Raw genomic sequence first — 227485 nt, 5'->3', positions numbered from 1 at the left:
AGCAGCTGAAACAACGGCTTGCCCTCAATCTTGGCCACGGCATCCCAGACCGCCATGTCGATCGTGCCAATGGCGACCGACCGCTCGCCATGGCCGCCCGGCTTCTCGTTCGTGAACAAGGTGTCCCAGATCCTGTGCGGGTCCAGGTTCTTGCCCGTCGCGTCCAACAGTGAATCGGGATCCGCCTCCATGACGCGCGGAATGAAGCGTTCTCGCATCAGCTTGCCCTGGCCGTATCGGCCGTTGGAATTGAAGCCATAGCCGACGACCGGCTTGCCATCTCGGATCACATCGGTGATCACGGCGACAAGACTCAGCGTCATTTTGCTGAAATCGATATAGGCGTTGCGGATGGGCGAACTGATGGGGAGGGTCTGTTCGCGGATCTCGACGATTCTCATGGCGTGTCTCCGAATGCGCCGACTGCGGCGACGCTAGGGGCTTAGGAACCGCTAGCGTAGTGGTCCGAGTCAGCACTAAGATTCACTTCCATTCATTTGATTATTCACTTTCAGTGAAAAGCCACATTGCCCCAGACCTTGCGTTCTTTGTCCTGGTAGCCCGCCTGGGCAGTCTGTCGGCCGCGGCTCGCGAGCTGGACCTGACACCACCCGCCGCCACCAAACGACTGGCGCTGATGGAACGCCGCCTGGGCGTGCGGCTGGTGAACCGCACGACACGCAGCATCAGCCTGACCAATGAAGGCGAGACCTATCTGTCCCATGCCGTGAAGATCCTGGCGGACCTGCGCGACATGGAAGATGCCGTCTCCAGCAACGGGGTCATGCCCCGCGGGCTGCTGCGCGTGAACGCCACGCTGGGCTTCGGCCGCACGGTCATCGCACCCTTGGTATCCGACTTCGCCAAGCAATACCCCGCCGTCGACGTCCGCTTGGAAGTCACCGATCGGCCCGTGGATCTCGTCGAGAGTGGCTTCGACCTGGCGATCCGGTTTGGCGAATTGCCCGACAACCGCCTCAGTGCGCGGCGCATCATGACCAACCGCCGCTTGCTGTGCGCGTCCCCCCGCTACCTTGAATGCGCCGGCACGCCAGCCACCCTGGCCGATCTGGCACAACACCGCTGCATCATCCATACGCAGAACGACGAGGCCCACGGCGTCTGGCGATTCACTCGCGACAAGCAGACTGAAACCGTGAAGGTGCAAGGCGCCCTATCCAGCAATGACGGCGACATCGTGCTGGGCTGGGCATTGGACGGCCATGGGATTCTGATCCGCTCGGAATGGGATCTGGCCAAGTATCTGGAAAGCGGCCGGCTGCGCGTCGTGCTGCCGGAATGCCTGCTGCCGTCGGCGGATCTGTTTGTTTACTACCCCCAGCGCCGACATCAGACCGCCAGGGCACGCGCGTTCATTGATTTTCTAGCCGAGCGCTTTCAGAAGCCGTAATGCGTGGAGACATGGCGATCAAGCACCTCATCGCAAAACGAAAAAGCCCCCGCAATGGCGAGGGCTTCTTCTTGAAGCAGCAAACCGCTGCCTGAACGCGACTTTAGAACGGAATATCGTCGTCCATGTCGGCCAGGTTGGCGCCGCTGCTGGCCGGAGCCGCTGCGGGTGCCGGGCGCTGCTGGGGCGCCGGGCGTTGGGCCGGAGCGCGCTGCTGTTGCGGACGCGACGGTGCGTCGTCGTAACCACCGCCGCCGCCAAAGCTGGCGCCACCGCCACCGCCGTCTTCGCGGCCACCCAGCATTTGCATCTGGTCAGCCACGACTTCGGTGCTGTAGCGGTCGGCACCGGTGTCCTTGTCTTGCCACTTGCGCGTCTTCAGGCGGCCTTCGATGTAGACCGAACGACCCTTCTTCAGGTACTCGCCGGCGATTTCAGCCAGGCGGTTGTACATGACGACGCGGTGCCATTCCGTTTCTTCGCGCTTTTCGCCGCTGGCCTTGTCCTTCCAGGACGAGGTGGTGGCAATCGACATATTGCAGATTGCAGCCCCTTCCGGGCTGTAGCGGACTTCCGGGTCGCGCCCCAGATTGCCCACGAGAATGACTTTGTTAACCGATGCCATGCCGTTGTCCCTCTGTTGTTGACAGTCTGCGCCTGTGCGTTGCCGCGAGCGCGCCGGCAACAACATAAAAAGCGATGTTGAAGACCGGCTTCATGAAATACGCCGGTCATCGTGATGATGGCCGGCGATGCCGATGAAGTCCGTGTTGGTGCGTATTATCGACGAAAAGCGCCTGACGCGCCAAACGGGATTGGTGACAAAACCGTCCGGCAAGAAAATAGATTTCAAGGCTATTGACCGCCGTTCGCCGCACGATCAGCGACTTTCAGCGACAGACGGGGACATATCCCCTGCGCAATCAAGCCAGGGGCCGGAGCGCCCAGGTCACCGCCAGCCAGATTGCCGACAGGATGGCGGCGGCGACGAAGACCGCGCTGGCCCCTGAGTGCGACGCCAACCACCCGCCCAATGCGCCGCCGGCAAAAAGGCCTGCCGCCTGAGCCGTGTTGTAGAAGCCCAGGGCCAAACCCTTGTAGGCCTGCGGGGCCACGCGCGACACCAACGAAGGCTGCAAGGCTTCGAGCACATTGAAGGCCACGAAAAAGCCCGTCAGCGCTACGGCAAGCGTATAGAAACCGTGGCTGGCCGCGGGCAGCAAGGCACACACCACCACCAGCCCCGCCACGGCGGCGCGCAGGGCGCCGCGATGGGCGCGGCGCTTTTCGGCAACGAACACGACCGGCACCATCAGCACGAACGACACGAGGATGACAGGCAGGTAGACCTTCCAGAGCTCGCGTGCGTCCAGGCCGCCCACCTTGGCCAGCAAGGCCGGCACGACGACAAATAGTGACACCTGGATCAGATGCAGCACGAATACGCCGAAATTCAGGCGTAGCAGATCACGGTGCGTCAGGACTTCGCGCGGTTTGGCTGCTTGCATGGTCCGGGCCTGCGTGCGCGGCACCACCGGCACGACAAAACGGGCCACGCCCAGGCAGATGACGCCCAGGCAGGCAATGGTCCAGAACAGGCCCGACAGGCCCCACCACCCCACCAGCACGGGCGACAGGACCAGCGACACGGCAAAGGACAGGCCGATCGACCCGCCCACCATGGCCATGGCGCGCGTGCGTACCTCGTCGCGGGTGGCGTCGGCCAACCAGGCGGTGACGGCAGCGGATATGGCACCCGCCCCCTGGATGGCACGCCCGATGGTGATCCAGTAGACGTCCGTCGCCTGCGCACAGACGACGCTGCCCACAATAAACAGCAGCAGGCCGAACAGCACGACAGGGCGACGGCCCCAGCGGTCGGACGCCAACCCGAAGGGAATCTGCATGAAAGCCTGGGTCAGGCCATACATCCCCAGGGCCAGGCCGACGCGCACAGGGTCATTGCCCCCCGGCAGGCCGGCGGCCGCCACGGCAAATACCGGCAACAACAGGAACAACCCCAGCATCCGGGCGGCAAACAGGCCGGCTAGCGCGACGCTGGCGCGGCGCTCCGAGGGGGTCAATTTCAGTTTGGTATCTGCCGGCATGCGGAAATTTCAACAATGACAAGGGCGGTCGCGCGTGAATGTCACACGCTCACGGTCTGATCTAGCGGTGCGGCGCCGGGCTCGGTTCAGTCCAACTTGACGGACTACCCTGAACACGGGGGGACTCGGCGCGCTATAGTACCAAGTTGGCCTTTGCAACCGCTTAAAAGAGCCCGATGGACGCGATACGCATTCGGGGTGCCCGCACCCACAACCTAAAGAACGTCTCGCTGGACCTGCCGCGCCACAAACTGGTGGTCGTCACCGGCTTGTCCGGCTCGGGCAAGTCTTCGCTGGCATTCGACACGCTGTACGCGGAGGGCCAGCGACGTTACGTGGAAAGCCTGTCCGCGTATGCCCGCCAATTTCTCCAGCTGATGGACAAGCCGGACGTGGACTTGATCGAAGGCCTGTCTCCGGCCATTTCGATCGAACAGAAAGCCGCCGGGCACAACCCGCGTTCCACGGTCGGCACCATCACCGAGATCCACGACTACCTGCGCCTGCTGTATGCGCGGGTCGGCACCCCCTATTGCCCGGACCATGGCCTGCCGCTGCAAGCACAAAGCGTCAGCCAGATGGTCGATGCAGTGCTGGGCTGGACGCCGGAAACGCGCCTGGCCGTGCTGGCGCCGATCGCCCGTGGCAAGAAGGGCAGCTTCGAGGATGAATGCGCCAGCCTGCAAGCACAGGGCTATGTGCGGCTGCGCATCGACGGCCAATTGGTGGAAATCGACGGCATGACGCCGTTGAAGAAAACCGAGAAGCACGACATCGACGTCGTCATCGACCGGCTGCGCATCAAGCCTGAAAGCAAACAACGCCTGGCGGAGAGCTTTGAAACCGCCCTGCAACTGGCCGACGGCCGCGCGCTGGCGCTGGACATGGACAGCGAACGCGAGCAGGTCTTCTCCAGCCGCTATGCCTGCCCGGTGTGCAGCCACAGCCTGCCCGAACTGGAACCGCGCCTGTTCAGCTTCAACAATCCGATGGGCGCGTGCCCCAGTTGCGACGGCATCGGTCAGGTGGGCTTCTTCGACCCCAAACGGGTCGTCGCCTTCCCCGAACTCAGTCTGGCTGCCGGCGCGATCCGTGGCTGGGACCGCCGCAATGCGTTCACTCATTCGCTCTTGACCAGCCTGGCGGCCCATTACGAGTTCGACATCGAAGCGCCCTTTGAAGACCTGCCCGAAGCGCTGCGCGACAAGGTGTTGAACGGCTCGGGGGAAGAAGAGATCTCGTTCCTTTACTTGAACGAGAAGGGCCGCAGCACCGTCAAGCGCCATACGTTTGAAGGCGTCATCCCGAATCTGGAGCGCCGCTGGCGCGAGACGGATTCGGCCACGGTGCGCGAAGAATTGGGCAAGTACCGCAATATCAAGACCTGCCCTGACTGCGCCGGTTCGCGCCTGCGCCCCGAAGCGCGCAATGTGCTGATCGGCCATGATCCGCGCGGCGGCGAACGCCATGGTCAGGCCATCTACGAAGTCGAGGCCATGCCGCTGTCCAGCTGCCTGGCCTGGTTCCGCGACCTGAACCTGACAGGCGCCAAGCAAGAGATCGCGCAGCGCATCGTGCGCGAGATCGAAGCCCGGCTCAGCTTCCTGAACAACGTCGGGTTGAATTATTTGTCGCTGGACCGCAGCGCCGACACGATCTCGGGCGGCGAGGCGCAGCGCATCCGGCTGGCCAGCCAGATCGGCTCGGGCCTGACCGGCGTGATGTACGTGCTGGACGAGCCCTCCATCGGCCTGCACCAGCGCGACAACGACCGCCTGATCGGCACCTTGCAGCACCTGCGTGACCTCGGCAACAGCGTCATCGTCGTCGAACACGATGAAGACATGATCCGCATGGCCGATTGGGTCGTGGACATGGGCCCGGGCGCGGGCGAGCATGGCGGCGAAGTCGTGTCCCAGGGCGATCCCGACACCGTGCAGCGCGACCCGAATTCGCTGACGGGCCAGTACCTGAGCGGCGCACGCGAAATCGCGATTCCCCCACGCCGTCCGGTCAACGACGAACTGCCCTGGTTGACGTTGACCGGCGCCAGCGGCAACAACCTGAAGGACGTGGAACTGCGTATTCCGGCGGGCCGGCTGGTGTGCGTGACGGGCGTGTCGGGATCCGGCAAGTCGACGCTCATCAACGACACGCTGGCGGTCGCGGTGTCGCGCCAGCTGCACCATGCGCAAAGCGAGCCCGCCCCCTACGTATCGATGCAGGGGCTGGAGAACTTCGACAAGATCATCAGCGTGGACCAGAGCCCCATCGGTCGCACGCCGCGCAGCAACCCTGCCACCTACACGGGCCTGTTCACGCCCATCCGCGAACTGTTCGCCGGGGTGCCTGAAGCGCGCACGCGCGGCTACGACCCCGGCCGTTTCAGCTTCAACGTCAAGGGCGGCCGCTGCGAGGCCTGCCAAGGCGATGGCGTGGTCAAGGTCGAAATGCACTTCCTGCCTGACATGTACGTCCCCTGCGACGTCTGTCACGGCAAGCGCTACAACCGCGAAACCCTGGAAATCCGCTATCGCGGCCGCAACATCAGCGAAGTGCTGGACCTGACGGTGGAACAGGCGCTGGAGTATTTCGAGTCCGTGCCCGCGATTTCCCGCAAGCTGCACACCTTGATCGATGTTGGCCTGTCCTATATTCGCCTGGGCCAAAGCGCGACGACCCTGTCGGGTGGCGAAGCGCAGCGCGTGAAGCTGTCCCAGGAACTGTCGCGCCGCAGCACCGGCCGCACGCTCTACATCCTGGATGAGCCCACCACCGGCCTGCATTTCCGCGACATCGAACTGCTGTTGCAGGTTCTGAACCAATTAGTCGACAGCGGCAACACCGTGCTCATCATCGAACACAATCTGGACGTCATCAAGACAGCCGACTGGCTGATCGACATGGGCCCGGAAGGCGGCGATGGCGGTGGCTATGTGGTGGCGCAAGGCACGCCGGAAGATGTCGCGGCGGCCCAAGCCAGCCATACCGGGCAATATCTGGGCAAGCTGCTGCGTCGCAACGCCGCAAGGTGAACCAGCACGTTAACGCGGGCAACCTCTGTGTAAGGAATTTCGGCATGTACACCCTGATCATCGCCAACAAGAATTATTCCTCGTGGTCCCTGCGTCCGTGGCTCGCCTTGCGTGCCGCGGACATTCCCTTCACCGAGCAGAAACTCGGATTCTTCACAGAGGCGTTCACGCGCCAGGTGGGTGCGGTGTCGCCCGCCGGCCTGGTGCCTGTTCTGCTGGATGGCGATTTCGCGGTCTGGGATTCACTGGCCATCTGTGAGTATGTGGCCGAGCAGCATCCCGAAGCCCGGTTGTGGCCAAAAGACGCGAAGGCTCGCGCCCGCGCGCGTTCACTTGCCGCGCAGATGCATAGCGGCTTCGGCGCGCTACGCCAGGCCATGCCGATGAACGTGGAAGCGCACCTGCCCGGCATCAGCCTGCCTGAAGCGGCACAGCAAGACATTTCGCGGCTGCACGCCATCTGGCAGGACACGCGCGCCGAATTTGGCCAGGGCGGCCCATTCTTGTTTGGCGCTTTTTCGATCGCGGACGCCTTCTTCGCGCCAGTGGTATCGCGCTTCACCACCTACGGCATCACCGCAGCCGGCCCGGTGCGCGACTACATGGACGCGGTGCTGGCGCTGCCTGCCATGCAGGCGTGGATGCGCGAGGCGCGCGCCGAAGCCACCTTCGTTCCCGAAGACGAGCCCTACCGCAAGCACCGCTGAAAACGTCGCCAGCGCGCAAGCGCATGGCGTCAGCGGCTACGCCATCTCGAACAGGCGTTTGTGTTCGCGGATGGCGTAGCGGTCGGTCATGCCGGCGATGTAATCGGCGATCGCGCGGGCCTGGTCATTGGACCCGGGGCGCCGGTAATCCGGCGGCAGCAGGCGCGGATCTTCCAGGAAGGCCGCGAACAGCTCGCGCACGATGCGACGCGCCTTGGTCGTCATGCGCAACACGTGGTAGTGCCGGTACAGGTTATCGAACAGGAACTTCTTCAGTGCATCGGCTTCGCGGCGGATGTCGTCCGAAAAGCCCGCCAGCGGCGGCGCCCGGCGTACGTCGTCAACGCTTGCCGGCGCCGCATCGCGAATACGCGCCAGTGAGGTCTGCGTCAGGTCGACAATCAGCGTGTTGATCATGCGGCGAATGGTCTCCGCCACGGCGCGGCGCGCGGCCAGGCCGGGATAGCGGTCCAGCACCTGGCCATGATGACGTTCGAAGATCGAGACCTCTTGCAGTTGCTCCAGCGTGATCAATCCCGAGCGCAGACCGTCGTCGATATCGTGGTTGTTGTAGGCCACTTCGTCCGCCAGATTGGCCAACTGTGCCTCCAGCGACGGCTGTGTGCGGTTCAAGAAGCGTTCACCCACATCACCCAGCTGGCGCGCATGCGCGGCCGAGCAGTGCTTCAGGATGCCTTCCCGCGTTTCAAAGCAAAGGTTCAATCCATTGAAGTCCGCGTAGCGTTCCTCAAGCTCGTCGACCACGCGCAGGCTTTGCAAATTGTGCTCAAAGCCACCGGCCTCCGGCGCCAATTCACGCATGCAGGCGTTCAGTTCGTCTTGGCCGGCATGGCCGAACGGCGTGTGGCCGAGGTCATGCGCCAGTGAAATGGCTTCGGTCAGGTCTTCGGATAGCCCCAGGCTGCGAGCCAATGTGCGTGCGATCTGCGCCACTTCCAGGCTATGGGTCAAGCGCGTGCGGAACAGGTCGCCTTCATGATTAACGAAAACCTGGGTCTTGTATTCCAGGCGCCGAAAGGCGCTTGAATGCACGATGCGATCACGATCGCGCTGAAACTCCGTCCGATTTTCCGGCGACGGCTCGGCATAGGCCCGGCCGCGCGATTGAGACGGGTCGGATGCGTAGGAAGCCAGTTCTTTCATCTGCAACACCGTCTCCGGTCGCGTTTATTGAGTGGTGCGGGCCAGGACGGCGCGCACCGCGTCGTCTGGGGCGGCCTTCATGAAGGCTTCGCCAAGGCGGGGCATGAGCACGTAGCGGATCGAACCGCCCTCGGTCTTCTTGTCCACCTGCATCAGGTCCAGCCAGCGATCCGCGCCCAGGTCAGGCGCCACCACCGGGCAGCCGATGGCCGCCACCAGCGCGCGCACGCGCTCGACGTCGGCGCGGTCAAAACCCGCCACGTCGGCGGACAGTTCAGCCGCCTGCACCATGCCACAGCCCACGGCCTCGCCATGCAACCAGGCACCGTAGCCCAGCCCGGACTCGATGGCGTGGCCAAAGGTATGGCCCAGATTCAGGATTGCACGCAGGCCGGACTCGCGTTCGTCCTTGCCCACCACCTGCGCCTTCAATTCACAAGAGCGGCGGATGGCATAGGCGACGGCTTGCGGGTCCAGCGCGCGCAACTGCTGCACGTTGTCTTCGCACCAGGTCCAGAAGGCCGGATCCAGGATCAGGCCGTACTTGATGACCTCCGCCAGGCCGGCGGACACCTCGCGCGCTGGCAGGGTGTTCAACACATCCGTGTCGATTTCCACCGCCACCGGCTGGTAGAAGGCGCCGATCATGTTCTTGCCCAGCGGATGGTTGACGGCCGTCTTGCCGCCCACCGACGAATCCACCTGCGCCAGCAGGGTCGTGGGCACCTGTAGGAAACGCACGCCCCGCATATAGACGGCGGCGGCAAATCCCGTCATGTCGCCGATGACGCCACCGCCCAGCGCCACCAACACGCAGCGGCGGTCCAGGCGATGGGTCAGCAAGGCGTCAAAAATCAGGTTCAGCGACTGCCAGTCCTTGTAGGCCTCGCCGTCGGGCAGTTCAATCCGCAGCACACGCTTGCCAGTGCGGGCCAACGCGGCCTCGGCGCGCTCGCCGTACAGCGCAGCCACCGTGGGATTGGTGACGACCGCGATCGCGGTGGCGTCGGCGGGGATGCATTGGTCCAGGGCATCGATGCGGCCGGGGCCGATGTGGATCGGGTAGCTTCCGCCCGGGGTGTCGACGTCAACAACGTTCATATGTGCTTCTCAAAGGCTTGTAATTGCGGCAGCAGCGCCTTGACCAGCGTGTGGATGGGCATCGACCCGGTTTCCACCACCAGATCGGCGACTTCCTTGTAGAGAGGTTCCCGCAGGGTCATCAAGTCCCGCAGGGTGCCGCGAGGGTCGGCAGTGGCCAGCAAGGGACGATTGCGGTCGCGGCAGGTTCTGCGGAACAATTCGTCCACGCTAGCCCTCAAATAGACGACGATTCCGCGCTCATGCAGCCGCTGGCGGTTCTCGGCCGCCAGAATCGCGCCCCCGCCGGTGGCAAGAATAATGTTGCGCCGTTGGGTACACTCTTCCAAAGCGGCAGACTCTCGGCGACGAAAACCGGTTTCGCCCTCGATTTCAAAGATTACCGGCACCCGCACGCCGCAACGCGCCTCGAGCTCATGATCCAGATCCATAAACTCGCGCCCCAGCGCACGCGCCAGGCTTCGGCCTATGGTCGTCTTGCCCGCCCCCATCATCCCGACCAGGAAGACGGGCAGGTCGTGCGGCAACGACACGGTCTTGCCTATGCACTCCAGGGTGCAAGGCAGATTTTCAGACGCCTCGTCGGAGGGCGCTGGGTCCGGATCAGCCTCCGGACATGAGTGGGCGGAAAAGTTCATGACGGCATTATCACATCTGCCGCCAGTTGCCCGCACGCCACATTGAACTATCTTGTTACAGAAACCGATCCCCCCCGCTGAGCCGGGACCGGAGATACCCGTAAAATCGCCGCGATGAGCAAGCCCCAGAATTCCTCCAAGAAAGACAAGCCCTCCAAGAGCGGCTCCCCGATACTGCGATTCTTCGTGAAAGCCGGCATCTTCTGTGCCGGCCTGTTCCTGTGCGGCGTACTGCTGGCGGGGATGGCGTTGGCGCTGGCCTGGCCCAACCTGCCAGACCTGAACGCCATGACGGACTACCGCCCGCGGGTGCCGCTGCGCGTCTATACGGCGGATCGCGTCCTGATCGGCGAATTCGGCGAAGAACGCCGCAACGTGCTGCGCTTCAACGAAATCCCCGACGTCATGAAGTCCGCGGTGTTGGCGGCCGAAGATGACCGCTTCTATCAGCACGGCGGGATCGACTGGACCGGCGTGGTGCGGGCGGGCCTGACCAACCTGATCAACATGTCGAAGACGCAGGGCGCCAGCACGATCACCATGCAGGTGGCGCGCAACTTCTACCTGTCGTCGGAAAAGACCTATTCGCGCAAGTTCTACGAACTGCTGCTGACCTTCAAGATCGAATCCGAGCTCACCAAGGACCAGATCCTTGAGCTCTACATGAACCAGATCTACCTGGGCCACCGCGCCTACGGCTTTGCCGCAGCGTCGCGCACCTACTTCGGCAAGCCCCTGTCCGAAGTGACCCCGGCCGAAGCCGCCATGCTGGCCGGCATCCCGAAGGCCCCGTCGCGCTTCAACCCGATTTCAAACCGCCCCCGCGCCGAATTGCGTCAACGCTACGTGCTGGGCCGGATGCAGTCGCTGGGCTATCTGACCGAGCCCGAATACAAGCAGGCGATGGCGCAGCAGATCGTCATGAAGTCGGCGGAAGGCACGCCGGCCGGCGGCTACTCCATCCATGGCGAATACGTGGCCGAACTGGCCCGCCAACTGCTCTACAACGTGTACCAGGACAACGTCTATTCGCGCGGCATCAACATCTACACCACCGTGCAGTCCAAGGACCAGGAAGCGGCCTACCGCGCCGTGCGTGAAGGCGTGCTGGAATACACGCGCCGCGCGCCCTACCCCGGCCCCGAGGAACAACTGGACCTGCCGCCGGGCACCGAGAACAACCCGGCCGCGCTGGATGAATTCCTGGACGGCGTGTTCGACAAATTCAGCGATAGCGGCGACTTGCTCACTGCGCTGGTGCTGTCGGCCAGCCCGACCGAAGTGAAGCTGGCACGCAGTTCGCGTGAAATCATCACCGTCACCGACAAGAAGGTGTTGGGCGTGGTGGCCCGCGCGCTGAACGACAAGGCCAAGCCCGAGCAACGCATCAAGCGCGGCTCCGTCGTCTACATCCGCAAGTTCGGCGACAACTGGGAAATCATCAACCTGCCCTCGGTGCAGGCGGCCTTCGTGGCGCTGGCACCGCAAGACGGCGCCATCCGCGCCATGGTGGGCGGCTTCGACTTCTACCGCGGCAACTTCAACCGCGTGACCCAGGCATGGCGCCAGCCGGGCTCGAACATCAAGCCCTTCATCTACGCCGCCTCGCTGGAACGCGGCTTGACGCCGGCCACGCAGATTTCCGACCAGCCGTTCGAGCTGACCGCCGCGCAGACCGGTTCCAAGGCCTGGAACCCCAAGAACTACGGCAACCAGTACGAACCCATGCTGACGTTGCGCCAGGGCCTGTACAAGTCCAAGAACATGGTGTCCATCCGTATCCTGCAAGCCATCGGCCCGCAGTATGCACAGGACTACCTGACCCGCTTTGGCTTCGACAAGGCTCGCCAGCCGGCCGTCCTGCCGCTGGCGCTTGGCGCAGGTTCGGTCACCCCGCTGCAACTGGCCGGCGCGTTCTCGGTGTTCGCCAACGGCGGCTATCGCGTCACGCCCTATCTGATCGATCGCGTCACCGACAGCAACGGCAAGGTCATCATGCAATCCAAGCCTGTTGTGGCCGGCGACGCGGCAGCCCGCGCGATCGATCCCCGCACGGCCTGGATCATGGACGACATCCTGCGTGGCGTGGCCACCTTCGGCACGGCGGCACGCGCCCGAGCCCTGCTCAAGCGCAACGACATCGCCGGCAAGACGGGCACCACCAACGAATCCGTCGACGCCTGGTTCTCGGGCTATACGCCGAACCTGGTGGCGACCTCGTGGTTGGGCTTTGACCAGCCCAAGTCGCTGGGCTCGCGTGAAACCGGCGGCGGCGTCGCCATGCCGATCTGGGTCGACTATATGCAAGAGGTGCTGAAGGGCGTGCCGGAAGAAAAGCCGCGCGCCCGCCCCGACGGCATCATCGTGGAGAACGGCGAGTTCTACTTCTCGGAGTTCCCTCCCGGGCAGGCGGTGGCCCGGCTGGGATTGGCGGAAGCCGACACGCTGGGTGAATTCCTGCACGGCCTGGGCAGCAGCAACGAAGAAACCAAGATCCGGGTCGCGCCGGGCGTCGGCACGCAGAACGCCGCGCCCTGGTCACAGAAGATCCCGTTCTGATAAAAAAAGGCCGGCCTTGATAGGCCGGCCTTTTTATTTGGGCGTACAGGCTTACAGTTTCAACGTCACGGGGACGCCCGCCGCCGCGGAGCAGATCTGCGACAAAGCGTCGGGCAATTGCGGGCCGCCTCGGGTATCGTTCCAGTGCTGGCCGTCGTAACGGTAGTGGAAGCCACCGCTACGTGCGGCCACCCACAGTTCCTGCATGGCGGCCTGGCTATTCACCACGACGTGGGTATTGTCCTCGAACACCATTGTCAGCACATTGCCGCTGCGGCTGGTTTCAACGTCCACGTCGAGCGAAGCCGCCCAGTCATCGGCCTGGCTTTCGATGCTGTCCAGCACCTGGTCGATCAACGCAAGAAATTCGGTTTCGGTCATAATCGAGCCTGCAAGAATTACGGAGTTCTCAGTGTTCCAATTGGCATTCAGCCGCATGGCTTTTCGCATTGTAGCCACGCTCTTGGCCTCCGGCATGGTTGCTGCCTGCGGGTACAAGGGGCCTTTGTATATGCCGACGCCTGACGGCAAGCCGCCGTCGCGTACGCCAGCCCAGCCTACTTCGCCGATTCCGTCCGCGCCGACGATCCCATGACTTCCACCTATCCCGTGCAGCCAGAGCTGGCCGGCCACCCTTACTTCCAGTACCGCAATAACGTACTGTACGCCGAGGATGTGCCACTGGACCATCTGGCGCATGGGCTAGGGACACCGCTGTACGTCTATTCCCGCGCGGCGCTGAAAGCCGCCTGGGAAACCTACCGCAGCGCCGTGGGGCGGCGCCCGGTACTGGTCTGCTACGGCATGAAGGCGAATTCCAACCTGGCGGTACTGAAGGAATTCGCACGCCTGGGCGCGGGCTTCGACATCGTTTCCGGTGGCGAACTCAAGCGCGCCCTGGTGGCGGGCGCCGACCCGTCCAAGATCGTGTTTTCGGGCGTGGGCAAGCAAGCCTGGGAAATACGCGATGCGCTGGCGGCCAAGGTGAAATGCTTCAACGTGGAGTCCGTGGCCGAATTGCACCGCCTGTCGGAAGTGGCCGAACACCTGGGCGTGCGCGCCCCGGTGTCGCTACGGGTCAACCCCGACGTGGACGCGCAGACCCACCCCTACATCTCCACCGGCCTGAAAGAAAACAAGTTCGGCATCGCCATCGAATCGGCGCTGGACGCCTACCGTACGGCGCAATCCTTGCCGGGCCTGGACATCGTGGGCGTGGATTGCCATATCGGTTCACAGCTGACCGACATCAGTCCCTATTTCGATGCGCTGGAAAAACTCCTGGATCTGATCGACACGCTGGACCAGGAAGGCATCCCGATCTTGCATCTGGATCTGGGTGGCGGCCTGGGCATCCGCTACACGGACGAGACGCCACCTTCGCCCCAAGCCTTGCTGGATCGCGTGTTTGAACGCCTGAACGCGCGCGGCCAGGGCCATTTGCAATTGGTGCTGGAACCGGGCCGCTCGCTCGTCGGCAATGCCGGCGTGCTGCTGACAACCGTCCAGTACCTGAAGCACTCCACAGCCCGCAACTTCGCCATCGTCGACGCAGCCATGAACGACCTGCTGCGCCCGGCCCTGTACGACGCTTTCCACGGCGTGCAGCCCCTGCGTCCGCGCGTGGGCGACATGACCGAATACGACATCGTTGGCCCCGTCTGCGAAAGCGCCGACTGGCTGGCCAGGAAGCGCTTGCTTGCCATCCACCAAGGCGATGTGCTGGCGGTGGAATCAGCGGGCGCCTACAGCATGGCCATGGCCAGCAACTACAACACGCGCGGCCGCCCGGCCGAAGTCATGGTCAGCGGCGACAAGTACTACGTGGTGCGTCAGCGAGAAACCCTGGACGATCTGCTCAAGGGCGAGTCCATGCTGCCTTGACCAGGCACCCGGCGCCCGGCACGCAGCTGCCGGGCGCGATTTCCACGCCTTTCATTTGAACTCGTGCGTAATGGCGGCAGCCTTGTTCGGCGCCACGGTCAGCGTCATGCTGTGGTCTCCCGACGATGAATTTCGCACCGTGACCTGGTAGCGGCCAGGCGCCAGAGACAGCTCCCTCAAGGGCGGACTCACCCCGCGTGAACGGCCGTTGATCAACACCTCTCCCCAGGGACGCACGGCCACGCTCACCGCCACGGGTGCAGCCGGGGACGGCGCTTGCGGCACAGCTGCGGCCGGGGCTGACGCCTGCGGAGCAGGCGTATTGGGAGTGATTCCCGCCGAGGCGTCAGGGGCAGCCTCCGGCGCGCTGCCGCTAGCGGCGGATTCAACGGGGGCTGGCGTAGGCGCAACATCGGACGGAACAGGCTGCGCCGCTTGGGGAGCCTCCTGGTTCCGCGCGGAAGCGGAAGCGGAAGCGGGAGCCGGAGTGGGATCCGGAGCCGGAGCAGGAGACGGAGCCTGCGGCGTGCCGGCCATCTGGACGGGCGGTGCCATCGATCGGACCCAGGCATACCCTCCCCCTGCCAGCAGCAGCGCGAACACCAGCACCAACGGCAGAACACGCCTGCCACGGAGCGGAGACTCTGGCGGCGACCCGAGCGGAAGGTCTGCTGAATGGTCAGCCATTGACCACGCGGTTGCACCATCCCCAGCGGGGATCTCGGCCACCGGCGCGGTGGGGGCACTCGCGGCAAGCAGGTCGGACGGATCGGACGATGGCGCTACCAAGCTGCTGTCACGGGGCGGCAGGGATGCCCCCATCGCCGCAGCGAACGCCGCCCCCGTGCGGGGCCGCGGATGTGCCGGCATCGCCAAGCCGCGATCGATCGCGTCGCAGAATTGCTTCCCGTAATCGCCGGCGCCCCATTCGTGCAGAGGCAAGCAATCATCGCGCACACGTCGCGCCAGCGCGCTTGGCGGCGCGCTGCCCGTCGCCAGGAAGTAGGCCAGCGCCGCCAGCCCGTAAACGTCGGTCCACGGGCCGCAGAGGTAGGCGGGATCGTCTGTGTACTGCTCGAACGCGGCGTAACCGGCAAGCCGCGACGCGCCTTCGGCGTCAGGCGTCGGCGCTACCGGCGGCGTCGCCAGGAAGGCCACGCCCGACGGGTCATAGGCGAGAGCGGCCGGACAGATTCCGCCGTGGACCCGGCCGGCCTCATGCAAGGCGGCCAGGGAAGCGGCCAAGCCAGCGACGATCTGTTCGATCTCCTCCTGGCGCTTCAGACCTGGTGGCAAACGAATGAGATCATCCAGGCGCGGCTTGCCATTGGCGGCAAGGATGCCGGCCGCATCCAGGTCCGACGGCACTGCGGAAGGTGGGGACATGCGCGGTCCTCCGGTGTCGATAAGGCTCATGGCCGCCAGGTAGGCAGCGACGAGAACAATCGGGCGAACAAGGTGGCGTTCAACGCGCCGCCATGCACATAGGTTTGCAACGCGGCGCCGTCCGCCTGGTTGGTCCACCAATAGCTGGTATGCGAACTCGGGTTGAAGCAAAACGGCAGGTCGGGCCAGGCACCCAATGCACGGCGGGCCAACGGCGCCGAGTCCTGCTCCAGGCCCGCGCGCAAGATGTCCATGATGTCGTTGCCCTTCGACGGCGCGGACGGGCTTGGCGCGGCGGCGGGCATGCGCACCTGTTGCAGGCTGCGGTCAAATTGCTCGGGCGCGCAACCATGGCGTACGGCGACCAGCATGCTGGCGCCCACCTGCCGGTAGTAGTCGCTGGCGCCGTCCAGGATGCTGCTGTGATATTGCGCGGGCGGCACGGCCGCCACCACGCACAAGGGGTAGCCCCGCCCCACGCGATCGCGGCTGGGCGTGATGCAACCCAGTTGCGCCACGCCCGCCCCGGGCCCCGCCGGAATGGCGAAATTCCAGATGGGCGCGGATGCGAAACTGCGCTCCGCCGCTGCGTCTGGCGCCTGCTTGAGCGCGACCAGCCCGAATTGCAGCCAACGGTCCCACCAGGCGATCAGTTCACGCGGCAGGCGCCGGTGCACGAAATCGCCCGCGGCCGGGATCTTGCCGTACCAGCCCACCTGTCCCCACTCCACTCCTGACTCCATGTCCATATCCCGGTCACGACGCGCCTGGGCAGGCGAAACCCTGCATCTCGGCTAGATGAAAAGGGCTTTTGACGCTGCTGGCGGTAATCTCCAGCACCACCTTGCGGCCGCCCAGGTCGAAGGTGGCCAAGGTGATCTCCGGCGAGGCGCCGCGCTGCAACTGCGCGCGATCCAGCATGCGGTTCAGCGCCCATGGCCCCGAGGTCGTCATGCCCGCCGCGCCTACCTGCGGCGTCAACTCGATACGAACCTGATTGCTGCCTCGGGGGCCCGGCCATTGCACCGTGGTAGCCACCTGCGGACCATGCGCGTAGCGCACCGGCTGACCGTCCACGTCCATCACGAACTGCGTGATGCCCTCATCCATCTCCACGGGGCGGATGGCCACCCGATAGGACGGCATGGGATTGCCCGCCATGAAGTACACATCGCGGATGACACCGGCGCGCTGGAAGGCGTCCAGCGTGGCCGAATTGGAGCCCGACCGGCCGTCGACGCCGGGTTTGAAGCGCCAGCGCTGCCCGGACACGTCGATCTGCGTCGCCAGGTTCTTCTGAAAGAAGTCATCCATCAGCCCGTTGGGCGCAAACAGGCGGGCCATGTCGTTGGGCGCCACGTCGCGCGTCGAACGGCTGGAAAACGGGTAACGGCCCGCCACCGACTGGCCGCAGAACACGCCGATGGTGGCGGACACGGTCTCGCCCATGCGCGCCCTCGCCACATCGGACACCTCGCCCGAGGCGTTCACGGACAGCGAATCGAGCACGTCACGCAAGGGACCAGGCAGCCTTCCGGCCTCCGCGCGAAGCTTCGTCACCGAATCCGAGCTGGGCGCCGGACTGCCGCTACGCAACGCCGCGTCTGCCGCAGTCAGGTAGGTGTATAGCTCATTGATGAGACCCGTCGTCGCGGCAATGGGCGGCGCGGCGCCCGCAGCCCCGCCTTCACCCTGCGCCAAGCGGCGATACGGCTCGAAGTACTCGTCCACGATACGCTCCAGTTTTTCATCCGAAGCGTCGGCACGCGCGGCCGCGCCGGGCCCGGTGGGTCCGAACATCTGCTCCAGCGCCTCGCGCGTGCTGCTGACCCGGTCGCGCGCCTGATCCGCCAGCGAACGGTCATCCTTGCCCGAGTCGCGCAGCAAGGCAGTCTCGCGCGCAACGCCGCGAACCAACTGCACCAAGGGGGATTCCGGTGCCGACAAGGTTCGCGCCATCTGGATGTTCTGCAGCAAGGACTTGCTGGGCGCCAATTGCAGATCATTCAGGTAGCCGTCCCACTGCGCCACGTAATCATTCATGTAAAGGCGCTTGATGCCGGCCACCAGTTGACGCTGCGCGCCCTGGTCCAGCAGTCCGGGCGGAGGGATGTTCAGGATCCACGCATCGTCCGATCTCAGCACTTCCGCGACGCTGGCAACGCGCTTGTTGAACACATCCCAATAGCCCCGATAGCTGAAAAGCGCAGGGATGCCCTGGCTAAGCGGCTTGCCGCTCCTGCGCACGAACACGGCGCTGGCCTGCGCACCGCCCAGCGTCACCACCGTGTTCTCGGGTGCCGCATCGGTGTTGGCCAACGTGCGACGCAGCCGGCTGTAGGCGCGCTGGGCCAGCGTATAGCGGGCCAGCTTCTCGCGCGCCTGCGCCACCAGCGTATCGTCCTTTGGAAAGGGCGACGCCAGCACGCGACCCTGCGTCAGGTTGCGCAGATGCAGCGACAACTGCTCGTACTGGCGCCGCGTATAGCCTTCCGGCAAGGTAGCCTGCATGTCCGACAACAGCCATGCATGCATGAACTCCGCGTCGTAGCGGTCGGCCTCGTACAGCATCAGGTAGGCGCGCAACGCCTCGTAGGAATATTCCAGATCACTGGCGGAAGCATCCCGCAGCGCAGCCTCGACGCGCCGCGCGACTTGCGGCAACAGCACCTGGTCCAGGGTATTGTCGTAGACGCCTTGCGCTGCCGCCTGCAACTTCTGGCCTTGATAAAGGCCAAAGCGGTAGCCGATCGGCGGCCTGTCGATTTCAAAGCCCTCGTGACGCGGCAGGTACCAGAGGCTATCCAAGAAGGGCATCAAGCCCAGCAAGTCACCCGTGCGCGTGATCTTGATGTCGCGCGTCAATTTTTCCACCGCCGGGACGCGCCGCGCGACTTCATCCACATAGTCCGAGTTGTTGCCGTAGCTCAGCGCCCAACCCGATATCAGCGCAACGAAGACTGCCGTGACCAGTCCGTAGCCTGCCCAGTGCAGTTGCCGGTAGCGGCGTTCCCAGCGCAGATTGCGGCCTGCCAGGCCCGCTTCGCGGAAGATGACGTCCCGCAACAGGTTCTTCAGGAAGTAGCTGCGGCCCTCCCCCTCGCCCGGCATGCTCGGCGCGGGCCCGGAAGCGCCCTCAATACGCAGGTATCGCTTGAGATGCCCCGTCACCTGGTCGAAGGTCTCGCCGCCCTGCGTGCCACTGGTGAAGTACACGCCACGCGGAATGACCCGGGCCTCGAACTTCGACGTGGCGAACACATCGCTCAGGAAATGGCCCAGGATGGCTTGAAGCCCGGCGAATTGCTGCGGCAGCATGTAGGCGAGCGCACGCCGCGCCGGATCTCCCTCGGCTGCCACCACTTCCGGCAACGCATCGTCCAGGCGGCGCTGCAACAGCGCGTACTCGGCGTGAAAGGCCTCATACAAGTCGAAGCTGGGTTCCTGGCTTTGCGCGTACGGCAACGTAAAGCCCCAGACTTGCGCCAGTTCGTCGCGGCTGAACGAAGCAAAGTACTCCTCGAAGCCGGACAGCAGATCGGTCTTGGTCACCAGCACATAGACGGGAAACGCGATGCCCAGCTGCTCGCGCAATTCCTGTAGGCGGCGCCGCAACACCGCCGCGTGCTGCGCCCGCTCTGCATCGGACGCCGACAGCAGGTCTTCAATGCTAATGGTCAGCATTGCCCCGTTGATCGGCTGCCGGCCCCGGTACTTGGTCAACAGACCGAGAAATCCGCGCCACTCTTCCTCGTCGCCCGTGGGATCGCTTTCGTGCGTGGTGTAGCGTCCTGCCGTATCCAGCAGCACGGCGTCGTCGGTGAACCACCAGTCGCAGTTGCGGGTACCGCCCACGCCGCGCAAGGCCACCTTCCCATAGCGTTCGGCCAAGGGAAAATTCAAGCCTGAGTTCACCAGCGCCGTGGTCTTGCCTGCCCCCGGCGCTCCGATGATCACGTACCAAGGCAGCTGATACAGATACTGCTTCGAGAAGCGGTCCAGCGGGCGGCGCTTGCCGCGATTATCGAAACGAGTCTTGCGCAGCAGCTCGACCGCCTCGTCGAATCGCGCTTCCAGCTGACGTATCTCGTCGTTGTCGGTGGCCTGTTCTGCCACCTTTTCAGCGCGCGGCCGAGGCCGCAGTTGGCCCAGCAGCTGCGCGTTCAGCCGCCCTTCCCGCCATTTTCGCCACAAGAATCGCAGCAGCCATATCGCGAATATCGCCACGATCACGACGATGCGCACCACCTCGCTTTCCAGCGGCCGCACGGTGCCAATCGCAACGAGCGGCCCCGCGATCCAGATCAGCAACGCCAGGGCCACCAGCCCCAGGAAGTTCCACACCCGCCGGCTGAAAAACCATCCGAACACCTTGTAGATCATTGTTGGCCTCCCTGTGCGCCCATCTCATGCGGCGCAGGCGGTACCAGCAACGTGATCTCCACCCGCCGGTTCAACGCACGGCCCGCGGCGGTATCGTTGGGCGCCACCGGATCGGCGTCTCCTCGTCCTTCTGCCCGCACCCGAGCAGATTGCCCCAGGCGCTGCTCCAGCATCTCTTTGACGGCATCCGCGCGTGCCTGCGACAGGTGCCAATTGGACGGAAAGCGCGCGCTGCGCATCGGCGTATTGTCGGAGTAGCCGCGTACCAGGATGCTGCCCTGCGTCTCGCGCAGGGCGTCCGCCACACGCGACAGCACGGGCAAATACTGATCACGCACGGAACTGGCCCCTGACTCGAACACGCCGTCGCCTCGCAGCACCACCACGCTGCGGTCCACTTCGTCGCGCACGCTCACCAGTTGGTCGCGGATCTCGGGCGCCAGGAATAACGCCAACCGCGGCGCGGGTGCCGGTCGCTTCGTCACGGCCGGCGCGATCTGCACGGCGGGCGGCTTCAGCCGGCTGATGGACGCGAACACACCATCAGACTGGTTGCCCAACCGCCAGCCCAGCCCCCAGTACAGGGCCAGCGCAAGCACCGCCGCCAGCACGCCGAATACCCACAGGGGCACCGGCAAGCGGCGCAGGGGCGTTTGCGCAGGCTCATCGCGCCAATGCGGCGACAACGCCAGCGCGTACTCGCCACGCGCGCCGCGCAGGATGCGCAGCAGCCGCTGGCGCAGCGTCTCCAGCTGCGAACGGCCGTTGTCGATCACCCGATAGCGGCCTTCAAAGCCCAGCAGCAGGCAGTAGTAAAGCAATTCCAGCAGGTCCAGATGCTGCGCGGGGTTCTGCGACAGCTTGGCCAGCAGTTGGAAGAATTTCTCGCCACCCCACGTCTCGTTATGGAACGTGACAAGGAGACTGTGCGCGGACCACACCCCGCTCCCACCCCAAGGCGTGAGCGCCGCGGCTTCGTCCAACGCCGTGCACAGGCAATAGCGTGCACCCAGGATCGTTTCGTTGGATATTCCCGCCTGCTGCGCGCGCAGCTCGAACTGACGAACCTCGTCCAGCAAGTGCTCGCGCAGCATGGCCGCCGACGGATGCGTCGCCGTCGCGCGGATCTGCGGAATCAGATCCAGCAGCGGGTTGGCTGCTGCCACCAGCGGATTGGTCCCGCTGATCACGTAGTCGTGGGCCCGCAACCGGCCGGAGGCCGGGGCAGCGTTGTCGCCCAGGCCTCCGGGCGGGGCGGACATGGTGTGGTCCGATGCATGCATATCTGTCTCCGCGCTCAATCGCGCAACGCCCAGAATTCCATCGTCAACCCGGGAAAGTCGCCGGCCAAATGCAGCGCCAGCGCACCGGTGCGCTCAAGCTGCTTCCAGAATTCGCCGCTCTTATCCAGTTCGAAATACACGTGTCCGGCGCTGTAGGGAATCTGCCGCGGCGCCACCGGCATCGCGCGAACGGACACGCCGGGCAATTGCAGATGCACCAGGTCGCGGATGCGCTCGACCGGGCCGATCTTGACCTGCGCGGGAAACCGCGCACGCACCGTGTCCGTGCCCAAGTCCGCGTGCACCGCCAGCACGAAGCCCGCAGTCCGCAATAGCTCGGGGTCCGTGATCTGCGCCACCCGCACGCCCTGGCCCCTGTCATGCAGCGGGATCTGCAAGGCGCGCTGCTCCAGCACCGCCGACAGCGAACGGCGCAACTCATTCATCAGGGGAACGAAACTGCCCTGCAAATCATCGTGCACGTACTCGGGCAACACGTCCGGCCGCCGCGCAGCGGCCGTGAAGGTGGACAGATCGCAGGCCAGCATCAGCCAGTCGTGGAACAGGCGCTCCGGATGCAGCGCAGGGCTCTGCCGTGCGTGCCAGAGCGCGCCCACGTAACGGTTGACGGTTTCCAGCAGCATGAAGTCGGAGACTTCGGAAACACCGCCACGGCCGGGCTGCGACAGGCGCTCGGACAACGCCTCGCTGCGTGCGCCAAGAAGGCCGTACAACTCGTTGACGAATCCTCGCAGGACCGGGTGCTCGCCCGCCGCCAGCCATGGCGCCACATAGCCCTCGTCGAGCACCACGCGGTTGTCCGGACGGCGCTCTGCCACGCGCGCCACGCCCAGGCCCAGCCAATCGTCGGTCAGCTCGTCTTCCAGCATCAGGCGCAACCGCAGCCGGCCCAATTGCAGCAAGGCCGGCTCCAGCCCCATCGAACCCGTGTCCTCCACATCGGCCTCGTGCACCAGGAAGCGCGCCAAGGTGTCCTCTTCCCCTTCGTAGATCACATCCGTTGTACCTGGACGCACGCGAGGCACGGCCAGCAGAATGCGCGCATCGCGGGTCTGCGGTGGCACCTCGAACGCGGCGGGTGCCGCATTCGGTTCCAGGAAGTCGAAGGGCGTACCGTCTGGCATCACGCCCCGCGCTTGTGTCAGCACCAGTTTGCCGATAGCCAGCGCGTCGCGATCCAGCGACAGATGACTGAATCCCCAGAAAAAGCCCTGCGCCGCAACCGCGCGCTGCTGCGCGGCATGCAGCACATGGCGCTCAAGCTGCTGGAAATGCTGGGGTCGCAGGAACATTCCCTCCGACCAGATCACTTTGTCTTTGCTCACCATGGTCCGGTTCTCTTGTTCTGTTTTTAAAAAGGCCACCAGGAACGGCTGCGATCCACTTCTTCCAACCCGCCGCGCTTGACCGCGACCTTCACCGTCTCCTCGTTTGGTGAAAACTGCCAGACCTTGTAGACATTGGTGTTCTGAGGCTCGGGCAGGGACACCAGCAGGCGCCATTTGCTTTGTTCAAGATCCCGGTAGGCGGCCACCACGCCCACCACCCGCGCCTCTGGATTACCGGGATACCGCAGCACCTTCGCCTCGCCCGGGCGCAGAATCACTTGATCGACATTGAGCAGCTCCGCACCCAGCGCCGCATGCGCATCGTCCTGCAAGGTGAAGAAATCTCGCGATTCGAAGATGCTGGCCGACTTCAATTCATAGATGGTCACCTGCACCGGCGAGGGTCTGCCGCCAGCATTCACGTTCACCTTCGGATCCGCACGCAGTTCGATGGCGTAAGGTGCCGGCACACGCTTTGCCGTCGAGGAGCACCCTACGGACAATGCACCCGCCACCACGCCAGCGGCGATCAACGCAACCCGTCGCAAAGACCCTCTGGCGCGATATCCCGTCAAGCCTGTTCGGTGAAATAAAGCGTTCATAAGACCTCGGAAATAAAAATACACACGTCTGTTACGCCACGACGCAACCCTGCCGCGCCGGGCCGCTATCATCGGCGGGATGCCCGAGCCTCCTGCTCGGCAACCGACATGCCCGCGCTATGAAACAGCCCATCCGTATCAGCCTGGTGTCCATTCTTGCGGTGCTCGCGGCCTGTGCTTCCGCACCGTCGCAGCAGGCCACCGACGCCTTGCAGCAAGTCCGCGACGAATACGCCGCCAGCCGCTTCGGCGCCGTGGTGCGTACCGTGGCCACCTCCGATGCCTTGGCCACCGCGCCCACGCCCGTGCGAGTGGAAGCGTTGAAACTTCAAGCCTTCAGCTACTGCGTCATCGGCTATCGCCAGCTCTGCGAAGACAGCTTCACCCGCATACTTCAGTTGCAGCCCTCGTTTGAACTCGCGCCCAACGAAACCGGGCATCCGCAATGGGGTCCGGCATTCCAGACGGCCAAAGCCGCCGGCCCCCGTTGACGCGCCGAAGGCGCCAAGGAGACAGGCATGAAACTCACCGTGTTCCAACGTGCCGGTGATCCGGCCTTTGAACCCATCCACGCCGAGTTCACGGCGCCCGGCGGCACTGTTGGCCGCAGTCCTGAAAACCATCTCGCCCTGCCCGATCCCTTGCGCGCAATCTGCCGCGTGCAGGCGGCCATCCGCATCAATGACGCGGCCGCAGGCTTTCTGGTGAACCTGAGCGGCATGAGCGCCGTCAGCGTCAACGGAACCGTGGTGGCGCGGGACCAGGAAGTGCCGCGGAATCCGGGCGACGAGCTGGAAATCGGCGACTACCGGATGCGGGCGGATACTGCCGCACGCACCTTCGACGAGGCGCCCCCAGCCGCCGTGATCGACGAGGACATCTTCAGCGACCTGATCGGGCCCGGCACCTTGCCTGTCGGCAGCGCGCCCGACGTATCCACTCATCCCTTCGACCTGGAATCCGCGCAAGCGCGCAACCCTGACGACCCCCTGCAACAGCTGCCGAGCGGCGATGCTGCGGTTTCGCGTCCAGTCACCGATCCCCTGGCGCTGTTCGACACGCCTGCCGACGGCCCTCCCAGTGTCTTCACCGACGGCACGCCATCCACGCTGCCGGCTCACGACCCTCTCGCCGAACACCGGAGCCACCCCGTGGACGATGCCTTGCTGGGAACGCGCCAGGCGGCAAGCGGCCGCAGCGCGTCCGATCACTTGCGTGAGATCGGCGGCTTCATGCGCCCCGCGCCGGTGAACAAAACACCGGAAGACAAGGACCGCTAGCGGTTCACGCATAGTCATAGCGGAACTCCCCGCCAAGCGCGGATAGACGCACGCGGTGCAACCGGCGGTCCTGCATCGACGCGCCCAGCAGTTCCCGGCTGATCTGCGGCAGCACGGTGTTGGTGAGGATCGCGTCCACCATGCGCGCGCCTGATTCGACTTCCGTGCAGCGCGCCACCACCAGTGCCGTCGCCTCCTGCGCCACCTCCAACGCAACACCGTGGTGCGCCAGCAAACGGCGGCGCACCCGCTCGAACTGTAGATCCACGATGTGCGCGAGCATGGCGTCCGACAGCGGCAGGTACGGCACCGCGACAAGCCGACCCAGCAGCGCCGCCGGGAAGGCCTGTAGCAAGGGTTCCCGCAATGCGGCCGCCAGCCCTTCGGCATCGGGCATCAGTGCAGGGTCCCGGCACAGGGCGTCGATGCGTTCCGTGCCCACGTTGGAGGTCAGGATGATGACGGTATGGCGGAAATCGATGTAGCGGCCTTCACCGTCCTCCATCCACCCCTTGTCGAAGACCTGGAAGAAGATCTCGTGCACGTCCGCATGGGCCTTCTCCACTTCGTCCAACAGCACCACACTGTGGGGCCGCCGCCGCACCGCCTCGGTCAGCACACCGCCTTCGCCGTAGCCCACATAGCCAGGCGGCGCGCCCTTGAGCGTGGAGACGGTGTGCGCCTCCTGAAACTCGCTCATGTTGATGGTGATCAGGTTCTGCTCGCCGCCGTACAAGGCTTCAGCCAATGCCAGCGCGGTCTCCGTCTTGCCGACACCGCTGGGTCCGCATAAAAGAAACACACCCACCGGCTTGTCCGGGTCGGTCAAACGGGCACGCGATGTTTGGACGCGACGTGCCACCGCCTCCAGGCCGTCGCGCTGGCCGATCACCCGTTTCTCCAATGTGTCCGCCAGAGCAAGCACGGCTTGCGCCTCATTGCGCACCATGCGGCCCACGGGGATGCCGGTCCAGTCGGCCACCACGGAGGCCACCGCCGCGGCGTCGACCGACGTATGGATCATGGAGGTCTCGCGCTGGCTGCCCGCCAACGCTTCCCGCGCCAGCGCCAGTGCCTGTCGCGCGGCGGCCTGCTCGGACACGGGCGCCTCGTCCAGCGCCTCGCGCAAGGAGAAGACCTTCGCGGCCAGCGCGCGCTCGGTCTCCCAGACCGCCGCCAGCGTCTGCTCAGCGTCCGTCGCCTCCGCCTGTTCGGCGGCCAGGCGTTCGATGCGCTGCGTGTCGCCCGCACCCAGGTGGAGTTCGCGCTGGGCAATGCGCTGCGCGATTTCCAGCGACTGGATGCGCCGGCGCGCATCCTCCAGCGCCGGTGGCACCGCATGCTGGCTGATCGCGACGCGGGCGCAAGCCGTATCCAGCAGCGCGACCGCCTTGTCAGGCAGCTGGCGGGCGGGAATGTAGCGATGAGACAAGCTCACTGCGGCCGTGATCGCCTCGTCCAGCAACAGCACACCGTGATGCGCTTGCAAGGTCTCCGCCAAGCCGCGCAACATGCCAAATGCGCGCGCCTCGTCCGGCTCGTGAATCTGCACGACCTGGAAACGCCGGCTCAGCGCGGGATCCTTCTCGATATGCTTCTTGTATTCCGACCAAGTGGTCGCGCCGATGGTGCGCAGCTGGCCGCGAGCCAGCGCCGGCTTGAGCAGGTTCGCCGCGTCGCCCGTGCCCGCCGCCCCACCCGCGCCCACCAACGTGTGGATCTCGTCGATGAACAGCACGATGGGCCGTTCGCTCGCCTGCACCTCGTCGATGACGCTGCGCAGCCGCTGCTCAAATTCCCCTTTCACCCCCGCGCCGGCCTGCAACAGGCCGATATCCAGCAGATACAGCGACACCTCGCGCAGCGGCGGCGGCACATCGCCCGCCGCCAAACGCAGCGCCAGGCCTTCCACCACCGCAGTCTTGCCCACGCCAGCCTCGCCGGCCAGCAAGGGATTGTTCTGTCGGCGGCGCATCAGCACATCGACGATCTGGCGGATCTCCTCGTCGCGTCCGGACACGGGATCGATCGCGCCTTCGCGCGCCCTGGCGGTCAGGTCGACCGCGAACCGCTCCAACGCGGCTCGGTCCTTGCCGTCCGTCTGCGGCGCTTCAAGCGGCGCCCCCACGGCGGCGTCTTCCGGCGCCCCCCGCACCATCTCTCCCATCTGCTCAAGCAGCCTGTCCGGCACGATGCGTGAGAATTGCGACGACATGCCCAACAGCACATGACGCAGCGCGTAGGTCCTGGCCAGTCCCGCCAACAGGTGGCCGCTGCGGATGCGCGTCGAGCCATAGCGCAGAGACCCCAGCACCCAGGCCCGCTCCACTGCGTGATCAATGTGTTCCGATAGATCGGACACCGATCCGGCGCCGGCCGGCAGACGGTCCAGTTCGGCCGTCAGGTCTGCCTGCAATTGCGCCAGGTCCAGGTCAAAGCCGCGCGCGATGCGGTGCAGGTCACTGTCCTGGGCCTGCAAGATCTGATGTACCCAATGCACCAGTTCCACATAAGGATTGCCACGCAGTTTGCAGAACGCGGTGGCGCCTTCCAGCGCCTGGTAGAGAAGCGGATTGAGCTTTCCGAAGAGGTCGATACGTCCGATATCCGACATGGCGTCATGGCGCGATCAAACGCGCTGAGTCCCAGAAGGTTGAGCCGGCGGTCGGCCACGTGCCGGCGTTTGCCCCCGGCGTTCATAGTCCAGCAGCAAGTCGCCTGCCTCGCCTTGCGCCGGCCGGCGCCGCCCCAGCCACGCCGACAAGCCCAATGGCCGCGGGGCGCCCAAGGTCAAGCCGCTCGCGTCCTGTGCGCGCAGCACCGGCCGCACATCCCAGGCCAACTCCACGCCTACGTAGTGCCTGACCCAATGCATCAGTTGCCGGGCGCGGACGCCGCCCGGCAGGAAGCTTGTGTAATCCTCCAGCGTCAATGGGCCGATCTCGATGCGGAACTTGTGCTGCGCATCGCGCACCGCCACGCCCAGCACCGTGTCACGGCCCAGGCCTGCCGCGCTGCCCAAACCGAGCCGTTGCTCCGGTTCCAGGCGGATCCATTGCGGCACGAATTCGCGAATGCGCACCGGCAAGCCGAAGAACGATTGCAGGATGTGCTTGAGGCCTTCAGGGTTGCGGGTCTGGCGCACCAGATGCCCCGCCATGAAGTACTTGGCATGATCCAGCACGGCGTCGCGCCGCCGCATTGACGGCTCGCCCATGTGCAAGAGACTGGCCACGTAGCGCGTGAAGCACGCCTCCTTGCGATCCAGGCTGACCGTGCTCTGCGCGTCGGCCCAGGCTCGGTAGAACAGCAGGATGAGCCGATGATGAAACACGTCGGCGAACGCCGCCAGCGTGCGGTCCCCGTAGTGCGCCATGCGCTCGTGGGCATGCTCGGTCAGGTGCAGCGGCAAGGGGCCATTGGGACCAAACAAGCCGAAACCGTAAATCGTCACCTCCGCCGGCCGGCCGTCATGCCCCGCCTGGACGCGCGCCACCGTGGACGGCGCAAACGCCATCGACGGCTCCTGTCGCAGCCGTACAGGCTCGTAGCGTGCAACCGTATCGCGGCCCAGGGGCTTGCGTGCGCCCGAATGGGCGTCAATCCAGCGCAGGGCATGGAACAGATCGTGTGCGTAGGGCTCGCGCTCGAGCGCGCGCCACCACTGTGCCTGCGTCTCGGACAAGGCAGCGGGTGAGGAAGCCGGATCGACCAGGGGTTGCGCAACGTCCACCGCGTCACCCCATGTGGATCTGCTTGGCATCCACCTTGACCAGATCGGAGCCCGTGACCAGCGTATATGACGCATGCAGCCGCGCGCTCTGCTCGGCCTGGAAGTCGATGGACCCGGCGCGCACCTGGTCCACTTCCGACACGCTGCGCATCGACAGCCGCGCCATCAGCGTCAGGCGGTCCAGCACCGCTTCGTAGCTCTTTCCCACCAGCCGCGTCTCGCCGACGGTGGCGTGCAATGTCTCGGCAACCACGCGCACCCGCTTGCAGGCATGGCGTTCGTCATCGGCCTCGACCGAGTATTCGGGCGTGCGGACGCGCACGGCGCCCTGGCCCTGCAACGTCACCTCGCCAGCGCTTTGCAGCAGCACGTTGCCGCCGTGCGACCGCAGCACCAGTTCGCCCTGCGCCTCCAAGGTGGTGCTTGCAGGCTCCGCCTGCACGGTGACCGCGATCAGATACACCCGCGACGGGTCTGGCCCGCTGATCAGCACTTCGTCACCCGGTTGCGGCGCCAAGAGGCAGCTGGCCGCGCGTCGTGCGGACCAGGCGCGGCCATCGCAGGCCACCGCGTAGCTACCATCGGGTTCACGGCCCAGCACCTCGCCCAGCAGATGGACGGGGTCATAGGCAATACGGTTCAAGCTTGCGGCGGATTTCATCATGCGCTCCGGTTCGTGGCGGGGTGCTGGCCTAGACGACAGGCCGGCGCCCCATGCGGGGCTTGAAGCGGGCGACCTCGCCGCGCTGCAGGGTCGACAAGACCAGCTCCGACATCATGTTGATCGATACGTGGCGCGCGAAGAACTGTTCAAGCACGGCGCCGAACAAGTACGGGCTGATCCCCGAAAAGGCTGCCTCATCCACCTGCAACGCAATGCGCACGCCGCGCCCATGCACGATGGGGCCCGGGACTGGCAAGCGATGATGCACGGGCGTGGCGCTGACGTGCCGCAAGCCGGAAATGTGCTTGCGCACCACGGGATCCGCCAGGTTGCCGTAGACGTGAAGCATCTCGCGCAGCGTCTGCGCACCCTGCTCTGGATCCAGGTCCGTCAGGCTCAGATAGTTCAGGCCCAGGTGGCTGATCAGATGCCAGGTGGCGGCGTTCTCGGCCAGCGCCGGGCAAGGGCGCGTGGGCCCGTGCAGCACCTTCACCGCGCGAACGGGCGCCGACACGCGCAGCGTCATGTCCGTTTCGGTGCCCAACGGCAACAGCATTGCCATATCCCGGTTGGAACACAATGTCTCCAGCGTCAGGTGGCGCAGCTGTCCCGAGAAAGGCGCCTCCTGCCTGTCCACCAGCGACAGGAATACCTCGCTGCCCGTGTAGCCCGTCCGGGTGCCGTTGCGCTGCGCCGTGTCGGAAATCAACCGCGGCTCACGGCGCACGGAGTAGTAGGCGCCGTAGTCGTCCGGATCGCTACCCAGCGAGCCATAGAACGGGCGGAACTCCTGCTCCTGCCGCTGCGCGGACGCATGCCCGGTGACTCTTGTCACGCCGAAGACTTCATAGTCCAGCGGACGGCTACGATCGATCACCACGTGATATTCGGACGTCCGGGGCGTCACGGCCACGCGATCCGCCCGCTTCGGAAACAAGTTGATCACCGGCACGCAATGCAAGGCCAGGTTGCCGGCCGATATCGCCCCTTCCAGCTCCGGCGTCGCCACGGAGAACAGCAAGGTCAGATCGAACGCGCGGGTCTCGCGCTGCGCGGCGCTGCGCAACCCCGCTTTCAAACCATTGACGCTGAAGAACAGATAGCGCTGCGGGAACGCGAAATACTCCTGAAGCAGGCGGTAGCCTTGGAAGACGCGCGCGTCACCAGGCAATAAGGCCTGATCGTCGGCAAAGCCTTCATGGCGAACGGCGCTGGCCGGCAGCTTGTTGACCCACGCCACCGGCCGCGCCGTATCATGTCCGAGCACTGCCACGGTGTGCCCCATCACCACTTCCAGCAGGCGCTGCATCTGCAAGTCCTGGCCATTCAAGTGAAAGACCAGCTGATCAAGATCCAGATCTTCCATCCGTTGGCCGCCACCCACTTCTATCCGGATGCGCAGCGCGCTCAGCACACGGCCGGCGCGACCCGCCAGGCCCAGCCGGGCCAGCGGCAGATCCTGCGGCGCGGCAGTGAATTCAGCCTGCGTCACCTGCAAGGGCCACAGACGCACGGCATGGCCTGTCGTGAACTCGCACGATGTCTGCTCGCCACGCGGCACACGACCGCGCAGCAACGTGCCACGCGGCAACTCAAAACCTCCAGCCAACGTGCCTTCATTCATGCTGGGAGAGAACTGCACGATCGCCATCGCGGGCGTGGGCGCCAAGTAGTTGGGGTACACCACCTCCAGCAAGCGTTGGGAGAAGCGCGGGAACTCCGCATCCATCTTCATCTGGATGCGCGCAGTCAGGAAACTGAAACCTTCAAGCAGGCGCTCCACATACGGGTCGGCCACTTCCGTGGCGTTCATGCCCAACCGACCGGCCACCTTCGGATGGGCCTGAGCGAACTCCGCACCCAATTCGCGCAAATACACGAGCTCGCGGTTGTAGTAGTCCAGCAATTGGGCATCCATCAGAGACCGCCCAAATCACGCAAATCCATATGGCCGCTTTCCAGGTCGATGTCCGTGCGAAACAGGAACTCAAGCGGATGCGGCACGCACCACAACATGCCCCTGATCTCCAGGCTCAGTACGTTGTGATGCTCCAGCGTGCCGGTGTCGGTCACGCAGCGCACCTCGACCGAGGAACCCAGAATGCGCGGCTCAAACGCCGCGATCGCGTCGCGGATCGACTCTTCCACATCGATCCAGTCGATCTCCGACATGCGCTTTCCGGCCATGGCGCGCACGCCGAAATTCACTGTCGATAGCGCGACCTGGCGATGTGCCGACAGGTCCTGCGACGTTTGCAGATTGACCGAGTTGAGCAGCCAGCGCAGGTCTCGCAACACGGCCGCGCGCAACTGCTCATGCGTCAGCATGGCGCTATCGCGCGGTTCCTCGCGCTTGGTGGGATCGTTGTCCATCAACCGGTCCAGCAACGACGGCTGTAGACGGTCCCGCGCCGCCCGCCGGCTGCGTGCAAGCGGCTCCCACCCGGCGGTGTCGTCGGCGTGGCCCATCAAGCCAGCTCCAAGCTGCGAATATCCAGCAAGGCGAATTCGCCCGCGTCGGCCAACCACATTTTCTGCCCCACGCCCGCATACGTGTCGCCATCCATCGCGCGCCAATCAGTCATCCGTCCCAACTTGACCGGATCCGGCAGGTCGATCATGCGCTCGCCCGGCACGGGCGGATAGCGCGCAGGCACCAGGCCTTGCAGCACCCGGCCTCCCCTCAGCTCGACCTCTGCCCGCGCCCACACCACGTCGCATAGGCCCTCCGGCGCAAGCAAGCGGACCCGTTTAAGCGCCACGAACGGCAGCCAGACGTACCGTCCTCCGCTCAAGAACTCGAAGACGGGTCCCAACCGGCTATCCCCGTCGCAGATCCACTGGAACGGCAGCGGTGCATCCTGCATGGCCCCTTCCAGGAAGCCCGCGCCCGCGCCGGCGTCCTGCAAGGCCTGCGCACGCAGTTCAGCGGTCTGAGCCGCGGCCCGCCCATCCAGGTGCAGGGCCTTGATCAGGGCCTGCATCCACTCGTCGGGCGCGCTCAGCATGGCAGGCTCGCCCTTGCCCGCGAGCACGGCTTCGCGCTCGCGCTCCGCCTCGATGGCACTGACGTAGAGCGCCACCGTCGGGTGTGCCTTGGCACTGAGCTGGCCGCATATGCCCAGTTGTTCTGTGGCGCGCGCCCAGTCGCCCTGCGCCACCAGCAGCTGGAACAGTTGCGCGCGCAGGTCCGCGTCGGCCGGCCGGCGACGGATCTGCGTCTGCAACTCGTCCAACTGGCCGGACAGGCTGATCACGCCGAAAGGAACGGCAGCTATAGACATGGAGGGTCCGCCCTAGCCCACTTCCTTGTTTTGCTTGATATCCCAAGCCACCAGGCTTTCGGCGCCCTTGCCGCCCTTTTCGGTTTGCTCCCAGTACTGCTGCTTGACCTTGGCAGCCTGGAACGCGAAGTTCACCACCACGCCTTCGGCGCTGCGATCTCCGGATATCTGCACCGACGACACCAGCACATCTTCCAGCGTGATCTTCGAATACTCGACCTGCTCGCCGCCCGCCTTGCACATGGACAACTCAATCTTGCCCAGGTGCTTGCCGCTGGCGCAGTGCTTCATGACCGCGGGCGCTGCCTTGTCGATGCGCGCGACGACGTGCAGGTCGTTAAAGCTCGCCTTGCCCGCGCCCAGGCCGCCACCGCTGGCCAGATTGCCCGGCTGCGTGGCGCCCCACGAGAATGACACGATGTCGGTCCAATCCTTATGGTTGGCGTCCTTCGATTCGCCGTTGGCCCCATCGATTTTCATGAACATATCCACAGCCACATCTGTCTCCTGGAGTTATTGGGCGCGGCTGCGCCCTTCTTTGCCTGACACTCAGCCTTCGTTCTGCTTCAGCGAAGGCAGCTTGGACACCAGCCGCAGCGACACCGTCAACCCTTCCAGCTGATAGTGCGGCCGCAGGAAAAACTTGGCGGAGTAATAGCCCGGGTTGTCCTCGATCTCCTGCACTTGCACCTCGGCCGCGGCCAGTGGCTTGCGGGCCTTGGTTTCCTGAGAGGAGTTCACCGGATCGCCATCCACGTAATTCATGATCCAGTCGTTCAGCCAACGCTCCATGTCGTCGCGTTCGCGGAACGAGCCGATCTTGTCGCGCACGATGCACTTCAGGTAATGCGCGAAACGGCAGCACGCGAACAAGTACGGCAGGCGCGCGGCCAGCTTGGCATTGGCGGATGCGTCGGCTTCGTAGTATTCGTGCGGCTTCTGCAAGGACTGCGCGCCGATGAAGGCCGCGAAGTCGGAGTTCTTGCGATGCACCAGCGGCATGAAGCCGTTCTTGGCAAGCTCCGCTTCGCGCCGGTCGCTGATAGCGATTTCCGTTGGGCACTTCATGTCCACGCCGCCGTCATCGCTGGGAAAGCTGTGGCAAGGCAGGTTCTCTACCGCGCCGCCGGATTCCACGCCGCGGATGGACGTGCACCACCCGTACAGCTTGAATGAACGGTTCACATTGGCTGCCATCGCATACGCGGAATTGGCCCAGGTGTAGCGGTCGTGATTCGCTCCGTCGGTGTCTTCCTCGAAGTCGAACTCGTCGACCGGATTGGTGCGCGCGCCATAGGGCAGGCGCGCGAGGAATCGCGGCATCGCCAGCCCGATGTAGCGCGAATCTTCGGACTCGCGCAGGCTGCGCCACGCGGCATACTCGGTATTGGTGAAGATCTTGGTCAGGTCACGCGGGTTGGCCAGTTCCTGCCAGGAATCCATCTGCATCACGTTGGGCGAGGCGCCCGCGATGAAGGGGCAATGGGCAGCGGACGAAATCTTGGCGATCTCGCCCAGCAATTCCACATCCGGCGGACTGTGATCGAAGTGGTAGTCGCCCACCAGGCAACCGATCGGCTCGCCACCGAACTGGCCATATTCCTCCTCGTACACGCGCTTGAAGATGGGGCTCTGGTCCCAGCCCACGCCCTTATGGCGCTTGAGCGTGCGGCCCAGCTCCGATTTCGACATGCTCATCACCCGGATCTTCAAGAGCTCGTCGGTCTCGGTGTTGGTGACCAGGTAATGCAAGCCGCGCCAGGCGCCTTCAAGCTGCTGGAAGTCGGGATGATGCATCACGCCGTTGATCTGTTCAGACAGCTTGCGGTCGATCTCGGCGATGATCGCCTGGATGGTCCGATAGGCGTCCGCCGACAGTCCGACGCCGCTGTTCTCCAGCGCCTGATGCGCCAGCGTGCGCACGGCATGCTCCACCGCTTCGCGCGCCTGCTCGGTCTTGGGCTTGAATTCCTTCTTCAGAAGCGCGGACAGATCGTCCGCCTCCAGGGTCTCGACAGCACGCGCGTCAGCGCGTTTGGCCACTGCGGTCATGGCATTCTCCGAAAAGCGATTCAAGCGGAAACTAGACGGCCGGATCTGTACCGGGAGCGTCGGTTGCGGGCGTTGCTTCGGGCTTGGGTGCGGCTGCCAGCGCGTTCATCAGCGCGGGATTCTTGAGCACGTTGCCGATCAGTTCCTCGGCGCCTGTCTTGCCGTCCATATACGTCAGCAAGTTGGCCAACTGGGTCCGCGCGCTCAGCAACTCATTCAATGCGCCAACCTTCTTGGCGACCGTAGCCGGGGAAAAATCATCGATGCTCTCGAACGTGATGTCCACGTTCAGATTTCCTTCGCCGGTCAGCGTGTTGGCCACCTGGAACGCCGCGCGCGGCTGAATCGAACGCATGCGTTCGTCGAAATTGTCGATATCGATGTCCAGGAACTTACGCTCGCCCACATCCGGCTGGGGCGTTTCGGACTTGCCGGCCAAGTCGGCCAGCACGCCCATCACGAACGGCAGCTGAATCTTGCGCTCCGCGCCGTAGATCTCCACGTCGTACTCGATCTGAACACGCGGCGCGCGGTTTCTTGCAATGAACTTCTGGCCGCTTCCCTTCAGGCTGGTTGCCATGGTGTCGTCTCCTCTTGTTGGTTCTTGGGCTGGCCTGCCCTATGAGTCCGGCCGGCTCTCCGTGTCCCGCGGCAGCCACGCCTCGAATTGCTCCAGACCTTGGGGCGTCAGGTTTCTGATGATGTCGTGAAAGCTCAAGGGGATGAGTTGCTGGGTGCGGCGGATGAGATAGGGCGCGGGATGTCCAGGCTCGTTGAGCTCGAAGTACGCGCACACCTTGGCCAGCATGGCCACGGCGTCGTCGCGCGACAGGATCCGCGCGTCCTGCCAGCGCATACTGCGGTCCGGCGTGGCGGCACCGGCCGACAAGTCGACTACGGGCGCCATCGGCGACGCTTGATCGGGTGAGGTGGCCGCAGACGTCTCAAGCGCCGCATGCTGCGCGTCGCGCGCGGCATCCAGCACCACGTTCAACGTCCGCAGGATGGCGGCGTAATCGGGCGCCCACATGCCGCCCAGCTTGTCCGTCACCAGCTTCTGTATACGGCGTAGCGCGTCGACGGAGGCCGCCAGCGCCAGCATATCGCCATCGCGTTGCGTCCATGCCTCGCGCAGGCGCGCGACCACGCGAGGTCGTCCGCCGGGATAGCAATCGGCATCCTGGCGGCTGCCATCAAGCAAAGCCTCGGTATCGCGCAGCGAGAGCTGTCCGTGCACGCCATTCACCAGGCTGGCCGAACGCACACTGCGCGCGCAACCCTGCATGTCGCCAAAGGCGGCCAAGGCGTTCATGCGCGGCATCGGATCGTTTTCGCCGGCGCTGTCCAGGCGCGGATGCAGCGGTTCCCAATAGCGTTCCAGAGCGTCGACGGCCAGCGCCAGTCCATCTCCATAGCCACGCAAGCCGCGGATCTCTGTCCATGCGCAGGTCAGCAGGCCGATCACGCGAAGGTCCCGCGTGCGTTCCAGCAATGCGCGAGCCAGACGTTCGACCTCGGGCCAGTCAGGCGGCTGCGCGGCGATGATGGTCGAGCCGAACTGCTGTTCGTCCCGGCCAGCCGCGGCCCGCTGCAATTGCAGAAAGTCAGCGTCGTATTCGAGGTCTTCCCCGCAGGGCAGACGTGAATCGAGTGTATTGAGGATATCGGCGAAGTCCATAGTCATTGCTTAAATGCCTGGGATAACTGCCTGGATACAACCACTACGCTCCGCGCTGCTTCACGGAAGTGGTGAATTCTAGGCACGTCTTTCCAAATGAAATCGACAACTAACAACTTCAGATTTTTCTTACAGACAGCTAACAACCACCTAAACAATCGAACACTTGTCATCTAGCTATGTTGATGTTTTGACATACTCCTTACGCAAACCGGCCTTGCGAGCAAGCATTGTTACTGAACCGTAAAAAACACAAAAGCATGTGATAGGGCTTCTCGGCCGCTTTCCACGATGCCTACAATCGGCGCTCACGCTGGCGACAGACCAGTGCACATACAGATTCAGAGACAGACGTCCCCCGGCACCGGCGCACCCTTCACGGCGACGCCCGCCTTTTGCAAGAAGCCCCATTGCGTGGCCGACCATCCCTTTGCAGTCATTGAGGCGCGCGTCTTTTGCGCGCCCGCTCGAATCCAAAAACAGCAAGCGCAGCAGCAGGTAAATTCTCATAAGGAGACGGTGAGATGGACCGCAACGTGCCAAGCGAACGTGTCGTCAAGGCGCATACCCCATTGCCGCCAGAGCAATTGAAGTTCCGGGGCGTGCACGGGGCCGAGAGTCTTTCGCAGCTATTCGAACTGGAGGTCGAGCTGGTCTCGGAATCCTATTCGCTGGACATGAAATCACTGCTGGGCAAACCGCTGACGCTGGAGATCGAGACGTCCTCGGCCACACCGCGCTATCTCAGCGGGCATATCACGCGCTGCGTGCTGATCGGCCGCGAAAGCAACACCTCGCGCTACACCATCTACCGCGCGACGGTACGTCCTTGGCTCTGGTATCTGACGCAGACCTCGGACAACAAGATCTTTCAGAACAAGAATGTGCCCGACGTCATCCGCGAGGTGCTCAAGGACTACAGCTACCCGGTCGAGTTCAAGCTGACGGACACCTACCGCAGCTGGGAATACTGCGTGCAGTACCAAGAAACCGACTACGCCTTCATCTGCCGGCTCATGGAGCACGAAGGCATTTATTTTTGGTTCAAGCACGACAACGGCAAGCACACGCTGGTGCTCTCCGACGACATCACGCAGCATGAGCCCGTGCCCGACTACGAACAGATCCCCTACTACGGTCCTGACCGCATCACCGTCCCGCGTGAGGATTACATCGACAAATGGGAAGTCGCCGAACAGATCACGCCCGGTGCTTTTGCCACCACCGACTATCATCCCTTGACGCCTGCTGCCAGCCTGGAAGCGCGCCGCAACAATCCCGGCGCCTACGACCACGGCGACCTGGAAATGTACGAATGGCAGGGCGGCTACACCAACTCCGACGACGCGGAGCACTACACGCGCGTCCGGCTGGAAGACCTGCAATGCAGGCAGGAACAAAGCGCCGGATCCTCCAACGCGCGCGGGCTCTCCACCGGACATCTTTTCACGCTTCGCAATCATCCCCGCCAGTCCGAGAACCGCGAGTACCTCGTCGTCAGCACCTACTACCGGATCCGCGAAACGGGCTACGCCAGCGGCCAGTCCGATCCTGGTGATTTCAATTTGGAGTTCGTCGTGCTGCCCTCCAGCACGCAGTTCCGCGCGCCGCGCGTCACCCCGGCGCCGCGCACGCATGGCCCTCAGACCGCTACGGTCGTGGGCAAGCAGGGCGAGGAAATCTGGACGGACAAAATGGGCCGCATCAAAGTGCAGTTCCACTGGGACCGCTACGGCAAGAAGGACGAAAACAGTTCATGCTGGGTGCGGGTGTCCAGCCCGTGGGCCGGCGGCGGCTTCGGCGGCATCCAGCTGCCGCGCGTGCGTGACGAAGTCATCGTGGACTTCATCGGCGGCCAGCCCGACCGCCCCATCGTGATCGGCCGCGTCTTCAATGCGAACAATTTGCCTCCCTGGGACCTGCCGGACAACGCGACGCAAAGCGGCTTCCTCAGCCGATCCAAGAGTGGCACGCCAGCAACCGCGAACGCACTGATGTTTGACGACAAGAGCGGTGGCGAACGCATCTGGCTGCACGCGGAACGCGAGCTTTGCACCGAGGTCGAGGCCAACGAGATTCATTCGACGGACCAGAACCGTACCACCACCATCGGCGAGAACGACTCCACCAAGGTCGGCGGAAACCGCGACATAAAAGTGACCGGCACCGATAACCTGAAGGTCGGCAAGCGACGCGACGTCTTCGTCAAGGGACACGAGGAATACACCGTCAAGGCATCGCGCACCGTCAACGTGAAGGACGGGCTGATGGACGAGAAGTTCGACAACGGCTTGAAGACGACCGTTGCCGCCAAAGGCGAGGAACGCGAGATCACGGGCCTGTTCAAGGAAACGCTGAAGACGGGACAGGAGGTGTACGTAAACGAGGGCAATTCGCTGCACCACGTGAAGACGGGCACCCTCACCGAAAAGGCCAAGGGCAAAGTCGAACTGCTTTCGACCGACGCAGACATGGATGTGAAGGCCAAGACCGCGATGCTCGTGCAGTCCGAAACCTCCACGATGGACGTCAAGTCCAAAGGCAAGATGCACATCGAGTCGGAAGGTTCCACCGTGATGATCAAGGCCGACGGCGATATCACCCTGAAGACGCCGGCCGATGTGGTGATGGATGCCGCCAACGTCAAAGACCTGTCCAAGGAAACCTGGCTTCAGGCCACGCCATTCTCAATCGGCCTGACGGTGGCCAAGGCGGAATTCGGCATGCATCGCGTGGCCCTGTTCCGCACCACGGTCATGTTGAATCTCTCTTTCACCAACTACGCGGCCGTCAGCAGCATCGGCCAGCTGGTTTCCTACCGCACGACCGGCGCCAGCTACCAATACGACTTCCAGAAAGCAGAGGCCGGCGGCATTCGCGCATCGATGGCGGGCCTCTGGAGCATTATCTGAGGCCACCATGTCCGACTTCCTGAATGCCTGGCCGGATTGGGCGAAATGGGTAGGGCTAGGCCTGCTGCTGTCTCTTGCGCAGGCTGCGTTCATGGTATGGCGCGAACGCCAACGCCGCTCGGCCGCACGCAAGGACGCGCAACTGCAAGTCGCCCTGCGCGACAGCGGGCTGGCCAGCACCGCGCATGTCGCTGCGGCGCGCGACACGGGCCGCCGCATCGGCGAAACGCTGTACTTCATCGTCGATCTGGATCTGGAGGTCGCCGCCACCCACGCCACGCCCGCCTTGGCCCGCACGCTGAGCGTGCAGCTGTCGCCGATGCGTCTTGCCGACTTCAGTGCCGGCAAGACGATACGAGTGCGCGTGGATCCGTCAACGCATGACATCGCCGTTGACCAGGCCACCAGGTAGCCCATGAAGACCCTCAAGCCGTTCCGCCTGGGCCTGCTCAGCCGCCCCTACCGATGGCAGCGCCGCGACATGCTGGGCGTATCGGTGCTCGCACTGGTCGATATCGCGCAAGCACCCACGCTGCTGATGGATCAGGAATTGTGGAAACTGGCCGGCGCCGAAGCCGGTGGCGTGCTGGACCTGGCCACGCCCAAGCAGTACCCCGAAGTGCTGGTCTCGGGCCATGCCTATCCGCACGACGCCAAGACCCCTGGCGCCTGCGCCGTGCGCATGAAGGTCGGCGCGATAGACAAGTCGCTGCTCGTGTTTGGCGATCGCTACTGGCTGGACGGCAAGGCAACCGCCCCCCTGCCCTTCGACCGCATGCGCCTGGATTGGAGCCGGGCCTACGGTGGCCCCAGCGTCGCCGAGAACCCGCTGGGCATCGGTACGCAGGACGAGGAAATCAATGGCGTGCGCGTACGCCGGCTGCCCAACATCGAACACCCCTTGCAGCGTATCGGCGGCCCCGCGCAGCGCGTTGCGCCGGCCAGCTTGACCGCCCTGCCCATGGATTGGCCGCAACGGGCAACGCATATGGGCCGCGAGTACGGACAGCAATGGCTGGAGCATGACTTCCCCGGATTCGCACCTGATATGGACTGGCGCTTCTTCAACGCCGCGCCGCCCGACCAGTGGGGACCCGCGAACACGGAGCTTGCGGGCGGCACGGAATATGAACTGTGGAACATGCACCCCGACCATCCGGTGCAGCGTGGCCGCCTGCCCGACTGGCGAGCCCGCTGCTTCGCCAGCCGCCAAGCCGACGGCAGCGCACTTGAAGAGATCGCACTGCGCCTGACGACCGCCTGGTTCTTCCCAGACCGCGCGCAGATGGTGCTGATCTGGCATGGCGCCCTGCCCGTCCGCGAAGACGACGCGGCCGACATCCTGCACATCATGCCCGCGCTGGAACACGCCAGGCAGCCACGCGACACGTCGCACTACGAAACGGTAGTCCAGCAACGGCTCGATCCCGACCTGGGTGCCGTCCATGCCTTGCAGGACGCTCAACTCGTTCCGGAAGACATCTGCGTCGAATTGCCACAAGCCGGCATGGAAGCCGTGGCGTCGCGGCCGTCGAATCGGAACCTCTACGCCGGCGCGGCGCGGCGTCATGCCCGGGAACGCGAGTCTTTGCTCAGTCAAGGCTTGGATCCCGACCTGTACATGGCTCCCCTGGATCCGCTTCCCGAGCCCCCCAAGCTTTCCGATCTGCCGCAGACAATCCTGCGCATGCAACGAGAGCTTGAAGAGGCCAAGCAACTCGCGAGCGGCCCTGCCGCGCGCGCGCTGGCCGACCCCAATCTGCGGGAACTGGCCGAGGTATCCGGCGTGGATATGGACGCGCTGCGCAAGCTGGACGACGACGGCAAGCTTCCTTCCGGTTTCGATCCCCGCAAAGTGAAGCGACATCTGGCCGAATTCGATGCCAGCCCCCATGCGCAAGCCAAGCTCGGCGCCCCGCCACCGCTCGCGCAAACGCTGGGGCCCCAAGTGCATCAGGCCTATCAGCAATCCGCGCATCAGTTCGCCCCGCCTCCGCCGATGCCGCCGCTGCGGGCACAGCGCACCCGCCGCAAACTGGAAGCGCAACTGAAAGGCAGCCGGGACTGTAGAGATCTGAACCTCACCGGCGCGGACCTCTCGGGCATGGATCTGTCGAACGTCAATTTCCAACGCGCGATCCTGGCGGGCGCCACGCTCGCCGATGCGCGGCTGGACGGCAGCGACCTTAGCGACGCGGTGCTGGCCGGCGCCGATCTGACCCGCGCCAGCATGCGCGGCGTCAACCTGACGCGCGCCAATCTGGGCCGAGCGCACTGCGTGCAGACCGACTTCGCAAAGAGCCAGATCACGGAAACCACCTGGGACCATGCACACTGCGAGCGTTGCAGTTTTCTCGACAGCGCGTGGCAACTTGGACGGCTGCATCAGACGCGGCTAAAGGACTGCGACCTGAGCCGCGCCGTGTTCAGTCAATGGACCGCCATGAGCGCCACGCTGGAAGGTTGCCGCTTCAACGAAGCGCGGCTGGACCAATGCCTGTTCATGCAGGGCGCGCTTGCGAACGCCGACTTCGCCCACGCGAATCTGGTGCGCGTGGGCTTCATGGACGTGGCGTTCTCTGGCCGCTTCAGCCTGCAAGACGCCACGCTCGACGGCTGCTCCTTCGCTGGCCGTGTCGAACTGGCGGGTGCCTGCCTGCGTGGCATGCAGTTCAGGCAAGGTAGCGCGCGCGGCGCCACGCTCTCGGGGGCAGACATGCGCAACGCGCGGCTGACTGCCAGCGACTTCTCGGAATGCCGGTTGCAAGACGCCGACCTGACGGGCCTGACCGCCCCCGATACGCACTTCGTGCGCACGGATTTCACCGGTGCCTGCCTGCGTAACGCCAATCTGATCAACTGTCTGCTCGGCAAGGCCATCTTCCTGCGCGCCAACCTGGACGGCGCCAATCTCTTTCGCGCCGACGTCGCGCAAGCGCTGATGGACGACAGCACCGGGCTGGACCACGCCTATACGCAAGGCGCCAAGCGCTGGCCCGCCAGACAGCCGGAGAACCCAGCATGAACCTCGATCAACTGTTGGACCGCGTGCACCATGGCGAACCGATTGAGCACCTCAGTCTGGCCGGCGCGGATCTCTCCGGCCTGGACCTGTCTGGCGCGTTTTTCGACCACGTGGACTTCAGCGGCACGCGGATGACCGGTTGCCAGCTACAGGACAGCCAGTTCATCGACTGCGCCATGACGCGCTGGGAGGCCAGCGGCGCCAAGCTGGACATGGCACGGCTGTTCCGCTGCCGCGCCGCGGGCGCGACGCTCAGCCGCAGCCAGATCCACGGAGCCAGCTTCACGGAATGCGATCTGGATGGTGCCAATCTGGAACAGACCATGCTTGGCGAATCGACCTTCAACGGCACCTCGCTCGACGGGGCGTCATTGCAGGCCGCCCGCCTGGACCGCGCCGTGATCTCGCGCGGCACCTTGGCGCGCGCGAACCTGTCTCAAGTCCGGATGAGCTTCACCCTGTTTCATCAACTGGACCTGCGCAGCATCAATCTGGCGGGCGCCACTGCCGAGAGCACGATGTTCATCGAATGCAATCTCTCGGAACAGGACTTTGACGGCCAGGCCTACCCGCTGTGCCATTTCACCGATTGCCAGCTGGATGCGGCGGACTTCCGCAATACCGACCTGCGCCAGGCGGGCTTCAAGGGCGCGTCCCTGCGCGGCGCGCGCTTCACGGGCGCATCCGCCCCCCAGGGCCTCTTTCCCCAGGCGGATCTGAGCGGCGCCAACCTGCAAGGCGGCTGCTTTGACGGCGCCATCTGGGCCGAGGCGATCCTGGACGGCGCCTGCCTGCAAGGCGCCAGCCTGTGCCTGTCCATCTTCCAGCGCGCGCGCTGCGCCGGTACCGACTTTCGCGGCGCCAACCTGGCCGACGCCGATTTCTCGCTGGCCGACCTGAGCAGCGCCGACCTGCGCGACGCCGCTTTCATGCGCACGCGCATGCATCGCGCGCTGACCCGCGGCGCGCAATGGACACAGCGCCACGGCATCATCGAAAACGACGCGCCCCTGCTGGAAGCTGAGCTTTGGTCGGCGGGGCGCGCCGCTATCTGATCTCGGCACGGCTACGCCGCGCCGCCACGACATAGGAGAAGGAACATGCTCGCAGTCTGCCAGTTGCCCGGTCTGGCCCTGGGATTTCCCGACGTCTGCAAGACGCCCGTGCCGCCACTGCCGCATATCGACGCAGCAACGTCGTCGATGGGCATTCCCGTGGTCTGGAATGTGTGGCTGATGTGCGCACCGGTGCACAATCTGGCCACGCCGGTGCCGGTCACGCTGGGCGACACGGCTGGCGTGGGCGGAGGCGTGATCTCGCAGACCTTCATGGGCCAATCGCGCTATATAACGGGCGCGTACCGCATGTTGGTACGCGCCATGCCGATCGTCCGCATGACCAGCCTGACCTTGCAGAACAACGTCAATGCGCCGGGCATCCAGGTGTTCTCGCCGCAGCCGAAAATGTTCGTGCTGGCAGCGTGACCCCCTCGCCCGCGATTACAGCTGTCCGTAGGAATGCAGCCCGGACAGGAACATATTCACGCCCAGGAATGCAAAGCCCGTGATCAGCAGGCCCATCAGCGCCCAGTAGGCCGCCATGGTGCCGCGCAGGCCCTTGATCAGGCGCATGTGCAACCAGGCCGCATAGTTCAGCCAGACGATCAGCGCCCAGGTTTCCTTGGGGTCCCACTGCCAGTACGCGCCCCAGGCGTCAGCCGCCCACAACGCGCCCAGGATGGTTGCCACCGTGAAGAAGGCGAAGCCGATCGCGATGGCGCGATACATGATGTCGTCCAGCACCTCCAGCGAAGGCAGCGCGGCGGCGATGCGGCGGCGGCCCAGCAGGATCGCGCCCACGATCACGGCGCCCACGCCGAAATACAGCATCCAGGTAGCCGACAGGCCATCGCTGCGGAACACCATCGGCTCGGCGCACAGCAGCACGCCCAGGATGAACAGCGGCGCCAACTTGGCCCACGAAGTCGTCTGCCCGTGCTGCTTGACCAGATAGGCAAAACCCACCATCGCCGCCAACGAGAACGTGCCGTAGCCAATGAAGTTGGCCGGCACGTGCAGTTTCATCCACCAGCTCTTCAAGGCCGGCACCAGCGGCTGGATCTGTCCGGCATCGCGCGTGAACGAATACCACAGCAGGAACACCACGGCCGACGTCACCACCAGCAGCACGAAGCCACCGAGTGCGCGCGTGGCGTATTTGCGTTCGTAATACAGGTAGAACAACGCCGTGATCAACGAGAACAGCACGAACACTTCGTACAGGTTGCTGACCGGGATGTGGCCCAGGTCAGGGCCCATCAGGTGGCCTTCGCGCCAGCGGACCAGCAAGCCCGTCACGCCCGCGAAGACCGCACCCCAGGTCAGCGCCGTGCCCAGCCACGCAGCCGTGGGGCTGAAGACGCCGATCCAGTAGCAGACCATCGCCAAGGCGAACAGCGCGCTCATCCACAAGATGGCGGACTGGGACGAGAACAGGTACTTCAGGAAGAACACCTGTTCGGCGCGCGCCAGATCATTGCCATAGAGCATCAAGGCCAGTCCGGCCGAGATCGCACAGGCGATCATCAAATGGCGTAGCGGACGCCACAGCCAGCCCAGCCAGGCCAGCGCGGGCACCGTGCCGCAAAGGATGAGCTTTTCGTAATAGTCCATCGCGTTGCCGTGACGGGTCAGCGCGAAACCTGCGCCCACCGACAGCAACAAGAAGAAGACGAGGTCCGTCCAGTCAGGCTTGCCGCGCCGAAGGCGGCTATCGCCGGTTTCCGACAGGCCATCCTGCCAGAGCGCGTCCGGCTGCGCGTTCAGCGCTTCGGGCGACGAGGGGTGCGTAGTGGTCGTAGTCGACATAAATAAACCTTAAGACCTCTTCTGGCGCAGCAGCGCCTGCTTGAAGCGTTCAAACTCTTGATTGAAGTCGAGTGTACGCTTCTGGGACGTCATGGCCGCCAAGACACTGCTGCCGCCGTCATGCGGCTTGACCCAGATCCAGATACGGCGATCTCGAATATAGAACATCGAGAACACCCCCAGGACCAACAACAAGCTGCCCAGGTAGACGGTGTTCTTGCCGGGCGTGCGGCTGACCTGAAACACGCTGGCCTGCACATGGTTGAAATCCGCCAGCGACAGGAAGACCGGCGCCGGATACACCGTCAGATCCGACAACGCCGCCACGGCCAGACGCGACCAGACCACCGCACGTTCCCCTTCCGGCCCTTCGACCGCCACGGCGGGCAGGCCCGCGCGCTCGCGTTCGATGGCGCGCAGTTCGTTCATGCTGGCGCCGATCAGGCGGATCACCACGTCGGCCGCGCGCTCCAGGTCGGCGGCGGGCGTGTTGGCTTGCAGGAAGGCGGCCACGGCTTGCAGGCCACCCGACGAGAAGGTCTCCAACGCGCGCTCGGCGGCCGTCTGCAAGGGCTGGCGGTCGGCGCCCGACGGGCTGTTGCGCTCGGCGAAGCGGCGGGCCGCTTCCTGGCGCGCGGCCGGGTCGGCCAAGGTTGCGCGCAGGCGCATGAATTCGGCGATCGAGCTGTCATCGTCGGCCGGAATCCGCAGATAGCGGAACGGCTCCGACGCATTGCTGCGCACACCGGCCAGGAACACGCTGGCGCCGTCCAGTTCAACGGGCAGCATGTAATTCTGGAATTCGTGGGCCTGGCCCGCGTCGTCGATCAGCTTGTATTCGACACTGGGGCCTACGTTGCGCAGATTCTCGTTCTTCTTGCCTGCCGCGCTGCCAGACACCGACGCCACGTGCTCAGCGAAACTCTGATTGGCGCCCTTCGGGTCGCCCCGCGTCAGATCTTCCACATTGATCGGGCGCATCGCCGTGATCTCCACGCCCATGCTGCGCGGGCCACCCGATGTGTGAGCGGTTACTTCGCTGGTCTTGCCCACCGTACCGTCAACGGTGAATGTGGCGCCGCCGGCGCCCACCAGGGGATAGCCCTTCAGGACCACCGTGCTGCCGCCGTCGTCAAAACTGGACTGATAGACCGTCATGCCCTTGAATCGCAGCGGCTCGTTGACTTCGATGGTGGAATCGAACGTCTTGCCGGTATCGGGGTCGGTGACTTCGACTTCGCTGGCAAAACGGCTGGGCATGCCGGTGGAGTAGTAGTCGACGATGAATTTCTTCAACTTCAACGTGAAAGGCATCGGCTGCACCAGGGCGCCGTCGCCCACCATGACGACCGCGGTGCTGGCCTGGCCGCCTTCGGGCACCAGCACGCTGGCGCGGAAGCTCGGGTTGTCCACCGACAAGCGGCCGCTTTCCGGCACTTCCGAAATCAGCATGTTTTCAACGATGGGCTTCTTGCCGCCCAGCATGACTTGCAGGCGCACGGGCAATTCGCTGTCCAGCAAGCCGCCGATACAGATGATGACCATTGCCGCATGGGCAAACACATAGCCCAGCCGGTTGGCGCTGCCCTTTTTGGCGGCCAGCATCACGCCGTCGCCGTCCTTGCGTTCACGCACGGCATAGCCCAGGCGCTCCAGCAGCGACTTCAGCCCGGCCGCGGTCTGCGGCACATCCGTGGGTTCGGCGGTTTCCACGCGGTGCGGGAAGGCCCGCAGGCTGCTGGCCCGCACGTGTTCGCGGAACGAACGCGCATCGCGCAGCATCTTGGGCGCATTGCGGATCAGGCAGACCGAGGTCGACACGACCAGGAACGCCATGATCAGCAGAAACCACCAGCTGTTGTAGACGTGCCAGATCGAGAATTTGTCGAACACCTCGAACCAGAACGGGCCGAACTGGTCGATGTAGTTGCTGGACGAGCGGTTCTGCTGCAACACGGTCCCGACCAGGCTCGCTACGCAGATGAACATCAGCAGACTGACGGCGAAACGCATCGAACCCATCAGTTCGAAGAGGTCGCCAGGCAGGCTACGCAGAGAGGGGCGGGTATGGGTTCGAGTTGAATTCATGAAAAAAGGGGGGCCGCGCAATCGGCTACCCCCCTCATAGACAGCGCACAACGGAAACAGGTTCCGTTGTACTCAAGTTGCGTGAACGCGGAACCAGCCGCGCGTGTAGCGGGCTTGGGCCTACCTCAGGCCAGCCGCGTAGTCAGACACCGCCTTGATATCGGCGTCCGACATGCGATCCGCGATAGCGAACATGATGTCGTTCTTGCGGTCGCCACTGCGGAACAGCTTGAGCTGCTCTTCGATGTACATGGGGAACTGGCCCGACAGGCGGGGGTACTGGCTGGCCATGCCCGCGCCATTTGCAGAGTGACACGCCGCGCAGGCCGGGACATTGCGTTCGGGCAAGCCGCCGCGCCAGATCTTTTGACCCAGATCAACCAGCTTCTCCTGGCCAGCCGTGGCGGGCTCTTTCAGCGGTTGCTGCGCCAGATACAGCGCAATGTTCTGCATGTCGGCCGGCGTCAGGTTCTGCGCCATGGCCGTCATTGGGGTCGGATTGCCGCCGGCGCCGTTACGCACGGGCAGCTTGGCGCCTTGCTTGACCTGGAAGTCGGCCAATTGCTTGGCCAGATATTCGTGGGGTTGCGCGGCCAGGTTAGGGTTCACCGGGATGGTGCTATTGCCCGCCGCGCCATGACAGGACGCACAGGCGATGATGCCTCTAGAGGCATCGCCCTGGTCAAACAGTTGCCCGCCCTTGGCGGCATCTGGCTTGGCGGGGCCCGCAGCGCCGTCAGCGGCGAAACTGGGTGTAGATAAGGTGGAAACGCCGAGCAACAGCCCGCTCGCAACCAACATCCGGGACAGCACACGCTTCATGAAGACCTCGACGATCGCATCGATCAAGGCGCAAAAAGGCGCCCACGCCTGCCCCGCACACCCTGGAAAACCGTATCGAACCTCATTTGCCCATTCTGCCTGACAGGCTGCCGTGGCAACCTAAACAGTAAGCAAAAAAGACGGCTCCGCGCACGGGGACCACTGTTGCAAACGCCGGATTATACAATAGGGCTCGAAACCAACCGTATCCAAAGCCCATCCGTGTCCCTCCTACATCGCGCCTCCTTCCTTACCTCCGCAGCTCGCCTCGACCAGTTGCCGGCCGCCGGCGCTCCCGAGGTCTGCTTTGTCGGCCGCTCAAACGCCGGCAAATCCACGGCCATCAACGTGCTGTGCAACCAGCGTCGTCTTGCGTTTTCCAGCAAGACGCCGGGCCGCACGCGCTTGATCAATATGTTCGGCTTGCCTGACCCGCTGGATCCGGAAGGCCACATCGGCTTTCTCGTCGACTTGCCCGGCTACGGCTACGCATCAGTGGCTCGCAACGAGAAAGAAAAATGGGCCGACATCCTCGGCGGCTACCTGCGCGACCGCGAATCGCTGGCCGGCATCGTGCTGCTGATCGACATCCGCCGCGGCGTCACCGAACTGGATCGCCGCCTGGCCAACTTCATCGCCCCCACCGGACGTCCGGTGCTGGCGCTTCTGACCAAAGCCGACAAGCTGCCGTATGGCCAGCGCATGCGCACCGTGTTCTCCGTGCGCAAGGACCTGGCGGACATCGGCGCCTTGCACACCATTCCCTTCTCGGCGCCGGAACGTATCGGCCTGGAAGAGGCCGGCGCGCATATTGAAAATTGGATTTCTCCCAAGGCAGCACCATGAACCCGCAGATCATTACCCCTGAGTTTCCGGTTTCCCGCCCTCGCCGCCTGCGTCGCGACGACTTCACCCGCCGCCTGGTGCGCGAGAACGCACTGACGGTCAATGACCTGATTTACCCCGTCTTCGTCGCCGACGGCAGCGGCTTGCAACAGGCCGTGCCTTCGCTGCCCGGCGTGGTCCGTTATTCGCTGGACACCTTGCTGCCCGTGGCCGAGGAATGCGTAAAGCTCGGCATTCCCGTGCTGGCGCTGTTCCCCGTCATCGACCCCTCGCTGAAGACGCCCGACGGCATTGAAGCGACCAATCCAGATGGCCTGATTCCGCGCGTGGTCGCTGAACTGAAGAAGCGCTTCCCCGAGCTTGGCATCCTGTGCGATGTGGCGCTGGATCCATACACCAGCCACGGACAGGATGGCGTCATCGACGACGACGGCTACGTGATCAATGAACTGACCGTCGAGATCCTGGTCAAGCAGGCGTTGACGCAAGCCACAGCCGGCGTCGACATGGTTGCACCCAGCGACATGATGGACGGCCGCATCGGCGCCGTGCGCCGCGCGCTGGAGGCCAACGGCCATATCCACACGCAGATCATGGCGTACTCCGCCAAATACGCCAGTGCGTTCTACGGCCCGTTCCGCGACGCCGTGGGCTCGGCCACCAACCTGGGCAAGTCAAACAAGATGGCTTACCAGATGGATCCGGGCAACCTCGATGAAGCGCTGCGTGAAGTCGCTGCCGACTTGCACGAGGGCGCCGACATGGTCATGGTGAAGCCCGGCATGCCATACCTGGACGTACTGCGCCGCGTGAAGGATACGTTCCGCGTACCCACCTTCGCCTATCAGGTCAGCGGTGAATACGCGATGATCAAGGCCGCCGCCGCCAATGGCTGGCTGGACCACGACAAGGTCATGATGGAAGCCCTGCTGGCGTTCAAGCGCGCTGGCGCCGACGGCATCCTGACCTACTTCGCCATCGAAGCCGCGAAGCTGCTGAAAGCCCAGCGCTAATCGCGCCGCGCGGCAGGTGCCGCGCGCCGCAATCCCAGCCAGGTTCCGCCCAACACGCACGCCAGCCCCACGACATGGGTCAGCGTGACGTGCTCGTCCAGGAACAGGGATGCGAACAGCAGCCCGAAAATCGGCAGCCAGTTCACGAACAAGGCCGCGCGGCTGATGCCCAGGCGCGCGATGCCGGTGTTCCAGATGATGTTGCTGACGCCCGACGCAATCACGGCTGAGAACAACAGGACCAGCCACGGCCACCACGTCATCTGCCAGGTATCGGTCTGATAAGACGCCGGCGTGACCGCCGCATGCGCCACCAGCATCAAGCCGCCCGCCAGGTACATGTACCAGAGCATGCCCAGCGGATCCATCGTCCGGGACATGCGCTGGATCACCAGGCCGCCAAACACGAACACCAGCACGGCCACGAACACGACCGCGTCGCCCCAGCCCGTCAGGCCGATCTGCGCGCCGCTGCCGGCAACCACCATGCCCACGCCCAGCAGCCCCAGCATGGCGCCGGACAGGCGCACCAGGGTCAACCTTTCGCGATAGAAGAGAGCCGCCAACAAGGCTGACAGCAAGGGGCTCGTCGCCATGATCAGCGTGCCGTTGGCCGCCGACGAAAAGCGCAGCCCCGACACCAGCGCCACTTGATGCGCGTACACCACCAGAAAGCCCGCCAGCGCCACCCAGCCCAGCTCGACGCGGCCCAGCTTGGGGATGCGGCCGTTGCGAGCCTTGATGATGAGGGTGACGGTGATGAACGCAATGACGATCCGCACGGCGGCCAGCGCCTGGATGTCCATGTGCTGCGTCAGGTACTTGATGGAGACGATGTTCAGGCCCCAGGTGGCCATGACGAACATCAATTGAAGATAGATAAGACCTTGCCGATCCTGGCTTGCATCAACTGTTGGGGACGTCACGGGCGCCGGCCTGAAGGGGAGATGCGCCGCCCACGCGGCGCAGCAGCCATGGTATACGCCCAGGGGTCAGCGCACCAGCACCTTGTCCAGCGATTCCGTGAAGCGCTTGGCGTCCTGGAATCCCACCACGCGGGCCTCCGGCAATTCCTTGCCACCCGGTTCAAAGAACATGATGCCCGGCGGGCCGAACAAGCGGAAGCGCTTGAGCAGCGCGCGGTCGTCGGCGTTGTTTGCCGTGACGTCCGCCTGCACCAGCAGCATGCCAGACATGCGTTGCGCCACGCCGGGATCGGTGAAGGTGAAGCGTTCCATCTCGCGGCACGACACGCACCAGTCAGCGTAAAAATCCAGCATGACCGGTTGGCGGCTTTGCGCCAGCAGCGCGTCCAGTTCGGCGTTGTTGCGCACGCGGGTGAAGTGGACTTCGCCATTGGTAGCAGCCACACCCGACGGCGCATCGCCGCGCGATGCCAGATGCGACAGCGGTTGCAGCACATCGCGTCCGCCGCTGGCCGCGCCCACCAGCCATGCAGCGGCCGCCAGCGCCAGCAGCAGACCCAGCCCCTTGCCGAACATGCGCGCCGCGCCAGCACCCGCCGGCAGGGCGTCAAACGCCCGCAGCATCACGGCCGACACCACCGCCAGGAAGGCCCAGCCCGTCATCTGCACCCAGGTCGGCACCACGGGAATCAGCATCCACCAGGCCGTGGCCAGCAGCAACATGCCGAACAAACGCTTCACGCCATCCATCCAGGGGCCGGCCTTGGGCAGCAGCGCGCCGGAGGACGCGCCCACGATCAACAGCGGCACACCCATGCCCCAGGCCATGGCGAACAGTGCCGACCCGCCCAGGATCACATCACCCGTCTGCGAGATATACAGCAGCGCGCCCGCCAAAGGCGCCGCCACGCAAGGGCCGACGATCAGCGCGGACAAGGCGCCCATCACCAACGCACCGGTATAACGCCCGCCCGGAACGCGCGATGAACGCTCAGCCAATTTCGCCTGGATGCCCGACGGCATCTGGAAAGTGAATGCGTCGAACATCGCCAGCGCCAGCACCGCCAGCAGGATCGCGAACAAGCTCAGGATCCAGGGCGTCTGCAACCAGGCCGCCAAGCCCGCGCCGCTCAGGCCCGCGGCCACGCCCAGCGCGGTGTAGACCACCGACATGCCCAGCACGTAGGTTGCCGCCAGGGCCAGACCCCGCCCGCGCGTCGGCCGAGGCTGCGCCACCCCGCCCAGCACGATCGAAGACAAAATGGGAATCATCGGCAGCACGCAAGGCGTGAACGCCAGCAACAACCCCAACAGCAGGAACACGCCTGCCGTCTTGGCCCAACCCAGGCCGCCCAACGCATCGGCCAAACCGGTGTCGCCCGCATTGACCAGCGCGCTCAGCCCGCCCGAGGACGCCGCCGGCGCCGCCGATGCCCCGCCGGCCAACGCATAACCACCTGCCACCGGCGTCAGCTTCACGCTGCTGTCCATCGGCGGGTAGCACAGGCCCGCGTCCGCGCAACCCTGGCCGGTAAGGGTCAGGGTGAAAGGTTGTCCGCCATTGCCGACCGGCACGCGGATCACCACGTCCTTGTGAAAGACCTCCATGTCTTTCTCAAAGGTGGGGTCGTACTTGACCTCGCCCTTGGGATAGACCGCCTCGCCCAGCGTCGTCGCGCCGGCCGGGCTGATCGTGATGCCGAAGCGTTCCCGGTACATGTAATAGCCCGGAGCAACCTTGTAGCGCAGCTCCAGCGTGTCAGGCGCCGTCATCTGCGCGCTGAACACGAAGGCCTTCTCGGGTTCCAGGAATTCGGTTTCAGCGTGCGCCGCGGCTTGCCAGCCCAGCAGCAGCAATGCCATCGCCATAACCATCAGGCATTGGCTGAGCAGAGCCCGGGCCAAGTTTGTCACGCGGTTGGCGCGATCAGCGTGAATCATGCGCCGCGGCGCGCCGACGATACCGGCAAGGTGCAACATCAGTCTCTCTTGTTCTGCGTGACGGCCGTCTGCTCACGCACCCAATCCAGATAAGGCGCGGCGCCACCGATGACCGGCAGCACAATGATTTCGGGCACATCATAGGGATGCATCTGCGCCAGGGCCTGAACCACTGCCTGATGGCGCGCGTAGGTGGTCTTGATGTGGATGGGGACTTCTTCCGCCCCTTCGACTTCTCCGTTCCACAGATAGATGGACAGGCCCGGTGCGCCAAGGTTCACACACGCAGCCAGTCCGTCTTCGACCAGCACATGGGCGATGCGCTTCGCAAGCAGCAGGTCGGGCGCATTGCTGATGACCAGCACGACGTCGTCATCGCGCAACATGGAGCCTCCTTGGGATACCCGTGTGGGATGTAACTCGGGGTATTTTATCGGTATTGCGGCTACCGCCCCGGATCCGTCGGAACCGCGCACGCCGCCAAGCCATCCGTTTCCACCGAGACTCGCATGCCCGACAACTGCCTGTTCTGCCGCATCGCCCGGCACGAGATACCCGCGCACATCATCCACGAAGACGATCGCCTGATGGCCTTCCTGGACATCCAGCCGGTGCGCCCGGGCCACACGCTGATCATCCCCAAGCAGCACTATCCCTATTACGAGGACATGCCGGCCGACCTGGCCGGCCACATCCTGAACCTGGGGCAGAAGCTGGGGCGCCACATGAAGCGCCTGTACGGGGTCGAACGGGTGGGCTTTGCCTTCACCGGCATCCACGTGGCCCACGCCCACGCTCACGTCATCCCCATGCATCACACGCAGGACCTGACGTCCACGCAATACATCGAACAACAGGACCTGACGTTCAAGATGCCTCCCCAACCGCCTCAGGAGGCCCTGGCGGCCACCGCCGAGCAGTTGCGAGGGGAATTGCACGCCTCGTGAAGAAAACGCCGTGGCGGGGGCGCAAATAAAACAAGGGCGGGTCCGAAGACCCGCCCTTGTCGCTTATCGAGCTACCGAGGATTACTCGGCGCTGTCCGCAGCGGCTTCATCAACTTCCGGACGGTCAACCAGTTCCATGAAAGCCATGGGAGCGTTGTCGCCTTGACGGAAGCCCATCTTCAGCACGCGGGTGTAGCCGCCGTTACGGGCCGCGTAGCGCGGGCCGATTTCGGCGAACAGCTTCACCACCGCATCGCGATCGCGCAGACGGGCAAATGCCAGACGCTTGTTCGCCAGCGTGGGCTCTTTGCCCAGCGTGATCAGGGGTTCGATGACGCGGCGCAATTCTTTCGCCTTCGGCAGCGTGGTCTTGATGGCTTCGTGAGTGATCAACGAAACGGCCATGTTGCGGAACATGGCAAGACGGTGACTGCTGGTGCGGTTGAGCTTACGCAAGCCATTACCGTGACGCATGATAAGTTTCCTTTGAATCTAAAGATGGCGTTCGCCATCGGGTTGCCGGCTCTTCTATCAACCTGCAATCAGGCCGCGGTCCGGTAGAAAACGGTGCATTTTACGACGATTTCGCAAAACGCCCGGCGGGAAAGCCGGGCTCTGCGGGAAACGCCCCATTCATGGGGCGCCACCCTCTTAAGACTTACGGACGCTCCAGACCCAGGGGCGGCCAGTTCTCGAGCTTCATGCCCAGAGTCAGACCACGTGCAGCCAGAACTTCCTTGATCTCGTTGAGCGACTTGCGACCCAGGTTCGGGGTCTTGAGCAGCTCGTTTTCGGTACGCTGGATCAGGTCGCCGATGTAGTAGATGTTTTCGGCCTTCAGGCAGTTGGCCGAACGCACGGTCAGTTCCAGGTCATCGACCGGGCGCAACAGCACCGGATCGATCTGCGGCGTGCCGCGAACCGGAGCTTCGTACGAATCGCCCGCGCCTTCCAGAGCAGCGAAGACCGAGATCTGGTCCATCAGGATGCGAGCCGACTGGCGCACCGCTTCCTCGGGCGAAATAACGCCGTTGGTTTCGATGTCCAGAACCAGCTTGTCCAGGTCGGTGCGTTGTTCCACACGGGCGCTTTCAACCGCGTAGCTCACGCGGCGAACCGGGCTGAACGAAGCGTCCAGAACGATGCGGCCGATGGTGTGGGTGCGGTCTTCCGACAGCGCGCGCACGTTGCCCGGCACGTAGCCGCGGCCCTTCTCAACCTTGATCTGCATTTCCAGCTTGCCTGCGTCCGTCAGGTTGCAGATGGCATGGCCGGGGTTGATGATCTCGACGTCATGCGGCAGCTCGATGTCGCTGGCCAGCACGATGCCCGCGCCGGTCTTGCGCAGAACCAGGGTCACTTCGTCGCGATTGTGCAGCTTGAAGACCACGCCCTTCAGGTTCAGCAGGATGTCGACGACATCTTCGCGAACGCCCGGGATGGTCGAGTATTCGTGCACCACGCCCGTCATCTGGACTTCGGTCGGCGCGTAGCCGGTCATCGAAGACAGCAGAATGCGGCGCAGGGCGTTGCCCAGCGTATGACCGTAGCCACGCTCGAACGGCTCCATCACGATCTTGGCATGGTGCGTGCCGACCGGTTCGACTTCAATGGAGCGCGGCTTCAGGAAACCTTGAGTGGACATTTACTATGTTCCTTTTCAATACCCTCGGCTCGTTACACCGATAAGGCTGATGGACAGGGTGAAACTTGAAACTCGGACGGCGTGCAAACGCCGGCCAATACTTACCGCAAAGCCCGCCCCACCAAAAGGCGGAAAGCGGGCTGCTGCGAGACGTGCAAACGGGTCGCGAGACCAGTTTCGTGCCGGCACACCTGCGAAGGAGGCGCCGGCCGAGACTTGATTAACGCGAGTACAGTTCGACGACCATCGATTCGTTGATGTCGCGAGCGACGTCAGCGCGATCGGGGACCGACTTGAACGTACCGGTCAGCTTGTTCGCGTCGACTTCCACCCATTGGGGGATGCCGATGCTGGTGGCCAGGTCGAGCGATTCCTTGATACGGCCTTGCTTCTTGGCCTTTTCACGGATCGAAACGACGTCGCCAGCCTTGACCAGCATCGAAGCGATGTCAGCCGTGTGGCCGTTCAGTTCGATGGCGCGGTGGCTCACCAGCTGGCGAGCTTCGGCGCGCGTCGAGCCGAAGCCCATGCGGTAGACGACGTTGTCCAGACGCGATTCCAGCAGCTGGATCAGGGTTTCGCCGGTGTTGCCACGGCGACGCTCTGCTTCAGCGAAGTACTTGCGGAATTGCTTTTCCAGCACGCCGTACATGCGCTTGAGCTTTTGCTTTTCGCGCAGCTGCAGGCCGTAGTCGGAAGTGCGGGCACCCGAAGTGCGGCCGTGTTGGCCAGGCTTGGAATCCAGCTTGCACTTGGAATCCAGCGAGCGACGGGCGCTCTTCAGGAACAGGTCAGTACCCTCGCGGCGCGAGAGCTTGCATTTGGGTCCAATATAACGTGCCATGTGGATTCCCTTTAGATACGACGACGCTTCGGCGGACGGCAGCCGTTGTGCGGAACGGGCGTGATGTCGGCGATGGACGAAATCTTGATGCCCAGCGCGTTCAGAGCGCGGACCGAGGATTCGCGACCGGGGCCGGGGCCCTTGATACGCACTTCCAACGTCTTGATACCGTATTCCAGCGCGACACGGCCAGCCGTTTCAGCGGCGACCTGCGCGGCGAACGGGGTCGACTTACGCGAACCCTTGAAACCAGCACCGCCCGAAGTGGCCCACGACAAAGCGTTGCCCTGACGGTCGGTGATGGTGATGATGGTGTTGTTGAACGAAGCGTGAACGTGCGCGATGCCGTCCGAGACGTTCTTCTTAACCTTTTTGCGCACGCGCGAAGCGCCGCTGGTGGAAGCTTTCGCCATAATCCAGTTCCTCGATTATTTCTTCAGGGACGCAGCAGCACGACGCGGGCCCTTGCGGGTCCGGGCGTTGGTGCGAGTGCGCTGGCCGCGCACGGGCAAACCGCGCTTGTGACGCATACCGCGGTAGGTTCCCAGGTCGATCAAACGCTTGATCGAGAGCTGTACTTCACGACGCAGGTCGCCTTCAACCGTGAACAAACCAACATGTTCGCGGACGCGTTCCAATTCAGCGTCGTTCAGATCCTTGACCTTTTTGTCAAAGGGTACGTTTGCCGCTTCGCAGATTTTGCGAGCGCGCGTACGACCAATGCCAAAAATGGCGGTCAGTCCGATCTCGGCGTGCTGTTGCGGCGGGATGTTAATGCCAGCAATACGGGCCATGACTATTCCTTGAATAAATCTGTTGCGTAGTCGCTAACCCGAGTTAGCCTTGACGCTGCTTGTGACGCGGGTCGGTGCAGATAACACGCACCACGCCGTGACGTTTGATAACTTTGCAGTTGCGGCAGATCCGCTTAACCGATGCCATTACTTTCATGGTTGACTCCTAATTTTCCGTAATCCGGTTCCGCTCATTTGGAGCGGAAAACTATCCTGGCTCGCGTCAGATCATAGGGCGTGAGCTCCACTGTGACCTTGTCACCCGGCAGGATCCGGATGTAATGCATACGCATCTTGCCGGAAATATGGCCCAACACCACGTGGCCGTTTTCGAGCTTGACGCGAAATGTCGCGTTCGGGAGGTTCTCAAGAACCTCGCCTTGCATCTGAATGACGTCGTCCTTGGACATTCTTTTGCTTACCGCATCGGCAAACCCGCGCCCTTGAAGTTGGCCTTCTTGAGCAACGAGTCGTACTGGTGAGACATCATGTAGGCCTGAACCTGTGCCATGAAATCCATCGTCACCACCACAATAATCAACAGAGACGTACCACCGAAGTAGAAGGGGACATTCCAGCGCATCACCAAGAATTCCGGCAACAGGCACACCAACGTAATGTAGATGGCACCTGCGAGCGTCAAACGCATCAGGATCTTATCGATGTAGCGCGCGGTTTGCTCGCCCGGACGGATGCCCGGAACAAACGCACCACTCTTCTTCAGGTTGTCCGCCGTTTCGCGGCTGTTGAACACCAGAGCCGTGTAGAAAAAGCAGAAGAAAATAATCGCGACGGAGTACAGCGTGATGTAGAGCGGTTGACGAGGCGACAGAGCCGCAGCCAAATCGCTAAGCCAGCGCATGTTCTCACTGCTGGAGAACCAGCTCGTGATCGTGGCCGGGAACAGAATGATCGACGATGCGAAGATCGGCGGAATCACCCCAGCCATGTTCAGCTTCAGCGGCAAATGCGAGCTTTGACCACCGTAGACCTTGTTGCCGACCTGACGCTTGGCGTAGTTCACCGTGATCTTGCGCTGTCCGCGTTCCACGAACACCACAAAAGCGGTAACCAACACCACCAGAGCCACAATGAACAGTGCCGAAAGCACGGACATCGCGTTGGTGCGTACCAGGTCCAACAGTGCAGCCAGCGCGGCGGGCAAACCCGCAACGATACCTGCGAAGATCAGGATGGAAATCCCGTTGCCCAGACCGCGTTCCGTGATCTGCTCACCCAGCCACATGACGAACATGGTGCCAGTGACCAAAGTCACAACGGTCGTGAAGCGAAACAGCATACCCGGATCGATCACCAGTCCCTGTTGGGACTCCAACGCTACCGAAATGCCCACTGCTTGCACCAGCGCCAGCACGACTGTGCCGTAGCGGGTGTACTGGGTAATCTTCCGACGACCGGATTCGCCCTCTTTCTTGAGCGCTTCCAGCGACGGCACCACCACCGACATCAACTGCATGATGATGGATGCCGAAATGTACGGCATGATCCCCAGGGCAAAAATCGAGAAACGCGAGAGCGCCCCACCCGAGAACATGTTGAACAGGCCCAGGATCCCGCCCTGGTTCTGACGGAACAAGTCCGCCAGCGCATCCGGATTAATACCCGGTACGGGGATGTGTGTACCCAAACGGTATACCACCAGGGCGAGCACCAGGAACACAAGACGGCGCTTCAAATCACCGTACCGTGCTCCGGTTTTGCCCAATGCCTGCGCGTTAGCCACTCGTCACCTCATGATCAAGCAAGCGAGCCGCCCGCGGCTTCGATGGCGGTGCGAGCACCGGCCGTCGCGGTAATGCCCTTGAGCACGACCTTGCGCGAGAGTTCACCCGACTTGATGACCTTGGCGTAACGAACCGCCTGGCCAATCACGCCAGCCGCCTTGAGCACTTGCACGTCGACTTCGTCGATGGGCAGGGCTTGCAGGTCCGACAGACGAACTTCGGCGTACAGGTGTTGACCGAGCGGGGTGAAACCACGCTTGGGCAGACGACGCTGCAGCGGCATTTGACCGCCTTCGAAGCCAACCTTATGGAAACCGCCCGAGCGCGACTTCTGACCCTTGTGACCACGGCCGGCGGTTTTACCCAGACCCGAACCGATGCCACGGCCGACGCGGCGCTTGGCGTGCTTGCTGCCCTCAGCGGGCTTCAGCGAATTAAGTTGCATATCCGACATGGTGATTCCTTAGGCTTCCGAGACGGAAACGAGATAATCCACCTTACGGATCATCCCACGCACCTCGGGCGTATCGACCAGCACGCGGCTGCTGTTGATGCGACCCAAGCCCAAACCGCGAACCGTATCACGGTGCGATTGCTTGGTACCGATCACCGAGCGCACGAGGGTCACTTTGATCTGCTTCTGAGCCATGATTTACCCCAGGATTTCTTCAACCGACTTGCCGCGCTTGGCAGCAACATCGGCCGGGGTCAGGGAAGCGCGCAGACCGTTCAACGTGGCGCGAACCATGTTGTAGGGGTTGCTCGAGCCCAAGCTCTTGGCAACCACGTTACGCACACCCATCACCTCAAAAATAGCGCGCATCGGGCCGCCGGCGATAACGCCAGTACCTTCAGCAGCCGGCGAAATCAGCACGGTAGCGGCGCCATGCTTGCCAACCACGGTGTGGTGCAGCGTGCCGTTCTTCAGGGCAACCTTGAACATGCCGCGACGGGCCTGTTCCATTGCCTTCTGAACGGACACCGGCACTTCACGCGCCTTGCCCTTACCCATGCCGACACGACCATCGCCATCACCGACCACGGTCAGCGCGGCAAAGCTCATGGTGCGACCACCCTTGACCACTTTGCTCACGCGGTTGACCGCGATCATCTTTTCGCGGAGGCCGTCATCGTTCTCTTTTTCCGCGGCGTTCTTGCCTTGTACTTTAGCCATTTGACAGATCCTCGCTTAGAACTTCAGGCCGGCTTCACGCGCGGCATCGGCCAGCGCTTTCACGCGGCCATGGTAACGAAAGCCCGAGCGATCGAAAGCGACCAGTTCGATACCGGCAGCCTTGGCCTTTTCGGCCACACGCTTGCCGACCAGCGTCGCAGCGGCAGTGTTGCCACCCTGACCGGTTTGGCCGGCCAGTTGCGCACGCACTTCGGCTTCCACCGTCGAGGCGCTGACCAAAACGCGATCGCCTTCCGGCGAAATGATGTTGGCGTAGATGTGCTGGTTCGAGCGGAAGACCGAGAGGCGGTGAACGCGCAACTCGTTGATCTTCCGGCGGGTCGGAACCGCACGACGCAAACGGGAAACTTTTTTGTCCATGATTCGTCCTTGCGTGCGCCGTTATTTCTTCTTGGTTTCTTTGATGACGACGCGTTCGTCCGAGTAACGCACACCCTTGCCCTTGTAGGGTTCGGGTTCGCGGTACGCGCGGATTTCAGCGGCCATCTGACCGACGACTTGCTTGTTGGCGCCCTTGATGACGATTTCCGTCTGGGTGGGGCATTCGGCCTTGATACCGGCCGGCAACTGATGCAAAACGTCGTGCGAGAAACCGAGCTGCAGCTTAACGGCATCGCCTTGGATCGAGGCGCGGTAACCCACGCCAACCAGGGTCAGCTTGCGCTCGAAGCCCTTGCTCACGCCGACGACCATATTGGCCACCAGAGCGCGCACGGTACCCGACATGGCGTTGGCGTGACGAGTTTCGTTGGCGGCGGCAAACGTGAGCTTGCCTTCGTCCAGCGCAACCGTGACGTCGCCAGTCAGGGCTTGAGTCAGGGTGCCCAACGGGCCCTTGACAGTGATCTGATCCTGCTTGATGTCAGCTTCGACACCCTTGGGCAGTTCGACCGGATACTTAGCGATACGTGACATTAGAATTTCTCCTTAGGCCACGTAGCACAGCACTTCGCCGCCGACGCCGTTGGCGCGAGCCTTACGGTCGGTCATGACGCCGCGCGAGGTCGAAACGATAGCCACGCCCAGGCCGTTCATGACCTGAGGAATGCTAGTACGGCCCTTGTAGATACGCAGACCGGGGCGCGAAACGCGTTCAATGCGCTCGATAACCGGACGACCAGCGTAGTACTTCAGGATGATCTCGAGCTCAGGCTTGGCCTGGGTGCCCTTGATTTCAAAGCTGTCGATGTAGCCTTCGTCTTTCAGCACAGCGGCAATAGCCGCCTTCAGCTTCGAGGAGGGCATGCTCACCGTAACTTTGTCCACTTGCTGCGCATTGCGAATGCGGGTCAGCATATCGGCGATGGGATCGCTCATGCTCATAATGTATCTCCTACCAGCTGGCCTTGGTGATGCCGGGGATTTCGCCCTTCATCGCCATTTCACGCAGTTTGTGACGCGTCAGGCCGAACTTGCGGAACACACCGCGCGGACGACCGGTGACCACGCAACGGTTACGTTGGCGCGTCGGATTGGCATTGCGCGGCAGCTGTTGCAGCTTGAGCCGAGCTTGGTAACGTTCTTCGTCAGTCTTCGACTGGTCGTCGATGATCGCCTTCAACTCAGCGCGCTTGGGAGCGAACTTGTCAGCCAGCTTGGCGCGCTTGATGTCGCGATTGATGAGGGAAAGTTTAGCCACGTCATCAGCCCCTTAGTTACGGAACGGGAAGCTGAAGGCCGTCAACAGCGCCTTGGCTTCTTCGTCGGTCTTCGCGGAGGTGGTGATGCTGATGTTCAGCCCACGCAGCGCGTCGATCTTGTCGTACTCGATTTCGGGGAAAATGATTTGCTCTTTCACCCCGATGTTGTAGTTGCCGCGGCCGTCAAATGCACGACCCGAGATACCACGGAAGTCGCGCACGCGAGGCAGCGCGACCGCAACGAGGCGATCCAGGAATTCATACATACGTTGACCACGCAGCGTGACCATGCAACCAATCGGGTAGTTTTCGCGGATCTTGAAACCAGCGATAGCCTTCTTGGTCTTCGTCACGACAGGCTTTTGGCCTGCGATCTTGGTCAGATCGCCAACAGCGTGCTCGATAACTTTCTTATCGGCGACCGCTTCCGAGACACCCATGTTCAGGGTGATCTTGGTGATGCGCGGCACTTCCATCACGCTCTTGTAGCCAAACTTGGCCTGCAGGTCGGCAGCGACCTTGCTCTTGTAGAAATCTTGCAAACGAGACATGTCTATCGCCCCTTACGCCTTGGCGCCGACAACGGCACCATTGGAACGGAACACGCGGACCTTGCGACCTTCGACTTCTTGAACGCCCACGCGGTCGCCACGACCGGTTGCGGGGTTGAAGAGCGCCACATTCGAGATGTGGATCGGCATGGTCTTTTCGACAATCCCGCCCGGGTTGTTAGCCATCGGGTTGGCTTTCACGTGCTTTTTGACGATGTTGACGCCTTCGACCAGAACGTGGTCGACATCAACACGAGCCAGCACGGTGCCACGACGCTTTTTGTCGCGGCCGGTCAGGACGATGACTTCGTCGCCTTTACGAATGTTGTTCATCGTAGGGCTCCTTACAGCACTTCCGGGGCCAGCGACACGATCTTCATGAACTTCTCGGTACGCAGTTCGCGCGTAACGGGTCCGAAGATGCGGGTGCCGATGGGCTCCAGCTTGGCGTTGAGCAACACGGCGGCATTGCCACCGAACTTAATCAGCGAACCGTCTTTACGGCGCACGCCCTTGGCGGTACGAACCACCACGGCATTGTAAATTTCGCCTTTCTTGACGCGTCCGCGCGGAGCCGCATCTTTGACGCTCACCTTGATGATGTCGCCGATACCGGCATAACGGCGCTTGGAGCCACCGAGCACCTTAATGCACATGACATGACGCGCACCAGTGTTATCGGCCACGTCCAGCGTGGTCTGCATTTGGATCATGATTTTTCCTGTTCCAACTTAACTGGAAATACGGTTTTCCCAACAAGGGAACACTGCAATTCCTGCCAGTTTTGGTCCCGTCAGGTCTGCCGCCCTGCTTTATGTGTGGCAGATTCGGAGCTTTCGCTCTACCTCTGCTACTGGTTGGCAACGCAACGACCCTGGGTTGAAATCCTGCGGGTATTCCCCCAACACGCCGAGCTAGTCTCGAAACAACTTCGGTTGACTGGATCGACAATCTGGGAAAGCTGATCATTCTAGCGTGGTTAAATTTTGAGCGCAAGCACTTTGTTGGAATGACGCACAAAAGACCACACCCCCCTATGAAGGGGAACGGTTTGCGAGCTATCCGCCCCTTATTTCTGGCGGTAAAAGCCCTTCTCCCAGGCGTCATGGTTGGCCTTGCCGCGACGGATTTCGTCCGTGAACGGGGCCGCCTTGAGCACCAGGCGATTGATCCATTTTACCGGAATCCGACACGGGCGTTCAAAGTCCACGAACAGCACGACCCGCACGCCGTCCGTGTCGTTGTGCACCTGGTGGGGATACAGGTCGTCAAACACCACAGCCCGCCCCTCCCGCCAACTGTAGCGTTCGCCCCCGACTTCGATCCAACACTGGTCCATGGGTTCAGGAACCATCAGCCCCAGGTGCAAGCGGAGCACGCCGTTGTACGGCCCGGTATGCAGCGGAATCCGTTTACCGGGTTCCAGGATCGAGAACATCGCGCTGCGTATGCCGGGAATCCCGTCAAGCGCCCTGGCCGTCGCCGGGCAACTGGCCAGGTTTCGCTCGGAACGCAGGCCGTAGCCCATGAAGAGAAATGTCTTCCATTGGTCATCGGACGTGATCATGCCCACATCGGGGGATATCTCGTGGAAGGCCGGCAGCTGCTGGCGCTGCGCCAGCAGCGTCATCAGCTCGGCGCGGATGGCGGGCGCCTGGGCTTCCAGATCGGCAATCCAGGGGAATTGGTGATTCTCGAAGATGGGGCGGTCTCCGACCAGAGACGCCCGGGCAATGCGGTTGCGCAACCCATCGACAAAATGAAAGAGCATGCGGGAATAGAGGCTGGACTTTCCGGCGGGACGCGCATCGACGGGTTGCACGATGGGATCGGTGATGGGCAGTCGAAGATGCCCCATTGTGTCCATGCGGGCATCGGCTTGCAAGACCCATGGCACGCTCAAGCGCGCCCTCGATTGGCTCCAGGTTCCCAGGCGGGAGTGGCCCTCCCTGCCCCGTGCAAGCTGGTTTAGACTGCCGTGGGCGACCGTGATCGCACTCCACTCCTATTTCGCAAGGAACGACAGGCATGTATGAACAGTTGGCGCTGTATATCGACGGCGAATTCATCTCCGGCGAGGGTAGGCGCACCCAGGACGTCATCAACCCGGCCACGCTGGAAGTGCTTGGCCAATTGCCCCACGCCACCGAAGCGGATCTGGATCGCGCGCTAGCCGCCGCCCAGCGCGCATTCGAGTCGTGGAAGAAGTCCTCTCCCATGGACCGTTCCGCCATCCTGCGCAAGGTCGCCACGCTGTCGCGCGAGCGCGCCAAGGAGATCGGCCGCAACATGACGCTGGACCAGGGCAAACCGCTGGCCGAGGCCGTCGGCGAAGTCACGTCCTGCGCCGAACATGCCGATTGGCACGCCGAGGAATGTCGCCGCATCTATGGCCGCGTGGTGCCGCCGCGCAACCCCGATGTGCGCCAATTCGTCGTGCGCGAACCCATTGGCGTCTGCGCTGCGTTCACGCCCTGGAACTTCCCGTACAACCAAGCCATCCGCAAGATCGCCGCCGCGCTCGGCGCCGGCTGCACGGTGGTGTTGAAGGGTCCGGAAGATTCACCCAGCGCCGTCATGGCGATCGCCCGCATGTTCCACGATGCTGGCCTGCCCAAGGGCTGCCTGAACATTGTCTGGGGCGAACCGGCCAAGATCTCTGATTACCTGATCCGTTCGCCGATCGTGCGCAAGGTGTCGTTCACCGGCTCCGTGCCGGTGGGCAAGCAACTGGCTGCCCTGGCTGGCGCGCACATGAAGCGCGTCACGATGGAATTGGGCGGCCACTCGCCCGTGCTGGTCTTTGACGATGCCGACGTTAAGCGCGCTGCTGAAATGCTGGCCAAGTTCAAGGTACGCAACGCGGGCCAGGTCTGTGTATCGCCCACCCGCTTCTACGTGCAGGAAGGCGCCTACGAGCAATTCCTGGCGCGCTTCTCGGATGTGTTGAAGAACATCAAGGTTGGCGACGGCCTGGAAGCCGGCACCGACATGGGTCCGCTGGCGCATGAGCGCCGCGTGCCCGCCATGAGCGCCTTCATCGACGACGCCAAGAAGCATGGCGGCAAGGTCGTGGTCGGCGGCGGCCCGCTGGATCGCAAGGGTTTCTTCTTCGCCCCCACGGTCGTGACGGATCTGCCCGACGACTCCATGCTGATGACCGAAGAACCCTTTGGCCCCGTCGCGCCGGTCGTGCGCTTCAAGGACACCGATGAAGTCCTGCGCCGCGCCAACAGCCTGCCTTTCGGTTTGTCGTCCTACGTGTTCACGAACTCGCTGAAGACGGCCACCAAGGTCTCCAACGGCCTGGAAGCCGGCATGGTCAACATCAACCACTTCGGCAGCGCGCTGGCCGAGACGCCGTTCGGTGGCATCAAGGACAGCGGCATTGGCAGCGAAGGCGGCCTGGAAACGTTTGACGGTTATCTGGTCACGAAATTCATCACGCACATCTGACCGGCTCCGCCCAGTCGCTCCAAAGCCCCGCGAGGGGCTTTTTTTTCGCCTGAAGCGCGAGGTAGACGCCGCGCTGCGGTTCATGATGCTGTCATGGGCGTCCGGGAACATTGCGCCTCGCTGACAGGTAGCTGACCTTGACCATCGGAATGGCCGCCTGAAACCACACTTCAGGAAATGAACGCGCAATGACTCCCCTTTCACGCTTTGCCCGCACGGCAGGCGCCGCAACCATCATGGCCCTGCTTGCCGCTTGCGGCGGCGACGATGATGACAACAAGCCGGTTGACCAGACGCCCCCTCCCGTCACGGAAACGCCGGTCACGCCGCCCGCCCCCGTGCAAGTCGCGTTCATGCCCGACATCCATTTTCACGACGTCTACGCCGACTTCAAGGATGGCTCGTTTCCCGGCATCCCCAACCCGAAGCGTGGCGACAACGCCACCATCCGCACGATGTATGCGCAGCTGACGTCCACGCGGCTGTTCAACGAAAACTACTTCGCTTTTCTGGCCGCGCTGGACGATGCGGTGGCGCGTGGCGTGAAGTACATCGCGCTGCCGGGCGACTTCTCGGACGATGGCCAGCCCGTGCACATGCGCGGCCTGGTCAAGATCATGGACGACTACTCGAAGAAGCACGGCATCCAGTTCTTCGCCGCGCCGGGCAACCATGACCCCAACCGCCCGTTCAACCAGGCCGCCGGCAAGAGCGACTACCTGGGCGTGGACCCCACGACCAACGCGATCGGCTTCTCGCAGCCGATCTACAGCCGTGGCGGCAACGCGGCGTGCAGCACGGCCTACGGCGGCGACTGGGCACTTGTCGGCAGCACCTATTGCACCGAAGAGGTGTTGCACATGGGCTACGCCGGCATCACCGATGCGCTCAAGCAGCACGGCTTCATGCCGCAGCCGCAGAACGTCTATTACGAAACGCCCTACAGCACCTACAAGTACGAGGACTACGAGTACGAGACGGCGCTGTCGCAAGCCAACTGGACCAACCGCCAGTACGAGATCTGCGCCGAAGGCACGGGTGGTCCGAACAAACCGCAGAACTACACGCTATGCAAGATGGTGCCCGACACGTCCTACGTGGTCGAACCGGTCAAGGGCGTGTGGCTGGTTGGCCTGGATGCCAACGTCTACGTGCCCACCGGCATCGGCCAAAATGATTTCACCGGCTCGGGCGACCAGGGCTACAACAAAATGCTCACGCACAAGGCCCACGTCATCAAGTGGCTGGCCGACGTGGTGGCGCGCGGCAAGGCGCAAGGCAAACAGGTCATCGCCTTCAGTCACTTCCCGATGTCGGAATTCTTCAACGGCGCCTCCGATGACATCGAGGCGCTGCTGGGCGCCAACAAGATGCAGATGATCCGCCGCCCGGCCGAGAACACCACGCGCGCGCTGGCCGAAACCGGCCTGAAGGTGCATGTGGGCGGGCACATGCACTTCAACGACATGGCGGTGCGCAACTACGGCGGTGACACGGCGCTGTTCAACATCCAGGCGCCGTCCATGGCCGCCTATGTGCCGGCCTACAAGCTGATGACGCTGCAAAGCGCAGCCGAGATCGAAGTGCAGACCATCCGCCTGGACAAGGTGCCGCGCTTTGACGAACTGTTCGACCTGTACCGCGCCGAAAACGCCTACACCACGCCGCCGCGTTGGGACGTGTCGATTCTGGACGCCAAGGACTATGGCGACTTCACCTACCGTTACATGAGCGAACTCGTACGCTTGCGCCTGCTCAACGATGACTGGCGCTGCGAGATGCGTGAGCTGGTCAAGAGCCCGCTGACCGGCGCCGACCTGTTGACGCTGTCGCAGCTGCAAACCACCGTCACGCTCAAGGAACTTGCGAACACCGGCAACCAGAACAATCTGACTCCGGCCTTCTTCGCGTGCCTGGCCGACGGCGGAGGTAGCGGCGCCAGCAACGCCGCCTATGCCGGCAACCTGGCCGACGCCCAGGCCCGCGCGCAAGCGCTGGCGCAAGCCAACGGCATGCAGTTGTCGGACTTCGCGCAATGGAAAGCCCTGGACATGGCGGGCGACTTCGTTCGCATCGCCAACGCAGGCGACCTGGCATTCGCCGATATCCCGGCCCAGCGCGCCAACCAGTACAAGCTGTTGGCCCAGGCGCTCGACCTAAGCAATTCGGCCGTGCAGATGAACGGCAGCAGCGTCAGCAACGCGAACACGCTGGCCGACTTGTTCAAGGCGCGCTTCAAGCCGCTGATGGCGATCATGCTGAAACTGGCAGCCGGCGCTCCGTCGGAGCACATCCGCCTGAACCTGACCAGCAACAGCTTCGTCAATCTGTCGAACCAGCCCTCGCCGTTCTAGATCCGGCGGCGCGTGGCGACAGTAAAACGGCTCACCTTGGTGAGCCGTTTTTCTTAGCCGCGGGCGCGCAGGTCCCGCGGGGTCATGCCGAACCGGTTCTTGAACAAGCGGCTGAAATGCGAGGGGTGCGAAAAGCCCACTTGATACGCCAGTTCGGCAATGGTGCGATGACGGTGCCCGGGGCTGAGCAATAGCTCGTGGCACTTGTCCAGGCGCTGGTCAAAGATGAAGGCCTCGGCCGACAGACCACCCGCGCGCAGGATGCGGTGCAGGTACGCCACCGATATGCCGCAGCCCTGCGCCACCTGGAGCGGCGACAACGCCGGGTCCGTCAAATGCTGGCGGATGTACGCCAACACGCGCTGCCGGTGTGCCAGGGTGACGCTGCTGTCCGATTCGGAGGCATGCCCTTGCCCCGGCTGCACCAGGAACAGCACGATCAGGTCGATCAGGCGTTCGCCCAGCTCCGTCACTTCCGTATCGGACCAGCGGCCCATGCCCTTGAACAGGTGGTCCATGTAACTGGCCAGCATCGCGCCGCGCGGCGAGCCGTCGTCAACGCGCAGCTTGTAAAACGCGCCAATGCGGGAATCCCGCTGCGACAGCGCGCTGCGGGGAAAGGACACGCTCAGGCTGCGGTAGCCTGACGTTCCCAGCGCCGTCGCCTGATACGGCAAGCTCTGGTTCATCAGGTACACGCAGCCCGGCTCGACCTGAAACTCGCGGCCCTGCTGCCGCACCGCAAGCGGCCCAGCCAGCGGCAAGCCGAAGGTATAGAACTCCTGGTCCAGGCGGGACACGTTGCCCGCCGTGCGTTCCAGCTTCTGTCCCTGATAGTGCAGATCATTGAACTGCAAGCTGGCGCGGCGCGCGTAGCGCACATGCCCAGCAAAATGGTCCGGCATGCCGCGATGCACCTCGAACGGGCCAAAGGCGTTCGACAAGGCCGCGCGCCATAGCTCACGCCGGTCGGCGCCTGCGCTGGCCGAGATGGCAAATTCCGTATCGGACATGGCGCGGTCTCCTGTACGCGGCGGGTAGCGCAAATTGATCTTGCGTCTACAACTTCTTGACTCACCCTGCTGTGGGGGGCCCGGCGCATTGTGAATGCGTCTGGCGCAAGTCTATAGTCAGCCCGATAAGCACACAACCTGGACAACCCGGGAGGAGACACATGGCACACGCGCCCGCAACGGCTGCTCGCCATACGCCCACATCGCACTATCTGCGATGCGAGGGGCGCGAACTGCACGTCACGGAATGGGGCCGCGCCGACGCGCCCCCCGTCATCATGTGGCACGGTCTGGCCCGCACCGGCCGCGACTTCGACGAACTGGCCCAGGCCCTGGCCGACGACTATCGCATCATCTGTCCCGACACGATCGGCCGCGGCCTGTCGCAATGGAGCCCCGATCCCGTCGCCGAATACCGGTTGGACTTCTACGCGCGGCTGGCCCGCGCCCTGGCCGACAGCTTGTCGCTTGCGCGCCTGCGCTGGGTGGGCACCTCCATGGGCGGCGCAACGGGCATGCACGCCGCCGCCACGACGCTGCGCGATCGGATATCGCATCTGGTCGTCAATGACATCGGACCAGAGCTGCCCCAGCCCGCCATCGACCGCATTCTGGCCTACGCCGGAAATCCGCCCGCATTCGATACCGTCACTGAATTGGAAGCCTGGCTGCGCGTTGCCTACAAGCCATACGGTTGGCAAAGCGACGCACAATGGCGCCGCATGGCCGAAACATCCGTACGCAGGCTGCCCGATGGCCGTGTCACGGCGCATTACGATCCGGCCATCGTCGGCCAGTTCAGCCATCACCCCGGCGACTACGACCGCTGGACCGGCTACGACTCGCTGCGCATGCCGGTGCTGCTGTTGCGAGGCGCCGATTCCGATCTGCTGCTACCCGACGTCGCGCACGCGATGACCCAACGCGGCCCGTGCGCGAAGCGCATCGACTTTCCCGATTGCGGCCATGCGCCCGCTCTGAATGTGGCGCCACAGATCGACGCCGTCCGTCAATTCCTTGCCACGCCCGACCTTACCGCGACCGCGCGCGCCCACTGACCACAGGAGAGATACCCATGAATCGCATTCTGCTTGCTGCGCTAGCGGCCCTTTGCATGAATTCGGCGGTAGCGGCGAAAGACTTCGTCATTGCCCACGTCTACGACAAAACCGGGCCGCTGGAGGCCTACGCCAAACAAACGCAGGCCGGCCTGATGCTGGGCCTGGAATACGCCACCCAGGGCACCATGACCGTGGCAGGCCGCAAGATCCGCGTGATTGAAAAGGACAACCAGGGCAAGCCCGACGTGGCCCGCGCGCAGTTGGCGTCCGCTTATGCCGACGACAACGCCGATATCGCCGTCGGCCCCACCTCATCGGGCGTTGCGCTGGCCATGCTGCCGATCGCCGAAGAGTATGAAAAGATTCTGCTGGTGGAACCGGCGGTGGCGGACTCCATCACGGGCGAAAAATGGAACAAGTACATTTTCCGCACGGGCCGCAATTCGTCCCAGGACGCCATCGCCAACGCGGTTGCCTTCGATCAGGCCGGCACCTCCATCGCCATGTTGGCGCAGGACTACGCCTTCGGCCGCGACGGCGTGAAAGCGTTCAAGGGCGCCCTGAAGCAGGCCAAGATCGTGCATGAAGAGTACCTGCCCGCCAATGCCACCGACTTCACCGCGGGCGCGCAGCGCCTGTTCGATGCGTTGAAGGACAAGCCCGGCCGCAAGATCATCTTCATCCTGTGGGCAGGCGCAGGCAATCCGTTCAAGATCGCCGACCTGGATCCCAAGCGCTTCGGCATTGAAATCGCCACGGGCGGCAACACGCTGGCCGCGATGACGCCGTTGAAGTCGCTGGCCGGCATGGAAGGTGCCACCTATTACTACTACGGCATCCCGAAGAATCCGATCAACGATTGGCTGGTCGCCGAACATCAGAAGCGCTATGGCCAGCCGCCGGACTTCTTCACGGCGGGCGGCATGTCGTCTGGAATCGCCATCGTGACGGCGCTGAACAAGACTGCGGGCGATTCGGACACGGACAAGCTGATCAAGACCATGGAGGGCATGAGCTTCGACACCCCCAAGGGCAAGATGACATTCCGGCCCGAGGATCATCAGGCCATGCAATCCATGTATCACTTCCGCATCAAGAATGATCCCTCGGTGCCTTGGGCAGTGCAGGATCTGGTGAAGGAAATCACGCCTGACCAGATGGCCGTGCCGATCCAGAACAAACGCTGAAGGCGCACCGCCGACATGTTGGAAACCCAATCACTCACGATCCGCTTCGGCGGACACGTGGCCGTCAATGATGTCAGCTGCTGTTATGCGCCCGGCACGCTGACGGCCATCGTCGGCCCGAACGGCGCGGGCAAGACCACCTACTTCAATCTGATCTCCGGCCAGCTGCGCGCAAGCGCGGGGTCGGTGCGCTTGAACGGTCGTGATCTGACGTCGTTGTCCGCGCCCGCCCGCATGCATGCGGGTCTGGGCCGCGCGTTCCAGTTGACGCAATTGTTCCCGCGGCTGTCCGTGCATGAAAACGTGCGGCTTGCCTTGCAGTCGCGTCAGCAAGGCATGAGCTGGCGCCAGATCCGCTTCTGGCGCACATGGGATGACGATCGCGCCCTATTGGCCCGCGCCGATGCGCTGCTGGAACGTACCCGCTTGTCCGCACGACGCGACCACGCCGCCGCGGACCTGCCGCATGGCGACCAGCGCAAGCTGGAAATCGCGATGCTCATCGCGCTGGAACCGCAGGTGTTCATGTTCGATGAACCGACCGCCGGCATGAGCGTAGACGACGTGCCGGTGGTGCTGGAACTGATCCGCGAGATCAAGAACGATCCGACCAAGACGATTCTGCTGGTGGAGCACAAGATGGATGTGGTGCGCGAATTGGCCGACCGCATCGTCGTGCTGCACAACGGCCAACTGATGGCCGACGGCGACCCCGCCACCGTCATCGCCTCGCCCATCGTGCAGCAGGCCTATCTGGGCATGAGCCCGACGGAGACGCCAGCATGAGCGCCCCGATGCTGCTGGAACTGCAAGGGGTGCATACCCACATCGGTGCGTACCACATCCTGCACGGCGTCGACCTGGCGGTGCCGTCTGCGGGCGTCACCATGCTGCTGGGCCGCAACGGCGCCGGCAAGACCACCACGCTGCGCACGATCATGGGATTGTGGCGGGCCTCGCAAGGCCAGGTAACGTTTGACGGCACCCCCATCGGCGGACCCGGCACACGCAAATCGCCGCCCGACATGGCGCGCATGGGCATGGCCTATGTGCCCGAGAACATGGGCATCTTTGCGGACTTGTCGGTGAAGGAAAACATCTTGCTCGCTGCGCGGCAGGCGCGCAGCGCAGACCAGCTCGACACGGCACGGCTGGAATGGATCTTCGGTTTCTTCCCTGCACTCAAAAAATTCTGGCTGCATCCGGCCGGCAAGCTGTCGGGCGGACAGAAGCAGATGCTGGCGGTGGCGCGCGCCATCATCGAGCCGCGCCGGCTGCTGCTGATCGACGAGCCCAGCAAGGGTCTTGCGCCCGCCATCATCCAGAACATGATCGACGCCTTCCTTGAACTCAAGGAAGCGTCCACCACCATCCTGCTGGTCGAGCAGAACTTCAACTTCGCGCAGCAGGTCGGCGACCATGTCGCGATCATGGACAACGGCCGCGTCGTCCATGCGGGCAGCATGCGCGAACTGGCCCAAGACGAAGCATTACAGACACGCCTGCTTGGGCTGTCGTTGGGAAGCCATCAATGAGCACCCTGGATATCGATACCCCGCTGCCCCGCACACGCGCGGACCTGCGCCCCGTACTGCTGGTCGCCGCGCTGGCCGCCATCGCGTTGCCGCTGGTGGGCTCCTTTTCGACATGGGTCACGCTGACGCTCGCGGGCCTGGCGATGGGCATGATCATCTTCATCGTGGCCTCGGGCATGACGCTGGTGTTCGGTTTGATGGACGTCCTGAACTTCGGGCACGGCCTCTTCATCGCCATCGGCGCCTATATGGCCGCGACGGTGCTGGGCGGCATGGCCGACTGGACCCAGACGGGCAGCCTGTGGATGAACCTGGCCGCCGTGCTGCCGGCCATGATCGTGGGCATGCTGGTGGCAGGCGCCGTGGGCCTGGCGTTCGAGCGCGTGATCGTACGGCCGGTGTACGGCCAGCATCTGAAGCAGATCCTGATCACGATGGGCGGCATGATCATCGGAGAAGAGATCATCAAGATGATCTGGGGTCCGCAGACCCTGTCCCTGCCGCTGCCCGAGGCGTTGCGCGGCGCATTCCTGTTGGGCGATGCCGCCATCGAGAAATTCCGCATCGTGGCGCTGGTCGTCGGCATCCTGGTGCTGGGCGGCATGCTGTGGCTGCTGAACCGCACCAAGCTGGGCCTGTTGATCCGCGCCGGCGTGGAAGACCGCGAGATGGTCGAAAGCCTGGGCTACCGCATCCGGCACTTGTTCGTGGGCGTCTTCGTCGCCGGGTCGATGCTCGCCGGGCTGGGCGGCGTGCTGTGGGGCATGTATCAGCAGTCGGTGGTGCCGCAGTTGGGCGCACAGGTGAACGTGTTGATTTTCATCGTCATCATGATCGGCGGGCTGGGGTCAACGGTCGGTTGCCTGATCGGGGCGCTGTTGGTCGGGCTGATGGCCAACTACACCGGCTTCCTCGTGCCCAAAGCCGCCCTGTTCTCGAATATCGCACTGATGGTCGCTATCCTGTTGTGGCGCCCACAAGGCGTCTATCCGGTCACGAACCGCTAGGAGCGCCGACATGTCTTTCCGCTTGCTCTCCGGCGATCCTCCGCGCAGCACCTTCCTGGCGCTCGTGCTGATTACCGTCGTCGCCCTGCTTGCCGCAGCGCCATTTCTCTTTCCCGGTCCCAAATCGTTGGCCGTGGCCGCCAAGATCCTCGTGTTCGTGATCCTTGTCGCCAGCTACGACCTGCTGCTGGGCTACACCGGCATCGTGAGCTTCGCGCACACCATGTTCTTCGGCATCGGCGCCTACGGCGTGGCGATCGCCAGCATCCGGATGGAGCCAGGCTGGACCGCGGTGTTCGCGGGCGTCGGTGGCGCGTTGGTCGTGTCGCTGGCGTTCGCCCTGTTGATCGGGCTGGCCAGCCTGCGCGTACGCGCGATCTTCTACGCCATGATCACGCTGGCGGTCGCGGCTGCGTTCCAGACACTGGTGTCGCAGCTGTCTGACCTGACGGGCGGCGAAGACGGCCTGAACTTCAAAGTGCCCCAGATGCTGCGCCCGGCGTTCCGGCCGCTGTCGGAACCCCTGTTCGGCGTGACGGTCGACGGCCGCATCATCACTTACTACCTGATCGCCGCGGTCTGCACCGTGCTGTTCCTGATGTTGCTGCGTATCGTGAATTCGCCGTTTGGGCGGGTGCTGCAAGCCATTCGCGAAAACCCCTTCCGCGCCGAAGCCATCGGGTATCGCACGGTGCTGTACCGCAGCCTGTCGAACCTGCTCGCCGCCGCCTTCGCCACGCTGGCCGGCGCCATGTACGCGCTTTGGCTGCGCTACAACGGGCCGGACACCTCGCTGTCGTTCGAGATCATGCTGAACATCCTGCTGATGCTGGTGATCGGCGGCATGGGCACAATGTACGGCGCGGTGGTGGGCGCCAGTCTATTCGTGTTCGCGCAAAGCTATCTACAGGATGGCTTGCACGTCATCCACGACATGGTATCCGGCGTGGCGCCGCTGGCCCTGCTGTTTGAGCCGGACCGCTGGCTGCTATGGCTGGGGATCCTGTTCGTGGTGTCGGTGTACTACTTCCCGACGGGCATCGCAGGGCGGCTGCGGGAATTTGCACGGCGGGGCTGACGTCAAAAACAGCCTCTGCGCGCAGCCAAGCCGCGCGCAGAGGCCCCTCTCCTATTTCACCTTGCTGCGTACGCGATCCAGGTCGCGGCTAAGCTGATCAATCTGGCGCTGCATCGAGCTGAACTGCCGCTCGTTTGCACTGTTGTTGCTAGAGCTACTACTGCTGCTACGGCTGCTATCACTTTGCTTGCGCTCCAGTGCAGCGATCTTCTTGTCTTGATCATCCACCTTGCGTTGCAATGCGCGGTTCTGGTTCTTCAGTTCATCCAACGTGCGCGCTTGTTCCTTGACCTGATCCATCGCCTTCTGCAACTCGCGGACTTCCATCCCTGCACGTGCGCGGCTATCGCTGCCGACGACCAGCACGCTGTCGTAGATGGGGCGAGAGACCTCAACATCCTTGAAAATAATGCTCTGAGCGCCCACCGGTGCCGATACCCCCGCGCACGCCAACACCATGAAACCTGCAACGCCAAGCTTGCCCGCGGACTTGATCATCTATGCAACTCCTGTGGTCAGAATTGTCAGCGCAATGGATGCGCTGCCGCACTTATATCAAGAATCACAGAGCTTGTAACAGCAGCGGCGCCAAGAGTCGATACGCTGCGTTTCAAAGGGCGGCAAGGACTTGATCCGCCACCTCTACTTGGCGTTCTGACGCAGCGTGTCCGCCTCGCGCCGCAGACCGTCGACGCGACGCTGCATCTCATCGATCTTGCCGCGGTCCAGTTGCGAGCCGGCTGGGGTCGGCGCCAGGGGCTTCATCGTCGAGCCCGTGTTCAACGGCATCATGGCCGGCGGCGCCGCCGCGGCATCCACGGGCTTCTGGTTGAGCAGCCGTTCAAGCAGCATCAGTTGATTGCGCTGCGCCTGTAGCGCTTGCTCTTGCGAGGCTAGCGCCTGCTCATCCTCGTTGTCCGTGCCGAAGATGGCGGCGTGGTCCGGTGATCCGGCGGGAAGCTTGACGCGCGGCTCGGGCCCCGCATTCAAGACGTTCTTGCCCGCACGCGGGTCATCCACCGGCGAGGCCGCCGTGACGTCCGCGCCCGGATCGCGCTGCGCCACGGCGGCGGCAGCCGCGCATAGCGCGACGCCAAGCACGCCGGCCTTGACGGTGCTGCGCATGAAGTCAATTATCCGCATCGGCATAGATCTCAAAGGCGAAAAAAAACGGCAAGGGGGTGAGCCCTTGCCGTTTTATATCAGAACGGCGAACCGTTCCGACGTACTACTTAGATGATACGTGCGGCTTCAACCAGACGCACCACACGCCACGACTTCGAGCGCGAGATGGGACGGCCTTCAGCGATTTCAACCGTATCGCCTTCGTTGTATTGGTTCGATTCGTCGTGCGCCTTGTACTTCGCGGAGCGCATGATGATCTTGCCGAAGATGGGGTGCTTGACGCGGCGCTCAACGAGCACAACGACAGTCTTGTCCATCTTGTTGCTGACGACCTTGCCAACCAGCGTACGCTGGCGCTTGGCCACTTGGGTGTTTTGAGTTTCGCTCATCTTTATTTCCCTGCCTTCTCGGTCAGCAAGGTGCGCACGCGAGCGATGTCGCGACGCACATTGCGCAGCTGGCTGGTGTTGGCCAGTTGCTGCGTGGCCTTCTGCATACGCAGACCGAATTGTGCCTTCAGCAGGCTTTCGAGCTCTTTGCCGAGCTCGGCGGCGTCTTTCGAACGGAGTTCGCTAGCTTTCATGTTAGTACTCCTTAAGCACCGATATGACGCGCGACGAACGTGGTCGAAATCGGCAGCTTGGCAGCGGCCAGGCGGAAAGCTTCACGCGCGATCTCTTCGCTCACACCTTCCATTTCGTAGAGCACTTTGCCGGGCTGAATTTCAGCGACCCAGTACTCAGGATTACCCTTACCGTTACCCATGCGGACTTCGGCGGGCTTTTGCGAGATGGGCTTATCCGGGAAAATGCGAATCCAGATACGGCCGCCACGCTTGATGTGACGATTGATGGCACGACGAGCAGCTTCGATCTGACGAGCGGTCAAACGGCCACGGCCGGTGGCCTTCAGACCGAATTCGCCGAACGACACGTGGGTACCACGGGTCGCCAGACCGGTGTTGCGGCCCTTCTGCTCTTTGCGATACTTTCTGCGAGAGGGTTGCAGCATGGTTATTCTCCTTCAGGCGCCGGAGCAGCGTCCGCCTTGCGGGGACCACCACGACCGCGACCACCCGGACGACCGGTGCGAGCACCGTCCGGACGATCACCACGCGGAGCGCGGCGCGGACGACGTTCTTCTTCGCGCGGGGCAGCGGTTTCCGGCGGCAATTCGCCGTTAGCCAGCATGTCGCCCTTATAGACCCAGACCTTGATGCCGATCACGCCATACGTGGTGTGGGCTTCGGAGGTGCCGTAGTCGATATTGGCCTTGAGGGTATGCAGCGGCACACGGCCTTCGCGATACCACTCGGTGCGAGCAATTTCGATACCGTTCAGACGACCGGCGCTCATGATCTTGATGCCTTGGGCACCCAGACGCATCGCGTTTTGCATCGCGCGCTTCATTGCGCGACGGAACATGATGCGCTTTTCGAGCTGTTGCGAGATCGAATCGGCAATCAGTTGAGCATCGGTTTCCGGCTTGCGGATCTCTTCGATGTTGACGTGCACAGGCACGCCCATCAAACGCTGCAGATCAGCCTTCAGGTTTTCGATGTCTTCGCCGCGCTTGCCGATCACCACGCCCGGACGAGCCGAGTAGACGGTGATGCGGGCATTCTTGGCCGGACGCTCGATGATCACGCGACCAACGGAGGCGCTCTTGAGCTTCTTTTTCAGGTACTCGCGAACGCGAATGTCTTCGGCCAACATCGTGCCGAAGGCCTTGTCGTCGGCGAACCAACGCGAGGACCAATTACGGGTGACCGCGAGACGGAACCCAGTGGGGTGAATTTTCTGACCCATCGTGACTCCTTAAGCTCCGACCTTAACCGTGATATGGCAGGTCTGCTTCTCGATACGGTTGCCGCGGCCCTTGGCGCGAGCGGAGAAGCGCTTCATCGACTGAGCCTTGTCCACAAAAATCGTGGTGACTTTCAGTTCGTCGATATCGGCGCCGTCGTTGTGCTCGGCGTTGGCGATGGCGGACTCGACAGCCTTCTTCAGGATGACGGCAGCCTTCTTCGGCGAGAAGGTGAGGATTTCCAACGCACGGCCGACCTTCTGACCACGGATCAAGTCCGCAACCAAACGGGTCTTCTGTGCGGAGATGTGAACCCCACGGATAATGGCAGTAGTTTCCATCGCTTACCTCTTCGCCTTCTTGTCCGCAGCGTGACCCTTGAACGTACGGGTCAGCGCGAACTCGCCCAGCTTGTGACCGACCATGTTCTCGTTGATGTACACGGGGACATGCTGCTTGCCGTTGTGCACAGCGATCGTCAGACCGATGAACTCGGGCAGGATCGTGGAACGACGCGACCAGGTCTTGATCGGCTTCTTGTCTTTGCCCGCGACGGCCGTGTCCACCTTTTTGATCAGGTGAGCATCGACAAACGGGCCTTTCTTGATCGAACGTGACATAGTGTTCGCCTCTTACTTGCGCTTGCGCCGTTGGACGATCATATTGTTCGTCCGCTTGTTGCGACGGGTCTTGAAACCCTTCGCCGGAGTACCCCACGGGCTGACCGGTTCGCGTGCTTCACCGGTACGGCCTTCGCCGCCACCGTGCGGGTGGTCGACCGGGTTCATGGCAACGCCACGAACCGTCGGGCGGACACCGCGCCAACGCATTGCACCGGCCTTGCCGATTTGGCGCAGGCTGTGTTCTTCGTTACCGACTTCACCAATGGTGGCGCGGCATTCGATGTGCACACGGCGAACTTCACCAGAGCGCAGACGCACTTGAGCGTAGATGCCTTCGCGAGCCAGCAGGACGGCGGAAGCGCCGGCCGAGCGGACCATCTGAGCACCCTTGCCAGGCAACATTTCTACGCAGTGAATCGTCGTACCCACCGGGATGTTGCGGATCGGCAGCGTGTTACCGGTGCGGATCGGGGCTTCAATACCCGACAGCACGGTTGCACCCACTTCCAGACCACGCGGAGCGATGATGTAACGACGTTCGCCGTCGGCGTAGCACAGCAGAGCAATGTGCGCCGTACGGTTGGGGTCATATTCCAGACGCTCGACCTTTGCCGGGATACCGTCCTTGTCACGACGGAAGTCGACAAGACGGTAATGCTGCTTGTGACCACCGCCACGATGGCGGATCGTGATGTGACCGTTGTTATTACGGCCCGAACCACGGATCTTCTTTTCCAGCAACGGCGCGTGAGGGGCACCCTTGTGCAGGTTGGGACTAACAACCTTCACCATGCCACGACGGCCAGCCGAAGTCGGCTTAACTTTTACGAGGGCCATTTACTTCACCTCCGCAAAGTCGATTTCCTGGCCGTCTTTGAGCGACACGTAAGCCTTGCGCTCATTACGGCGACGGCCAACGAATCGGCCAAAGCGCTTGACTTTGCCCTTACGGTTGAGGACCTGCACGGACTCGACCTGCACCTTGAAGAGCAGTTCGACGGCAGCCTTGATTTCCGGCTTGGTAGCATCAGCCACGACACGGAAAGCGACTTGCTGATTCTTCTCAGCGACGAACGTGGCCTTTTCGGTCACGATCGGAGCCAGAATGACTTGCATCAAGCGTTCAGCGTTCATCCCAGCATCTCCTCGAGTTGAGCGATGGCCGGCTTGGTGATCAGCACTTTCTTGTAGTGGACCAGCGACAACGGATCGGCATAACGGGGCTCGACAACGGCAACGTGCGGCAGGTTGCGGGTGGCGAGGTAAACATTCTCATCAACGCTGTCGGTGATGATCAGGACCGAGTCCAGACCCAGGCTCTTCAGCTTTGCAGCGGCGTCCTTGGTCTTGGGCGAAGCCAGATCAAACGATTCGACAACAGCGATGCGGTCTTCACGAGCCAGTTGCGACAAGATCGAACGGATCCCGGCGCGGTACATCTTCTTGTTGACCTTCTGGCTGAAGTTCTCTTCGGGCGAGTTCGGGAAAATCCGACCACCGCCACGCCACAACGGCGACGAAGTCATACCAGCGCGTGCGCGGCCGGTACCCTTCTGGCGCCAGGGCTTCTTGGTCGAGTGCTTAACTTCGGCACGATCCTTCTGAGCGCGGTTGCCGGCACGGGCATTGGCTTGGAAAGCCACCACGATCTGATGAATCAGAGCTTCGTTGAAGTCACGGCCGAAGATCGTGTCGGGCGCGCTGAACGTAGCAGCGGCCTGACCTTGGTCGTTCAGGAGCTTGAGATCCATTTACTTACGCTCCCTTCTTGGCCGGGGCCTTGATGGCCGGGCGCACGACGATGTCGGCGCCAGCGTGGCCGGGGACAGCGCCCTTGACCAGCAGCAGGCCACGCTCAACGTCAACGCGAACGACGTCGAGGTTTTGAACGGTGCGGGTGACATCACCCAGGTGACCAGCCATCTTCTTACCCGGGAACACGCGGCCCGGATCTTGAGCTTGACCAATCGAGCCGGGAACGCGGTGCGAACGGGAGTTACCGTGCGAAGCGCGTTGCGAACCGAAGTGGTGACGCTTGATGGTACCGGCGAAGCCTTTACCAATGGTCGTGCCCGTCACGTCGACCTGTTGGCCGGCTTCGAACACGGATTCCACGGCGATCACAGCACCAGCCGCAAATTCAGCGGCGCGTGCGGGATCAAGGCGGAATTCTTTGAGGATGCTACCGGCTTCAACGCCGGCCTTGGCGTAGTGGCCCGTTTGCGGCTGAGCCACACGCGAGGCACGACGAGTGCCATAAGTCACTTGGATCGCGGCGTAGCCGTCGGTTTCCAGCGACTTAATTTGGGTCACGCGGTTGTTAGACACGTCCAGCACGGTTACCGGGATGGATTCACCTTCCTCGGTAAAAATGCGGGTCATGCCGACCTTGCGACCCACCAGCCCCAGCCGGTGAGCGGCGGGCGTGGGTGTCGAATTCGACATCGTTTTCTCCATTCCCGACTGCGATTGGTCGGGGCTAATCGGGCAAAAGGTAACGGCCTCTGCCCTACGACTATGTTCAACCTGGGCTGGGGATTATTGGGGGTTACCCCATCCCTCTTCCCATAGTTAGACTTGCCACAAAATGGCAAGCTTGGCATATTAGCATGTTTTTTTCAGTCAGCACAAGCACTTAGCCCACTTATGCTGTGTTCGGCGCGGCCGTTTTGCCACACTGCGGCACTGCTCTGCCGGCAGTCCCGCAAGCCAAGCAACGATGGCCCGCCGGCGGGCAAGCCCGTCGCGCAGCAACTGGAACGGCAAGCAGCACAGTAAGTGCCCGCTAACCCAGGCGTGTGCTGCCGGTTGGCGAAGACTGCGTCCTGGCCACAAAAACAAAATGGCCGCACTCCCGGGGGAATACGGCCATTTTTTACGAGCCTACCGGCGAAGGTAGCAGGCTCGATACGCCTTATTGCAGGGCGATTTCGACGTCGACGCCGGCCGGCAGGTCCAGACGCATCAGAGCGTCAACGGTCTTGTCGGTGGGATCAACGATGTCCATCAAACGCTGATGGGTACGGATTTCGAACTGGTCACGCGACGTCTTGTTGACGTGCGGCGAACGCAGAACGTCGTAGCGACGGATACGCGTGGGCAGCGGCACCGGGCCGCGGACAACGGCGCCGGTACGCTTGGCGGTGTCGACGATTTCAGCGGCCGATTGATCGATCAGCTTGTAATCGAATGCTTTCAAGCGGATACGGATCTTTTGGTTTTTCATGGCGTTTCCTAAAGAACGAGAGGCGAGGACGACGAGTCGTCCTCGCTGGTTGTGTGCTACTTAAGTGATCCGAATTACTTCAGGATCTTGGCGACGACGCCGGCGCCGACGGTACGACCGCCTTCACGAATGGCGAAACGCAGACCTTCTTCCATGGCGATCGGAGCCAACAGCTTGACCGTCATGGCCACGTTGTCGCCCGGCAGAACCATTTCCTTGTCGGCCGGCAGCTCGATCGTGCCCGTCACGTCCGTCGTGCGGAAGTAGAACTGGGGACGATAGCCTTGGAAGAACGGAGTGTGACGGCCGCCTTCTTCCTTGGACAGGATGTACACCTCGGACGTGAAGTCCGTGTGCGGGGTGATCGAGCCCGGCTTGGCCAGAACTTGGCCGCGCTGGACGTCTTCACGCTTGGTGCCGCGCAGCAGGATGCCCACGTTGTCGCCAGCTTGACCTTGGTCGAGCAGCTTGCGGAACATTTCAACGCCCGTGCAAGTCGTCTTGACCGTCGGCACCAGGCCCACGATTTCGATTTCTTCGCCGACCTTGACGATGCCGCGTTCGATACGACCGGTCACGACGGTGCCGCGGCCAGAGATCGAGAACACGTCTTCAACCGGCATCAGGAACGCGCCGTCAACGGCACGCTCAGGCGTCGGGATGTACGAATCCAGCGCATCGGCCAAGGCCATGATCGCTTGCTCGCCCAGTTCGCCCTTGTCGCCTTCCAGCGCCAGCTTGGCCGAACCCTTGACGATCGGGGTGTCATCACCCGGGAAGTCGTACTTCGACAGAAGTTCGCGAACTTCCATTTCCACCAGCTCGAGCAGCTCGGCGTCGTCAACCATGTCAGCCTTGTTCAGGAAGACGATGATGTACGGCACGCCAACTTGGCGGCTCAGCAGGATGTGTTCACGAGTTTGCGGCATCGGGCCGTCAGCGGCCGAAACCACCAGGATCGCGCCGTCCATTTGCGCCGCGCCCGTGATCATGTTCTTCACATAGTCAGCGTGGCCCGGGCAGTCAACGTGCGCGTAGTGGCGCGCTTGCGTTTCGTACTCGACGTGGGCGGTGTTGATCGTGATGCCGCGAGCCTTTTCTTCAGGAGTCGCATCGATCTGGTCGTAGCCCTTGGCTTCGCCACCGAACTTGTTCGACAGAACGGTCGTGATAGCTGCCGTCAACGTCGTTTTGCCGTGGTCAACGTGACCAATCGTACCCACGTTCACGTGCGGCTTGGTACGTTCAAACTTGCCTTTTGCCATGATCTCTATCCTTTAACTTTCAAGGAAACTTGATTTCGCCAGGGCCGCCCGATTGAGCGGACCTGGCAAGGGTTATTTACTTGGCCCGAGCGGCGATGACTTCGTCAGCGACGTTCTTGGGAGCCTCGGAGTAATGCTTGAATTCCATCGTGTACGTGGCACGACCTTGCGTCAACGAACGCAGGTTCGTGGCGTAACCGAACATCTCAGCCAGGGGCACTTCAGCCTTGATGGCCTTGCCGCCGCCGACCATGTCGTCCATGCCTTGAACCATACCGCGACGCGAGGACAGATCGCCCATCACGGTGCCGGCGTAGTCTTCAGGCGTTTCGACTTCAACGGCCATCATCGGTTCCAGCAGCACCGGGCTAGCCTTGCGCAGGCCTTCCTTGAATGCCATGGAGCCGGCCATCTTGAACGCGTTTTCGTTCGAGTCCACATCGTGGTACGAACCGAAGAACAGCGTCGCCTTGACGTCGACGATCGGATAGCCAGCCAACACGCCCGAAGGCAGCGTTTCCTGGATGCCCTTGTCCACCGCCGGGATGTATTCGCGAGGAACCACACCGCCCTTGATGGCGTCCACGAATTCGTAGCCACCGCCAGGAGGCAACGGCTCGACCTTCAGGACCACGTGACCGTACTGACCGCGACCGCCCGACTGCTTGACGAACTTGCCTTCGACTTCTTCGCAGACCTTGCGGATCGTTTCACGGTAGGCCACTTGCGGCTTGCCGACGTTGGCTTCAACGCCGAACTCACGCTTCATGCGGTCGACCAGAATTTCCAGGTGAAGCTCGCCCATGCCGGAAATGATGGTTTGGCCGGATTCTTCGTCGCTGCGCACGCGGAACGACGGATCTTCCTGAGCCAGACGCGACAGCGCCAGACCCATCTTTTCCTGGTCAGCCTTCGACTTCGGTTCCACGGCCTGCGAAATCACGGGCTCGGGGAAAATCATGCGTTCGAGCAAGATGTGGGAGTCGATGTCGCACAGCGTTTCGCCGGTGGTCACGTCTTTCAGACCCACCACGGCGGCGATGTCGCCTGCCAACACTTCCTTGATTTCTTCGCGGTTGTTCGCGTGCATCTGCAGAATGCGACCAATACGTTCTTTCTTGCCCTTGATGGGGTTGTAGACCGTATCGCCCGACTTCAGGACGCCCGAGTAAACGCGCACGAAGGTCAATTGACCCACGAACGGATCGCTCATCAGCTTGAATGCCAGAGCCGAGAACTTCTCTTCGTCGTTAGCTTCACGCTTGACGGGATTGCCATCGTCGTCCATGCCATCAACCGGCGGAATATCCACGGGCGAAGGCAGGTAGTCGATGACCGCGTCCAGCATGCGCTGCACGCCCTTGTTCTTGAAGGCGGTGCCGCACAGCATCGGCTGGATTTCGCCAGCGATGGTGCGTTGACGGATGGCCAGGTTGATTTCGTCTTCGTCCAAGGAACCCGTTTCCAGGTACTTGTTCATCAACTCTTCCGACGACTCAGCGGCGGCTTCAACCAGCTTTTCGCGCCATTCGTTTGCCAGGCCTTCCAGCTCGGCCGGAATGTCTGCGTAGTCGAACTTGATGCCTTGGCTGGCTTCGTCCCAAATGATCGCCTTCATCTTGACCAGGTCGACCACGCCTTGGAACGTGTCTTCGGCACCGATCGGGATCACGATCGGCACGGGATTGGCGCGCAGGCGCGTCTTCAGCTGGTCATAGACCTTGAAGAAGTTGGCACCGGTGCGGTCCATCTTGTTGACGAAGGCCAGACGCGGCACGCCGTACTTGTTGGCTTGGCGCCACACGGTTTCGGACTGGGGCTGAACACCACCCACCGCGCAATAGACCATGCAAGCACCGTCCAGGACGCGCATGGAACGTTCCACCTCAATGGTGAAGTCCACGTGCCCCGGGGTGTCGATGATGTTGATGCGGTGTTCGGGATAGTTCTTCGCCATGCCACGCCAAAACGCCGTCGTTGCTGCCGACGTAATGGTGATGCCACGCTCTTGCTCTTGTTCCATCCAGTCCATGGTGGCTGCGCCATCATGCACTTCGCCAATCTTGTGATTGACGCCGGTGTAGAACAGGATACGTTCGGTCGTGGTGGTCTTCCCTGCATCGATGTGCGCAGAGATACCAATGTTGCGATAGCGCTCGATCGGGGTTTTGCGGGCCATGGTGGATTAGTCCTTAAATTACCAGCGGAAATGGCTGAAGGCCTTGTTGGCCTCTGCCATCTTGTGCGTGTCTTCGCGCTTCTTCATCGCGGCGCCACGACCTTCAGCGGCGTCGATCAGTTCGCCAGCAAGACGCAGATCCATCGATTTTTCGCCACGCTTCTTAGCGGCTTCACGGAGCCAACGCATAGCCAGGGCCAGGCGGCGCACGGGGCGCACTTCAACCGGCACTTGGTAGTTGGCACCGCCAACGCGGCGGCTCTTCACTTCGACGATCGGCTTGATGTTGTTGATCGCCAGGCTGAAAACTTCGATCGGCTCTTTGCCGGTCTTGGTTTGCACTTGCTCGAGGGCACCGTAAACGATGCGCTCGGCGACGGCCTTCTTGCCGTCCAGCATGACGACGTTCATGAACTTGGCGAGTTCGACGCTGCCGAACTTGGGATCGGGCAGAATCTCGCGCTTGGGTACTTCGCGACGACGGGGCATTGTTGCTTCCTTGTGTCTGTTCAGTTGAACCGTGTTTCATTACACGGCCATGGCCGCCCATTGGGACGACCCCTTACGTGCCGCGCTCCATCCCAAAAACCGGAGGGCGCGGTCGCACTTCCCTAGTGACGGACTGCCGCCACGCGGGGGTACTGCTGACTCGTTATTAAGCCTTCTTCGGGCGCTTGGCGCCGTACTTCGAGCGGGCTTGCTTACGATCCTTGACGCCTTGCAGGTCGAGGGAACCGCGCACGATGTGATAACGCACACCGGGCAAGTCCTTCACACGACCGCCACGCACCAGAACCACCGAGTGCTCTTGCAGGTTGTGGCCTTCACCGCCGATGTACGAAATGACTTCGTAACCGTTGGTCAGACGCACTTTGGCAACCTTGCGCAGAGCGGAGTTCGGCTTCTTGGGGGTGGTGGTGTACACGCGAGTGCACACGCCGCGGCGTTGCGGGCAGTTTTCGAGCGCAGGGCTCTTGCTTTTGATGATGCTGACTTCGCGCGGCTTGCGCACGAGTTGGCTAATGGTAGGCATGACCTTTGAAATCCCTTTTACGTACCACTGGTAAGTACTTTCGTACTCGTCTCCTCAAGCGGTGAATCTTTCGGAGAAGGCAGTTCGCGCAAAACCGCCTCAAACGTTCATATACGTAAAAGAGCGGGCTTGCCAACAAACTATGACAAACGCACAAAACTGGATGCGGCCGGGGCAGTTGGACGAGTCATTACGCGAGCCATACGAGCCATACGAGCCATACTGATGGACCTAAAACAAGAGGCTCGTGACGCACCTTGGTTTCAGGCCCTGGCGGGGTCTTGACTTGGGTTTTGACTTGGGTCTTGAACTGTTTGCCCTTTTGCGTACAGATTTTGCGCGCGAAATAAAGCAGTAAGCCCTTTAGCATAACTGAGATCAAGGGCTACTGTCAAAGAAATTTGTAAATGCCGCGACGCGATGCATTGCCGGCGAAAAGACGGCAAAAAGGCAGTAACTTAGCCGTGGGTCGTGAAAAATGGGGCCACGTACCCGTACAAATTCATGGTGACCGCCAGATTGGCAGCCGCATGATTCGGCCTGAAAACCGCCGGATCATGCGGGTAAACCATGAGTTTTTGCCACTGCGTGGAAGCAGTGTACTCGCCCCAGGACGCTACTGGTCCGCGAATAGGTAACCGCTGCCGTAGACCGTGCGGATCGGCAGCATGACGCCGGCCAATTCCGCCTTGCGGCGCAGGCGGCTGACAATCACATCGATGCTGCGCGAGCCGCTGGAACGCACGCCGCCCCCTTCCACGCGAAGTTCGTCGCCCAGTTCAGAACGGCCCACCGCCCTGCCCGCCACTTCCAGCAGCGAACGCACGATCAGGCGCTCGTTGGCCGACAGCGAAATGGCCGCCCCCGAGGGAGCCACCAGCGTCCAGCCCTGGTCCCGCAGTTCCCACTGAGCAGTGACGGTATCGTCGGATACCGGATTGCCTTGGCCAGCAGGCAGGCGCCGAGCCAACGCCAGCAGGATGCAGGCGAGTTCGCGCGGATCCTGAGGATCCGTCAGACAAGCGTCCGCGCCGCTTTGCAGGCAACGCAAACGGCTATCCACGGACATGCCGCGGCCAGTGACCACGATCCCCATGGGCGACGACCCATGCAACCGTGCGACCAGGGCATACCCGATTTCACCCAATGTCCCAACATCCAGGACCACGGCATCGTAGATACCGCTATTGAGCAACCCGAACAGCTCAAGCGATGTCGAACACCCGCGCGCGGAGATTCCGGCCTGCAGCAATGCGGACACGGCAGCGTTGCGGCCGCCTTCGTCCGGCGACATCATAAGTATGCGCAATTGATTCATAGCTATTTCCACCTCCAACCCGAAACCACTCCACGTGGCCGAATGTGACGACGACACGTGGGGCGATTGAGACAGTGTGGCGCCTTGTTACGCAACAACTCCAGTCAAGATTCGTTAATTTTGCAATGTTTGACACTTCTTTCCATAACGTAGCCAGCCCTACCGCTGCCCGAGTTATCATTCGATTACACAAATTCGCTTATCTCTCATGCAGTAGGGCGCCACAGGGCGCGCTTGCGTAGCAAACCTTCGCGAGAACACGTCTGATGAAAATCGCGTCGCTGGAAGACGACCTTGATCAAGCCCGGCGCATCCAGCAAGTGCTGACCGCCGCGGGATACACCTGCACTAGTTACCACCAGAGCCGTGACCTGCTGGCCGCGCTGCGCACAGAGAGCTTCGACCTGGTGCTGCTGGATTGGCATCTGCCCGATATCGACGGCGACGATGTGGTGCGCTGGTTGCGCGCCAACATCGGCCCGCGCGTGCCCGTCATCTTCCTGACCAACCGGTCCAGCGAAGACGATCTGGTGGAGGGCTTGCGCGCTGGCGCGGACGATTACATCGTCAAGCCTTTGCGTCCCTTGGAACTGCTGGCCCGAGTGGCGGCGTTGCTTCGCCGCAGCCAAATTTCCGAACCCACGAGTACGTCCTTCCACGTCGCCAACTACCACATCGAGCCCGCGGCGCGCGTCATCTCGTTAAGCGGCGCTGCGGTGACCTTGGCCCCAAAGGAATTCGAGCTGGCCCTGCTGTTCTTTCGCAATCAGGGCCGCCTCATGTCGCGCGACGTCCTGGCCGAATGCGTGTGGAACCGGGAAATTCCCGCGACCTCCCGCACGCTGGACACGCACTTGTCGAACATCCGGCAAAAGCTTCAGCTGCGCCCCGAAAACGGCGTGCGCCTTACTTCGTCTTATGCCCTGGGTTACCGACTGGAACTGATCGGCGCGTCAGACGACAACCAGGCCAGTTCGTCGTAGACGCCTTGCGCGCATTTCTGGAGAACCGATCGTTATGAGCCGCACCTGCGCGCTTTCTTTGCTTGCCCTGCTTTCCTGCGGGCTCGCCGCCCCCGCGAACAGCCAGCCCGCCGGCGCCCTGGGCGACGACTTCATCTACCGCGTCCGTCAGGGCGACACGCTGATCAACCTGGCCACGCAGTACACGCGCAACCAGGCCAACTGGGCACAGTTGCAGACGCTGAACAAGGTGGTCACGCCGGAAACGCTGCCTATCGGGCTGGAATTACGCATCCCGTTGGCCATGATCCCCGAACGCCCCGCCCAGGCCCGCGTGCTTCACGTCAGCGGCCAGGCCAACATGAACGGCAAATCCTTGCGGCCGGGCGAAGACCTGGCCGAAGGCAGCACCGTGGAGACCGCGCCCAACGGCTTTGTCACCTTGGAACTGGCCGATGGGTCCAAGCTCACCCTGCCCGCTGGCGGCTCGGTCGAACTGACGCGCCTGCGCCAATTTGAAGGCACGGCGCTGACGGACTCCGTCATCCATGTGCAGCGCGGCAGCGTCGAATCGACCGTTGCGCCCTCCGGACAAGGCGTGGGCCGCTTTGAGGTGCGCACCCCCGTCGCCGTCACCGGCGTGCGTGGCACGCGGTTCCGCGTGCAAAGCGGCGCGGGCGGCGTGCAAAGCGAAGTGCTGGAAGGCAGCGTTCGCCTGCAACCGCACGCGCCCGGCGCCGCTCCCGCCAAACCGGTGTCGGTGGCGCGCGGTTACGGCGCTGCCGTCCGCCACGATGGCAGCGTATCCGGCGTGCGCGAACTGTTGGCCGCCCCCGGATTGAGCGCTCCCGAGCGATCAGACGGCGGAGCCTGGACCAGCGCCTTCGCCCCCGTGCCCGGTGCGGAAAGCTACCTGGTGCGCGTATCGCGCGACGCCGACGGCGCGCTGCCCGTGTCGTCCGTCAGCTTCCCCACGAATAGCATTCGCTTCACCGCGCCCGGCCCCGGCGCCTACTACGTATCGGTGCGCGCCATCGACGATCTTGGCCTGAGCGGCCAGGACGCCGTGGCCACGTTTGAAGGCGCGAACCAGCTCATGACGTCCTATGGCTTGGGCGTGGGCAGCGGCACGGGCGAGCCCATCATACTGACCGAGTACTAGAGACTGTCCCATGCCCGACGCTGCCGACCTCCTCGACCGGACCTCGCGCTCAGGGCTATGGTTGACGGTGGTGCTGGCAACCCTGGCGGCCGTGCTGGGTTCGCTCAATGGCCTAGGCCGGGTCGATCAGATTATCTACGACCGCGCCGTCACGCTGACGGGCCGCAACGCGGACCCCGACATCCTGATCGTCGCCATCGATGACGCCAGCATCGATACGCTGGGGCGCTGGCCGTGGCGACGCGCGATCCACGCCGCGCTGCTGGACCGCCTGCAAGGCGCCCGTGCCGTTGGGCTGGACGTGATCTTCGCGGAAGGAGACATGGTCAACCCCAACGACGACCAGCTCCTTGCCGACAGCATCCGGCGCAACGGCCATACCGTCCTGCCCATTGTGCTGGACAACCTGCACAACCCATCGTCCATCGCCGGCCCCATCCCGGTGCTGGCCCAGGCGGCCGCATCAAGCGGTTTCATCAACGCGCGCATCGATCCGGACGGCGTGGTACGCGAGGCCACGCTGGCAACCACGTTCGCGGGCGAACGTCGACTCCATCTGGCCCTATCCATGCTGATGGTCGGCGGTCAATCCGATCAGGCGCAGCGACTCATTCGGCAAGCGGGCCCGGAGGGCGACATTCTGATCCCCTATGCCGGTTCCACTGCCCACATGCGCACCGTCTCGTACCTGTCGGTCCTGCGCGGCGACCTGCCCGCCGACGAACTACGCGGTAAATACGTGCTGGTCGGCGCCTGGGCCACCGGCTTGGGCGACGCCTACCCCACGCCGGTATCACATGATCTCAGCGGCATGTCGGGCGTGGAGATCATTGCCAACTTGCTGCAAGCCGCGCGCGACGACATTGCCTACCGCCGACCCGCCCCGGCCTGGATTGCACTGTTCTCCGCGCTGCCCGTGCTGTTGGCCTGCCTGGCGTTGTGGCGGCTATCGCCCAAGCGCGCCCTGCTGATCAGCATCGCCCTGTTCGCGGGCATTCTCCTGGCGTCATGGTTGTTGTTGTTCTACGCCTATCTGTGGTTCGCACCGGCCGCCGCATTGATGAGCGTGGCGCTTTGCTATCCCCTCTGGAGCTGGCGTAGCCAGGAAGCGGCGCTGCGCTACATGGATAACGAATTGCGCCGCCTGCAACGCGAATACCCCCCGGTGCTGAACGAAGCCCGTGCCCAGCTGGCCGGCCCCAATGCGTCGCTGGAAAGCCGGGTGGGTGAGTTGCGGCGCGCGCTGGCGCGGGTGCGCAACCTGCGACGCTTCCTGGCCGATGGCCTGGACGGCATGCCGGACGCCACACTGGTCTTCGATCAAGAAGGCCATATGCAGTTTCGCAACCAAGCCGCCGTCATGTACTTTCAGCGCCTGGGCATGCGGCCGCCTCGCGTCGGGCATCCCGCCACCCACTTGCTTGAGAAAACGATTTCCGACGAAACGACGCGACAGCGCGTCGCCGATGCACTAAGCGGCCAGCGTCCGACGGACGCCACGTCGCCCTGGAGCGCCGACCTGGAAGTACGCGACTACGCGGGACGCGACCTGATATTGAAATGCGCGCCCATCCACACCGCCGAAGGCAATTTCGCCGGCACCGTCGCCACGTTGACCGACATCTCGCGCATCCGCCAAGCCGAACGCCAGCGCGAGGAAACCCTGCGCTTCATTTCGCACGACATGCGCGCGCCACAGAGCTCCATCCTGGCGCTGGTGGAAATGAAGCAGGAAGCCGGCGCACCCGAGGGTCAAGGCGATACCCTCGCACGCATCGCCACACTGGCCAATCGAACCCTGCATCTGGTCGATGACTTCGTGCATCTGACGCGCGCGGAATCGATGACGATCAGCGCGGTGGAACTGGACTTGGGCAGTCTGCTACAGGATGGCGTCGACGAATTCTGGGCTTCCGCGCAAAAACGGGGCATTGCACTGGGCTTGCGCCTGCCATTGCCGATCGCCTATACGCGCGGCGACCAGACGCTGTTGATGCGCGCCCTGTGCAACCTGATCGACAACGCCATCAAGTACAGCCCCGCCGACACGCGCATCGAATGCGGCATCGACGAAGACGCCGGCTTCTGGAAGGTCGCCGTCCGCGATCAGGGACAAGGGATTGCGAACGAAGATCTGGTCCGGCTATTCGAGCCATTTTCGCGCGTGGGCGTCGAGACCCGAGGCGATGTCGGCGGCGCCGGCCTGGGCCTGGCGTTCGTACGCACGGTAGCCGAACGCCATGGCGGATCCGTGGAAGTCAGCAGCGAACTGGGCGTCGGGTCAGTATTCACCTTGCGCCTGCCTGCCGCGCCGGACGCACCGCAACCCTCCTGACGGGCGCCCTCGGCCGCTTACTGGAAGACGTGCGAGATCACCGCGGCCTTGCCGGCCTTGATCTCCAGGGTTCCCCGATACGGCGGCAGGTCCGCATTGCGCAGCACCACCTGGTACTTGCCGGGAATCAACCGCAATTCCTTAACGGGCGGACTGATGCCGCGCGCAATGCCATTGATCCAGACTTCGCCCCAAGGCCGGATATCCAGGCGCACCGTCACGGGGACAGCCAAGGGCTTGGGTTTGGGCGCTTCATCGGTGGTCGCGGTGGCGGCCTCCGGTGCTTGCGCTGCGGGAGCCGGGGGCTCCGTGGACATCGCGGGAGGCGGCGCCGCAGCGGTTGAATCATTCGACTCCGCCGTCGCCGCCACGGGTGGCTGAGCCGGCGTGGCGGGTTGCCATTGCGCGGTGGGCAGCGACGGGGCCAGCGCGACGGGCGGCATCGCCTGAGCGACAGGCGGCACCACGGCCTGTGGCACCGGATGCACAACCGGCGGATTGGGCTGGACCAGCTCTGAACTGGTGATCAAAACGTTGGGCGTGCCCATGCCCCAATGGAACCAAGCGTACGTGCTCACGCCGATCAGCGCCACGACGCTGAGCACGGCCATCAGAGATCGACGGTACCGGCCTGGGGGCTTGGCCGCATAGGCCGCGGGCGGCACCACAGGAGAAGCCGGTGCCGCGTCCAATTCGGCAGGTGCCGGTTCGATGTACGCGGCCACGCCCAGCAAGGCGGCCAACTCGGCCAGCGTCTGCGGCCTGTCGGCCGGCGCCATGGCCAAGCCGGCATCAATGACGCCCAGGAAGTCCTGGCTGTACTTGGACAAACCCAGCGACGCCAAGGGTTCGTAGGTATCCGCGGCACGGCGCTCGGGCGCGGGCACAGGCCGATGGCCAGTCACCAAGGCATGCATCACGGCGCATAGGGCGTAGACGTCACTCCAGGGGCCGCGTGGCCACTCCATCGAATCGGAATAAAGCTCGAACGGCGCGAAACCGGGCGTGGGGCTCCGGCTGGCTCGCCGCGAACGCGCGACGACCAGTTCGGGCAACAAATGGGCACGTGCGCCCTCGTCCATCCCCACGGTTTCCAACGAAATGTCACCGCAGATCTCACCCTGCGCATGCAAGGCGATCAGGGACGGCAGCAGATCGGACAGGAGCCGCTTGATACGTGTTTCCGGCACGCCTCCCGCCGTACTGGCGGAAATCGCGCTCAAGGGGCGCAAGGCAAGCGGCGCGGCGCCGGAAAAGGGGCCACGCGGCGTCAGGAGGCCGGTGGGAGCAGGCATTATCGGAATTGCGCTCATGCGCGAAAATAGTGCAAAGGTTGAATAGCCTGAATATTATCCAATCCGCAACACTAGGACATTGCCGAAAATGTCCGAGCGCATCAGGCTGTGGCACGATAGCGTATCGCCCACCCCCCTCTTATCCCTCTTTCAAGCTATGAAAATTCGCCTTCTGAGCAGTTTGCTCGGCGCGTCGTTGATGTTGGCGGGCTGCGCCGGAATCTCGTCCCAGCCCCCTGAAAGCCCCGCCACGCCCGAAGCGCTGGCGCAATTGCAACAAGTCCGCGACACCTACGGCGCCGGCCGCTACGGTGAGGTCATCCGCAGCGTAGCCACGTCGGACGCCTTGGCGACATCAACCAAGGCGGTGCGTATCGAAGCCTACAAGCTGCAAGCCTTCAGCTATTGCGTCAGCCGCTATACCCAATTGTGCGAAGACAGTTTCGTCCGCATCCTGGCGCTGGATCCCACTTTTGAACTAGCCCCCAATGAAGCCGGACACCCGTCCTGGGGCCCCGTCTTCCAGCGCGCGCGGGCACAAGCCACCAAATAGCCACCCTGGTTCCGCCAAAAGAAAAAGGCCGCTGATTCGCATCAGCGGCCTTTCTACTTTCAACCCCCGCACCCATCAGGCGCGGGGAGTTGTCGTGGGTTCCGCTTATTCGGCGGAATCCTCGGTGCCCACATCGGAGGCCGAAGCTTCCGCGTCCGCGCCCACCGTGACCGGCGAGTCCTCGAACGGGTTGGCCTGTTGGCGAGCGGCTTCGCGTTCCGCCGCCTCCAGCTCTTCCTTGTCGCGGCGTGCGTGGTGGTAAGCCAAGCCCGTACCGGCGGGGATGAGACGGCCGACGATGACGTTTTCCTTCAAGCCACGCAGGTCGTCGCGCTTGCCCATGATGGCGGCTTCGGTCAGGACACGAGTGGTTTCCTGGAACGAAGCGGCCGAGATGAACGAGTCGGTCGACAGCGAGGCCTTCGTGATACCCAACAACACGTTGTCGTAGGTCGCCGGGAGACGCTCTTCGGCAGCCATGCGGTCGTTCGCGTTCAACAGCTCGGAACGCTCGACCTGCTCGCCCGGGATGAACTCGGTGTCGCCCGCGTCAACGATGTTCACACGACGCAGCATCTGACGAACAATCACTTCAATGTGCTTGTCGTTGATCTTCACGCCCTGCAGACGGTACACGTCCTGCACTTCGTCGACGATGTAGGTCGCCAGCTTCTCGATGCCTTGCAGACGCAGGATGTCGTGGGGATCGGCCGGGCCGTCCACGATCATTTCGCCCTTGTTCACCACTTGGCCGTCGTGCACCAGAACCTGCTTTTCCTTCGGAATCAGGAACTCGTGGCTCACGCCTTCCAGGTCGGTGATGACCAGACGCTGCTTGCCCTTGGTGTCCTTACCGAACGAGACCGTACCGGTGACGTCGGCAAGCATGCCGGCATCCTTCGGCGAACGGGCTTCAAACAGTTCGGCCACACGCGGCAGACCGCCGGTAATGTCGCGGGTCTTTTGCGATTCTTGCGGAATACGCGCCAGAACTTCACCCACGGCAACCTGCAAGCCGTCGCGCACGGTAATCAGCGCGCCCACCGGGAACGAGATGTTCACCGAGTGATCGGTGCCGGCGATCTTGACGTCTTCGCCTTGCTCGTTGACCAGCTTGATCTGCGGACGCATGACGATCTTGCCGCCACGGGTCTTCGGCGTGATGACGACGAGCGTCGACAGGCCGGTAACTTCGTCCACCTGCTTGGCAACGGTCACGCCTTCTTCGATGTTCTCGAAGCGGACGGCGCCACCGTATTCCGACACGATCGGACGGGTCAGCGGATCCCACGTCGCCAGACGCGCGCCAGCCTTGACGGCTTCGCCATCGCCCACCAGCACGGTCGCGCCGTACGGGATCTTGTGGCGTTCGCGTTCGCGGCCGTTGTCGTCGAAGATCGCCAGTTCGCCAGAGCGCGAGATCGCCACACGTTCGCCCTTGGCGTTCGTGACATAGCGCATCGTGCTGGCAAAACCGACCAGACCGCTGGACTTGGTTTCCACCGCGCTGGCCAGGGCCGAACGCGATGCCGCGCCACCGATGTGGAACGTACGCATCGTCAGCTGCGTGCCCGGTTCACCGATGGACTGAGCAGCGATAACGCCGACTGCTTCGCCCTGGTTGACCGGCGAACCGCGACCCAAATCGCGGCCGTAGCAGTGTGCGCACAGACCATGACGTGTTTCGCACGTCAGCGGAGTGCGGACCTTGACTTCGTCCACGCCGATGCGGTCGATGGTGTCGACCAGGTCTTCGTCCAGCAGAGTGCCGGCGACAATTGCCGTTTCCTGCGTGTCCGGATTGATGATGTCCACGGCAGCCACACGACCCAGAATGCGATCGCGCAGCGGTTCGATGACTTCACCGCCTTCGACCAGGGCTTTCATGTTGTAGCCCAGCGACGTACCGCAATCGTCTTCGGTGATGACCAGATCTTGCGTCACGTCGACCAGACGACGGGTCAGGTAACCCGAGTTCGCGGTCTTCAGTGCCGTATCAGCCAGACCCTTACGCGCGCCGTGAGTCGAGATGAAGTACTGAAGCACGTTCAGACCTTCACGGAAGTTCGCGGTAATGGGCGTTTCGATAATCGAGCCGTCCGGCTTGGCCATCAGGCCGCGCATACCGGCCAGCTGGCGGATCTGGGCGGCCGAACCGCGAGCGCCCGAGTCAGCCATCATGTAGATGGAGTTGAACGATTCCTGGCGCACTTCCTCGCCGTGGCGGTTGACCACGGGCTCGGTAGCCAGTTGTTCCATCATCGCCTTGCCGACCTTGTCGCCAGCCTTGCCCCAGATGTCCACCACGTTGTTGTAGCGTTCTTGGGATGTGACCAGACCCGACGAGTACTGCTTGTCGATTTCCTTCACTTCGCGGCTGGCTTCGGCCAGGATGCCTTCCTTGGCGGTCGGGATCAGCATGTCGCCCATGGCGATCGAGATACCGCCGCGCGTGGCCAGCTTGAAGCCGGACTGCATCAGCTTGTCAGCGAAGATCACCGTGTCGCGCAAGCCGCAGCGGCGGAACGACTGGTTGATCAGGCGCGAGATTTCCTTCTTCTTCAGTGCCTTGTTCAGCACCGTGAAGGGCAGGCCCTTCGGCAGAATTTCGGACAGCAGCGCGCGGCCAACCGTCGTTTCGTGACGACGGATAACCGGTTGCCATTCGCCTGCTTCGTCGCGCTCGTGCTCTTTCAGACGCACGGTCACGCGGGATTGCAGTTCGACTTCGCCGTTGTCGTAGGCACGCTGAACTTCAGCGACGTCGGTGAAGAAAATGCCTTCGCCGCGGCCGTTGATGCGCTCGCGCGTCGTGTAGTACAGACCCAGCACGATATCCTGGGACGGCACGATCGACGGTTCACCGTTGGCCGGGAACAGCACGTTGTTCGACGCCAGCATCAGCGTACGCGCTTCCAGCTGGGCTTCCAGCGACAGCGGCACGTGAACAGCCATCTGGTCACCGTCGAAGTCGGCGTTGAACGCCGCGCAAACCAGCGGGTGCAGCTGGATGGCCTTGCCTTCGATCAGGACCGGTTCAAACGCCTGGATGCCCAAACGGTGCAGCGTAGGCGCACGGTTCAGCATGACCGGGTGTTCGCGGATGACTTCTTCCAGGATGTCCCAGACGACCGGTTCCTGGCTTTCCACCAGTTTCTTGGCAGCCTTGATGGTCGTGGCCAGGCCCATCATCTCCAGACGATTGAAGATGAACGGCTTGAACAGTTCCAGGGCCATCAGCTTGGGCAGGCCGCACTGATGCAGCTTGAGCTGCGGACCCACCACGATGACCGAACGGCCCGAGTAGTCGACGCGCTTGCCCAGCAAGTTCTGGCGGAAACGACCGCTCTTGCCCTTGATCATGTCGGCCAAGGACTTCAACTGGCGCTTGTTGGCGCCCGTCATGGCCTTGCCGCGACGACCGTTGTCCAGCAACGAGTCAACGGCTTCCTGCAGCATCCGCTTTTCGTTGCGCAGGATGATTTCCGGCGCCTTGAGCTCCAGGAGGCGCTTCAAGCGGTTGTTGCGGTTGATGACGCGGCGGTACAGGTCGTTCAGGTCGGAGGTCGCGAAGCGGCCGCCGTCCAGCGGCACCAGCGGACGCAGGTCCGGCGGCAGCACGGGCAGCACTTCCATGACCATCCACTCGGCCTTGATGCCCGACTTCTGGAAGCCTTCCAGCACCTTCAGGCGCTTGGAAATCTTCTTGATCTTGGCTTCCGAGCTGGTGGCCTTCAACTCGCCGCGCAGCGTTTCCACTTCGCGGTCGATGTCGATGGTACGCAGCAGTTCGCGCACGGCTTCCGCGCCCATCAGGGCACGGAAATCGTCGCCGTACTCTTCGGTCTTGGCGAGGAAATCGTCATCCGACATGATCTGACCGCGCTTGAGCGGCGTCATGCCAGGTTCGATCACGCACCAGGCTTCAAAGTACAGAACACGTTCGATGTCCCGCAGGGTCATGTCCAGCACCATGCCCAGACGCGACGGCAGGCTCTTCAGGAACCAGATGTGCGCAACAGGGCTGGCCAGCTCGATGTGGCCCATGCGTTCACGGCGAACCTTGGCAACGGTGACTTCAACGCCGCACTTCTCGCAGATCACGCCACGATGCTTCAGGCGCTTGTACTTGCCGCACAAGCACTCGTAGTCTTTGATCGGGCCAAAGATCTTGGAGCAGAACAGACCGTCACGCTCAGGCTTGAACGTGCGGTAGTTGATGGTCTCGGGCTTGCGAACTTCGCCGTAAGACCACGAACGGATCTTCTCGGGCGAGGCGATGCCGATCTTGATGGCATCGAATTGCTCGTCTTGCGAGACTTGCTTAAATAGGTCGAGTAGCGCTTTCATTAGTTACGCTCCAAATCCATGTCCAGGGCCAACGAGCGGATTTCCTTAACCAGCACGTTGAACGATTCCGGCATGCCGGCGTCGATGACGTGGTCGCCCTTGACGATGTTTTCGTAAACCTTGGTACGACCATTGATGTCGTCCGACTTCACCGTCAGCATTTCTTGCAGGGTGTAGGCGGCGCCGTATGCTTCCAGCGCCCACACTTCCATTTCCCCGAAACGCTGACCGCCGAACTGCGCCTTACCACCCAGCGGCTGCTGAGTCACCAGCGAGTACGGGCCGGTGGAACGCGCGTGCATCTTGTCGTCGACCAAGTGGTGCAGCTTCAGGTAGTGCATGTAGCCGACCGTCACGGGGCGCTCGAATTTCTCGCCCGTGCGGCCGTCAAACAGCCATGCCTGCGTACGCGAAGGCGTCAATGCCATGCGCTCGGCGACGTCGTCCGGATAGGCCAGTTCCAGCATCGTGGTGATTTCCTCTTCGGTCGCGCCGTCGAAGACGGGCGTCGCGAACGGCACGCCGTTCTTGAGGTTCTGGGCCATTTCCATGACTTCTTCGTCGGTCAGCTCGTCGATGCGGGCACCGGAACCGGTCGTGTTGTAGACCTTGTCCAGATAGGCACGAACGTTCTTGACCTGCGCAGTGCGCTCATCGCGCAGCAGATCGGCAATGCGGTGACCCACGCCCTTGGCAGCCCAGCCCAAGTGAACTTCCAGCACCTGACCCACGTTCATCCGCGAGGGCACGCCCAGCGGGTTCAGAACGATGTCGGCCGGCGTGCCGTCAGCCATGTGCGGCATGTCTTCCACCGGAGTGATGCGCGAGACCACACCCTTGTTGCCGTGACGACCTGCCATCTTGTCGCCAGGCTGCAGACGACGCTTCACGGCCAGGTAGACCTTGATCATCTTCAGCACGCCCGGGGGCAGTTCGTCGCCTTGCGTCAGCTTCTTGCGCTTTTCTTCAAACGCCAGATCGAACTGGTGACGCTTCTGCTCCAGCGATTCCTTGGCTTGCTCCAGCACGACAGCGTGCGGCTCATCGGCCAGACGGATGTCGAACCACTGCCAGCGGTCCAGATCAGCCAGGTAAGCCTTGGTGATCGTGGCGCCCTTGGCGAGCTTGCGCGGACCACCGTTGACGGCCTTGTTCACCAGCATCTTCTCGATACGGTCGAACTGGTCGTTCTCAACGATGCGCAGCTGGTCGTTCAGGTCTTGGCGATAGCGGCGCAGTTCATCATCAATGATGGACTGGGCGCGCTTGTCACGCACGATGCCTTCACGGGTGAACACTTGCACGTCGATCACGGTGCCGGTCATGCCCGAAGGCACGCGCAGCGAGGTGTCCTTAACGTCGGACGCCTTTTCACCGAAGATGGCGCGCAGCAGCTTTTCTTCCGGCGTCAGCTGGGTCTCGCCCTTCGGCGTGACCTTGCCGACCAGCACGTCGTCAGCGCTGACTTCGGCGCCGATGTACGTGATGCCCGAATCATCCAGACGGTTCAACTGCGTCTCAGCCAGGTTGCTGATGTCGCGGGTGATTTCTTCCGGACCCAGCTTCGTGTCGCGGGCAACAACCGTCAGTTCCTCGATGTGAACCGAGGTGTAGCGATCGTCAGCCACAACCTTTTCGGAGATCAAGATCGAGTCTTCGAAGTTGTAGCCGTTCCACGGCATGAACGCGATCAGCATGTTCTGACCCAGGGCGAGTTCGCCCAGATCGGTCGATGCGCCGTCAGCCAGCACGTCACCCTTGGCGACCTTGTCGCCACGCTTGACGATGGGACGCTGGTTGATGTTCGTGTTCTGGTTGGAACGGGTGTACTTGATCAGGTTGTAGATATCGACGCCGACTTCACCGGCGACGTTTTCTTCGTCGTTCACGCGAATCACGACGCGCTCGGCGTCAACGTGATCGACCAGGCCGCCACGCAGCGCTTGCACGGTCGTGCCCGAGTCAACGGCCACGGTGCGCTCGATACCCGTACCCACGACCGGCTTTTCCGGACGCAGGCAAGGCACGGCTTGACGTTGCATGTTGGCGCCCATCAGTGCGCGGTTCGCGTCATCGTGCTCAAGGAACGGAATCAGCGAGGCAGCGACCGACACGATCTGCGACGGGGCAACGTCCATGTAGTGCACGTTGGCCGGCGAGGTCAGCATCGTTTCGCCCGCTTCACGGCAAGCGACCAGATCGTCAACGAAGGCGCCGTTCTCGTCCAGCGCGGCGTTAGCCTGCGCGATGACGTAGTGGCTTTCTTCGATGGCCGACAGGTAGTCGATTTGTTCGCTGACGTTGCCGTCGATAATCTTGCGATAAGGCGTTTCCAGGAAGCCGTACTCGTTCAAACGAGCGTACAGCGCCATGGAGTTGATCAGACCGATGTTCGGGCCTTCCGGCGTTTCGATCGGGCACACACGGCCATAGTGGGTCGGGTGCACGTCACGGACTTCAAAGCCGGCGCGCTCGCGCGTCAGACCGCCAGGTCCCAGTGCGGAAACGCGACGCTTGTGCGTGATTTCCGACAGCGGGTTGGTTTGGTCCATGAACTGCGACAGCTGGCTCGAACCGAAGAACTCCTTGATGGCAGCCGAAATCGGCTTGGAGTTGATCAGGTCGTGCGGCATCAGGTTTTCCGTCTCGGCCTGGCCCAGACGTTCCTTGACGGCGCGTTCGACACGCACCAAGCCGGCGCGGAACTGGTTTTCGGCCAGTTCGCCCACACAACGCACGCGACGATTGCCCAAGTGATCGATGTCATCGATCTGGCCACGGCCGTTACGCAGCTCAACGAGCACCTTGATGGTTTCAAGGATGTCTTCGTTGGTCAGCGTCATCGGGCCGGTGATGTCTTCACCACGGCCCAGACGGCTGTTGACCTTCATGCGGCCGACACGCGACAGATCGTACGTCTCTTCGTTGTAGAACAGACGCTGGAACAGCGCTTCCACCGCTTCTTCGGTGGGCGGCTCGCCAGGACGCATCATGCGGTAGATGGCAACACGCGCGGCCATTTGGTCGGCGGTTTCATCGGTACGCAGCGTTTGCGAGATGTACGGACCACGGTCCAGGTCGTTCGTGTAGAGCGCCTGAATGTCGTAGACGTTGGCTGCGCGCAGCGCGCCCAGCACGCTTTCCGTGATTTCGTCGTTGGCGTTGGCGATGACTTCGCCCGTATCTTCGTCAACGATGTTCTTGGCCAGCACGCGGCCGTACAAGAAGTCTTCGGGCACGGAGATACGCTGGATGCCACCGGCAGCCAGGTCGCGCAAATGCTTGGCATTGATGCGCTTGTCTTTTTCGACGAGGACCTTGCCATCGCGATCCGAGATGTCGAAACGGGCCATTTCGCCCTTCCAACGCTCAGGCACGAATTCCATCATCGCGCCTTCGCTCTTGAGTTCGAAGTTATCGAAGTCGAAGAAGTTGGCCAGGATGGATTCCGGCGTCATGCCGATGGCCTTGCACAGAATCGTGACAGGCATCTTGCGACGACGGTCGACGCGGAAGAACAGGACGTCCTTCGGGTCGAATTCAAAGTCCAGCCACGAACCGCGGTAAGGAATCACGCGGGCCGAGAACAAGAGTTTGCCGGAGCTGTGCGTTTTGCCGCGGTCGTGTTCAAAGAACACGCCAGGCGAACGGTGCAGCTGCGACACGATGACACGCTCGGTGCCATTGATGACGAAGGAACCCGTGCCCGTCATGAGCGGAATTTCGCCCATGTAGACTTCTTGTTCCTTCACTTCTTTCACGGTCGGCTTGCTGACTTCGCGGTCAAGCAGCACCAGGCGGACCTTGGCTCGCAGGGGCGAGGCATAGGTCAAACCACGTTGCTGACATTCCTTGACATCGAACACCGGTTCGCCGAGCACGTAGCTCACGAACTCCAAGCGCGCCATACCGTTGTGACTAACGATCGGGAAAATCGACGAGAACGCCGCCTGCAAACCGTCGGCTACGCGATCGGACGGGGCGGTATCCGCCTGCAGGAAAGTTAGGTAGGATTGAAGCTGTGTCGCCAAAAGGAAAGGAACGTTTTGAACGTCTTCACGCTTGGCGAAGCTTTTGCGGATGCGCTTTTTTTCGGTGTACGAGTAAGGCATGAGCACTCCGACTCGAGGTTGCATGGGCCGTCAACCACGGCCCTAGGTGATACGACTCCAGGAAACCCCTCTGAAAGGGCATGACCCCAGTAGGGGTTTCCTGGAAACGCAAAAGCCCGGGGACTGCAAACTGTGCTGTCCCCGGGCAGTTGACGCAGGTCTTACTTGACTTCGACCTTGGCGCCAGCTTCTTCCAGCTTCTTCTTGGCGGCTTCGGCGTCAGCCTTGGCCACAGCTTCCTTGACGGGCTTCGGAGCGCCGTCAACCAGGTCCTTGGCTTCCTTCAGACCCAGACCGGTCAGCTCGCGCACGGCCTTGATGACGCTAACCTTGTTCGCGCCGGCTTCCAGCAGGACGACGTTGAACTCGGTTTGCTCTTCAGCAGCGGCGGCAGCGCCACCAGCAGCGGGAGCAGCGACAGCGACAGCAGCGGCAGCAGCCGACACGCCGAACTTCTCTTCCATTTCCTTGATCAGCTCGGACAGCTCGAGCACGGTCATGCCAGCGATGGCGTCAAGGATTTCAGCTTTGTTAAGTGCCATTTTTCAGAACTCCAAATATTTTGGTAATGCCAGGGTTTGGGTGTCGCTTCGTCGTTCAGCGAATTCCGGACAGCAGGGCGATTAGGCCGCTGCCTTTTGGTCGCGCACAGCCGCGAGGCCACGGGCGAACTTGGTCGGAACTTCGTTGAGCGTACGCACGAATTGCGCGATCGGGGCTTGCATGGTGCCAAGCAGTTTCGACAGCAACTCTTCGCGGGAGGGCATGGTGGCCAAGGCCTTCACACCATCTTGAGTCAGCAGGCTGTTGGGCAATGCGCCCGCCTTGATGACCAGCTTGTCGTTGCTTTTCGCGAAACCAGCGATGACCTTGGCCGCCGAAACCGGATCAGTGCTGATACCATAGATCAGCGGACCGGTCAGTTGCTCAGCCAACGGCTCGAAAGCCGTGCCGGCAACAGCACGACGGGCCAGCGAGTTCTTCAGAACACGCAGATACACGCCCGATTCACGCGCAGTTTTGCGCAGTACGGTGACAGAGGCGACGTCCAGACCACGGTACTCAGCGATAACAATCGATTGGGCCTTGGCGACTTCAGCCGAGACTTCCTCGATTACCACCGCTTTCTCTTGACGATTGAGACTCACGGTTTGAACACTCCATCAAAAGACGCCTGGGGCCTAAGCCTTGCGCGTCAACCGAATGCGGCGCCTGGTCGAGTTCTTCGTGTAAAGAAATCTTCCTGGGGACGCCGTCTACGCTGGATCCGAACTATGTGAGCTTCGGGATTAAGCGGGGCAGCGGGGATGCTGCTTTCTGTACAGAAGGGAGAACCCTTCCACCACCCTGCTCCAGCGGTCTTTGACAGCAACATCCGGAGGAATCCGGATGCAGCCCAAAGTACGTTTACTGCTGTTGGCTTAGTTGGAAGCCGACAGCGAGGCAATTTCAACGCGAGCACCGCCGCCCATCGTGGACGAAACGGCCAGCTTGCGCAGATAAATGCCCTTGGCAGCTGCGGGACGAGCCTTTTGCAGGGCGTCGACCAGAGCGGCCAGGTTGGTTTGCAGCTGTTCCACGCCGAACGACGCACGGCCGATCGTTGCGTGGATGATGCCAGCCTTGTCGGTACGGTACTGAACCTGACCGGCCTTGGCGTTCTTGACAGCGGTGGCGACGTCAGGCGTCACGGTGCCGACCTTCGGGTTCGGCATCAGGCCACGGGGACCCAGGATCTGGCCCAGGGCACCCACGACACGCATCGTGTCGGGCGAGGCGATGACGACGTCAAAGTCCATTTGACCGGCCTTGATCTGGTCAGCCAGGTCGTCCAGGCCGACGATGTCGGCGCCAGCGGCCTTGGCAGCTTCAGCCTTTTCGCCTTGGGCGAACACGGCAACGCGAACCGACTTGCCGGTGCCAGCGGGCAGAACAACCGAACCGCGAACCAGTTGGTCCGACTTCTTCGGGTCAATGCCCAGCTGAACAGCCACGTCAATGGATTCATTGAACTTGGCAACAGCGGTTTCCTTGACCAGCGTCAGGGCTTCAGCGACCGGGTACAGCTTGGTGCGGTCGATCTTTTGTGCAATAGCGGCGGCGCGCTTCGACAGTTTTGCCATGATTAGATCCCCTCAACCGTGATGCCCATGCTGCGGGCGCTGCCAGCGATCGTGCGCACAGCGGCGTCCAGATCAGCGGCGGTCAGATCGGGGCCCTTGGCCTTGGCGATTTCTTCAGCTTGAGCGCGCGTCAGCGTGCCAACCTTGTCGGTATGCGGCTTGGGCGAACCCTTTTGCACGCCGGCGGCCTTCTTGATGAGGACCGTCGCGGGCGGGGTCTTCATGATGAAGGTGAAGCTCTTGTCCGCGAAGGCGGTGATCACCACCGGAATCGGCAGACCAGGCTCCATGCCTTGGGTCTTGGCGTTGAACGCCTTGCAGAATTCCATGATGTTCAGGCCACGTTGACCCAGTGCCGGGCCAATCGGGGGGGAGGGGTTAGCCTTACCAGCCGGTACTTGCAGCTTGATAAAGCCGACGATCTTCTTCGCCATGCTTTGCTCCTTGCGGGTTATATCGCCCAAGCCTTATTGGCCTGAGCTCCCCGGGGGTTGAAATCAGGTCTTTTCGACCTGGCTGAAATCGAGTTCGACGGGTGTGGCACGACCAAAAATGGTGACCGACACACGCACCTTGCTCTTTTCGTAATTGACTTCTTCAACGTTGCCGTTGAAGTCAGCAAACGGACCTTCCTTGACCCGAACCATCTCGCCCACTTCAAACAGAATCTTGGGACGGGGTTTCTCGACACCCTCTTCCATCTGGGAGAGGATCTTCTCGACTTCCTTTTCGGAAATCGGGGTCGGACGGTTGCCCGAGCCACCCAAAAAGCCGGTGACGCGGTTCGTGTTCTTGACCAAATGCCACGTTTCGTCGGTCAGGTCCATTTCAACCAGGACATAACCGGGGAAAATGCGGCGTTCGGTGATCGACTTCTGACCACCCTTGACCTCGACGACTTCCTCGGAGGGCACAAGAATGCGGCCAAAGGACGTTTGCAAGGCCGCGCGCTCGATGCGCTCGATCAGGGCCTTGTGAACGCTCTTTTCCATGCCGGAATACACATGGACGACATACCAACGCTTACTCATTCGCCGTCCTTATTTCCAGCCCAACAACAGGCCGTAGAGAATCCATTCGATGCCCTTATCGAGCACCCACATGAAAATGCCCATGACAGCCACAAACGCGAAAACGATACCCGTCATCTGGGTCGTTTCCTTGCGAGTGGGCCATGCGACACGCTTGACTTCGTTGTAGGACTCGCTGGCGAAGCTCAGGGTGCGGCGACCGGGTTCGCTGAACCAGGCAATCGCAGCTGCGATCACGAGGCCGCCGACAAATACGCCGACACGTGCAGGCATCGGCTGTGCGCTAAGCACGGAAAACCCGACGATGCCAGCAATAACGACGAGAACCGCCAGCCCGAGCTTGACCCGGTCGGCGGTACTGGTTACGGTTTCTACGCTGGTATTAGACATATTGCGACGCGAGCCGCCGTGAATGCGTAACTCGCGATAATCTCCCGCGGGTTTATCCTGGCGGTGGCAGGGGCAGTAGGAATCGAACCTACAACCTTCGGTTTTGGAGACCGACGCTCTGCCAATTGAGCTATGCCCCTAAAACACTACTGGCTTGCACTACATTCACTGGCTTTCCGGACCTGCCGCTCAAACCTACCCTTTCAGGCAATTTGGCGCAAACGATCACGGAGCCAAACATCATAACACTTTTACGGCAAAAATGGGTAGAGGGACATTTCGTCCACTCTACCCACTTGGGTATTGCTTACTTCAGGATCTTGGCGACGACGCCGGCGCCGACGGTACGACCGCCTTCACGAATGGCGAAACGCAGGCCTTCTTCCATGGCGATCGGAGCCAACAGCTTGACCGTCATGGCCACGTTGTCGCCCGGCAGAACCATTTCCTTGTCGGCCGGCAGCTCGATCGTGCCCGTCACGTCCGTCGTGCGGAAGTAGAACTGGGGACGATAGCCTTGGAAGAACGGAGTGTGACGGCCGCCTTCTTCCTTGGACAGGATGTACACCTCGGACGTGAAGTCCGTGTGCGGGGTGATCGAGCCCGGCTTGGCCAGAACTTGGCCGCGCTGGACGTCTTCACGCTTGGTGCCGCGCAGCAGGATGCCCACGTTGTCGCCAGCTTGACCTTGGTCGAGCAGCTTGCGGAACATTTCAACGCCCGTGCAAGTCGTCTTGACCGTCGGCACCAGGCCCACGATTTCGATTTCTTCGCCGACCTTGACGATGCCGCGTTCGATACGACCGGTCACGACGGTGCCGCGGCCAGAGATCGAGAACACGTCTTCAACCGGCATCAGGAACGCGCCGTCAACGGCACGCTCAGGCGTCGGGATGTACGAATCCAGCGCATCGGCCAAGGCCATGATCGCTTGCTCGCCCAGTTCGCCCTTGTCGCCTTCCAGCGCCAGCTTGGCCGAACCCTTGACGATCGGGGTGTCATCACCCGGGAAGTCGTACTTCGACAGAAGTTCGCGAACTTCCATTTCCACCAGCTCGAGCAGCTCGGCGTCGTCAACCATGTCAGCCTTGTTCAGGAAGACGATGATGTACGGCACGCCAACTTGGCGGCTCAGCAGGATGTGTTCACGAGTTTGCGGCATCGGGCCGTCAGCGGCCGAAACCACCAGGATCGCGCCGTCCATTTGCGCCGCGCCCGTGATCATGTTCTTCACATAGTCAGCGTGGCCCGGGCAGTCAACGTGCGCGTAGTGGCGCGCTTGCGTTTCGTACTCGACGTGGGCGGTGTTGATCGTGATGCCGCGAGCCTTTTCTTCAGGAGTCGCATCGATCTGGTCGTAGCCCTTGGCTTCGCCACCGAACTTGTTCGACAGAACGGTCGTGATAGCTGCCGTCAACGTCGTTTTGCCGTGGTCAACGTGACCAATCGTACCCACGTTCACGTGCGGCTTGGTACGTTCAAACTTGCCTTTTGCCATGGCTGACTCCTGACCTGGATTGCGCTTCAGACTGAAGAAAAGAACTTGGAAATTTGTGGTGCCCATGGCGCGGATCGAACGCGCGACCTCTCCCTTACCAAGGGAGTGCTCTACCACTGAGCCACATGGGCATTTAAAAATCTTGGAGCGGGTGAAGGGAATCGAACCCTCGTCGTAAGCTTGGAAGGCTTCTGCTCTACCATTGAGCTACACCCGCGGCATACCCATTCACCTTCTCTTTCCCAAACCTTTCAAAATCAAGGCCCGGGGAACCTTACAACCTTCTTTGCGAAGGCCGCCCAGTTCCCTAGGCCTAATTTTAAAATCCAGGCAGACATCGCCTGGATTCAGAGTTGGGTCTCTGGTGGAGGAGATTGGATTCGAACCAATGTAGGCGCAAGGCCAACAGATTTACAGTCTGCCCCCTTTAACCACTCGGGCACCCCTCCAGCGGAGAACTTGAGATTATGAACACTTTCAAATCCGCTGTCAAACCCATCGGATGAAAATATTCAAAACTTTCGTTCAACCACTCGCGTTTCCGCGCAGAGGGGGCGAAGCTTACAGGTTTCCGCGAATTGATGCACGCAAAAGTTTTGAATAGTCATCCGCCGTGAAGTTGACGGGGTTGCTCCCGGCCGACGGATCTTCAGCGGCCATCCGCCCTACCCGTTCCACCTGAGCCTCGTCGATGCCAATATCCGCCAGCGTGTGCGGGATGCCGACGGCCTCGCGCAGGCGCAGCACCCAGTCCAGCACCGCCCCCGGGCCCGTGGCGGGCAGATCCAGATAGCGCGCCAGTGCTTCCAGCCGCGGCGCCACCGCCTGCTGGTTGGCTTTCAGCACATAGGGCATCAGGATGGCATTCAACATGCCATGGTGCGCGTCGTATAGCGCGCCCAGCGGATGCGCCAGGGCGTGCATGGCGCCCAGTCCGCGCTGGAAAGCCGTTGCGCCCATGCTGGAAGCCACCAGCATCTGCTGGCGGGCTTGCAAATCGGTGCCGTCGGCCACCGCCCGCGGCAGATAGTCCTTGACCATGCGCATGCCTTCGATGGCAATACCCGCCGCCATCGGATGAAAGAACGGCGAACAATAGGCCTCCAGGTTGTGCGACAGCGCGTCCATGCCGGTGGCCGCGGTGATCCTGGCCGGCAGGCCGACGGTCAACTCCGGGTCCAGGATGACGATGGACGGCAACATGCGGGCATGAAAGATGATGCGCTTGACCTGTGCGGCCTCATCCGTGATGACGGAGGCGCGTCCCACTTCGGAACCCGTGCCTGCCGTGGTCGGCACCGCAACGACCGGCGCCATCCCGGCCACGTTCACGCGCTGGTAGTTGTCGCCGATATCCTCGAAGTCCCACAAGGGCCGTTTCTGCCCCACCATCAATGCGATTGCCTTCGCCGCGTCCAGCGCCGAACCGCCCCCAAAGGCAATCACGCCATCGTGGCGGCCCTGCTTATAGGCCGCCACGCCATCTTCAACATTGCGGCCCGTCGGATTGCCTTTGACCTCGTGGAACAAGCCACACTCCAGGCCCGCCTGGCGGCAGGCGCGCACGCTGTCTCCCACCATCGGTAGCGCGGCAAGGCCTGGGTCGGTGACGAGCAATGGCCGCCTCATGCCGAGTTCGCCGCACCAATCCGCCAGTTCCTTGATGCGACCGGGGCCCACCTTGATGGCCGTGGGATAGTTCCAATTGACGCTGGGGACAGTCATGGTTCGATTCCTGAAGACGTTTTTTCAGACGCTGCGCAGATGGAAGGATTTCGCTTGCGTGAGCTGCTCGTAGCCAAGGACAGACAAGGACGCGCCCCGCCCCGTGTTCTTGACGCCGGTCCAGGCCAGCGCGGGGTCAAGATAGTCGCAGCGATTCATGAAAAAGGTGCCGGTTCGCACTTGCTGGCCGAGCATCAAGGCTGCCTGTTCGTCCTGCGTGAACACCGCGGCCGTCAGGCCATAGGGGCTGTCGTTCATCAGCGTGACGGCCTCGTCATCGGTGTCCACCGGCATGATGCCGACGACCGGGCCGAAACACTCTTCGCTCATTATTCGCATGCGATGATTTACTCGCGTAAGCAGGGCTGGCGCAACATAAGGCGAATCTTTACTCGCATTATTGAAATGCGAATGATCGATCAGGTTTTGTGCGCCGGCCGAAACCGCTTCGGCAATGACGTCGCGAATTTCAGCAGCGGCGCGAACCCGAACGACCGGCCCCAGCGTCGTGTCGGCATGCAGCGGATTTCCCAACACGTAATTGTTGGTCAAGGCTACGGCGCGGTCGATGAACTCGTCGTACAGCGGCCGCGCGACATAGATGCGCTGAATGCCGCAGCAGGATTGGCCCGAGTTGAAGAAAGCACCGTCCACCAGGGACTCGACGGCGTGGTCCAGTTTGGCGTCCGCGCGCACATAGGCCGGATCGTTGCCGCCCAACTCCAACCCCACGCCGATGAAACGCCCCGCCGCGCTTTCCTCGACAATGCGTCCGCCCCGCACCGAGCCCGTGAACGACACGTAGCCGATCTCGGGCGCGCGGATCAGCCGCTGAACGGTATCGTGGTTGGCATGCAGGTATTGGAAGACACCCTTGGGCGCACCGGCATCGCGGAATGCGCGATCCAGCAGTTCCGCGCACAAGGGGGTCTGATCGGAATGCTTCAGGATGACGGTGTTGCCCGCCATCAACGCCGGAACGATGCTGTTTACCGCCGTCAGCAACGGGTAGTTCCACGGTGCGATGGTCAGGGCCACACCGATGGGTTCGCGGCGGATGAAGCGCGTGAATCCAGCCTGCTCGGGTACGCGGATGGGCGCCAGCGCCTCGTCCGCGATCGAAATCATGTGGCGCGCGCGCGCTTCGAATCCGGCGACTTCGCCCGGCGTGTAGCGCAAGGGGCGCCCCATCTGGATCGTGATGGCCCGCGCAATCTCGTCCTTGGCCGCGACAAAACGGTCGACCGCCGCTGAGACGACGCGCCCCCGCTCCGCAATGCCAAGCGCCTGCCACCCGGCCTGCGCGGACTGCGCCTGCGCCAAGGCCTGTGCGATCTGCGCTTCGCTGGCGTAGGCGCGGCGCACGACTTCGCGCCCGTCGATGGGACTGATGGTGATGAGTTCCTGAGTCATGGCGGCCCTAGGCTAGCGATTGGACGGGGTCAGATGATTTCGAAGTAACGCGCCAGCTCCCAATCGGTCACGTGGCGCCTGAACTGCCGCTCTTCCCATTCCCGCGTCGCCACGTAGTGATCGACGAAAGGGGCGCCGAACAGATGGCGGGCCGCATCGGATTCGCGCAGGCGCTGCGCCGCTTCCCACAGGGTCGTGGGCAGGCGCAGATGCGTGGGGAATTGCTGGGTGTAGGCATTGCCCTGCACCATGGGTTCGGGTTTCAAGCCCTGCTCAATGCCGTACAGGCCCGAGGCCAGGGCTGCGGATAACGCCAGGTAGGGATTGGCGTCCGCCGAGCCGATGCGCACTTCGACGCGCTGTGACTTGTCGCTGCCGGGGATGAGCCGCAGCGCGGTCGTGCGGTTTTCCATGCCCCAGGTGGCGTCCAGCGGCGCCCAATAGCCCGGCACCAGGCGCGAATAGCTGTTGATGGTCTGCGCGTACAGCGCCATGAATTCCGGCAGGTAACGCTGCACGCCCGCCATGAAGGAGGCCTGCGCCGCGCTCATGCCGTGCGGCTGGGACTCGTCGTAGAACGCCGAATGGCCGCTCTTCCTGTCGCGCAACGACAAATGAATGTGGCCGCTTTGGCCAGGATGGTCGTGCGACCATTTCGCCATGAAGGTCGCCATCAGCCCGTTCTGCTGCGCCAGCGCCTTCGTGAAGGTCTTGAACAGGAAAGCCTTGTCGGCCGCCGCAGCCGCCCGATCCACGGCGATGGCCGCTTCCAGCACACCCGGCCCGGTTTCGGTGTGCAGACATTCGATGGGCATGTCCATGCGCTCGCACATGTCCAGCAGCTTGCGGTAGAAGTCGCCTTCGACGGTGCTGCGCAGCATGGAATAGCCGAAGTTTCCCGGCGTCCAGTTCTCCATGTTGCGATAGTTTTTCGCGCGCACCGAATGCGGGGTTTCGCGAAACATGAAGAACTCGTATTCCAGCGCGGCGTAGACGTCGTAGCCCATGTCCGCCGCCCGTTCCAGCGTGCGGTGCAACAGCCGGCGCGGACAGATGGCGGCCGCGTCGCCTTCGAATTCGGCAAGGAACAGCAACATGTCTTCGCCGCCAGGCCCTTGCTCCAGCGGCAGCCGCCGGCCCGTCTGCGGCACGATGCGCAGCTTGGCGTCAGGATAGGCGGTGTGCCAGCCGGTGTACTTGGTGTTGTCGTAGAGCTGGTCATCCAGGTCCCAGCCGAACACCACGTCGCAGAACGCCAGGCCGGATCGCAATCCGGCCAGGAACTTGTCGCGCCGCAGGTACTTTCCCAACATGACGCCATCGACGTCGGACAAGCCCACCTTGATATGCGAGAGCGGGCTGGCTTGCACCAGCCGCTCTGCGTCTTCCACCGTTGCTACCCCTAGTGCATGCATGCTCGTTCACCTTTGTGGCTGAAGCGTTGCGTTGAACTGCGGGCGGGCGGCGCGGCACTCAGGTCATGGCCGCCCCCAGCACCCGCATCGCCTGGCGATGCAGTTGCGGCGTGGCGGCCGCGACGACGCGGCCCTGCGATTCGAGGCTGAGCGGCTGCCCCGACCAATCGGTAATGACGCCGCCCGCGCCTTCGATCACGGGCATCAGCGCCAGATAGTCATAGGGTTGCAGGCCAGCCTCGACCACCAGGTCGACATGGCCGCTGGCCAGCAGCCCGTAGCTGTAACAGTCGCCGCCATAGCGGCGCATGCGCGCAGCCTGCGTCAAGGCATCGAACGCCGCGACCTCCGCGCCTTCGAAGATGTCGGGCGACGTGGCGTACAGGATCGCATCGCGAAGTTCTGTGCAGGCGCTGGTCTGGCAGATCTCGCCGTTCAGCCGCGTCGACGAACCGGCCGCGCCGATCCAGCGTTCCTGGAGCATGGGGATATCGACCAGTCCAAGCACGGGGCGGCCCTGATGCAGCAACGCCAACAGCGTGCCCCACAAGGGGTTGCCCGAAATGAAGGCGCGGGTGCCATCGATGGGGTCCAACGACCACACCAGTTCGGCCTCGGCATGCAATGCGCCGAACTCTTCGCCAAAGATGCCGTGTTGGGGATAGTGCTGTGCGATGGCCTCGCGCAAGGCGGCCTCGACTTCGCGGTCGGCTTGCGTAACGGGGCTTTCGTCTGCCTTGGTATCGACGGACAGCGGGTGCCGGAACCACTTGCGGGACAAGGGCCGGACGCGATCCGCGAGGGTTTGCGCGAACGAGGAGTATTCGGCCAGTTGCTGCGCCGGCAGCGCGGCGGACGTTTGCATCAATGTGCTCCCAGGGGTTTTTCCAGTCTAGACACGTTGCCCCAAATTTGCAAATATACCTAAAACTGCAACCTCCCCCGCTGTTCAGGAAGGTCGCCGTCCGCATCAGTAGCTCACACCGTTGCCGTGCATTCCAACCGGAGTCCCATCATGCAATGTATGAAGAAGCTTAGCGTTGTGGTTGCAGTAATTTCCCTAAGTTATGCACAGGCGGCCGCTCATGCGGGAGCCATCACCGTCTACACCGCGCTGGAGGAAGACGAGATCGCGGCGTATCTGAAGGCGGCCAACGCGGCCATGCCGGACGTGAAGGTCAACGTGCTGCGCCTGTCCACCGGCGATCTGGGCGCCCGCCTGATCGCTGAAGCGGCCAATCCGCAGCAGGATGTGATCTGGGGCTTTGCCGTCAGCAACATGCTGGACCCGCGCTTGCAGAGTTTGCTGGAACCCTATGCGGCCAAGGGCATCGACGCCCTGCCCGCCCAGTACAAGAGCCCGGACAACAAGTGGTTCGCCGCCACCGGCTACGTCGCCGCGTTCTGTGTGAATACCGATCGGCTGAAATCCAAGAACCTGCCCATGCCCACGTCATGGGAAGACCTGGCCAAACCCGTCTACAAGGGCGAGATCGTCATCCCGAGCCCCGCGGCGTCCGGCACCGGTTACCTGCAAATCGTGGCCCTGTTGCAAGGCCTGGGCAATGACAAAGGCTGGGCGCTGCTGAAGGACCTGGACAAAAACGTGGCGCAGTACACGCCGTCGGGATCACGCCCCTGCAAGATGGCGCGTGCGGGCGAATACGCGATTGGCGTGTCGTTCGCCTTCCCCGCCATGCAATCCATCGAAGAGGGCTTCCCCGTCAAGATGGTCATTCCCAAGCAATGGGTGGGCTATGAGCTGGAGGCGTCCGGACTGATGAAGACGGCCAAGAACCCAGCCGATGCCAAGCGCTTCCTGGACTGGACCCTGTCCGCACAGGCCGGCGGCCTGTACAGCAAGTACAAGGAACTGGTCACCATCCCCGGCGCCGCCCCCAACAAGGCCGCCGAAGCCGCGGGCCTGCCCAAGGACCTGACCGCCGTGCTGTATCCGGTGGACTTCCAGAAGTCCGCCGCGCAACGCGACGCAACGATCAAGACCTGGCAGGACACCATCAAGCGCTGAGGTTTGGGCGGCGGGCGCCGCCCGCTGCCCAAGCCTCCGGGAGACGCCATGTATCTGGAATTGCGCGGGATACGGAAAACCTTCGATGCGTCGGTGGCGCTCGAGGATATCGATCTGTCCGTCGGCGAGCACGAATTCGTCTGTCTGCTGGGCCCCAGCGGTTGCGGCAAGACGACCCTGCTGCGCATCGTGGCGGGTCTCTTGCCGTTCGACCACGGCACGATCACGTTGGGCGGGCGCGACTTGAGCGGTCTGCCCGCGCGCAAGCGCGGGTTCGGCATCGTGTTTCAGTCGTACTCCTTGTTTCCCAACATGACCGTGGCCGAAAACGTGGGCTACGGCTTGCGCATCCGTGGTGAATCGCGAGACCGCATCGCCACGCGGGTGCGGGAACTGCTGGTGCTGGTCAAGCTGCCCGACTTCGCGGCGCGCTATCCGCATCAGCTCTCGGGCGGACAACAGCAGCGCGTGGCCCTGGCGCGCGCCCTGGCCGTGGACCCCGCGCTGATCCTGCTGGACGAGCCGCTGTCGGCGCTGGATGCCCGCGTCCGCACCGACATGCGCGCCGAGATCCACGATGTTCAACGCCGGCTGAAGATTCCCACGATCATGGTGACCCACGACCAGGAGGAAGCGTTGACGCTGGCCGACAAGATCGTCTGCATGAACGACGGGCGCATCGAACAGGTCGGTTCGCCGTCCGACCTGTACCTGCGGCCGCGCACCCGCTTCGTGGCCAACTTCGTCGGCTTGAGCAATCTGCTGCCCACCGATTGGGTGCGCGATGCGATGCCCCAGCTGCTGGCGACGCGCCCCGAAGGCGCGAACGAACGCTATGAAGCCTGCCTGCGTCCGGAAAATCTGCGCATTGCCGCCGACGAGCATGGCCCCGGCCGCGTGCAGGACATGACCTTCATGGGCAATCTCACGCGCCTGCGCGTTGCCTGGCTAGGGCGCGAGCTGGTGGTGGAACAGCATGGCGCGGCCGGCCTGTCGCGCGGCGCTCCGGTACGGCTGGACATGGAACCGGGCCACTGCGCCTGGGTCAGCGTATGACGGCCCCTCGCGGGGTGCGGCGATGAGCACGCTGCACGCCGGCGCGGCCGTCGCGACGCCGGCCGGCCGCGCCCCCTGGTCGGCCGACCGTCTGCTGCTGTGGACCTGCGTGGCGATTCCGCTGGCCGGTCTGGCCCTGTTCTTCCTGTATCCGCTTGCCACCGTGGCCTGGCGCAGTCTGGTGGAAAAAGACGGCTCGATCGGGCTGGGCAACTATGCCGAGGTCTTCGCCACGCGCGGCATCCTGACCGCCACCGTCAACAGCCTTGTGATGAGCGCGGCCACCACCATCGTCAGCATCGCCCTGGGCTTTGCCGTTGCCTACGGCCTGGACCGCAGCCGCATGCGCGGCAAGGCGCTCGTGCGGCTGGCGCTGGTGCTGCCCTTGCTGGCGCCTTCCCTGGTGCAGGGCCTGGGCTTGATCTTCATCCTGGGGCGCAATGGGCTGGTGCATCGATGGACCGGTTGGGAAGTCGACATCTACGGTTTCTGGGGCCTGCTGATTTCAAACGTGTTCTACGCCCTGCCCCAGGCCGTGCTGATCCTGCAGGCCGCATTGCGCAACATGGACGCCCGCTATTACGACGCGGCCGAAGTCATGGGCGCATCCGGCACGCGCCAGTTCTTCGACATCACCTTGCCCAACTGCAAGTTCGGATTGCTGAGCGCGGCGTTCGTGGTGTTCGTCATCACCATCACCGATTTCGGCAATGCGGCAGTGATTGGCGGCAACTACCGGGTGCTGGCCACGGAGATCTACAGCCAGGTGTCGGGCCAGATGAATTTCGGGATGGGGTCGGTGGTGGGCATCCTGCTGCTGCTGCCGTCGTTGATCTCGGTGCAGATCGAACGTGTGGCATCGCAACGCCAGTTCGGCTCGGCATCGCCCAGCGGCCTGCGGGTGACGCCACAGCCAGCGCCGTTGCGTGACGCCGCGTTCAGCGTCGGCGTGCTGCTGGCCTGCGGCACGATCATCCTGACGGTGGCCACGGTGATTTTCGCCAGCTTCATGCGGCTATGGCCGTACCGCATGGAATGGACGCTGAAGCACTACGACATCACCGTCAGCGGCGGCTACGCCCCCTTGTGGACGTCCTTGTACCTCTCGCTGGCCGCGGCCGGCGGCGGTGTGCTGCTGCTGTTCTTCCTGAGCTTCGGTGTCTGCCGCATCGGGCGGGGCTGGGCCAAGATCGTCTATTTAGTGTCGGTGTTGCCGGTGGGCGTGCCCGGCCTGGTGCTGGGGCTGTCCTACATCTTTGCGTTCAACGTGCCCGGCACGCCGCTGTATGCGCTGTACGGCAGCGCCGCGCTGATCGCTCTGTGCAACTTCTATCACTATCACACGCAAGGATTCCTGACGATGATGACGGGAATGCGCGCCGTGCCGCAAGCCCTGGAAGAAGCCGTCAGTTGCCTGGGCGGTGGCACGATGCAGGTGCTGCGCGATGCGGTGCTGCCCCTGATCGCGCCCACGGTGCTGGGCGTGTTCTTTTTCCTGTTCATGCGGTCGATGGTGACGCTGTCGGCCGTCATCTTCCTGGTGACGCCCACGGTCAGCGTGGCGCCCGTATCGGTGCTGCGGCTGGATGAAGCCGGGTTCGTTTCGCAGGCGGCGGCGTATTCCACGCTTATCATGCTGGTCGTGGGTGGTTCTCTGTTGGCCATGCGCGCGTTGATCGCCGGCGCGACGCGGCGGCGGAGATAGATTAGGAAGCATCGGATATGTGGCAAGAAGAGCGGTATCAGAGAATCCGCGCCCTGCTGTCTTCATTGCAGCAGGTATCGACCGATCGCATCGTCGGCGAACTCGGCGTGTCGCGTGAGACCGTCAGGCGGGACCTGCTTGAGCTGGAAGCCATGGGTGAATTGCGCCGCGTGCATGGCGGCGCCGTGCCCGTGCACAGCGAACCCCCGATCGCGGAGCGCGTGCATACGCGCGTGAAGTACAAGCGCGCCATCGCGCGCGCGGCGGCCGGGCTGTTGTCCAGCGGCCAGACCCTGTTCCTGGATGCAGGAAGCACCACCAGCGTGCTGGCCGATGAACTGGCCAAGCTGTCCGGCCTGACCCTCATCACGAATTCGTTCGATGTGGCGCTGAAGGTGGGCGCGGCGGGCAATGGCGCCAACCAGCTGATCATGCTGGGCGGCTCCGTCGGCGGCCCGGTCTGCGCCACGGCGGGCGACATCACGATCGCCGAGATCCACCGCTACCGCGCCGACATGGCGTTGCTGTCGCCGGTTGGCGTGGACGCAGAATGCGGCGCCACCAACTACGACTTGCGCGAAGCGGAAGTCGCCCGCGCAATGACGGCCAATGCCAAGCAACTGGTGCTGCTGGCCGACTTCAGCAAGATCGGCCTGTGCAGCCGCGTGTCATTTTGCGACGCAGACCGTGTCGACCACCTGATAACCAATACCAGTGCGCAGAAACTGCCGGCCTACGCGGCATTGAATGCCGCAGTGGGCAACGTGCTGGCCGTGTAGGGCTGGCGCCAGCGCCAGCCCTTGGCGGCATCAGTCCAGCGATACCCCGGCCGTCTTGACCATGTCCGCCCAATACACCGTGTCTTCCTGCAAGCGCGTCTTGAAAGCGTCCGGCTGACTGCCCACCGGCCAGCTGCCGCCGCTATTGATCTTGGCGATCACATTCTGCGATTTCATCGCCTGGGCCACTGCCTGCGCCAGGTATGCGATACGCGCGGGCGGCGTGCCGGCGGGTGCGAACAAGCCGTACCAGTCATCGGCGGTGATGCCGTCCAGGCCGCTTTGCTTCAGCGTGGGCGCCCCCTTGAAGACGCCAATGCTGTTTTCGTGGCTTAGCGCCAGGATGCGCAGCTTGCCCGCGGTCACCATGGGTTCGGCCGACGCTGGCGAGGTGATCAGCATGTCCACCGTGCCGCCCATGAGGTCGGTGATGGCCGGGGCCGCCCCCCGGTAAGGCACATGCACCAGGCTCACCCCCGCCTTCTTCGATACCAGAGCGCCCATCAGATGGCTCATGGTGCCATTGCCGGGCGTGGCGTACGTGATGATGCCCGGCTGCTTGCGCGCGGCGTCCAGATAGTCGGCCAGGGTCTTGTACGGGCTTTCGGTGCGCGCCACCAGCACCAGCGGCGCGGACGTGATCTGCGAGATCGGCGTGAAGTCCTTCACCGGATCAAAGCCCACGTTCTTGTACAGACGCGGATTGACGGCCATGACGCTGGTCTGCGACATCACCAGGGTGTAGCCGTCGGGCTTGGCGCGCGACACCTGTGCCGTGCCCACGTTGCCGCCCGCGCCCGAACGGTTTTCCACCACCACGCTTTGGCCGATGATGGCGCCCAGTTCCTGCGCAATCAAGCGGGCCACGCCATCGTTGCCGCCTCCAGGCGGAAATGGCGAAACCACGGTGATGGCCTGCTTCGGATAATCCGCCAGCGGCGCAAGCGCCTGGGCTTGCGCCTGGCCGCAGGCGCTCCACAACACCCCGGCCAGGGCCACGGCGGCCGTCCCGCAAACGTGCAATGCATGGTGCTTCATCTGGATTTCCCCTTGTGTCGGCGACCGGATACTCGGCCGTCCTTTGCATTTCGGTTCGCCATGAACCGTCCGCACCCCGCCGGCGGAGGCCGGTGGGGCGTATTGATCGGGTTGATGCATCTGTCTTCGCGGCGCGTGGCCTCTGCGGGCCGTCACGGCGCTTGCGCCCTCGTCGGGCGGCGTCAATAAGCGGCGTCAGCCGGCTGGAAAGCGATAGCCCGCCAACTCGCGTTCGTCGATTTGCTTGACCAGGTTGGTCTCCCAGGACAGGTACTGGCGGGCCGCGGCCTTGTTGCCGTCATGGCGGTCGTGCACGAAGAACAGATAGTCGATGCACTCGCCGTCGGCCGGCTCGGCAGGCGTGGATTCCAACGGCAGGCCTTGCGCCGCCCAACTGGCCGGCGTGCCGGTATTTACCTTGATGTCTTTGATGCCCAAGGCGCGCAGGTCCTCAGCCGCCCAGGCGGCCACGGCCGCATCTTCGGCCAGCAACACGACAGGACGCTCGCAATCCAGCGCCAGGCGATCCAGGCGCGGACGGATCGACCATTGCGCCCCCGCGATGTGGCTGGCGCGATAGCGCATGCCCGGACGAATATCGACCGCCTGCGCGCCTTGCGCCAGCGCTGCCGCCAGCGCCGCGTCGGACACGCCTGGAACGGGCGGCGTTTCCACGGCCGGCGTCTCGCGGGTCAAGGCGGCGCTGGCGCCCTCTTGCAGCACGCTGGCGTCCCAGCCCATCTGCCGCAACCAGCTGGCCACGACCGGCGCGCGCACGCCTTCGGCATCGAAGACGACAATACGCGCGCCGCGCACGGCCAGGTACTGGTCGGTCGCCTGCACGAGCTGCCCGCCCGGCGTGTGCTGCGCGCCGGGCAAGGAGCCCCGCGCAAATTCTTCCGCGTCGCGCACGTCGCACAGAAAGGTGCTGCGCTCGGCGTCGTGCAGCCAGGCCTGTACCGTGGCAGCGCTGACGAACGGCACGCCATGGCGATCTGCCAATTTCGCGGAACGGGCGGCCAGCGCCGGCAGGTCCTTGGGCGCGATGCCATGGTCATAGCGGCGTTGCGCGCCGTGCTCCAGCGGCAGGTCTTCCAGGTACCAGCCTTGCGTGCCGTTCTCCAGCGCGTAGACGGGGTTGGGCACGCCAAGGTTGATCAACGTCTGCGCACCGATGATGCTGCGCGTGCGGCCCGCGCAGTTGATGACGATCGTGGTGTTCGGATCCGTGGCCAGCGTATGCGCGCGCAGCGCCAGCTCTCCGTTCGGGCAACAGATTCCGCCGGGAATGCTCATCTTCTGATATTCGGCATACGGCCTGCCGTCCAGCACGATCAAGTCGTCGCCGCGCCGCTGGCGCTCGGCCAGTTCGCGCGCACCGATGCGCGGCGTGTGGAAGACTTCTTCGGCCAGCTCGCCGAACGTCTTGCTGGGAACATTCACACCCGCGAAGGCGGCATAGCCGTCCCGCTGCCACTGGGCGATGCCGCCGGCCAGGCGATGCACCTGGGTATAGCCCAACCTCGTCAAGGCTTGCGCGGCGCGAACGGCCGTGCTATCGGCAGCCCCGTTGTCGTAGACCACCACCCGCACGTTGCGGCGCGGCGCCAGGCGCACGATGTCGATCTCTAGCCGGCTGTACGGCACGGGCGCCGCGTAGAACAGGTGGGATTCACCGTACTGGCCGTGTTCGCGCACGTCCAGCAGAGCTATCTCGTGACCATCATGCAGCCATTCTTTGAGCGTATGCGAGTCGACGTCGGCGACGAAAGGGGCGGTATTGGAGTGCTTCATGAGAGTCAAAGGAAACGAGGGGATTGGGCCATCACCGACAAGCCTTGTTCAAGGTCGCCGATCAGGTCCTGCGGATCTTCCAGGCCGATATGCAGGCGCAGCATCGCGCCCCGCGGCGTAGGGTCAGGCAACGATCGCGAATTCAGCCGCACGGGAATCACGAGGCTTTCAAAGCCCCCCCACGATGCGCCGATGCCGAACAAGCGCAGACTGTCGATCAGGCGTTCGGCATCCGCGTCACGGTAAGCATCCGACAATTCGATGGTCAGCAAGCCGTTTGCGCCCGTGCAGTCGCGCAGCCAGCGCGCATACGACGGATCTCCCGGCAAGGCCGGGTATCGCACACGGGCGATTTCCGAACGGCCTTGTAGCCACGCCGCGACCAGCATGGCGTTCTTGGCGTGTTGCGCCATGCGCAGCGGCAGGGAACGCATGCCACGCAGCACCAGGAAGGCATCGTCGGCGCCCACGGTCTGGCCGAAGTCGATGCGGGCGCGGTCCAGGGCGGGCCAGGCTTGGCGGTTGGTGATCACGGCGCCCATCATCACGTCGGCGTGGCCGCCCAGGTATTTAGTGGCAGCAAGAATCGAAATATCCGCGCCGAGCGTAAGCGGTTTGTATATCAACCCCGACGCCCACGTGTTATCCACAGCCAGCCAACAATCGTATTTTCTTGCCGCTGTGGATAACTCGGAGAGGTCCGGAATCTCGTACGTCAACGAACCCGGCGACTCCGCGTAAATCATGCGCGTATTGGGACGAATCAACGCCTCGATGCCCGCGCCGTCGGGCCGGTAGAACGTATATTCGATGCCTAGCCGCGTCAAATGCTCGACGCAGAAGCGACGCACGGGCTCGTACACCGCATCGGTGATCAGCAGATGATCCCCCGTGCGCAAGTAAGCGAGCAACACGGTCGCGATGGCCGCTTGCCCCGTGGGATACAGCGCGGCGCGATAGCCCTCTTCCAGTTCAATCAGCGCGTCTTCCAATGCATGCGTGCTGTCGGTGCCACGCGCACCATAGGACGGCAAGCGCTCCTGCTCGCGGCGTTCGCGTGTGTCGCGCCAAGCCGCGACGCTATCGAAGACATAGGTGCTGGCGCGGGTGACGGGGGTGTTGACCCATCCTTGATGGGGACGCCCCGCGCGCAACAAGCGCGTTGCTGACCGATAGGGCTTGTGCATGATCAGCGTCGCGTTTGCACGCCGATCGGCATGATCTTGCAGGTGCCGGCGACCAGATCGAAGCCCAGGCGTTCGTTCAGCGTTTCCAGGGCGCGGCCGTACATGTGCAGATGGCGGATGACGCTATCGCCCTGGATCTCGACGGCATGGATGTCGTCGGGCATCAAGGCGATGCCGGCGCCCGGGCCCACCACCACGGTGCCGGTCTTTTCCAGATGGCCGACGCCGGGCACGGACCCATCATCAGTGCGGTCATAAACGTAGTTGTATTCCACGCCCTCGACGGCCGCGATACAGGCCCAGGTCGTGTGGTTGTGGGGCACGATCTTGTTGCCGGGCCGCATCACGTTCAAGTACAGCGCATAGCTCTTGTCGTCGTCCTCGGCGATCAGGTAGCGCGCCTGACGCTCGCCGTCCTCGGGCGCGGCGTAGCGGTCATTCGCCCACCAGTCCGTGTGACCCGCGAGCGCCACCAGTTCTTGCAGCACGTCATCCAGGCTGTCTCGATTCAGCCCCTTATTTCCTACAGTTTTTTTAATATTTCCGATGGCGGCATCGATGCCGGCTTGGTGGGGGTGCGCATTGCTCACTTTGATTTTCCCTCTTGTTTCATGAGTTATTGCACCTAATGTATCGCTCGGGATCCGCCTCAACAATTTAAATTGCCTTAACATTCCATTAGCAACGCTAATATTTTTGAGCCCGCCATGCGCAACCTGGATCTGGACCTGCTTCGCACGCTGACGGCCATCGCCCAGCACGATACGTTTTCGGAAGCCGCCAATCGGCTGCATAAGACCCAATCGGCCATCACGCAGCAGATGCAGCGTCTGGAATCCACCATTGGCCTGCCCTTGTTTGAAAAACAGGGGCGCAACAAGGTGCTGTCTTCACATGGGCGGCGGCTGGTGGAATATGCGCGTCACATGCTGGCCATCAACGACGAGGCGCTGCGTGCCCTGCAAGACGGGCCGCTGGAGGGCGATTTACGTCTGGGCGCACCGCTGGACGTGGCCGACACCATCTTGCCCACGCTGCTGACGCACATCGCACGGTCGGCCCCGCGCGTGAAGCTGGAGATCCGCGTGGATCGCAGTCCCTTCCTGATGGATGCGTTGCGTGCCGGCGAGATTGACCTGACGATATCCACGCGCTTCGACCAAGACTTTGAAGGCGTCGCCCTGCGTACGTCTCCGACCGTCTGGCTGTCCTCGGCCGACTATGTGCACGACATGCATGCGCCGGTACCGCTGGTGCTGGCGGATGAGCCCAGCATCTTTCGCCGGCTGGCCTTGAATGCACTGGAACAGGCGCGTGTGCGCTGGCATACCAACTATGTGGCGCCGAATCTGGTGGGAATCAAAGCCGCGCTGCGTGCCGGGCTGGGCGTTACGGCCCGCAGCGTGGAACTGTTGGGGCCAGAGATGCGCGTGCTGGGGGAAAAGGAAGGATTACCGCCCTTGCCGGACGTGACCTACTTCCTGTGGATAAGGCGTGACCTGATCAATCCGCTGACGCGGCAGGTCTATGACATGTTGCGGGCCAACCTGGGATTGGCGCAACAAGCCGATGTGGGCGGCGCGACGCCGCCCGTTCAATAGCGGTCGAAGATCGCCTGCAAGCTGGCGGGATCGCGTGTAAGCGACAGGCCCAGCATCAGCAGGATGCGCGCCTTTTGCGGGTTCAGATCCCGCGCGGCGATAAAGCCCAGGCTGGCGTCATCCAGTTCGACATCACGTGCGACAAACCCGCTGCCCGTGCGGCTTGCACGCACCACGGCCACGCCGTCCGCGACGGCCTGGCTCAGCGCGTCGATGGCCAGGTCGGTCGCGTTGCCGTCACCCACGCCAGCCAGCACGATGCCTTCCGCGACACCGGCCAGAAAATCAATCAGATCGGCTTGCAGGTTGGCGTAGGCGTAAACGATATCCACGCGCGGCCAGCCGGCCTTATCCAACAATGCGAGTGAAAACTCGCTTTGCGTGGTGTGCGTGGTGGTATTGAGCGAATAGAAGCACGGCATGCCACCATGCATGACGCCGGCACGGCCGCGATTGGGCGACGTGAAGGCACACAGGCCCGCGCTGGCGATCTTCTGGATTTCGCGTGCGTAGTGCACGTCATCATTCATGACGACAAGCGGCCCGCGACCGCGCGCGTCGGGATGGCGCGCAAGCGCCACCGCGTTGTACAGGTTGGCCGGGCCTTCGGCGCCCAGCGCTGTCGCCGGACGCATGGCGCCCACCAGTACGACGGGCTTGTCGTGCTGAATCACAAGACTCAGAAAATACGCAGTCTCTTCAAGCGTGTCGGTACCGTGCGTAATGACGATGCCTGCCACCGAAGGGTCCTGGCATAAAGCGTCCACTCTTTCGGCTAACGCGCGCCAGACGTCGTGCGTCATGTTCTGGCTGCCGACGTTGGCGACTTGCTCGGCACGAATCTCGGCAATGCCCGTCAATTGCGGCACAGCGGCCAGCAAGGCGTTGACGGAGAACGAGCCGGCCTTGTAACCGGCGGACGTCGCGTCTGCCTGCGCGCCGGCTATGGTGCCGCCAGTGGCCAGCACCGCCACGACCGGCAAGGCGTGCTCAGGCATCCACCACTCCGGACAGGCCTTGGCGCTCAAGCAGTGAATTCAGGTGTTCCCAGCCGTGGAAATCGATGACGATCTGCCCCTTTTCCTTGGCGCCGACCTTCAAGGCGACACGAGTGCCCAGGTGATCGGACAGGGCTTCTTCCAGACGGGTCAAATCGCGCGAGGCGCCGTTGGTCTTCTTGCGCGGGGACGCGGCCGACTCGGTTTCCTTGGCGGTCTTGGTGACCAGCTTTTCAGCTTCGCGCACCGACAAGCGGCGCGCGATGATCTGATTGGCCAGTTGGATCTGCGTGGCGGCGTCAACCGCCAGCAGCGCACGGGCATGGCCCATGTCGACGTCGCCGGCAAGCAGCATCGTTTGAACGGGTGCGGCCAGGTTCAGCAGGCGCAGCAGGTTGCTGGTGGCGGAGCGCGAACGGCCGATCGCTTGCGCGGCCTGCTCGTGGGTCAGGCCAAATTCGTCCAGCAAGCGACGCACGCCATGCGCCTCTTCCAACGGATTCAGATCTTCACGTTGGATGTTCTCGATCAGCGCCATGACGGCCGCGTTCTCGTCGGCCACTTCGCGCACCAGCACCGGCACTTCTTTCAAACCCGCCAGTTGCGCGGCGCGGAAACGGCGTTCACCCGCGATGATCTCGTAATGGCCAGGCGCGCTCTCGCCGAGTCCGCGCACAAGAATGGGTTGCATGATGCCTTGTGTGCGGATCGATTCGGCCAGCTCGCCCAAGGCGCCCTCGTCCATGCGCGTGCGCGGCTGATACTTGCCGGCGCGCATCTTCGAGATGGGCAAGGTGGATGGCGGACCCTCTGGCTTGGCCGCGACGGCCTTGCCAATGTTGTCGATCGCCGGCGCGTCCGCGCCAAGCAAGGCGTCCAGTCCGCGACCCAATCCCTTGGGTTTCTTGGTGGCCATAGTTAAATCCTCTTTCCTTCTGTTTTTGTATCCTGAGCCGGGCTCAGGCGTCCGTCTGCTCGGCGGGCAGACGGTACCAATACGAGTAACAGTCTTTGAAACCGTAGCGGCCATACAAGGCCCGCGCGGCTGTATTGTCCGGCTCGACCTGCAAATACGCGGTCGTGGCGCCGCCGGCGGCACCCTCGGTCAATAGGTAATCCACCAGGGCGTCGGCGTAGCCTTTACGCCGATACCCTGGGTCCGTGACGATGTCGAACAGGCCAAGCAAGTCGTCATCGCGAACGGCCAGGCCCGCGGCAACGCACTGCCCCGCCGCGTTGAATGCCAACACCGGCTGCTTATCCACAGCCAGTCCTTGCAGACGCGCTTGATGTTCACCGGCATGCCCGGGCGTCGAGCCGCGCATGGCCCCGACCGCCTGTGCGAAGCGGCCGGTGTCCACGCTGCTGAAAAGCAGGTCGCCCCGGACGCTGGGCCTGGGGGCGAGCGACATGCTCATGACTCGGGTCTCACCGGTGAAGGTATAGCCGCGGGACTCCAGTTCGGCATCCAGCGAAAAATCGGGGCCGATGGAGGTCATGCGCAACACCATGGGCAAGCCATGGCGCGCATACAACGAAGAACAATACGCCAGCCGCTCGTCCAACGGACGTGTGGATAACCCCAGCACATTCACGCTGCGCACGCGCTTGGCTTCCGAATGCGCAAAGCGCACCAGCCAACCATCATAGAGCACCTGCGCGCCGACCGCCGTGGCGTTCAGCGCAGCCTCTTCCAAGCGCACGCGCAAGCTATCGCGCGCGTCGGCTTGCGGCGCGTGGGAGAGCGAGGGGGTCGAGGAAAAGAGCGCGGCAACAGACATGGGCAAGGCTTACTTCAATTCATTCCTGACGCGCTCGATCATTTCGGCGCCGAACGAGATGTAGGCCTGCGCGCCGCGTGACGCGCGGTCATACACGACACCCGGCATGCCGTAACTGGGTGCTTCGGCCAGGCGCACATTGCGCGGCACGACGGTCTTGAAGACCTTGTCGCCAAAGTGCGCCTCGAGCTGGGCAGACACTTGCTGTTGCAACGTCATGCGCGGATCGAACATCACTCGCAACAGGCCAATGACGCGCAGGTCGTCATTGATGTTGCGGTGGACGCGCTTGATGGTGTTGACCAGGTCGGACAGGCCTTCCAGCGCGAAGTATTCGCACTGCATCGGAATGATTACGCCGTGGGCGGCGGCCAATCCGTTAAGTGTCAGCAACGACAGCGTTGGCGGGCAGTCGATCAGCACGAAATCATATTGGCTGGCGACGGTGTCGATCGCGGCCTTGAGTTGGCGTTCGCGTTCGTCCATTTGCACCAGATCAATTTCGGCGCCGGACAATTCACGGTTGGCAGGCAGCACGTCATAGCCGCCCGATTCCGATTTGACACGGGCCTGCTCGATGGTGGACTCGCCAATCAGCACTTGGTACAGATTCGACTCAAGCGAGTTCTTGTCGATGCCGCTACCCATCGTGGCATTGCCTTGAGGGTCCAGGTCCACCAGCAGCACGCGCTGATTATGCGTGGCAAGGCCCGCCGCCAAATTGATGGCGGTCGTCGTCTTGCCCACACCGCCTTTTTGATTGGCGATGCAGAAGACGCGGGCGGTTGTGCTGGGGGGTAAGTTCTTCATAGGGTTCCTTGACTGCGTCCTTCGCCGCGCGCGTCGCTGCGGCGCATCCAGATCAGGCAGCGTTCTGCTTGCAGCTCTGGTACTTGGAGCGGCTGAATATGGTCGACTTGCCATTCCCCGCGCGCATGCAACGCCTGAATTTCTTCATCGGGGACCTTGCCCTTCATGGCGACGAGGGTACCATCGTTGCGCACGTGGCGACCTGCGAGCTGCGCAAAATCGTCCAGCGAAGCAAAGGCTCGCGACGTCACGATGTCACACTCCGCCGGGTCCAGCGTTTCGATGCGGGCATGCCGCGCTTGCAGGTTGGGCAACGTCAACGCGCCGCTCATCTGACGGACGAATGCGGTTTTCTTTTCAACGGCGTCGATGCAGGTCACGGACCACTGCGGTCGCATGATGGCGAGAACGACGCCAGGCAGGCCGCCACCCGATCCGACGTCGTAGACCTTGGCCTCCACGCGAGCGTCGCCCAGCGCCTCGCTGAACGGCCCTATGGCGGCCAAACTGTCGAACAGATGCTGGATCAGCATCTGCTGGGGATCTCGGATGGCCGTCAGGTTGTATGTGCGGTTCCAGCGCTGCATCTGGGCCAGATAGTTCAGCAACTTGGCGTGTGCCGAGACGTCGGCCTGTAGCCCCAACTGATCGCATGCACGAGAGAGGCGGCCGGCCATGTCGACGCCGGCCTGATCGGTGTGGGCGGTCATGCGGCTTGCTTGCGCGAGCCGTAGTGCAAGCGCTTCAGGTGGATAAGCAGCAACGAGATTGCAGCGGGGGTCACGCCGGAAATGCGTGCGGCCTGGCCGACGGTTTCCGGGCGATGCGTCTTCAACTTCTGGCGCACCTCAAACGACAGGCTGGTCACCGCGTCGTAATCAACGTCGGCGGGGATAGCCTGCTGCTCGTGCGAGATCTGCTTCTGGACTTCATCTTGCTGACGAGCAATGTAGCCGGCGTACTTCACCTGGATCTCGACCTGCTCCGCCAGAATGTCATCCGCGGCCACACCCGGGCCGGCCAGCAGTGTGCCATCCGTATTGCGAACAGCCATCAATGCTTCATATGAAACATTCGGGCGTTTCAGCAAGTCTGCTAGTGAGTACTCACGTTCGATCGCCTTGCCCAACAGGGGTTCAGCGACTTCAACTGGCAGGAGCCGCGGGTTGACCCACGAAGACTTCAACCGTTCGACTTCCGCGGCCACGGCATCACGCTTACGGTTGAATGCCTCCCAGCGGGCGTCATCAACAATACCCAGCTGGCGACCGATTTCGGTCAAGCGCAGGTCGGCATTGTCTTCGCGCAGGCTCAGGCGATATTCGGCACGCGATGTGAACATGCGATAGGGTTCGGTCACGCCGCGCGTCACCAGATCATCCACCAGCACTCCCAGATAGGCCTCGTCGCGACGCGGCGTCCATTGGTCACGCCCCAGTGACAGCAACGCGGCATTGATGCCGGCCAGCAACCCTTGGGCGGCCGCCTCTTCGTAACCCGTAGTGCCATTGATCTGACCGGCGAAGAACAGGCCGCCGATCGCCTTGGTTTCCAAGGTGCTCTTCAATCCACGTGGATCAAAGTAATCGTATTCGATGGCGTAGCCGGGACGCATGATGTGCGCATTCTCCAGGCCGCGCAAGGAATGGATCAGATCCAGCTGCACGTCGAACGGCAAGCTAGTCGACACGCCGTTGGGATACACCTCATGAGTATCCAGACCTTCCGGCTCGAGAAATACCTGGTGGGATTCCTTGTCGGCGAAACGGTGGATCTTGTCTTCGATGGACGGGCAGTAACGCGGGCCCACGCCTTCAATGACACCGCTGTACATCGGTGAACGATCCAGGCCACCTCGGATGATGTCGTGCGTCCTGGCGTTGGTGTGCGTGATCCAGCACGGCAACTGGCGGGGATGCATGGCCACGTTGCCCATGTACGAGAACACGGGCACGGGATCCAGATCACCCGGTTGCGCTTCCAGGATGCCGTAGTTGATCGAGCGTCCATCGATCCGGGGGGGAGTGCCCGTCTTGAGGCGCCCCTGGGGAAGCTTGAGTTCCTTCAGGCGCTGGCCCAGAGAGATAGCAGGTGGATCTCCCGCACGGCCACCGGAATAGTTCTGTAGGCCGACGTGGATCAGGCCATTGAGGAACGTGCCGGCGGTCAGCACCACCGTCTTGGCACGGAACTTCAGGCCAACCTGTGTCACCGCCCCGACCACCCGGTCACCTTCCACCATCAGATCTTCGACTGCTTGCTGGAACAACCACAAGTTGGGTTGGTTCTCCAGACGGCCACGGATGGCCTGCCGGTAGAGCACGCGGTCTGCCTGGGCACGAGTGGCGCGCACGGCCGGACCCTTGGATCCGTTAAGAATGCGGAACTGAATCCCGGCTTCGTCCGTTGCCAGCGCCATCGCGCCGCCCAGGGCATCGACTTCTTTGACAAGGTGCCCCTTGCCGATCCCGCCGATGGAGGGATTGCAAGACATTTGGCCAAGGGTTTCGATGTTGTGTGTCAGCAGCAGCGTCTGAGCGCCAGCGCGGGCAGCTGCCAGCGCCGCTTCGGTACCGGCGTGGCCGCCACCGACGACGATGACATCGAATTCGCGGGGATAATCCATGATGGGGAGGGGAGATAAGAGAGCGTTCGGTGTTCATTATAGAGGCAGGGGGGGCATGTTTCACGTGAAACATTGCCTACAGGAGGAATGCCCCCTACCCAACCGCTGGCGCGTCGGGATTTGGCAACGCCACAGGAAGCTTGACGGACGAATATGTCGGCATCTGCCGGTGTTTCACCATTGATGTTTCACGTGGAACATCCCTCGCTTCATAGTCACCTGCCCTTTCGCACCGTGTCCCACGGACTAGTAGTTCGCCCAGGTGAACATGTCGAAGGTGCACAGACGAAAAATAGAACCTGATCGCTCGTTCAATACCTGGGCGCGATGGGCAAAGGCTCGCTGAGTTGCTGCTCCGCTGTCTCGACGTTTCACGTGGAACATCAGATGCTGAAGGACTGATCTGTCGCTGGCATCTGGCCAGAAAGGCTGCTTGGCTGGAATGTTTCACGTGGAACATCTCTCGCCCCGTGGCCACCTGCTCTTTCGCACCGTGTCCCACGGGTTAGTAGTTCGCCCCGTCGAGCAGGTCGAAGTTGCACAGCCGAAAATAGAGTCTGATAGGTCGTTCGATATCCGGGTGCGTACAGGCTAAGACACGCTGAGTTACCGCTCCGCGGCCTCGATGTTTCACGTGAAACATCAAAATGCTGAATGACTGATCGGCTACAGGCGGGTTGGCAGGAAAGGCTGCCCGGCCTGAGTGTTTCGCGTGGAACATCTCTCGCCCATGGCCACCCGTCCTTTCACACAACGCCTACCGCTGAATGGTTCTCCCAATAGGGCATGCCAAGGTTGCGCCGACGGGAGTCAAAGCCTGCCGGTTGCTGAGAATTTGGATGTTTGCGAGCGAATGGGAAGTGGCGATCACCCCCAAATGCCTCGATGTTTCACGTGGAACGTAAGAGTGCTGAATGAATGAACCGCCACAGGGGCTTGGACTGAATGACTGCCGACCCTTAATGTTTCACGTGGAACATTACGTGCCATCCGCAGCGCCAAACCGCACCCGCCGTCCACTCTGTTCCACGTGAAACAAGCCAAATTTGGGGACGGGGATGACGCATATGCCGTTCCATCACACCGGAGGCGAGCCTCGGATTTCTGCTGATTCCCAAGACTGTGGCTCCAGATCCAAATTTGGGAGCGACTGCCGCACCGAAAGTCGAAACTGGAATGCGAGAGAAAAAAGCGATTATCTTGGCCCTACCCTACCCCTAGGCCAAAAACCCGCATATTTTTTACGTTTCACGTGAAACATAACGCCCCACCAGAACAGAATCCAGCAGACCTTTGGCTCCATCCGGACACGGCACTTAAGCATCCGATTTCAGGAAACCGATCAACAGAAGGAAACCGATGGTGGTTCACGATCGTGTTTATGCACAGCCAGCAGTGGATATCTTCAAGGCAAAGGAAAATCCGAAATTCTCCAAGCGGCCGGCAACCGACTTATGCACAAACCGGTCGGAAATCCAGTGCGTTCAAATGCTGTCTTTCACGTGGAACAACTTTGGGGATAACTCAGGAAGCCGTGACGTCAAAACTAATCAAGAGCGTCGACTGAAAGAGCTTCAGGACAATTTCCCATATACACAAACACGCTCCCTGCACCAGCGCGCTTCATAGGGAAAACTGCCGTAAACCGCATATGGCCAATAGCCGGAGCGTCGTCGTTCCAGGCACCTTCTCATCAATGCCACAACGTCAAAAAAACCGTGGAAAACTTTGTGGATAAGATTCAACTATCGATGCGATAAAGCCTTCAAACCACAGGAGGCATGCTTGAAAAATGACCGGGAACTCCGCCGGTACTTCTCAGTCAAATTGCGAGCTTATTACCGTCTAACGATTTATCCACATACTTATCCCGCAACACGCGAGCCGCCCTATATTCGTCTCGCGTATTTGCCGCAGCCTTGGCGAAGGGACCATTGGATATTTGACAGCACAACTATCTTGCTCGTGCCTTCGTCAACGCGCCATCATCCATTTGGGTGAGACAAACAATTTCATGTGAATCCCTGTGGACAAGTCGATGTCTGTTTCTGGCATTGAATTTCTGCAAGGCATCCATCGGACAACATCATGTCCGTGTAGAAATCCATGGCTTCCCGAGATCCGAATCTCGTCGGAAAATCACCCAAACACGCCAGCCAAATAATCACTATCCCCATTTCTATCCACAGGCAGACCGCCCTCATTTTGGGCAAATTGGAGCGTCATTCTGTGCATAACCGGGATGGGGATATCTTTGTGAACAACCGACCGCGCGAAGCCAAATATTGGTCAAATGGGCTCGTATTGGATAATCGGCTGGTCGCACCACTTTGCTGACGGCTCAGCCTAAAAGCGTCGCCAAACGCCCGTATTCATAGGGAAAAGGGCTTGTTTCACGTTGAGCGGACGCCGTCTGACGAGGAGGACTTTGCTCAATCGCAGGCCTGTCAGCGCGGTATTGGCATGATCAAGAATCTGTGCAAAACCTTGAGATCGGCCATGCCAGTGCTTCATAAATGAGCATAAAAATTCGTCGGCCCAAAAATAATTATCCACAGACTTATCCAAGGCTGGAGGATATGTTAGTGATTACTAACTTACGGGCATAAAGCGCTCAGGCCCTCGCCGCTTTTTAGCAGCCCCAAATGAAACAACGCCCCAGACTCGAGAGTCTTGGGGCGTTGTAGCCAGGTCGGACCTGGCGGACGGGAAATTGGGATTTCCCGATTTAGAGCGGGCGAATTTCGGCCGCTTGAGGTCCTTTCGGACCATCCTTAACTTCGAATTCGACTTCCTGCCCTTCGTTCAGGCTGCGATAGCCGCGGCCCTGAATGGCGGAAAAGTGCGCGAAAACCTCGGTGCCACCGACGTCCGGGGTAATGAAACCGTAACCCTTGTCAGCGTTGAACCACTTAACTTTGCCCTTCTGAGCCATTTTTTCTAGCGTCCTGTAATTGAGTCGAAATGCAATGAATCAAGGACGCCGTGAGAACTGAACGACCGGTAGAAATACCTGCGTTGCTGCTGCGTTCCCGCTTGTCGCCAAGCAACAGAACGAGTCCGCGCGCTGCTTGAATCAACTGCGGAATCAGCATACTCATCCCGCATTACTGACTCATATTGTTGTTTACCCCAATGTCGCATTTTTCTGACTCAGGCCTAAGTACCGTTACGCGGAATTTGCCTGCCGGCGTGCCAGGAAGGCATATATCGGACCCGTCACGATCACGACGAACACCATGCGCGTAACGTGGAACGCCGTCACCACCGGCACGCCCAATTGCAACACCTTGGCGGTGATCGCCATCTCGGCGATGCCACCCGGTGTCGTCCCCAGAATCAACGTCGGGATGGGCGCTGCTGACCAGTACGACAACAGCGCACCCAACCCAAAGGCCAGTGCCAGGGCACTGACCGTGAACGCCGCCACGACCGCGATGAATCGTGGCGCCGCGCGGAAAAAATCGGGCCGGTAGCGGTCACCCAAAGACCACCCAATGAGCAGTTGCCCGACCTTGGGCACATAGTCTGGCAGGGCCGACAGTTCGACATTCGAGGACGTCAGCAACATGGCCACCAGCATGGGGCCCAGCACCCATGGGTTGGGCAGGCGCAGCTTCATGAAAAACAGGCCGCCGATGCAGGTCAGCGCAATCAGCGCGGCAAGGCCCGCGCCATCGACAACCTTGGGCCCGGGCACCGTCGGATCCAGCCCCGCCACGCCCCACCACTGAAAAATGAACGGTACCGTCACCACCACGAGCAGCACGCGCACGCTGTGCGCCGTCGCCACGCGATCGATCCGCGCGCCATGACGTTCGGCCAGGCTGGCCATCTCGCTGGCGCCGCCAATCGCCGACGAGAACCACGCCGTCTTGAAGTCAGCATCCGTGAACCGCCGCAGCATTGCGGTGCCCATGAACGCCAGCCCCAGCGCGAACAGCATCCCCACGATGATGGGCCCGGCATTGCTGCCGATATGCCCAAGCACCTGTGGCGTGAAATACAGCCCCAGCGATGTCCCGATCACCCATTGCCCACCGTTGCGGGCCGGACGCGGGCAAACCGTGCGCAGCCCTGCGATGCGCGTGGCAGCCGTGACCAACAGCGCGCCCAGCATCCAGGGCAACGGAATATGCGCCCATACCGCCAGCAGCGCGCCAGCCAGCGCGATCAACAACCCGCCCGCTATCCTCAACAACATGTTTTGACCCACGATTCCATCCACTGCTTAGCTAATGCGAAAAACGAATTATGAGTTAGTGGGATACTTACGAAAACTCTCTTTGCCTACCAGCGTTCATCTTCGCGTCCACCATGATCCGATCCAAACTTCCCGACGTCGGCACCACCATCTTCACCGTGATGAGCCGCCTGGCCATCGAACACAAGGCCATCAACCTGGGCCAGGGCTTTCCGGACTTCGATCCGGACCCCGCGCTGTGCGAGCTCGTGACCCGCGCGATGGCCGACGGCCACAACCAGTATCCCTACATGCCCGGGGTTGCCCCCTTGCGCGACGCCATCGCCGCCAAGACGCGCGAACTCTATGGCCATGCCTACGATCCAGAAACCGAGATCACCGTCACCAGCGGGGCCACCGAGGCCCTGATGGCGACCGTGCTGGCCGCGGTCAATAGCGGCGACGAAGTGGTCGTCATCGAACCCTGCTACGACTCCTACCTGCCGGCGATCCGTCTGGCCGGTGGCACGGCCGTGCCGGTGCCGTTGCGTGCGCCCACCGAGGCCGATCCCTACTACCGCATCGATTGGCAGCGTGTGCGCGACGCCATCACGTCCAAGACGCGCCTGCTGATGCTCAACTTCCCGCACAATCCCACCGGCGCGGTCCTTGAAGAAAGCGACCTGGACGCTCTGGAAGCCATCGTGCGCGATACCGGCGTGCTGCTGGTGTCCGACGAAGTCTATGAACACATCGTTTTCGATGGCAAGCCACACGCCAGCGTTGCACGCCGTCCGTTGCTGGCCGAGCACGCTTTCGTCATCTCATCTTTCGGCAAGACCTACCACACCACCGGTTGGAAGATCGGTTACTGCTGCGCCCCCCGGCAACTTAGCGCCGAGCTGCGCAAGGTGCACCAGTTCATGGTGTTCACCGTGCCCTCGCCCATGCAATTCGCGTTGGCCGAATTCATGCGCGATCCCAAGCCCTACCTGGATCTTCCGGCGTTCTATCAGGCCAAGCGCGACCGTCTGTCGCAAGGCCTGGCCAAGACGCGCTTCCGTCCGCTGCCCAGCCCTGGCACGTTCTTCCTGCTGGCCGACTACAGCCAGATCTCCAAACAGAACGAAGCCGACTTCGCCCGTGATTTGACGGTCAAGCATGGCGTCACGGTCATTCCCGTGTCCGCCTTTTATCGCCAACCAGACGCCGCGGAGTCCAACCACCGCATCGTGCGTTTCTGCTTCGCGAAGAAGGACGATACGCTGGACGCCGCATTGGAACGCCTGGCGCAGGTTTAAACACCAAGAATAAAATATGAGCAATCACTCATATTCATAGTTAAAAAAGGGGCGCCACACGGCGCCCCTTGCAATTCCGGCGATGACACGCGCAGATCGCGAACCTGCCGGCCCGCGACCCGCGCATCCTGTCACGCCGTTCCAGCGGCAACCTTCCGAGCCTTGCGCATCCGCCGCATCAACTGCGGCACCACCACGACGGCAGCAGCGCCCACCCACAACCCAATCGACACCGGGCTTGAGAACAACACGACGACGTCGCCGTCCGTGATGGACAAGGCGCGGCGCAGATTTTGTTCCATCATGTTCCCCAACACCACGCCCAACACCAGCGGCGCCATCGGCACACCAAACTTGCGCAGGAAATATCCCAGCGCGCCGATTCCAGCCACCAGCAGAAGATCGAACGTTCCTGCGTTGATGGCGTAGACACCGATATAGCTGATGCAAAGAATGCCCGGCACCATCAACCAGCCCGGTACCGACAACACCTTCGAGAACAGGCGGACCAGCGGCACGTTCATGACGAACAGCAACACGTTGGCGACGAACAGCGAGGCGATCAACCCCCACACCAGCTCGGGCTTGGTCTCAAACAACACAGGCCCCGGCGTGATGTTGTAGAGCGTCAACGCCCCCATCATCACGGCGGTCGTGCCTGAACCCGGCACACCCAACGTCAACATCGGCACGAACGAACCAATCGCCGATGCCGTGGCCGCCGCTTCCGGCGCCACCAGGCCGCGCATATCGCCTTTGCCAAACTTGGCGTCAGGATCCTTGGCTTCAATGATGCGCTTTTCCTGCGAATACGCGACGGCAGCGGCCACGCTGGCGCCGGCGCCTGGCAACACGCCCACGCCAAACCCCACCAGCGCGCTGCGCACCACGCTCCACCACGTGAACGCCAGCTCTTTCAGGTTGAAGAGCTTGCGACCACTGGGCTTGACCTCAACACTGTGCCCTGCCACCACCTTCTCCAGCATTTCAAGCATTTCGCTGACCGCGAACAACGCAATCACGACCACCACGAAATCCACGCCATCGGCCAAGTGCACGGACTCGAAGGTGTAGCGATAGACCCCGGAATTCGCGTCCACGCCAATCACCGAGATGGACAGTCCGATCATCGCCGCCAACACCCCTTTCACGGGCTGCTTGCCCAACAGACTGGTCAGGCAGCAGAACGCGAAGATCATCAACACGAAGTACTCGGCGGGGCCGAAGGCCAGTGCCCATTTCGCCAGCATGGGCGCAAGCAGGATGATGCCCACCACCGACACGATGGCGCCGAAGAACGCCGACCATGCCGACAGCGACAAGGCCACGTTCGCCATGCCCTGACGCGCTAGCGGATAGCCATCCAGCGTCGTCATGATGGCGCTGGCCTCGCCAGGCACGTTCAGCAGAATCGCGGTGATGCGGCCACCATACTCCGCGCCGACATAGACGGCCGCCAGCAGGATCAGCGCGGTCTCGGGCGGCAGGTTCATGGCAAAGGCGATCGGTATCAGCATTGCCACGCCATTCACGGGACCCAGGCCAGGCAACACGCCCACCATGGTGCCGATGAACGAGCCAATCATGGCCACCAGGATGTTCGTCAGCGAAAAGGCAACGCCAAAGCCGATCGATAGATGATCAAGAATGCCGCTCATAGCAGGGTCTCCAGCAGTCCGCCGGGCAGGACGACGTCCAGCACCTTGTCGAACAACACGAAAAAGAAAAGACTCATGATGACGCCGCCGACGGCGCACTTGACCCAGCCGCCGCCGAACAAGCGGCCGACAAACACAGTCATCAGCGAGGTCGCGACGATAAAGCCCAGCCACTGGAACAGAAAGGCGTAGGCCACGGTGAACGCCATCATCAGCGCGATGCGTCCGTTGGCCCCAGGCGCGTTGGCTTCGACCGTGTTTCCGCCCTTGTAGACCAGCCACAGCCCGCACAGGCCGATGATCCCGGCCAGCAGTAGGGGAAAGGCGCGCGGGCCCACGGGTTCGTAGGCGAACGGGGCTTCAATGCCCCACCCAGCCCCTGTCATGAAGGCGGCCAGCGCTAGCGCGCCGACACCCAGGATTCGATCGTTCATGATCCACTTTTCCGTTGTTGTGGGGTCGCGCGGCGCAGCCGGTCCCTCACCACCGGCACAGGCCGGCGGCGGGGGTGCCCGAACGGGCGCGATCAGGAGGGAAAACCTTGCGGTGGGTTTACTTCTTCAACAGGCCAAAAGAATCGGCCAGTTCGCCGTAGACCTTGACCTGGTTCTTCACGTAGGCGTCCAACTCGGGTCCGGTCTTGTTGAACGGAAACAGCCCCTGCTGCTGGCGCAGCTTGTCGAATTCCGGCGATGCCGTTGCCTGGTTGAAGGCCTTGACCCAGAACTGGTAGTCGTTGTCCGACACCTTCGGACCCACGTAGAAGCCGCGGATGATCGGCCAGACGATGTCGTAGCCCTGTTCCTTGGCGGTCGGCACGGTATTCAGCTTGCCCGGCAAGCGTTGGTCGTTGAACACGGCCAGCACGCGAATGGGCGCTCCGCCTTCCAGCATGGTGAACGCTTCGGCCGCATCGCCCATGTAGGCCTGGATATGGCCGCCACGCAATGCGGTGACGGCTTCACCACCGCCTTCAAACGCCACGAAGCGCATCTTCTTGAAGTCCACGCCTGCCGCCTTGGCGGTCAGTGCGGCCTTCATCCAGTCCTGGCTGCCGACCGTGCCTCCGGCACCCAGCACGATCTTGGTGGGATCCTGCTTGAAGGCGTCCATCAGGCTCTTCAGGTCGGTGTACGGGGAATCGTTGCGCACCACGGCCACGCCGTAGTCCGTGCCGATGGCGGCCAGCCAGCGCACGTCATCGACGTTGTACTTGCCGAACTTGCCCTGGGCCAGGTTCAGCAGCGACCCGCCCGAAAACGCGACGATGGTGCCGGGTTCATTCGGGTGCTGGGCCACGATGTTGTTGTAGGCCACGGCGCCGATGCCGCCGGGCATGTAGACGATGCGCATGGTGCTCTTGAGCGCCCCGCTTTGCTTCAACCCTTCGGTGGCCAGGCGGCAGGTCAAGTCGAAACCGCCGCCAGGCTGGGCCGGCGCGATGCATTCTGGGCGGCGTGGCTCGTCGGCGGCATGGGCGGTGCCCAGGGGAAGGGTAATCGCGCCAAGCGCCGCCAAGGCGGCCAGGCGCAGCTTCAGGCTGATCTGCATTCTTGCGTCTCCGAGTTTTATAGGTCTTGGTATGGCTGGGTGGCGTATGACGCCTGATCGAACCCAGCGGACGCTACCGTACAAAACCGAAGCTTTCCATATCCTTTCAAATTCAGCCGTTTTCGTGGTGCACCGCAACATCCGGCGGTAGTTCGAGGGAAAACACCAAGATGGCCCGCAGTCCAGGCATCGGCGCCCGGTTCTCCAGGACCAGCCTGGCCCCCAGGATATCGGCGATAGTGCCCACGATGGCCAATCCCAGCCCGGCCCCAGACTTGTTCTTGCCTGCCGCTCCCCGGCGAAAGCGCACACAGGCCCGAGCGATGTCCTCGGCCGACATGCCAGGGCCGTCGTCTTCGACGATCAAGCGTGCCAGCCCCTCTCCCGTTTGTACCGTCACGGTCACCTCACCGGCGGGCGAAGCGTAGCGGATTGCGTTGTCCACCAGATTATTGGCCGCTTCCCGCAGCAACCACTCGGTGCCGAGGACCGAAACCGGGCGGACGCTGGCCTCCAGGCCGATATCCAACTGCCGGCTGCGGGCAGCGGGAAGCAAGCCGCGTATCACCCCGTCTGCCAGTTCAACCAAGTCAACGGTTTCGGCAGTGAACCCCCCTTCTGTCAGGGAAGCGTCCTTAGCACGCGCCAGAGCCAGCATTTGGTTGGTGGTGCGTACAGCCCTGTCCAACCCCTCTTGCATCGCCAGGAGGGCTGTACGGACCTCCTGGGGGTCTGTTTCACGCAGGGCATAGGCCGTCTGGGTCCGCAATACCGACAGCGGCGTGCGCAATTGGTGCGAGGCGTCGTCCAGGAACTGACTCTGGACCCTCGCCTGAGCCGCAAAACGGGCCATGTGGAGGTTTACAGCGGCAACCAGGGGCAGGACCTCACCTGGCATCTCCGACGCGCTGACGGGGCTTAAATCGTCTCCAGAACGCCCTTCCACTTCTTGCCGAAGCCTGACCAAGGGTCGCAGGGCCATGAAAACCCCAAGAATGATCACCAGAACGCTGATCAGGATCACGGCCAAGTCCCGTTCGACCGAACGCACCAGCACCTTGTGCAGGAAGGCCTGGCGGCTTTCCAGGCCCTCGGCGACCTGGACTATAACCCGTCCCCCTTTATTCGCGTACAGCGGCGGGTCCATGGGGCGTGCCAGCGCCGCAACCCTGACGGGCGTGCCCTGATAGGTCGCGTAAAAAAAACGCGGTTCGCCAGACACCAGGGGTTGGTCAGGCAGGGGAAGGGCTGGATGCCCGATTTCCGCCAGCCCGTCCTCAGTGGCTACCCGGTAGAACACACTGCCATTGGCCGTCAGCTCGAAAAATTCCAGCATCAGGTATGGCTGCTCCATGGCCAATCCACCGCTGGCTGTGGATATGTTGTGGTCGATCGCGCGAAGCGCTCCGGAAAGCGAACGGTCGTAGGCAATGTCGACCTGGTTGCGCAATTGATGGTTCGACAACCAAAGCGCGCCCATCATCACGAAGACCAGCGTCGGAATCAACCACCAGAGCAACTGCGTCTTCAGCGTCCGATTACGTTTTTTTGCAGCAAAAAAAGCGATTTTTTTTGGACTTCTAGTTGTCAACAAGGTTCTCCAGGCAGTAGCCCATGCCTCGCATGGTCACGATCTGCACACCGGTATCTGCCAATTTTTTGCGCAATCGGTGGACCAGAACCTCGATGGCCTCCAGGTTGATGTCTGCATCGTCGGTCAGGATCCGATCCAGGATTTGCTGCTTGTTGATCGGCTCTCCACTTTTTTGGATGAGTACGCGCAGCACCGCGTGTTCACGTGGGGATAACTGCAAGGCTTGCCCCGAGACCGTGAATTTTTGCGAGGAAGTCTCGAAAACCAGGTTTCCCAGGGCAAGTCGGGGATGTTCGCGTCCGCGGCTACGCCGAATCAGTGCCATCAAACGCGCTTCCAACTCTTCCACAACAAAGGGTTTCGGCAGGAAATCGTCCGCGCCTTGGTGGAGTGTTCCGATTTTCTCGGCTAGTGAATCGCGCGCGGTCAAGACCAACACCGGCGTACGGTCGTCTCGCGCGCGAATCTTCGCCAGCAAAGCATGGCCATCCATGCCCGGAAGTCCGAGATCCAGGATGACCGCGTCGAATTCTTCGATTGCCAACCTTCTTTCGGCGACCAATCCGTCGTCAGCCCATTCAACGACAAAGCCCGCATGTCTGGCCAGGCTTCTGGAAAGCCAGCGAGCAAGTTCGGCTTCGTCTTCTATCAGGAGGATGCGCATGGACGGAGTCCGGGGGGGAGTGGCTGGGCGGAATGGGAAAGCATGTTTGGCTTTTCCTTTATTTCTCTTTATATAAAGACTAATGATTAATAAGGCCTGTGGATAACTACCTTAACCTTGAAAACCTCTTTTTTTTCATCAGCTTGCAGCCGTTTTTGCCTGTGCAAGAACTCTGTGTGGGAAAAAAGTTGAAGTTGGACAACATTTCGGCCACCCCCAAAAACCCCGGCTTGTTCAACTTGCCTCCACACAATGTGCACAACCTGGCTACTTAGGAGTTATCCACAGGCTGATTTCTGGAAACGGGGCGGGAAAGCCGCACTTTTACCTCGAAAAACAGCCTCTTGCCTACCTGGTTTTTCGCCCTTGCAGGGGGCCGAAAACGGCCTCAGAGGCGTCGCTGAAAGTCGGGATTCGAGGGGGTACTTAGCCTTGTTTCTTGACAGGGGACTGAACAAAAAGTGAGCAACTTCCGCCGTAGAATCCAGCCATGGCTACAGAAATCAAAAGCAAGAAATTGGGTTGGCTGAACGGCGTCAGAGCTCGGTTGTTGGCCGACAATCTGCCCGCAACCTTGATCGCAGCGGCATTGATGGGCTTGTTCGGCGCACTGGCGACGGTGGTGTTCCGGGAGCTGCTTGGATGGATGCAAATGGTGCTGGGCGGAGAAGATTCGCCGCACGGCATGGTGTCGCTGGCTCGGGGCCTGGATCCTTGGCAACGCTTTTTGATGCCTGCCGTGGGGGGCGCAATCGCTGGCGTCATCCTTCAAATGGCCGCCCGGTGGCTGCCCAGACGGGGTGCCGCGGACTATATGGAGGCGATTTCCATTGGGCGGGGCGTCATTGGCTTTCGCCAGACCATCGCGCGCAGCCTGTCGTCCATTTTTTCCATAGGCTCGGGGGCGTCCATCGGCCGGGAAGGGCCAATGGTGCAACTGGCCGCCATGTTCTCATCACTGACGGGGCGATTCCTGCTGTTGCCCCCCCGTCATCTGCGGCTACTGGTGGCGTGCGGCGCCACGGCGGGGATCACGTCCGCCTACAACGCGCCGATAGCGGGGGCGCTGTTCATTTCGGAAATTGTCTACGGCGTGATGTCCTCGGCCACTTTGGTGCCGTTGGTGGTGTCTTCGGTCGTGGCCAATATCGTGACGCGCCAAATCCTGCATTACGACGCGGTGTTCCACATGCCGCGCTTTGAGTTCGTGTCCGGCTGGGAAGTCATCAATTACCTGGGATTGGGACTGATCGCCGGCGTCGCGGCACCGCAGTTTCTGCGGTTTCTGGACATGTCCCGCGCCGCGTTCTCGCGCTTGCCCTTTCCGTTGTGGATCAGGATGGCGCTGGGTGGACTGATTGTCGGCGGGCTGTCGGTGATCAACCCCGAGGTGTGGGGCAACGGCTACAGCGTGGTCAATAGCATGCTGCACACCCAATGGGCGTGGCAGGCGGTCGCTGCGATATTGCTGATGAAGATATTGGCCACGGCCGCCAGCGCCGGATCGGGCGCGGTGGGCGGCGTGTTCACCCCGACATTATTCGTGGGGGCGGCGCTTGGCGCCTTGTACGGTAGCGGTTTGCAGGCGGTGTTTCCTGCGGGCGATCTATCGGCGGTTTCCAGCTATGCGGTCGTGGGCATGGGGGCGCTGTTGGCGGCGACGACCCATGCACCCTTGATGTCGATTCTGATGATTTTCGAGATGACGTTGAGCTATGAGGTCATGTTGCCACTGATGCTGGCCTGCATTACCGGTTACGTGATCGCGCACCGTATTCGCCCGGAATCCGTGTATGCGAAGTCGCTGGCGAACAATCGCCGGGCGCAGCAGGTCATGGCAAAATCTCCGTTGAACAAAAGCGAGTGAATACTCGTATATTCATTCAAGAAGCGGTTCGGCTCAATCCAGGCGCTTTTGCATGAAAACGCGCCGCAGCCCTATTTCTTCAGCGCGGTGTGTTTCGACGAAACCGTATCGTGCGTAGATCGCAATGTTCTCGGTCATTTTCTCTTGCGTGTAAAGACGGATGCATCGACATTCCGCCTGACGCGCGGCGGTCTCGGAAAACTGCATCAGCACGCGCCCATATCCCTTGCCTTGAGACAAAGGAGAGACTGCGATGTTGTCCAGCAGCATGTAATCCCCTTCGGGGATCAGCACCAATACGCCGTGGATTGAATGCTGCTCCTGCAACACATACACGACGCCTTGCTCGACACGCGCGGCGTAATCGTCGCGCATGGGGCCTGGGGTGGCGCCGATGCGGGCGATGTACGGTGTATAGGCATCGGTGACGATGCGTTCAATGGCGGGAACGTCATCCGGGGTGGCCTGGCGTATCTGATGGGCCATGGCGTGCACTATTTCCCGATGCAGAAGCTGGAAAAAATCTCGCCCAGCAGATCGTCGCTGGTGAATTTTCCCGTGATGCTGGACAGACTGTCATGCGCCAGGCGCAATTCTTCCGCGAACAGATCCAGCACCCGGTCATCCTGGCCGGCGTGCTCAGCGGCAAGCGCCAAGTGTTCCGCGGCGTCTTGCAGGGCGTGCAGATGGCGTTCGCGCGCGAGCCAGGGCGATTCTGCGCCCGGGTTCCAGCCGGCGATATTAAGCAATTCCGCGCGCAGTGCATCCAGACCCGCACCGCGCTTGGCGGAAATGCCTAATTCATTTGGGGCCGGCACGAATGCTGTGGATAACAAGTCCACTTTGTTGAATACCTTCAGCACGGGCGTGCGCGGTGGCAGTCGCGCGGTGATCTGGGCATCCAGTTCGTCGCCGGGTTGTGTTGCGTCCTGCAAGTGCAGAATGACATCGGCGCGTTCGATTTCCTGCCAGGTGCGGGCAATGCCGATGCTCTCGACGGTATCCTCGGTTTCCCGTAGCCCGGCCGTGTCCACAATGTGCAGCGGCACGCCGTCGATATGGATTTCCTGCACCACTTTGTCGCGCGTCGTGCCCGCTATCGGGGTGACGATGGCGATGTCGTCACCGGCCAGCGCGTTCAGCAAACTGGATTTTCCGACGTTGGGCTGGCCGGCAAGCACGACGTGCAGGCCCTCGCGCAGGATGACGCCCTGGCGCGCTTGCGCAATCAGGTTGGACAGGTCGGCGGTCAGCGCATCCAGCGTCGGCCGGGCCTGATATTTCTCAAGGAAGTCGATCTCTTCTTCAGGGAAATCCAGCGTCGCTTCGACCAGCATGCGCAGGTGGATGATGCGGTCGGACAGATCGTTCACGCGGGCCGAGAACTCCCCCGACAAGGACGCCACGGCGCCCCGTGCGGCAGCTACTGACGAGGCTTCGATCAAGTCCGCCACGGCTTCGGCCTGGGCCAAGTCCATGCGGTCGTTCAAGAAGGCGCGGCGCGTGAATTCACCGGGTTCCGCCAGGCGCAGTCCGAGGTCGCGGCCGGCCGTCAGGCAACTGTCCAACACGCGGCGCAGCACGGCGGGGCCGCCGTGGCCTTGCAGTTCCAATACGTCTTCGCCGGTATAGGAATGGGGGGCGCGGAAGTAGATGGCGATGCCTTCGTCCAGCAGTTCTCCATCCACCGATTTAAATGGCAGGTAATGCGCGTGGCGCGGCGTGAGCTCACGCTGGAACAGGCGGCGCACCAACTCGGTCAGGTCCGCACCAGAAACGCGCACGACGCCGATGCCACCTCTTCCGGGGGCGGTGGCAATGGCGGCAATGGGGGAGTAAGCGGACATATTTGAACGGGGGAGAGGCGAGAACAATAGGGGAATATAACTGTTGCGCGGCTCCTTGTTTGCTGGTTAATGTGGCCCCGAGGTTCAAAACCCGAAACAACTCTGGGAGATCACGATGGCATCTCGGTTTTCGCGTGTCTTGGCCTGCGGCTCAGCCGCGGTGATGTTGGCCTTTGGCACATTCAGTTCCGCAATGGCTCGCGATCTGGTGATCGCCTTGAAGACCGAGCCCTCATCGATGGATCCGCAATATCACGCGCTGACGCCGAATACGCAGATCTCCCAAACCATTTTCGACACGTTGGTCGCGACCGACGCGCAATTGAAACCGCAGCCCGCGTTGGCGGAATCGTGGACCGTGGACGGCAAGCTCTGGACGTTCAAACTGCGTCCTGGCGTGAAGTTCTCTGACGGCACGCCGTTCACTGCCGACGACGTGGTGTTCACGTATGACCGCGTGCCCAAAGTACCCAACAGCCCCTCGCCCTTCACGCTGTATCTGGGTTCGGTGGCGAAGGTGGAAGCGGTTGATCCGATGACCGTTCGGGTCACCACCAAGGAAGTCGCGCCGAACCTGCTGGTGAACCTGGCGCAGTTGCCCATCATGTCGAAGAAGGCCGCCTCCGGCCCCGCGGCCGAAGGCAAGACGACCACCGAACTGAACAGCGGAGACGGGCTGGTGGGTACCGGCCCGTACAAGTTTGTGTCGTGGAAGCGCGGTGCGGAATTCGTGCTGGCTCGCAATGACAATTACTGGGGCAAGAAGCCTGAGTGGGACCGAGTGGTCTATCGTCCGATCAGCAATGCGGCCGCGCGCGTGGCGGCGCTCCTGGCCGGCGACGTGGACATGATCGAGGATCCCCCAACCGATGACTTGCCCAAGCTGAAGGGCGACAAGAAGCTCTTTGTCGAGGAAACGCCGTCGGTGCGTGTGGTGTATGTCGCGTTGGATCAGTATGCCGAGCCTTCACCCGGCATCCAGGGCACCGACAAGAATCCCATGAAGGACAAGCGCGTGCGCGAGGCATTGTCGCTTGCCCTCAACCGTGATGCGCTGGTGGAGCGCGTGATGGGCGGCGTGGCCTTGCCGGCTGGAAACTTGCTGCCCTACCCCATGTTCGGCTCCAGCAAGGAACATTCCAAGGCGCCGAAGGCTGATGTCGAAAAAGCCAAGGCGCTATTGAAGGATGCAGGCTATCCCAACGGCTTTTCGATCACCCTGGGTTCGCCGTCGGGCCGCTACGTGAACGATTCGAAGGTGGCGCAGGCCATCGCATCGATGTGGACGCGCATTGGCGTCAAGACCAGCGTGGACGCGATGGCGCCCCCGGTGTTCTTCAAGAACCGCGATAGCTATGCTTTTTCGGCCTATCTGGCGGGCTGGTCCGTGACCAGCGGCGAGATGTCCAACGCACTGACGTCGCTGCTGGTGACGCGCAACCCGGAAGCGGGCCTGGGCACCACCAACCGCAGCCGTTATTCCAACCCCAAGATGGATGAATTGGTGAAGGAAGCTTCGTCGACGATGGACGACGCCAAGCGTGCGGAGCTGCTTGCGAAGGCCAGCAACCTGGCCATGGACGATTTCGCCATGCTGCCGGTGCATTTCGAGCTGTCGGTCTGGGCAATGAAGAGCGACATCCGCTATCAAGGCCGTCCCGACCAAGTCACGCTTGCGCAGTTCGCAACCCTGAAGAAGTAACGCGCAACGCGGGCGGTTTCCAGTGCTGGCAACAATCGTAAGAAGGCTGCTGCAAACCATCGTCGTCATGCTTGTCATGTCGGCGTTGGTCTTTGCAGGCATCTACATGGTGGGCGATCCGGTGTCGATGCTGGCCAGCCCGGAAGCAACGGAGGCACAACGCGCCGCGATCAGCGCATCGCTGGGCCTGGACCAGCCGCTCTGGCGGCAGTATCTGATCTTCATGGGCCAGGCGGTGCGCGGAGATTTCGGCAACAGCTTCCTGACGGGCGAACCGGCCATGCATCTGATTCTGGAGCGCATGCCGGCCACCGTGGAGCTGGCCTGTGTGGCCATGCTGCTATCGGTGCTCATCGGTGTGCCGCTGGGCATTCTGGCGGGCTTGAAACCCAAGGCGCCGGGTTCTCGCGCCATCATGACGGGGTCGGTACTGGGATTTTCGCTGCCCAACTTCTGGGTTGGCCTGATGCTGATCATGGTGTTCGCCGTGATGCTGGGCTGGGTGCCGGCCGGCGGACGCGGCAAGACCGTCAGCATCGGTTCGCTGGAACTGAGCGTGTTGACCTTCAACGGCTGGCTGAGCCTGGCCTTGCCTGCGGCAACGATCGCGATCGCCAAATGCGCGATGATCATCCGCGTGACGCGGGCGGCCACGCGCGAAGCGCTGCCGATGGACTACATCAAGTTTGCGCGCGCAAAGGGCTTGTCGGAAAAGCGCGTGCTGGGCGTGCATCTGCTCAAGAACATCCTGATCCCCGTCGTAACGGTGGCTGGATTGGAGTTCGGCCAGGTGATGGCGTTCGCCGTGGTGACGGAAACCGTGTTTTCGTGGCCCGGCATGGGCAAGCTGCTGATCGATTCCATCATCAACCTGGATCGGCCGGTGGTGGTCGCGTATCTGCTCTTGATCGTTTTCTTCCTGGTCATGTTGAATCTGGTGGTGGACATCATCTACACGGTGCTGGACCCCCGAGTACGTTTGGATAGCCGCCGATGAACCCCAACGCTACCGTCTCCACTCCTGCCGCGGCGCCCAAGGAACAGACGCCCTGGCGGCGTTTCGTGTCGGACTTCTTCGCCAGCAAGTTGGCCACCTTGGGTCTGGTGATGCTGGTCGTGATTGTTGGCGCCGCGTTGTTGGCTCCGTGGATCGCACCGCAGAATCCCTATGACCTGGCGGTGTTGGACATCATGGATTCCAAGCTCAAGCCGGGCAGCGAAAGCGGCGACGGGTCCATGCATTATTGGTTGGGCACGGACGGCCAGGCGCGCGACCTCTTGTCGGCCATTCTCTACGGCATGCGCACCAGCCTGCTGGTGGCAGTGGTATCGGTGCTGGCCGCCTTTGGCATTGGCGCCACCGTGGGGCTGATCGCTGCCTATTTCGGCGGACGCATCGATGCCTTGCTGATGCGGATTGTGGATATCCAGTTGTCGTTTCCCGCCATTCTCGTCGCCCTGATGCTGCTGGCGATTCTTGGCAAGGGTGTGGATAAGGTGATCATCGCCTTGATTGTCGTGCAGTGGGCCTACTTTGCCCGGGCGGCGCGCGGCGCGGCGCTGGTGGAGCGCGGCAAGGAATACGTGGAGGCCGCGCGCTGCATGTCCCTGTCATGGGGGCGCGTGCTGTTCCGCCATGTGCTGCCCAACTGCATGCCGCCGCTGATCGTGATCGCCACGATCGACCTGGCGCATGCCATCGCCCTGGAAGCCACGTTGTCATTCCTGGGGGTGGGCGTGCCGGTGACGGAACCGTCATTGGGCATGCTGATCTACAACGGTTTCGAGTACTTGTTGTCGGGGCAGTACTGGATTTCGTTCTTCCCTGGCATTGCGCTGGCGCTGGCCATCATCGCCATCAATCTGGTGGGCGACCATCTGCGCGACGTGCTCAACCCGCGCCACGCGAACTGAGGGTGGACGCGATGCAAACACAAGCTGTGGACAAGTCGCTGGCACCGCCCCCGCCCATTCTTGAGGTGCAGGGACTGAAGACGCACTTCTTCACGCGAAACGGTGTGGTCAAGGCGGTGGACGGTGTGGACCTGACGCTGGCCGAGGGCGAGATTCTTGGGCTGGTGGGGGAATCAGGCTCTGGAAAGAGCATCACCGGCTTTTCGTTGATGGGATTGCTGGATGAGCCTGGCCGCATCGTGGATGGGCAATTGCATTTGAACGGCGAAGACTTGCGCGGCGCCTCTCCGGCGCGCTGGCGTCAGCTGCGGGGCCAGGAGATCGCGATGATCTTCCAGGATCCGATGATGACCCTGAATCCGGTGCTGCGCGTGGATACGCAGATGATCGAAGCCGTGCAAGCGCATCGCAAGGTATCGCGTGAACAAGCGCGTGAGCGCGCTTTGCAGACACTGACGATGGTGGGCATCCCATCGCCGCAGGAGCGCTTGCGCACCTATCCGCACCAACTGTCGGGCGGCATGCGCCAGCGCGTGGCTATTGCCATTGCGCTGTTGAATTCCCCGCGCATGATCATCGCGGATGAACCCACGACGGCGCTGGATGTGACGATCCAGGGACAAATTCTCTTCGAGGTGCAAAAGCTGTGCCGCGAGACCGGCACGGGCTTGATCTGGATCACGCATGATCTGGCGGTGGTGGCCGGGCTGGCTGACCGCGTGTCGGTGATGTATGCGGGCCGAGTGGTGGAAACCGGCAGTACGAGCGACGTGATCAGCCACCCCATGCACCCGTATACGCATGGGTTGATTGCGTCGATTCCGACGCCTGAATCGCGTGGCAGGCCGTTGGTGCCGATTCCGGGCATGACGCCCTCGCTTTTGAATCTGCCGCAAGGCTGTGCGTTCCGCGGGCGTTGCCCGCGTGCGACCGACGCCTGTCTGATCGAACCGCAGCCCGTGGAAGTTCGCCCGGCGCAATGGGTGCGCTGCTGGCATGCCGGAGACCCAGACCTCAAATGAGCGCAGCAGAACGCGACGGCGGCGTCGCCCCCATCCTGTCCCTGAGCGGTGTGGAACTGCGCTTTGTGCAGCCTGTGGACCTGGCCGGGCGCATTGCGAACCTGCTGGGCGCGGGATTGAAGACGCAGGTGGTGCACGCGGTGGGCGGGGTGGACCTGGACGTTCAACGCGGCGAAGTCATCGGCATCGTGGGCGAGTCAGGCTGCGGAAAATCCACATTGGGCCGCATCGTGTCCGGCATCCTGCCGCCCTCTTCCGGCGACGTGCATTATCAAGGCAAGGCCGTGAAGGCCATGACAGGCACCGAGCGGCGCGCGTACGAACTGGGTGTGCAGATGATCTTCCAGGATCCGTATGCATCGCTCAATCCGCGCATGCGCGTGCGCGAGATCATCGGCGAGGCGCCGGTGGCGCATGGCCTGATCCGTTCGCGTGACAAGGCGGAATACGTGGCGGGGTTGATGCGGCAAGTCGGGCTGGATCCTACGTTTGCACAGCGTTATCCGCACCAGTTCTCGGGCGGTCAGCGACAGCGCATAGGCATCGCGCGGGCACTGGCCCTGAAGCCGTCGGTGATTGTCTGCGACGAGGCCGTGGCCGCGCTGGACGTGTCCATTCAGGCGCAGGTGTTGAACCTGTTCGAGCAACTGCGTGATGACCTGGATCTGACGTATCTGTTCATCAGCCACAACCTGAGCGTGGTGAGCCATATCTCGGATCGCGTGGCCATCATGTATCTGGGGCGGGTGGTGGAACTTGCGCCGACCGATACGGTGTTCCAACGCGCCAACCATCCGTATACGCAGGCGTTGCTGAAGGAATTGCCGACGCTGACGCCTGGGCGCCGTACCTATCAGCCAATCAAGGGTGAGCTACCGTCGCCGCTGGATCCGCCCAGTGGGTGCGCGTTTCATCCGCGTTGTCCCCAGGCCATGGCGCGTTGCTCGGTGGAACGGCCCTTGCTGCGGGAAATCGCACCGGGGCAGTTCAGTGCTTGCCATTTGAACGACATGAGCTGAAGCCTTGTATTCAGGGCGTCGCACTGGACGTAGGATGGGTGAAGCGCGAGAATGTCCAGATAAGAGCGCGGACATTGAACGCGCGCAACCCATCAAGCAACCGGCTAGTTCTTTTGCGGATCAGCCATGTCTCCAGCGTTGTTTGATGGGTTGCGCGCGGTTCGCATTGCTTTGCTTTTGACGGCTTTCTCGCGCTTCACCCCTCCTACATCTATCCCACACCCCTCCCATATCAATCCCACATCTATCCCACACCCATCCTACGGATTTACGATTCGCCCACCGAATTCTTCCTATTCCATAACGCCATGAAAACCATTGCCGAAATCGAACGTGCGCATCCCGAGCTGACCGCGTTGCGCCGGGATATCCACGCCCATCCCGAACTTGCTTTTCAGGAAACGCGCACCTCCAACCTTGTGGCCGAACGGCTGCGTGAATGGGGACTGGAAGTGCACACGGGCTTGGGAAAAACGGGTGTGGTGGGCGTGTTGCGCGCAGGCAGTGGCGGCAAGACGGTGGGTCTGCGCGCCGACATGGATGCCTTGCCGATGCCTGAGCACAACCGCTTTGCGCACAAGTCCACCATCAGTGGCCGCATGCACGGCTGCGGCCATGATGGTCATACCGCCATGCTGCTGGGGGCGGCGCAGTATCTGTCCACGCACCGCAACTTCGATGGCACCGTCGTGTTCATCTTTCAGCCGGCGGAAGAAGGCGGCAATGCGGGTGCGCGCGCCATGATGCAAGATGGCTTGTTCGACAAATTTCCGTGCGACGCCGTGTTTGGCATCCACAACATGCCCGGCATGCCGGTCAACCAGTTCGGCTTTCGTGCGGGTCCGACCATGGCGTCGAGCAACCGCTGGGACATTGTCATCAAGGGCGTGGGCGGGCACGCGGCGCAGCCGCATGCCTCGGTCGATCCGATCATTGTTGCGGCCGACATGGTGCATGCTTTGCAGACGGTGATTTCACGCAGCAAGAACCCGTTGGAACAGGCGGTGCTGTCGATCACGCAGATTCACGCCGGTGATGCCTACAACGTGATTCCGGGCGAAGCCGTGCTGCGCGGCACCGTGCGCACCTACTCCGTGGACACGCTGGACAAGATCGAGGCCGACATGCGGCGCATTGCCACCACCTTGCCGCAGGTCTACGGCGGCACGGGTGAACTGGACTTCGTGCGTGCCTACCCGCCGCTGGTCAATTGGGAGAAGGAAACCGCCTTCGCGGCCAAGGTGGCGGAAGACGCATTCGGCGCCGAAAACGTGCTGCGCGACATGCCGCCCTTCATGGGTGCGGAAGACTTTTCCTTCTTCCTGGAAGCGATTCCAGGCACGTATCTGTTCCTGGGCAACGGCGATGGCGATCACCGCATGGAAAGCTATCACGGCATGGGACCATGTCAGTTGCACAACCCGAACTACGATTTCAATGACGCCTTGCTGCCAGTGGGGGCGACGTACTGGGTGAAGTTGGTAGAGGCCTACCTGCCGGCGGCCTGAGCCCCGCCAAACACCGATACGCTATTTGCTTATAGGCGTTTTGCATGAAGCCGCGAGGGTTCCCCCCGCGGCTTTTCTATATGACGTGAAGCTTTGATCAAACGCCGATATCTTCGTTTGAGATACAAGGCGAGGTTTCCATAATGGATCGTTCCAGCCATGCCGCAAGGCGAATCGGAGCGATCGATGTCCCAGAGCAACGCCTTGCGGCGCGAAGTAGACGCCGCCCCCGCCGCCCAGGCGCAGTCGTTTGACGTGCGTGCCCTGCCCGGTCCGGTGGGCGCCGAAATCATCGGCCTGGACCTGTCCCGTGACTTGGCGCCTGCCGATTTCGCGCGAGTGCACCAAGCGCATCTGGACCATCATTTGCTGGTCTTTCGCGACCAGCGGATCACGCCGCAACAACACATCGATTTCAGCCGCCGCTTTGGCCGCCTGATGGTCCATGTGTTGCATCAATTCCATCTGGCGGGCCACCCCGAGATCCTCATCGTCTCCAACATCGTGGAAGACGGCAAGCCGATCGGCCTGGGTGACGCCGGCAAGTATTGGCATTCGGATATCTCATACAAGGAACTGCCCAGCCTGGGTTCGCTCTTGCACGCGCAGGAATTGCCGTCGGAAGGCGGTGACACCTTGTTCGCGGACATGCATCTGGCTTACGACACACTGCCGGCCGCATTGCGCAATGCGATCGAAGGAAAGCGCGCCGTGCACTCGTATCTGGCGCAGTACGGACAGTTGCAGAAGGAAGGCAACTGGCGGCCCAACCTGAGCGCCCAGCAAATCGCGCAGGTGCAGGAAGTGGTGCATCCCGTGGTGCGCACGCATCCCGAGAACGGCCGCCGCGCCCTGTTTGTCTCCGAAGGCTTTACGACCCGCATCGTGGATGTGCCGGAAGACGAAAGCCGCGCCTTGCTAGCCGAATTGTTTGCGCACAGCATCCGCGCCGAACACATCTACCGCCACTACTGGCAGCCGCATGATCTGGTGTTCTGGGACAACCGCTCGCTGATCCATCTGGCGGGAGGCACGCCGGATCATCTGCGTCGCAAGCTGTTCCGCACGACCATCGAAGGCGATACGCCCAGGTAATACGTCCCGGCAATACGCGCGGGTAGGACGCCCTTGCCGAGCGCCCGTTGAAGACCAAGCACTTATCCACAAGGAACACCATGCGTTTGTCATCCGCACTTCGGGACCGTTTGGCCCAAACCGCCACTGGCGCCGCTTTGGCGCTGATATTGGCGGTGCTAGCACTGGCCTCGCCGACACCGGCCATGGCCGAAGGGCGCATCCGCATCGCCGAGCAATATGGCATCGTGTATCTGTTGCTGAACGTGGCGCGCGATCAGCAACTGATCGAAAAGCACGGCAAGGCCGAAGGTGTGGATATCTCGGTTGAATGGGCAAAGCTGTCGGGCGGCTCGGCCGTGAATGACGCGCTGTTGTCCGGGGCGGTGGATATTGCGGGCGCCGGCGTCGGGCCGCTGTTGACCATTTGGGACCGCACCCACGGCAAGCAGAACGTGAAAGGCGTGGCTTCGCTGGGCAACTTTCCCTACTACCTGGTCACGAATAATCCCAACGTGAAGTCGATTGCGGATTTCACCGACAAGGACCGCATCGCGGTGCCGGCCGTGGGCGTATCCGTACAGTCGCGGGTGCTGCAACTGGCGTCCGCCAAGCTGTGGGGTGACGCGCAGTTCAACAAGCTGGACAAGATATCGGTGGCGTTGCCGCATCCGGACGCGGCCGCGGCGATCATCGCTGGCGGCACGGAAATCACGGGCCATTTCGGCAATCCCCCGTTCCAGGAGCAGGAGCTGGCCGAGAACCCCAAGGCCCGCATCGTGCTGAATTCCTATGACGTGCTGGGTGGCCCCAGTTCGTCCACCGTGTTGTTCGCCACCGAGAAATTCCGCAAGGAAAATCCGAAGACGTACAAGGCGTTCCAGGAAGCGCTCAAGGAAGCTGCGGCATTTGCCGCCGCGAATCCGGAGAAGGCGGCGGATACGTATTTGCGCGTCACTGGCGCCAAGCAGGACCGCGATTTCCTGATCAAGGTGATCAAGAACCCCGATGTGCAATTCAAACTTGAGCCGCAGAACACCTTTGCGCTGGCCGAGTTCATGCACAAGGTGGGCGCCATCAAGAACGCGCCGGCCAGCTGGCGCGACTACTTCTTCGATGACGCGCTGACGGCGCAAGGCAGCTGAGATGTCGGTGATCGCCGCCAAGCCTGTGGATAACGTTGCAAAGCGGGCTCCTTTGCTAGCTGTGGATAAGGTGTCGATCGAATATAAGACGAGCGAAAGACGGGTTCGAGCGACGCATCAAGTCAGTTTCGAGGTGCATGGCGCTGACCGCTTCATCCTGTTGGGACCGTCCGGCTGCGGCAAATCCACCTTGCTCAAGGCCGTGGCCGGTTTCATTGAGCCGACGGAAGGACGCATTGCGCTTGATGGTGAGACCGTGACGGGGCCGGGGCCGGATCGCATCGTCGTGTTTCAGGAATTCGACCAGTTGCCGCCGTGGAAAACGCTGCGGCAGAACGTCGCGTTTCCGCTGTTGGCGTCGCGCAAGCTCTCGCGCCCCGAAGCGGATGAACGCGCCATGCATTACCTGGACAAGGTTGGGCTGGCGGCGTTTGCCGACGCCTACCCGCATACCTTGTCCGGCGGCATGAAGCAGCGCGTGGCGATCGCGCGCGCACTGGCCATGCAGCCGCGTGTGCTACTGATGGATGAACCATTCGCCGCTTTGGATGCACTGACGCGGCGCCGCATGCAGGAAGAGTTGATGGCGTTGTGGGAGGAGGTGCGCTTCACCTTGTTGTTCGTGACGCACTCCATTGAAGAGGCACTGGTGCTGGGTAGCCGCGTGCTGCTGCTGTCCCCGCACCCCGGCCGCGTGCGCGCCGAACTGAATGCGCATGCCTTCGGCTTGCACAGCCAGGGTTCAGCGGGCTTTCAATCGGCCGCCAAGCGCATTCACGATCTGTTGTTTGAATCGCCCGTGCCGTCGTCCGAACCCGCGCAGGCCGAACGCGCGGCGGCTTGAGGATATCCCGATGCGTTTTGTCCGATGAGTCCATCCCCATGAGCAGCACCCACGCCGCAACGCCCCCCATCCGTCCCGAAGTGGAATATGACCTGCCGCCCTTGCCCGCCCAGGCGGCTGAAACGCCGCTGCCATGGCACGAACGGCTTTGGCAGCACGCCAGCCTGCGCAAGCTCGTGATCCTGGCGCTGTTGGCGGCGTTGTGGGAGTTGGCGGCGCGCTACACGGACAACGACCTGCTGCTGCCGGGCGCCTGGCAAACGGCGCAGGCCTTTGTGCAAGGCATCGCCGATGGCGAATTGCCGGCGCGCGCGGGGCAATCGCTGCGTGTACTGGTGCAGGGATATCTGGCGGGCGTGGTGCTGGCGTTCGTGCTGACCACGCTGGCGGTGTCCACCCGCTTCGGGCGCGATCTGTTGTCAACGCTGACGGCGATGTTCAACCCGCTGCCTGCCATCGCGCTGCTGCCGCTGGCTTTGCTGTGGTTCGGGTTGGGCGAAGGCAGCCTGGTGTTCGTGCTGATCCACTCCGTGCTGTGGGCACTGGCGCTGAATATGTATGCGGGCTTTCTGGGGGTGTCGGAAACCCTGCGCATGGCAGGCCGCAACTATGGGCTGACGGGCCTGCGCTACGTGTTGCAGATCCTGGTGCCGGCCGCGTTGCCGGCCATCCTGGCGGGCTTGAAGATTGGCTGGGCATTTGCGTGGCGCACGCTGATCGCGGCCGAACTGGTGTTCGGCGCCTCCAGCGGCAAGGGCGGACTGGGTTGGTACATCTTCCAGAACCGCAACGAGTTATACACAGATCGGGTGTTCGCGGGCTTGGCCGCGGTGGTCATCATCGGCCTGCTTGTGGAAAACCTGGGATTCGACACCTTGGAGCGTTTGACGGTCCGGCGTTGGGGCATGCAGCGCTAGCCGGCCTGTTATCCACAGGAAGAAAAGGGGCGGTCCCGTGAACGGGACCGCCCCTTGTCATTGAATTACCGCTTCTGGCGAGGGGTTAGATCTTCAGCCCCAATGCCTTGGCCACGCCGGCCGCGTACGCCGGATCGGCCTTCCTGAAGTGTTCCAGCTGACGGCGTTGGATTTCTTCCGGCACGCCGGCCATGTGGCGCCCGATGTTGCCGAACAGCAGTTCCTGCTTTTCCGGCGTCATCAGGCGGAACAAGGCTCCCGGCTGCGAGTAGTAGTCGTCATCGACGCGATGGTTCCAGCGCGCGGCGGCCTGGCCGTCGAGCGCCAGCGGCGGTTCGCCGGCCGACGGGGTTTCCTTCCACTCGCCCGCGCTGTTGGGCTCGTAGTTCAGCGTGCCGCCGGCGTTGCCGTCCACGCGGCTGGCGCCGTCGCGGTGGTAGCTGTGGAACGGGCAGCGCGGCGCGTTCACCGGGATCTGGTGATGATTGATGCCCAGGCGGTAGCGGTGCGTGTCGCCATACGAGAACAGGCGTCCTTGCAGCATCTTGTCGGGTGAGAAGTCGATGCCTGGAACGACGTTGGCCGGCGTAAAAGCGGCCTGCTCCACTTCCGCGAAGTAGTTCTCAGGGTTCTTGTTCAGTTCCAGCACGCCCACTTCGATCAGCGGGTAGTCGCCATGGGGCCACACCTTCGTCAGGTCGAACGGGTTGATGTGATAGGTCTCGGCTTCGGCCTCGGGCATGATTTGCACCTTCAGCGTCCACTTCGGGAAATTGCCCTGTTCGATGTTGTTGAACAGGTCGCGCTGCGAGCTTTCGCGGTCATGCGCGACCACTTGCGCGGCTTCTTCGTCGCTCATACAGGCCACGCCTTGCTGCGACTTGAAGTGGAACTTCACGTAGAAGCGTTCGCCGTCCTTGTTGACGAAGCTGAACGTGTGCGATCCAAAGCCATGTTGCTGGCGCAGGTTGGCGGGGATGCCGCGATCGCTCATCAGGATGGTGACCTGGTGCAATGATTCGGGGCTAAGCGACCAGAAGTCCCATGCGGCGGTGGCGCTGCGCAGGTTGGTCTTGGGGTCGCGCTTCTGGGTGTGGATGAAATCCGGGAACTTCAGCGGGTCGCGAATGAAGAAAACGGGGGTGTTGTTGCCCACCAGGTCCCAGTTGCCCTCATCGGTATAGAACTTGATGGCGAAGCCGCGCACGTCGCGTTCGGCATCCGCCGCGCCGCGTTCGCCGGCCACGGTGGAAAAGCGCAGGAACAGCGGGGTTTGTTTACCAACCTGGGAAAAGATGCTGGCGCGGGTGTAGCGCGAGATGTCGTGCGTGATGGTAAGGGTGCCATAGGCGCCGGAGCCTTTGGCATGGACGACGCGCTCCGGGATGCGTTCGCGGTCGAAGTGGGCAAGCTTTTCAATCAGCCAGAAGTCCTGCAACAGCGCGGGACCGCGGGGGCCGGCGGTCAGCGTGTTGTTGTTGTCCGCCACCGGGGCGCCTGCGGCGGTGGTCAGATGCTTCTTGTCGGTCATAGCACACTCCTACGTGATTCTGGAATGCGCGGGGCTTGGCAAGGCCCGCGCTGTCTCGTGAATACCCTCCGACGTTGCCGCCCGAGGAGTATGTCCGACACATCATAGGGGTCAAGGTTGCGTTTGTGAAGTTGATTGAAGAATCAAATTCAATTGAAAATAACTATCGACGATGTCTCGATGCGGCAACAGGCCACCTGGATTTTCCGAAAGCTCGGGGCATAAAAAAACCGGCCCCTTGAGGGCCGGTTCTTCATGCTGCCAACGTCAGGCTCAGCGGTTTGCTGCGGCTTCCGTCTTGCGTTGCATGGCGCGCGTGATGGACCACTGCTGTGCGATCGACAAGGTGTTGTTGACGCACCAGTACAGCACCAGGCCGGCCGGGAAGAAGAACATCATCCCACCGAACACCAGCGGCATGATCATCATGACCTTGGCCTGGATGGGGTCCGGGGGCGTCGGGTTCAGTTTGATCTGGAGGAACATGGTGGCCATCATGATGGCGGGCAGAATGAAGAACGGGTCACGGATCGACAGGTCATGGACCCACAGAATCCACGGTGCGCCGCGCATTTCCACGCTGGCCAACAGCACCCAGTACAGCGAGATGAACACCGGGATCTGCACCACCATCGGCAAGCAGCCGCCCAGCGGGTTGATCTTTTCGGTGCGGTACATCTCCATCATGGCGGCGTTGAGCTTCTGCTTGTCGTCGCCGTACTTTTCCTTCAGCGCTTGCAGGCGCGGGGCCACTTGCTTCATGCGGGCCATCGAGCGGTAGCTCGCGGCGGCCAGCGGGTAGAAGATGGCCTTGATCAAGACGGTCAGGGCAACGATGGTCCAGCCCCAGTTGCCCAGGATGGAATGCAGCCAGGTCATCAGCGTGAACAGCGGCTTGGCGATGATGGTCAGCCAGCCATAGTCCACGACCAGTTCCAGGCCGGGGGCAAGTGCCGCCATGGCCTTCTGGTCTTGCGGACCCACCCACAGGTGCGAGTCGACGCGCGACGCGGAACCCGGGGCAATTTCGCCGACGGCTTCGATGCTGCGGGCGGCGTACAGGTTCTTCTGCACTTCCAGCAGTTCGTTCGTGCGCGGCTTGCCTTGCGGCGGCACCCAGGCCGTGGCGAAGTAATGCTGAACCACGGCGATCCAACCGTTGTCAGCCTGCTTGATGTAATTGGCCTTCTTCTTTTCGATGTCGCCGAAGGTGCTCTTCTGGAACTTGTCCTGTTCCGAGTAGACGGCGAAACCGGTGAAGGTGTGATAGAAGCTGGACGTATCGGCCGGGTCGTTGCCGTCGCGCTCAAGCTGCAAGTACAGCGCGGGCGTCACGGGGGCGGAGCCGACGTTGGCCAGGTCATGGCGCACGTCGATATCGTAGCGGCCCTTGTGCAGGGTGAACGTCTTGGTGACCTTGACGCCGCCCGATTCGCCTTCAAACGAGACGACCAGGTTGTCGCCGGTCAGTTGGCGCTCCGACGTCACGATGCGGAAAGGCGTCTGGTGCGTGGGGAAGCTTTGGCCGTTGGGGGCGCCGACCACGCCGGACTGCACGACGTAGTTCAGGCCCGCCGAGCGGTCCAGCAGCACCGTGGGCTTGTCCGGCTGGCCGGTTGCCGGGTACTTCAGCAGTTCGGCACGCACCAGTTGGGCGCCCATCGTGTCGAACGTCAGGCGCAGCACGTCGGTCGTGATGACGACTTCTTCCGAACGCGCGGCCGCAGGCGCGGAAGCGCCAGGGACAGCCGACGGCGTGGCGGCCGTGGTCGCGGTGGGTGCGCTGGGCACCGAAGGCGTGGCGTTGGCGCCGGTCTGCGGTTCAGCCGTGCTGGCCGCGGGCGTGGGGCCCCCGAACAGCGACGGCTTGCCGTTATGGATTTGCCAGTTGTTCCAAAGGAGCAACAGCGAAAAGGAAAAAATCATCCAGAGGACGGTGCGTCGGATATCCATGGTGCCTACTGAAGTGAATACGGGCCAGCAAAGCCCGCCAGTTTAGCGTCAATCGTGCTCGGTGCGGTGGCTGTGGGAGCAGCACGGGGTGCCATTGGTTCCCGGCGTGGGCGGAACGGGATCCCACCCGCCGGGCGACCAGGGATGGCATCGGCCGATGCGCCGGACTCCCAACCAAAAGCCGCGCCAGGCGCCGTGGCGTTCGATTGCTTCAATTGCGTATGCCGAGCAAGTCGGGGTGAAGCGGCACTGCCTGCCGATCCAGGGACTCAGGAAGAACCTGTAGAACCGGATGGGCGCAATAAGCAGCGCTTTGAAAATCATCGCGTTATCCGCTCAAAGTGAGCGTCCACTTCGGCTCTTGCCAAGCGTTTAAGCGAGGTGAGCGTGGCGGGAGTCACTTTGCTATGCAGGCGCACGACGTAGTCCTTGGCCGGCAGCGCCAAGCGCCGGTGGCGAAACGCTTCGCGGATGACCCGCTTGATGGCGTTGCGCGTACTGGCATGAGCGGCGAACCGCTTGGCGATGATGAGCCCCAGACGGGCACAGGCGTTCTGACCGGGGGGCAGATCATTGGGAGCAGAAGTCACAATGAATAACGCCCCTCGGGCAAGACGCCGGCCTTTCAGGGCAGCGGCGAACTCGGAGGGGCGATGCAGCCGCGCCTCCGGGGGAAGCGTGGAGCGCGGCATGGACTGCGGGTCAGGCGTTTGCGCGGAACCGGAACGAGATTGCGAGAGGTCTTGCAATATGGCCAGTCCGTGCAAATAGTCAGGTTTCCGGAAAACCGGAAAACCAGGACTAGACGGCCAGACGCTTGCGGCCCTTGGCGCGACGGGCGTTCAGGATAGCGCGGCCAGCGCGGGTTTTCATGCGCACGCGAAAGCCATGGGTGCGCTTGCGGCGGGTAACGGAAGGTTGGTAGGTACGTTTCATGGACGATCCACAAAAAGAACAAAAGTCAGAAGGGACCTGCCCGGAGGGTTCCAGGTCGCACATTCAGAAGCGGGTATCTGAAGAGCATTTTTGCAACATGTGCAAAAAACAACTCTTAGACGGGGCTCTGGACTGGGAATTTCCTCCCAGCATGCTGGGAACTTCTCCCCAGGCGACCTATTCAGCAAAGCTAAAAACCGGACAGTGTTGCGGGCGCCGACCTAATAAAGGAGGGTACCCACGACAACTCCGGCTAAGCTCTCTGTGAAACCTTCTGACAGACAGAATTCGGAAAAGCCCACCATTTCAGCAAGTTTTCCCTGTCTTGTCAAACAGTTAAGCTAGCGCAATGTAGACGGTTATGTCCTACCCTGTGGATAACCCCTGCCGAGGCAAGGTAGAATCGAGGTTTGAATAAGAGCGACATGAAAGAATTCTGGCAGACCTGCGTCAGTCGTCTTGAGCAGGAACTCCCCCCCCAACAAATCAGCGCGTGGATACGACCGCTGGTCCCGCTTGCGTACGACGAAACGCAGGCGGTGCTGCGCGTTGCCGCGCCCAACCGCTTCAAGCTGGATTGGGTGCGCAAGAACTTTTCCCACCAGATCGAAGCGTTGGCCGCGGAGTGGTTCAAGCGACCGGTACAGGTATTGTTCGAATTGCCTTCTCACGGAGCTGCGCCGCGTATGCCGGTCGCGCCCGTGCGTGCGCCGCAACCCGAGCAAACGCACCTGTCCGCTGCGCAACCCTCAGGCGGCGCTCCACCCATGCAGGCCGCGGCTCCGCCGCCCCCACCCGCCACGACGGCGGCGGCGCAGGCGGTGAACGCCGACGCGGCCAACATCGTGTACGAGCGTTCGCGGCTGAACACGGACCTGACGTTCGAGAACTTCGTGACGGGTAAGGCCAACCAGCTGGCGCGCGCCGCCGCGCTGCAAGTGGCTGAGAACCCGGGCACCTCCTATAACCCGCTGTTCCTGTATGGCGGCGTGGGCCTGGGCAAGACCCACTTGATCCACGCCATCGGCAACGCCATGGTGGCGGCGGGCACGGGCGTGCGCGTGCGCTACGTGCATGCGGACCAGTACGTGTCGGATGTGGTCAAGGCCTATCAGCGCAAGGCGTTCGATGACTTCAAGCGCTACTACCATTCGCTTGATCTGCTGCTGATCGACGATATCCAGTTCTTCTCCGGCAAGAACCGCACGCAGGAAGAGTTCTTCTATGCGTTCGAGGCAATGGTGGCCCAGCGCAAGCAGATCATCATCACCAGCGATACGTATCCGAAGGAGCTGTCCGGCATCGACAGCCGCCTGATCTCGCGTTTCGACTCCGGCCTGACGGTGGCAATCGAGCCGCCGGAGCTGGAGATGCGCGTGGCGATCCTGCTGCGCAAGGCGGAATCCGAAGGCGTGCCCATGCCCGAGGAAGTGGCCTTCTTCATTGCCAAGCATCTGCGCAGCAACGTGCGCGAACTGGAAGGCGCGCTGCGCAAGGTTCTGGCTTACGCCCGCTTCCACGGCCGCGATGTGCTGACTGTGGACGTCTGCAAGGAAGCCCTGAAGGACCTGCTGTCCGTGTCCAACGGCCAGATCACTGTGGAAAACATCCAGAAGACGGTTGCGGATTTCTACAAGATCAAGGTCGCCGACATGTACTCGAAACGCCGGCCCGCCAATATTGCATTGCCCCGCCAGGTCGCGATGTATCTGGCGAAGGAGCTGACCCAGAAAAGCCTGCCGGAAATCGGCGATTTGTTCGGTGGTCGTGATCACACCACCGTACTGCACGCCGTCCGCAAGATTTCCGACGCCCGCGCAAAGCAAGCGGAGCTCAACCATACCCTGCACGTGTTGGAACAAACTCTAAAAGGATGAACATGCAACTCGTACAAACCACACGCGATGCATTGCTGAAACCGCTGTCGACCGTGGCGGGCATCGTCGAAAGACGCCATACCCTGCCCATCCTGGCGAACATCCTGATGCGCAAGGAAGGCAATAAAGTTGCCTTCATTGCGACCGACCTGGAAGTACAGATCACCACGCACGCCGACTTCGGCGTGGGCCAGGACAACGAGTCCACCACGGTTGCGGCGCGCAAGTTGCTGGACATCCTGAAGGCGTTGCCGGACACCGGCGATGTGCGTCTGGCATTGGCCAGCAACAAGCTGTCGGTGCAGTCGGCCAAGAGCCGCTTCGCGTTGCAGACGCTGGCCGCCAGCGAGTTCCCCACCGTGGCTCAGCCCGAGAACTGGGATGTCTCGCTGACCATGCCGCAACGCACGCTGCGCCACTTGTTCAACATGGTGCACTTCGCCATGGCGCAACAGGACATCCGTTATTACCTGAACGGCATGCTGCTGGTGTTTGAACCGGGTCGTGTGCGCGCCGTCGCCACCGATGGTCACCGCCTGGCGCATTGCTCGACCGAGGCCGATGGCATCGCCGAACGCCACGAAGTGATCGTGCCGCGCAAGACCGTGCTGGAAATGCAGCGCCTGCTGGAAGACTCCGACGAGGTGGTCTCCATTGATGTGGCGCCGGGCCAGATCCGCTTCCGCTTCGGCGACGTGGAACTGGTGTCCAAGCTGGTCGAAGGCAAGTTTCCCGATTTCACGCGCGTGATTCCGACGAACTACACGCGCCATTTCATGGTGGGCCGCGAAGCGCTTCAGGGCAGCCTTCAGCGCGCCGCGATCTTGACCACCGACAAGTTCAAGGGCGTGCGCCTGCAATTGGCGCAGAACCAGATGAAGATCTCGTCCTCGAACGCCGAGCAGGAAGAGGCGCAGGAAGAAATCGACATCGACTACGGCCATGAAGCCCTGGACGTGGGCTTCAACGTCGGCTATCTGCTTGACGTGCTGGCCAACGTGAAAGTCGACAACATCCAGTGGTCGGTCATGCCCGACGCCAATGCGTCGGCGCTCATCACCCTGCCCGAAGACGACCAGTTCAAGTACGTCGTCATGCCCATGCGGATCTGATCCGCGCCCCACTCGTGGGTTTGTGCCGCTTGCGGGCCTTGGCCTGCGGGCGGTCCGGCCGCCAGGCCGTTCTTTAAAGCGTTATCGAACCAGACATGTCAGATCAGCAGAACACCACTCCCGAGACCAGCGGCTACGGCGCTGACTCGATCAAGATGCTCAAGGGGCTGGAGGCCGTGCGCAAGCGCCCCGGCATGTACATCGGCGACACGTCCGACGGCACCGGCTTGCACCATATGGTGTTTGAAGTCGTGGATAACGCCATCGACGAAGCTCTGGCCGGCCATTGCGACGACATCGTCGTCACGATCCACACCGACAATTCCATTTCGGTGACCGATAACGGTCGCGGCATCCCGACCGATATCCACAAGGAAGATGAATTCCACCGCAGCGCGGCGGAAATCGTCATGACCGAACTGCACGCCGGCGGCAAGTTCGACCAGAACTCGTACAAGGTGTCTGGCGGCCTGCACGGCGTGGGCGTGTCTTGCGTGAACGCGCTGTCCGAATGGCTGCGGCTGACCATCCGCCGCAATGGCCAGGTCCACCAGATGGAATTCCGCCAAGGCGCGCGCGTTGCGCCGCTGGCGGTGACGGGCACGACGGACATGCGCGGCACGGAAGTGCGCTTCCTGGCCGACCCGGTCATCTTCAACAACATCGAATACCACTACGAGATCCTTTCCAAGCGCTTGCGCGAGCTCTCGTTCCTGAACAACGGCGTGAAGATCCGCCTGGTTGATCAGCGCCAGGGCAAGGAAGAGAATTTCGCGTTCTCGGGCGGCGTGAAGGGTTTCGTCGAATACATCAACCGCACCAAGACCGTGCTGCACCCGAACGTGTTTTCGGTCACCACCGAATCCGCCGCGGGCGGCGTGTCGGTGGGCGTGGAAGTGGCGATGCAGTGGAACGACAGCTATAGCGAAAGCGTGCTGTGCTTCACCAACAACATCCCGCAGCGCGACGGCGGTTCGCACTTGACCGGCCTGCGCGCGGCCATGACCCGCATCCTGAACAAGTACATCGCCGACAACGAGCTGGCCAAGAAGGCCAAGGTCGAGACGTCGGGCGACGACATGCGCGAAGGCCTGGCCTGCGTGCTGTCGGTGAAGGTGCCCGAGCCCAAGTTCAGCAGCCAGACCAAGGACAAGCTGGTTTCCAGCGAAGTGCGTCCGGCCGTCGAAGAAGCGGTTGCCCGCACGCTGGAAACCTGGCTGCTTGAGAACCCGAACGACGCCAAGGCGCTGTGCAACAAGATCGTTGAAGCGGCCCGCGCCCGCGAAGCCGCGCGCAAGGCCCGCGAAATGACGCGGCGCAAGAGCGTGCTGGAAGGCGCTGGCCTGCCCGGCAAGCTGGCCGATTGCCAAGAAAAAGATCCGGCGCTGTGCGAGCTGTACATCGTCGAGGGTGACTCCGCAGGCGGCTCGGCCAAGCAAGGCCGCGATCGCAAGTTCCAGGCCATCCTGCCGCTGCGCGGCAAGGTGCTGAACGTGGAGAAGGCGCGCTTTGACCGCCTGATCGCCAGCGAACAGATCGCCACGCTGATCACCGCGCTGGGCACCAGCATCGGCCCCGATTTCAACGTGGACAAGCTGCGCTACCACCGCCTCATCATCATGACTGACGCGGACGTTGACGGCGCACACATCCGCACCCTGCTGCTGACGCTGCTGTATCGCCAGATGCCTGAGCTGGTGCAGCGCGGCTACGTGTATATCGCGCAGCCGCCGCTGTACAAGGTCAAGGTTGGCCGTGAGGAACGGTATCTGAAGGATGACCAGGAAGAATCGCAGTTCATGCTGCAACTGGCCCTGAAGGATGCCGAGATCATCTCGGGCGGCAACATCATCCGTGGCGACGAACTCACCGATCTGGCTCGTCAGTATGTGGCGGCCGACGGCGTCATCGCGCGTCTGTCGAAGGTATTTGACGTGGGCGCGCTGTCGGCCATGGCCGAAGGCGTGGAGATCAACCTGGAATCGGCAGACGCCACGGCGGATTCCGCCAAGCGTCTGGCCGATGCCATGCGTGATCCGGTCAGCGGCAATGGCGTGGAGGTGGTGCCGCAGTTCGACGAAGCCACCGAACGCCACCGCCTGTCGGTGCAACGCATGCACCACGGCAACGTGCGCGTCAGCATCATCGATGCCGACTTCGTCAATGGTTCCGACTACGCCATCCTGTCCAAGGCGGCCAAGAGCTTCCTGGGCAAGGTGGGTTCGCGTTCGCTGGCAGCTCGTGGCGAAGGTGACAAGCGCAAGGAACAGACGGTGTCCGATTTCCGCGAAGCCATGCAATGGCTGCGCAGTGAAGCCGACCGCAGCATCTCGAAGCAACGCTACAAGGGTCTGGGTGAAATGAACCCGGCCCAGTTGTGGGAAACCACGATGGATCCGAAGGTGCGCCGCCTGTTGCGCGTGCAGATCGAAGACGCCATCGCGGCGGACGAGGTCTTCACGACCCTGATGGGTGACGACGTGGAACCGCGCCGCGCGTTCATCGAAACGCATGCACTGTCGGCAGGCAATATCGACGCTTGATCGCGCTGATACCGTCGATTGCAGAAACCCGCCCTTGTGGCGGGTTTTTTTTTGCGCTAGGGAAAATACCCATATCCCGTGCCGGCTGACTTGACGCAGAATTCCTGAAAATTGTTCAACAATCCTGGTTCGGAAAACCCTTCCGAAGTCGCGAAGAGCTAGTCTTGATGCGGGTTCCAGGATGTTCAATAGGGGAAATCATGTTTACTCAGATTCTGGCTGCGCCGCGACGCTGCGTGACCCGTGCAATGCTGGCCTTCCTGCTGTGCGCGGCTTCCCCATTGGCATTCTCCGCATCGACCATCAAGGCCGACAGTCTGACGGTCGGTTCCGATCTGACCTATCCGCCCTACGCCTACATGGATGCCGGCAAGCCTGCGGGGTTCGACGCGGATTTCTCGCGCCTGCTCGCGGACAAGCTGTCGTTGCAGCCCGTGTTCGTCGATACGCGCTTTCCCGACCTGATCCTGGGCATGCGGGCACACCGCTTCGACACGGTGGCTTCCGCGTTGTATGTGACGCCCGAGCGGTCGAAATTGATTGATTTCATTCCCTACCTGAAGACCGGCGCGTCGCTGGTGGTGCTGGCATCCAGTCAATATGCGCCGGCAGCGCCTGACGCGCTGTGTGGAAAGCGCGTCGCGTCGATCAAGGGCGCATCGTGGACGCCGAAGTTGCAGAAGGTCTCGCGCGAGGCTTGCCAGCCCAAAGGCCTGGGGGAGATCAAGGTACTGGAGTTTCCGACCTCACCGGAAGCGATGATGGCGCTGCGTTCGCAAGCGGCTGACGTGATGATCGAGGACGCGGCCGTGGTGCACGGCATGCTGGCGCAATCGCAGAACACCTTGAAGATCAGCTCCAGCGCGCTGCTCTACCCCATCGTGATCGGCCTGGGCATCAACAAGGACTCGCAAGCCTTGCGGGAAGCGTTGAAGGGCGCGCTGCGCCGCGCCAGCGACAGCGGCGAGTATCAGGCGCTGCTGGCCCGCTACGGTCTTGAAGCGCCGACCGAGGCCGAGGTGCAGACCGCGCTCTCTGGTCCCGCCAAGTAACGCTGTCACGGAACCCGGACTCATGCGCTTCGATTGGGACTACGCCGTCAGCCTGCTTTGGGACACTGACTTCTGGAAAGCTTGCTGGGTGGTGGTGAAGCTGAGCATTGCGACATGGGTCATCGGGGTTGCCGCGGGATTCGTGCTGGCGCTGGGAAAGCAGGCAAAGAATCCGCTCGTGAGCCGGCTTGCCGGCCTGTATATCTGGTTCTTCCGCAGCCTGCCCTTGCTGGTGCTGCTGGTGTTCATCTACAACCTGCCGCAGGTATTTCCCGCTGCGGGCGCGCTGCTGTCCGACCCGTTCTACGCCGGGTTGACCGCACTGGTCGTCAGCGAAACCGCATTCATCGCAGAGATCCATCGGGGCGGCATTCTGGGCGTGCCGCGCGGGCAGATCGAAGCGGGCCGCGCATTGGGCATCCGCTACGCGGGCATCCAGCGCATGATCGTGATTCCGCAAGCCTTGCGGATTGCGCTGCCCGCGTTGAGCAACGAGTTCATCACCATCGCCAAACTGACGTCTCTGGTGTCGGTGATATCGCTGGCGGAGATTCTGCTGGTCGGGCAGCGCTTGTACACGCAGAACTTCCTGGTGTTCGAGACGATGCTGGCGGTGGCCCTGTACTACGTGTTGATCGTTACGCTGTTCGACAAGTTGCTGGGTTGGCTTGAATCACACATGAACATTCTGCGGCGCGAGCCCAAGCCGCTGGAGCTGGATGCGCAAACCCGGCGGGATGTGCAGTCCGGCCTGGCGCAGCCGACGCTGACGGCAAGCGGCAATGAGCCGGCGCTGGAAGTCCGGCAGGCGCGCAAGCGCTTTGGCGACCACGAAGTGCTAAAGGGCATCGATCTGACGGTCAGGCCGGGAGAAGTGATCAGCATCATTGGACCGTCGGGTTCGGGGAAGACATCGCTCATCCGCACGCTGAACGGTTTGGAGACCCTGGATGGCGGACAGGTGCTGCTGCACGGCAAACCCTTCCTGGGTTCGCCAGAGTCTGAGCCTCGTGCGAGCCCAGGGAATCGCATCCTGGATATCGGCATGGTGTTCCAGAGCTTCAATCTGTTTCCGCACAAGACGGTGTTGCAGAACGTGATGCTGGCGCCGGCCTATCATCGCCGAGGTAATCGCGCAGCGCTACAGCGAGAGGCGCTGGTGCTGCTCAACAAGGTCGGCATGCTGGATCATGCGCACAAGTATCCGCATCAGCTTTCGGGAGGGCAGCAGCAGCGCGTGGCCATTGCGCGCGCGCTGGCGATGCGTCCTTCGATCATGCTGTTCGACGAGCCGACCTCTGCGTTGGATCCGGAACTGGTTGCCGAAGTCTTGAAGGTGGTGGAGGCATTGGCACGCGAAGGCATGACCATGCTGATCGTGACGCATGAAATGGGCTTTGCGTTCAAGGTATCAGACCGGATTGTCTTCATGGAAAGCGGCCGCATCTTGCTTGATGCGCCTCCTGCGCAGCTGCGCGCGAGCGACGACCCCCGCATCAAGGATTTTCTGAGCCATGTCCATGGATCTTGACGTTCAAGACGTGAACGGCCGTGCCGTGGCGCATTGCCTGCGCCGCGTGCAGTCCGATCCCGCGGCAGCGGCAACGGCATTGCTGCGGCGGCGCGACGACGCGGCGCAGGCAGAAGCGCAAGCACGCGACAGGCTCGCATGGCATACGGGCGGCCAGCCGCCGCTTGCCGGCCTGGTACTGGGCGTGAAGGCTTGCTTCGATGTGCGGGGGTGGATTACCCACGCCGGCTCGCGGGTGCTGGCCGAAGCGCCTGCCGCTCGTGAGGATGCCGCGCTGGTGCGCGCGTTGCGGCAGGCTGGCGCCATCTTGCTGGCGCAGAACAACATGACTGAATTTGCCTACGGCGCATTGGGGTTGAATGCGGCCTTTGGCACGCCGCTGTCGCCATTGGCGACCGACGTGCCCCGCGTGGCCGGCGGCTCGACCAGCGGCGGCGCGCTGGCCGTGGCAAAGGGCATGGTGAGCATTGCCCTGGGCTCGGACACCAGCGGATCGGCGCGGATTCCGGCCGCGTTCTGTGGCGTTGCGGGCTTCAAGCCTTCAAAAGGGCGGTATGACGATGGCGGCATGATGTATCTGTCGCCCAGTTTCGATGTGCCCGGCATCGTTGCCGCCGATGCTGCCGGATGTTTGCTTGTGGATAAGGCGCTGGCGCCCTTCGAACCCGTTGATGCTGTTCAGACCTGGGACGCGGCGACGCCGCTGGCCGGCACGCGGTTCGTGGTGCCGGCGGGCGTGGACGCCGAGCTTGAACCCGAGGTCCAGCGTGGGTTCGAGGGCGGCTTGGCAAGCCTGAGACGGGCGGGCGCCGTGCTGCGGACGGTGCCGATGCCCAGCTTGCGGCTGGCCGGCGCCGTGGCTCGCGATGGCGGCATCATCGCCGCCGAGGCATACGCCCTGCATGCCGAGCGCTTGCAGCACGAGGCCGGTCTGTATGACCCGCGCGTGGGGCCGCGCATGTTGCTCGGTGCGAAGGTGGCGGCGCATGCTTATGTGGCGGCGCAACGCCGCCTGCTGGCGTTGCGGGCGCAGTATGACGAAGAACTGGCCGGCGCCGACGCCGTGCTGACACCGACGGTGCCCATGCTGCCGCCGCCGGTGGCCAGCCTGGATGACAGCGATGTCTATCTGCGTGAGAACGCCCGCGCCTTCAGCTTGACCGAATTCGCCAACCGGCTGGACTTGCCCAGTATTTCCGTGCCCGTGGCGCGCGCTGCGCATCAGCCGATCGGCTTGCTGGCGACGGGCCGGCGCGGCGGCGACAGGACGCTGCTGGAGCTTGCCTGCCGGATCGGCAGCGTGCTCGACGCATCGTAGCCCGGCGCAACGCCTTGTGTTCTTCCCCTACTGACCTTTCCGGATATTCACCCATGATAGTTATCCACAGCGCAGACCTGACCGATACCGAACGCCATGCCCGCGGGCCAGGCTGGGAGAGCCGCCGCATCATCGTCAAGCGCGACGGCGTGGGCTATTCGGTGCATGAAACGCGCGTGTTCGAAGGCGCCGAATTGCATCTGCACTACAAGCACCATTACGAAGCGAACTACTGCATGGAAGGTGAGGGCGAGGTCCTGGACGTGGCCACCGGCCAGGTGCATGCGATCCGGCCCGGCACGTTGTACGCGCTGGATAAGAACGACAAGCATGTGCTGCGGGCCGTCAAGGGCGACCTGCGATTGGTGTGCGTGTTCAACCCGCCGTTGAGCGGCCGGGAAACACATCGGCCGGATGGCAGTTATGCGGAGCCGGACGTGGCCGAGACGGCGTAGCCGCGCCGCGAGCGGGCCGGGCTGGCCGGCCCAAGCCCGCCTTATTTCGCCTGCTGATTCTTCAGGCGCGTGAGCACGGCCAGCAGCGTGCGTTCCGAGTCGTCCAGATAGGCGGTCAGCGCCGTTGCCGCAGGTTCGCGTTGCCCCTTCACGAGGAGGCTGTGGATAAGCCGCTCGCGCTCGATCCAGTCAGGCGTCTGAATCAGGCTTTCGTCGACTTCAGAGGCGAACACCAGCCGTAGTTGAGCGCATAGCGTCAGAAAGAACTCGTTGAGCAGCCGGCTGCCTAGCTGAGCAACGATATGCTGGTGTACCTGTAGGCTCAATGTACCGACGTTGCGCCAGTTCTTTTTTGCCAGGGCGCGTTCGGCGGCGTTGATGGCGGCGAGCATCTTGTCCAGCAGCGCGGGTTGAAGCGGCAGGTCGCCGTTGATGGCTTGAAGCTCCAGCGCGCGGCGCGCGGCGTAGATCTCTTTGAGGTCCTTGCGTTCCATGCTGCGCACGACCACGCCCTTGTGGCGGATGAAGGTGGCCAGCCCTTCCCTGCCCATCTGGTGCAGCACTTCGCGGATGGTATTGCGCGACGCGCCGTAATCGGCGGCCAGGTCGACTTCCACAAGCTGGGTACCGGGAGGCAGCTTGCCTTCCATGATGTCGTCGCGCAGTTGGTGGCTGATGCGTTCGGCGATCGAGATGCCGCTGTCGCGTTCGGCTGGCATGGTTGCACAAGCTCCTTTCTGCGAAAGGCGCCGCGGGGTTGCCCGGGCGCCTCTTGTTGTTATTTCCACTCTACCTTTTCAGGGTGTAGTCCGTGGACGCCCTTATACGGTGAAACTTCGGGGGATGTCCAGCCTTGCAGCAGCGCCGGGTCCAGTTCGTAGATTTCCACGCCTAGCGGCCGGCATACGTCGATGGGGTCGCGCGCGTCCGGGCCCCACATCGGCACGGACAAGTCGCCGCCCGGGCACGTGGAGAGCGCGCACAGCAGGTCGATCTCGGCGAAGAACTCCAGATAATCGCCCGGCTTGGCGGGGCAAGCCTTCATGAAGTACTTGTCGTCGTCATTCAAGCCGGTGACCTGGAACACGTTCAGCACATCGTGCACATCGAACTCGGTCAGGCCGTGGGGCGCCACGGCGCGCGTCAGGTTGGAGTGGCAGTGGAAGTGGAAGTCTTCGCCGCTGAGCAGCTTGTTGACGTAGGGGTCGCAGCGGGTGCCAAGCAGGTCGTGGACGCGGCCGCCATCGCCATCCACGCCGTAGCCGGCCAGCGTGTCGTCGGTAATGGTGGCCATGGGGCGCAGGTACGGCAGCGTGGACCAAAGGCGGTCGTGCGTGCTGACGTGCGCCTGTTGCAGCTGCCGGGTGCGCGAAGCCCACATGCGTTCGCGCGGATTGTGCAGGTTCCACATGTTGAAGTCCGCCACCTGGGGGCCTTCGATCGTCACGATCCGGAACACATGGCCGGCGGGCACCTTCCAGGCGAAACCGCTGCGGATGGGAACGACGTGGGATGCCACCTGCTTGCGCTGGGACGGATCGGCGGTCAGCGAGCGGTAGAAGTCCCGGTTCACATTCAATACCGAGCCCTTCCCGACCTGATACGCGGCGGGGTAATTCGACATGGTCTGCCTCCTGATGCGGTCCTGGATTCAACGCCAGGATTGTTGAACAATCCTGGGCAGTATACAGGACCGCCGAGAGGGAGAAAGCGGTATTTACAGGGGCGGCGGCAAGCTCTCGGAAGCGTCGCAAACCTGCTTGATCGTCTGTCGCAGCCAGCGATGCGCGGGGCCGCTATCGAGCCGCGGCGGCCAGGCCTGCACGACGGTGACCGGGGCCATCGGCACGGGCACGCGAAAGCCTTGCAGCGTCAAACCCAGGCGTTGAACGCCCGGCATGAGGTTCTCGGGCATGGACGGCAGGATCAGGTCGGAATCCGCCAGCGCGAAGATGGCGGCATGGAACGTGGGCGTGATGAGCGAAACATGGCGCTCCAGGCCATGTTCGCCCAACGCGGCATCGATTGGGCCCTGCGCGCGGCCGCGGCGAGACACGCTGACATGGTCATACGCGGCAAAGCGCTGCGGCGTGATGTCGGCCTTGAAGATGGGATGCTCTGCCCGCGCCAGTCCACAGAAGGTGGTGGTGAACAAGGTCTGCACCTTGATGTCAGCGCCAAATTTCTGTGAGGAACCTATATAGAGATCAGCGTCACCGCTGAGCGCGCTGGCGTCGTTTTCGCTTTCGGAGAGAAAGCGCAGAGCCGTGCGCGGCGCGTAGCGGCGCAGGCGTTCGCGCAGCCGTCCGCCATAGCCGCCCACGAAAACGTCATTGGCCCGCAGCGTGAAGACGCGCGTCAAGGTGGCCAGGTTGACGTCCTGGCTGAAGGCCGAGTACACGGCTTGCGCCTGTTCGACCACGCTGCGCACCTGATCGCGCAGTTCCAGCGCGCGTGGCGTGGGCGCGAGCCCGCGTCCCGACCGCACCAGCACCGGGTCGCCCACCGCTTCGCGGATGCGGGCCAGGGTGCGGCTCATGGCGGGCGTGCTCAGGTTGAGCCGGCGCGCGGCGCCAGCGACGCTGCCTTCCTGGATCAGGACGTCCAGGGTCAGCAGCAGGTTGAGGTCTGGCAATGTCATGCCGGCAAGCATAGCGCGGTGGCCCTGCCCGGCAATGCCCTGGAAGTTGCATGGCGCGCAAGCGTGAATTGCCGTGCGCGGCATTCCCCGCCGGCCGTGGGGACGCCACTATTTCTCCCTGCGGCGGCGCTTAGACGCCCGCCATCACACCAAGGAGAGATATATGGCGCTGGACGTTTTGGAGCTGCATCATCACGCGGTGCGCATGCCGCTGGGCAAAGTGGCGGCCATGGGCGCGTTCTACGGCGATGTGCTGGGGCTGGATACGGATCAGGGCCGCTGGGAAATCCCGGGCATCGCCGGCTACTTCCTGGATCTGGGCAATGACTGCCAGATTCATCTGCTGGGCAGCGATGGCCCGTCGCCCTATTCGCAGGGGCCGGGCTGCGATCCTGTGGAAAACCACGTGGCGCTGGCGGTGCGGGATATCGCCGTCGCCGAGGCCGAATTGCAACGCTTGGGCGTGGACTATTGGAAGTTAGACAACGTGGCGGCACCCGAGCTGATGCAGTTGTTCCTGCGTGACCCGGTGGGCAATCTGATCGAACTGCACCAGATAGGCCGCTGCCGCTGCAAGCGCAGCGACCGCGTGTTCGCCGACGCGAAGGCGGCAGGCGGGGCGGCGCCTGCGCATGCCACCCCCGCATTGCCCGCGCAAGACCAAGATTGATGAGCCTGGGGATAAGTCATGTTCATCGACCTGGATACGCTGGCGGGCCCTGACCGCTACAAGCTGTTGACCGCCGCGATCGTACCGCGTCCCATTGCCTGGATCGTGTCGCGGGATGCGCAAGGGGTGACGAACGTGGCGCCCTTCTCGTTCTTCAACCTGATGTCGGGGGACCCGCCATTGATCTGCGTGGGGATCGGAATGCGTGATGGCGCACCCAAGGACACGGCCCACAATATTGCGGAACGCAGTGAGTTCACCGTGAACCTGGTGTCTGCCCGCCTGGCAGGCAGGATGAACGTGACGGCGGTGGATTTTCCGGCGGGTGTCGACGAGTCGGTGGAAGCCGGCGTGGTGCTGGCGCCGTCAGAGCGCGTGGGCGTGCCTCGGGTGATGCAGTCGCCCGTGGCCTTTGAATGCCGGGTGCACGAGTTGCTGCGCATCGATGGCCGCAGCCTGGTGGTGGCGGACGTGGTGGCGATGCATGTGCAGGACGAGCTGGTGGCTGACCGCGAGCATCTGTACCTGGACGGGCCAAAGATGGATTTGCTGGCCCGGCTGCACAATCCGGGCTGGTACTGCCGTCCGCAACCGGCTTTTCAGATGCCGCAACTGAGCTTGGCGCAATGGGAGGCCATGAAACGATCTGGCGATGCGGATCGCTATCTGGAAAAGCCCTACCGATAGGGCTGAGGATAGCGACCGCCGCGCCCGCGTCCCGATCAGCGCGCCGGCCGCGTTTTCAGATCGGCCATTTCTTCGTTCATCAGTTGGTGCGCGTAGCGCGAGAACACGCTGACCAGCCGCGTGCGGGTGTGGTACGGCGGGTAGAGCAGCGCCACGGTTACCGTCACGGACGGGCTGAAGGGGCGGACTTCGACACCGCTGGCCTCGTATTCCTCGCGGGCGGCCAGCGGGTTGATCAGGGCCACGCCCAGCCCGGCGCCCACCAGCGCGCACACTGATGAGCCCAACCCGGCCTCGGCCACCGTCTGCCGTTCCACCTTGGCCGCCTTGAAGACGGCATCGATCTTCTCGCGCAGCGGCGTGGCGCTGGGGAAGGCAATGAAGGGTTCGCCCGCGAAGTCGGCGGGTTTCAGCTTTTTCAGCTTGGTCAGGCGATGCCCCTTCGGGAGCACCGCCACGCAGCTCATCGTCAACACCGGCTCGACCTGGATGCCCGGGCTGTCGCCTGACAGCATCGCCAGCCCCGTGTCGCAGAACCCCGAACTGATCCAGTTGTGCACTGCACCGGCGTTGCCCGAATGGATCGAAACCATCACATCCGGATATTCCGTCTTGAAGGCCGCCACGATGCGCGCCAACAGGCCGCCGGCCAGCCGAGGCATGGCGGCCACGCTCAGGCGGCTGGCGCTGAAGGAGCGAATGCTGGCCGCCGCCGATTCCAGCCCGGCCAGGCCGATGAAGGTCTTTTCAACCTCCTGGAAGAAGCGCGAGCCGTCCTGTGTGGGGCTCAGACGGCTGCCGTTGCGGTCGAACAAGGGAAACTGGGTGATCGCTTCCAATTGCGCTATTAAGCGGCTAACGTGCGGCTGCGAGGTGTGCACGCGCCGCGCGGCGGCTGTCATCGAGCCGGTCATCATGACGGCTCGGAAGGCCTCAATGTGTCTTAAGCCCATCCGTGGAATGGCCATATCAAATCCGTATAGAGGAATACCTGATTGGAACTGGATAAAACCATACTGCTAGTTGATACTTTTTGCCAGCCGCGGGGCTCATCGCGGGACGCGGCGGTTGCCAAGCCAATTGGCGCCGCTGATCGTGAATACAAACACGCGCCGCACGTACGGCGCCAAGGGAATCAGATGAAAGCATTTGCCGCGATCTCCGTCGCTGCCGCCCTGCTGGGCAGCGCCGCCACCGCTCACGCCGAGGGCCCCAGCCGCCTGGACAAGATCCGCGAAACCGGCGTGATCACCATCGGCCATCCTGAAACCTCAGTCCCCTTCGCCTATCTTGACGGCAACCAGAAGCCGGTGGGATACACGGTGGAGATCTGCCAGGAAGTCGCGCAATACGTGAAGGCCGCGCTGAAGCTGCCCAAGCTGGACGTGCGCTACAACCCGACGACGTCCGCCACGCGCATTCCGCTGCTGGCCAACGGCACGATCGACCTGGAATGCGGCAACACCACCAATAATGTCGACCGCCACAAATTGGTGTCGTTCGCGCCCACGACGTTCGTGGCGCAAGTGGTGCTGGTGGCGCGCAAGGACGGTGGCGTGGATCCCAACAACCTGGAATCGTTCCGAGGCAAGACCATCGCCGCGCAAGCCGGTGGCCAGACCTTCCGCCTGATCTCGGGCCTGAACGCCAAGGGCAACCTGGGCATCACCATGGCGCCCACGAAGGATACCGCCGAGACCATCCTGATGGTGGAGTCGGGCCGCGCGGCAGGATCGGCAAACGATGACGGCATCGCCTATGGCGCCGTGGCGTCGTCGAAGAATCCCGCCGCTTTCGTGATTGGCACGAAGGGCCTGGAAATGGCCCCCTACGGCATCATGGAGCCCAAGGACGACCCGGCCTTCAAGAAGGTGGTGGACGACGCCGTGCGGGACTTGATCAAGACCGGAAAAGTCGCTGCGATCTATGACAAGTATTTCAATTCGCCGATTCCCCCGAAGCAGATCAACCTGAAGTATCCGATGAGCGACGCGCTGAAGCGCGCGCTGGCCAACCCGACCGATTCGGGTGACCCCAAGGCATACGAGTAAGCAGGTTGTCCGCGGGACGCCCGGTGCGTCCCGCGGCGGTTTTGGGGCCAGGCGCCGCAGCCGGCACCCCTATCTAGGGCACGGGCATGAATTACAACTGGAGTTGGAGCGTTTTCCTGGAGATGTCGCCCGATGGCGTGCATACCTTCCTGGAAACGATCCTGATTGGCGTGGGCTGGACGCTGGCGCTGGCGTTGACGGCGTGGGTGTTCTCGCTGCTGCTGGGGTCCTGGCTGGGCGTGATGCGCACGGCGCAATCCCGGCTGATGAATGTGCTGGGCGCGACGTACGTGGAGATCTTCCGCAACGTGCCGCTGCTGGTGCAGATGTTCCTGTGGTATTTCGTCCTGCCCGAGCTGCTGCCGCATGCCTGGGGCCTGGCGATGAAGCAGATGCCGCAGCCGTGGGGCCAGTTCGTGCCCGCCGTGTTGTGCCTGGGGTTCTATGGTTCGGCGCGCGTGGCCGAGCAGTTGCGCGCGGGCATTCAGTCATTGCCGCGCGGCCAGTTCCAGGCGGGCACCGCGCTGGGGCTGACCGAGGTGCAGGTATACCGCTACATCATCCTGCCCGAGGCGTTTCGCATCGTGCTGCCGCCGTTGACGTCCGAATTCATGGGCACGATCAAGTATTCATCGGTGGCGCTGACGATCGGCTTGCTGGAATTGACCGGGCAGGCGCGTTCCATGCAGGAATTCAGCTTCCACATCTTCGAGGCGTTCTCCGCCGCGACGGTGATCTACCTGATCATCAATGGCTTTGTCGTGCTGGGCATGCGTTTGCTTGAACGCCATGTCGCGGTTCCCGGGTTGATCGGTTCGGCGGCCAAGAACGGCCCTGCCGTGTCGGGCCGATAGGGGATCGCCATGGGTAAATTCGATTTCGATGTGATCTGGACCGCGCTGCCCTATCTGTTCCAGACGGGCATGACGTTCACCCTGACCTTGACCGTGCTGGCTGCCGTGATGGGCCTGGCGCTGGGCACGCTGCTGGCCATGATGCGCTTGTCGCGCTTCAAGATCCTGTCGGTGCCGGCGGGTATCTATGTGAACGTGATGCGGTCGATCCCGCTGTTGCTGGTGATCTTCTGGTTTTACTTCCTGGTGCCGTACATCGCCGCCTGGGTGGTCGGGTCGCCCACGCCGTTGCGCGTGGGGGCGTTCAATTCGGCGGTGATCACGTTCACCATGTTCGAGGCCGCGTATTTCTGCGAAATCATGCGCGCGGGGATTCAGTCGATTGCGCGCGGCCAGGTGTCGGCCAGCATGGCGATCGGCCTGAGTCCCTGGCAGGGCATGCGCTACGTGGTGCTGCCGCAGGCGTTTCGCAACATGGTGCCGGCGCTGTTGACGCGCGTGATCATCCTGTTCCAGGACACGTCGCTGGTCTATGTGCTGTCTTTGACGGACTTCCTGGGGGCGGCGTCCAAGATCGGCCAGCGCGACGGCCGGCTGGTGGAACTTTATCTCTTCGTGGCAGTGGTGTATTTCGTGATTTGCTTCACGGCATCCCGCCTGGTCAAGCTGCTGGAAAAGCGTACCCGAGTGTTGCGCTAGGCGCCCCGGTCACGCTTTCAACCGTTATCCACAGGTTCAACGATGCAACTCTCTTCGACGCCTCCGATGATCGAGATCAAGCAGGTCAGCAAGTGGTACGGCGCCTTCCAGGTGCTGGATGAATGCACGACAAAGGTCGGCAAGGGCGAGGTCGTGGTGGTCTGCGGGCCCTCCGGCTCCGGCAAGTCGACCCTGATCAAGACCGTGAATGCGCTGGAGCCCTTCCAGAAGGGCGAGATCGTGGTCAATGGCATCTCAGTGGGTGATCCCCGCACCAACCTGCCGAAATTGCGGGCCGTGGCTGGCATGGTGTTCCAGCATTTCGAGCTGTTCCCGCACTTGTCCGTGACCGAGAACCTGTGCCTGGGCCAGGTCAAGGTGCTGCGCCGGAGCAAGGATGAGGCCCGTGTGCGCGCGTTGTCGCTGCTGGAGCGGGTGGGCCTGTCGGCGCACAAGGACAAGCATCCTGGCGAGTTGTCGGGTGGCCAGCAGCAGCGCGTGGCGATCGCGCGTGCGCTGTCGATGGACCCGGTGGTGATGCTGTTTGACGAACCGACGTCGGCCCTGGACCCGGAGATGGTCAATGAGGTGCTGGACGTGATGACTGATTTGGCCAGCGAAGGCATGACGATGATGGTGGTGACCCATGAAATGGGATTCGCCCGCCGCGTCGCCGACCGTGTGATCTTCATGGACGGCGGCAAGATTGTCGAGGACTGCGCGAAAGACGCTTTCTTCGGCAATGTGGAGGAGCGTGCCCCGCGCACGCGCCAGTTTCTTTCCAAAATTCTGCAACACTGAAATCCATGACTCAGCGCACCCCCGCCGACACGCCCATGACCCCTGTCGACCTGCGCAGCGATACGGTTACCCACCCCACCGCTGCGATGTACGAGCGCATGCGCACGGCGCCGATCGGCGATGACGGCCTGGACGGTGATCCGTCGGTGCGAGCGCTGGAAGCGCATGTGGCGGCCCGTCTGGGCAAGGAAGCCGGGCTGTTCGTGCCCAGCTGCACCATGGCCAACCTGCTGGCGGTGCTGGCGCAAACGCAGCGCAACGAGCAGGTGGTGCTGGAGTCGTCCGCCCACATGTACACGTCGGAGCGCGGCGCCGCGACCTTTACCGGCCTGTTCTACCAAGGCGTTTCCGGCACGGAAGGCGCGATGGACCTGAACCGGCTGGATGACGCGCTGTTGTCCGGGGGACACCGGTTGAAGACGTCGCTGGTGGCGATGGAGACATCGCACAACAACGCCGGCGGCGCGGTCCTGCCGCTGGACCACATGCAGGCGGTGTACGGCATGGCCAATGCTGCCGGCATTCCCGTCCACCTGGATGGCGCGCGCCTGTTCAACGCGGCCGTGGCGCTGGACGTGCCGGCGACCGAGATCACGCAATACGCCGACACCGTGTCGTTGTGCCTGTCCAAAGGTTTGAGCGCGCCTGTGGGCGCCGTGCTGGCGGGCAGCAAGGCGGTCATGTCCCGCTCGCGCACCTTGCGCCGCATGTTGGGCGGCACGCAGCGCCAGTCCGGCATCATGGCGGCCGCTGGCTTGGAAGGCGTGCAATCGATGACCGGCCGGCTGGTCGAGGACCACGTCCGCGCGCGTCGGCTCAGCGACGGCATCAACCGCCTGGCGCCTGCGCTGTCGGCCACCGTGCCGCAGACCAACATCGTTCAGGTGGAAACGGCGGGCACCGGCATGACGAATGCCGAATGGGTCACCGCGCTACAGGCGGAAGGCTTGCTGACCCGGCCATGGGGCCGCACGCGCCTGCGCTGCGTGACCCATCGGCACATCGATGACGAGGACATCGACGTCGCTGTCAATGCCTTTGAAAAGGTGCTCAACAAGCGCTGAGATTGCCCGGCGAATGGGCGTGGGCGATGCGATAATGCAGCATGTCCACGACCCACCTTACCCGAAAAGACTATTTCTGCGCATTGGCGGTTGTGGTCATCTGGGGCCTGAATTTTGTTGTCATGAAGGTCGGCATGCGGGGCTTGTCCCCCATGATGCTTGGCGCGTTGCGATTTGCGCTGGCAGCCTTCCCCCTGATTCTTTTCGTGCGCCGGCCACAGCTGCCGTGGCATTGGATCGCAGCCTACGGGCTGGTGCAGGGGCTGGGCCAATTTGGCCTGTTGTTCACCGCGTTGAAGTTCGGAATGCCGGCAGGCATGGCCTCGCTGGTCATCCAGACCCAGGCATTCTTCACCTTGCTGCTGGCCGCGCCAGTGCTGGGCGAACGCGCGCGCCGCCATCATTGGATCGGGTTGGGCGTGGCTGCGGCCGGGCTGGCGGTGATTGCCGCCGGCCGAGGCGAAGGCCCGGGCCAGATGACGATGCTGGGTTTCGCGTTGACGCTGGGCGGGGCGTTCATGTGGGCGGTATCCAACATGATCGTCCGGCTGGCCAGCCGAAAATCTCCCGGGTACGACCCCTTTGCCTTCATCGCCTGGAGCAGCGCGGCGCCGGTGTTGCCATTCCTGTTGCTCGCCGTGCTGATCGATGGCTGGGAACCGGTGGTGGGCATGGTGACGGGCATCGGCTGGGGCGAGGCGCTGTCGGTGCTGTACCTGGCGGTCCTGGCAACGCTGGTGGCCTATACCTTGTGGACGCAGTTGCTGACGCGCCATCCGGCGGCCAAGATCGCCCCGTTCTCGCTGTTGGTGCCCGTCGTGGGCCTGTGGGCGGCGTCCATGGCCTTTGACGAACGCCTGCAACCGTTGCAATGGCTGGGGGCGGCCTGCGTGTTGGCCGGCCTGATCATCAATCAGGCCGGTGGGCGTTGGATGCGTACCCGGTAATCCTCCGATCCGCCCCTCGACCGATCGGACTACGCCATCGCGCCGATGGCGGCGCCGTCCGCCTACACCTGCTCGAAACGAATGTAACGCTTGTCGGTGTACTCCCGGCGCGTCGTGATTTCCTGCACTGAAGCGCCCGGCGGCCCGCGGCGCAACCATTCCAGCATGTGATCCACCTGGTCGGGCGTGCCCTGCACCAGGGCTTCCACCGTGCCGTCCAGCAGGTTCTGTACCCAGCCCGTGACGCCCAGCATGTGAGCACGGCGCACGGTGGCGTGGCGGTACCCCACGCCTTGCACCGTGCCGGTCACGGTGACGAGGACGGTTTCGACAGGGCTGTTGGATTGAGGGTGTTGCATGGCAATTTTCCTTCGGATGATGCGCCGCCAGAGGGAATGAGGTAGGCGGTTATGACTACGGCAGATGGTCTATAGGCCCGGTAGGCCGCGAAGCGATACGTTAGAGCTCATGTCAAAACGTGCCAACGGGAACACCCGCTACCAGAGCTTGGAGAAGCCATTATGGAAGAGACCAGTTTGTTGTCGGAAGCAGAGACAGCGCGCTACAGGGATCAGGGGTACCTGGCCCTGAAGGACATGTGCCCGCAAGACGAGGTTGGGTACATCCGCCGAACGCTGCTGGACCTGTTCGCGAACAAGACCGGGTACAACGAGGGGGCGCAGTACGACTTCGTGAGCCGGGACGATCCGTCCAAGCCGGCCAAGTTTCCCAGCCTGCACGATCCGCGCCATTATGCCCCTGGTCTGCTGAAGACGGCGTATCACGAACGCACGCTGGACCTGGCACGGCAACTGCTGGGCGAGGATGCCGCCTTGTATGGCGAACATGCGCTGCTCAAGCCCGGCCCGCACGGTCCCGAGACGCCGTGGCATCAGGACGAGGCCTTCCGGTCGCCCGACTTCGTCTACAACGAACTGAGCATCTGGCTGGCGTTGCAGCCGGCGACGATTGAAAACGGGTGCATGCAGTTCATCCCGGGCTCGAATCAATGGGATGTGCTGGAGCACCGTTCGCCGGGGGGCGACAAGAGTCTGCATCCGCTGGAATGCTGCGGCGATTTTGCGCGCGACCAGGCCGTGCCGGAACCGCTGGACCCGGGCGGCATCACCGTGCACGACGCCCGCACGCTGCACTTCACCGGCCCCAACACGTCGCCTTCGCCGCGGCTGGCCTACATCCTGATCTACAACACGCCACCCGTGTACAAGCCGGGACGGCGCGAATTCCCATGGCTGGAGGGCCGCTGGACCGACAGCCAGACGCGCAAGAAGCAATGGCACAAGCGAGGGGGATTGGCCGTGGATGTGATGCGCCGCCTGCCGGGCGCGCGGCTGACCAGCCCACGCTGGGTGGCGTGGGCGACGATCCGTGCGGTCAGCAAGGTCTGGCCGCGATAGCTTGGGTGGACAGGGGCCGCAGAGCTCCGGTCCGAGGGGGGCGAACGAGGCCGGCAAGCAACGCTTGCCGGCCTCGGCGCGTATACTGGTCGCCGCCGCAGGGCGTTATCGCCCCTGCGCAGTGGCAAAGCCGCCCGCAGCTGGTGGCTCCAGACTCTAAAAATACGAATCGCAGCTGGCGCACCTCTATCACTCCTCAGACCACCCATGACCGCTAACCTTTCTACGATCACCTGCATCGAAGATCTGCGCGCCATTGCGCAAAAGCGCGTGCCGCGCATGTTCTACGACTACGCCGATTCCGGCGCCTGGACCGAAGGCACGTACCGCGCCAATGAAAGCGATTTCCAGAAGATCAAGCTGCGCCAGCGCGTGGCAGTGAACATGGAAGGCCGGTCATTGCGCACCACCATGGTGGGCCATGACGTCGTGATGCCGCTGGCGATTTCGCCCACTGGCCTGACCGGCATGCAACATGCGGACGGAGAGATCCTGGCGGCCAAGGCGGCGGCAGACTTCGGCGTGCCGTTCACCCTGTCCACGATGAGCATCTGCTCGCTGGAAGATGTGGCCGAAGCCACCAAGAAGCCGTTCTGGTTCCAGCTCTACGTGATGCGCGACCGCGAATTCGTGGCCAACCTGATCGACCGTGCGAAGGCCGCCGGCTGCACCGCGCTGGTGCTGACGCTGGACTTGCAGATCCTGGGCCAGCGCCACAAGGACATCAAGAACGGCCTGTCGACGCCGCCCAAGCCCACGCTGCGCAACCTGATCAACCTGGCGACCAAGCCGCGCTGGTGCATGGGCATGCTGGGCACCAAGCGCCGCACCTTCGGCAACATCGTGGGCCACGCCAAGGGCGTCAGCGACCTGTCTTCACTGTCGGCATGGACGGCGGAACAGTTCGACCCGCGCCTGAGCTGGGACGACGTGGAATGGATCAAGCAGCGCTGGGGCGGCAAGCTCATCATCAAGGGCATCCTGGATGCCGAAGACGCGCAGCTTGCGGCCAATAGCGGCGCGGATGCGCTGATCGTCAGCAACCATGGCGGACGCCAGCTGGACGGCGCCATGTCGTCGATCGCGGCCTTGCCGTCGATTGCCGATGCCGTGGGTTCGCAGATCGAAGTGTGGATGGACGGCGGCATCCGTTCGGGCCAGGACATCCTGAAGGCCGTTGCGCTGGGTGCGCGCGGCACGATGATCGGCCGCGCCTTCCTGTATGGCTTGGGCGCTTACGGCCAGGCAGGCGTGACCCGTGTGCTGGAGCTGCTGTACAAGGAAATGGATACGACGATGGCGCTGTGCGGCCGCCGCAATATTGAACCTGGCGACCGCAGCATCTTGCTGTCGGGGACGTATCCCACGTAAGTTTGCAAACGTCGCCTGATGGGTTGCGCGCGACCTGCTTCGGTGTTTTTGGGCAGGTCTTCGCGCTACACCCATCCTACGTGTTGTTGCCTGGGCCCAGGTATTGGCTGGGGCGGCGTAGCGCGGGGTCGAAGGGGTTGATTTGCGCGCCGATGGCGTCGGCTTCGCGGCGCAGCATCTCAACGATCAATGGCAGGCGTTCATCATTGATGCGTTCAATGGGGGCGGCCACGCTAAGCGCTGCGACCGTCATGCCATTGGGATCGTAGACGGGCACTGCCAGCCCCGCGATATTCGGGAACACGCCCTGCCCCTGGCTGCGCGCGTATTGAAGTTCCAGGCATTCCCGGATGCGCACGCGCATTGAGATTTCGTCCACGAACCCCAGATGGTGCAGCCGCGGAATGTTGAAGCGGATGACCTCTTCGCGTTCGGCCTCCGGCAGGCTGGCCAGCAGGACCAGGCCGCCCTGGCCCATGCCCAGCGGCACGCGGCCACCGATATCGCCCGTGTGCGAACGCACCGGGAAAGCGCCATCCACACGGTCGACGCAGACCGCGTCAAAGCCGCTGCGCACCAACAGGAAGATCGTGTCGTTCAGCATGCCTGACAGGCGCAGCATGGCCGGCCGGTACAGCGAGCGCAGGCTGGACTGGTGGGTGCCGGCCGCTGCCGCCAACGAGAAGAACGCCACGCTTAGCTGGTAGCCCTTGCTTTGCGCCGGCTGCTCCACCACGCCCTCTTGCATCAGCCCTTGCAGCACCCGGTGCACCGTGGCCTGCGCCTGGCCCGTGCGGGCGGCGATATCGGTCAGGCGCAGTTTTTCGCCCTTGGCATCCGCCAGCACGCGCAGCACGGCAAAGGCCCGTTGCAACACGCCCTGGCCGCTGGAATCCTCGGTTGCTTCTGATTTCTTCATTCTCTGGTTCCGATAATCAAAATTACTGACCATATTTTTATCAGTAAATTCAGCTGAATGGAATTAATAACTAAAAAATTCGATTCTTCGGAAAACCCTAATTGACCCCAGGTTTTGGCCAAACCTAGACTGCCCCATCAAATAAGTCGCCAGCGCCCCGGGAAACCGGCCGTCGGGTGGCACAAGGCCTGCCACGGGCTACGGGGTTTGGAATATGTCATTTCTGCGGCTGGACAACGTCTCCAAGAACTACGGCGACCTGCGCGTCGTGTCCGATCTGACCTTGGCGGTCGAACAGGGCGAGTTCGTCTCGCTGCTGGGCCCGTCCGGTTGCGGCAAGACCACCACCTTGCAGATGATTGCGGGTTTTGCCGACGTGACTCGGGGTTCCATCACACTGGACGGACGTGACATCACGCATGCCAAGCCGAACACGCGCGGCTTGGGAATCGTGTTCCAGAGCTATGCGCTGTTTCCGCACCTGACCGTGACGGACAACGTGGCCTTCGGCCTGAAGATGCGCAAGGTGGACCGCGCGGAACGCCAGGAACGGGTGCGCGAAGCGTTGGCGCTGGTAAAGCTGGACAAGCACGCCGATCGCTATCCGCGCGAGCTGTCCGGGGGCCAGCGGCAACGTGTGGCGCTGGCGCGTGCGCTGGTCATCCGTCCGCCCGTGCTGCTACTGGACGAACCCTTGTCCAACCTGGATGCCAAGCTGCGCGAAGACATGCAGTTTGAATTGCGCAGCATTCAGAAGAAGATCGGCACGACGACGGTGATGGTTACCCATGACCAGGCGGAAGCCTTGTCCATCAGCGACCGCGTCGTGGTCATGCAGGACGGCCGCGCCACGCAAGTCGATGCGCCATTCCGCATGTACGAACACCCGCAAAGCGAATTCATCTCGCGCTTCGTGGGCAAGACCAACTTGCTGCCGGGCCGTGTCACGCGCTGCGGCGCGCAAGCCGAAATTGAAACCGGCGCGCTGCGCGTCATGGTCGACGGCGAAGGCCTGCGTCACGGCGACAGCGTGCAGCTGTCGCTGCGCCCCGAAAAGCTGGTGCCGGTGCCTGCGGGCCAGGGCAAGTTGTCCTGTGTGGTCAGCACGCGCTATTTCCTGGGCAGCCAATGGATGTACGACCTGGATTCCCCGGTGGGCGCACTGACCGTGCTGACACCGAACGACGGCCGCCGCCCGCATGACGATGGCGAGGCGATCGGCCTGGACTGGGCCGAGGGCGTGTTGCGCGTGCTGCGGGCCCCGGTGCAGGAAGAGGCCTGACATGGCAACGCTGACGCAATCGGGCAATGCCGTCGGTCCCAAGCCACGCAATGATGGCCTGCTGGCCATCCTGGGTTCGCTGCCGCTGGCCATCGTCTTCCTGACGCTGGTGTTGACGCCGCTGGCACTGACTTTTGTGCTGTCGTTTCGTCCGTTCGACTACGGCGCGGGGATTCTGCCTGGCCATACCTATGAGCATTATCTGGCGGTGGTCACGGATGGCTATTTCCTGGAGATCTTCTGGCGCACGTTCTGGATTGCCGGTGTCACCACGCTGATCTGCGTGCTGATCGGCGCACCCGAGGCCTACATCCTGTCTCGCATGGGCAAGCCGTGGCGCTCGATCTTTTTGTTGGTGGTGTTGTCGCCGCTCTTGATCTCGCTTGTCGTGCGCGCCTTCGGCTGGAGCATGCTGCTGGGCCCCGGTGGCGCCATCGGCCGAGCCGCCGCGGCCTTGGGGTTGGGGCCGCTGCTGTACACGCCCACCGCCGTCATCATTGGCCTGGTCCATGTGATGCTGCCGTTCATGGTGATCCCGGTCTGGACGTCCCTGCAAAAGCTGGACCCTACCGTTGAGCACGCCGCGCTGTCATTGAACGCATCGCGCTTTCAGACGCTGACCCGCATTGTGTTGCCGCAGGCGATGCCGGGCATTCTTTCGGGCAGCTTGATCGTGTTCGGCCTGTCGGCCAGTTCCTTCGCCATTCCCGCGCTGTTGGGCGGGCGCCGCTTGAAGATGGTGGCGACCGTGGTGTATGACGAGTTCCTGACCGAGCTGAACTGGCCGCTGGGCGCCGCCATCGCGATCGTGCTGCTGGTGGTCAACGTGATCATCATGATGGCGTACAACCGCGTCGTGGAACGTTCTTACCGCCGCAGCCTGGGCTGAGCCGCAAAGGAATCGATATGCAGAAAAACGGTCCCCTCGCGCTGGCGTTCAACTTTCTGGTGGTGGCGTTCGTGCTGGCGCCGCTGGTCATCGTGTGCCTGGTGGCGTTCACCCCGGACACGACGCTTACCGTGCCGACCACGCGCTTTTCGCTGCGCTGGTTCCAGGCGGTGTTCGATCATCCCAACTTCATGCAGGCGTTCCAGAACAGTCTGTGGCTGGCCTTTCTGTCGGCCACCATCGCCGTGTGCCTGGCGGTGCCGGCGGCGATCGCCATCACGCGCTACCGCTTTCCGGGGCGCGACGTGCTGAACGGTTTGTTCCTGTCGCCGCTGATGATCCCGCATCTGGTGCTGGGGGTGGCGCTGCTGCGCTTCTTCGCATTGATGGGCATGGCGGGCAGCTTTTCGTGGCTGGTCGCCGCGCACGTCGTCGTCATCACGCCTTACGTGATGCGGCTGGTGATCGGCGCGCTGGTCGGCTTTGACCGCTCCATCGAGCACGCTGCCCTGTCGCTGGGAGCCAGCCGTGCCACGGTGTTCTTCCAGGTAACGCTGCCGTTGATCATTCCGGGTGTGTCGGGCGGATGGCTGCTGGCCTTCATCAACAGTTTCGATGAGCTGACGATGTCGGTGTTCATCACCGCGCCGTCGACCATCACGTTGCCCGTGCGCATGTACATGTACGCCACCGAATCCATCGACCCGATGATGGCGGCCGTTTCCGCGCTGGTCATTGGCTTGACCGCCGTCACCATGCTGCTGCTGGATCGCGTGTATGGCCTGGACCGCGTGCTGGTAGGCCAGAAATGAACGCACTGCCAAAGGCGAAGAGAGAGGCGCCGGCATCATGGCAATACTGAAACGCCTGGCCGAAAAGGGCCGTCCCGAGGTGCCGTTCACGCTGGACGGGCAAGCCTGTACGGCGCTGGCCGGCGACACTGTGCTGACGGCCGTGCTGACGCAGGCCGACCGCCTGCGCCATTCTGAATTTGGCGGCGGCCCGCGCGCGGGCTTCTGCATGATGGGTGCCTGCCAGGACTGCTGGATGCAGCTGGAGGACGGTTCTCGCGTGCGCGCTTGTTCGACATTCATCGAATCCGGCATGTGCTTGCAAAGCACGCCGCTTGTTCCCGTGACCGTGCCGGGCACGCTGGCGGCCGTGGCCTGGCCGGAGGATGACGCCGCATGAGCATGGTGCTGCCTGTCATTGTCGGCGCTGGGCCCGCCGGCGTGCGCGCGGCCCAGGCGCTGGCCGCGCAAGGATTGCGGCCGGTGATCCTGGACGAGGCGCAACGCCCGGGTGGCCAAATCTACCGCCAGCCGCCACCGGGATTTCAACGCTCGAAGTCGACGCTGTACGGCACCGAGCATCGGAAGGCCGACGCCGTGCACCGTTCCATGGACGCCTTGCTGCCACAGGTGGATTACCGCCCAGGCAGCCTGGTGTGGAACGCCGAGGGCAAGGCGCTGGACGTGCTTCAGGATGGCATCAGCACGACCGTGCCATATACGCATCTGATTCTGGCCACGGGGGCGACGGATCGCGTCCTGCCCTTTCCTGGCTGGCTGACGCCTGGCGTCTACACGCTGGGCGGATCGCAGGTGGCGTTGAAGTACCAGGGCTGCGCGATCGGTTCGCGCGTGGCCTTCATGGGCACCGGCCCACTGCTGTATCTGGTGGCCTATCAGTATGCCAAGGCCGGCGCGGACGTTGCGGCGGTGTTGGACACATCGCGCGTGGCGGATCGGTTGGCGGCGCTGCCGGGCATGTTGCGCGCGCCCGGCTTGCTGGCCAAGGGCCTGTACTACATGGCCTGGCTGCGTGCGCATGGCGTGCCGTTGCACAGCGGTGTGCGGCCCGTGGCCGTGCAGGGCAAGGACCGCGTGACGGGGTTGACCTTCCGCCAGGGCCGGCGCACGCACACCATCGATTGCGATGCGTTGGGCTATGGGCTGGCCTTGCGGTCGGAAACCCAGCTGGCCAGTCTTGTCGGCTGCGAATTTGAATTCAATGTCCGCGACCGTAATTGGACGCCTCGACGCGATGCCGCCGGGCGCAGTAGCGTGCTGGGCGTCTACGTGGCGGGCGACGGCGCCGCGATTGGTGGCGCGGATGCGGCCGAACTGGCGGGGGAACGCGCCGCCCTGGCCTTGCTGGAAGATGCGCAGCATCCCCACGATGCGGCGCGTGCCCGCCTGCTGGAAACGCGCCTGGCCGCCAACGGCCGCGTGCGCGCCACGCTGGAGCGCGCCTTCCCGTTTCCGGAGGATTGGGCAACCAGCATCGATGACGACACCGTCATCTGCCGTTGCGAGGAAGTCACGGCAGGCACGGTGCGCCAGGCGGTCAGGGAGACGGCGGCGCAAGAGATGAACCGCCTGAAGGCGCTGACCCGCGTAGGCATGGGACGCTGCCAGGGCCGCATGTGTGGCGCGGCCACGGCCGAAGTGCTCGCGCATGCGTGTGGCCGGTCGCCAGCGGAAGTCGGACGCTTGCGCAACCAGCCTCCGGTCAAGCCGGTGCCCGTGCGTGTCGTGTGCCTGGATCGGCGGGAAAAGGAATCGGCATGACGCAGCGCATCGACACCGAGGTCGCCATCATCGGGGGCGGTATCGTCGGCGGCAGCGCAGCCTTGTTTCTGCGACGCCAGGGCGTGCCGGTGGTGGTGTTGGAGGCCGCGCTGTGCGGCGCCCGTGCCAGCGGCGTGAACTATGGCGGCGTGCGCCGCCAGGGCCGTGGGCTGGAGCAGATGCCCCTGGCGCGGCGGGCGCATGAATTGTGGGGGCGGTTGCCGGAATTGATCGGCATCGACGGTGAATACGTGCGCTCGGGCCACTTGAAGCTGGCGGCATCCGAGGCGGACATGGCGCTGCTTGAGGCGTATCGCGAACGCACGCGCGGCTTCGGCATGCATCTGGACATGCTGGACCGCCGTACGCTGGCCAAGCGCTTCGGTTGGCTGGGCCAGGATGTGGCCGGCGCTTCGTTCTGCCCCGAAGACGGCCACGCCAATCCACGGCTGGTGTCGCCCGCCTTTGGGCGCGCCGCCAGCGCGCTGGGTGCCGACGTGCGCGAAGGCGTGCGCGTGACGTCCGCCGAATACGACGGCTCGCGCTTCGTCCTGCGCGCGGACAACGGGCTGGAAGTACGGTCGCGTTACCTGCTTAATTGCGCAGGCGCGTGGGCGGGGCGGTTCGCGGAAGGTTTTGGCGAAGCCGTGCCCGAGACGTCGATTCATCCCTTGATGATGGTGACCGAACCGCTACCCGTGTTCATGACGGTCAGCCTGGGCATTCAAGGCGGCGGCATTTATGCCCGCCAGGTATCGCGTGGCAACTGCGTGATCGGCGGCGGACGCGGTGTGTCGACCGACCCGGATTTCGCGCGGCCGGGTCGTGCCAACCTGAGCGCGCTGATGGCCAACGCCACCACGTTATTGCCCGTGCTGCGCGGGGCGCAGGTCATTCGCTTCTGGACGGGCGTGGAAGGCAATATGCCCGACCACAACCCCGTGCTGGGGCCCAGCAGCACGGTGCCAGGCCTATTCCATGCCTTTGGCTTGTCTGGCGCGGGCTTTCAGATCGGCCCCGCCGTGGGCGAGGTGCTGTCCGAACTGGTCGTCAACGGCCAATCCCCCATTCCTATCGATGCCTTTCGCATTGAACGGTACACGGCCGCCGCTCACGGCGCCGTGGCTCTGCCTGAGAGTGTTCGTGAGCAAACGCTGGAGTCACCATGATGGATAAGAAACAGGGCGCATCGCGCCTGAGCAAGGGGAAGTGGCTGCTGGGCGCGGCGATGATGACGTTGCTGTCCACGGGCGCCATGGCGCAGCAGAAGACCTTGTACGTCGGCATGAACGGCGGCGACATGGAGCGCGCGTTCACGCAGTACGTGTTCCCCGATTTTGAAAAAGCCAACAACGTGAAGATCGTCGTGGTGCCAGGCACCTCGACCGATGTGCTGGCCAAGGCGCAAGCGTACAAGGACAAGCCGCAGATGCACGTCATGTTCCTGGACGACGGCATCATGGCGCGTGCGATTTCGATGGGCTTGTGCGAACAGCTGAACGACGATCCCGTGCTGAAAGAGCTATACCCCACCGCCGTGATGAAAGACCGCATGGCAGCCGGCATCGACATCGGCATGACGGGCCTGGGCTACAACACCAAGATGTTCGCCGACAAGGGCTGGGCGCCGCCGACGTCGTGGATGGACCTGGCGGATCCGAAGTACAAGGGCCACGTCGTGTTCCAGTCCGCGTCCGGCAGCACCTTCGGTCTGCACGGCTTCCTGATGTTCAACCGCATCCAGGGCGGTGACGATCAGAACTACGAGCCGGGCTTCAAGAAGTGGCCCACGACCATTGGCCCCAACGTGCTGGAGTACATCCCCAACTCGGCCAAGCTGGCCGAAATGATCCAGTCCAACGAAGCCGCCATCTTCCCGCTGACACCTACCGCGATTGCCCGCCTGAAGAAGCGTGACATTCCAGTGGAATACGCACAACCCAAGGAAGGGTCGGTGATCTTGATGGTGGGCGAATGCGTCATCGCCAAGAACAGCGAACCGGAACTGTCGCAGAAGCTGGCGCTGTACCTGTTGTCGGCCAGCGCGCAGGCCAAGGCGCTGGAAATGGGGGGCCATTTCCCGTCCAACAAAAAGGTGCAGGCGGCGGCCGACAACACGGAAGCGCTGACGCGCTTCCAGGGTTACATGCAGAACGCCAAGATCCTGGACTGGGATCAGATCAACACGGCGCGCCCTGCATTCAATGCGCGCTGGAACCGCACCGTCGAACGTTGATAAGATCGTGTGGTGCGCGCCTGTGGATAAGCTGCGGGCGCGCACCGTATGACACAACTTGGGCGTATCCGCCCGCACACAGGGAAGAACCAGCATGCGGCTCATCATCAATTCCGGCGGCCCGTCGGCGATCGAGGCGTGGCGCGCGCAGTTCCGCGCGTTCGCACCCGAGCTGGATGTGGTGGGCTGGCATGAAGAGATCGACCCGGCCACCGTGGATTACGCTCTGGTCTGGGCGCCCGATGCCGGCCGGCTGGCCACCTTCCCCAACCTGAAACTCATCATCAGCGCGGGCGCCGGGGTCGACCACATCCTGGCCGACCCGCAGTTGCCGCGCCACCTGTCCATCGCCCGCATGGTCACGGCCCGCACGCAGACCGAAATGGCCGAATTCGTGCTGACCTCCGCGCTGATGCTGACCCGCGACATCAAGCGGGTTGTGGATAACCAGGCGCGTGGCCATTGGGAGATCTTCGACTCCCTGCGCGTGGCCGCCGACATGCGCGTTGGCATCATGGGCCTGGGGCATCTGGGCGTGGCCTCGGCCCAGTTGCTGTCGCGCGTTGGCTTTCCCGTCAGCGGCTGGTCACGCGGCGCCAGCACGTTGGACGGCATGCCGTCCTATGCCGGCGCCGAGCAGTTCGGTGAGTTCCTGTCCAACACCGACCTGCTCGTCTGTCTGCTGCCCGCAACAGACGCCACTCGCGGAATTCTCAACACCGCCACCTTGTCGCAATTGCCCAAGGGCGCCTGCCTGATCAACGCCGGCCGGGGCTCGCACATGGTCACGCAAGATGTGCTGGATGCGCTGGACAGCGGCCATCTGCACCAGGCCGTGCTGGATGTATTTGAAAAAGAGCCGTTGCCGCCGGAGTCTCCACTTTGGTCGCATCCCGGCATCATCATCACGCCACATTGCGCCGCGATTCCGGATCGCCGGGAACGTGCCCGGCATACGTCGTTGTTGATCGAGGCGAACGAGCGCGGCGAGGCCTTGCCGAATATCTACGATCCGTTGCGGGGGTATTGATCTTGCGGAGATGATGGGTTGCGCGCGTTCGGCCGTGTCGAAACAAATAGAGCCGTGCGCGCTTCACCCATCCTACGGGGATACGTGTTCGCACCCCCCTGGCCGCCGCGATGCCGTGCGTCAAGAAAAACCAAACAACCCAGCCAGAAAAACCGCAAAATCTGCAAATCCGAGAAAGCTACATTGCCCTCCAAGGAGCAAGCATGAAGCCCGAAACAAAATCCCTCTACATTCAACGCCTGGACCCCGTCCTGCGCTGGCTGGCTGCATATCCTGACGCCGACCCCGATCTGCATCAGTTGGCGGACCTGGCGTGCCTGTCCCCCTACCATTTCCACCGCGTCTACCGCGCGATGATGGGGGAAACGGTCAACGCCACGGTCCAGCGCATCCGCATGCATCGCGCGGCTGTGGCGTTGGCAGGATCGCAGGCGCCCTTGAGGGACGTTGCGCAACGTGCCGGCTACGAATCCGACGCGGCGTTCAACCGGGCGTTTGGCGCCGTCTTCGGCATTCCGCCGGGCCGGTACCGGGCAGCGCGCTCCCAACCCCCAGACCCCAAGGAGCTTGCCATGTACCCCATCGCCATCGAACACTTCCCCGGCGTCACGCTGGCCGCGCTTGCGCATCGCGGCAGCTATCAGGAGATCGGATCCGCTTTCACCCGAGCCTTCATGCTGGCCACCGGCCAGGGGCTCGCCAGCCCCGAGACCATCGGCTTTGGCGTGTACTTCGATGATCCGGAGCAAGTGCCGGAAAGCCAGCTGCGTTCGCTTGCCGGCATGCCGGTTGCGCCTGATGCGGCGTTGGGCGGCGAACTGGAGCGCTTCGACATCCCCGCCGGCCGATGCGCCATCCTGACCTACACCGGCCCCTACAACGAGATGTCCAAGCCTTACCAATGGATGTTCTCGGAATGGTTGCCCGCCAGCGGCATGGTGCCGGCCGACTTCCCCATGTTCGAGCAATACGTGAATGACCCCCGCACGACGCCGCCCGCGCAATTGCAGACCCGCATCTGCCTGCCCCTGAAATAGGCGGGCTGGCCCTCGCCTACCCCAGCACGCCGGCCAGGTATTGCCGCAGCCAGGCGTGCGCGGGGTCATCCTGATAGCGTTCATGCCAGTACAGCGATACGGCAATGGGCGGCAGGGTCAGCGGCACCTTCAGCGTCACGATGCGCGCGCTGCCCGCCATGGCCTTCGCGATGCTGACCGGCATGGTCGCGATCAGGTCCGAGCCCTCCACGATGAACGGGCACACCAGATAGCTGGACAAGGTGGCCACGATCTTGCGGCTGCGATTGTGCCCCATCAGGATGCGGTCGATCGCGGTGCTGAAATAGCGCGTGTGCGCGGCCAGATCCAGGTGGCCATAACGCAGATAGGCATCCAGGTTCCAGCGCTTGCGCAGACAGGGGTGGCCTTCGCGCACGATGCAGACGGCGGGTTCTTGATACAGGAAGCGCGTGCGCAGATCCGGCGCTGGATCCGGGAAGTAGCCTGCAATCAATTCCACGTGATTCGTGTCCAGCATGCTCAAGCCATGCTGAGGACGAGCGGGCACGATCTGCAACTGAAAATGCGGCGCATCCACGGCCAGCCGCGGTATCAGCTTTGGCAGCAGCGTGAACTGCACATAGTCGGTGGCGTAGAACGACAGCGTGCGCGATGAATGCGCCGGGTCGAAGGCCTCGCGGGTGCGCGTGGCGCGATGCCAGCTTTCCAGCAGCGGCTTGAAATTCTGATGCAGCTCCATCGCCCGCAACGTCGGCTGCCAGGCGCCGCCCTCGCGCACCAGCAACGGATCACCGAACAGCTGACGCAGCCGGTTCATCGCCGCGCTCATCGCAGGCTGGCTGATATTCATCGCTTCCGCTGCCCGCGACACATTGCGGCAGGCCATCAAAGCGTCGAAATGCAGAAGCAGATTCAGATCCGGATTCTTCACGGCCGCCAACCTATAAATGGCATTTATACAAATATAAACCTGTAGGGCTGCTGTCATTGAAGCCAGAAGCCTAGGATGACCCTGTTGTTGCAGCGAACCAAGGTTGGACACGCATGATCCAGCCACAAGGAAGTTCTATCAACAAGGGGAAACCAAGCCATGAACCAAGGGCTGATACGCAGTTGCTGTCGCATTGCCGCCGGGGTCGCGTTATTTGCCGCCGCCGGAACCGCTGGCGCCGCCTGGCCGGATAAGGTGATTCGCATTGTGGTGCCGTTTGCCGCAGGCGGGTCAACGGACCTGATCGCTCGCAAGATCGCGGAAGGTCTGGGCCAGCGCCTGTCCGCCAACGTCATTGTTGAAAACCGCCCGGGCGCGGGAGGCACGGTAGGCACCGAATACGTGGCCCGCCAGCCGGCCGACGGCTACACCATCCTGATGGGCTCGGTCAGCACGCATGGCAGCGCGCCCTGCGTGTATTCAAAACTGCCCTATGACGCCGTCAAGGACTTCACGCCGCTGACGGTGGTGGCGACGATTCCCAACGTGATGTCGGTGAACCAGTCGGTGCCTGCCAATACGTTGCAGGAGTTCGTCGCGCTGCTGAAGAAGGAGCCTGAGAAGTACTCATTTGCTTCCAATGGCCAGGGCACGTCCAACCATCTGGCGGCCGAGCTCTTCAAGACGACCGCTGGCGTATCCATGGTGCATGTGCCTTATCGCGGCTCGGGTCCGGCGCTGATCGACCTGGTGGGCGGCCAGATCAACATGATGATGGACGTCGTGATGACGTCCTACCCCTATATCAAGGACGGCAAGATCAAGGCGCTGGCGGTGACGTCGCCGCAGCGTTCGCCCATGTTGCCCAACGTGCCCACGGTCGCGGAGTCCGGCTACCCGGGCTATGAGGCCATGGTCTGGTTCGGCATGCTGGCGCCCGCCAACATGCCGGAACCCCTGCGGCAAAAGCTGACCGATGGTCTGGTGCAGACCTTGCACACGCCCTCCATGAAGACGTATCTGGAGCAGCAAGGCGCGCAGGTGTCGGATGTGGCGGGGCCGGCGTTCGGGACGATGATCAAGGATGAAATCAGCAAATGGTGCCAGGTGGTGAAGCAAGCCGACATTCATCTGGACTGACCCCCTTTCGCCACGCGCGCCGGCGGAAGACTCGTTCCGTGCGGCATCAGACTCGCCGGCACGCGCGGCGCAAGGGATTTCTGTTGCCGCAAGGTTCGCGCGGACGGCCTGGCAAGACTTTTTTGGAACGAACGATATGTATCGCATAGGGATAGACGTCGGAGGCACGTTCACCGATTTCACGATGATCGATGAGGACGCGGGCGTGGTGCACTTTCACAAGGTGCCCTCCACGCCGCACGATCCTTCCGAGGCCATCGCCACGGGCATCGGCCAGATGCTTGGGGATCACGGCGTGACGCCTTCGCAGGTGTCGCATGTGGGCCATGGCACCACGGTGGCCACCAACCTCATCATTGAACGCAAGGGCGCGCGCGTCGGTTTGATCACCACGCGCGGCTTTCGCGATGTGCTGGAGATCGGACGCCAGACCCGTCCCCATCTGTACGACTACGCCGTAGGCAAGCCGCCGGTGGCCGTGCCGCGAGAGTTTCGCGTGGAAGTCGACGAGCGCGTCAATGCGACGGGCGATGTGTTGACGCCGCTGGACGAGGCGCAGGTGCTGGCCGCCGCGCGTCAGTTCGCCGAGGCGGGCATCGAGGCCGTGACGATCTGCTTTCTGCACGCCTATCGCAACCCGGAGCACGAGCGCCGCGCCGCGCGGATCGTCGCCGAGGCCATGCCGGGCGTCTACATCAGCCAGTCATCCGACGTGTTGCCCGAATTCCGCGAGTATGAACGCTTGTCCACCACGGTGTTGAACGCGGCGGTGGGACCGAAGATGGCGCGCTATCTGGAACGCTTTTTGCAGCGGGTGCGCGAACTGGACATCGGGCATGAACCGCACACCATCCATTCCAACGGCGGCCTGATGTCCATTGCCACCGTGCGCCAGTACCCGGTGCGGACGTGCCTGTCCGGGCCGGCGGCGGGTGTGGTCGGCGCGGCGGCGGTGGGGCGCGCCATTGGCAGCCTGAACCTTGTGACGTTTGATGTGGGAGGCACCAGCACGGACGTGTCGCTGGTTTGCGATGGCCGTCCGCTGTTCACCTCGCATCGTCACGTCGCGGGCTATCCCGTCAAGACGCCAATGGTCGACATCCATGTGATCGGCGCGGGAGGCGGCAGCATCGCCTGGCTGGATGATGCGGGCGCGCTGAAGGTCGGCCCGCACAGCGCGGGCGCGGTGCCGGGGCCGGTGGGTTACGGCCGTGGCGGCCAGGAGCCCACGATCACCGACGCCGAGATTACGTTGCAGCGCTTGAACCCGGTGGCGTTGCTGAATGGCCGCATGCCAGTCCACGCGCAGGCGGCGCGGCGGGTCATCGAAGAAAGCGTGGCGCAGCCGTTGGGCCTGGGGCTGGAAGCCGCCGCCGAAGGCATTCTGCGCATCGCTGCCGCCAACATGAGCCGCGCCATCCGCGCGGTGTCCACCGAACGGGGCTACGACCTGTCTTGCTTCGCGCTCTACGCCTACGGCGGTGCGGGGCCGCTGCACGCGGTGGAAGTCGCCGAGGAATGCGGCATTCCGGTGGTGATCGTGCCACAGGAGCCGGGCACCATGTGCGCGCGCGGCATTCTGCTCAGCGACATCTCGTTTGACTTCGTGCAAAGCGAAATCTCGCTGGCTGCGGAAGAGACGTGGCCTGCGATCTCGGCCATCTTCGACGGGTTGCGCGATCAGGCCGAAAGCTGGTTGACGCAAGAGCGCGTGGACCCGGCGCTGCGGGTTTGCCACAGCGCCATCGACGCCCGCTACGAAGGCCAGAACTTTGAGGTCCAGGTGAGCCTGGACGATGGAGGCGCGGGCGGATACGCCGAGTTCGCGCGCCGCTTCGCAGCGGCGCATGAACGCGAATATGGCTACACGGTGGACGACCGCAAGGTGCAGATCATCAATTGCCGCATGCAGGCCGTGGGCCAGGTGGTGAAAGCGCCGCTTGCGCCACGCCATATAGGGGGCGTGCTGGAAGACGCGCGGCTGGGGCAGCGCAACGCCTATTTCGGGGCCGTGCATGGCTGGCTGGAAACGCCTGTCTACGACCGCGACCGCGTACCGACCGGTGCGCGTTTCACCGGCCCCGCCCTGCTTGAGGAAATGAGTTCGACCACCGTCGTGGGCGTGGGCCAGCACGCTAGCGTGGACGAGTACGGCAACCTGATCATCCGTTTGCAAGGAGGCTTGAATGACTAAGCCCAACAATCCCGAAGCCGGCGCGGTGCTGGCCGATCCCATCGGCATGGAGGTGTTCTGCAACCGCCTGCTGTCCATCACCGAGGACATGAACAACACGCTGGTGCGCGCATCGTTCTCGACCAACATCAAAGAACGCAAGGACTGCTCGGTGGCCCTGTTCGACGCAGCGGGCCGGCTGGTGGCGCAAGGCACGCAGATCCCGCTGCATCTGGGGTCCCTGGATGGCGCGATGGGGGCCATTCTGCGCACCTACAAGCGGGACGACATCCGCGATGGGGACGTGTTCATCTGCAATGATCCCTACCTGGCGGACGGCAGTCACCTGCCCGACATCAACATCGTGACGCCCGTCTTCTGGGACGGCGTGTTGCGTTTCTTCGCGGCCAACATTGCGCACCATTCCGATGTGGGCGGCGCGGTGCCCGGGTCGATCGCGGGCGGCTTGAAATCCATTTTCGAGGAAGGCATACGCATTCCCGCGTGCCGCATCGCGCGCCATGGCGAAACGGATGAAGACATGTTGCGCCTGATCTGCGCCAATACGCGCGACCCGGAGGAACGGGTGCTGGACTTGCGCGTGCAGATGGCCACCAACCGTCGTGGCGCGGCTGCGGTGCAAGGCCTGATCCGGCAGATGGGGCTGGACGCCGTGCTGCGCTCCGTGGACGACGTGATCGCCTACACGCGGCGGCGCCTGTTGAACCGCATCGCGGAACTGCGGCAAGGCAGCTACACCTTCCGCAGTGACCTGGATGACGATGGCATGGGCGGCGACCCGGTGCCGATTCAAGTGACCCTGACTGTCAGCCACGACAACCTGCATTTTGATTTTGACGGGTCTGGCAAGCAGGCACGCGGTGCCATGAACCTGCCGTTCAACGCTTTGCGGGCATGCGTCTATTACGCCGTGAAAGCGATGTTGGATCCGGACCTGACACCCAACGCGGGCCTCTTCGACCCCATCACGCTATCGGCGCCCGTGGGGACCATCACCAACCCTGAACACCCGGCTGCCGTGGGCGCGCGCTCCATTACCGCGCAGAAGGTGGCAGGCGCGATCTTCGGCGCGTTCCGCGGCTTGTTGCCGCCAGAGAAGACCATGGCGTCCAGCAATGATTGCTGCCCGGCCATCGTGTTCTCTGGGCGTTGGCGCGAACGCGCCGGCCACTTCGTGTATCTCGAAACACTGGGCGGCGGCGCGGGCGCGCGCTTTGATGCCGATGGCATGGACGCGGTGCATGTCCATATGACGAACACGTCGAATCTACCGGTTGAGGCCCTGGAGAACGAGTATCCATTGCTGATGGACGAATACGCGATGATCCAGGACTCGGGTGGCGTCGGCCGCACGCGCGGCGGCTTGGCGATCGCCAAGCAGATTCGCGCGGTCGGCCCCGGCATCGTGTTCTCTGCGCGCTCGGACAGCCATACGGTGGGCGTGGCGTCGGGCGTGGACGGTGGCGGTGATGGGCGCCGTGCGCGGCTGATCCGCAATTTCGGCACGCCGCAGGCAGAAGAACTGTTCTCGAAGACGGCCAACATCGCGTTGGCGCCGGGCGACAGCGTGCGCATTGAAACGCCAGGCGGAGGCGGCTACGGCGCACCTGCCGAGCGGCAGCAGGCGCGTATCGAGCGGGATCTTGCCGACGGCAAGATCAGCGCGCAAGCGGCGCGCGCCGCTTACGGCGAACGCGCCGTCATTGCACGTTGAGCGTCATCGAGTACTTCATCTTGTCGTGCGGGAAGGTGGTGATGGTGGCCAGCAGCAGCACGCCGCCGTCGCCGTAGTAGCGGCGCGTGATGACAAAGCCCGCCGTCTTGGGTTCAACCTGGAGTTGCTTGGCCATCGTCGCATTGATGGGGGTAGCCGAGAACTCCTGGTTGACCTCGGTGATGCGGTCGCCAAAGTGGCTTTCGATCAAGCGCAGCAGCGAGATGCGCGACTTGAGTTCGACGCTGACGTCCGAATGCGCGGGGTCCATGTAGATCAGCGTGCAGGCGGCGGCGGTGTCCTGGTCATCCAGCGTCTTGATCGAGTTGATGTGACGCCAAGACAGCCCGGCTTCGCAGCCCAGTGTTTCGGCCAGGCGCTTGGTGAGCTTGATGGTGCGCACGTCCTGGACCAGCAACGCCGCATTGCGGGCGTATTGCAGCAGGTCGGGGAATTGCGAGATGCGCTGCGTGAAGCGAGTGCCCGCGCGTGCCGTTTCCACGCGCGTGCCCACGCCAGGACGGCGCGACACCATGCCGGCCACGGTCAGCATCCGGATGGCTTCACGGATGGTGTGGCGGCTGGCATTGAACTGGTCGCAAAGCTCATGCTCGGTGGGCAACAGCGTCATGACGGGATAGCGGCCAGAGCTGATGTCCTGGGAAAGCGTTTGAAAAATACTCTTGTAACGGGGGCCGCTTGTTTCGCCGGATGGCACGGAAGACTCAGGCTTGCCGCGCGCTTGCCGTGCTCCGCCGGGGCCGGCCGCGCGCTCGGAGGATCGGGTCATGGGGAGGCTCCTTGCATTGTTATATGGGGTTTGTACGGACAATAACCGATTGACAAGGCAGTCATGCGGGATTCATTATTTGTCCGGACATTCATGTACGGACAAATTGTACGGGGGATTTCATGGGCAAGGTACTCGCAGTGCTTGTGGCAGCAACGGTGGCGGCTGGATTCAGTGCCAATGCGGCAGCGCAGAAACTGGTGGTCGCCGGCTACGGCGGCTCGTTTGAAGACATCATGCGCAAGGACATCTTCCCGCCCTTCGCCAAGCAGCACGGCGTCGAGCTGGATTACGTGGCGGGCAATTCCACCAACACGGTGGCACGATTGCAGGCGCAGAAAAGCAATCAGCAGATCGACGTCGCCATCATTGACGACGGCCCCATGTATCAGGCGATTGCGCTGGGCTTTTGCGCACCGATCACGGGCCTTCCCGCCGACGATATCTACTCCACCGCGCGCTACAAGGATGACCGCGCCGTGGCCATCGGCATCGTGGCAACGGGCATCATGTACAACAAGAAGATCTTCGACGAGAAGAAATGGGCCGCGCCCACGTCGTGGAAGGATCTGAAGGACCCCAAGTACAAGAAGCAGCTGGTGGTTCCGCCGCTGAACAACACCTATGGGCTGCACGCATTGGTGGAGTACGCCCGCGAAGGCGGCGGCGGCGAGAAAAAGATCGATGCGGGTTTCACCACCTTCAAGAACGAGGTCGGCCCGAACGTGCTGGTCTATGAACCGTCACCGGGGAAGATGACCGAACTGTTCTCCAGCGGCCAGGCCGTGATCTCGGTCTGGGGCAGCGGGCGCGCCAAGGCGTTCGCCGACACGGGCTTCCCGGTGGGATTCGTCTATCCGCAGGAAGGCGCCTACGCCTTGCTGTCGTCCGTATGCCCGGTGGCCAAGGCCAATGCCAATCCCATGGCGCAGGCCTTCGTGCAGTACCTGGTCACGCCGGAGGTGCAGGAAAAACTGGCGTCCGCGTACGGCTACGGCCCGGTCAACAAGAAGGCCAAGGTCGCGGACGATCCGCGCGTGCCGCTGCCGATTGGCAAGCGCGCGGCGGACCTGATCGTGATCGACTGGGACACGGTCAACCAGAACCGCGACGATTGGAACAAGCGCTGGACGCGGGAAATCGAACGTTGACGCACTGCGGGTAGCCGGAAAACGGGGTGGCGCGGGGCGCCACCCACGGGAGATTTCATGACCTATCTAGTGTTGAACGGCCTGTGCAAGCGCTACGGCGATACGACCGCGGTGCAGGATTTGAGCCTGTCCGTGAACCAGGGCGAATTCATTTCATTGTTGGGGCCGTCCGGCTGCGGCAAGACGACCACCCTGCAAATGATCGCCGGCTTTGTCGAGCCCACGGGCGGCAGCATCGTGCTTAACGGCACGGACGTCAGCAAGGTGCCTGCCAACAAGCGGGGGCTGGGCATGGTGTTCCAGAACTATGCGCTGTTTCCGCACATGACCGCGGCCGAAAACGTGTCCTTTGGCCTGGAGATGCAGCGGGTCAAGAAAGAGGAACGGCAAGCCCGCGTGGCCGATGCGCTGAAGCTGGTGGGCCTGTCGCATTTGGCGGATCGCCATCCCGCGCGCATGTCGGGCGGGCAGCAGCAGCGCGTGGCGCTGGCGCGCGCGCTGGTCATCCGGCCCAGCGTCCTGTTGCTGGATGAGCCGCTGTCCAACCTGGATGCCAAGCTGCGCGAGGAAATGCAGCTGGAGCTGCGCAGCATCCAACGCACGGTCGGCACCACCACCATCCTGGTGACGCACGATCAGTCGGAAGCCTTGGCGCTGTCCGACCGCATCGTGGTGATGAACCAGGGCCGTGTGGAACAGGTGGCCGAGCCGTTCCAGGCGTATGAAGGCCCCGCCAGCCATTTTGTGGGGGGCTTCCTGGGCAAGGCGAACGTATTCACGCCGCAGGCCGAGCAGTACGACAACGAAACACGTGCCCGCATTGGCGAGGCCCATATTTCGATGGGCGATGCACCCGTGCCGCTGGGCGCCGTGATCGTGCGTCCCGAGAAGATCCTGTTTTCCGAACCCGCCGCCTGTGCCCTGCCCGGCCGCATGAAGACGCGCGTCTTCCAGGGCAATCATTGGCTGTGCCAGGTAGAGACGTCGGTCGGCGAAGTCATGGTGATCCGCCAGAACGACGGCGTGCCGGTACCGGCCGAAGGCCAGGCCGTGCATCTGCGTTGGCGTGCGCAGGACATGTGCGAAGTCGCGTCCGACGCCGCGCCGCAAGGCCGCCCGTCATGAGCGCGCGCGCCAATCCCTGGGTGTTGAGCGCGCCGGCCTTGATGGTGTATGCCACCTTCCTGGTGGTGCCGATGGCGCTCGTGTTCCTGATTAGTTTCTTCGACTTCCAGTTCTACGGTGGCATGCAGGCCACCTTCACGTGGAAGAACTACATCGAGATCCTGACTGACGGCTACTACTACGAGATCTACGCGCGAACCTTCGGCGTGGCAGCCGCGGTGACGCTGGCCTGCCTGGTGCTGGGCACGGCCGAGGCCTATGTGTTGTCGCGCATGGCCAATCCATGGAAGGGCCTGTTCCTGATGGTGGTATTGGGCCCGCTCTTGATTTCGGTGGTGGTGCGGACCTTGGGTTGGGCGTTGCTGTTTGGTTCCACCGGCCTGATCAACAAGGCGCTGATGGGTATCGGGTTGATCTCAACGCCCGTGGACCTGATGTACAGCAACCTGGGCGTGGCCATTGCGCTGACGCATGTGTTGGTGCCGTTCATGGTGATCTCTGTCTGGGCGTCGTTGCAGCGGATCAATCCGTCGACGGAAGCCGCGGCGCTGTCGCTGGGCGCCACGCAATTCACGGTGATCCGCCGGGTGATCGTGCCGCAGGTCATGCCGGGCATCCTGTCGGGCGCGATCATGGTGTTCGCCATGGCCGCCAGCTCGTTCGCCACGCCGGCCATCATCGGCGGGCGCCGGCTGAAGAACGTCGCCACGGCCGCTTACGACGAATTCCTGAATACGTTGAACTGGCCGCTGGGCGCGGCACTGGCGGTGGTGTTGTTGCTGGCCACCGTTATCGTGCTGCTGTCGGCCAACCGGATCATCGAGCGCAAGTACGGCGCCGTCTTCAATCAGTCGGGAGCCTGAGATGCCATTTCGCAATGGTCCCATCGGCCTGCTGTTTCACACGCTATTCATTCTTTTCATCCTGGCGCCCATCGTCATGGTGTGTGCGGTGGCGTTCACCTCCGAGGGTTTTATCTCGCTGCCGACAGGGGGGCTGTCGTTGCGGTGGTTCCGCGCCATCCTGGACAACCCGCGCTTTGTCGAGGCGTTCTGGTTCAGCCTGGGCCTGGGCACCTTGTCGGCGACGCTGGCGATTGCGCTGGCGGTGCCTAGCGCGCTGGCCCTGGCCCGCAACCGCTTCCGTGGCCGCGAAGCGCTGGTGGCATTCTTCTTGTCACCCCTGATGATTCCGCACGTGGTGCTGGGCCTGGCTTTCCTGAAGTTCTTCACCACGGTGGATTTGGCAGGCACCTATGTGGGCCTGGTGGTTGCGCACGTGATCTTGGTGATGCCGTACGCGCTGCGACTGGTGCTGGCATCCGCCACGGGCATTGATCCGGCGCTGGAGCGCGCCGCGCAATCGCTGGGCGCGTCAAACTGGACGGCGTTTCGTCGCGTGGTGCTGCCGTTGCTGTTGCCGGGCGTGGTCAGCGGCTGGGTGATCGCGTTCATCACCAGCTTCGATGAGCTGACCATGTCCATCTTCATTGCCTCGCCGTCCACGACCACCCTGCCGGTGCGTATCTTCCTGCATATCGAAGACACGATTGATCCGCTGGTGACTGCCGTGTCGGCCGTGCTGATCTACGTGACGATCATCGGCATATTCATCCTGGACCGCGTGGTCGGCCTGGAGAAGCTGTTTGTTGGAAAGGGACGCTAATGACGGACGAGAAAGAACCGGCGCCCCGCGCGCCCGTGCATCGCGGCATTTATGACGCCGCGGTGATCGGCGGCGGGCTGGTGGGCTCAGCGATCGCCTATGGCTTGCGGCGCGAACTGGATCATGTGGCGGTGCTGGACGAAGGCGACGTGGCCTATCGGGCCTCGCGCGGGAACTTCGGCCTGGTGTGGGTGCAGAGCAAGGGCATGGGCTTGCCGCGTTACGGCACGTGGACGATGACCTCGGCGACGGGGTGGCCGAGACTGGCTGCGCAATTGCTGGACGAGACCGGCGTCGACGTGCATCTGGAGCAGCGTGGCGGCCTGCATGCGCTCTTGAGCGATGAAGAGATGGAAGCCCGCGCCCAGTTCATGCAGACCTTGCTGGCACAGCCCGGCATGGCGCAATACGACTGGAAACTGCTGGACCGCGCGGAAGTCGCCGACCTGGTGCCGGGCATTGGTCCCGAGGTGCGGGGCGCGACGTGGACCCCCGTCGATGGCATCGCCAATCCGTTGAAATTGCTGCGCGCGCTGCATATGAGTTTTGCACAGCGCGTTGTGGATTACTTGCCGCGCCGTCCCGCGCAGAGCGTCAAGCTGCGTGATGGCGTGTTTGAAATCACGACGCCTGCCGGCACGGTGCGCGCACGCAAGGTCGTGCTGGCTTCCGGCCTGTCGAACAAGGAGCTGGGTGCGCAAGTGGGGCTGGATATTCCGGTGCGCCCGCAGCGCGGCCAGATCGTGGTGCTGGAACGCACGCGCCGCATGCTGGAGACGCCGCTATCCACCTTGCGTCAGACCGACGAAGGCACCTGGCTGATCGGTGATTCGCAGGAAGAGGCCGGCTATGTGGATAACCTGGTGGGCTTGCCCATCCTGGGTACGCTGGCTGACCGCGCGGTGCGCACGTTGCCTGCCTTGCGTGATGTGCGCGTGGTGCGTAGCTGGGCGGCGCTGCGCGTGATGTCCAAGGACGGCTTCCCGATCTACCAGCAATCCGAGACAAGCCCGGGTGCCTTCGTTGCCACCTGTCATAGCGGTGTGACGCTGGCGGCCGCGCACGCGCTCAATCTGGCGCCCATGATTGTTGCCGGCACGCTGGCCGACGACATGGCGCCCTTCTCGACCCGGAGGTTCCATGTTCAAGAGGCTTGATGAGGCGCAGCGCCAAACGCAGGGCGCACCGGTGCGCGTAACGGTCAATGGTGCCGAACTGCAATGCCGGCAAGGCGACAGCGTGGCGGCGGCGCTTTTTGCGGGCGGCGTATCGGCCTGTCGCGATACCGCCGTGAACGAGGTGCCGCGCGGACCCTATTGCATGATGGGCGTGTGCTATGACTGCCTGGTCACGATAGACGGCCGGGAGAACCAGCAGGGCTGCATGACGGCCGTGCGCGAAGGCATGAGAATCGAACGTCAACTGGGTGCGCGCAAGGTGCAGGCATGATCGATACGACGCAATGCGATTTGCTGGTGGTGGGCGCCGGGCCGGCAGGATTGGCGGCGGCGACTCTGGCGGCCAAGCTGGGCGTGGACACGGTGCTGCTGGACGAACAGGCGGCGCCGGGCGGGCAGATCTATCGCGCCATCACCACCACGCCAGTGACCGACCGCGGCATCCTGGGTGAAGACTATTGGCACGGTGCGTCGCTGGTGGCGCCGTTCCAGCAGTCGGGTGCGCGTTATGTGCCGGGCGCGACTGTATGGGCCGTGGCTGAGCACACCGCTCCGCACCCCGAGAAGGGCTTTGAAGTGGCCTATTCGGTGGCGGGCGAGGCGCGCATCGTGCACGCGCGCCGGCTGCTGCTGGCGACCGGTGCGCAGGAACGCCCCTTTCCCATACCGGGCTGGACCTTGCCCGGCGTCATCACGGCGGGTGCGGCGCAGATCCTGTTGAAGTCCGCGGGCGTGGTGCCGGCGGATCGCACGGTATTGGCGGGCAGCGGCCCGTTGTTGTACCTGGTGGCCTGGCAATATCTGAATGCGGGCGTGAAAATCGACGCGCTACTGGAAACCACGCCGCCAGGACGCATGAGCCAGGCCTTGCCCAAGGTATGGGGTTTCTTGCGGTCGCCGTATTTGGGCAAGGGCTTGAAACTGCTGCGCGCGGTCAAGGCCGCGGTGCCCATCGTGCGCGGCGTGACGGCGTTGGAAGCGCTGGGTGACGATAAGCTGCACAGCGTGCGCTATACCGCAGGCGGCGTCACGAAGACGCTACCGGCCGAGCAACTGATGCTGCATCAAGGCGTGGTGCCGAACGTGAATCTGTCGCGCGCCGTGGGCGTTGAGCACCGCTGGAATGATGCATTGGACTGTTGGGAGCCCCAGGTCGACGAATGGGGCCTGACCTCGGTGGACGGCATTGGCATGGCGGGCGATGGCGCCGGGATCGCCGGTGCGTTGGCGGCCGAACACCGGGGCCGTCTGGCGGCCTTGCAAGCGGCGCATCTGCTGGGCCGCATCGACGCCGGCAAACGCGATGGCCAGGCCGTGGCGCCCCGCGAGGCACTGGCCCGGGCCGTGAGGGGCCGCGAGTTCTTCGATGCGCTCTACAAGGCGCCTGACGCCTTCCGCAGGCCCACCGGCGACACGATCGTGTGCCGTTGCGAGGAAGTCACGGCTGCCCAGGTGCGCGATACGGTCAAACTGGGGTGCAGCGGGCCGAACCAGATGAAGGCGTTCCTGCGTTGCGGCATGGGGCCGTGCCAGGGCCGCTTCTGCGGGTTGACGGTGGCCGAGATCATTGCCGAGGAACGCGGCGTGCCGACGCAGGAGGTGGGCTATTACCGTCTTCGGTTCCCGACCAAGCCGTTGACCCTGGGAGAGCTGGCGTCGTTGCCGCAGACCGACGATTCCCGCCAGGCCGTTGTCCGTTTGAAAAAGTGATGCCATGACCGATGCAACGCGGTCGGCGCAAGTCATCATCATCGGCGGAGGCCTGCACGGCAGTTCGGCGGCGCTGCATCTGGCGCGCGCGGGCGTGCAGGCCCTGGTCATTGAAAAGAACTACGTGGGACGCCACGCATCGGGCGTGAATGCGGGCGGCGTGCGTACCTTGTCGCGTCACCTGGCGGAAGTGCCGCTGGCCTTGGCTTCGCGGGAACTCTGGTATCGCATCGGCGAGCTCGTCGACGACGACTGCGGCTTTGAGCAGCACGGTCAGGTGCGCGTGGCGGAAACGGCGGCGGATGCCGCCACGCTGCGGACGCGCTTGCAGACCATGACGGAACACGGCTACACGCACGAACAGTGGATCAGCCCGGAAGATCTGCTGGACATGATTCCGCGGCTGGCGCCGACCATCCAGGGCGGGCTGATCGCACGCGAGGATGCGGCGGCTGACCCCTACCGCACCACGCTTGCCTTTCGCATGAAGGCCGCCAGCCTGGGCGCGCGCTTCCTGGAGGGCGTGCAGGTGCAACAGGTGCTGCATCAGGGGGGCCAATGGCGCGTGGAAACGGATGCGGGCGTCTATACCGCGCCGCAAGTGCTGAACTGCGCAGGCGCATGGGCTGACCGTATCGCCGCGCAATGGGGCGAACCGGTGCCGCTTACCGCCATCAGCCCCATGATGCTGGTGACGCTGCGCATGGACCATTTTCTGGATCCCGTGGTGCTGGGCACCGGGCGGGCGCTATCGTTCAAGCAACGCACCAACGGCACGGTGCTGATCGGCGGCGGGCGGCGCGCTTGGGTGGACCGTGACGCGGAATGGACGGAGTTGGATTTCCGTTCCTTGGCCGAAGGCGCCCGCACGGTCTGCGACCTGTTTCCGCACATGCGCGACGCGGTGGTGAATCGGGGCTGGGCGGGCATCGAAGCCGCCATGCCGGACGAGATACCGGTCATCGGTCGAAGTAGCCGCCACGAGAGCGCGTTCCATGCCTTCGGATTTTCAGCGCATGGCTTCGAGCTGGGTCCGATCGTGGGTCGCATCATGGCCGATCTGATGACCACTGGCGCGACGGACCTGCCGATCGCGCCTTTCAGGATTGAACGTTTTTTGGACGCGCCTTCAGCGTCCAGCCCATCCGCAAAGGAGCAAGAACAATGACTGATATCGTGCGCAAGGACACCAACCAGCGCCTGAGCCGCATCGTGATCCATGGCGACACCGTGTATGTGGCGGGCGTCACGTCGGCGGCGACGGGCGGCATCGCCGCGCAGACCCGCGACGCACTGGCCAAGATCGACGGCTATCTGGCCCAGGCCGACACGGACAAGTCGCGGCTGCTGTCCGTGCAGATCTGGTTGAAGGATATCGACCGCGACTTCGCCGGCATGAATGCCGTGTGGGCCGAATGGGCGTTGCCCCACGCGATGCCCACCCGCGCCACCTGCGAGGCCAAGCTGGCCGCGCCGGAGCTGCTGGTGGAGATCATTGTGACGGCCGCGAAGCGGCCGGGGTATGTCAGCGGGCCGGTGTCTGAAAGCTGACCTGACCAGGACGGCCAGGCAGGTTCAGGGTGGCGGTGGCGGGCGGTGTCGTCGCGATGACGTTGCCGGCGCGCAGCACCATCAGACGGGTGGCGCGCAGGCGCAGCGCCTCGACGGGGTCACGCGCTTGCAGCAGCACCAGGTCGGCGCGCTTGCCGACCGCGATGCCCGTGTCGTCCAGGCCCAGGATTTTCGCGGGCGTGGTGGTCACGGCTTCAAAACAGGCGCGCATGGCGTCCTGGCCCGTCATCTGGGCCACATGCAGACCCATGTGCGCCACTTCCAGCATGTCGCCGGACCCCAGGCTGTACCACGGGTCCATCACGCAATCGTGGCCGAAGGCAACCGGCACGCCGGCAGCCAGCAGTTCGGGCACGCGCGTCATGCCGCGACGCTTCGGATAGGTGTCGTGGCGGCCTTGCAGCGTGATGTTGATCAGCGGATTGGCGATGGCGGACACGCCTGCCTCGCGCATCAGCGGGATCAGCTTGGACACGTAGTAATTGTCCATCGAATGCATGGACGTCAGGTGCGAACCCGTCACGCGGCCATGCAGGCCCAGACGCTGCGTGTGATAAGCCAGCGTTTCAATGTGGCGTGACAGCGGATCGTCGCTTTCGTCGCAATGCATGTCCACGCGCAAACCGCGTTCAGCGGCCAATTCACACAGGATGCGCACGGATTCGGCGCCGTCCTGCATGGTGCGTTCAAAGTGCGGAATGCCGCCCACCACGTCCACGCCCATGTCGAGCGCACGCTTCAGGTTGTCGAGTGCGCCCGGCGCGCGCAGCACGCCGTCTTGCGGGAAGGCGACCAGTTGCAAGTCCAGATAGGGTTTGACCTTCTCGCGTACGTGCAGCAGCGCTTCGGTCGCCAACAGGCGCGGGTCGCATACGTCGACATGCGAACGGATGGCCAGCAAGCCGCGCGCGACCGCCCAGTCGCAATAGGCCAGCGCGCGTTCCACCAGCGCTTCCTGCGTCAACAACGGCTTGAGCTCGCCCCACAGCGCAATGCCTTCCAGCAGCGTGCCCGACTGATTCACGCGCGGCAGTCCGAAGGAAAGCGTGGAATCCATGTGGAAGTGCGCGTCCACGAAGGGCGACGACACCAGCTGGCCGGCGGCGTCCACGGTCTGCGCGGCCTCGGCCTTCAGCGCAGGCTCCAGCGCGGCGATGCGGCCGCCGGCGATGCCGATGTCGATGTCCTTGCGGCCATCGGGCAGCGTGCAGTGTCTAAGAATCAAATCGAGCATGCGATTTCCTTGCGGAAGATTTCAGTTATCCATGGTACTGCGCGCCCCGTCGCCGCATGAAGCAAGCGCCCCCCCAATCCGGGTCGCACGGATCCGGCTCCGCCGGTCCGTAGCGACGCCCCTGGGGGAGAGCGCGCAGCGCTCCGGGGGGGCTTATCTTTCGCCTTTGCGGTAGGGCTTCATCAGGGCTTGCGGGTAGGCGGCGCGGCGAGCCATCACCACCAGGGCCAGGATGGACAGGATGTAGGGCAGCATCAGGTAGACCTGATACGGTAGCTCAGGCAGGCCGGGCAAGGCGGCGGCGCCCTGCTGTAGACGCAATTGCAGGGCATCGAAGAAGGCGAAGATCAGCGCGCCCAGCAACGCCTTGCCGGGGCGCCAGGATGCGAACACGACCAGCGCCACGCAGACCCAGCCACGGCCGTTGACCATGTTGAAGAAGAATGCATTGAACGCCGCCAGCGTCAGGAAGCTGCCGGCCACGCCCATCAGCGCGGAACCCGCCACGACGGCGCCCATGCGCAGCCGCGTGACGGACAAGCCCTGCCCTTCGGCCGCGGCGGGATTCTCGCCCACCATGCGGATTGCCAGGCCGACCGGGGTGCGGTTCAGCACCCAGGCCAGGAGGGGCACCGCGGCCAGTGCGATCAAGGTCATGGGCGTCTGCCCCGCCAGCACGGGGCCGATCAGCGGAATGCCGTCCAGGAATTTCATCTCGGCAAACGGCGTGATGGTCGGCGGCGTGTTGACGCTGGGGAACGTGACGCGATAGGCGAAGTACGACAAACTGGTCGCCAGCAAGGTCACGCCCAGGCCCGAGACGTGTTGCGACAGGCCCAGCGGCACGGTCAGCACCGCGTGCAGCAGGCCGAACACGGCGCCAGCCAGCGCCGCCGCCAGCACGCCCACGTACAGGGGCGCACCCAGGTAGACCACCAGCCACCCGGTGAACGCCCCGGCGGCCATGATGCCTTCAATGCCCAGGTTCAAGACGCCCGCGCGTTCGCACAGCAGCACGCCCAGCGTCCCCAGGATCAACGGGGTGGCCAGCCGCAGCACGGCGACCCAGAAGGCCGAGGAACTCAATAAGTCCATCCATTCCATGGCGTGCTCCTCAAGCCCGGTTGCGGCGCAGGCGGTACTGCGCAAATAGCGTCGCGACCAGCATGGCGAGCAACGAAGTGGCGACGATGACGTCGGCGATGTAGTTCGGTACGGCGATGGCGCGGCTCATGCTGTCCGCGCCGACCAGCATGCCGGCCACGAAGATGCTGGCCAGGATCACGCCCAGCGGATGCAGCCCGGCCAGCATGGCGACGACCACGCCGGTGTAGCCATAGCCCGGCGACATGTCCAGCGTGACGTAGCCGGTGCGGCCCGCCACTTCGATGGCGCCGGCCAGGCCTGCCAACGCGCCGGACAGCATGGCGGTGCCCAGCATGACGCGGTTGACCGGCAGGCCCAGGAAGCGCGAGGCGTGCGCGTTGGCGCCCACGGCGCGCATCTGAAAGCCGAACACCGTGTAGCGGTTCAGCAGCCACAGGCCCAGCGCCAGACCGGCAGCCCACAGCAGGCCGGTATGGGCGCGCGTGCGTTCGATCAGCTTGCCGAGTTCCAGGTCGCCGTTGAGCGCCACGGATTGGGGCCAACCCATTGCCATCGGGTCCTTCATGGGACCGTCCAGCATCATGGACACGAACAGCAGCACGATGAAATTGCCCAGCAAGGTGGTGACGACTTCGTCCACGCCCAGGCGGGTCTTGAGCAACGCGGGAATCAGCAACAGCAAGGCACCCGCCAGGGCTGCGGCCAGCATCATGCCGCCAAACAGCACCGGGATGGGCAAGTCAAAGCCGGTGCCGTCATGCAGGCCGCCAATGGCGACGGCCGCCAGCGCACCTAGATACAACTGGCCTTCCGCGCCGATGTTGTAGAAGCGGGCACGGAATGCCACGGCACAGGCCAGGCCCGTCAGCATCAGCGGCGTGGCGCGGGTCAGCGTTTCGGACAAGGCGAAGCGCGAACCAAACGCGCCTTCAAACAGCAGCGCATAGGTGCGGCCGACGGGGGCGCCGGCCCAGGCCACCAACAAGGTGCAGACGGCCAGCGTAAAGAGGATGGCCGCGATGGGCGCCAAGGCCAGCGCCATGCGGCTGGGCTCGGGGCGGCGTTCCAGGATCAGTTTCATGCGAGTGATGCTCAATATAGGGGAAGCGCCGTCACGCGCGGGTTCCCGTCATGGCCAGGCCAACGGTGGCGGGCGTCCAGTCAGCCACGGGCTTGATGGCCACCAGCTTGCCGCCGCACAGCACGGCGATGCGGTCGGCCAGGGCGAAGATTTCTTCCAGGTCCTCGGACACCAGCAGTACTCCGGCGCCGCGCGCACGGGCCGCCAGCAGTTGTTCGCGCACGTAGGCCACGGCGCCGATGTCCAGGCCCCAGGTGGGCTGGTCGGCCACGATGAAGCGCGGCTCGCGGGCCAGCGTGCGGCCCAGGATCAGCTTCTGCATATTGCCGCCGGACAGGCTGCGCGTGCGCACGTCCAGCGAGGCCGCGCGCACGTCGAACTGCTTGGCCAGCGATGCGGCATACGCCTTGCCCGCGCGGGCGCGGATCAGGCCGTAGCGTGCGAAGCGCTTGTCCTTCAGGTCTTCGACGATGGCGTTTTCCCAAAGCGGGCTGTCGCCGATCATGCCCTCGCCGTGGCGGTCTTCCGGAATGCGGCCGACGCGGGCCGCGGTCCAGCCTGCCGGCGTGGTGGGCGCGGCGGCGTGTTCGGGGCCCAGGCGGATGGTGCCGTCGGACGGCTGGCGCAGGCCGGTCAGCACCGACACCAGGGCTTGCTGGCCATTGCCTGCCACGCCGGCAATCGCCACGATCTCATGCTTGTGGACGACGAGGTCCAGGCTGTCCAGGCGCGGTGCGCCGTCACGGCCGTCGCGCACGGTGACTTGCGACAAGGTCACCACTGGCGCGGCCTGCTCGGCGGCGGCGACCGCTTCGGCGTGCGGCATGACGACTTTGCGGCCCACCATCAGTTCCGCCAGTTCCGCGGGGCTGGTGCCGGCGGTGTCGCGTTCGGCCACCAGTTTGCCCTGGCGCAGCACCGCCACCCGGCGTGACACGGCCATCACTTCATCGAGCTTGTGCGAAATGAAGATCACGGCCAGGCCGTCATCGACAAAGCCGCGCAAGGTGGCGAACAGGTCTTGCACTTCCTGCGGGGTCAGCACCGCGGTGGGTTCGTCCAGGATCAGCACGCGGGCGCCCCGGTACAGCGCTTTCAGGATTTCGACGCGCTGCTTTTCGCCGACGGACAGCGTGCCGACGCGCGCGTCCGGGTCCACGGCCAGGCCAAAACGCTGGCCCAGTTCCACGAGCCGGCGGCGTGCCTTGCCCCGGCCCGAGGCCAGTTTCCACAACGATTCGGTGCCGACCATGATGTTGTCCAGCACGGTCAGGTTGTCGGCCAGCGTGAAGTGCTGGTGCACCATGCCAATGCCGGCCGCCAGCGCGGCGTCGGGCCGGCCGGCGGGCAAGGGTTTGCCGAAGACGTCGATACTGCCGGCGTCAGCCACATAGTGGCCGAACAGGATCGACACCAAGGTCGATTTGCCGGCGCCGTTCTCGCCCAGCAAAGCCAACACCTCGCCCTGCCGGAGCGTCAGCGAGACATCATCGTTGGCCGTCAGGCTGCCGAAGCGTTTAGTGATCCCCGTCAGTTGCAGGGCGAGGGGCGCTTGATTCATCGTGCCGAGGACTTGGGTTCTTTGTCGACGACCTTCACGGTGAAGCTGCCGTCCAGAATGGCTTTCTGCTTGGCCTGGACGCGGGCGACCAGATCGGCAGGGATCTTGCCTTCGAAGGTGCCCAGCGGGGCCAGCGACGAACCCTTGTGCTTCATCAGCGAATACTGGCCGTAGTCGTCCGCCTTGAACGTGCCGGCGCGGACTTGCTTGAGCGCTTCGTCGATCGTGGGTTCCATGCTCCACAGGGCCGAGGCCACGACGGTTTCCGGGTACTGCGGCTGCGTGTCGATCACGTTGCCGATGGCCAGCTTGCCGCGTTCCTTGGCGGCGTCCGACACGCCAAAGCGTTCCGCATACAGCACGTCCGCGCCCTTGTCGATCATCGCGAAGGCGGCTTCCTTGGCCTTCGGGGGATCAAACCACGAACCGATGAAGGTCACGGTGAATTCAGCCTTCGGGTTCACTTCCTTGGCGCCTTCGATGAAGGCTTGCATCAGGCGGTTCACTTCCGGGATGGGGTAGCCACCGACCAGGCCGATCTTGCCCGTCTTGCTCATGCCGCCGGCGATCATGCCGGTCAGGTAGGCGGGTTCCTGGATGTAGTTGTCGAACACGGAAAAGTTGGGTTGCTGCGGCTTGCCCGAAGACCCCATCAGGAAGGCGGTCTGCGGATAGTCCTTGGCCACCTTGCGGGCCGCGGCTTCCACGGCGAAGGCTTCGCCCACCACCAGCTTGTTGCCCTGTTCGGCGTACTGGCGCATGACGCGCTCGTAGTCGGCGTTGGTGACGTTTTCCGAGAATGTGTAGTCGATTTCGCCACGGTCGCGGGCGGCCGTCAGCGCCTTGTGGATGCGCGATACCCATTGCTGCTCGACCGGCACCGTGTAGATGGCGGCAACCTTGGTCTTGGCTGGAGCGGCCGTTTGGGCATGCACCGCGCCCGAGAACAGCAGCGCGCCAGCAGCGGCCGCAGCCGCCAGCTTGAGCAGGCCGCGGCGGGCGATGCCGCCGACGGACGGGGTGGACAGGGATTTCATGCGGGTGACTCCTTCGCGGGGATGGAAAGGGAACGTAGGGGCGGCGATGCGAATGCCGGGCCGCGGTTCGCGCGCGACGTGCGCGCGTGGCGCGGCTGGCGTGCCGGGCATGAGCGATGGTGGCCTGGCGTGCGATGGCCGCGGCCGTCGGCGGGCATGCCGGGGCGAGCGGACGGAAACGTAGGCGTGGGATCGGTCATGGGATGGGGTGCGCCGGGGGGCGCGTCCCATCCGAATGGTCGGTGCGCAGCCAGTCCAGGCGAAGCAAGTTGTATGCCATGAGGCCTTCCCGCGACAAGTCGGGGAAACCTGATGGACGGGCAGGATTATAGGCACCCTGGCGGGGAATCGTGGCACCAAAGTGGTGCCGACTGTCCCAAGGGGTGGACGTTGCGTGTCGCGAAACAGCGTGTTGCGGTGCAAGACGCCTGCATGGACCGCCGGGAGGGCCGTAGCGAGCCTAAAATCCAGCAATGAGCCGCGCGAGGCGCGGCAAGCTGGAAGATCCATGCAAGACATTCAATTGCTGCTCGAACAGTACGGCGGGTGGCTGGTGTTCGCCAACGTCCTGGTCGAGCAGGCGGGCTTGCCCGTGCCCGCCTATCCCATGCTGATAGCGGCGGGTGCCCTGGGGGGCGCGGCCGGGTGGCTGGCGCCCTGGCTGGCCGCCACCGTCGCGTGCCTGCTGGCCGACACGCTTTGGTATGTCGCCGGGCGGCGCTATGGTGCACGGCTGCTGGGCGTGATCTGCAAGATGTCCCTGTCGCAGGATTCCTGCATCCGGCAGACGCAGCGCCTGTACCTGCGCATCGGCGTGCGCGCCTTGCTGGTGTGCAAATTCCTGCCGGGCGCGGGGGCGCTGTCCACGGTCATGGCGGGCCTGACGGGCACCGCGTACCGCCGCTTTCTGCTTTACGACCTGGTGGGCGCCATGATCTGGGCCGGTTCGGCCCTGCTGTTGGGCGGCTTGTTCCATAGCGTGATCAATGACGTGCTGGAGGTGCTGGGCACCTACGGCGCCATGGGCCTGGGCGTGCTGGCGGCGGTGCTGGCGCTATACATCCTGACGCGCTTCTTGCGCCGTCGGATTCTGCTGCGCAGCCTGCGCATCATCCCCCGCCTGTCGGTGGACGAGTTGATGCAATGGCGCCAGGCGGGCCGCAACGCCCTGGTCTTCGATGTGCGCCCCGAAGCGCTGCGCGATGCCGAACGCATTCCAGGCGCCATCGCGGTAGACCTGAAGGCGCCCTTGCCGGCGCTGGACCCGCAAGCGCTGGAGTCGGACATCGTGGTGTATTGCGCCTGCCCCAATGAGGTATCGGCCGCGCTGCTGGCCTCGCGCCTGCGTGCAGCGGGCTATCCCAAGACCTGGGCGCTGCGCGGCGGCTACGAGGCTTGGGCGGAACATAACCACGCTACCTGAACCGGCGGCTGGGCGGTCAGCGTTTGGCCGCCATGCCCTGTCCGGCGCGTGGGCGGCCAAGGTCGTGCCGAGTGGGCCGCCCGCCGTGCCAAGCGCATAATTCCGTATCAGCCCGCGCAACAGGCGGGCAGCTACAGGAGAGACAAATGCGGTTGTTGTTCTTGGGTGCCGGCGGCACCGGTGGATATTTCGGCGGACGCGCCGCCCAGGCGGGTGCGGACGTGACTTTTCTGGTGCGCGAACCGCGCGCGGCCCGGATCCGCGAGCAAGGCTTGCGCATCCAGAGCCCGTTTGGCGACGCCACCCTGCACCCGAAACTGGCAACGCAGCAGACCTTGCAAGGCCAGTACGACGTGATCGTGCTCAGCTGCAAGGCCTATGACCTGGCCAGCGCGATTGACGCCATCCGCCCCGCGGTCGGCCCGGATACGGCGGTGCTGCCCATCATGAATGGCGTGTTGCAGTACGACGTGCTGGACCGCGAATTTGAACCGCACCGCGTGTTGGGCGGCCTGTGCCAGATCAATGCCACGCTGGGTCCCGAAGGCGAAGTCGTGCACCTGGGCAAGCATGCCAGCATCGTCTTCGGCGAACGCGCCGGCCCAGCCCGCAGCGCGCGCTGTGTGGCGTTGGAGCAGGCGCTGGCTGGCGGTGAATACGTCAGCCGCCTCAGCGACGACATCCATCAAGACATCTGGGAAAAGTACGTCATGCTGACCACGCTGGCGGCCGGCACCTGCCTGATGCGCGGCTCGGTTGGGCAGATTGCGTCGACCGACGACGGTATCGATATCTTGAAGAGCCTGTTGCAGGAATCGCAGGCCGTGGCGGCTGCGTCCGGCCATGCGGTGCGTCCCGAGGCCGATGCGTTCGCGCAAAAACTGATGAGCGACCGCACCCAGCCCATGACGGCATCCATGTTCCGGGATTTGCGCCAAGGCCTGCCGGTCGAGGCGGACCACATCGTGGGCGACATGGTCCGCCGCGCCCAGACCTTGGGCGTGGATGCCACCTATCTGCGGGTTGCCTATTCGCACTTGCAGGTCTATCAGGCGCAGCGCAACGCCGGTTGAATTCGGTCGATTGGTGCATGGATTGCAAAAAACTCTTCTGGTTTTGTGGGTTTTTTGTTCGGATTTGACCGAATAGTATGGATTTGCCTGAACCGGGGCGTGTTGCGGCGCGTCGTGCGCCGCCCGCTCCGGCTCGCTTCCTTAGGAGCAAGACCATGAAAATTGCATTGATCGGAATTACCGGCCGCGTGGGGTCACGTGTGGCGGACGAATTGCTCAAGCGCGGCCATCAAGTGACGGGCATCGCCCGCAACCCGGCCGACGTCAATGCCCAGCCCGGCCTGACGGTCCAGCAAGGCGATGCCACCGATCCCGCTACCCTGACCCCGCTGCTGACCGGCCATGACGCCGTCATCAGCGCCACGCGCTTCGTGTCCACCGATGCCCGGCCGCTGTTGACCGCCGTGAAGAATGCCGGCGTGCCTCGCCTGCTGGTCGTGGGTGGCGCGGGCAGTCTGCTGGTGGCGCCTGGAATGCTGCTGATCGATACCCCGGAATTCCCTGACGCCTATAAGCCGGAGGCGCGCGCTGGTGTCGTGTTCCTGGATACGCTGCGCCAGGAGAATGTGCTGAACTGGACGTTCCTGTCACCCTCCGCGATGTTCGAACCGGGCGAACGCACCGGCACGTTCCGTGTGGGTGATGACTACCTGCTGGCCGACGAAGAAGGCAAAAGCTGGATTTCGATGGAAGACTACGCCATCGCGCTCGTCGATGAAATCGAAACGCCCAAGCATTCGCGCCGCCGTTTCACGGTTGGCTACTGAGCCGGCAAGGCAAGAAAAGGGAGCCCGTCAAGGGCTCCTTTTTCATTGTCGAAATTCGCTTTTTTGTTTGTAAACTGGCGGCCCGCCGATCGGCGTCATCCTGAGTTGCCCTGTATGCGTATGAAGTTGAAATCGTTGGCCGCCTGTGTGCTGGTCGCCTCCAACTGCCTGGCGGCAGCGCCAGCGCTTGCGGCTGCGCCCCAGTCGAACAAGGACATCGTGACGGCGTTCTTCCGCATGATGTTCCAGGACCGCGAGATCGACGAGGCGGTGCGCCTGTACGTCAGCCCGGACTACGTGCAGCACAACCCGTACATGCGCGACGGCGTGGGGCCGATGGTGGATTTCTTTCCGCCCTATTTCGATCAACATCCGCAAGCCATCGTCGAGATCAAGCGCGTGATCGCCGAAGGCGATCTGGTGGTGATCCACAACCAATGGCGCGATTCGCCGGAAGACCGTGGCCAGGCGGTCATCGATATCTTCCGTGTGGACAAGGGTAAGATCGTTGAGCACTGGGACGTCAGTCAGGAAATTCCCGAGAACCCCGCCAATCAGAATGGCATGTTCTAAAGAGTTGCTTCATGTCCAAGATTCAAGCCGTTGACCTGCCTCGCTCGTATCTGTTGCTGAACCATGGCCCCACGGTGCTGGTGACCAGCGCCCATGGTGACGCCCGCAACGTGATGGCGGCCGCTTGGGCGATGCCGCTGGATTTCAACCCGGCCAAGATGCTGGTCGTGGTGGACAAGAACACGTACACGCGCGAACTGATTGAAGCATCGGGCGAATTCGCGCTGTGCATCCCGTCGCGCGCGCAAGCGCAGGCCACCTTGTTGGTGGGGTCGAATTCCGGTCGCGACGAAGACAAGTTCCAGGCCAGTGGGTTGACGACCTTTCCGGCCAGCAAGATCGGTGCGCCGTTGATCAGTGACTGCCTGGGCTGGCTGGAATGCAAGGTCGTGCCGGAACCGCACAATCAACAGGCTTATGATCTCTTCATCGGCGAGGTCGTCGCCGCGTGGGCGGCGCCGGACGTGTTCTCGGAAAACCGCTGGCATTTCCCGCAGGACGACCGGCGTTCGGTCCACTATCTGGCCGGCGGTTCCTTCTTTGCCACCGGCGAGGCTTTCAACGTATCAGAACCGGAGTAGCCCTTATGCGCAGCGTGTATCTCGCGGGTTTTGACGTATTCCTGCCCGATGCCGTGGCGCACGGCCAACGGCTCAAGGCGTTATGCGCCACCTATGGTTTCGACGGATTGTTCCCGCTGGACAATACGGCGCCCAAGGACTTGTCGGGCCAGGCGCTGGCGCAGTGGATCTACCGCGAGAACGTAGCGCTGATCCGGCGTGCCGATATGGTGATGGCCAATCTGAATACGTTCCGCGGCGCCGAACCCGATTCCGGCACGGCCTTTGAAGTGGGCTACGCCATCGCTTGCGGCAAGCCGGTATGGGGCTACACCAACCAGGCCGGGTCACTGATCGATCAGGTTGCCGTGGGCGCCGCGGCCGACGATGGCGCGGCGCGCATGGTGGATGCCGACGGCAACACCGTGGAAGACTTCGGCCTGAACCTGAATCTGATGCTGGCGTGCAGCGCACGCATTGTGGTGGGCAAGGCGTCCGATTGCCTGGCCCGCATGGCCGAGGACGCCAGCCGCTAGGTCAGGCCGTCGTCTTCCGGCGCGTGGCCTTCCTGGCTGCCGTCGGTTTGGCGGCCTTCGCCACCCGTTGCGCTACGCCGCCGGGCGTGCCCAGATATCCCATGACGGCGTTCACCACGGCTTGCTCCAGCTGTTCGGAGGAGAAGCCCGCAGGCGGCTCAAGCGCCGCCGCATGCACCAATGATTCCATGATGCGCAGCACGACGTAGGTCGCCAGGTCGCGGTCCTGTTGCGCGATCTCGGCGCGGTGCAGTTCCAGCAGATGCCGCATGCGGCGGTGGATGTCCTGGTCGGCCAGACTGTGTTCGCGCGGCGTGTCGAACAGCGGGAATTCGCGTTCCAACACGCGATGCAGCGCCGGTTCCAGCAAATGCGCGTGCAGCATGGCCTGCACGATGGCGGCCACGCGCTCTTGCAGCGTGGCGGCGGGGTTGCTGTTCAGGACATCATCAATGACGTCCAGCATCTGGTTGTCGTGGCGCTGGTGCAGCGCCGCGATCAGTGCGTTCTTGTTCGGGAAATACTGGTACAGCGAACCGACGCTGACGCCGGCCGTCTCCGCGATCAGGTTGGTGTTGGTGCCGGCATAGCCGTGCGAGGCCAAAACGCGAGCCGTGGCTTGCAGGATCGTGTCGACGGTGTGCTGGGATCGAAGCTGGCGCGGCGATTTCCGGGGCTGAGGGATGGCGGTCATGGATGCGTTGAAAGGCGAGTATCAAACCTGAGCGATGGCTCATAAAATTTACGGCAGGCAATCTGATCATTACCGCAAGCGCGGATTATGCCATCGCTGATTTTCCCGCGATGGCTTCGGATTGCAACTCACCCTTTCAAGGATTCTTCATGTCGAATGTTTCGACGGCCGGGGCCCCGCCTGCGGCCCACGAACCCGTGCGCTCTGTTTTTGCGCAACTGTTGCCTTTGGTCCTGGCCGTGTTCATCGGGTTCTTCATGGTTGGCTTGCCGATGCCCGTTTTGCCGCTGTATGTCAGCGGCACGTTGGCGATGGGTGCGCTGGTGGTCGGCGTGGTGGCGGGCTTGCAGTTTGCTGCCGCCCTGTTGTCGCGCGCCTATGCTGGGGCGCTGGTGGATCGTCGCGGCGCCAAGCGCGCGGTGGTGATCGGCTTCATGTTGGGCGCGGCGGCGGGCCTGCTGTATGTCCTGGCCGCTGCGTTGTCGGCACATCCGCAGGCGGCACTGGCCGCCTTGCTGGCGGGGCGCGCGCTGATGGGATGCGGGGAAAGCCTGATCGCCACCGGGGCGCTGAGCTGGGGCGTGGGCCGCGTGGGGCCGCAGAACGCGGGCCGCGTGATGGCCTGGGTGGGCGTTGCCATCTACGCCGCCTATGCGCTGGGCGCACCCGCCGGCATGTGGCTATACGACGCCACGGGTTTCGCCGGCATGGCGTGGGCGACGGTCCTGATTCCGCTGGGCGCCTTGGCGCTGGTGCTGCCGCAGCGCGCGGTGCGCGCCGTGGGGGGCGTGCGCACGCCGTTCTACCGTGTGCTGGGCATGGTGTTGCTGCCCGGCCTGGGCCTGGCGTTGACCAGCGTCGGGTTCGGCGTGATCACTGCATTTGTCAGCCTGTTCTTCGCGGAACGCGGCTGGGACGGCGCTGCGTGGATGTTCAGCGCGTTCGGGGTGGGCTTCATCCTGGCCCGGGTCTTCTTCGCGGGGTTGCCGGACAAGTTGGGCGGCGCGCGCGTGGCGCTGGTGTGCGTGGTGATCGAGGCCGTGGGCCAATGGCTGATCTGGTCGGGCGCCACGCCGGCGTGGGCGTACGGGGGCGCGTTGCTGACTGGCGCGGGCTATTCGCTGGCGTTTCCGGCTTTTGGCGTGGAGGCCGTGCGGCGCGTGCCAGCGGCCAGCCGTGGCGCGGCCATGGGGGCGTATGTGGCGTTTCTGGACGTGGCGCTGGGCATCAGCGGCCCGACGGCGGGTTGGCTGGCAAGCGCGCAAGGGTATGGCGCGGTGTACGCGATGGGCGGGGCGTGCGCGTTGGCCGCGGTATGCGTGGCCGTGGCGCTGCGACGCCCGGCGCGGACATAACGCGCTTGGGGGCAGGCAGGCGGCAACAAGCCGAAGACTGCGCGTGGGCGCAGCCTCCGATGCGTCAATGCCGGCCTTAGACCGTGGCCGCCATTTCCAGGACTTCGTCGTCCACGTTTTCTGCCTGGCCATCCTTCAGCTTTTGCAGATGGTCGGCCAGTTCGGCGATGGTCAGCGCGACCAGGCCATGCTGGGCGGCGTAGCGTTCCAGCGAGGCGCCACGCATCATGGTGCCGTCGGCGTTCATCAGTTCGCACAGCACGCCAGCCGGGCGCAGGCCGGCCAGCACGGCCAGGTCGACCGAGCCTTCGGTGTGGCCGCGGCGGGTCAGCACGCCGCCCGGTTGGGCGCGCAGCGGGAACACGTGGCCGGGGCTGACGATGTCGTCGCTTTGGGCCGAGGGCGAGATGGCGGCGCGGATCGTGGTGACGCGGTCCACGGCCGACACGCCGGTGCTGACGCCTTCACGCGCTTCGATGGAAACCGTGAAGGCGGTGGCGAAGCGGCTCTGGTTGCGCTGGACCATGGGGGGAAGTTCCAGGCGGTCCAGGGTGTCGCCGGGCAGGCACAGGCAGACGATGCCGCTACCGTCGCGGATCAGCTGGGCCATGACGGGCACGGTCAGCTTGTCGGCGGCAACGATCAGATCGGCTTCGTTCTCGCGGTCAAAGTCGTCCATGAGGATGACGGGACGGCCCAGGCGCAGATGATGCAGCGCGCGCTGCAAACGGGCAGCGAACGGTTGTGAAGCCAGGCTGGGAAGGGACTGCTGGGTATTGAGGCTGGACATTGAAACGCTCTCGCAAATAAAAGTGGGCGAAAAACGTTTCAGGGCTAATCGACTGCCGAACGCAATACGATCGTCCGGGCGCAAGCGCGCCCGGGCAATCGGGAATGTGCCGGCACATCTTCTCTCATCCGGACTATGACCGTCGGCTCTGGCATTTCACCAGATCTGCTGACCCCGATGTCCGTGAAGGACGCCGGGCGCTCGCGGGCTCGCCACATTGCATGGCATACCGCCGGTGGGGAATTACACCCCGCCCTGAAGACGTACTGCATGTCGTGTTAACGACTGTCGGGAATTGTACGCCTGTCTGGATTGGGGGGCGGAATATGCTTATTGCGGGGGGGGGGGATTGTTTTTTTGAGACGGGGTGGGTTCTTGAGGCGCCTGGCGCGGGGGCGCGTCAGTTGGAGGTTGGGCTGTCTTTACTTTGCCGTGGCGGGTGTTTTTGCCGCGGTTGCCGATTCGGCGGTTTTGGCCGCTTCCACGACGTTTGCCGTTGGGGGCTTTTCCGCTTTCTTCTTTTTCTTCTCAGGCAGCGCCAGCATCGTGCCGCGGCAGGGAGGCGTGCCGCACAGGCAGCGGTAGCCTTCCTTCAGGGCCTTGGTGATGCGGCCGTCCAGGACCAGGCCGTAGTCGTATGACAGCTCCGTGCCGCGAGGCAGGTCGCGCAGCGCGACGATGTAGACGCGCTTGCCGTGCTTGCCTTCCTGCGCCTCGCAGTTGGGTTCGCAGGAATGGTTGATCCAGCGGGCGTCGTTGCCTTCGTCGCCGCCGTCGATCACGCGCCCCGAGCTGAGCGCGAAGAAGAAGGTGTGGAAGGGATCGTCGGGATTGGTCGGGTGCCGCCGGTCGGCTTCCTTGGCGCTGATGCGCTCGCCGCCGTACTCAATGATGCGCGTGCCTGCGGGGATCTTGCGCGCGGCGAAGACGCCATTGCCATGCAGCTTGGAGCGGCGGACGACGTGCCAGGGCTTGATCGGGGTGGCTTCAGTGGTCATGGAGTCGAGGGGAGTCGGTTCGGTGGCGGTGAGACGAAACAGAATTATATCGGCGCGTTTTTGACAAGATGACAGGCGTATAGTGAGCGCGCCCTGTTCCTCTCTTGATATTGATCATGATCGTCCGTCCGCGTCCCTCTGCGCTGGCCTTGTTCTTCATTTTGCGTGGGTCCATCATCCCGCGCATTTTCAGCAGAATCCTCGTCATTACGCTGCTGTCGTGCGTCGTGGTGTGGATGTACCACCGCCAACTGTTCTCGCCCGCGCATCTGACCGCGGTGCCCTTCTCGCTCTTCGGCCTGGCGCTGTCGGTCTTCATGGGGTTTCGCAACAACGTCTGCTATGACCGCTGGTGGGAAGCCCGCAAGCAATGGGGAGATCTGATTGTGCAGGCACGCAGCCTGGCGCGTGAAAGCGCGGTGCTGCTGGCGGCCAGCACGGCCAACCCGGTGCAGGAACGGCTGGTGCGCCGTTGCATTGGTTTCGGCTATGGCCTGGTGGCGCGGCTGCGTGACCAGGACATGGTGCAAGCCGTGCGACCCTGGGTGCAGCCAGAGGAGTTGGAGACGCTGGCGGGCTGCCGCAATGTGCCGGACGCCCTGCTCATGGCGATCAACCGTGACCTGGCGGCCTGTCTGCGGCGCGGTGAGTTGAGCGACATCCTGTATCAGGGGCTGACCCAGCGCGTGGCGCAATGCGCCGCCATCCAGGCTGCCTGTGAACGCATCAAGTTCACGCCCTGCCCGTTCGCCTATTCGTTGCTGCTGCACCGCACGGCATGGCTGTTCTGCCTGCTGCTGCCGTTCGGCCTGGTGGGCACGCTGGAATACCTGACCCCCGTGGCGGTCATCATCATCGCCTACACCTTCTTCGGCCTGGATGCCCTGGGCGACGAACTGGAAGAGCCCTTCGGCCTGGAAGAAAATGACTTGCCGCTGTCGGCGCTGGCCCGCGTGATTGAAATCGACTTGCTGGAAGGCCTGGGCGTGCGTCCACTGCCGGAGTCGGCCGAGCCCAAGGACTACGTGTTGCGCTGAACGCGCTTCACGTCGGCCCGGTCAGAGGCAGCATGGTTTCCTTCAGGCGACGCAGCACGAAGCAGGATTTGCTGTGGCGGATGCCCGGGATGCGATAGAGCTGTTCACGCAGCAGGCGTTCGTAGTCGCGGGTGTCGCGCACGGCGATGCGGATGTAGTAGTCGTAGTCGCCCGACACCAGGAAAGCTTCCAGCACTTCTGGAATGGCTGCCAGCGCGCGGCCGAACTCGTACAGCGTTTCCTCGCTGTGGCTCTCTAGCGTGACGTGCACGATCACCGTGTCCATGAAGCCCAGGCTGGCCGGATCGATGTCCACGGTATAGCCGCGGATCACCCCGGCGCTTTCCATGCGCTTGATGCGATTCCAGCAGGGCGTGGACGACAAGCCCACCGCCGCGCCGATGTCGTTCAAGCTGGCGCGGGCGTTCTCTTGCAGCACCTTCAGAATGGCCAGGTCAAACTTGTCTAGGTTCATTTTCTTTGATTTCTCCAAATCGAAGATAAATTTACTCCGTTTGGTTGGTAATCGTGGAAAAGAAGATAAAAATTCTTCGTGGCTACGAATAAGATAGATAGCATGAACGATCGCCTGCACCCCACCGCCGCCGCCGCGCTTGCCGCCACCGAACCCCCCGTCGCGAACGGGGCGAAGATTCTGCTCGATACGTTGATTGCGCACGGCGTTGACACCGTGTTTGGCTATCCCGGGGGCGCGGTGCTGCCGCTGTACGACGCCTTGTATGCGGAACCACGCCTGCGCCACGTGCTGGTGCGCCATGAACAGGCCGCCGTGCATGCCGCGGAAGGGTATGCCCGCAGCACCGGCCGCACCGGCGTGGTGTTCGTGACATCCGGCCCCGGCATGGCCAACACCACGTCCGGCCTGCTGGACGCCATGTGCGATTCGATCCCGGTGCTGTGCATCAGCGGCCAGGTGGCGACGGCGGCCATCGGCACCGATGCCTTCCAGGAATGCGACGCCATCGGTATTTCACGCTCCGTGACGAAGTGGAATACCCAGATCCGCGCCGTGGACGACGTGGCCAACGTGACGTCCCGCGCGTTTGAACTGACCCGCCAGGGCCGGCCCGGCCCCGTGCTGGTCGATTTTCCCAAGGATGTGCAGTTGGCCGTGCCGCGCGACGCGGATGATGACGTGGCTTGCGTGCCATCGCAGCAGAGACTGGCCGCGCTGCGTGCGCGCCGGCAGGCAGGCAAGTTGGCGCCCAAGCTGCCACAGTCGGCCGTGCGCCGTGCCGCCGCGCTGATCGCTCAGGCCAAGCGTCCCATCTTTTACGGCGGCGGCGGCCTGGTGAATGCCGGCCCTGAGGCCTGCGAGGCCTTCACCGATCTGGTGCGCCACACCGGTGCGCCCTGCACCTTGACCCTGATGGGCCTGGGCGCCTTCCCGGCGTCCAGCCCGCAGTTCGTGGGCATGCTGGGCATGCACGGCACCGTCGAGGCCAATCTGGCCATGCACAACGCCGATCTGGTCGTTTGCATCGGCGCCCGCTTCGATGACCGCATCACCGGCAAGATCTCGGAGTTTTGCCCGCACGCGCGCAAGATCCATATCGATATCGACCCTGCTTCCATCAACAAGGTGGTGAGGGTGGACGTGGCGTTGGTGGGCGACTGCCTGCCGCTGGTGCGTGCGCTGCGCGCCGAACTGGGCGACGAACCGATGGACGCGGCACGATTGGCGCCCTGGTTCAAGCGGATCGACATCTGGCGCCAGCAGGACTGCCTGGCCTTCACGCCCGCGGCTGACGCGATCTTGCCGCAACATTTGATGTCGAGCCTGAACGCCGCGCTGTCCAGCCGCGATGCCATCGTTTCCACCGACGTGGGCCAGCATCAAATGTGGGCCGCGCAGTACCTGCGTTTCGACAAGCCCAACCGCTGGCTGACCTCGGGCGGCGCGGGCACCATGGGCTACGGCGTGCCGGCGGCCATTGGCGCGCAGGTGGCGCATCCGGACAAGACGGTGGTGTGCGTCAGCGGCGATGCGTCGGTGCTGATGAACATCCAGGAATTGTCCACCGCCATGCAGCATCAGACGCCCGTGAAGGTCGTGCTGTGCAACAACGGCTACATGGGCATGGTGCGCCAGTGGCAGGAACTGATCCACGGCGGCCGCTACAGCCACAGCTACAACGCATCCCTGCCCGATTTCGTGGCGCTGGCGCGTGCGTTCGGCTGGGGCGCGGCCCGGGTGGATGATCCGGCCAAGCTGGAGGCCGCGCTGGCCGAGTGCCTGGCGCATGACGGCCCCTATTTCCTGGACGTCGCGGTGACGGCGCAGGAAAACTGCTTCCCGATGATGCCGGCCGGGCATGGTCATCAGAAGATGATGCTGGCCGAAGGCGTGTGGTATCAGGACGAGACGACCTGACGGGTGGAGATGGGTTGCGCGCGATGCCGGGCGCTTGCGTAGGGCGATCTTCTCGCGCTTCACCCATCCTACAAATGTAGGATGGGTGAAGCGCGCGCCGACAGCCATGTTTCAAGACGCCGGCAGCCGCGCAACCCATCACCGCCCCAAACTGAAATCACCGCCTCAAATTTGAATCACCGCTTCAAACTGAAATCACCGCCTCAAAACTGAATAGACAGCCCGCCGTCCACCACCAGCACATGTCCGTTCACATAGGACGCTGCCGGGGAGGCCAGGAACACGGCCGCACCGGCGATTTCTTCCGGTTCGCCCCAGCGTCCCGTCGGATTGCGCGCCGCGATGCGCGGTCCAACATTCGGGTTGGCGATCATTTCCGCATTGGTTTCCGTGGCAAACGTGCCGGGCGCAATGGCGTTGCTGGTGATGTTGCGGCCGCCGAATTCCGCTGCCAGCGCGCGCACCATGCCGGTCAGGCCTTGCTTGGCCGCGGGATAGACCGCGTCGCCTGAGCGCGCCAATTCCCCCACGACAGAGGTAATCGCGATCAACCGTCCGCCGCCCTGGCGCACCATGCGCTCGGCCGCGAACTTGGCCAGCACCATGCCTGCCACCAGGTCGGTGTCGATCAGTTCGCGGATCTCGGCCGTGCTGGAGTCCGCCAGTGTCTTGCGGTTGCGCGCGCCCACGTTGTTCACCAGGATGTCCAGGCGGCCATGGTCGCGGTCGATCCGCGCAAACGCCTGTTCCACGGCGGTGTCATCACTGACGTCGAACGGCAGCGCGTGCGCATCCAACCCGGCGTCCGTCAGTTCAGCGGCGGCCGCGTCCGCCGCCTGGATATTGCGTCCGTTGATCAACACGCGCGCGCCGCAGCCGGCCAGCGCCCGGGCAATGCAGAAGCCCAGCCCACGGGCGGATCCGGTGACGAGCGCGACCTGGCCGGTCAGGTCGAAGTTGCGGAGATAGGGTAGTGAAGTCGTCATGAGTGTGGTCTCGGCTATTCCCGGAATTCCGGCGCCCAATGCAGCAACCGGCGTTCCAGCCACGTTACACAGTACACAAGCGCGATGCCAACAATGGATAGCAAGGTCACCGCCGCGAACATGTCGGTGGCGTTCAGCGTCGCCAGCGCGGTGATCATCAGGTAGCCCATGCCGGTGGTGGACCCCACGAATTCAGCCAGCACCACGCCGATCAATGCAAAGCTGATGGCGTTGGGCAAGGCGGCGAAGGTCCAGGCCGCGGCGGTCGGGATGCGCACGCGCCACAGGATCTGGCGCGGTGAACCGCCCAGCGTGCGGCAGAAGTCGACCAGTTCGCGTTCGACGCTGCGGCCGCCCTTGTAGGTGTTGAAGAACACCAGGAAGAACACCACGAACCAGGACGTCACCACCTTGGACGCCAGCCCCAGGCCGAAGAACATGGTGATGAGCGGCACGAACGCAATGCGCGGCATCGAGTTGAACGCCACGATGAACGGGTTGAACACGTCGGCCAGGAAGCGGCTGCGGGAAAGCGTCATGCCGACGATGAAGCCGCTGCCCACGCCCACCACCAGCCCCACCATCGTGGCTTGCAGCGTCAGCCACAAGTGCGGCCAGACCGAGCGCGGGCCGGGCTGCATCCATTCCCACAACCGCACCGCCACGCGCGACGGCTGGCTGATGAAGAACGGGTCGAACAGCG

General features: G+C 63.1%; 216 protein-coding genes, 4 tRNA genes and 1 riboswitch (2 of these 221 running past the window's edge). Of the genes, 92 read left to right on the top strand and 128 right to left on the bottom strand.

All coding sequences use genetic code 11. The features are described 5' to 3' along the window. On the bottom strand, positions 1–401 hold the beginning of the coding sequence (locus HV753_RS18965; RefSeq protein ID WP_175176126.1) for a mandelate racemase/muconate lactonizing enzyme family protein. It extends 766 nt beyond the left edge of the window; the window shows 401 of its 1167 coding nt (coding positions 1–401); the start codon lies at positions 399–401; its stop codon lies beyond the left edge, outside the window. 113 nt (positions 402–514) lie between these two features. Between HV753_RS18965 and HV753_RS18960 the strand changes: the two genes are divergently transcribed. Next, positions 515–1411, top strand: a complete 897-nt coding sequence (locus tag HV753_RS18960; RefSeq protein ID WP_175176125.1) for a LysR family transcriptional regulator — start codon at positions 515–517, stop codon at positions 1409–1411. A 103-nt stretch (positions 1412–1514) separates the two neighbouring features. Here the strand turns inward: HV753_RS18960 and ssb are convergent, their stop codons facing one another. Together ssb and HV753_RS18950 are read right to left on the bottom strand one after the other, a co-directional pair. Further along, positions 1515–2036: a single-stranded DNA-binding protein gene (gene ssb / locus HV753_RS18955; protein ID WP_175176124.1), complete on the bottom strand. Its 522-nt coding sequence runs from the start codon at positions 2034–2036 to the stop codon at positions 1515–1517. A gap of 298 nt (positions 2037–2334) precedes the next feature. Beyond that, positions 2335–3519 carry an MFS transporter gene (locus tag HV753_RS18950; RefSeq protein ID WP_175176123.1) on the bottom strand — a complete coding sequence of 395 codons (1185 nt, stop codon included), beginning with the start codon at positions 3517–3519 and terminating at the stop codon, positions 2335–2337. A 176-nt stretch (positions 3520–3695) separates the two neighbouring features. Here HV753_RS18950 and uvrA point away from each other — a divergent pair, with 176 nt between their 5' ends. Next, entirely contained in the window at positions 3696–6554 is a 2859-nt protein-coding gene (uvrA, locus tag HV753_RS18945) for an excinuclease ABC subunit UvrA (RefSeq protein ID WP_175176122.1), read from the top strand. Positions 6555–6598: 44 nt separating this feature from the next. After that, a complete protein-coding gene (locus HV753_RS18940; protein WP_175176121.1) occupies positions 6599–7261 on the top strand; it encodes a glutathione S-transferase family protein in 663 nt (220 codons plus the stop codon). Between the two features lie 36 nt (positions 7262–7297). On the opposite strand, the gene HV753_RS18935 is transcribed toward HV753_RS18940, so the two are convergent. The 3 genes from HV753_RS18935 to HV753_RS18925 are packed head-to-tail and all read right to left on the bottom strand — an operon-like array spanning position 7298 to position 10164. Beyond that, on the bottom strand, positions 7298–8425 hold the full coding sequence (locus HV753_RS18935) for a deoxyguanosinetriphosphate triphosphohydrolase (protein WP_175176120.1): 1128 nt from the start codon (positions 8423–8425) through the stop codon (positions 7298–7300). A 24-nt stretch (positions 8426–8449) separates the two neighbouring features. After that, entirely contained in the window at positions 8450–9526 is a 1077-nt protein-coding gene (aroB, locus tag HV753_RS18930) for a 3-dehydroquinate synthase (RefSeq protein ID WP_175176119.1), read from the bottom strand. After that, entirely contained in the window at positions 9523–10164 is a 642-nt protein-coding gene (locus HV753_RS18925) for a shikimate kinase (RefSeq protein ID WP_175176118.1), read from the bottom strand. The genes aroB and HV753_RS18925 overlap by 4 nt, the downstream gene beginning before the upstream one ends. 114 nt (positions 10165–10278) lie before the next feature. Here HV753_RS18925 and HV753_RS18920 point away from each other — a divergent pair, with 114 nt between their 5' ends. Beyond that, positions 10279–12723 (top strand): penicillin-binding protein 1A, encoded by a 2445-nt coding sequence (locus HV753_RS18920; protein WP_175176117.1) that lies wholly within the window; start codon positions 10279–10281, stop codon positions 12721–12723. Between the two features lie 51 nt (positions 12724–12774). Here HV753_RS18920 and cyaY read toward each other — a convergent pair whose 3' ends face one another. Further along, a complete protein-coding gene (gene cyaY, locus HV753_RS18915) occupies positions 12775–13104 on the bottom strand; it encodes an iron donor protein CyaY (protein ID WP_006227433.1) in 330 nt (109 codons plus the stop codon). On the opposite strand from cyaY, the gene lptM reads away from it, so the two are divergent. Together lptM and lysA are read left to right on the top strand one after the other, a co-directional pair. Continuing rightward, positions 13055–13318: an LPS translocon maturation chaperone LptM gene (gene lptM / locus HV753_RS31325; protein ID WP_343056526.1), complete on the top strand. Its 264-nt coding sequence runs from the start codon at positions 13055–13057 to the stop codon at positions 13316–13318. The two genes, cyaY and lptM, sit on opposite strands and share 50 nt — an antisense overlap. Continuing rightward, the gene (lysA, locus tag HV753_RS18905; RefSeq protein WP_175176115.1) at positions 13315–14607 is read left to right on the top strand and encodes a diaminopimelate decarboxylase; all 1293 of its coding nucleotides are present in this window, start codon (positions 13315–13317) and stop codon (positions 14605–14607) included. Before lptM ends, lysA begins: the two co-directional genes overlap by 4 nt. A gap of 51 nt (positions 14608–14658) precedes the next feature. Here the strand turns inward: lysA and HV753_RS18900 are convergent, their stop codons facing one another. From HV753_RS18900 to tssJ, 6 genes are read right to left on the bottom strand one after another with little or no spacing between them, the layout of a single operon-like run. Further along, positions 14659–15993: a serine/threonine-protein kinase gene (locus tag HV753_RS18900; protein WP_175176114.1), complete on the bottom strand. Its 1335-nt coding sequence runs from the start codon at positions 15991–15993 to the stop codon at positions 14659–14661. 26 nt (positions 15994–16019) lie between these two features. After that, positions 16020–16736 carry a type VI secretion system-associated protein TagF gene (gene tagF / locus HV753_RS18895; protein ID WP_175176113.1) on the bottom strand — a complete coding sequence of 239 codons (717 nt, stop codon included), beginning with the start codon at positions 16734–16736 and terminating at the stop codon, positions 16020–16022. Positions 16737–16749: 13 nt separating this feature from the next. Further along, the gene (gene tssM / locus HV753_RS18890; RefSeq protein WP_175176112.1) at positions 16750–20376 is read right to left on the bottom strand and encodes a type VI secretion system membrane subunit TssM; all 3627 of its coding nucleotides are present in this window, start codon (positions 20374–20376) and stop codon (positions 16750–16752) included. Next, complete coding sequence (locus HV753_RS18885) at positions 20373–21638, bottom strand: DotU family type VI secretion system protein (RefSeq protein ID WP_425485903.1); 1266 nt, start codon at positions 21636–21638, stop codon at positions 20373–20375. The genes tssM and HV753_RS18885 overlap by 4 nt, the downstream gene beginning before the upstream one ends. Before the next feature lie 35 nt (positions 21639–21673). Further along, positions 21674–23008: a type VI secretion system baseplate subunit TssK gene (gene tssK, locus HV753_RS18880; protein ID WP_175176110.1), complete on the bottom strand. Its 1335-nt coding sequence runs from the start codon at positions 23006–23008 to the stop codon at positions 21674–21676. A gap of 23 nt (positions 23009–23031) precedes the next feature. After that, on the bottom strand, positions 23032–23610 hold the full coding sequence (gene tssJ / locus HV753_RS18875; RefSeq protein WP_175176109.1) for a type VI secretion system lipoprotein TssJ: 579 nt from the start codon (positions 23608–23610) through the stop codon (positions 23032–23034). A 119-nt stretch (positions 23611–23729) separates the two neighbouring features. Between tssJ and HV753_RS18870 the strand changes: the two genes are divergently transcribed. After that, the gene (locus HV753_RS18870) at positions 23730–24101 is read left to right on the top strand and encodes a TssQ family T6SS-associated lipoprotein (RefSeq protein ID WP_175176108.1); all 372 of its coding nucleotides are present in this window, start codon (positions 23730–23732) and stop codon (positions 24099–24101) included. 27 nt (positions 24102–24128) lie between these two features. Next, positions 24129–24890: an FHA domain-containing protein gene (locus HV753_RS18865; protein WP_175176107.1), complete on the top strand. Its 762-nt coding sequence runs from the start codon at positions 24129–24131 to the stop codon at positions 24888–24890. Positions 24891–24894: 4 nt separating this feature from the next. On the opposite strand, the gene tssH is transcribed toward HV753_RS18865, so the two are convergent. Genes tssH through tssA form a run of 10 tightly spaced genes read right to left on the bottom strand, consistent with a single transcriptional unit; the run spans position 24895 to position 36301 of the window. Then, on the bottom strand, positions 24895–27504 hold the full coding sequence (gene tssH / locus HV753_RS18860) for a type VI secretion system ATPase TssH (RefSeq protein WP_175176106.1): 2610 nt from the start codon (positions 27502–27504) through the stop codon (positions 24895–24897). A gap of 15 nt (positions 27505–27519) precedes the next feature. Further along, positions 27520–28653 (bottom strand): type VI secretion system baseplate subunit TssG, encoded by a 1134-nt coding sequence (gene tssG / locus HV753_RS18855; protein WP_175176105.1) that lies wholly within the window; start codon positions 28651–28653, stop codon positions 27520–27522. Further along, positions 28628–29284: a DUF3540 domain-containing protein gene (locus tag HV753_RS18850; RefSeq protein WP_175176104.1), complete on the bottom strand. Its 657-nt coding sequence runs from the start codon at positions 29282–29284 to the stop codon at positions 28628–28630. Before HV753_RS18850 ends, tssG begins: the two co-directional genes overlap by 26 nt. 31 nt (positions 29285–29315) lie before the next feature. Then, positions 29316–31205, bottom strand: a complete 1890-nt coding sequence (gene tssF / locus HV753_RS18845) for a type VI secretion system baseplate subunit TssF (RefSeq protein WP_175176103.1) — start codon at positions 31203–31205, stop codon at positions 29316–29318. Beyond that, positions 31205–31756, bottom strand: a complete 552-nt coding sequence (gene tssE, locus HV753_RS18840; RefSeq protein ID WP_175176102.1) for a type VI secretion system baseplate subunit TssE — start codon at positions 31754–31756, stop codon at positions 31205–31207. The genes tssF and tssE overlap by 1 nt, the downstream gene beginning before the upstream one ends. Then, on the bottom strand, positions 31756–32571 hold the full coding sequence (locus HV753_RS18835; RefSeq protein ID WP_175176101.1) for a type VI secretion system accessory protein TagJ: 816 nt from the start codon (positions 32569–32571) through the stop codon (positions 31756–31758). Before HV753_RS18835 ends, tssE begins: the two co-directional genes overlap by 1 nt. A gap of 12 nt (positions 32572–32583) precedes the next feature. Further along, a complete protein-coding gene (locus HV753_RS18830; protein ID WP_183017079.1) occupies positions 32584–33069 on the bottom strand; it encodes an Hcp family type VI secretion system effector in 486 nt (161 codons plus the stop codon). Positions 33070–33120: 51 nt separating this feature from the next. Next, positions 33121–34623 (bottom strand): type VI secretion system contractile sheath large subunit, encoded by a 1503-nt coding sequence (gene tssC, locus HV753_RS18825; protein WP_175176099.1) that lies wholly within the window; start codon positions 34621–34623, stop codon positions 33121–33123. 31 nt (positions 34624–34654) lie between these two features. Further along, positions 34655–35203 (bottom strand): type VI secretion system contractile sheath small subunit, encoded by a 549-nt coding sequence (tssB, locus tag HV753_RS18820; RefSeq protein WP_175176098.1) that lies wholly within the window; start codon positions 35201–35203, stop codon positions 34655–34657. Positions 35204–35242: 39 nt separating this feature from the next. Beyond that, complete coding sequence (gene tssA, locus HV753_RS18815; protein ID WP_175176209.1) at positions 35243–36301, bottom strand: type VI secretion system protein TssA; 1059 nt, start codon at positions 36299–36301, stop codon at positions 35243–35245. Positions 36302–36825: 524 nt separating this feature from the next. Between tssA and HV753_RS18810 the strand changes: the two genes are divergently transcribed. From HV753_RS18810 to HV753_RS18790, 5 genes are read left to right on the top strand one after another with little or no spacing between them, the layout of a single operon-like run. After that, positions 36826–39213 (top strand): type VI secretion system Vgr family protein, encoded by a 2388-nt coding sequence (locus HV753_RS18810; protein WP_175176097.1) that lies wholly within the window; start codon positions 36826–36828, stop codon positions 39211–39213. A 7-nt stretch (positions 39214–39220) separates the two neighbouring features. Continuing rightward, positions 39221–39625 carry a hypothetical protein gene (locus HV753_RS18805; protein ID WP_175176096.1) on the top strand — a complete coding sequence of 135 codons (405 nt, stop codon included), beginning with the start codon at positions 39221–39223 and terminating at the stop codon, positions 39623–39625. A gap of 3 nt (positions 39626–39628) precedes the next feature. Continuing rightward, on the top strand, positions 39629–42238 hold the full coding sequence (locus HV753_RS18800) for a DUF2169 family type VI secretion system accessory protein (protein ID WP_175176095.1): 2610 nt from the start codon (positions 39629–39631) through the stop codon (positions 42236–42238). Then, positions 42235–43293: a pentapeptide repeat-containing protein gene (locus HV753_RS18795; RefSeq protein WP_175176094.1), complete on the top strand. Its 1059-nt coding sequence runs from the start codon at positions 42235–42237 to the stop codon at positions 43291–43293. The genes HV753_RS18800 and HV753_RS18795 overlap by 4 nt, the downstream gene beginning before the upstream one ends. Before the next feature lie 45 nt (positions 43294–43338). Continuing rightward, positions 43339–43722 carry a DUF4150 domain-containing protein gene (locus HV753_RS18790; RefSeq protein ID WP_175176093.1) on the top strand — a complete coding sequence of 128 codons (384 nt, stop codon included), beginning with the start codon at positions 43339–43341 and terminating at the stop codon, positions 43720–43722. 15 nt (positions 43723–43737) lie between these two features. On the opposite strand, the gene ccsB is transcribed toward HV753_RS18790, so the two are convergent. The 3 genes from ccsB to HV753_RS18775 all read right to left on the bottom strand — a co-directional run bounded on the left by ccsB (position 43738) and on the right by HV753_RS18775 (position 48015). Next, positions 43738–45105, bottom strand: coding sequence for a c-type cytochrome biogenesis protein CcsB (gene ccsB / locus HV753_RS18785; protein WP_246288311.1), 1368 nt, complete (start codon positions 45103–45105; stop codon positions 43738–43740). A 9-nt stretch (positions 45106–45114) separates the two neighbouring features. Beyond that, the gene (locus HV753_RS18780; protein WP_175176092.1) at positions 45115–47193 is read right to left on the bottom strand and encodes a cytochrome c biogenesis protein ResB; all 2079 of its coding nucleotides are present in this window, start codon (positions 47191–47193) and stop codon (positions 45115–45117) included. A gap of 120 nt (positions 47194–47313) precedes the next feature. Further along, positions 47314–48015, bottom strand: a complete 702-nt coding sequence (locus tag HV753_RS18775) for a c-type cytochrome (protein WP_175176207.1) — start codon at positions 48013–48015, stop codon at positions 47314–47316. 222 nt (positions 48016–48237) lie between these two features. On the opposite strand from HV753_RS18775, the gene yihA reads away from it, so the two are divergent. Next, complete coding sequence (yihA, locus tag HV753_RS18770) at positions 48238–48861, top strand: ribosome biogenesis GTP-binding protein YihA/YsxC (RefSeq protein ID WP_175176091.1); 624 nt, start codon at positions 48238–48240, stop codon at positions 48859–48861. After that, positions 48858–49874 (top strand): porphobilinogen synthase, encoded by a 1017-nt coding sequence (gene hemB, locus HV753_RS18765; protein WP_175176090.1) that lies wholly within the window; start codon positions 48858–48860, stop codon positions 49872–49874. The genes yihA and hemB overlap by 4 nt, the downstream gene beginning before the upstream one ends. On the opposite strand, the gene HV753_RS18760 is transcribed toward hemB, so the two are convergent. From HV753_RS18760 to cutA, 3 genes are all read right to left on the bottom strand, one after another. Next, the gene (locus HV753_RS18760) at positions 49871–50740 is read right to left on the bottom strand and encodes a DMT family transporter (protein ID WP_175176206.1); all 870 of its coding nucleotides are present in this window, start codon (positions 50738–50740) and stop codon (positions 49871–49873) included. The genes hemB and HV753_RS18760 overlap by 4 nt on opposite strands. Before the next feature lie 126 nt (positions 50741–50866). Continuing rightward, complete coding sequence (gene dsbD, locus HV753_RS18755) at positions 50867–52780, bottom strand: protein-disulfide reductase DsbD (protein WP_175176089.1); 1914 nt, start codon at positions 52778–52780, stop codon at positions 50867–50869. Next, a complete protein-coding gene (gene cutA / locus HV753_RS18750) occupies positions 52780–53127 on the bottom strand; it encodes a divalent-cation tolerance protein CutA (protein ID WP_105555714.1) in 348 nt (115 codons plus the stop codon). The genes dsbD and cutA overlap by 1 nt, the downstream gene beginning before the upstream one ends. Positions 53128–53250: 123 nt before the next feature. Between cutA and HV753_RS18745 the strand changes: the two genes are divergently transcribed. Then, complete coding sequence (locus HV753_RS18745; RefSeq protein WP_175176088.1) at positions 53251–53688, top strand: HIT family protein; 438 nt, start codon at positions 53251–53253, stop codon at positions 53686–53688. 81 nt (positions 53689–53769) lie between these two features. Here the strand turns inward: HV753_RS18745 and rplQ are convergent, their stop codons facing one another. From rplQ to HV753_RS18650, 19 genes are all read right to left on the bottom strand, one after another. Beyond that, on the bottom strand, positions 53770–54162 hold the full coding sequence (gene rplQ, locus HV753_RS18740; RefSeq protein ID WP_006216513.1) for a 50S ribosomal protein L17: 393 nt from the start codon (positions 54160–54162) through the stop codon (positions 53770–53772). Positions 54163–54346: 184 nt separating this feature from the next. After that, positions 54347–55333 carry a DNA-directed RNA polymerase subunit alpha gene (locus HV753_RS18735; RefSeq protein WP_025136325.1) on the bottom strand — a complete coding sequence of 329 codons (987 nt, stop codon included), beginning with the start codon at positions 55331–55333 and terminating at the stop codon, positions 54347–54349. A gap of 220 nt (positions 55334–55553) precedes the next feature. Further along, complete coding sequence (rpsD, locus tag HV753_RS18730; RefSeq protein ID WP_175176087.1) at positions 55554–56177, bottom strand: 30S ribosomal protein S4; 624 nt, start codon at positions 56175–56177, stop codon at positions 55554–55556. Between the two features lie 11 nt (positions 56178–56188). Continuing rightward, positions 56189–56590 carry a 30S ribosomal protein S11 gene (gene rpsK / locus HV753_RS18725; protein ID WP_006216516.1) on the bottom strand — a complete coding sequence of 134 codons (402 nt, stop codon included), beginning with the start codon at positions 56588–56590 and terminating at the stop codon, positions 56189–56191. 15 nt (positions 56591–56605) lie between these two features. Beyond that, a complete protein-coding gene (rpsM, locus tag HV753_RS18720; RefSeq protein ID WP_006216517.1) occupies positions 56606–56971 on the bottom strand; it encodes a 30S ribosomal protein S13 in 366 nt (121 codons plus the stop codon). Positions 56972–57014: 43 nt separating this feature from the next. Next, positions 57015–57128, bottom strand: coding sequence for a 50S ribosomal protein L36 (rpmJ, locus tag HV753_RS18715; protein WP_003806928.1), 114 nt, complete (start codon positions 57126–57128; stop codon positions 57015–57017). Between the two features lie 34 nt (positions 57129–57162). After that, a complete protein-coding gene (infA, locus tag HV753_RS18710) occupies positions 57163–57381 on the bottom strand; it encodes a translation initiation factor IF-1 (protein WP_003806927.1) in 219 nt (72 codons plus the stop codon). An 8-nt stretch (positions 57382–57389) separates the two neighbouring features. Next, positions 57390–58715 (bottom strand): preprotein translocase subunit SecY, encoded by a 1326-nt coding sequence (gene secY, locus HV753_RS18705; RefSeq protein ID WP_039882533.1) that lies wholly within the window; start codon positions 58713–58715, stop codon positions 57390–57392. A 14-nt stretch (positions 58716–58729) separates the two neighbouring features. Beyond that, entirely contained in the window at positions 58730–59170 is a 441-nt protein-coding gene (gene rplO / locus HV753_RS18700) for a 50S ribosomal protein L15 (protein WP_105555709.1), read from the bottom strand. Between the two features lie 9 nt (positions 59171–59179). Next, entirely contained in the window at positions 59180–59365 is a 186-nt protein-coding gene (rpmD, locus tag HV753_RS18695) for a 50S ribosomal protein L30 (RefSeq protein ID WP_006216520.1), read from the bottom strand. Between the two features lie 3 nt (positions 59366–59368). Then, positions 59369–59890, bottom strand: a complete 522-nt coding sequence (rpsE, locus tag HV753_RS18690) for a 30S ribosomal protein S5 (protein WP_006216521.1) — start codon at positions 59888–59890, stop codon at positions 59369–59371. A gap of 15 nt (positions 59891–59905) precedes the next feature. Next, positions 59906–60271: a 50S ribosomal protein L18 gene (rplR, locus tag HV753_RS18685; protein WP_006227039.1), complete on the bottom strand. Its 366-nt coding sequence runs from the start codon at positions 60269–60271 to the stop codon at positions 59906–59908. 21 nt (positions 60272–60292) lie between these two features. Next, positions 60293–60826: a 50S ribosomal protein L6 gene (gene rplF, locus HV753_RS18680; RefSeq protein ID WP_175176086.1), complete on the bottom strand. Its 534-nt coding sequence runs from the start codon at positions 60824–60826 to the stop codon at positions 60293–60295. A 12-nt stretch (positions 60827–60838) separates the two neighbouring features. Continuing rightward, positions 60839–61234 carry a 30S ribosomal protein S8 gene (gene rpsH, locus HV753_RS18675; protein WP_175176085.1) on the bottom strand — a complete coding sequence of 132 codons (396 nt, stop codon included), beginning with the start codon at positions 61232–61234 and terminating at the stop codon, positions 60839–60841. 10 nt (positions 61235–61244) lie between these two features. Beyond that, entirely contained in the window at positions 61245–61550 is a 306-nt protein-coding gene (gene rpsN, locus HV753_RS18670) for a 30S ribosomal protein S14 (RefSeq protein ID WP_175176084.1), read from the bottom strand. A gap of 12 nt (positions 61551–61562) precedes the next feature. Further along, positions 61563–62102, bottom strand: coding sequence for a 50S ribosomal protein L5 (gene rplE, locus HV753_RS18665; protein ID WP_175176083.1), 540 nt, complete (start codon positions 62100–62102; stop codon positions 61563–61565). Between the two features lie 12 nt (positions 62103–62114). Further along, positions 62115–62435, bottom strand: a complete 321-nt coding sequence (gene rplX, locus HV753_RS18660) for a 50S ribosomal protein L24 (protein WP_175176082.1) — start codon at positions 62433–62435, stop codon at positions 62115–62117. 11 nt (positions 62436–62446) lie between these two features. Then, entirely contained in the window at positions 62447–62815 is a 369-nt protein-coding gene (gene rplN, locus HV753_RS18655; RefSeq protein WP_046807446.1) for a 50S ribosomal protein L14, read from the bottom strand. A 356-nt stretch (positions 62816–63171) separates the two neighbouring features. Continuing rightward, entirely contained in the window at positions 63172–63960 is a 789-nt protein-coding gene (locus HV753_RS18650; RefSeq protein WP_246288321.1) for an aspartyl/asparaginyl beta-hydroxylase domain-containing protein, read from the bottom strand. A 170-nt stretch (positions 63961–64130) separates the two neighbouring features. On the opposite strand from HV753_RS18650, the gene HV753_RS18645 reads away from it, so the two are divergent. Both HV753_RS18645 and HV753_RS18640 read left to right on the top strand, forming a co-directional pair. Then, a complete protein-coding gene (locus tag HV753_RS18645) occupies positions 64131–65558 on the top strand; it encodes an NAD-dependent succinate-semialdehyde dehydrogenase (protein WP_175176081.1) in 1428 nt (475 codons plus the stop codon). A gap of 188 nt (positions 65559–65746) precedes the next feature. Next, positions 65747–67912 carry a metallophosphoesterase gene (locus tag HV753_RS18640; protein WP_175176080.1) on the top strand — a complete coding sequence of 722 codons (2166 nt, stop codon included), beginning with the start codon at positions 65747–65749 and terminating at the stop codon, positions 67910–67912. Positions 67913–67965: 53 nt separating this feature from the next. Here the strand turns inward: HV753_RS18640 and HV753_RS18635 are convergent, their stop codons facing one another. After that, positions 67966–68925, bottom strand: a complete 960-nt coding sequence (locus tag HV753_RS18635; RefSeq protein WP_175176079.1) for a helix-turn-helix domain-containing protein — start codon at positions 68923–68925, stop codon at positions 67966–67968. 161 nt (positions 68926–69086) lie between these two features. Here HV753_RS18635 and HV753_RS18630 point away from each other — a divergent pair, with 161 nt between their 5' ends. From HV753_RS18630 to HV753_RS18605, 6 genes are read left to right on the top strand one after another with little or no spacing between them, the layout of a single operon-like run. Beyond that, positions 69087–69983 carry an alpha/beta fold hydrolase gene (locus HV753_RS18630; RefSeq protein ID WP_175176078.1) on the top strand — a complete coding sequence of 299 codons (897 nt, stop codon included), beginning with the start codon at positions 69087–69089 and terminating at the stop codon, positions 69981–69983. A gap of 17 nt (positions 69984–70000) precedes the next feature. Next, a complete protein-coding gene (locus HV753_RS18625) occupies positions 70001–71173 on the top strand; it encodes a substrate-binding domain-containing protein (RefSeq protein ID WP_175176077.1) in 1173 nt (390 codons plus the stop codon). A gap of 15 nt (positions 71174–71188) precedes the next feature. Beyond that, on the top strand, positions 71189–71959 hold the full coding sequence (locus tag HV753_RS18620) for an ABC transporter ATP-binding protein (RefSeq protein ID WP_175176076.1): 771 nt from the start codon (positions 71189–71191) through the stop codon (positions 71957–71959). Beyond that, positions 71956–72708: an ABC transporter ATP-binding protein gene (locus HV753_RS18615; RefSeq protein ID WP_088588562.1), complete on the top strand. Its 753-nt coding sequence runs from the start codon at positions 71956–71958 to the stop codon at positions 72706–72708. The genes HV753_RS18620 and HV753_RS18615 overlap by 4 nt, the downstream gene beginning before the upstream one ends. Continuing rightward, on the top strand, positions 72705–73715 hold the full coding sequence (locus HV753_RS18610; protein ID WP_175176075.1) for a branched-chain amino acid ABC transporter permease: 1011 nt from the start codon (positions 72705–72707) through the stop codon (positions 73713–73715). The genes HV753_RS18615 and HV753_RS18610 overlap by 4 nt, the downstream gene beginning before the upstream one ends. A 10-nt stretch (positions 73716–73725) precedes the next feature. Continuing rightward, positions 73726–74793, top strand: a complete 1068-nt coding sequence (locus HV753_RS18605) for a branched-chain amino acid ABC transporter permease (protein WP_175176074.1) — start codon at positions 73726–73728, stop codon at positions 74791–74793. Positions 74794–74844: 51 nt separating this feature from the next. On the opposite strand, the gene HV753_RS18600 is transcribed toward HV753_RS18605, so the two are convergent. The 18 genes from HV753_RS18600 to HV753_RS18515 all read right to left on the bottom strand — a co-directional run bounded on the left by HV753_RS18600 (position 74845) and on the right by HV753_RS18515 (position 87368). Then, positions 74845–75291, bottom strand: a complete 447-nt coding sequence (locus HV753_RS18600) for a hypothetical protein (protein ID WP_175176073.1) — start codon at positions 75289–75291, stop codon at positions 74845–74847. Between the two features lie 144 nt (positions 75292–75435). Next, entirely contained in the window at positions 75436–75918 is a 483-nt protein-coding gene (locus HV753_RS18595) for a hypothetical protein (protein ID WP_246288310.1), read from the bottom strand. Positions 75919–76025: 107 nt separating this feature from the next. Further along, a complete protein-coding gene (gene rpsQ / locus HV753_RS18590; protein ID WP_006216549.1) occupies positions 76026–76307 on the bottom strand; it encodes a 30S ribosomal protein S17 in 282 nt (93 codons plus the stop codon). 2 nt (positions 76308–76309) lie between these two features. Beyond that, on the bottom strand, positions 76310–76501 hold the full coding sequence (rpmC, locus tag HV753_RS18585; protein WP_003806912.1) for a 50S ribosomal protein L29: 192 nt from the start codon (positions 76499–76501) through the stop codon (positions 76310–76312). An 11-nt stretch (positions 76502–76512) separates the two neighbouring features. Then, a complete protein-coding gene (gene rplP, locus HV753_RS18580) occupies positions 76513–76929 on the bottom strand; it encodes a 50S ribosomal protein L16 (protein ID WP_006216552.1) in 417 nt (138 codons plus the stop codon). Between the two features lie 2 nt (positions 76930–76931). Beyond that, positions 76932–77726: a 30S ribosomal protein S3 gene (gene rpsC, locus HV753_RS18575; protein ID WP_175176071.1), complete on the bottom strand. Its 795-nt coding sequence runs from the start codon at positions 77724–77726 to the stop codon at positions 76932–76934. Between the two features lie 9 nt (positions 77727–77735). Next, positions 77736–78065, bottom strand: coding sequence for a 50S ribosomal protein L22 (gene rplV, locus HV753_RS18570; RefSeq protein ID WP_006227021.1), 330 nt, complete (start codon positions 78063–78065; stop codon positions 77736–77738). 3 nt (positions 78066–78068) lie between these two features. After that, positions 78069–78344: a 30S ribosomal protein S19 gene (rpsS, locus tag HV753_RS18565; protein ID WP_006216555.1), complete on the bottom strand. Its 276-nt coding sequence runs from the start codon at positions 78342–78344 to the stop codon at positions 78069–78071. Between the two features lie 12 nt (positions 78345–78356). After that, positions 78357–79184 carry a 50S ribosomal protein L2 gene (gene rplB / locus HV753_RS18560; protein WP_175176070.1) on the bottom strand — a complete coding sequence of 276 codons (828 nt, stop codon included), beginning with the start codon at positions 79182–79184 and terminating at the stop codon, positions 78357–78359. After that, a complete protein-coding gene (gene rplW / locus HV753_RS18555) occupies positions 79185–79481 on the bottom strand; it encodes a 50S ribosomal protein L23 (RefSeq protein ID WP_006216557.1) in 297 nt (98 codons plus the stop codon). Further along, complete coding sequence (gene rplD / locus HV753_RS18550; protein WP_175176069.1) at positions 79478–80098, bottom strand: 50S ribosomal protein L4; 621 nt, start codon at positions 80096–80098, stop codon at positions 79478–79480. The genes rplW and rplD overlap by 4 nt, the downstream gene beginning before the upstream one ends. 4 nt (positions 80099–80102) lie before the next feature. After that, entirely contained in the window at positions 80103–80792 is a 690-nt protein-coding gene (gene rplC, locus HV753_RS18545) for a 50S ribosomal protein L3 (protein WP_175176068.1), read from the bottom strand. A gap of 469 nt (positions 80793–81261) precedes the next feature. Continuing rightward, the gene (gene rpsJ, locus HV753_RS18540) at positions 81262–81573 is read right to left on the bottom strand and encodes a 30S ribosomal protein S10 (protein WP_003806903.1); all 312 of its coding nucleotides are present in this window, start codon (positions 81571–81573) and stop codon (positions 81262–81264) included. Positions 81574–81647: 74 nt separating this feature from the next. After that, positions 81648–82838, bottom strand: a complete 1191-nt coding sequence (gene tuf, locus HV753_RS18535; RefSeq protein ID WP_054420859.1) for an elongation factor Tu — start codon at positions 82836–82838, stop codon at positions 81648–81650. A gap of 76 nt (positions 82839–82914) precedes the next feature. Next, complete coding sequence (fusA, locus tag HV753_RS18530) at positions 82915–85017, bottom strand: elongation factor G (protein WP_175176067.1); 2103 nt, start codon at positions 85015–85017, stop codon at positions 82915–82917. 18 nt (positions 85018–85035) lie between these two features. After that, positions 85036–85506 (bottom strand): 30S ribosomal protein S7, encoded by a 471-nt coding sequence (rpsG, locus tag HV753_RS18525; RefSeq protein WP_050450091.1) that lies wholly within the window; start codon positions 85504–85506, stop codon positions 85036–85038. Positions 85507–85672: 166 nt separating this feature from the next. Next, entirely contained in the window at positions 85673–86050 is a 378-nt protein-coding gene (rpsL, locus tag HV753_RS18520; protein ID WP_005017264.1) for a 30S ribosomal protein S12, read from the bottom strand. 616 nt (positions 86051–86666) lie between these two features. Next, a complete protein-coding gene (locus HV753_RS18515) occupies positions 86667–87368 on the bottom strand; it encodes a response regulator transcription factor (protein ID WP_175176066.1) in 702 nt (233 codons plus the stop codon). Positions 87369–87634: 266 nt separating this feature from the next. Here HV753_RS18515 and HV753_RS18510 point away from each other — a divergent pair, with 266 nt between their 5' ends. The 3 genes from HV753_RS18510 to HV753_RS18500 are packed head-to-tail and all read left to right on the top strand — an operon-like array spanning position 87635 to position 91827. Further along, positions 87635–88351, top strand: a complete 717-nt coding sequence (locus HV753_RS18510; protein ID WP_175176065.1) for a response regulator transcription factor — start codon at positions 87635–87637, stop codon at positions 88349–88351. A gap of 34 nt (positions 88352–88385) precedes the next feature. Next, a complete protein-coding gene (locus HV753_RS18505) occupies positions 88386–89492 on the top strand; it encodes a FecR domain-containing protein (protein WP_175176064.1) in 1107 nt (368 codons plus the stop codon). A gap of 10 nt (positions 89493–89502) precedes the next feature. Further along, positions 89503–91827, top strand: coding sequence for a CHASE2 domain-containing protein (locus tag HV753_RS18500; protein ID WP_175176063.1), 2325 nt, complete (start codon positions 89503–89505; stop codon positions 91825–91827). Between the two features lie 17 nt (positions 91828–91844). Here the strand turns inward: HV753_RS18500 and HV753_RS18495 are convergent, their stop codons facing one another. Then, positions 91845–93122 (bottom strand): serine/threonine-protein kinase, encoded by a 1278-nt coding sequence (locus HV753_RS18495; RefSeq protein ID WP_175176062.1) that lies wholly within the window; start codon positions 93120–93122, stop codon positions 91845–91847. A 157-nt stretch (positions 93123–93279) separates the two neighbouring features. On the opposite strand from HV753_RS18495, the gene HV753_RS18490 reads away from it, so the two are divergent. Continuing rightward, a complete protein-coding gene (locus HV753_RS18490; protein WP_175176061.1) occupies positions 93280–93675 on the top strand; it encodes a TssQ family T6SS-associated lipoprotein in 396 nt (131 codons plus the stop codon). Positions 93676–93780: 105 nt separating this feature from the next. Here HV753_RS18490 and rpoC read toward each other — a convergent pair whose 3' ends face one another. The 17 genes from rpoC to hisN form a co-directional block, all read right to left on the bottom strand. Next, positions 93781–98025 (bottom strand): DNA-directed RNA polymerase subunit beta', encoded by a 4245-nt coding sequence (gene rpoC, locus HV753_RS18485; protein ID WP_175176060.1) that lies wholly within the window; start codon positions 98023–98025, stop codon positions 93781–93783. Then, complete coding sequence (gene rpoB, locus HV753_RS18480) at positions 98025–102137, bottom strand: DNA-directed RNA polymerase subunit beta (protein WP_175176059.1); 4113 nt, start codon at positions 102135–102137, stop codon at positions 98025–98027. The genes rpoC and rpoB overlap by 1 nt, the downstream gene beginning before the upstream one ends. Positions 102138–102298: 161 nt before the next feature. Continuing rightward, complete coding sequence (gene rplL / locus HV753_RS18475) at positions 102299–102679, bottom strand: 50S ribosomal protein L7/L12 (RefSeq protein ID WP_006216571.1); 381 nt, start codon at positions 102677–102679, stop codon at positions 102299–102301. An 81-nt stretch (positions 102680–102760) separates the two neighbouring features. Beyond that, the gene (gene rplJ, locus HV753_RS18470) at positions 102761–103285 is read right to left on the bottom strand and encodes a 50S ribosomal protein L10 (RefSeq protein WP_006216572.1); all 525 of its coding nucleotides are present in this window, start codon (positions 103283–103285) and stop codon (positions 102761–102763) included. A gap of 273 nt (positions 103286–103558) precedes the next feature. After that, positions 103559–104260 (bottom strand): 50S ribosomal protein L1, encoded by a 702-nt coding sequence (rplA, locus tag HV753_RS18465; RefSeq protein WP_006216574.1) that lies wholly within the window; start codon positions 104258–104260, stop codon positions 103559–103561. 2 nt (positions 104261–104262) lie between these two features. Beyond that, positions 104263–104694, bottom strand: coding sequence for a 50S ribosomal protein L11 (rplK, locus tag HV753_RS18460; protein WP_046806050.1), 432 nt, complete (start codon positions 104692–104694; stop codon positions 104263–104265). Positions 104695–104757: 63 nt separating this feature from the next. Continuing rightward, a complete protein-coding gene (gene nusG / locus HV753_RS18455; protein ID WP_105555685.1) occupies positions 104758–105291 on the bottom strand; it encodes a transcription termination/antitermination protein NusG in 534 nt (177 codons plus the stop codon). Positions 105292–105300: 9 nt separating this feature from the next. Beyond that, positions 105301–105681, bottom strand: coding sequence for a preprotein translocase subunit SecE (gene secE, locus HV753_RS18450; protein ID WP_057285234.1), 381 nt, complete (start codon positions 105679–105681; stop codon positions 105301–105303). Between the two features lie 64 nt (positions 105682–105745). Then, positions 105746–105821 (bottom strand) — tRNA-Trp (locus tag HV753_RS18445). 167 nt (positions 105822–105988) lie between these two features. Beyond that, positions 105989–107179, bottom strand: a complete 1191-nt coding sequence (gene tuf, locus HV753_RS18440; RefSeq protein ID WP_054420859.1) for an elongation factor Tu — start codon at positions 107177–107179, stop codon at positions 105989–105991. Between the two features lie 56 nt (positions 107180–107235). Beyond that, positions 107236–107310: transfer RNA gene (locus HV753_RS18435), tRNA-Thr, on the bottom strand. 12 nt (positions 107311–107322) lie between these two features. Further along, positions 107323–107396 (bottom strand) — tRNA-Gly (locus tag HV753_RS18430). Between the two features lie 145 nt (positions 107397–107541). Further along, a tRNA-Tyr gene (locus tag HV753_RS18425) sits at positions 107542–107628 on the bottom strand. A gap of 112 nt (positions 107629–107740) precedes the next feature. Next, entirely contained in the window at positions 107741–108904 is a 1164-nt protein-coding gene (locus tag HV753_RS18420) for an iron-containing alcohol dehydrogenase (RefSeq protein WP_175176058.1), read from the bottom strand. Positions 108905–108928: 24 nt separating this feature from the next. Further along, the gene (locus HV753_RS18415) at positions 108929–110317 is read right to left on the bottom strand and encodes an aldehyde dehydrogenase family protein (RefSeq protein WP_175176057.1); all 1389 of its coding nucleotides are present in this window, start codon (positions 110315–110317) and stop codon (positions 108929–108931) included. A gap of 29 nt (positions 110318–110346) precedes the next feature. Next, positions 110347–111732 carry a glutamine synthetase family protein gene (locus tag HV753_RS18410; RefSeq protein ID WP_175176056.1) on the bottom strand — a complete coding sequence of 462 codons (1386 nt, stop codon included), beginning with the start codon at positions 111730–111732 and terminating at the stop codon, positions 110347–110349. Positions 111733–111790: 58 nt separating this feature from the next. Beyond that, positions 111791–112597, bottom strand: a complete 807-nt coding sequence (gene hisN, locus HV753_RS18405) for a histidinol-phosphatase (protein ID WP_175176055.1) — start codon at positions 112595–112597, stop codon at positions 111791–111793. Positions 112598–112747: 150 nt separating this feature from the next. Between hisN and HV753_RS18400 the strand changes: the two genes are divergently transcribed. The 4 genes from HV753_RS18400 to HV753_RS18385 are packed head-to-tail and all read left to right on the top strand — an operon-like array spanning position 112748 to position 117301. Beyond that, positions 112748–113761, top strand: a complete 1014-nt coding sequence (locus HV753_RS18400; protein WP_175176054.1) for an ABC transporter substrate-binding protein — start codon at positions 112748–112750, stop codon at positions 113759–113761. Between the two features lie 48 nt (positions 113762–113809). Continuing rightward, positions 113810–114817 carry an ABC transporter ATP-binding protein gene (locus tag HV753_RS18395; RefSeq protein WP_175176053.1) on the top strand — a complete coding sequence of 336 codons (1008 nt, stop codon included), beginning with the start codon at positions 113810–113812 and terminating at the stop codon, positions 114815–114817. Between the two features lie 22 nt (positions 114818–114839). Next, complete coding sequence (locus tag HV753_RS18390) at positions 114840–116522, top strand: ABC transporter permease subunit (RefSeq protein ID WP_175176052.1); 1683 nt, start codon at positions 114840–114842, stop codon at positions 116520–116522. 17 nt (positions 116523–116539) lie between these two features. Beyond that, the gene (locus HV753_RS18385; RefSeq protein ID WP_175176051.1) at positions 116540–117301 is read left to right on the top strand and encodes a DeoR/GlpR family DNA-binding transcription regulator; all 762 of its coding nucleotides are present in this window, start codon (positions 116540–116542) and stop codon (positions 117299–117301) included. A gap of 30 nt (positions 117302–117331) precedes the next feature. Here the strand turns inward: HV753_RS18385 and HV753_RS18380 are convergent, their stop codons facing one another. The 4 genes from HV753_RS18380 to HV753_RS18365 all read right to left on the bottom strand — a co-directional run bounded on the left by HV753_RS18380 (position 117332) and on the right by HV753_RS18365 (position 121910). Beyond that, positions 117332–118339, bottom strand: a complete 1008-nt coding sequence (locus HV753_RS18380) for a Bug family tripartite tricarboxylate transporter substrate binding protein (protein ID WP_175176050.1) — start codon at positions 118337–118339, stop codon at positions 117332–117334. Between the two features lie 195 nt (positions 118340–118534). Beyond that, on the bottom strand, positions 118535–120133 hold the full coding sequence (locus HV753_RS18375) for a rhodanese-like domain-containing protein (RefSeq protein ID WP_175176049.1): 1599 nt from the start codon (positions 120131–120133) through the stop codon (positions 118535–118537). A 5-nt stretch (positions 120134–120138) separates the two neighbouring features. Beyond that, a complete protein-coding gene (metC, locus tag HV753_RS18370; RefSeq protein ID WP_175176048.1) occupies positions 120139–121320 on the bottom strand; it encodes a cystathionine beta-lyase in 1182 nt (393 codons plus the stop codon). 2 nt (positions 121321–121322) lie between these two features. After that, a complete protein-coding gene (locus HV753_RS18365) occupies positions 121323–121910 on the bottom strand; it encodes a cysteine dioxygenase family protein (protein ID WP_175176047.1) in 588 nt (195 codons plus the stop codon). A gap of 117 nt (positions 121911–122027) precedes the next feature. Here HV753_RS18365 and HV753_RS18360 point away from each other — a divergent pair, with 117 nt between their 5' ends. Continuing rightward, complete coding sequence (locus HV753_RS18360) at positions 122028–122921, top strand: LysR substrate-binding domain-containing protein (protein WP_175176046.1); 894 nt, start codon at positions 122028–122030, stop codon at positions 122919–122921. Here the strand turns inward: HV753_RS18360 and HV753_RS18355 are convergent. The 8 genes from HV753_RS18355 to HV753_RS18320 form a co-directional block, all read right to left on the bottom strand. Then, positions 122915–123919, bottom strand: coding sequence for an asparaginase (locus HV753_RS18355; protein WP_175176045.1), 1005 nt, complete (start codon positions 123917–123919; stop codon positions 122915–122917). The two genes, HV753_RS18360 and HV753_RS18355, sit on opposite strands and share 7 nt — an antisense overlap. Further along, positions 123912–124835 carry a ParB/RepB/Spo0J family partition protein gene (locus HV753_RS18350; protein ID WP_175176044.1) on the bottom strand — a complete coding sequence of 308 codons (924 nt, stop codon included), beginning with the start codon at positions 124833–124835 and terminating at the stop codon, positions 123912–123914. The genes HV753_RS18355 and HV753_RS18350 overlap by 8 nt, the downstream gene beginning before the upstream one ends. Before the next feature lie 43 nt (positions 124836–124878). Further along, complete coding sequence (locus HV753_RS18345; RefSeq protein ID WP_175176204.1) at positions 124879–125700, bottom strand: GNAT family N-acetyltransferase; 822 nt, start codon at positions 125698–125700, stop codon at positions 124879–124881. Between the two features lie 9 nt (positions 125701–125709). Next, complete coding sequence (locus HV753_RS18340; protein ID WP_175176043.1) at positions 125710–126510, bottom strand: ParA family protein; 801 nt, start codon at positions 126508–126510, stop codon at positions 125710–125712. Beyond that, positions 126507–127220 (bottom strand): 16S rRNA (guanine(527)-N(7))-methyltransferase RsmG, encoded by a 714-nt coding sequence (gene rsmG, locus HV753_RS18335; protein WP_175176042.1) that lies wholly within the window; start codon positions 127218–127220, stop codon positions 126507–126509. Before rsmG ends, HV753_RS18340 begins: the two co-directional genes overlap by 4 nt. Then, positions 127217–129136, bottom strand: a complete 1920-nt coding sequence (gene mnmG, locus HV753_RS18330) for a tRNA uridine-5-carboxymethylaminomethyl(34) synthesis enzyme MnmG (protein WP_175176041.1) — start codon at positions 129134–129136, stop codon at positions 127217–127219. Before mnmG ends, rsmG begins: the two co-directional genes overlap by 4 nt. Positions 129137–131864: 2728 nt before the next feature. After that, a complete protein-coding gene (locus tag HV753_RS18325; RefSeq protein ID WP_046806066.1) occupies positions 131865–132071 on the bottom strand; it encodes a cold-shock protein in 207 nt (68 codons plus the stop codon). Between the two features lie 234 nt (positions 132072–132305). Next, positions 132306–133340: an AbrB family transcriptional regulator gene (locus tag HV753_RS18320; RefSeq protein ID WP_175176040.1), complete on the bottom strand. Its 1035-nt coding sequence runs from the start codon at positions 133338–133340 to the stop codon at positions 132306–132308. 113 nt (positions 133341–133453) lie between these two features. Between HV753_RS18320 and HV753_RS18315 the strand changes: the two genes are divergently transcribed. After that, the gene (locus HV753_RS18315) at positions 133454–134620 is read left to right on the top strand and encodes a pyridoxal phosphate-dependent aminotransferase (RefSeq protein ID WP_175176039.1); all 1167 of its coding nucleotides are present in this window, start codon (positions 133454–133456) and stop codon (positions 134618–134620) included. Between the two features lie 131 nt (positions 134621–134751). Here the strand turns inward: HV753_RS18315 and HV753_RS18310 are convergent, their stop codons facing one another. The 5 genes from HV753_RS18310 to HV753_RS18290 form a co-directional block, all read right to left on the bottom strand. Further along, positions 134752–136278 (bottom strand): tripartite tricarboxylate transporter permease, encoded by a 1527-nt coding sequence (locus HV753_RS18310; protein ID WP_175176038.1) that lies wholly within the window; start codon positions 136276–136278, stop codon positions 134752–134754. After that, positions 136275–136712 (bottom strand): tripartite tricarboxylate transporter TctB family protein, encoded by a 438-nt coding sequence (locus HV753_RS18305; protein WP_175176037.1) that lies wholly within the window; start codon positions 136710–136712, stop codon positions 136275–136277. The genes HV753_RS18310 and HV753_RS18305 overlap by 4 nt, the downstream gene beginning before the upstream one ends. A 118-nt stretch (positions 136713–136830) precedes the next feature. Next, positions 136831–137829, bottom strand: a complete 999-nt coding sequence (locus tag HV753_RS18300; protein WP_175176036.1) for a Bug family tripartite tricarboxylate transporter substrate binding protein — start codon at positions 137827–137829, stop codon at positions 136831–136833. Between the two features lie 112 nt (positions 137830–137941). Then, positions 137942–139312: a sensor histidine kinase gene (locus tag HV753_RS18295; protein WP_246288320.1), complete on the bottom strand. Its 1371-nt coding sequence runs from the start codon at positions 139310–139312 to the stop codon at positions 137942–137944. Between the two features lie 97 nt (positions 139313–139409). Continuing rightward, positions 139410–140087: a response regulator gene (locus HV753_RS18290; RefSeq protein WP_175176035.1), complete on the bottom strand. Its 678-nt coding sequence runs from the start codon at positions 140085–140087 to the stop codon at positions 139410–139412. Between the two features lie 490 nt (positions 140088–140577). Between HV753_RS18290 and HV753_RS18285 the strand changes: the two genes are divergently transcribed. Beyond that, positions 140578–141954 carry a ClcB-like voltage-gated chloride channel protein gene (locus HV753_RS18285; RefSeq protein ID WP_175176033.1) on the top strand — a complete coding sequence of 459 codons (1377 nt, stop codon included), beginning with the start codon at positions 140578–140580 and terminating at the stop codon, positions 141952–141954. 33 nt (positions 141955–141987) lie between these two features. Here the strand turns inward: HV753_RS18285 and HV753_RS18280 are convergent, their stop codons facing one another. Together HV753_RS18280 and mnmE are read right to left on the bottom strand one after the other, a co-directional pair. Next, positions 141988–142440 (bottom strand): GNAT family N-acetyltransferase, encoded by a 453-nt coding sequence (locus tag HV753_RS18280; RefSeq protein ID WP_175176031.1) that lies wholly within the window; start codon positions 142438–142440, stop codon positions 141988–141990. A gap of 8 nt (positions 142441–142448) precedes the next feature. Next, complete coding sequence (gene mnmE, locus HV753_RS18275; protein WP_175176030.1) at positions 142449–143801, bottom strand: tRNA uridine-5-carboxymethylaminomethyl(34) synthesis GTPase MnmE; 1353 nt, start codon at positions 143799–143801, stop codon at positions 142449–142451. Positions 143802–143916: 115 nt separating this feature from the next. On the opposite strand from mnmE, the gene HV753_RS18270 reads away from it, so the two are divergent. The 10 genes from HV753_RS18270 to HV753_RS18225 all read left to right on the top strand — a co-directional run bounded on the left by HV753_RS18270 (position 143917) and on the right by HV753_RS18225 (position 154946). After that, entirely contained in the window at positions 143917–145503 is a 1587-nt protein-coding gene (locus HV753_RS18270) for an ABC transporter substrate-binding protein (RefSeq protein WP_175176027.1), read from the top strand. A 22-nt stretch (positions 145504–145525) separates the two neighbouring features. Continuing rightward, positions 145526–146500: an ABC transporter permease gene (locus tag HV753_RS18265; RefSeq protein ID WP_175176025.1), complete on the top strand. Its 975-nt coding sequence runs from the start codon at positions 145526–145528 to the stop codon at positions 146498–146500. Further along, entirely contained in the window at positions 146497–147417 is a 921-nt protein-coding gene (locus tag HV753_RS18260; protein ID WP_175176023.1) for an ABC transporter permease, read from the top strand. Before HV753_RS18265 ends, HV753_RS18260 begins: the two co-directional genes overlap by 4 nt. 11 nt (positions 147418–147428) lie before the next feature. Then, complete coding sequence (locus HV753_RS18255; protein WP_175176022.1) at positions 147429–148439, top strand: ABC transporter ATP-binding protein; 1011 nt, start codon at positions 147429–147431, stop codon at positions 148437–148439. Next, positions 148436–149458, top strand: coding sequence for an ABC transporter ATP-binding protein (locus HV753_RS18250; protein WP_175176019.1), 1023 nt, complete (start codon positions 148436–148438; stop codon positions 149456–149458). Before HV753_RS18255 ends, HV753_RS18250 begins: the two co-directional genes overlap by 4 nt. Positions 149459–149766: 308 nt before the next feature. Continuing rightward, positions 149767–150966: a M20 aminoacylase family protein gene (locus HV753_RS18245; protein WP_175176017.1), complete on the top strand. Its 1200-nt coding sequence runs from the start codon at positions 149767–149769 to the stop codon at positions 150964–150966. A gap of 186 nt (positions 150967–151152) precedes the next feature. Further along, positions 151153–152061 carry a TauD/TfdA dioxygenase family protein gene (locus HV753_RS18240; RefSeq protein WP_175176015.1) on the top strand — a complete coding sequence of 303 codons (909 nt, stop codon included), beginning with the start codon at positions 151153–151155 and terminating at the stop codon, positions 152059–152061. 80 nt (positions 152062–152141) lie between these two features. After that, positions 152142–153185, top strand: coding sequence for an ABC transporter substrate-binding protein (locus tag HV753_RS18235; RefSeq protein WP_175176014.1), 1044 nt, complete (start codon positions 152142–152144; stop codon positions 153183–153185). Position 153186: 1 nt separating this feature from the next. Continuing rightward, complete coding sequence (locus HV753_RS18230; protein ID WP_175176012.1) at positions 153187–154029, top strand: ABC transporter ATP-binding protein; 843 nt, start codon at positions 153187–153189, stop codon at positions 154027–154029. A gap of 38 nt (positions 154030–154067) precedes the next feature. Then, positions 154068–154946 (top strand): ABC transporter permease, encoded by an 879-nt coding sequence (locus tag HV753_RS18225; RefSeq protein ID WP_175176010.1) that lies wholly within the window; start codon positions 154068–154070, stop codon positions 154944–154946. Between the two features lie 85 nt (positions 154947–155031). On the opposite strand, the gene HV753_RS18220 is transcribed toward HV753_RS18225, so the two are convergent. The 5 genes from HV753_RS18220 to rpmH all read right to left on the bottom strand — a co-directional run bounded on the left by HV753_RS18220 (position 155032) and on the right by rpmH (position 159366). Next, on the bottom strand, positions 155032–156477 hold the full coding sequence (locus HV753_RS18220; protein ID WP_175176008.1) for a catalase: 1446 nt from the start codon (positions 156475–156477) through the stop codon (positions 155032–155034). Positions 156478–156750: 273 nt separating this feature from the next. Further along, positions 156751–158430, bottom strand: coding sequence for a membrane protein insertase YidC (yidC, locus tag HV753_RS18215; protein WP_175176007.1), 1680 nt, complete (start codon positions 158428–158430; stop codon positions 156751–156753). A 48-nt stretch (positions 158431–158478) separates the two neighbouring features. Continuing rightward, the gene (gene yidD / locus HV753_RS18210; RefSeq protein ID WP_175176202.1) at positions 158479–158751 is read right to left on the bottom strand and encodes a membrane protein insertion efficiency factor YidD; all 273 of its coding nucleotides are present in this window, start codon (positions 158749–158751) and stop codon (positions 158479–158481) included. Next, positions 158751–159122: a ribonuclease P protein component gene (locus HV753_RS18205; protein WP_175176005.1), complete on the bottom strand. Its 372-nt coding sequence runs from the start codon at positions 159120–159122 to the stop codon at positions 158751–158753. The genes yidD and HV753_RS18205 overlap by 1 nt, the downstream gene beginning before the upstream one ends. A 109-nt stretch (positions 159123–159231) precedes the next feature. After that, entirely contained in the window at positions 159232–159366 is a 135-nt protein-coding gene (rpmH, locus tag HV753_RS18200; protein ID WP_003816025.1) for a 50S ribosomal protein L34, read from the bottom strand. A 425-nt stretch (positions 159367–159791) separates the two neighbouring features. On the opposite strand from rpmH, the gene dnaA reads away from it, so the two are divergent. The 7 genes from dnaA to HV753_RS18165 all read left to right on the top strand — a co-directional run bounded on the left by dnaA (position 159792) and on the right by HV753_RS18165 (position 169254). Beyond that, positions 159792–161243, top strand: coding sequence for a chromosomal replication initiator protein DnaA (dnaA, locus tag HV753_RS18195; RefSeq protein WP_175176003.1), 1452 nt, complete (start codon positions 159792–159794; stop codon positions 161241–161243). A gap of 2 nt (positions 161244–161245) precedes the next feature. Next, a complete protein-coding gene (dnaN, locus tag HV753_RS18190) occupies positions 161246–162355 on the top strand; it encodes a DNA polymerase III subunit beta (protein WP_175176001.1) in 1110 nt (369 codons plus the stop codon). A 95-nt stretch (positions 162356–162450) separates the two neighbouring features. Beyond that, positions 162451–164898 carry a DNA topoisomerase (ATP-hydrolyzing) subunit B gene (gyrB, locus tag HV753_RS18185; protein ID WP_175176000.1) on the top strand — a complete coding sequence of 816 codons (2448 nt, stop codon included), beginning with the start codon at positions 162451–162453 and terminating at the stop codon, positions 164896–164898. A gap of 200 nt (positions 164899–165098) precedes the next feature. Continuing rightward, positions 165099–165950: an ABC transporter substrate-binding protein gene (locus HV753_RS18180; RefSeq protein WP_175175998.1), complete on the top strand. Its 852-nt coding sequence runs from the start codon at positions 165099–165101 to the stop codon at positions 165948–165950. 22 nt (positions 165951–165972) lie between these two features. Then, positions 165973–167481: an amino acid ABC transporter permease/ATP-binding protein gene (locus tag HV753_RS18175; RefSeq protein WP_175175996.1), complete on the top strand. Its 1509-nt coding sequence runs from the start codon at positions 165973–165975 to the stop codon at positions 167479–167481. Beyond that, on the top strand, positions 167465–168799 hold the full coding sequence (locus HV753_RS18170) for an amidase (RefSeq protein WP_175175994.1): 1335 nt from the start codon (positions 167465–167467) through the stop codon (positions 168797–168799). The genes HV753_RS18175 and HV753_RS18170 overlap by 17 nt, the downstream gene beginning before the upstream one ends. Before the next feature lie 53 nt (positions 168800–168852). After that, positions 168853–169254 (top strand): ectoine synthase, encoded by a 402-nt coding sequence (locus tag HV753_RS18165; protein ID WP_175175992.1) that lies wholly within the window; start codon positions 168853–168855, stop codon positions 169252–169254. Between the two features lie 41 nt (positions 169255–169295). On the opposite strand, the gene HV753_RS18160 is transcribed toward HV753_RS18165, so the two are convergent. The 3 genes from HV753_RS18160 to HV753_RS18150 all read right to left on the bottom strand — a co-directional run bounded on the left by HV753_RS18160 (position 169296) and on the right by HV753_RS18150 (position 171895). Beyond that, positions 169296–169973 (bottom strand): GntR family transcriptional regulator, encoded by a 678-nt coding sequence (locus HV753_RS18160; protein WP_175175990.1) that lies wholly within the window; start codon positions 169971–169973, stop codon positions 169296–169298. 59 nt (positions 169974–170032) lie between these two features. Then, positions 170033–170878, bottom strand: a complete 846-nt coding sequence (locus HV753_RS18155; RefSeq protein ID WP_175175988.1) for an urea carboxylase-associated family protein — start codon at positions 170876–170878, stop codon at positions 170033–170035. Between the two features lie 93 nt (positions 170879–170971). Further along, on the bottom strand, positions 170972–171895 hold the full coding sequence (locus HV753_RS18150) for a LysR family transcriptional regulator (protein WP_175175987.1): 924 nt from the start codon (positions 171893–171895) through the stop codon (positions 170972–170974). 163 nt (positions 171896–172058) lie between these two features. Here HV753_RS18150 and HV753_RS18145 point away from each other — a divergent pair, with 163 nt between their 5' ends. After that, on the top strand, positions 172059–172565 hold the full coding sequence (locus tag HV753_RS18145; protein ID WP_175175986.1) for a VOC family protein: 507 nt from the start codon (positions 172059–172061) through the stop codon (positions 172563–172565). Between the two features lie 18 nt (positions 172566–172583). Then, a complete protein-coding gene (locus HV753_RS18140) occupies positions 172584–173252 on the top strand; it encodes a flavin reductase family protein (protein ID WP_175175984.1) in 669 nt (222 codons plus the stop codon). 35 nt (positions 173253–173287) lie between these two features. Here HV753_RS18140 and HV753_RS18135 read toward each other — a convergent pair whose 3' ends face one another. Continuing rightward, positions 173288–174220, bottom strand: a complete 933-nt coding sequence (locus HV753_RS18135) for a LysR substrate-binding domain-containing protein (RefSeq protein ID WP_175175982.1) — start codon at positions 174218–174220, stop codon at positions 173288–173290. Between the two features lie 171 nt (positions 174221–174391). Between HV753_RS18135 and HV753_RS18130 the strand changes: the two genes are divergently transcribed. The 6 genes from HV753_RS18130 to HV753_RS18105 all read left to right on the top strand — a co-directional run bounded on the left by HV753_RS18130 (position 174392) and on the right by HV753_RS18105 (position 179668). Then, on the top strand, positions 174392–175303 hold the full coding sequence (locus HV753_RS18130) for an amino acid ABC transporter substrate-binding protein (protein ID WP_175175980.1): 912 nt from the start codon (positions 174392–174394) through the stop codon (positions 175301–175303). A gap of 86 nt (positions 175304–175389) precedes the next feature. Beyond that, positions 175390–176157: an amino acid ABC transporter permease gene (locus HV753_RS18125; protein ID WP_175175978.1), complete on the top strand. Its 768-nt coding sequence runs from the start codon at positions 175390–175392 to the stop codon at positions 176155–176157. Positions 176158–176166: 9 nt separating this feature from the next. Further along, positions 176167–176856: an amino acid ABC transporter permease gene (locus HV753_RS18120; protein ID WP_006227722.1), complete on the top strand. Its 690-nt coding sequence runs from the start codon at positions 176167–176169 to the stop codon at positions 176854–176856. A 66-nt stretch (positions 176857–176922) separates the two neighbouring features. Then, positions 176923–177657, top strand: coding sequence for an amino acid ABC transporter ATP-binding protein (locus tag HV753_RS18115; protein WP_175176201.1), 735 nt, complete (start codon positions 176923–176925; stop codon positions 177655–177657). A gap of 5 nt (positions 177658–177662) precedes the next feature. Further along, positions 177663–178721, top strand: a complete 1059-nt coding sequence (locus HV753_RS18110; RefSeq protein ID WP_175175976.1) for a threonine aldolase family protein — start codon at positions 177663–177665, stop codon at positions 178719–178721. A gap of 41 nt (positions 178722–178762) precedes the next feature. Beyond that, entirely contained in the window at positions 178763–179668 is a 906-nt protein-coding gene (locus tag HV753_RS18105) for an EamA family transporter (RefSeq protein WP_175175974.1), read from the top strand. Between the two features lie 62 nt (positions 179669–179730). Here the strand turns inward: HV753_RS18105 and HV753_RS18100 are convergent, their stop codons facing one another. Continuing rightward, positions 179731–180027: an acylphosphatase gene (locus HV753_RS18100; RefSeq protein ID WP_175175972.1), complete on the bottom strand. Its 297-nt coding sequence runs from the start codon at positions 180025–180027 to the stop codon at positions 179731–179733. A gap of 162 nt (positions 180028–180189) precedes the next feature. Here HV753_RS18100 and HV753_RS18095 point away from each other — a divergent pair, with 162 nt between their 5' ends. Together HV753_RS18095 and HV753_RS18090 are read left to right on the top strand one after the other, a co-directional pair. Continuing rightward, a complete protein-coding gene (locus HV753_RS18095) occupies positions 180190–181086 on the top strand; it encodes a phytanoyl-CoA dioxygenase family protein (RefSeq protein WP_175175970.1) in 897 nt (298 codons plus the stop codon). Positions 181087–181293: 207 nt separating this feature from the next. Further along, positions 181294–182457, top strand: a complete 1164-nt coding sequence (locus HV753_RS18090) for an alpha-hydroxy acid oxidase (RefSeq protein WP_175175968.1) — start codon at positions 181294–181296, stop codon at positions 182455–182457. Positions 182458–182533: 76 nt separating this feature from the next. Here the strand turns inward: HV753_RS18090 and HV753_RS18085 are convergent, their stop codons facing one another. Next, the gene (locus tag HV753_RS18085) at positions 182534–183376 is read right to left on the bottom strand and encodes an IclR family transcriptional regulator (protein ID WP_175175966.1); all 843 of its coding nucleotides are present in this window, start codon (positions 183374–183376) and stop codon (positions 182534–182536) included. A gap of 214 nt (positions 183377–183590) precedes the next feature. On the opposite strand from HV753_RS18085, the gene HV753_RS18080 reads away from it, so the two are divergent. From HV753_RS18080 to HV753_RS18040, 9 genes are all read left to right on the top strand, one after another. Next, positions 183591–184658, top strand: coding sequence for an ABC transporter ATP-binding protein (locus HV753_RS18080; protein ID WP_175175964.1), 1068 nt, complete (start codon positions 183591–183593; stop codon positions 184656–184658). Position 184659: 1 nt separating this feature from the next. Next, positions 184660–185547, top strand: coding sequence for an ABC transporter permease (locus HV753_RS18075; protein ID WP_175175962.1), 888 nt, complete (start codon positions 184660–184662; stop codon positions 185545–185547). 17 nt (positions 185548–185564) lie between these two features. Next, entirely contained in the window at positions 185565–186359 is a 795-nt protein-coding gene (locus HV753_RS18070) for an ABC transporter permease (RefSeq protein ID WP_175175960.1), read from the top strand. A gap of 37 nt (positions 186360–186396) precedes the next feature. Further along, positions 186397–186738, top strand: a complete 342-nt coding sequence (locus tag HV753_RS18065) for a (2Fe-2S)-binding protein (RefSeq protein ID WP_175175958.1) — start codon at positions 186397–186399, stop codon at positions 186736–186738. Then, on the top strand, positions 186735–188120 hold the full coding sequence (locus HV753_RS18060; protein ID WP_175175957.1) for an FAD/NAD(P)-dependent oxidoreductase: 1386 nt from the start codon (positions 186735–186737) through the stop codon (positions 188118–188120). The genes HV753_RS18065 and HV753_RS18060 overlap by 4 nt, the downstream gene beginning before the upstream one ends. Next, positions 188117–189289: an NAD(P)/FAD-dependent oxidoreductase gene (locus HV753_RS18055; RefSeq protein WP_175175955.1), complete on the top strand. Its 1173-nt coding sequence runs from the start codon at positions 188117–188119 to the stop codon at positions 189287–189289. Before HV753_RS18060 ends, HV753_RS18055 begins: the two co-directional genes overlap by 4 nt. Further along, positions 189286–190356 (top strand): ABC transporter substrate-binding protein, encoded by a 1071-nt coding sequence (locus HV753_RS18050; RefSeq protein ID WP_175175953.1) that lies wholly within the window; start codon positions 189286–189288, stop codon positions 190354–190356. Before HV753_RS18055 ends, HV753_RS18050 begins: the two co-directional genes overlap by 4 nt. A gap of 94 nt (positions 190357–190450) precedes the next feature. Beyond that, entirely contained in the window at positions 190451–191386 is a 936-nt protein-coding gene (locus HV753_RS18045) for a 2-hydroxyacid dehydrogenase (protein ID WP_175175951.1), read from the top strand. A 203-nt stretch (positions 191387–191589) separates the two neighbouring features. Continuing rightward, positions 191590–192423, top strand: a complete 834-nt coding sequence (locus tag HV753_RS18040; RefSeq protein ID WP_175175950.1) for an AraC family transcriptional regulator — start codon at positions 191590–191592, stop codon at positions 192421–192423. A gap of 16 nt (positions 192424–192439) precedes the next feature. Here HV753_RS18040 and HV753_RS18035 read toward each other — a convergent pair whose 3' ends face one another. Further along, on the bottom strand, positions 192440–193336 hold the full coding sequence (locus tag HV753_RS18035; RefSeq protein WP_246288308.1) for a LysR family transcriptional regulator: 897 nt from the start codon (positions 193334–193336) through the stop codon (positions 192440–192442). Between the two features lie 159 nt (positions 193337–193495). Between HV753_RS18035 and HV753_RS18030 the strand changes: the two genes are divergently transcribed. The 3 genes from HV753_RS18030 (at position 193496) to HV753_RS18020 (ending at position 198384) form a co-directional block, all read left to right on the top strand. Then, the gene (locus HV753_RS18030) at positions 193496–194476 is read left to right on the top strand and encodes a Bug family tripartite tricarboxylate transporter substrate binding protein (protein ID WP_175175947.1); all 981 of its coding nucleotides are present in this window, start codon (positions 193496–193498) and stop codon (positions 194474–194476) included. A gap of 136 nt (positions 194477–194612) precedes the next feature. Then, the gene (locus HV753_RS18025) at positions 194613–196670 is read left to right on the top strand and encodes a hydantoinase/oxoprolinase family protein (RefSeq protein ID WP_175175945.1); all 2058 of its coding nucleotides are present in this window, start codon (positions 194613–194615) and stop codon (positions 196668–196670) included. Further along, positions 196663–198384: a hydantoinase B/oxoprolinase family protein gene (locus tag HV753_RS18020; RefSeq protein WP_175175943.1), complete on the top strand. Its 1722-nt coding sequence runs from the start codon at positions 196663–196665 to the stop codon at positions 198382–198384. Before HV753_RS18025 ends, HV753_RS18020 begins: the two co-directional genes overlap by 8 nt. On the opposite strand, the gene HV753_RS18015 is transcribed toward HV753_RS18020, so the two are convergent. Beyond that, the gene (locus HV753_RS18015) at positions 198371–199174 is read right to left on the bottom strand and encodes a GntR family transcriptional regulator (protein ID WP_175175942.1); all 804 of its coding nucleotides are present in this window, start codon (positions 199172–199174) and stop codon (positions 198371–198373) included. The two genes, HV753_RS18020 and HV753_RS18015, sit on opposite strands and share 14 nt — an antisense overlap. A gap of 122 nt (positions 199175–199296) precedes the next feature. On the opposite strand from HV753_RS18015, the gene HV753_RS18010 reads away from it, so the two are divergent. From HV753_RS18010 to HV753_RS17970, 9 genes are read left to right on the top strand one after another with little or no spacing between them, the layout of a single operon-like run. Continuing rightward, positions 199297–200325, top strand: a complete 1029-nt coding sequence (locus HV753_RS18010; RefSeq protein WP_175175940.1) for an ABC transporter substrate-binding protein — start codon at positions 199297–199299, stop codon at positions 200323–200325. A gap of 57 nt (positions 200326–200382) precedes the next feature. Further along, on the top strand, positions 200383–201450 hold the full coding sequence (locus tag HV753_RS18005; protein WP_175175938.1) for an ABC transporter ATP-binding protein: 1068 nt from the start codon (positions 200383–200385) through the stop codon (positions 201448–201450). After that, positions 201447–202313 (top strand): ABC transporter permease, encoded by an 867-nt coding sequence (locus tag HV753_RS18000; RefSeq protein ID WP_175175936.1) that lies wholly within the window; start codon positions 201447–201449, stop codon positions 202311–202313. The genes HV753_RS18005 and HV753_RS18000 overlap by 4 nt, the downstream gene beginning before the upstream one ends. 1 nt (position 202314) lies before the next feature. Continuing rightward, positions 202315–203115, top strand: a complete 801-nt coding sequence (locus tag HV753_RS17995) for an ABC transporter permease (protein ID WP_175175934.1) — start codon at positions 202315–202317, stop codon at positions 203113–203115. Then, positions 203115–204272, top strand: coding sequence for an NAD(P)/FAD-dependent oxidoreductase (locus HV753_RS17990; RefSeq protein ID WP_175175931.1), 1158 nt, complete (start codon positions 203115–203117; stop codon positions 204270–204272). Before HV753_RS17995 ends, HV753_RS17990 begins: the two co-directional genes overlap by 1 nt. After that, positions 204256–204564: a (2Fe-2S)-binding protein gene (locus HV753_RS17985; protein WP_175175929.1), complete on the top strand. Its 309-nt coding sequence runs from the start codon at positions 204256–204258 to the stop codon at positions 204562–204564. The genes HV753_RS17990 and HV753_RS17985 overlap by 17 nt, the downstream gene beginning before the upstream one ends. Next, positions 204561–206003, top strand: a complete 1443-nt coding sequence (locus HV753_RS17980; protein WP_175175927.1) for an FAD/NAD(P)-dependent oxidoreductase — start codon at positions 204561–204563, stop codon at positions 206001–206003. Before HV753_RS17985 ends, HV753_RS17980 begins: the two co-directional genes overlap by 4 nt. A 4-nt stretch (positions 206004–206007) precedes the next feature. After that, positions 206008–207171: an NAD(P)/FAD-dependent oxidoreductase gene (locus HV753_RS17975; protein WP_175175926.1), complete on the top strand. Its 1164-nt coding sequence runs from the start codon at positions 206008–206010 to the stop codon at positions 207169–207171. Next, positions 207168–207554: a RidA family protein gene (locus tag HV753_RS17970; protein WP_175175924.1), complete on the top strand. Its 387-nt coding sequence runs from the start codon at positions 207168–207170 to the stop codon at positions 207552–207554. The genes HV753_RS17975 and HV753_RS17970 overlap by 4 nt, the downstream gene beginning before the upstream one ends. On the opposite strand, the gene HV753_RS17965 is transcribed toward HV753_RS17970, so the two are convergent. From HV753_RS17965 to HV753_RS17945, 5 genes are all read right to left on the bottom strand, one after another. Then, the gene (locus tag HV753_RS17965) at positions 207529–208809 is read right to left on the bottom strand and encodes an amidohydrolase family protein (protein WP_175175922.1); all 1281 of its coding nucleotides are present in this window, start codon (positions 208807–208809) and stop codon (positions 207529–207531) included. The two genes, HV753_RS17970 and HV753_RS17965, sit on opposite strands and share 26 nt — an antisense overlap. Before the next feature lie 153 nt (positions 208810–208962). After that, the gene (locus tag HV753_RS17960; RefSeq protein ID WP_175175920.1) at positions 208963–209913 is read right to left on the bottom strand and encodes an ABC transporter permease; all 951 of its coding nucleotides are present in this window, start codon (positions 209911–209913) and stop codon (positions 208963–208965) included. A gap of 10 nt (positions 209914–209923) precedes the next feature. Beyond that, positions 209924–210997: an ABC transporter permease gene (locus HV753_RS17955; RefSeq protein ID WP_175175918.1), complete on the bottom strand. Its 1074-nt coding sequence runs from the start codon at positions 210995–210997 to the stop codon at positions 209924–209926. Between the two features lie 31 nt (positions 210998–211028). Next, positions 211029–212558 (bottom strand): ABC transporter ATP-binding protein, encoded by a 1530-nt coding sequence (locus tag HV753_RS17950; RefSeq protein WP_175175916.1) that lies wholly within the window; start codon positions 212556–212558, stop codon positions 211029–211031. Beyond that, positions 212555–213595 carry a BMP family protein gene (locus HV753_RS17945; protein WP_175175914.1) on the bottom strand — a complete coding sequence of 347 codons (1041 nt, stop codon included), beginning with the start codon at positions 213593–213595 and terminating at the stop codon, positions 212555–212557. Before HV753_RS17945 ends, HV753_RS17950 begins: the two co-directional genes overlap by 4 nt. Before the next feature lie 508 nt (positions 213596–214103). Between HV753_RS17945 and HV753_RS17940 the strand changes: the two genes are divergently transcribed. The 6 genes from HV753_RS17940 to HV753_RS17915 all read left to right on the top strand — a co-directional run bounded on the left by HV753_RS17940 (position 214104) and on the right by HV753_RS17915 (position 218527). Further along, on the top strand, positions 214104–215018 hold the full coding sequence (locus HV753_RS17940; protein ID WP_175175913.1) for a DedA family protein/thiosulfate sulfurtransferase GlpE: 915 nt from the start codon (positions 214104–214106) through the stop codon (positions 215016–215018). A gap of 146 nt (positions 215019–215164) precedes the next feature. Beyond that, entirely contained in the window at positions 215165–216091 is a 927-nt protein-coding gene (gene panE, locus HV753_RS17935; protein ID WP_175175910.1) for a 2-dehydropantoate 2-reductase, read from the top strand. A 155-nt stretch (positions 216092–216246) separates the two neighbouring features. Beyond that, entirely contained in the window at positions 216247–216858 is a 612-nt protein-coding gene (locus HV753_RS17930) for an NAD(P)-dependent oxidoreductase (protein WP_175175909.1), read from the top strand. A gap of 114 nt (positions 216859–216972) precedes the next feature. Beyond that, positions 216973–217431 carry a nuclear transport factor 2 family protein gene (locus HV753_RS17925; RefSeq protein ID WP_175175907.1) on the top strand — a complete coding sequence of 153 codons (459 nt, stop codon included), beginning with the start codon at positions 216973–216975 and terminating at the stop codon, positions 217429–217431. An 11-nt stretch (positions 217432–217442) separates the two neighbouring features. Next, a complete protein-coding gene (locus HV753_RS17920) occupies positions 217443–218012 on the top strand; it encodes a flavin reductase family protein (protein ID WP_175175905.1) in 570 nt (189 codons plus the stop codon). A gap of 5 nt (positions 218013–218017) precedes the next feature. After that, positions 218018–218527, top strand: a complete 510-nt coding sequence (locus tag HV753_RS17915) for a nucleoside 2-deoxyribosyltransferase (protein ID WP_175175903.1) — start codon at positions 218018–218020, stop codon at positions 218525–218527. A gap of 1 nt (position 218528) precedes the next feature. On the opposite strand, the gene HV753_RS17910 is transcribed toward HV753_RS17915, so the two are convergent. Next, positions 218529–219221 (bottom strand): TetR/AcrR family transcriptional regulator, encoded by a 693-nt coding sequence (locus HV753_RS17910; RefSeq protein ID WP_246288307.1) that lies wholly within the window; start codon positions 219219–219221, stop codon positions 218529–218531. Positions 219222–219370: 149 nt separating this feature from the next. Here HV753_RS17910 and HV753_RS17905 point away from each other — a divergent pair, with 149 nt between their 5' ends. Next, on the top strand, positions 219371–220576 hold the full coding sequence (locus HV753_RS17905) for an MFS transporter (protein ID WP_175175901.1): 1206 nt from the start codon (positions 219371–219373) through the stop codon (positions 220574–220576). 76 nt (positions 220577–220652) lie between these two features. On the opposite strand, the gene ribB is transcribed toward HV753_RS17905, so the two are convergent. Continuing rightward, on the bottom strand, positions 220653–221366 hold the full coding sequence (gene ribB, locus HV753_RS17900) for a 3,4-dihydroxy-2-butanone-4-phosphate synthase (RefSeq protein ID WP_175175899.1): 714 nt from the start codon (positions 221364–221366) through the stop codon (positions 220653–220655). A gap of 112 nt (positions 221367–221478) precedes the next feature. Beyond that, positions 221479–221633, bottom strand: a riboswitch (FMN riboswitch). Between the two features lie 155 nt (positions 221634–221788). Next, complete coding sequence (locus HV753_RS17895; RefSeq protein ID WP_175175897.1) at positions 221789–222364, bottom strand: SET domain-containing protein; 576 nt, start codon at positions 222362–222364, stop codon at positions 221789–221791. A gap of 116 nt (positions 222365–222480) precedes the next feature. On the opposite strand from HV753_RS17895, the gene HV753_RS17890 reads away from it, so the two are divergent. Beyond that, a complete protein-coding gene (locus HV753_RS17890) occupies positions 222481–223401 on the top strand; it encodes a bestrophin family protein (protein ID WP_175175895.1) in 921 nt (306 codons plus the stop codon). A gap of 7 nt (positions 223402–223408) precedes the next feature. Here HV753_RS17890 and HV753_RS17885 read toward each other — a convergent pair whose 3' ends face one another. Further along, on the bottom strand, positions 223409–223876 hold the full coding sequence (locus HV753_RS17885) for an Lrp/AsnC family transcriptional regulator (RefSeq protein ID WP_175175893.1): 468 nt from the start codon (positions 223874–223876) through the stop codon (positions 223409–223411). Positions 223877–223969: 93 nt separating this feature from the next. Between HV753_RS17885 and ilvB the strand changes: the two genes are divergently transcribed. Then, the gene (ilvB, locus tag HV753_RS17880; RefSeq protein ID WP_175176199.1) at positions 223970–225796 is read left to right on the top strand and encodes a biosynthetic-type acetolactate synthase large subunit; all 1827 of its coding nucleotides are present in this window, start codon (positions 223970–223972) and stop codon (positions 225794–225796) included. A 203-nt stretch (positions 225797–225999) separates the two neighbouring features. Here the strand turns inward: ilvB and HV753_RS17875 are convergent, their stop codons facing one another. Together HV753_RS17875 and HV753_RS17870 are read right to left on the bottom strand one after the other, a co-directional pair. Beyond that, on the bottom strand, positions 226000–226782 hold the full coding sequence (locus tag HV753_RS17875; protein WP_175175891.1) for an SDR family oxidoreductase: 783 nt from the start codon (positions 226780–226782) through the stop codon (positions 226000–226002). Positions 226783–226796: 14 nt separating this feature from the next. Continuing rightward, positions 226797–227485: the 3' portion of an ABC transporter permease gene (locus HV753_RS17870; RefSeq protein WP_175175889.1), read on the bottom strand. Its footprint extends 166 nt past the window's final position; the window shows 689 of its 855 coding nt (coding positions 167–855); its start codon lies beyond the right edge, outside the window; it ends in the stop codon at positions 226797–226799.

This window comes from Achromobacter pestifer (genome assembly GCF_902859625.1).
Taxonomy (GTDB): domain Bacteria; phylum Pseudomonadota; class Gammaproteobacteria; order Burkholderiales; family Burkholderiaceae_B; genus Achromobacter; species Achromobacter pestifer.
Note: the sequence above shows the minus strand (reverse complement) of the source record. Positions and strands in the feature narration are given on the sequence as shown.

Excerpts from the sequence above, each read along its gene's own strand:
- ssb (WP_175176124.1), bottom strand. The coding sequence starts at position 2,036 with ATGGCATCGGTTAACAAAGTCATTCTCGTGGGCAATCTGGGGCGCGAC.
- HV753_RS18950 (WP_175176123.1), bottom strand. The coding sequence starts at position 3,519 with ATGCCGGCAGATACCAAACTGAAATTGACCCCCTCGGAGCGCCGCGCC.
- uvrA (WP_175176122.1), top strand. The coding sequence starts at position 3,696 with ATGGACGCGATACGCATTCGGGGTGCCCGCACCCACAACCTAAAGAAC.
- HV753_RS18940 (WP_175176121.1), top strand. The coding sequence starts at position 6,599 with ATGTACACCCTGATCATCGCCAACAAGAATTATTCCTCGTGGTCCCTG.
- HV753_RS18935 (WP_175176120.1), bottom strand. The coding sequence starts at position 8,425 with ATGAAAGAACTGGCTTCCTACGCATCCGACCCGTCTCAATCGCGCGGC.
- aroB (WP_175176119.1), bottom strand. The coding sequence starts at position 9,526 with ATGAACGTTGTTGACGTCGACACCCCGGGCGGAAGCTACCCGATCCAC.
- HV753_RS18925 (WP_175176118.1), bottom strand. The coding sequence starts at position 10,164 with ATGAACTTTTCCGCCCACTCATGTCCGGAGGCTGATCCGGACCCAGCG.
- HV753_RS18920 (WP_175176117.1), top strand. The coding sequence starts at position 10,279 with ATGAGCAAGCCCCAGAATTCCTCCAAGAAAGACAAGCCCTCCAAGAGC.
- lptM (WP_343056526.1), top strand. The coding sequence starts at position 13,055 with ATGCTGTCCAGCACCTGGTCGATCAACGCAAGAAATTCGGTTTCGGTC.
- cyaY (WP_006227433.1), bottom strand. The coding sequence starts at position 13,104 with ATGACCGAAACCGAATTTCTTGCGTTGATCGACCAGGTGCTGGACAGC.
- lysA (WP_175176115.1), top strand. The coding sequence starts at position 13,315 with ATGACTTCCACCTATCCCGTGCAGCCAGAGCTGGCCGGCCACCCTTAC.
- HV753_RS18900 (WP_175176114.1), bottom strand. The coding sequence starts at position 15,993 with ATGTCCCCACCTTCCGCAGTGCCGTCGGACCTGGATGCGGCCGGCATC.
- tagF (WP_175176113.1), bottom strand. The coding sequence starts at position 16,736 with ATGGAGTCAGGAGTGGAGTGGGGACAGGTGGGCTGGTACGGCAAGATC.
- tssM (WP_175176112.1), bottom strand. The coding sequence starts at position 20,376 with ATGATCTACAAGGTGTTCGGATGGTTTTTCAGCCGGCGGGTGTGGAAC.
- HV753_RS18885 (WP_425485903.1), bottom strand. The coding sequence starts at position 21,638 with ATGTCCGCCCCGCCCGGAGGCCTGGGCGACAACGCTGCCCCGGCCTCC.
- tssK (WP_175176110.1), bottom strand. The coding sequence starts at position 23,008 with ATGGTGAGCAAAGACAAAGTGATCTGGTCGGAGGGAATGTTCCTGCGA.
- tssJ (WP_175176109.1), bottom strand. The coding sequence starts at position 23,610 with ATGAACGCTTTATTTCACCGAACAGGCTTGACGGGATATCGCGCCAGA.
- HV753_RS18870 (WP_175176108.1), top strand. The coding sequence starts at position 23,730 with ATGAAACAGCCCATCCGTATCAGCCTGGTGTCCATTCTTGCGGTGCTC.
- HV753_RS18865 (WP_175176107.1), top strand. The coding sequence starts at position 24,129 with ATGAAACTCACCGTGTTCCAACGTGCCGGTGATCCGGCCTTTGAACCC.
- tssH (WP_175176106.1), bottom strand. The coding sequence starts at position 27,504 with ATGTCGGATATCGGACGTATCGACCTCTTCGGAAAGCTCAATCCGCTT.
- tssG (WP_175176105.1), bottom strand. The coding sequence starts at position 28,653 with ATGCCAAGCAGATCCACATGGGGTGACGCGGTGGACGTTGCGCAACCC.
- HV753_RS18850 (WP_175176104.1), bottom strand. The coding sequence starts at position 29,284 with ATGAAATCCGCCGCAAGCTTGAACCGTATTGCCTATGACCCCGTCCAT.
- tssF (WP_175176103.1), bottom strand. The coding sequence starts at position 31,205 with ATGGATGCCCAATTGCTGGACTACTACAACCGCGAGCTCGTGTATTTG.
- tssE (WP_175176102.1), bottom strand. The coding sequence starts at position 31,756 with ATGGGCCACGCCGACGACACCGCCGGGTGGGAGCCGCTTGCACGCAGC.
- HV753_RS18835 (WP_175176101.1), bottom strand. The coding sequence starts at position 32,571 with ATGTCTATAGCTGCCGTTCCTTTCGGCGTGATCAGCCTGTCCGGCCAG.
- tssC (WP_175176099.1), bottom strand. The coding sequence starts at position 34,623 with ATGACCGCAGTGGCCAAACGCGCTGACGCGCGTGCTGTCGAGACCCTG.
- tssB (WP_175176098.1), bottom strand. The coding sequence starts at position 35,203 with ATGGCAACCAGCCTGAAGGGAAGCGGCCAGAAGTTCATTGCAAGAAAC.
- tssA (WP_175176209.1), bottom strand. The coding sequence starts at position 36,301 with ATGGACTTCGCCGATATCCTCAATACACTCGATTCACGTCTGCCCTGC.
- HV753_RS18810 (WP_175176097.1), top strand. The coding sequence starts at position 36,826 with ATGGACCGCAACGTGCCAAGCGAACGTGTCGTCAAGGCGCATACCCCA.
- HV753_RS18805 (WP_175176096.1), top strand. The coding sequence starts at position 39,221 with ATGTCCGACTTCCTGAATGCCTGGCCGGATTGGGCGAAATGGGTAGGG.
- HV753_RS18800 (WP_175176095.1), top strand. The coding sequence starts at position 39,629 with ATGAAGACCCTCAAGCCGTTCCGCCTGGGCCTGCTCAGCCGCCCCTAC.
- HV753_RS18795 (WP_175176094.1), top strand. The coding sequence starts at position 42,235 with ATGAACCTCGATCAACTGTTGGACCGCGTGCACCATGGCGAACCGATT.
- HV753_RS18790 (WP_175176093.1), top strand. The coding sequence starts at position 43,339 with ATGCTCGCAGTCTGCCAGTTGCCCGGTCTGGCCCTGGGATTTCCCGAC.
- ccsB (WP_246288311.1), bottom strand. The coding sequence starts at position 45,105 with ATGTCGACTACGACCACTACGCACCCCTCGTCGCCCGAAGCGCTGAAC.
- HV753_RS18780 (WP_175176092.1), bottom strand. The coding sequence starts at position 47,193 with ATGAATTCAACTCGAACCCATACCCGCCCCTCTCTGCGTAGCCTGCCT.
- HV753_RS18775 (WP_175176207.1), bottom strand. The coding sequence starts at position 48,015 with ATGAAGCGTGTGCTGTCCCGGATGTTGGTTGCGAGCGGGCTGTTGCTC.
- hemB (WP_175176090.1), top strand. The coding sequence starts at position 48,858 with ATGAACCCGCAGATCATTACCCCTGAGTTTCCGGTTTCCCGCCCTCGC.
- HV753_RS18760 (WP_175176206.1), bottom strand. The coding sequence starts at position 50,740 with ATGTTCGTCATGGCCACCTGGGGCCTGAACATCGTCTCCATCAAGTAC.
- dsbD (WP_175176089.1), bottom strand. The coding sequence starts at position 52,780 with ATGTTGCACCTTGCCGGTATCGTCGGCGCGCCGCGGCGCATGATTCAC.
- cutA (WP_105555714.1), bottom strand. The coding sequence starts at position 53,127 with ATGTTGCGCGATGACGACGTCGTGCTGGTCATCAGCAATGCGCCCGAC.
- HV753_RS18745 (WP_175176088.1), top strand. The coding sequence starts at position 53,251 with ATGCCCGACAACTGCCTGTTCTGCCGCATCGCCCGGCACGAGATACCC.
- rplQ (WP_006216513.1), bottom strand. The coding sequence starts at position 54,162 with ATGCGTCACGGTAATGGCTTGCGTAAGCTCAACCGCACCAGCAGTCAC.
- HV753_RS18735 (WP_025136325.1), bottom strand. The coding sequence starts at position 55,333 with ATGTCCACTCAAGGTTTCCTGAAGCCGCGCTCCATTGAAGTCGAACCG.
- rpsD (WP_175176087.1), bottom strand. The coding sequence starts at position 56,177 with ATGGCACGTTATATTGGACCCAAATGCAAGCTCTCGCGCCGCGAGGGT.
- rpsK (WP_006216516.1), bottom strand. The coding sequence starts at position 56,590 with ATGGCGAAAGCTTCCACCAGCGGCGCTTCGCGCGTGCGCAAAAAGGTT.
- rpsM (WP_006216517.1), bottom strand. The coding sequence starts at position 56,971 with ATGGCCCGTATTGCTGGCATTAACATCCCGCCGCAACAGCACGCCGAG.
- rpmJ (WP_003806928.1), bottom strand. The coding sequence starts at position 57,128 with ATGAAAGTAATGGCATCGGTTAAGCGGATCTGCCGCAACTGCAAAGTT.
- infA (WP_003806927.1), bottom strand. The coding sequence starts at position 57,381 with ATGTCCAAGGACGACGTCATTCAGATGCAAGGCGAGGTTCTTGAGAAC.
- rplO (WP_105555709.1), bottom strand. The coding sequence starts at position 59,170 with ATGTCGGATATGCAACTTAATTCGCTGAAGCCCGCTGAGGGCAGCAAG.
- rpmD (WP_006216520.1), bottom strand. The coding sequence starts at position 59,365 with ATGGCTCAGAAGCAGATCAAAGTGACCCTCGTGCGCTCGGTGATCGGT.
- rpsE (WP_006216521.1), bottom strand. The coding sequence starts at position 59,890 with ATGGCTAAAGTACAAGGCAAGAACGCCGCGGAAAAAGAGAACGATGAC.
- rplR (WP_006227039.1), bottom strand. The coding sequence starts at position 60,271 with ATGGACAAAAAAGTTTCCCGTTTGCGTCGTGCGGTTCCGACCCGCCGG.
- rplF (WP_175176086.1), bottom strand. The coding sequence starts at position 60,826 with ATGTCACGTATCGCTAAGTATCCGGTCGAACTGCCCAAGGGTGTCGAA.
- rpsH (WP_175176085.1), bottom strand. The coding sequence starts at position 61,234 with ATGAGCATGAGCGATCCCATCGCCGATATGCTGACCCGCATTCGCAAT.
- rplE (WP_175176083.1), bottom strand. The coding sequence starts at position 62,102 with ATGTCTCGTTTGCAAGATTTCTACAAGAGCAAGGTCGCTGCCGACCTG.
- rplX (WP_175176082.1), bottom strand. The coding sequence starts at position 62,435 with ATGAACAACATTCGTAAAGGCGACGAAGTCATCGTCCTGACCGGCCGC.
- rplN (WP_046807446.1), bottom strand. The coding sequence starts at position 62,815 with ATGATCCAAATGCAGACCACGCTGGACGTGGCCGATAACACTGGTGCG.
- HV753_RS18650 (WP_246288321.1), bottom strand. The coding sequence starts at position 63,960 with ATGGGGCATCTTCGACTGCCCATCACCGATCCCATCGTGCAACCCGTC.
- HV753_RS18645 (WP_175176081.1), top strand. The coding sequence starts at position 64,131 with ATGTATGAACAGTTGGCGCTGTATATCGACGGCGAATTCATCTCCGGC.
- HV753_RS18640 (WP_175176080.1), top strand. The coding sequence starts at position 65,747 with ATGACTCCCCTTTCACGCTTTGCCCGCACGGCAGGCGCCGCAACCATC.
- HV753_RS18635 (WP_175176079.1), bottom strand. The coding sequence starts at position 68,925 with ATGTCCGATACGGAATTTGCCATCTCGGCCAGCGCAGGCGCCGACCGG.
- HV753_RS18630 (WP_175176078.1), top strand. The coding sequence starts at position 69,087 with ATGGCACACGCGCCCGCAACGGCTGCTCGCCATACGCCCACATCGCAC.
- HV753_RS18625 (WP_175176077.1), top strand. The coding sequence starts at position 70,001 with ATGAATCGCATTCTGCTTGCTGCGCTAGCGGCCCTTTGCATGAATTCG.
- HV753_RS18620 (WP_175176076.1), top strand. The coding sequence starts at position 71,189 with ATGTTGGAAACCCAATCACTCACGATCCGCTTCGGCGGACACGTGGCC.
- HV753_RS18615 (WP_088588562.1), top strand. The coding sequence starts at position 71,956 with ATGAGCGCCCCGATGCTGCTGGAACTGCAAGGGGTGCATACCCACATC.
- HV753_RS18610 (WP_175176075.1), top strand. The coding sequence starts at position 72,705 with ATGAGCACCCTGGATATCGATACCCCGCTGCCCCGCACACGCGCGGAC.
- HV753_RS18605 (WP_175176074.1), top strand. The coding sequence starts at position 73,726 with ATGTCTTTCCGCTTGCTCTCCGGCGATCCTCCGCGCAGCACCTTCCTG.
- HV753_RS18600 (WP_175176073.1), bottom strand. The coding sequence starts at position 75,291 with ATGATCAAGTCCGCGGGCAAGCTTGGCGTTGCAGGTTTCATGGTGTTG.
- HV753_RS18595 (WP_246288310.1), bottom strand. The coding sequence starts at position 75,918 with ATGCGCAGCACCGTCAAGGCCGGCGTGCTTGGCGTCGCGCTATGCGCG.
- rpsQ (WP_006216549.1), bottom strand. The coding sequence starts at position 76,307 with ATGAGCGAAACTCAAAACACCCAAGTGGCCAAGCGCCAGCGTACGCTG.
- rpmC (WP_003806912.1), bottom strand. The coding sequence starts at position 76,501 with ATGAAAGCTAGCGAACTCCGTTCGAAAGACGCCGCCGAGCTCGGCAAA.
- rplP (WP_006216552.1), bottom strand. The coding sequence starts at position 76,929 with ATGCTGCAACCCTCTCGCAGAAAGTATCGCAAAGAGCAGAAGGGCCGC.
- rpsC (WP_175176071.1), bottom strand. The coding sequence starts at position 77,726 with ATGGGTCAGAAAATTCACCCCACTGGGTTCCGTCTCGCGGTCACCCGT.
- rplV (WP_006227021.1), bottom strand. The coding sequence starts at position 78,065 with ATGGAAACTACTGCCATTATCCGTGGGGTTCACATCTCCGCACAGAAG.
- rpsS (WP_006216555.1), bottom strand. The coding sequence starts at position 78,344 with ATGTCACGTTCGATCAAGAAAGGCCCGTTTGTCGATGCTCACCTGATC.
- rplB (WP_175176070.1), bottom strand. The coding sequence starts at position 79,184 with ATGGCCCTCGTAAAAGTTAAGCCGACTTCGGCTGGCCGTCGTGGCATG.
- rplW (WP_006216557.1), bottom strand. The coding sequence starts at position 79,481 with ATGAACGCTGAACGCTTGATGCAAGTCATTCTGGCTCCGATCGTGACC.
- rplD (WP_175176069.1), bottom strand. The coding sequence starts at position 80,098 with ATGGATCTCAAGCTCCTGAACGACCAAGGTCAGGCCGCTGCTACGTTC.
- rplC (WP_175176068.1), bottom strand. The coding sequence starts at position 80,792 with ATGTCGAATTCGACACCCACGCCCGCCGCTCACCGGCTGGGGCTGGTG.
- rpsJ (WP_003806903.1), bottom strand. The coding sequence starts at position 81,573 with ATGAAAAACCAAAAGATCCGTATCCGCTTGAAAGCATTCGATTACAAG.
- tuf (WP_054420859.1), bottom strand. The coding sequence starts at position 82,838 with ATGGCAAAAGGCAAGTTTGAACGTACCAAGCCGCACGTGAACGTGGGT.
- fusA (WP_175176067.1), bottom strand. The coding sequence starts at position 85,017 with ATGGCCCGCAAAACCCCGATCGAGCGCTATCGCAACATTGGTATCTCT.
- rpsG (WP_050450091.1), bottom strand. The coding sequence starts at position 85,506 with ATGCCCCGTCGTCGCGAAGTACCCAAGCGCGAGATTCTGCCCGATCCC.
- rpsL (WP_005017264.1), bottom strand. The coding sequence starts at position 86,050 with ATGCCTACCATTAGCCAACTCGTGCGCAAGCCGCGCGAAGTCAGCATC.
- HV753_RS18515 (WP_175176066.1), bottom strand. The coding sequence starts at position 87,368 with ATGAATCAATTGCGCATACTTATGATGTCGCCGGACGAAGGCGGCCGC.
- HV753_RS18510 (WP_175176065.1), top strand. The coding sequence starts at position 87,635 with ATGAAAATCGCGTCGCTGGAAGACGACCTTGATCAAGCCCGGCGCATC.
- HV753_RS18505 (WP_175176064.1), top strand. The coding sequence starts at position 88,386 with ATGAGCCGCACCTGCGCGCTTTCTTTGCTTGCCCTGCTTTCCTGCGGG.
- HV753_RS18500 (WP_175176063.1), top strand. The coding sequence starts at position 89,503 with ATGCCCGACGCTGCCGACCTCCTCGACCGGACCTCGCGCTCAGGGCTA.
- HV753_RS18495 (WP_175176062.1), bottom strand. The coding sequence starts at position 93,122 with ATGCCTGCTCCCACCGGCCTCCTGACGCCGCGTGGCCCCTTTTCCGGC.
- HV753_RS18490 (WP_175176061.1), top strand. The coding sequence starts at position 93,280 with ATGAAAATTCGCCTTCTGAGCAGTTTGCTCGGCGCGTCGTTGATGTTG.
- rpoC (WP_175176060.1), bottom strand. The coding sequence starts at position 98,025 with ATGAAAGCGCTACTCGACCTATTTAAGCAAGTCTCGCAAGACGAGCAA.
- rpoB (WP_175176059.1), bottom strand. The coding sequence starts at position 102,137 with ATGCCTTACTCGTACACCGAAAAAAAGCGCATCCGCAAAAGCTTCGCC.
- rplL (WP_006216571.1), bottom strand. The coding sequence starts at position 102,679 with ATGGCACTTAACAAAGCTGAAATCCTTGACGCCATCGCTGGCATGACC.
- rplA (WP_006216574.1), bottom strand. The coding sequence starts at position 104,260 with ATGGCAAAACTGTCGAAGCGCGCCGCCGCTATTGCACAAAAGATCGAC.
- rplK (WP_046806050.1), bottom strand. The coding sequence starts at position 104,694 with ATGGCGAAGAAGATCGTCGGCTTTATCAAGCTGCAAGTACCGGCTGGT.
- nusG (WP_105555685.1), bottom strand. The coding sequence starts at position 105,291 with ATGAGTAAGCGTTGGTATGTCGTCCATGTGTATTCCGGCATGGAAAAG.
- secE (WP_057285234.1), bottom strand. The coding sequence starts at position 105,681 with ATGTCTAATACCAGCGTAGAAACCGTAACCAGTACCGCCGACCGGGTC.
- tuf (WP_054420859.1), bottom strand. The coding sequence starts at position 107,179 with ATGGCAAAAGGCAAGTTTGAACGTACCAAGCCGCACGTGAACGTGGGT.
- HV753_RS18420 (WP_175176058.1), bottom strand. The coding sequence starts at position 108,904 with ATGACTGTCCCCAGCGTCAATTGGAACTATCCCACGGCCATCAAGGTG.
- HV753_RS18415 (WP_175176057.1), bottom strand. The coding sequence starts at position 110,317 with ATGACTCAGGAACTCATCACCATCAGTCCCATCGACGGGCGCGAAGTC.
- HV753_RS18410 (WP_175176056.1), bottom strand. The coding sequence starts at position 111,732 with ATGCATGCACTAGGGGTAGCAACGGTGGAAGACGCAGAGCGGCTGGTG.
- hisN (WP_175176055.1), bottom strand. The coding sequence starts at position 112,597 with ATGCAAACGTCCGCCGCGCTGCCGGCGCAGCAACTGGCCGAATACTCC.
- HV753_RS18400 (WP_175176054.1), top strand. The coding sequence starts at position 112,748 with ATGCAATGTATGAAGAAGCTTAGCGTTGTGGTTGCAGTAATTTCCCTA.
- HV753_RS18395 (WP_175176053.1), top strand. The coding sequence starts at position 113,810 with ATGTATCTGGAATTGCGCGGGATACGGAAAACCTTCGATGCGTCGGTG.
- HV753_RS18390 (WP_175176052.1), top strand. The coding sequence starts at position 114,840 with ATGAGCACGCTGCACGCCGGCGCGGCCGTCGCGACGCCGGCCGGCCGC.
- HV753_RS18385 (WP_175176051.1), top strand. The coding sequence starts at position 116,540 with ATGTGGCAAGAAGAGCGGTATCAGAGAATCCGCGCCCTGCTGTCTTCA.
- HV753_RS18380 (WP_175176050.1), bottom strand. The coding sequence starts at position 118,339 with ATGAAGCACCATGCATTGCACGTTTGCGGGACGGCCGCCGTGGCCCTG.
- HV753_RS18375 (WP_175176049.1), bottom strand. The coding sequence starts at position 120,133 with ATGAAGCACTCCAATACCGCCCCTTTCGTCGCCGACGTCGACTCGCAT.
- metC (WP_175176048.1), bottom strand. The coding sequence starts at position 121,320 with ATGCACAAGCCCTATCGGTCAGCAACGCGCTTGTTGCGCGCGGGGCGT.
- HV753_RS18360 (WP_175176046.1), top strand. The coding sequence starts at position 122,028 with ATGCGCAACCTGGATCTGGACCTGCTTCGCACGCTGACGGCCATCGCC.
- HV753_RS18355 (WP_175176045.1), bottom strand. The coding sequence starts at position 123,919 with ATGCCTGAGCACGCCTTGCCGGTCGTGGCGGTGCTGGCCACTGGCGGC.
- HV753_RS18350 (WP_175176044.1), bottom strand. The coding sequence starts at position 124,835 with ATGGCCACCAAGAAACCCAAGGGATTGGGTCGCGGACTGGACGCCTTG.
- HV753_RS18345 (WP_175176204.1), bottom strand. The coding sequence starts at position 125,700 with ATGTCTGTTGCCGCGCTCTTTTCCTCGACCCCCTCGCTCTCCCACGCG.
- HV753_RS18340 (WP_175176043.1), bottom strand. The coding sequence starts at position 126,510 with ATGAAGAACTTACCCCCCAGCACAACCGCCCGCGTCTTCTGCATCGCC.
- rsmG (WP_175176042.1), bottom strand. The coding sequence starts at position 127,220 with ATGACCGCCCACACCGATCAGGCCGGCGTCGACATGGCCGGCCGCCTC.
- mnmG (WP_175176041.1), bottom strand. The coding sequence starts at position 129,136 with ATGGATTATCCCCGCGAATTCGATGTCATCGTCGTCGGTGGCGGCCAC.
- HV753_RS18325 (WP_046806066.1), bottom strand. The coding sequence starts at position 132,071 with ATGGCTCAGAAGGGCAAAGTTAAGTGGTTCAACGCTGACAAGGGTTAC.
- HV753_RS18320 (WP_175176040.1), bottom strand. The coding sequence starts at position 133,340 with ATGTTGTTGAGGATAGCGGGCGGGTTGTTGATCGCGCTGGCTGGCGCG.
- HV753_RS18315 (WP_175176039.1), top strand. The coding sequence starts at position 133,454 with ATGATCCGATCCAAACTTCCCGACGTCGGCACCACCATCTTCACCGTG.
- HV753_RS18310 (WP_175176038.1), bottom strand. The coding sequence starts at position 136,278 with ATGAGCGGCATTCTTGATCATCTATCGATCGGCTTTGGCGTTGCCTTT.
- HV753_RS18305 (WP_175176037.1), bottom strand. The coding sequence starts at position 136,712 with ATGAACGATCGAATCCTGGGTGTCGGCGCGCTAGCGCTGGCCGCCTTC.
- HV753_RS18300 (WP_175176036.1), bottom strand. The coding sequence starts at position 137,829 with ATGCAGATCAGCCTGAAGCTGCGCCTGGCCGCCTTGGCGGCGCTTGGC.
- HV753_RS18295 (WP_246288320.1), bottom strand. The coding sequence starts at position 139,312 with ATGATGGGCGCGCTTTGGTTGTCGAACCATCAATTGCGCAACCAGGTC.
- HV753_RS18290 (WP_175176035.1), bottom strand. The coding sequence starts at position 140,087 with ATGCGCATCCTCCTGATAGAAGACGAAGCCGAACTTGCTCGCTGGCTT.
- HV753_RS18285 (WP_175176033.1), top strand. The coding sequence starts at position 140,578 with ATGGCTACAGAAATCAAAAGCAAGAAATTGGGTTGGCTGAACGGCGTC.
- HV753_RS18280 (WP_175176031.1), bottom strand. The coding sequence starts at position 142,440 with ATGGCCCATCAGATACGCCAGGCCACCCCGGATGACGTTCCCGCCATT.
- mnmE (WP_175176030.1), bottom strand. The coding sequence starts at position 143,801 with ATGTCCGCTTACTCCCCCATTGCCGCCATTGCCACCGCCCCCGGAAGA.
- HV753_RS18270 (WP_175176027.1), top strand. The coding sequence starts at position 143,917 with ATGGCATCTCGGTTTTCGCGTGTCTTGGCCTGCGGCTCAGCCGCGGTG.
- HV753_RS18260 (WP_175176023.1), top strand. The coding sequence starts at position 146,497 with ATGAACCCCAACGCTACCGTCTCCACTCCTGCCGCGGCGCCCAAGGAA.
- HV753_RS18255 (WP_175176022.1), top strand. The coding sequence starts at position 147,429 with ATGCAAACACAAGCTGTGGACAAGTCGCTGGCACCGCCCCCGCCCATT.
- HV753_RS18250 (WP_175176019.1), top strand. The coding sequence starts at position 148,436 with ATGAGCGCAGCAGAACGCGACGGCGGCGTCGCCCCCATCCTGTCCCTG.
- HV753_RS18245 (WP_175176017.1), top strand. The coding sequence starts at position 149,767 with ATGAAAACCATTGCCGAAATCGAACGTGCGCATCCCGAGCTGACCGCG.
- HV753_RS18240 (WP_175176015.1), top strand. The coding sequence starts at position 151,153 with ATGTCCCAGAGCAACGCCTTGCGGCGCGAAGTAGACGCCGCCCCCGCC.
- HV753_RS18235 (WP_175176014.1), top strand. The coding sequence starts at position 152,142 with ATGCGTTTGTCATCCGCACTTCGGGACCGTTTGGCCCAAACCGCCACT.
- HV753_RS18230 (WP_175176012.1), top strand. The coding sequence starts at position 153,187 with ATGTCGGTGATCGCCGCCAAGCCTGTGGATAACGTTGCAAAGCGGGCT.
- HV753_RS18225 (WP_175176010.1), top strand. The coding sequence starts at position 154,068 with ATGAGCAGCACCCACGCCGCAACGCCCCCCATCCGTCCCGAAGTGGAA.
- HV753_RS18220 (WP_175176008.1), bottom strand. The coding sequence starts at position 156,477 with ATGACCGACAAGAAGCATCTGACCACCGCCGCAGGCGCCCCGGTGGCG.
- yidC (WP_175176007.1), bottom strand. The coding sequence starts at position 158,430 with ATGGATATCCGACGCACCGTCCTCTGGATGATTTTTTCCTTTTCGCTG.
- HV753_RS18205 (WP_175176005.1), bottom strand. The coding sequence starts at position 159,122 with ATGCCGCGCTCCACGCTTCCCCCGGAGGCGCGGCTGCATCGCCCCTCC.
- rpmH (WP_003816025.1), bottom strand. The coding sequence starts at position 159,366 with ATGAAACGTACCTACCAACCTTCCGTTACCCGCCGCAAGCGCACCCAT.
- dnaA (WP_175176003.1), top strand. The coding sequence starts at position 159,792 with ATGAAAGAATTCTGGCAGACCTGCGTCAGTCGTCTTGAGCAGGAACTC.
- dnaN (WP_175176001.1), top strand. The coding sequence starts at position 161,246 with ATGCAACTCGTACAAACCACACGCGATGCATTGCTGAAACCGCTGTCG.
- gyrB (WP_175176000.1), top strand. The coding sequence starts at position 162,451 with ATGTCAGATCAGCAGAACACCACTCCCGAGACCAGCGGCTACGGCGCT.
- HV753_RS18180 (WP_175175998.1), top strand. The coding sequence starts at position 165,099 with ATGTTTACTCAGATTCTGGCTGCGCCGCGACGCTGCGTGACCCGTGCA.
- HV753_RS18175 (WP_175175996.1), top strand. The coding sequence starts at position 165,973 with ATGCGCTTCGATTGGGACTACGCCGTCAGCCTGCTTTGGGACACTGAC.
- HV753_RS18170 (WP_175175994.1), top strand. The coding sequence starts at position 167,465 with ATGTCCATGGATCTTGACGTTCAAGACGTGAACGGCCGTGCCGTGGCG.
- HV753_RS18165 (WP_175175992.1), top strand. The coding sequence starts at position 168,853 with ATGATAGTTATCCACAGCGCAGACCTGACCGATACCGAACGCCATGCC.
- HV753_RS18160 (WP_175175990.1), bottom strand. The coding sequence starts at position 169,973 with ATGCCAGCCGAACGCGACAGCGGCATCTCGATCGCCGAACGCATCAGC.
- HV753_RS18155 (WP_175175988.1), bottom strand. The coding sequence starts at position 170,878 with ATGTCGAATTACCCCGCCGCGTATCAGGTCGGGAAGGGCTCGGTATTG.
- HV753_RS18150 (WP_175175987.1), bottom strand. The coding sequence starts at position 171,895 with ATGACATTGCCAGACCTCAACCTGCTGCTGACCCTGGACGTCCTGATC.
- HV753_RS18145 (WP_175175986.1), top strand. The coding sequence starts at position 172,059 with ATGGCGCTGGACGTTTTGGAGCTGCATCATCACGCGGTGCGCATGCCG.
- HV753_RS18140 (WP_175175984.1), top strand. The coding sequence starts at position 172,584 with ATGTTCATCGACCTGGATACGCTGGCGGGCCCTGACCGCTACAAGCTG.
- HV753_RS18135 (WP_175175982.1), bottom strand. The coding sequence starts at position 174,220 with ATGGCCATTCCACGGATGGGCTTAAGACACATTGAGGCCTTCCGAGCC.
- HV753_RS18130 (WP_175175980.1), top strand. The coding sequence starts at position 174,392 with ATGAAAGCATTTGCCGCGATCTCCGTCGCTGCCGCCCTGCTGGGCAGC.
- HV753_RS18125 (WP_175175978.1), top strand. The coding sequence starts at position 175,390 with ATGAATTACAACTGGAGTTGGAGCGTTTTCCTGGAGATGTCGCCCGAT.
- HV753_RS18120 (WP_006227722.1), top strand. The coding sequence starts at position 176,167 with ATGGGTAAATTCGATTTCGATGTGATCTGGACCGCGCTGCCCTATCTG.
- HV753_RS18115 (WP_175176201.1), top strand. The coding sequence starts at position 176,923 with ATGATCGAGATCAAGCAGGTCAGCAAGTGGTACGGCGCCTTCCAGGTG.
- HV753_RS18110 (WP_175175976.1), top strand. The coding sequence starts at position 177,663 with ATGACTCAGCGCACCCCCGCCGACACGCCCATGACCCCTGTCGACCTG.
- HV753_RS18105 (WP_175175974.1), top strand. The coding sequence starts at position 178,763 with ATGTCCACGACCCACCTTACCCGAAAAGACTATTTCTGCGCATTGGCG.
- HV753_RS18100 (WP_175175972.1), bottom strand. The coding sequence starts at position 180,027 with ATGCAACACCCTCAATCCAACAGCCCTGTCGAAACCGTCCTCGTCACC.
- HV753_RS18095 (WP_175175970.1), top strand. The coding sequence starts at position 180,190 with ATGGAAGAGACCAGTTTGTTGTCGGAAGCAGAGACAGCGCGCTACAGG.
- HV753_RS18090 (WP_175175968.1), top strand. The coding sequence starts at position 181,294 with ATGACCGCTAACCTTTCTACGATCACCTGCATCGAAGATCTGCGCGCC.
- HV753_RS18085 (WP_175175966.1), bottom strand. The coding sequence starts at position 183,376 with ATGAAGAAATCAGAAGCAACCGAGGATTCCAGCGGCCAGGGCGTGTTG.
- HV753_RS18080 (WP_175175964.1), top strand. The coding sequence starts at position 183,591 with ATGTCATTTCTGCGGCTGGACAACGTCTCCAAGAACTACGGCGACCTG.
- HV753_RS18075 (WP_175175962.1), top strand. The coding sequence starts at position 184,660 with ATGGCAACGCTGACGCAATCGGGCAATGCCGTCGGTCCCAAGCCACGC.
- HV753_RS18070 (WP_175175960.1), top strand. The coding sequence starts at position 185,565 with ATGCAGAAAAACGGTCCCCTCGCGCTGGCGTTCAACTTTCTGGTGGTG.
- HV753_RS18065 (WP_175175958.1), top strand. The coding sequence starts at position 186,397 with ATGGCAATACTGAAACGCCTGGCCGAAAAGGGCCGTCCCGAGGTGCCG.
- HV753_RS18060 (WP_175175957.1), top strand. The coding sequence starts at position 186,735 with ATGAGCATGGTGCTGCCTGTCATTGTCGGCGCTGGGCCCGCCGGCGTG.
- HV753_RS18055 (WP_175175955.1), top strand. The coding sequence starts at position 188,117 with ATGACGCAGCGCATCGACACCGAGGTCGCCATCATCGGGGGCGGTATC.
- HV753_RS18050 (WP_175175953.1), top strand. The coding sequence starts at position 189,286 with ATGATGGATAAGAAACAGGGCGCATCGCGCCTGAGCAAGGGGAAGTGG.
- HV753_RS18045 (WP_175175951.1), top strand. The coding sequence starts at position 190,451 with ATGCGGCTCATCATCAATTCCGGCGGCCCGTCGGCGATCGAGGCGTGG.
- HV753_RS18040 (WP_175175950.1), top strand. The coding sequence starts at position 191,590 with ATGAAGCCCGAAACAAAATCCCTCTACATTCAACGCCTGGACCCCGTC.
- HV753_RS18030 (WP_175175947.1), top strand. The coding sequence starts at position 193,496 with ATGAACCAAGGGCTGATACGCAGTTGCTGTCGCATTGCCGCCGGGGTC.
- HV753_RS18025 (WP_175175945.1), top strand. The coding sequence starts at position 194,613 with ATGTATCGCATAGGGATAGACGTCGGAGGCACGTTCACCGATTTCACG.
- HV753_RS18020 (WP_175175943.1), top strand. The coding sequence starts at position 196,663 with ATGACTAAGCCCAACAATCCCGAAGCCGGCGCGGTGCTGGCCGATCCC.
- HV753_RS18015 (WP_175175942.1), bottom strand. The coding sequence starts at position 199,174 with ATGACCCGATCCTCCGAGCGCGCGGCCGGCCCCGGCGGAGCACGGCAA.
- HV753_RS18010 (WP_175175940.1), top strand. The coding sequence starts at position 199,297 with ATGGGCAAGGTACTCGCAGTGCTTGTGGCAGCAACGGTGGCGGCTGGA.
- HV753_RS18005 (WP_175175938.1), top strand. The coding sequence starts at position 200,383 with ATGACCTATCTAGTGTTGAACGGCCTGTGCAAGCGCTACGGCGATACG.
- HV753_RS18000 (WP_175175936.1), top strand. The coding sequence starts at position 201,447 with ATGAGCGCGCGCGCCAATCCCTGGGTGTTGAGCGCGCCGGCCTTGATG.
- HV753_RS17995 (WP_175175934.1), top strand. The coding sequence starts at position 202,315 with ATGCCATTTCGCAATGGTCCCATCGGCCTGCTGTTTCACACGCTATTC.
- HV753_RS17990 (WP_175175931.1), top strand. The coding sequence starts at position 203,115 with ATGACGGACGAGAAAGAACCGGCGCCCCGCGCGCCCGTGCATCGCGGC.
- HV753_RS17985 (WP_175175929.1), top strand. The coding sequence starts at position 204,256 with ATGTTCAAGAGGCTTGATGAGGCGCAGCGCCAAACGCAGGGCGCACCG.
- HV753_RS17980 (WP_175175927.1), top strand. The coding sequence starts at position 204,561 with ATGATCGATACGACGCAATGCGATTTGCTGGTGGTGGGCGCCGGGCCG.
- HV753_RS17975 (WP_175175926.1), top strand. The coding sequence starts at position 206,008 with ATGACCGATGCAACGCGGTCGGCGCAAGTCATCATCATCGGCGGAGGC.
- HV753_RS17970 (WP_175175924.1), top strand. The coding sequence starts at position 207,168 with ATGACTGATATCGTGCGCAAGGACACCAACCAGCGCCTGAGCCGCATC.
- HV753_RS17965 (WP_175175922.1), bottom strand. The coding sequence starts at position 208,809 with ATGCTCGATTTGATTCTTAGACACTGCACGCTGCCCGATGGCCGCAAG.
- HV753_RS17960 (WP_175175920.1), bottom strand. The coding sequence starts at position 209,913 with ATGGAATGGATGGACTTATTGAGTTCCTCGGCCTTCTGGGTCGCCGTG.
- HV753_RS17955 (WP_175175918.1), bottom strand. The coding sequence starts at position 210,997 with ATGAAACTGATCCTGGAACGCCGCCCCGAGCCCAGCCGCATGGCGCTG.
- HV753_RS17950 (WP_175175916.1), bottom strand. The coding sequence starts at position 212,558 with ATGAATCAAGCGCCCCTCGCCCTGCAACTGACGGGGATCACTAAACGC.
- HV753_RS17945 (WP_175175914.1), bottom strand. The coding sequence starts at position 213,595 with ATGAAATCCCTGTCCACCCCGTCCGTCGGCGGCATCGCCCGCCGCGGC.
- HV753_RS17940 (WP_175175913.1), top strand. The coding sequence starts at position 214,104 with ATGCAAGACATTCAATTGCTGCTCGAACAGTACGGCGGGTGGCTGGTG.
- panE (WP_175175910.1), top strand. The coding sequence starts at position 215,165 with ATGCGGTTGTTGTTCTTGGGTGCCGGCGGCACCGGTGGATATTTCGGC.
- HV753_RS17930 (WP_175175909.1), top strand. The coding sequence starts at position 216,247 with ATGAAAATTGCATTGATCGGAATTACCGGCCGCGTGGGGTCACGTGTG.
- HV753_RS17925 (WP_175175907.1), top strand. The coding sequence starts at position 216,973 with ATGCGTATGAAGTTGAAATCGTTGGCCGCCTGTGTGCTGGTCGCCTCC.
- HV753_RS17920 (WP_175175905.1), top strand. The coding sequence starts at position 217,443 with ATGTCCAAGATTCAAGCCGTTGACCTGCCTCGCTCGTATCTGTTGCTG.
- HV753_RS17915 (WP_175175903.1), top strand. The coding sequence starts at position 218,018 with ATGCGCAGCGTGTATCTCGCGGGTTTTGACGTATTCCTGCCCGATGCC.
- HV753_RS17910 (WP_246288307.1), bottom strand. The coding sequence starts at position 219,221 with ATGACCGCCATCCCTCAGCCCCGGAAATCGCCGCGCCAGCTTCGATCC.
- HV753_RS17905 (WP_175175901.1), top strand. The coding sequence starts at position 219,371 with ATGTCGAATGTTTCGACGGCCGGGGCCCCGCCTGCGGCCCACGAACCC.
- ribB (WP_175175899.1), bottom strand. The coding sequence starts at position 221,366 with ATGTCCAGCCTCAATACCCAGCAGTCCCTTCCCAGCCTGGCTTCACAA.
- HV753_RS17895 (WP_175175897.1), bottom strand. The coding sequence starts at position 222,364 with ATGACCACTGAAGCCACCCCGATCAAGCCCTGGCACGTCGTCCGCCGC.
- HV753_RS17890 (WP_175175895.1), top strand. The coding sequence starts at position 222,481 with ATGATCGTCCGTCCGCGTCCCTCTGCGCTGGCCTTGTTCTTCATTTTG.
- HV753_RS17885 (WP_175175893.1), bottom strand. The coding sequence starts at position 223,876 with ATGAACCTAGACAAGTTTGACCTGGCCATTCTGAAGGTGCTGCAAGAG.
- HV753_RS17875 (WP_175175891.1), bottom strand. The coding sequence starts at position 226,782 with ATGACGACTTCACTACCCTATCTCCGCAACTTCGACCTGACCGGCCAG.